Here is a 230,686-nt window from a genome sequence, read left to right as displayed (position 1 = left end):
CAGGATCACCAGAACGGGTGTCTTGACTTTCCCCCTCCACGATATATCGTGAATTACATGAGACGCGATAGTGCGCGTCTTCGTCTGAGTCCACCGCCGCGAGTCGGGGTCTGAGCCGGGGTCTGTCGAGGAGGTCAGCACCATGTCCGAGTGGTCCGTCGCCGAGCCGCGCAAGCTCACGTTCGACGAGCCGGTGACGGCACTGCACGTACGCGTCGTCAACGGAACGGTGAACGTCATGGGCACCGACGAAGGTTCCGCCCGCCTGGAGGTGTCCGACATCGAGGGCCCACCGCTCACGGTGACGCAGAAGGGCGGCACCTTGACCGTGGCCTACGACGACCTGCCCCGGAAAGGCCTCCTGGCGTGGCTCGACCGCAAGGTCCGGCGTCGCACCGCCCTGGTGTCGCTCGCCGTCCCGACGGGCACTCGGGTCGAGGTCGGCGTGCTGGGTGCCACGGCTGTCGTGTCCGGGCTGGGCGGGCGTACGGAGGTGAGGGGCGTCTCGGGTGACACGACATTGGTCGGCCTGTCGGGGCCGGTGCGCACCACGACGGTCTCGGGAAGCGTGGAGGCGCAGGCCCTCACGGGCGATCTACGGCTCAGTTCCGTCTCCGGCGACCTGACCGTCATAGAGGGCTCCTGCCCCACGGTGAAGGCCGAGTCGGTGAGCGGCGCCATCATCCTCGACCTCGACCCCACCGGCGGCCCCGCCGACATCGGCCTCACCAGCGTCTCCGGCGAGATCGCCATCCGCCTCCCCCACCCCGCCGACGCCGAGGTGGAGGCCAACACGGCCAGCGGCACCATCTCCAACGCCTTCGACGGCCTCCGCGTCAGCGGCCTCTGGGGCGCCCACAAGGTCACCGGCCGCCTCGGCCCGGGCACCGGCCGCCTCAAGGCCACGACGGTCTCGGGCTCCATCGCCCTCCTCCGCAGGCCACCGGCGGAGGACGAGCCGTGGGACGACCTCGACTCCCCCGCCCCTGACGGCACAACCGCTGAGACGACTGCCGACACGACTGCTGACGCGACCGGCGGCACGGCCCCTCGCACGACCGACAAGAAGGTGCTCTGAGATGCCTCCCGTCTTCGCCCACGGCCGCCTGCGGCTGTATCTGCTGAAGCTGCTGGACGAGGCGCCGCGCCACGGCTACGAGGTGATCCGACTCCTGGAGGAACGCTTCCAGGGCCTGTACGCACCCTCGGCCGGCACCGTCTACCCCCGCCTGGCCAAGCTGGAGGCCGAGGGCCTGGTCACCCACACCACCGAGGGCGGCCGCAAGGTGTATGCGATCACCGACGCCGGCCGCGCCGAACTGGCCGACCGCAGCGGAGAGTTGGCCGATCTGGAGCTGGAGATCCGCGAGTCGGTCGCGGAGCTGGCCGCCGAGATCAGGGCCGATGTCCGGGGCGCTGCGGGCGACCTGCGCCGTGAGATGAGGGCGGCGGCCTCCGGGGCCCGCAAGGGGGGCGGGGAGAGCGGTTCACCCGGGGAGTCCGGGGAGTACGCCGACAACGCGTCCTGGCGGGCCGCGAAGGAGGAGATGCGCCGCGCCAAGCAGGAGTGGAAGGAGCAGGCCCGCCGCGCGAAGGACGAGAGCCGACGGGCCCGGGAGGAGGCCCAGCGCGCCCGCCGTCAGGCCAAGGAGGCCCAGGAGCGCGCCCGCACCCAGGCCCAGGAGGAGTTGCAGCGCATCGCCAAGCGCGTCCAGGACCAGGTCCAGGACCATTTCACGCGGGGCGACTGGCCGACGGGCGTGCGCGAGGGCCTGACCGAGCTGGTCAAGGAGTTCGGCGAGTTCGGGGAGGACTTCGCCAAGGAGTTCGGCAAGGACTTCGGCTTCGGCCGGACGGGGACGACCACGGGCGCCGGGGAGGCCGAGTACTCGACCACTCCCGAGGACTTCCCGGCCGACTACGAGCCCGCCTGGGTGCACGAGGCGCCCACCGGCGATCCGTCCCGCGACCTCGACCGGCTCCTGGACCGCTTCCGGGACGACATCCGCGACGCGGCCCGCGACCACGGCGTGACAGAGGACCAACTACGCGACGCCCGCCGCCACCTGTCGACAGCGGCGGCACGCATCGGGGCGGCCCTGCGAGTACCGAAGGGATAGAGGGAGGGCAGGGGCGCAGCCCCGCCCTCCGGGGGCGCGGGGAACTGCGCGACAAGCCACGACGAACGCGCACCCCGGCGACGCACCTCACCCTCACCCCGAACCCGACACACCCCGAACCCGACGCAGCCCCACCCCGGTCACTCCACCCCAGTCACCCCGCCTTGGCCTCCCCGCCCCGTAGAGCACCCGCTCCAACGCCTCGTACGTCACCCCGTGGTCCGCCAGTACCTCGGCCGGAACCCCGGGCGGGTGGTGAGCGCGAGCAGCAGGTGTTCGTCGCCGATGTGGCGGTCGCGGTGGGCGTGGGCGGTGCGGAGGGACCGGGTGAGGACGTTTTGGCGTCGCGGGTGAAGGGACGGTGCCCCGACAAGCGACGGCTCCGCCGTCCCCGCCGCCCGACTCCAACGCCCCACCCCGTGGGCCTCTTCGACCCGGGAGACGATCTGCGAGAGGTCGATGCCGAGACCGGAGAGCGCGTCCCTGTCCGCGCGGGAGAGGCCACCCCGGCGTCGGGCCTCGGCGAGCGCCCGCTCCACGGAGTCCCGGCGTTCGCCCGCGGCCAGCCCGAGCGCGGCCAGGGCGAACGAGGCGCGGCCGGCCTTCCGGTCCAGCAGGGAGAGCAGCAGATGCTCCTCGGTCACCTCCCCCGCACGGGCGCGTTCCGCGTGCTCGACCGCGCCCAGGACCACGGCCCGGGCATCCTTCGTGAACCGCTCGAACATCAATGCCTCCCGTACTTCTTGTGGACGGCCTGCCTGCTGACTCCGAGTTCCGCGGCGATCTCCTGCCACGACCAACCCTGATGGCGCGCGCTGCGCACCTGCACCGATTCCAGTTGCTCCAGCAGCCTGCGCAGCGCGGCGACGGCCCGCAGGCCGACCCGGGGGTCCCGATCACCCGCGCGCTCGGCGAGATCCGTTGCTTCGGTCATGATGTCAACCTAAGTTGACACGCCCTGCCGTGTCAACCCTGGTTGACATGAAGACGGCCGGCCCGGAGAACCGGGCCGGCCGTCGCGATACCGAGAATCGTCAGGGGTTGGTGAGCACGATCTTGCCGAACTGGTCGCCGGCCGCCAGTCGTTCGAAGCCCTCGCGGGCGCGGTCCAGGGGCAGCACCTCGTCGATGACGGGGCGGACGCCGGTCGCGGCGCAGAAGGAGAGCAGGTCCTCCAGTTCGTCCTTGGTCCCCATGGTGGAGCCGACGACCTTGAGTTCGAGGAAGAAGATACGGGTCAGCTCGGCATGGGAGGGCCGGTCACCGCTGGTGGCGCCCGAGATGACGAGGCTGCCGCCGGGACGCAGGGACTTCACCGAGTGGGACCAGGTGGCGGCGCCGACGGTCTCGATGACCGCGTCCACGCGCTGCGGGAGCCGAGCCCCCGACTCCAGCGCCTCCACGGCGCCGAGTTCCAGGGCCCTCTTCCGCTTGGCCTCGTCGCGGCTGGTGGCGAAGACCCGCAGGCCCGCCGCCTTGCCGAGCACGATCGCGGCGGTGGCGACACCGCCGCCGGCGCCCTGCACGAGAACGGAGTCCCCGGGGCGTACACCGGCGTTGGTGAAGAGCATGCGATACGCCGTCAGCCAGGCGGTGGGCAGACAGGCGGCCTCTTCGAAGGAGAGTTCGGCGGGCTTGGGGAGGACGTTCCAGGTGGGGACGGAGACGAGTTCGGCGAAGGTGCCCTGGTAGCGCTCGGTGAGGATCGAGCGGGGTTCGTCCGGGCCGACGCCGTGGCCGGTCTGGCCGATCACGGAGTGCAGGACGACCTCGTTGCCGTCCTCGTCGACGCCGGCGGCGTCACAGCCGAGGATCATGGGCAGCTTGTCCTCCGCGAGGCCGACCCCGCGCAGGGACCACAGGTCGTGGTGGTTCAGCGAGGCGGCCTTCACCTTGACGGTCGTCCAGCCGGGCCTCGATTCCGGCGCGGGCCGGTCGCCCAACTCCAGTCCGTTCAGCGGTTGGTCACGGTCGATGCGGGCGGCATAGGCAGCGAACATGCGCCTGACCATAGGGGGATGCCGGGATCGATGGAACCACGGACCACTGTGACACGCGTCCCGTCCCCACCTCCGCGTTCCGACTCGGGACGCCAGGACCTATGGCGGGTGCGGCTGCGTGGGGGCTGGACGCGCAGTTCCCCGCGCCCCTTGAGGGCCTACGGCCACTCAAGGGCGAAAAGCACGGGGCGCAGCCCCTGCTTTTCAGGGGCGCGGGGAACTGCGCGACCAGCCCCCACCGCACGGACGCTTGGGGGCCAAAGGGGCGCAGCCCTTTGAGGAGGGACGGGTAGGGGCGGCGGGGGCGAGGAAAACACCGCCGCCACCCCGAAGGGGCTAGCGCCGAGCCACACCCTCCGCCCGCGCCGCCGCCGCGACCGCCGCGGTGACCGCCGGAGCGACCCGCTCGTCGAACGGCGACGGAATGACATAGTCCGCCGCAAGATCGTCCCCGACCACCGACGCCAGCGCCTCGGCCGCCGCGATCTTCATCCCCTCGGTGATCCGGGAGGCCCGCACCTGAAGGGCCCCCGCGAAGATCCCCGGGAAGGCGAGAACGTTGTTGATCTGGTTCGGGTAGTCGGAGCGCCCGGTCGCGACGACCGCCGCGTACTTGTGGGCGACGTCCGGGTGCACCTCGGGGTTGGGGTTGGCCATGGCGAAGACGAACGCGTTCTCCGCCATCGAGGCCACCGCCTCCTCCGGGACCGTACCGCCGGAGACGCCGATGAAGACGTCCGCGCCCGCGAGGGCGTCCTCCAGGGAGCCCGACAGACCGGCCCGGTTGGTGAGCTCGGCGAGCTCCCGCTTGACCGGCGTGAGGTCCTCGCGGTCCACGGAGACGATGCCCTTGCGGTCGGCGACCGCGACATCGCCGAGACCGGCCTCCAGCAGCATCCTGGCGATGGCCACGCCCGCCGCGCCCGCGCCCGAGATCACGGCGCGCAGGTCGCCGAGCCCTCGGCCGGTCAGCCTGGCGGCGTTGCGCAGCGCCGCCAGCGTCACGACGGCCGTACCGTGCTGGTCGTCGTGGAAGACCGGGATGTCCAGCCGCTCCTGGAGCCGCTTCTCGATCTCGAAGCAGCGGGGCGCGGAGATGTCCTCCAGGTTCACGCCGCCGAAGGAGGGGGCGAGGCGGACCACGGTCTCGATGATCTCGTCGACGTCCGTGCAGGCGAGCGCGATCGGCACCGCGTCGACGCCGCCGAACTGCTTGAACAGGATCGCCTTGCCCTCCATCACGGGGAGGGACGCCTCGGGGCCGATGTCGCCGAGGCCGAGGACCGCCGTACCGTCCGTCACGACGGCGACGACCGACGACTTCCAGGTGTAGTCGTTGACCAGGTCGGGCTGCTCGGCGATGGCGGTGCACACTCGCGCGACGCCGGGCGTGTAGGCGAGGGACAGGTCGCCCTTGTCCCGGATCGGCACGGTGGCCTGCACGGCCATCTTGCCGCCACGGTGCAGGGCGAACGCCGGGTCGAAGGAGTCGAGGGAAGTGAGGGGCTCCCCGCCGCCTTCCTGGCCCGTACTGCCGTCGCCGTTGTCGGTGCGAGGATTGACAATCTCCGCTGCCACTGTGTGTACCCCTTAGGTCTGCATGGTTTGAGGGTGACCGCTCCCGGTTCGGAGGCGGGCGGGCACCGCGTAAGGCCCAGGTCGACCGATACGTACGGCGACGCCTGCGGGCTCAGACGCGACGGGCGCGCCGCACACGCGCCCTGGGCCCCGGATGAGGGGTGTAAGGAACCTTCTTACCGGACGGACGGCGCCGAGGACGAGTCCATACGACTTCATACCGTGAAGGTCACAACTCGAAGGTCAATTGAAGACGATCATGGTTGACTCGACTCATCGACGGATGGCAGGACAAATCGGGTCACATCACGACAAGTCCTGTACAGCCACGTGTGCGGAGTTCACAGCCGACCACATCCTGAGATGCGCCGAAGATCTTCCGGTCGGAAGAGGGGGATCCCGCACATGATCCGGTGTGATCACGCGGTCCACGGCGGTTCGTAGGTCATTCGGGGGGTCACCCGTTATCCGATTTTGACATGGCTGGTCACCTGATTGCACATGCCCGAATGGCAAGATGCCGTAATCACACGAGGTCGCCACACTCGAAGACGCGTGTTAATCGTCGACCTGTCGGCAACTCCACACCACCCCCGCCGGAGGAACCCACCATGACCGCAAGCACCACCCGTCGTACGACCGGCCTGCGTTCCCGTACAGCCGCGGTCGGAGCGATCGCGGTCGCGGGCGCCCTGCTGCTCACCGGCTGCGGTGACCAGACCAAGAAGGACAACGGCTCCGACAGCACCTCCACCAGCGCGGCGCCGCTGGCGGACAAGCTCCCCGCGGCCGTCCGGGACAAGGGCGTGATCAACGTCGGTTCGGACATCGCCTACGCCCCGGTCGAGTACAAGGACGAGTCGGGCAAGGTCGTCGGCATCGACCTGGACATCGCCGCGGCGATGGGCAAGCAGCTCGGTGTGGACTTCAAGTTCCAGAACGCCACCTTCGACACCCTCATCGGTGGTCTGGCCGCCAAGCGGTACGACATCGCGATGTCGGCCATGACCGACACCAAGGACCGCCAGGAAGGCGTCGACGCCGACACCGGCAAGAAGGTCGGCGCCGGCGTCGACTTCGTCGACTACTTCACCGCGGGTGTCTCGCTGTACACCAACAAGGGCGACGACCAGGGCATCAAGACCTGGGACGACCTCTGCGGCAAGACGATCGCCGTGCAGCGCAACACGTTCTCGCACGACCTCGCCAAGGACCAGGCGAAGAAGTGCAAGGACGACAAGAAGAAGGCCCTCAAGATCGAGGACTTCGCCACCAACCCCGAGGCCGAGACCCGGATGCGCTCCAAGGGCGCGGACGTCGTCTCCGCCGACTACCCGGTGGCCGCGTACTCGGTAAAGACCTCGGGCGGCGGCGACTACTTCGAGATCGTCGGCGACCAGATCGAGGCCGGCCCCTACGGCATCGCTGTGGCGAAGGACAACACCGCGCTGCGTGACGCGCTCCAGGCCGCCGTCCAGGCGATCATCGACAACGGCGAGTACGAGAAGATCATCAAGAAGTGGGGCGTCGAGGACGGCGCCGTCACCGAGGCCAAGATCAACGGTGGCTCCTGATCACAGCGGCTCCTGATCCTCGGCTCGGTTCTGAAAGGCTCCACCCTTGACTGTTGACGTCAGCAAGACGGACGGTCCCTCGGACACTCCCCCCGCCGGCCCGGAGGCTCTCAAGGCCATTCCGGTCCGGCACCCGGGGCGCTATGTGTCCGCGGCCATCGCACTCGCCCTCCTCGGTTCGATCGTCTACGCGTTCGCGCAGGCGAAGAAGATCAACTGGGGTGCGATCCCCGACTACTTCTTCGACGACCGCATCATCGAGGGCGTTCTGAACACCCTCCTGCTCACCGTGCTGTCCATGGTGATCGGCATCGTCGGCGGCATCCTGCTCGCCGTGATGCGGCTGTCCAAGAACCCGGTGACCTCGTCGGTGGCGTGGTTCTACATCTGGTTCTTCCGCGGTACGCCGGTCCTGGTCCAGCTCTTCGTCTGGTTCAACCTGGGCCTGGTCTTCGAGACCATCAACCTCGGCCCGATCTACAAGGACTACTGGTCCTCCTTCATGACGCCGCTGCTGACGGCGCTGCTCGGCCTCGGTCTCAACGAGGCCGCGTACATGGCGGAGATCTGCCGCGCCGGTCTGCTGTCGGTGGACGAGGGCCAGACCGAGGCGTCGCACGCGCTCGGCATGAGCCAGTCCAAGACGCTGCGGCGGATCGTGATCCCCCAGGCGATGCGTGTGATCGTGCCGCCCACGGGCAACGAGGTCATCAACATGTTGAAGACCACGTCGCTCGTCTCGACGGTGCAGTACGTGGATCTGCTCAAGTCGGCCCAGGACATCGGCCAGGGAGCGGGGGCCCCCGTGGAGATGCTGTTCCTCGCCGCCGCCTGGTACCTGATCCTGACCAGCATCTTCAGCGTCGGGCAGTACTACCTGGAGCGGCACTACGCGAAGGGGTCCTCCCGGTCCCTGCCGCCGACACCGATCCAGCGTCTCAAGACGGCCGTGCTGCCGGTGCGCCGTCCGAAGGGAGTCTCGGCATGACCGCCATGGTGAAGGCCGAGGGCATCCACAAGTCGTTCGGCCCCGTCGAGGTCCTCAAGGGCATCGACCTGGAGGTGCAGACGGGCGAGGTGTTCTGCCTCATCGGCCCCTCCGGCTCCGGCAAGAGCACGTTCCTCAGGTGCATCAACCACCTCGAGAAGATCAACGCCGGACGGCTGTACGTCGACGGCGAGCTGGTCGGCTACCGCCAGAAGGGCGACAAGCTGTACGAGCTCAAGGACAGCGAGGTCGCGCTCAAGCGGCGTGACATCGGCATGGTGTTCCAGCGCTTCAACCTGTTCCCGCACATGACGGCCGCGGAGAACGTCATGGAGGCGCCGATGCAGGTCAAGGGCGTCGGCAGGGGTCAGGCCCGCGAGCGCGCCCATGAGCTGCTGGAGCGTGTCGGCCTCGGCGACAAGGCGGGCAACTACCCGTCGCAGCTGTCCGGCGGCCAGCAGCAGCGGGTGGCCATCGCCCGGGCCTTGGCCATGGAGCCGAAGCTGATGCTGTTCGACGAGCCGACGTCGGCGCTCGACCCGGAGCTGGTGGGCGACGTCCTCGACGTCATGCGCGACCTGGCCGAGTCCGGGATGACGATGGTCGTCGTCACCCACGAGATGGGCTTCGCCCGCGAGGTCGGCGACAGCCTGGTCTTCATGGACGGCGGTGTGGTGGTCGAGTCCGGCAACCCCCGTGACGTGCTGACGAACCCGCAGGAAGAGCGGACGCAGTCGTTCCTGTCCAAGGTGTTGTAGGGCCTGGGCGCGAGGGCGCGACGGGGACGAGGGGCGGTACGGGATTCCGTACCGCCCCTCACTCGTGCCACCCCTCACCCGTATCGCCCTCACTCGTGGCGCGGCGCGGGCGGGCCGCCTACTTCACCGCCAGCACCATCGAGTCGGCGGGCGAGCACCACACCGCGCGAGCCTCGGCGAAGCCCCGCTCGCGCAGGACCCGGGCGTGCCAGTCGACGCTCTGGAAGTCACCGTCGGCGTGCTCGCCGTAGATCTCGAAACGGCGGGCCGTCGGCGCGGCGAGCACGGGGTCCTGGGCGGCGAGCTGCCACCATGCGGCCCAGTCGACGGCGCCGGCCGCGGTGGCTTGTTCCATACCCGCGTGCCGGTGCGCGCGCTCCGCCGCGTTGATCCGGGGCGTCGACTCGTCGATCATGTGGTCCGCGTTCATGAAGACACCGCCGTCGCGGAGGAGTTCCGCGACCTGACCGTAGAGGGCGGCGAGGGGTTCGCTGTGCAGCCAGTGCAGGGCTGTGGCCGTCAGGACGGCGTCGTACCCGTCGTACGGCAGCCGGGCCGTCCAGTCGGGGTCGGTGAGGTCGGCGGTGACGAAGGTGACCCGCCGGTCGCCCTCGAACGTGCCCTCGGCGATGGCGAGGAGGGCCGGGTCGAGGTCCACTCCGGTGCTGACGGCCTTCGGGAACCGCGCGAGCAGCCTGGACGTGATGGAACCCGTACCGCAGGCGAGGTCGAGGACGCGGGGTGCGGGGCCGGCGAAGGCCTCCACCATGTCGAGCATCACGCGGAACCGCTCCTCACGGTCCGGCAGATACAGCTCCTGCTGCCGGTCCCAGCTCTCCTGCCAGGCCTGCCAGTCGGTTCCGGTCGTGGTGGTCATGAGGTTCCCCTTCCTCGGTGTACCGCTTGTACCGCCTCTTCCGGCTGACACGTCGAACGCGTAATACCCTGTAGGCAAGAGCAGCCATTACCTGACCCGCACTCCGACATCAGAGCGCCTCCGTAAGGACTACAAGTGGAACTGGCCCATTACTCGGACTACGCCGTACGCCTCGTCAACACCGAGGAACCGGCCCGGGGCAAGGACACGCTCACCTCGGTCGAGGCCGTCCGCGACCTCTTCGGGCCCAGCGGGCAGGCGGCCCGGCGGGCGACGGACGCCGATGTCACCCGGTTCCGGTCGGTGCGGGCCCGACTGCGCTCGGTCTTCGAGGCCGCGAACGACGGCGACGAGACCCTCGCCGTGGACCTGCTGAACTCGCTGCTGCTCGAATTCCCGGTGAACCCGCAGATCTCGGGGCACGACTTCCGGGACGACGACGGCCGCCCGCTGTGGCACATGCACCTGGCGGACCACCCGTCCAACGCGACCGCGGGCTATGCCGCCATCGCCGCGATGGGCCTGGCCTTCCACCTCACCGAGTACGGCGTGGACCGGCTCGGTCTGTGCGAGGCGGCACCGTGCCGCAACGCCTACCTCGACACCTCGACCAACCGCTCCCGGCGCTACTGCTCGGACCGCTGCGCCACCCGCGCCAACGTGGCGGCCTACCGGGCCCGCAAACGCCTGGAGGCGGACCGGTCGCCGAACACGGGCCGGGCAGCCGAGAACGCCCAGCGGGCGAGCATGAGCGGCGACCGCTGACCCTCGGGCCTGGGCCGGTACCGGAACCGGACCTTCCCCAGGACCAGTTCGTCGGGGACGACCCCGTAGTCGGTGCTGTCCCCGCCCGCATAGGCGTTGTCCCCGAGCACCCACCAACCGCCGTCGCGCCGCTCGGCGATCCGTTTCACGACGAGCAGATCCTGCTGGAAGGGATGACGCAGCACGAGGACGTCACCGACCCGCAGGCGCGCCCCGTAGTGGACGAGGAGCTGGTCCCCGTGGCGCAGCGTCGGAACCATGGAGGGCCCCGTGACCTCGGCCACCCCGAAGGGCAGGAGGGCCCTGCCCCGCTCGCTTCCCGGCCCGCTCTCCTGCGACGGCTCCGGCATCACCCGGCACCTCCCCGGTCCGTTCCTCTCCCGTGCTCCACCAGTCCCAGTCTGACCCCGGACTTTTGTCCTAAGCCCATGGGGGCACTCGCGAAAACCTCTCCCGCAGGGAGTAATGTCCCACCTGAGAAGACGATCACGAGGAAGGAATGCTCCATGCTTTCCCGCCTGTTTGCCCCCAAGGTCAAGGTCAGCGCCCACTGCGACCTGCCCTGCGGTGTGTACGACCCGGCCCAGGCCCGCATCGAGGCGGAGTCGGTGAAGGCCGTGCAGGAGAAGATGGCCGCCAACGACGACCCGCACTTCCAGGCGCGTGCCACGGTCATCAAGGAGCAGCGCGCCGAGCTCGCGAAGCACCACGTTTCCGTGCTCTGGAGCGACTACTTCAAGCCCCCGCACTTCGAGAAGTACCCGGAGCTGCACCAGCTGGTCAACGACGCCCTCAAGGCCCTTTCGGCCGCCAAGGGCTCGACCGACCCGGCGACGGGCCAGAAGGCCCTGGACTACATCGCCCAGATCGACAAGATCTTCTGGGAGACCAAGAAGGCCTGACCCGGCCTCTCTCGTCCGCACCCGGTCCGCATACCGCCGTCCTGAACGACGGTGTGACGGGCCGGGTGCGGTCGTGTTCGGGGGGGCCGTACGGCCCTGACAGCCCTGACGGCCGTTCGTCCCGACCGAGTCAGGGGGTCGGGTCGGGCCCCGGCCAGATCGCCGACGCGTCGTCACGGTCGGGGTCGGGGAGGCGTACAGGGCGGACGGGGACGGCGGTGGCGTGGCCGTCGGTCGTCGCCGTCCAGGGGCGGGGCGGCCGGAGTAGCAGAGGGCGGTCAGGACGAAGACGTCGTCGGCGTAGACCTCGACGTACTCGCCGACCGTCAGGACGCGCAGTGACGTGGGGGTTCACGCAGGACCGTCTCGGCGAACGGGGCCGGCCGGGCCCGTGACACGGAGGTTCTTGCCGTCGCAGGTGACGGTGAGGGCCGGGCGGGAGGGGCCGGCGGGGTCGGTGCGCAGGGCGATCTCGACGGGGCGGCCGGAGAGGTCGATGTCGCCGACCGCGTGGAGCGCGGGGGCGGTCGTCGGGTCGCCGAGCCAGGCGTCCAGGCCCGGCCACCAGGCCAGGTGCGGGGCCGCATCCGCCCCCAGGACCAGGGACTTGGGCTGGGCGAGCATGCCCCGGCAGGTGTCGCCGGCGTCGGTGAGGCCGACCCGGCGGGGGGTCGTGTGCAGCACGACGCGAGAGCCGTCGGGGGCGGCGATGACGCGGGGGGCGTACGCCCCCGTGGGGCCGAGTTGGCCGCGCCGGGTCCAGGGGCCGCGCAGGCGGGGCGCCGTCCACGCGTCGAAGCCGCGCGTCGAGCCGATCGAGCCCAGGAGGAGCCAGGTCCCGTCGTCGAGGCGTTCCAGGACCGGGCACTCCAACTCGTCCACGTCGCCCGGGGAGATCAACGGCGGGTGGACCGTCCAGTGTTCGAGGTCCGGGGAGGTGGCCCAGGCCACGCAACCGCTGACCGCGACCGGGAGCGAGGCGTCGGCCGCGCAGATCACCATGACCCAGCCGTCGCCCTCGTCGTCGCGTACGACGAAGGGGTCGCGCCAGCCCATCCGGTCGGCGGTGCGGTACCAGCGGGGGTCGGCCTCGACGACCGGTCCCGTGCCGTGGCGCCGCCAGCCCGTGCCGTCCGTGCGGTCGGAGAGCGCGAGGCCGACGGACTGCAGGGGCCAGCCCTCGGGGGTCAGCCCGCTCACCCCCGTGTAGAACATCGCGCTTCCGGTGCCGTGGCGCACGGGGTGCATCGTCCACACCGCCTGCTGGTCGAAGCGACCGGGCAGACCGTTGCCGAAGGCGGTGCCCTCGGGCCGCCAGCCGACCAGGTCGACCGAGGTGGCCCGGCCGTAGGACGTCTCCATCCGCAGATGGTCGAACTCGGCGGTCCAGGGCCCCTGGAGATGCAGCACCGTGTAGGTGCCGTCGTCATCGCGGAGCAGGGCGAAGTCGTTCACGCAGAGGCCCGGCGGGGCGTATCGCATGCGCAGCAGTCCTGTCGGCTCGCAGCGCTCAAACGCGTGCGCTGATCATGGTTCAGAGAGATGTCGATTGAGAATCAGCGCAAGTAAAACTGAACGCAAACGCTTGCGCAACAAGGAGGCCGGGTTTACGGTCACGTCACCCCCCAGACACACACCGACGTGAACCCGATGGGAGTAATCCGCCGTGCCGGTCAGCATCACCGATGTCGCCCGCGCCGCCGGCGTCTCGGCGTCCACCGTGTCCCGCGCGCTACGGGGCAGGCCGGGCGTCTCGGACGAGGTACGCGCCCAGATCGCGGCCGTCGCCGCACAGCTCGGCTACACGGCGTCCCGTTCGGCGTCCAGCCTCGCCAGCGGGCGCACGTACACGATCGGGGTCGTGGCCCCGTACATCGGCCGCTGGTTCTTCGGCACCGTGCTGGACGCCGCCGAGCACGTGTTCAGCGCCGCCGGGTACGACGTACTGCTCTACAACCTGGGCTCGGCCGAGGCGCGCAAGCGGTTCTTCACCAAACTGCCGGTGCGCAAGCGGGTCGACGCGGTGCTGTCCCTGCTCATCCCGGACGAGGACGAGTCCGCCGCGCTGCGCTCCCTCGGGGTGCCGCTGGCCTCCACGGTCGGGGGTGCCCGGCCCGGCTTCACGGTGGTCGGCATCGACGACCGGGCGGGCGCGGAGAGCGCCGTACGGCATCTGGTGAACCTCGGCCACCGCCGGATCGGCATGATCTCCGGGGCCAGCGGGCCGCTGCACTGGACCACCCCGGTCGACCGTCGCGCCGCCTATCTGCACGTCCTCGCCGAGGCCGGAATCGAGCACGACCCGGCGCTGGTGGCGGACGGCGACTACACGGTGGACGGCGGCGAGCGGGCGATGACCGAGCTGCTGGCCGCGTCCCGGCCGCCGACCGCCGTGTTCGCCCAGTCCGACGAGATGGCGATGGGCGCGTTGCGCGCGCTCAGACGGCATCGGCTGCGGGTGCCGGACGACGTGTCCGTGGTCGGCTTCGACGATCACGAACTCGCCGACGTGGTCGGGCTGACCACCGTCGCCCAGCCGGTCGCCGGGCAGGGCGCGGAGGCCGCCCGGCTGCTGCTGCGGCAGTTGGACGAGCCGGAGGTCGAACAGCCGCCCGGCCGGGTGGAGATGCCCATCCGGCTCGTCCTGCGCGAGACCACGGCGCCCCCGCGCCCACGCGGACCCCAGTGACTTCCCGTACGCCCCCATTCCGTCTAGCTCGGCACCCCGCCACCCGAAAGCCCCACCCCGCACCTCGCACCCTCATCCCGCACGGAGGCACACACCATGAACCCGACCACCCGCTCGACCGGCAGTAGGTTTCGCCGCACCGCCCGTACGGGACTTGCCCTGGCCTTCCCCCTGGCGGCACTGGCCGCCTGTGGCGGGGGCGGTGGGGGCGACACGTCCGCCGAGGCCGGCAGCGGCGAGGGGACCATCAGCGTCTGGGCCCACCAAGGCCAGAAGAGCGAGTCGGAGGCCTTGCAGAACGCGGTGAAGTCGTTCAACTCCTCGCAGAGCAAGGTCAAGGTCGAGCTGAAGCTGATACCGGAGAAGGACTACACCAAGACCATCACCGCGACGGACGCCGCCGAACTGCCGGACGTCCTGGAGTTCGACGGCCCGACGATGGCGAACTTCGTCTACAACAAGAAGCTCGCCCCGCTCGACGAGCACATCTCCGCCAAGACCCTCGACAACGCCACGGACGCCTCCAAGGCACAGGGCGAGATCGACGGCAAGCACTACGGCCTGGGCATGTTCGACTCCGGCCTCGGCATGTACGGCAGCAAGAAGCTGCTGGACGCCGCCGGGGTCACCTACCCGAAGGGCCTGGACGACGCCTGGACCGCGAAGGAGTTCGACGCCGCGCTCAAGGCGCTCAAGGCGAAGGACTCCGACGGCAAGGTTCTCGACCTCCAGGAGGGCAACGGCTACGCCACCGAGTGGGGCACCTACGGATTCGCCCCGATCGTCTGGTCGGCCGGCGGCTCCCTGCTGAAGGACGGCAAGGCGGCGGGCGCCCTCGACACCCCCGCCGTGGCGTCGGCCATGAAGACCTTCCAGTCCTGGAAGGCCACGACGGACGCCAACACCGACGGCAACGCCTTCGCCAAGGGCCGGGTCGCCCTGAGCTGGGTCGGGCACTGGATGTACCCCGCCTACAGCGAGGCGCTCGGTGACGACCTGGTCGTGCTGCCGCTGCCCGACTTCGGCGACGGCCCGAAGACCGGCCAGGGCTCGTGGGCCTGGGGTGTCGGCGCGAACAGCAAGAACGCCAAGGCCGCGGGCACCTTCCTGGACTTCCTGCTCGACGACACCAACGTCGGCGCGATGACGAAGGCCAACGGCGCGCCGCCGGCCACGAAGTCCGCGCTCGCCGCGAGCCCGCTCTACCGGCAGGGCGGCCCGCTCCAGCTCTTCGCCGACCAGCTCGCCAAGCCGTGCGGCGACAGGGACATCAGCAAGTCGTGTGTCGCCGTCACCCGGCCGGTGACCGCCGGATACCCCGTGGTGACCGCGAAGTTCAGCGAGGCAGTGAGCTCGATCTACGGCGGCGCCGACCCGAAGGGCGCCCTGTCGAAGGCCGCCCGCGCCATCGACAGGGACTTCTCGGACAACGCCGGTTACGAGATCCCGTAGCAACGCGCCCAGCAGGCCGTACCGGACCCATCGGTCCAGCCGAACCCATCGGCCGGGGCGGACGCGCACCCGTGTCCGTCCGCCCCTTTCGGGAAGAGGACCCCTCCGTGAAAACCGTGGAACCCACGCCCGCGGCGGCCCCAGGCCGGCAGCAGGCCCCAACCCCCGGCGCGACGACCCGGCGGCCGCCACGCCGCGACCGCGCATGGCTGCACGGGCTGCTGATGTCCGCCCCCGCCGTCGCCGGACTCATCGCCTTCGTCGGCATCCCGTTCTGCTACGCCGTCGTGCTCTCCTTCTACAACGTGCGCCTCGGCTCCCCGCTGGAACCCACCTTCTTCGGTGTCGAGCAGTACCGCCGGCTGTTCACCGACCCCGACCTCTCCGGCCCGTTCCTGCGGGCGCTGCTCAACAACCTGACCTTCGCCGTGGTCGTCGTCCCCCTCCAGACCGGCCTCGCGCTGGGCCTGGCGATCCTGCTGAACCGCAAGCTGAAGGCGATCGGCATCTTCCGGTCGGTGTTCTTCATGCCGGTCGTCTTCCCGATGGCGCTGGTCGCGGTGATCTGGCGGCTGATCCTGGCCCGCAGCGACCAGGGCATGCTCAACTCGGCGCTGGACGCGGTGAGTTTCGGCAACTGGGGCGCGTTCGACTGGCTCGGCGAGGGCCTGACCGCGATGGCCTCGATCATCGTGCTCTCCGTCTGGCAGGGCGTCGGCTTCCAGATGGTCATCCTGCTCGCCGGGCTCCAGCAGATTCCGGGCGAGCTCTACGAGGCCGCCCAGCTCGACCGGGCCTCGCGCTGGCAGCAGTTCCGGCACGTCACCCTGCCGGGCATCCGCTCCACCCTCGTCTTCGTCGTGATGCTCACCTCGGTGCTGTCCTTCCGCGTCTTCGACCAGGTGTACGTCCTGGTCAAGGGCGGCGGGCTCGACGAGGACGCGGCCCGCACGGTGATGTACCAGGCCGTCACGACCGCCTTCGACCAGAACAACATCGGCCAGGCCTCCGCGATCACCGTCGTGTTCTTCCTGATCGTCGTCGCCCTGACCCTGATCCAGCGCCGCGTCGTCCGGCCCGACAACGAGGACTGAGCAGATGAGTACGACCATGAGTCCGACCGTCAGCACGGGTACGGGTACTGCTACGGGTACGAGCACGGGTGCCGGTCCGTCCCGCGGGCCGCTGCGCCGCTTCCTCGACTACGCCGTCCTCTCCGTCCTGGCGTTCGTCTTCGCGCTGCCCGTCCTCTATCTCCTCCTCGGCAGCCTCAAGCCGTCCGACGAGGTGTTGAACGGGCTGTCCGGCTTCCTCCCCACCCATCTGTCCTTCGACAACTACTCCGCCGTCCTGGACAGCCTGAACTCCGAGAGCACGGGCTACTTCTGGCAGTTCATGGGCGTCTCGCTGCTGCTGGCGTTCGTGGTGGTGACCGGCGGCCTCTTCGTCAACTCGATGGCGGCGTACGGCCTCTCGCGGCTGCGGTGGCGGGGCCGGGAGTCCGTCTTCACGCTGGTCCTGCTGCTGATGCTGGTGCCGTTCGAGTCGGTGGCCGTGCCGCTGTTCTACATGTTCAACGACCAGCGGAACACGCTCTTCATCCAGGCGCTGCCGTTCGTCGCCAACGCCTTCTCGGTCTACCAGTTCCACACGTTCTTCCGCTCGATCCCGCCGAGCATCGAGGAGGCGGCCCGGCTGGACGGCGCCGGCCCCTGGCGCACCTTCTTCGCGATCATCGTCCCGATGTCGAAGCCGGCCTTCGCCTCGGTCGCCATCCTGACCTTCCTCACCCAGTGGGGGGCGTTCCTGTGGCCGGTGCTGATGGTCTCCGACCCCTCGGTACGTCCGCTGCCGCTGGAGATGAGCGTCTTCCAGGGCCAGCAGCCCCCGGACTGGGGCCAGATCCTCGCCTTCGGCGTCCTGCTCGTCCTGCCGGTGCTGATCGTCTTCGCCTTCTTCCAGCGGTGGTTCGTCCAGGGGGTGGCCAGCTCGGCGGTGAAGGGGTGAGCTTCCGCCCGCCCCGGGCGGGCGTGCCCCGACGTCCCGGGCGTGGCCCGTTGTCAGTGCCCGGTGCGATGCTGTGGGCATGGACCGGGACGATCTGGTGCGGCTGCGGCGGGCGCGGGACCGCATGGACCGCGAGTACGCCGAACCGCTGGACGTGCCCGCGCTCGCCCGCACCGCGCTGATGTCTCCCGGACACTTCCAGCGCAGCTTCCGCGCGGCGTACGGCGAGACCCCGTACGGCTATCTCATGACCCGCCGGACAGAGCGCGCCAAGGCGCTGCTGCGCCGCGGCGACCTCACGGTGACGGAGGTGTGCATGGCCGTGGGCTGTACGTCGCTGGGCTCCTTCAGCTCCCGCTTCACGGAGCTGGTCGGCGAGACACCGAGCGCGTACCGGGCCCGCTCGCACGAGGAGGGCGCGGCCGTCCCCGCCTGTGTCGCGAAGCGCCTGACCCGGCCGTCCCGACACCGCGTGCACATGACGGAATCCGACGAAGTGCCCTAGTAGGGCTCCGTTACGTCTGTCTGTCGGTCCTGTTTGGGGGAACGCTGAAGGTGTGGACGCACATGAAGTGAACCGGGCTCGGGCGACGTTGGCGTTATTCGTCGCTGACGTGTTCGCGTCGGTGCCGCGCAAGGATCAGCGGGCGAAGGGCGACTGCTACCTGCGGGGACTGATGCTGGACGGACGGCGGAAGTCGATCCAGCCGATGGCGGAACGGCTGCCCGACGGCAACGAGCAGAACCTGCAGCAGTTCGTGAACCAGTCGACGTGGGATCCGGTGCCGGTGCGGCGGCGGATCGCCCAGCGGATGGTGCCGAGAATCGGCCCGGATGCCTGGGCGGTCGATGACGTGTCGTTCCCCAAGGACGGGAAGATGTCGGTGGCGGTCGCGCGCCAGTACTGCGGGGCGCTGGGCAAGCGGGCCAACTGCCAGGTCGCGGTGAGTGTGCACGCGGTCTCCGACACGGCGTCCTGTCCGCTGCAGTGGCGGATGTTCGTGCCCGAGGAGTGGGCGGACGATGCGGTGCGGCGGCAGAAGACCGGGATACCGCAGGAGGTCGGGCACCGGGAGAAGTGGCGTCTGGCCCTGGACATCCTCGATGAGCTGGCCGGGTGGGGTCTGGTGCCGCCGGTGGTGGTGGCCGACGCCGGCTACGGGCAGAACGCCGACTTCCGCGACGGTCTGAGCGAGCGGGGCATCGGCTATGTCGTGGCGGTCCGTTCGGACGTGACGGTCCACCCGCACGACGTGCGGCCCACCGCCCCGGCCTGGTCCGGGAACGGTCGCAGGCCGCAGCCCCGCTACCGGGACAAGCCGTCCTCGGTGGCAGCGCTGGCTCAGGAGCACGGACGGCAGGCGTTCACCGAGGTGACCTGGCGTGAAGGCTCCCGCGGGCCGATGCACTCACGCTTTCTGGCGCTGCGGGTGCGGCCGGCCGGGGTGAGGGCCCGCCGTCTGGCCCAAGCCGCCGCCACTGCCGAGCACGGCCACTGGGACGGTGTCCTGCCCGAGGTGACGCTGCTGGTCGAATGGCCCCAGGACGCCGAAGCACCCACCGACTACTGGCTGTCCAACCTGCCCGCCGACACACCGATCACCGAACTGGTCCGCCTGTCCAAGATCCGCTGGCGCATCGAGCACGATTACCGGGAACTCAAGCACGGCCTCGGCCTGGACCACTTCGAGGGCCGCTCCTGGAACGGCTGGCACCACCACGTCACCCTGGTCACCGCCGCCCACGCCTTCCTCACCGAACAGCGCCTGTCCCCAAAAGCCGATACAGCGGACTCACCCTCTACCAGATCCTCGACGCCATCCAGGACCTGCTGAACTGCTGGACCGGCACCTGCACCACCTGCCACCGCCCGCTGCCCAGAACATCCACCACCAGCCAGAACCCAAGAGCCAGAGCAACCTAACGGAGCCCTACTAGGGCGTGTTTCGGAAGTCCCTTCTGCTCTGCGACGCCCGGCACGCTCCCCCGGTCTCGGCTGGCGCTCGACCGGGAGGTACCCCCACCGCCGCACCGGACGAAAGGCCAAGTACACCCAGTACGAGGCCTTTCGTCCGGCGCGCCGAGAGCACGCACCGGACGCCGCAGAGCCGCCCTTCGGGCGACGAAGGGACTTCCGAAACACGCCCTAGCTCGATCGGCGTCGGCGGTGTCGGCCGCATCCGAACGGGCGGGACACCTCGGGCACGGCCTAGCGTGCGGGCATGACTACGAACGATCCGAACGCCGCGCGCGGCCTCCCGGCCCCGGACGTGAAGCTCGCCCAGTGCTTCCTCGCCGTCGACGACCACGACAAGGCGCTCACTTTCTACCGCGACGTCCTGGGCATGGAGGTCCGTGGCGACGTGGGCTTCGAGGGCATGCGCTGGGTGACCGTGGGCTCGCCGCTCCAACCGGACGTCGAGATCGTCCTGGAGCCGCCCGCCGCCGACCCCGACATCTCCCCCGCCGACCGCGAGACCATCGCCAACCTCCTCGCCAAGGGCGTCCTGCGCGGCGTCAACTTCACCACCACCGACTGCGACGCCCTCTACAGCCGCGTCGAAGCCTCCGGTGCCGACGTCCTCCAGGCCCCCACGGACCAGCCGTACGGCGTCCGCGACTGCGCGTTCCGCGACCCCGCGGGCAACATGCTGCGCTTCATGCAGCGCCGGGACTGAGCAGCCGGGTACGGAGAGAGCACCCTGGCACACGGAAACGGCGTTGCGTGGAGCGGGACGGCGAGGGAGCGTACGAGTCGTTCAGCCGTGGGGCTGGACCGTACGACAGGGAGCGGCGCTGTGGGTGGAGTGGGCGGGAACGGCAAGGGCGGCGGGGACGATGTCTTGGGCGGCGTCCTGGGCGGCGGCTCGGCGGGCGGGAGGGCGAGGTAGGGGTGCCGATCCGGTGGACATACGCCTTCGTCGATCGGCCGACGGCCGCGTTCGAGCGGGCCTGCGCCTTCTGGACGGCGATCACGGCGACCCGGCTGTCCGCGCGCCGGGGCGATCAGGGCGAGTTCGTCACCCTGCTCCCCGAGACCGGCGACGCCTGTGTGAAGGCGCAGGGGGTCGGGTCGGGCGGCGGCGCTCACCTGGATCTCGTGGTCGAGGACGTCCCCGCGCTCGTCGGCCGGGCGGTCCGGCTCGGGGCCGAGGTGGTCGCCCCGCACGACGGCTGGGCGGTGCTGCGCTCGCCCGCCGGCCAGCTCTTCTGCGTGGTGCCGTGGCACGGAGAGGCCGAGCGGCCGCCCGTCGTGAACGGCAGCCGGCTGGACCAGGTGTGCCTCGACGTGCCGCCGGCCGCCTTCGCGGCTGAGGTCACCTTCTGGTCGGCCCTGACCGGGTGGGACTCCCACCCGGGTTCCCGCCCGGAGTTCCATGTCCTGCGCCCACAGGCCGGCCTCCCCCTGCGCATCCTCCTCCAGCGGCTCGACGCTCCTCGCCCGGCCTCCGCCCACCTCGACCTCGCCTGCGCCGACATCGACGCCACCCGTGCGCACCATGAATCCCTCGGCGCCACCTGCGTGTCCCGTCAGCTCCATTGGACCGTGATGCGCGATCCGGCGGGCGGCACGTACTGCCTGACGAGCCGGTCCCCGGAGACGGGCGGGCTGCCTCCGGCGGCGGGGTGAGACAGCCCTGTCGGCTCAGATGTCCTGCGCACTTTCCAGCACGGGGCGGATGACCACCGGGTACTCCTTGAGCCCCTCCGGCCCGGGGCACTGGGCGACGCGGGCCGCGATCTCCGTGACCCGGTCCAGGTCGGCACAGTCCAGGAGCCAGTAGCCGGCGAGCAGTTCGGCGGTGTCCGGGTACGGGCCGTCCGTGACCACCGGTTTGCCGTCGACGTCCGCCGTGACGAACCGGGTGCTCGCCGGCTCGGCCAGCCCCTGCCCGTCGATCATCTCCCCGGTCTCGGTGAGGTCGTCGTTGATCGCGCTCATGTAGGCGTACATGGCCCGCAACTGCTCCGGCGTCCAGGCCGGGGAGTGCTCGGAGGGCTGGCCCCGCATGCCCTCGTAGTCCGCCTGCGTGCCTAGGACCATCATCAGGAACTTCATGTGTCCGCTCCTTCGTCCGCCGTGCGGGCCGGGAGCCAGGGGCCGAGCCCGGCCGGGGCCGGGGCCGTCGCATCGGCCGGCTCGGCCACCGCCTCGGCTTCGCCGGGACGCGCCGCACGACCGGCGTGACCCGCATGACCGCCGTGCCCGGCCCGATCACCGTGACCGCCATGCGCACCATGGCTGCCGCGCGTCCGCCGGGCCACCGCCCGGGGCTTCTCAGCGGCGGCCTCCGCGGCCTCGACGACGTACACCGCACACTCGTGGTTCCTGCACGGACCCGGACCCCGGACGGGTACCCACGCGCCCAGCGTCTTGTGCCGCCTTACGACCGTGGCCACCGGCTGTCCGCAGACCGGGCAGACATGCTCGTCGATGCCCATGTCCTCAGGGTATGGCCGACGAGGTCGGTGCGCTCCCCGCCGTACACCGGCAATCTCCGGCGCTCGGCGCCGCGCTCAGCGCTTCCTGCTGTACTTCCGTACGACCACCCCGTTGTCGAAGCCGCGCACGTCGTCGAGCGTGAACTCGGTGAGGGCGAATCCGGAGCCGAACATCGGCATGCCGGTGCCCTGCACGACGGGGTACGTCTTGATGATCAGCTCGTCGATCTCGTCGAGCAGCTCTCCCGCGATCACCGAGCCGCCGCAGAGGTAGATGCCGAGCTCGCCGTCCTCCGCCTTGAGCTCGCGGACCTTGCCGACCAGGTCCTCCGAGATGATCTCGACGTTCGGGTCGGGCGACTCCTTCAGCGTGCGCGAGGCCACGTACTCGCGCAGATGGGCGTACGGGCTGGTGATGCCTTCCTTCAACGCCACGTCGTAGCTGGCACGGCCCTGGATGATCGTGTCGTAATCCTTGTTGGGCAACCCGTCGGTGCCGATGAGCCGACGGACATGGATCGGGTTGGTGTCCGGATGCTCCGCGTTCAGGTACTCGGCGAACTCACCCACCACATACGGATACATGTACGACGCATCACCGTCCCGGTCCCCGATGAAGCCGTCGATCGAACAGGCGATCAGGTACGTCAACTTGCGCAAACCGGCCTCTTCCCCTTGTCCGACAGTCAGGTCGCGGCAGAACCGACGGCCGCCTTCCGGCACCCCACCCTTCCGCAACCACGTCAGTTATAGTACTTCAGCTGTAGTGGTTGCAAGGGGATTCGGTACTGAGGAGTGCGGATGGTCAGGAACCCGGAGCGCAGGGGCGCTCTGCTGGACGCGGCGGTGGCGGTGCTGGCACGGGAAGGGGCGCGCGGGCTGACGTTCCGCGCGGTGGACGCCGAGGCCGGGGTTCCGGTGGGCACCGCGTCGAACTACTTCGCCGACCGTGACGCCCTGCTCCACCAGATCGACGCACGGCTGAAGGAACGCCTGGCCCCCGACCCGGCCGTGGTCGAGGAGCTGCTCACCTCACCGAAGGACCGGACCCTGGTCACGGCGTTCATGCGTGATCTGCTGGCCCGCGTCACCGGGGACCGCACCGGCTACCTCGCCCACCTCGAACTGCGCCTCGAAGCCACCCGCCGCCCGGCCCTGTACGCCTCGTACACCGCGTCGGTGCGCGGCGAGCTGGACTTCGGCATGCGGTTCCACCGTGAGGCGGGCCTCCCCGGCGGCGACGAGACGGTCATGGTGCTCTACCTGGCCATGCAGGGTCTGCTGCTCGAACACCTGACCCTGCCGGACGTCCTCGACGACGCCCTTCCCGGGGTCGCCGCCCCCGAGGGCCTGATGGAGCGTGTCGTGGAGACGATCGTCCCGTAATCCGTCAGAGGCACGGTGAACCGCGCGACGAAGCCACGGAGCCCCCAGGCCCCGACGCCCCGAAAACCCGGCGGGCCCCGCACACCGTGGGGATGTGCGGGACCCGCCGGCCACCCGAAGGCACCGGCACCGCGCGGGGTCAGGTCCGCACGGCACGAGACGACACCTCCGGAGCATCGACCGCCGCTCGGCCCCGCCTCAGCTGCTGCGGCGCGTCACGAATTCGGCCAGTGCGAGCAGGCCGCCGGCCGACTCCGGGTCAGGGACCGCGCGGGAGAGTTCGTGCATGGCCCTGGCCATGCGGCCGGCGGCCTGGATCTGCGCCCAGTCGCGCCCACCGGCCCGCTCCACGACCGACGCCGTGCGCTCCAGGTCCCCCTCCGTGTACGGCAGTCCGTACAGCTCGGCGAGTTCGAGAGCCTCCGGGGTGCCGGAGGCGAGGGCGGCGACCACGGGGAGGGACTTCTTGCGGACCATGAGATCCGCTCCGGCCGGCTTGCCGGTGTGGCTCGGGTCGCCCCAGATGCCGATCACGTCGTCGATGAGCTGGAAGGCCAGGCCGGCCTCCCGTCCGAACGCGTCCAGGGCCTCGACGTCCTCCTCACCGGCGCCCGCGTACAACGCGCCCACCGCACAGGCACAGCCGAGCAGCGCGCCCGTCTTCGCCTCGGCCATGACGAGCACCTCGTCGAGAGTGACCTCCTCCGGCCGGCGCCCCTCCAGCTCGGTGTCGGTGTGCTGGCCGGCGCAGAGTTCCACGACACAGGCCGAGAGCCGGGCGGCGGCCGCGGTCGACGCCGGATGCGGGTCCTGGGCGAGCAGTTGCTGGGCCAGGGCCTGGAGCGCGTCCCCGGCCAGGATCGCGTCGGGGATCCCGAACACGGTCCACGCGGTGGCCCGGTGTCTGCGCGTGGTGTCCCGGTCCATCACGTCGTCGTGCAGCAGCGTGAAGTTGTGCACCAGCTCCACCGCGGCGGCGGCCCTCACGGCGGTGGACTCGCGCCCGCCGAGGGCGGCGACGGCGGCCAGGACCAGCGCCGGGCGTATCGCCTTGCCCGCGTTCCCCGTGACCGGGGTGCCGTCCGCGTCCTCCCAGCCGAAGTGGTAGCGCGCGACGCGACGCATCGAACCCGGTAAGGACCCGATGGCCCGGCGCAGTTCGGGATCGACCGACAGCCGCGCCTGTTCCAGGATTCCTGCCGCCTCGTGTCCTTCAGGTCCGCTTGCCGCGCCCACCCGGCCGGCCGCCCCGCCGGCACCGACGGGGCCCCGCTTCACCTCCGTCACGGACTCACCATGGGGTCGCCCGGGAGGGGCCGCGGAGGGCGGCGGTTCCGCTGGGCGCGGGCGCGTGCTCGCGAGGTGTCCCCGCCCGGTGGGGCGGGGACACGGCGTCCGTTCGGACAGGGTCACCGCCAGCGGCCGATCTCGACGTTCTCCAGCACGCCGAGCGCGTCGGGGACCAGGACCGCGGCCGAGTAGTAGGCCGTCACGAGGTACTTGATGATCGCCTGTTCGTTGATGCCCATGAACCGGACGGACAGGCTGGGCTCGATCTCGTCGGGGATGCTCGCGGCCCGCAGACCGATGACGCCCTGGTCCTCCTCGCCGGTACGCAGGGCGATGATCGACGTGGTCCTGGCCTCGGTCACAGGGATCTTGTTGCACGGGTAGATCGGCACACCGCGCCAGGTGGGGATGCGGTTCCCGGCGATGTCGATGGTCTCGGGGACCAGTCCGCGCTTGTTCAGCTCGCGGCCGAACGCGGAGATCGCGCGCGGGTGGGCGAGGAGCATCTTGGTGCCCCGGCGGCGGCAGAGCAGCTCGTCCAGGTCGTCCGGGCTGGGCACGCCGTCGTGGGGCTGGAGCCGCTGGTCGTACTCGCAGTTGTGCAGGAGGCCGAACTCCCGGTTGTTGATGAGCTCGTGCTCCTGGCGCTCCTTCAACGCCTCGACCGTGAGCCTGATCTGCTGCTCGGTCTGGTTCATCGGCTGGTTGTATAGATCGGCCACGCGGGTGTGGATGCGCAGGACGGTCTGGGCGACGCTGAGTTCGTACTCGCGCGGCGCGGCCTCGTAGTCGACGAAGGTGTGCGGGATGTCCGGCTCGCCGCTGTGGCCGGCGGCGAGGTCGATCTCCTTCTCGCCGTACTTGTTGGTGCGCTGCGACGGGATCGAGCGCTGTTCCTGCAGGTGCTCGCTGAGCGTCTCGGCGCGCTCGGCGAGTTGCTCGACGGCCTGACGCGGCAGGACGAGCACCGTGCACGCGGTGACCGCGCGGGCCGTGTACTCCCAGATCGCGTCGGGGTCGAGCAGGGCCTGCTCGCCGAAGTAGGCGCCGTCGGCCAGTACGCCGAGGACCGCGTCGTCGCCGTAGGGGCCGGTGCCGATCTTCTCGACCTTGCCGTGCGCGAGCAGGTACACCTCGTCCGCCTGGCTGCCGAATTCGGCCAGGACGTCGCCGGGCGCGAACTCCCGCTGCTCGCACCGCTGGGCCAGCTCGCCCAGGACGTCGATGTCCTCGTAGGTCCGCAGGGCCGGCAGTTCGCCGAGCTCCGCGGGGATGACGGCGACCTGGTCGCCGGTCTTCACAAAGGTGACGCGGCCGTCGCCGACCGCGTAGGTGAGCCGCCTGTTCACCCGGTACGTGCCGCCCTGCACGTTCACCCACGGCAGGGTGCGCAGCAGCCAGCGCGAGCTGATCTCCTGCATCTGTGGCGTGGACTTCGTGGTGGTGGCCAGGTTCCGGGCAGCGGCCGTGCCGAGACTCTGCTGCGGCCTGTCCTGCTGCGAGCGAACCTCTTCGCCTACCGACATGCGGATTCCCCTCCGGGTATGCACTGACAGCACTGATCGCGGTCACCGATCTCGCGATCCAGCCTTGCATCACGGAGCGTGCCGGTGCTATTACCCGAAAGAGCGGGAATGGATCTTCGCAGACTGGGCATGTCGGCTGTTTCTGTCGACCACTCGCATCCCCGTACGAGCCCCGGCCGAATCTGACCGGATCCATCCGCGCGCCCCCCTCGACCGCCTCGCCCGCACCGCGAGTTGGGGTACACACCGCGTACGAGGCGGTCACGACCAGCGGCCGTCGCACGGCACGAAGGAGTCGGCCATGGCCCCACCCATGTCCGCGAGCAGATTTCTCACCGTCCTGAAGAACGAGGGCGTCCGGGTCGTCGAGGTCGGCGACTGGGAACATCACAACCGCAACCATGTGGGCCGCTGGGGGCCCGTCCACGGCGTGATGATCCACCACACCGTCACCTCCGGCAGCGAACGCACCGTCCGTATCTGCCGCAACGGATACGAGGGGCTGCCGGGCCCGCTGTGCCACGGCGTGATCACCAAGGACGGCCGGGTGCACCTCGTCGGCTACGGCCGGGCCAACCACGCCGGCCTGGGCGACGACGACGTGCTGCGGGCCGTGATCGCCGAGAGGCCGCTGCCCGCGGACAACGAGGCCAACACGGACGGCAACCGCCATTTCTACGGCTTCGAGTGCGAGAACCTCGGCGACGGCGAGGATCCCTGGCCGGCGGCGCAGCTCGAGGCCATCGAGCGGGTCTCCGCCGCCGTCTGCCGTCACCACGGCTGGAACCAGCGGTCCGTCATCGGGCACCTCGAATGGCAGCCCGGGAAGGTCGACCCCCGGGGATTCACCATGGCCGGCATGAGAAAGCGCGTCCGGGACCGTCTGAAATCCGGGACCGTCTGACATAGGCCCGGCGGCGGGCGCGTCCGACACCCACCGGTCATGTGTCCGACAATGGGCACGTGACCGGCCAGCCCTCCGCCCCCGACGACCCCACCAGCGTCCTGAAGCCCAGGCTGCCGTCACCCCTCCAGGAGGTCGCGGACGAACGCTTCGCTCGCCACGGCCTCCGGTTGCTGCTCAAGCGCGACGACCTGATCCATCCGCGGCTCGTCGGCAACAAGTGGCGCAAGCTGGCCCCGAACCTGCGGGCGGCGGCGGGCCGCCCGCTGCTCACCTTCGGCGGCGCCTACTCCAACCATCTGCGCGCGACCGCCGCCGCGGGTCACCTGCTGGGCCTGCCCACCATCGGCGTGGTCCGCGGCCAGGAGCTGGCCGACCGCCCTCTCAACCCCTCCCTGGCCCGCTGCACGGCGGACGGCATGCGGCTGCACTTCGTCGACAGGTCGACGTATCGCCACAAGTCCGACCCGGCCACCCTGGCCGCCGTCCTGCGCGCCGCCGACGCCGACGGCGCGTACGTGGTCCCCGAGGGCGGCAGCAACCCCCTCGCCGTCACGGGCTGCCAGGACCTCGGCGCGGAGCTGCGCGGCCGGGCCGACGTCGCGGCCCTCGCCTGCGGCACCGGCGGCACGCTCGCCGGACTGGCCGCGGGGCTGGCCCCCGACCAACGCGCCCTCGGCATTCCGGTTCTCAAGGGTGGCTTCCTCGACGAAGAGATACGACAGCTTCAGCACAGGGCGTTCGGCGGGCCGCGCGGCGACTGGAATCTCGACGACCGCTTCCACTTCGGCGGTTACGCACGGACCTCACCCGAACTGGACGCCTTCGCGGACGACTTCGAGACGCGGCACCGCCTCCCGGTGGAACGTCTCTATGTCGCCAAGTTGCTCTACGGACTCGTCGCCCTGGCGGCGGAGGGCGCCTTCCCGCGCGGGACGACGGTAGCCGCGGTGATCACCGGCAGCCCGTTCCCGGAGCCCTCGGCCCCGGCACGACCGGAAAGGCCGGCCCTAGCCCCGGCATGACCGGAAAGGCCGGCCCTAGGAGGCCTCCCGGTAGACGGCCGCCTCCTCCAGGTCCAGCCTGCGCAGCAGGGTGCGCAGCATCTCGTCGTCGATGTACCTGCCGTCCCGCAGCATGACGAAGACCTCGCGTTCCGCGCCGATCATCTCGCGGGACAGACGGCTGTAGGTGTCGTCGACGCTCTCCCCGGTCACCGGGTTCACGGCGCCGAGCCGCTCCCAGACGGCGTTGCGGCGCCGTTCCAGGACGGTGCGGAGGCGGTCGACCAGCGGCGGCGGCAGTTCGTTGCTCTCGTCCGCGAGGAGTTCGTCCAGCCGGGCCTCGGCGCCCGGGACGCCTGGGCCTGGGCGTTGGCCTCGGCGAGGGTCTCGGCCTGCTGGTCGCGTCCCGGCAGCTTCAGGAGGCGGATCAGCGGCGGCAGGGTCAGGCCCTGGATGACCAGGGTCCCGATGACCGTCGTGAAGGTCAGGAAGAGGATCAGGTTCCGCTCGGGGAAGCCTTCCCCGCCGTTCACGGTGAGCGGGATCGAGAAGGCGATGGCCAGCGAGACGACACCCCGCATGCCGGCCCAGGCGACGACGAACGGCCCCTTCCAGGTGGGGTCGTCCTCCCGTTCCCGGATGCGCCGCGACACCATGCGCGGCAGGAAGGTCGCCGGATAGACCCACACGAACCGGGACGCGACGACCACGAGGAAGACGGCCACGGCGTACCAGGTGGCGCGGCCCCCTCGTACTCGCCCAGCCCTTCGAGGACGACCGGGAGCTGGAGTCCGATGAGGGCGAAAACGGCCGATTCCAGGAGGAAGGCGACCATCTTCCAGACGGCCTCCTCCTGGAGGCGGGTGGCGAAGTCGACCTGCCAGTGGCGGTAGCCGAGGTACAGACCGACGACGACCACGGCGAGCACCCCGGAGGCGTGCACCCACTCGGCGAGCCCGTAGGCGACGAAGGGGATGAGCAGGGAGAGGGTGTTCTGGAGCAGCGCTTCCTCGAGGTGGGTGCGCAGCCAGTGGATCGGCACCATCAGCAGCAGGCCCACCGCGACACCGCCGACCGCCGCCACCAGGAACTCCACGATCCCGCCGGTCCAGCTCGCGCCCTCGCCGACGGTGGCCGCGAGGGCCACCCGGTAGGCGGTGATCGCGGTCGCGTCGTTCACCAGGGACTCGCCCTGCAGGATCGTGGTGATCCGCGACGACAGGCCCACCCGCCGGGCGACCGCCGTCGCCGCGACCGCGTCCGGCGGCGCCACCACCGCGCCGAGCACCAACGCGGCGGTCAGCGGCATCCCCGGCACGATCAGGTAGGCGGCCCAGCCCACGGCGAGGGTCGCGAAGAGGACGTAACCGACCGACAGCAGGGCCACGGGTCGCAGTTGGGCCCGCAGGTCGAGGTAGGAGCTGTCGCCGGCGGCGGTGTACAGCAGCGGGGGCAGGATCAGCGGCAGGACGATCTCGGGGTCGAGTTCGTAGTGCGGCACTCCGGGCAGGTACGACACCGCGAGCCCCGCCGCGCCCAGCAGCAGGGGGGCGGGCACCGGCGTGCGCCGGGCGACCCCGGCGACCGTCGCACTCCCTGCGACCAGCAACAGCAGGGGCGAAAAAGCGCATCGCTTCCGCCGCCTTCGTTTCCGCGTGATGTTCCGCGCGCCCGTCGTAACCTGGCAATCATGAAACAGTGCACGCACACGGAGGCGCTGCCGCACCCCGAGCCCGATCCCCTGAGCGACACCTGCCCGGAGTGCCTGGCCGCCGGGAGCCACCCGGTGCAGCTGCGGATGTGCCTGGAGCGCGGACACGTGGGTTGCTGCGACTCCTCGCCGATGCGCCACGCCACCGCGCACCACAAGGAGAGCGGCCATCCCATCATGCGTACGTTCGAGGCCGGCGAGACCTGGCGCTGGCGCTTCGTGGACCATGTACTCGTTTGACGAACACGACCGAGACGTCGTACGACGGAACCATGTCACCCCGTGACACGTCGACGTACTCGTGTGACACGGTTCGGCGGTCCGGCGCGTGGGTACGTCAATCCGGCGCGTGCTCTTCCCATTTGAGGCCCGCAGACCTCTAGCCACCGAGCGTATTCATAGGCTTACTATGAGTGACAGCATGGGGTGGGGTCCTCAGGACCCCGAGGACACGGCGCTCGGTAGCGCGATAGCGTCACCGCTGAACCACGTAGCGCGTTACCCCGGGGGGCGACCCTCGGCCCCCGAAAAAGCTTGTACCACCTTGGAGGTGAGGGTGTCCCAGATCGCAGGCGAGCCCGGGACCCAGGACTTCGTGGAAGTCCGGCTGCCGGCCGCGGGTGCCTACCTGTCGGTGCTGCGTACGGCGACGGCCGGCCTCGCGGCCCGTTTGGACTTCACCCTCGACGAGATCGAGGACCTGCGCATCGCGGTCGACGAGGCCTGCGCGATCCTGCTTCAGCAGGCCGTGCCCGGCTCGGTGCTCAGCTGTGTCTTCCGTCTGGTCGATGATTCGCTGGAGGTCACGGTCTCGGCCCCCACCACCGACGGCCACGCCCCCTCGCGCGACACCTTCGCCTGGACCGTGCTGTCGGCCCTGGCGGGCAAGGTCTCCTCCGCGGTGGCCGACGACAAAACCGTTTCGATCAGCCTCTACAAACAGCGCGGCGCGGGACCCGGGCCGGCGTGAGGAACGGGGACGGGCCGGTGCGGGACGAAGAACGCGGCACACGGGAACTGCCCGCTGAGGACGACGGCGGTCCGCGTGGGCCGGCGCATCTGACGGACGGCGTCGACGGCATCCCCGAGCAGGCCCGGCCGCACCCGGAGGACGAGTCCTCGGCGGCGGCCGGAGCGTCTCGGTGGGCGGAGCCGTCCGACGACGAGGTGTCCTCCGACGGGCAACGGGATCCGGAGGGTGCCCTACGGAGCACCACGTCCTCACGAGGGCGGACTGGGGCCTCCCCCGCTCGAGCACAGTCGAGAGCTGGGGGAACGGTGACGGCGGGCGGGACTATGAGCGAGCACGAGCGACACGACGAGGCGGGCGCGCCGAACGCGCAGCCCGTGCGGAGCACACAGCACGACCCGCAGGACCGCAGCGGGGCGCGAGCCCTGTTCGTCGAGCTGCGCGCCCTGCCGGACGGCAGCGCCGAGTACGCGGAGCTGCGCAACCGGCTCGTCCGGATGCACCTGCCGCTCGTGGAGCACCTCGCACGCCGGTTCCGCAACCGCGGCGAGCCGCTGGACGACCTGACCCAGGTCGCCACCATCGGCCTGATCAAGTCCGTGGACCGCTTCGACCCGGACCGCGGCGTGGAGTTCTCCACGTACGCGACCCCGACGGTCGTCGGCGAGATCAAGCGCCACTTCCGCGACAAGGGCTGGGCGGTACGGGTACCGCGTCGGCTCCAGGAGCTGCGGCTCGCGCTGACCACGGCCACGGCCGAGCTGTCGCAGCAGCACGGGCGTTCCCCGACGGTGCACGAGCTGGCCGAGAAGCTGGCCATCTCCGAGGAGGAGGTGCTGGAGGGCCTGGAGTCGGCCAACGCGTACTCCACGCTCTCCCTGGACGTCCCCGACACCGACGACGAGTCCCCGGCGGTCGCGGACACCCTCGGCGCGGAGGACGAGGCGCTGGAGGGCGTCGAGTACCGGGAGTCTTTGAAGCCGTTGCTGGAGGACCTCCCGCCGCGCGAGAAGCGGATCCTGCTGCTGCGGTTCTTCGGCAACATGACCCAGTCGCAGATCGCCCAGGAGGTCGGCATCTCCCAGATGCACGTCTCCCGACTGCTGGCGCGCACCCTGGCGCAACTGCGGGAGAAGCTGCTCGTCGAGGAGTAGCGCGAGAGTCCCGGCGGGAGCGGAGAGAAGAGAGCCGCGGAGGTCGAGGAGGAACGGGACGAAGCGACGGTCGCGCCGGCGCGCGACCGGGCCACACCCCTCGACCACACCCGCGCACCACGCTCACCTCGACGAACGCCACGCCCCCCGGCGACCGGCCGGTCGGCGATGCCCCCACCGGCACACGGGCACCGACGGCTTCGCCCTCCGCGACAGCGCGCCGGGTCCGAACACGGGTGACGGCTCGCGACCGACGCCGGAGACTGGCGGCTGCGCGTGGGCCACGATCAGCTGCTGACTGCCCGTCCACCCCATGGAGGACCCGCCCCATGGAGGACGTCTCGCGGGGGCGGACGTCTTCCCGGCCGCCGTCAGGCCCTCCAGGTAGCCGACCGCGGTCTCGGCGAACGCGCGCGGTCGGCTCTGACCTGTCAGATGGACCTCGCGGCAGCGATCTTCTCCTTGAGGACCGTCTCGACCCGGTCGCCCTCCCCCGCGGGGTCGAGGATGTGTGCCGGCGCCGGGCCGGCTCCAGAAAGCCGTCAGCGCACCCGGAGTCTTCGCTCTGTGTCCGGCTGCCCCTGCCCCGTGGGCCCCTCGGTCCAGTGCAGCCACCGGTCCTGTACAGCCGCCCGGCCGACCTCGCACGCGACTTTCGCCGCCACCCGCCGCAGCAGGCTTCGGCCTTCTCGTCCGCCCGGCTGCCCGCTGCCCGCTACGGCTTCGGTTGCTGGGCGCGGCCCGGACCCTGGATGTCGAGGGCCTGGGTCGTGGCGGGGTTGATCAGGAGGACCAGCGCGGCCACGGCGACCACCGCCAGCGCGATGCCCGCCGGGATCGCCACGCTGTCGGCCCGCAGCAGGTTGTAGGCCACCGGCAGCGCCATGATCTGGGTGATGACGGCGGGCCCCCGGCTCCAGCTCCGCCGCAGCAGCAGCCCGCGCGCGGCGATCAGCGGCAGCAGGGCCAGCGCGATCAGGGTGATGCCGCCGGTGGCGCCGGTGCTCACGTCGTCCGCGTCACTGGTGAGGCCGACGACGAGCATGGCCCCGCCGCCCACCAGCAGGGCCACCCCTCCAGCGCGGCCAGCGCCGCCGCGGCGGTCAGCCGCCCGGGGCGGGGCTCGGCGTCGGAGGTGTCCGGCGTGGGGGTCTGCTCAGGGCTCACCCCTGAAGGGTAGCCCTCGCCCCGTCGCCCGCTGAGCCCCCGGCGCCCGGCCCGGTTTCCGGCACATGCACCGTGTTCGCGCGCCCCACGTGCTCATCGTCACTACCTGATCTCTCCCTTGATCCGCACCTCGGTATGGGCCGGGTACCACCCAGTAGGTACCCTGCAACTCATGCGTGCACTTCTCGTGGTCAATCCGGCGGCAACCACCACAAGCGCACGTACGCGCGATGTGCTGATCCACGCTCTCGCCAGCGAGATGAAGCTGGAGGCGGTGACCACCGAGTACCGGGGTCACGCCCGGGATCTCGCCCGCCAGGCCGCGGAGGGCAAGGGCGACATAGAACTGGTCGTCGCGCTCGGCGGCGACGGCACGGTCAACGAGGTCGTCAACGGCCTGCTGCACCACGGCCCCGACCCCGACCGTCTGCCCCGTCTCGCCGTGGTCCCCGGCGGCTCCACCAATGTCTTCGCCCGCGCCCTGGGTCTGCCCAACGACGCCGTGGAGGCGACCGGCGTCCTGCTCGACGCGCTGCGCGAGAGCCGGGAGCGCACGGTCGGCCTGGGCATGGCCTCCGGCACCCCGGGCACGGAGGACGAGGCGGTCCCGTCCCGCTGGTTCACCTTCTGCGCGGGCCTCGGATTCGACGCGGGTGTGATCGGCCGGGTCGAGCAACAGCGGGAACGCGGACGGAAATCCACACACGCCCTTTACCTGCGTCAGGCTTTCCGGCAGTTTCTGGAGGAGCCCCATCGCAGACTCGGCACGATCACTTTGGAGCGGGTCGGCGAGGACCCGATTTCCGATCTTGTGCTGTCCATAGTCTGCAACACGTCCCCCTGGACGTTTCTGGGCAATCGCCCGGTGTACGCGTCGCCTAAGGCCTCGTTCGATAAAGGTCTCGACGTGCTCGGTCTCAGCCGCATGTCGACGCCCGCGCTCGCCCGATATGGCACACAGTTGCTCACTTCGTCCCCCGAGCGGGGACCCCAGGGCAAGCACGCCACCACCCTGCACGACCTGACCGACTTCACCTTGCATTCGAAGGTGCCCCTCCCCCTCCAGATGGACGGCGACCACCTCGGACTGCGAACGAGCGTGACGTTCACAGGCGTACGCCGTGCACTGCGTGTGATTGTGTGAGCGGAACGGGCAAAAGTCCTTCCACTCGAACGTTTAGGCCAGGATCCACCCCATGGAAGTACGGCTGTGACACAGTCGACACCGAGGAATCAAAAAAAACTTTCCGGAAGGGGTTGTATCCGCCGCTGAGGTTTGCGAGTCTCTACGTGGCGCTCGGGACAGCCCGCAACACCGGCTCAAGCAAGCGCCAGAACCCCTCCTCAATCCACAGGACCACACCAGTCCGTCTGGTGATCGGCCCTTCACTTGTTGAGGGATTCGTGAAAGCGTTCACATTCACAAGCTAACGTGCATGTAATACCAAGGAGAGGTAGCAGCCATGGACTGGCGTCACAACGCCGTTTGCCGCGAGGAAGACCCCGAGCTCTTCTTCCCCATCGGCAACACCGGTCCTGCGCTGCTGCAGATCGAGGAAGCCAAGGCTGTCTGCCGTCGCTGCCCGGTTATCGAGCAGTGTCTGCAGTGGGCGCTTGAGTCCGGCCAGGACTCCGGCGTCTGGGGTGGTCTCAGCGAGGACGAGCGCCGCGCCATGAAGCGCCGCGCCGCCCGCAACCGGGCCCGTCAGGCATCCGCCTGACATCCCACCCAGCAATAGCCTGAGCTTGGCGGCGCGCACAGCGAGTGCGCATCTCCCGCCCCCGAGCCGCAGCGCGCAGTGCCCCCGGTGCGCTTAATCAGCCACGAGCCCGAGCCCCGGACCACATGATGGTCCGGGGCTCGGTGCTGTTTCGGGTACGCCGGCTGTGGACCCGCCAGTGCTACGGCCGCCGTACGCCCGCTACTTCTGGGCGCGCACCGGGATGTCCAGGATCACCCGGGTGCCCCGCTCCGGCGCCGGGACCATGTCGAAGGTGCCGCCCAACTCCCCCTCCACCAGGGTCCGTACGATCTGCAGGCCGAGGTTGCCCGAGCGGTGCGGGTCGAAGCCCTCGGGGAGGCCGACGCCGTCGTCCTGGACGGTGACGAGCAGCCGGGCCTCCTTGGAGGTGCCGCCCCGGACGGCCGAGACCTCGACCGTGCCGGTGTCGCCCTCGCGGAAACCGTGTTCGAGGGCGTTCTGCAGGATCTCGGTGAGGACCATGGACAGCGGGGTGGCGACCTCCGCGTCCAGGATGCCGAACCGTCCGGTGCGCCGGCCGGCGACCTTGCCCGGTGAGATCTCGGCGACCATCGCGAGCACCCGGTCGGCGATCTCGTCGAACTCCACCCGCTCGTCCAGATTCTGGGACAGCGTCTCATGCACGATCGCGATCGACCCGACCCGTCGTACGGCCTCTTCGAGGGCCTCCCGGCCGCGCTCGGACTCGATGCGCCGGGCCTGGAGACGCAACAGGGCGGCCACGGTCTGGAGGTTGTTCTTCACCCGGTGGTGGATCTCCCGGATGGTCGCGTCCTTGGTGATCAACTCGCGCTCGCGGCGCCGCAGTTCGGTCACATCCCGCAGCAGCACCAGTGAACCGATGCGCGGGCCCTTGGGCTTGAGGGGGATCGCCCGGAACTGGATCACCCCGTCGCTGGACTCGATCTCGAACTCGCGGGGCGCCCACCCGCTCGCCAGCTTGGCGAGCGCCTCGTCGACCGGGCCCCGGGAAGGGGCGAGTTCGGCGGTCGTACGGCCGAGGTGGCAGCCCACCAGGTCGGCGGCGAGGCCGAGGCGGTGGTAGGCGGAGAGGGCGTTCGGGGAGGCGTACTGGACGATGCCGTCGGCGTCGAGCCTGATCAGCCCGTCGCCGACGCGCGGCGAGGCGTCCATGTCGACCTGCTGGTCGGGGAAGGGGAACGCGCCCGCGGCGATCATCTGGGCCAGGTCGGAGGCGCTCTGGAGATAGGTCAGCTCCAGGCGGCTCGGGGTCCGCACGGTCAGCAGATTGGTGTTGCGCGCGATGACGCCGAGGACGCGCCCCTCCCTGCGCACGGGGATGGACTCGACCCGCACGGGCACCTCCTCGCGCCACTCCGGGTCGCCCTCGCGGACGATCCGGCCCTCGTCGTGCGCGGCGTCGAGCAGGGGCCTCCGGCCGCGCGGGACCAGGTGGCCGACCATGTCGTCCTGGTACGAGGTGGGGCCGGTGTTGGGGCGCATCTGGGCCACGGAGACATAACGGGTGCCGTCGCGCGTGGGGACCCAGAGGACCAGGTCGGCGAAGGAGAGGTCGGACAGCAACTGCCACTCCGACACCAGCAGGTGCAGCCACTCCAGGTCGGAGTCGCTGAGGGCGGTGTGCTGGCGGACGAGTTCGTTCATGGAGGGCACGTGTGCGAGCGTACCTGGCGGTACGGAGATGACCGGAAACGGCTGCTGGAGTGGCCGGTACGGGCCCGGGAACACCCGCGGGCCGCGGCGCCTGAGAGGGACCCTCAGCCCTCCCGGCACCGCAGCCCGGAGCAACATCGACCGTGGGGTGTGCGGTCCCAGTCGGCCGAAGGATGAGGATCCGGAGCAGTCAGGGCAGAGAGCGCCGGGTCCTCGGTCCGCCTTCCTGTGCGGGGAAGACGGAGGCTTGTCGTCGCGTGCGATCGCCGGCGGTGGGCCGCTGATCGATCACATGCTCTACCACGCATTGTTGACTAGACCACTGCGTGTGTCCATGCGTTGGCGGATGTTTGTTGTTGTTCCCTTGTCCGACATCCGCGGACGGTCCACTCGCAGAGTAGCCCGCTTCGGCCCGGGGGCGGGCCGGAACGCCGCCGCCCGGCCGGTGACCGGCCTCACGCGCGACCCCTGTGGAGAGGGGGCCACCCCTGCTAGATTGGTCTACACCACATGAAAGGTGCTTGACCCGCGGATTCCGGTCGAGTCCTCTTGAGTCCTACGTTCCAGATCGGCAGGCCAGCGTGGAAGTTGTCATCGTTCCGGATGCCAAGGCGGGTGGCGAGCTCATAGCCGAGGCGATGGCGGAGTTGCTCCGGCGGAAGCCCGACGCGTTGCTCGGGGTGGCCACGGGGTCGACCCCGCTGCCCATCTATGAGGCACTGGCGCGGAAGGTGCGCTCGGGCTCCGTGGACGTCGCACGGGCACGGGTGGCCCAGCTCGACGAATACGTGGGGCTGCCGGCCGAGCACCCCGAGTCCTACCGCTCGGTGCTGCGACGGGAGGTACTGGAGCCGCTGGGGCTCGGCATGGACGCGTTCATGGGGCCCGACGGCACCGCCGAGGACGTGGCGGGGGCCAGCGAGGCGTACGACAGGGCGCTGGCCGAGGCGGGGGGTGTGGACCTGCAGGTGCTCGGCATAGGCACCGACGGGCACATCGGGTTCAACGAGCCGTGCTCGTCGCTCGCGTCCCGGACGCGGATCAAGACCCTCACCGAGCAGACCCGGATCGACAACGCGCGGTTCTTCGACGGCGACATCGACCAGGTGCCGCACCACGTCATCACGCAGGGCATCGGCACGATCCTGGAGGCCCGGCACCTGGTGCTGCTCGCCACGGGCGAGGGCAAGGCGGACGCCGTCGCGGCGACCGTGGAGGGACCGGTGGCAGCTGTGTGCCCCGCGTCGGCGCTGCAGCTGCACCGCCACGCGACCGTCGTGGTGGACGAGGGCGCCGCGTCGAAGCTGAAGCTCGCGGACTACTTCCGGCACACGTACGACAACAAGCCGGACTGGCAGGGCATCTAGGGGGTGTTTCGAAAGTCCTGTGCGGTGCCCGCGGTGTCCGGTGCGTGCTCTCGGCGTGCCGGACGAAAGCCCTCGTACTGGACGTACTTGGGGTTTCGGCCGGTGCGGCGAGAGTGCGTGCCGGGCGCCGTGGGTGCTGTGCGGGACTTTCGAAACACGCCCTAGGGCGGCCCGGGGTACACGTAGGCGCCACAGCCCGGGGAGGAGGGCTGTGGCGCCGGTGTGTTTCCGGGCGGGGTCCGGTGTGTTTCTCGGGGCGGGGTGGGGCGCGGGTCGGTGCGTCCCCGCCTCGACGGCACGATGTCCCGCCTCTAGGAGACGATGTCCCGCCTCTGGCGCCCGCCCGCGATGACCTCCGCCGCCGCCCTCCCGCAGACCCTCGCGGCGCCGTGGGTGGCGATGTGGAGGGCGGCTCGGGCGGGGACTGGGGACGCCCATCTCGACCACGATGGTGTCGGGGCGGGTGGTGAGGAGGATGTCCAGGGCGGCGGTCATCCAGGGGTGGCGGTGTTCGTCGCGGACGACGGCGACGATCCGGCGAGTGCCCGCGACCGCCAGGGCCGAGGCACCGGCGCTGTCGCCGGCGAAGGTGCCCGTCTCGGTGCCGGGGAGGAGGCGGGCCAGTTCCGCGCCGACGCCCCAGGGGTCTCGTCGCCCACGGCGATGTTCGCCACCGGGGTGAAGGCCGCGACGTAGACGGGCTGGGTGGGCGGGGCGTAGGGCTCCGTGAACGTCGTCGTCAGGGCGCGGCGGGCGGCCACGAGACCGATGCCCCGTCGGCGCCGTCGGTCCGCCCGAGGCGCTCGGGCGACGTGCCGTCGACGCCTTCCGCTCCCCCGGCGGCCTCTCGCGTCCAGCGCGCCAGAGCCCGGACCCGGTTCGCCGCGTCCGCCAGGCGCTCCTCGGGCAGCTCGCCGGTGCGGACGGCGGTGACGAGGGCGTCGCGAAGGCGGAGGACGGTCTCCTCGTCGGCGAGGCCGCCACCGACGCAGATGGCGTCGGCACCGGCGGCGAGCGCGAGGACACTGCCGTGTTCGATGCCGTAGGTGCCGGCGATGGCCCGCATCTCCATGCCGTCGGTGACGATGAGGCCGTCGTAGCCCAGCTCGTCGCGGAGGAGGCCGGTGAGGACGGAGTGGGACAACGTTGCCGGAACGTCGGGGTCCAGGACCGGGACCAGGATGTGGGCGCTCATCATGGCGCGCGACCCGGCGGCGATGGCGGCCCGGAAGGGGGCCAGGTCCCGGGTGTCCACCAGCGAGCGGTCCGCGTCGATGCGGGGCAGCGAGAGATGGGAGTCGACGGCGGTGTCGCCGTGGCCCGGGAAGTGCTTGGTGCAGGCGGCGACGCCCGCGGCCTGCAGGCCGCCGACATAGGCGGCCGTGTGGCGGGCGACCAGGTCGGGGTCGGCGCCGAAGGAGCGGACCCCGATGACGGGGTTGGACGGGTTGGCGTTCACGTCCGCCGACGGGGCCCAGTTGAAGTTGACGCCGCACTCCGCCAGTCGGCGGCCCAGGGCGAAGGCGACCTGTCGGGTGAGGTCGGTGTCGTCGACCGCGCCCAGGGCGTGGTTGCCCGGGAAGGAGGACCCGGTGCGGACCTCCAGGCGGGTGACGTCGCCGCCCTCCTCGTCGATCGCGACCAGGACGTCCTCGTGCTCGGCGCGCAGCTGCGCGGTCAGGGCGGCGAGTTGTCCGGGCGAGACGATGTTGCGGCCGAAGAGACCGACGGAGGCGAGGCCCTCGCCGAGGCGGCGCAGCAGCCAGTCGGGGGCGGTGGTGCCCGTGAAGCCGGGCTGAAGGACCGTCAGGGCGTCCCGGGCGAGCCCGTCCTGTCCGGACGGGGAACCGGGCGTGCCGGTGGCGAAGGTCGTCGGTGACATCAGGGTCGGTTATCCCTTCACGGCGCCCGCGGTGAGGCCCGCGGCCATCTTGCGCTGGACGAGGAGGAAGAGGACGACGATCGGCACGGCCATCATGGTGGAGCCGGCCATCATCGGGGCGTATTCGGTGCCGTGTTTGGTGGTGAAGTTGCCCAGCCAGACGGTCGCGGTCTGGTTCTGCTGACTCATCAGCATCAGGGCGTACAGATACTCGTTCCACGCCTGGATGAAGCCGTAGACGGAGGTCGCCACCATGCCCGGGGCGAGCAGCGGGAACACCACGCGGATGAAGGCGGTGGTGCGGGAGCAGCCGTCGACCATGGCCGCCTCCTCCAGTTCGCGCGGGATGTTGACGATGAAGCCGCGCAGCGTCCACACGGTGAACGGGAGGATGAAGGTCAGATAGGTGATGATCAGACCGGTCAGGCGGTCGTACTGCCCGAGATCGTTCAGGAGCAGGAAGACCGGGATGATCATGGCGACCAGCGGGACCATCTGCACGGCCAGGATGCCGACGATGACGACCTTCCGGCCGCGGAAGGCGAAGCGGGAGATGGCCAGGGCGGCCAGCATGCCGACGACGATGCCGATCACGACCACGGTCAGGGACACGATGAGGCTGCGGCCGACCGGGCCCCAGAAGTCGGCGATGTTCAGCGCCCGGCTGAAGTTGGAGAGGGTCAAGGCGGTCGGCAGCAGGCTCGGGTCCGGGTCGATGGCGTCCTTCGCCGGTTTGAACGCCGTGTTCAGCATCCAGTAGACGGGGAAGCCGGCCGTGACGAAGACACACAGTCCGAGGAGGTTCCAGCCGAGCCTGGACTTCCGGGGGCCGGAGCGGCTCTTCGTGTTCTTCCGGGGACCGGAGACGGTGGCGGTGCTCATTCGACTTCTCCGATCTTCAGCATCTGACGCATGTAGACGCCGATCACGCCGAGCAGCAGCAGCACGGTGAGCAGGGCGATCGCCGAGCCCTGCGCGTAGTCGTTGACCACGAACGCCCTGTCGTACGAGTAGGTCGTGAGCAACTGGAACTCGGCCTCCGGATGGCCGTTACGCATCACGAAGACCTGCGGGAAGACGCCCATGTCCCAGATGACGGAGAGGGTCGTGAGCATCACGATGATGGGCTTGAGGATGGGCAGGGTGACGTAGCGGAAGACGCCCCAGGCGCCGGCGCCGTCGAGACGTGCGGCCTCCTCCAACTCCTTGGGGACCTGGGTGAGTCCGGCGCTCAGGGTGATGACGACGAACGGCACCGCGCCCCAGACGACGAGGAGCGTGATGACGGCCAGGCCCTCGGGTCCGCTGGCGAACCAGTTGTGGCCGATCATGTCGACGCCGGGGAGTTTGCTGAGGAGCGCGTTGAAGATGCCGTAGTCGGAGTCGAAGAGCCACTTGAAGACGGTGGTGGCCACGATGATCGGCATGCCCCAACTCGCCACGAGCGCGATGTTGATGAGCGTCTTCACCCAGCCGGAGACCCGCTGGAGCAGCAGGGCGATCGCCATGCCGATGACCATCGTGAAGACGACGCAGGCGGCGGCGAAGACGATGGTCCGGACGACGACCGCCCAGAACTCGCTGTCGCCGAGCACCTTGGCGAAGTTGTCGAAGCCGACCGACTCCGCCGGCTTGAACCCCCAGAGCTGCGACTGGCCGAACTCCTGGAAGGACAGGGTGACGAGCCGGACGAGCGGGTAGCCGAGGACGACGGCGAGGATCAGCAGACAGGGAGCCAGCAGGGCCCAGGGAACGGCGGCCCCGCCGGAGGTCCGCTTCCCGGTCGGCCGTTCCGGCGCCGCCGGCGGGGGCGGTGGCCCCGGCCGCACGGGCGGCACCTTCGCTGGGGCGGTCGTGTCTGCGGCACTCATCGCGCACTCCTAAGCAGATGAAGGAGGGGTCGGCAGCAGCGCGCCTCCGAAGGGGCGCGAGGTACTGCGCGACCAGCCACGACGCACCGGCACCGAACCCGACACCCCATCGCGGCACTTTCGTAGATCACCCACCGGTCGAACCGATGTCTTCGACCGGCACCGACCGATGTCCCCCACCGGCCGGCCCTGTGGCAGTCACCGGCCGGACCCGGGGCGCCCATCGGTCGAGCCGACGCGGCACCCCCGGTCGGGCCCGCCACCACGGCCGGGCCCGACCGGCAGGTCACCTCACTCGTTGTTGATGACCTTGTCGATCTCGGCGTCGGCGGCCTTCGCGGCCTCCTCGACCGACTTCTTGCCGGTGCCGATGGACTGCAGCATCGTCTGGAGGATCTGCGCCTTCTCGACCTGGCCCCAGCCCGGTGCCATCGGCACGAACCAGTTGGACTCGGCCGCGGTGGCCGGGACCGCCGTCGCCGGGTCGTCCTTCAGCGTGGCGAGGTCGGTCTTGTTGTTGGGCAGGTTGCCCTTCTCCATCAGCCCCTTCTGACCGGCGGGCCCGGTGAAGGCGTTGATCCACTCGGCGGCGACGGTCTGCGCGTCGGACTTCACCGGGACGGCGAGGTCGCTGCCGCCGAGGAAGACGGGCAGGTTCTTGCCGGACGGGCCGGGCAGCACGAAGTTCTCGACGTTGCCGGCGAGCTTGCCGGTCTTGTCGTTCTCCTTGGCCGCGGCGGTCGCGCCCTCCCAGGCGGGGGCGAAGATCATGCCGGACTTGCCCTGGCCGTAGACGATGTACCGGTCGGACTCGTCCTTGGTCTTGTCGCCGTGCATGTACGAGTCGACGACGTTCTTGAACTCGTTCAGGCCCTTGAGGGACTCCGGGGAGGAGAGGCCGGCCTTCCACTTGCCGCCGGACTCGACGGCTATGGAGCCGCCGGCGTCGTAGACGAAGGACATGGCCGCGTACCAGTCGCGGGTGGGCTGGTACCAGGCGCTGAACTTGTCGCCCTGCTTCTTCTGGACCTTGTCGAGGGCGGCGGTGAGCTCGTCGTACGTCTTCGGCGGGGACTTGACGCCCGCGGCGGCGAAGAGGTCCCCCCGCCAGTTGGCGACGCGGCCACCGGCGTAGTACGGGACACCGTAGGTCTTGCCCTCGTAGGTGACGGAGGCCTTGAGGCCGTCCAGCCAGGCCCCGGAGTTGTCGAACTCAGCCGGGTCGAGGGGGGCGAAGGCGCCCTTGACCATGTAGGCGAGCATCTCCGTGTTGCCCATCTCGACCACGTCGGGGGCCTTGTCGGTGGCAAGGACGGCGTCGAGCTTGGCGTTCTTGTCGGGCCAGCCGTAGTACTCGTGCGTGATGGTGATGCCGGGGTGCTTCTTCTCGATCGCCGCGTCGGCGGCCTTGACCAGCTCCGGCCAGTTGTTCTGCGCGTCGACCGTGAGCCAGACCGTCAGCTCCTTGGTGTCCGCCCCGGTGTCGGAGCTCTTGTCCTCGCCGCCCCCGCACGCCGCGATGGAGACCATCATGCCCGCGACACAGATCGCGGTCGTCAGCTTCCTCTTCACGCCACCCTCCTCAGGGATGCCATTGCTCAGGGATGCCACAAACCCCCCTGCTCCCCGCGGTGACAGACGTACCGCCCATGGGGCCAGGACCTGGACCAATGGTGTAGACCAGTACGCCGGAGCTTGGCTCAGACCATTCGCCGTGTCAAGGGTGCTCGAACCCCCTCCCACCAGCCGTTATGCGACCTACATATGCAGGAACCTTTATGTAATAAGCCAGCGAAAACCGCGCGACTGAGCCACACTCGTCGGGTAGACCACTGCGCCTCCCTCGAGAGAACCACCGGAGACCCTCCCGTGGACTAGACCAGCGAGGCCCGCAGAGGTATACAGAGAGATCACGCCACGAGGAGCCGGGAAGGCGGAGCATGAGCACCGACGTCAGCAGTGCGGAGAACGAGAACGGGGCGGCCGTCCGTACCGCACGCGTGCCCAAGTACTACCGCCTGAAGAAACACCTGCTCGACATGACCGAGACGCTTCCGCCCGGCACCCCGGTACCGCCCGAGCGCACCCTCGCCGCCGAGTTCGACACCTCGCGCACGACCGTGCGCCAGGCCCTGCAGGAGCTGGTGGTCGAGGGGCGGCTGGAGCGCATCCAGGGCAAGGGCACGTTCGTGGCCAAGCCGAAGGTCTCCCAGGCGCTGCAACTCACCTCCTACACCGAGGACATGCGCGCCCAAGGGCTCGAACCCACCTCACAGCTGCTGGACATCGGCTACATCACCGCGGACGACACGCTCGCGGGACAGCTCGACATCACCGCCGGCGGCCGGGTGCTGCGCATCGAGCGGCTGCGCATGGCGAACGGCGAGCCGATGGCGATCGAGACGACCCATCTGAGCGCCAAGCGATTCCCGGCGCTGCGCAGGTCGCTGGTGAAGTACACCTCCCTCTACACCGCGCTCGCCGAGGTCTACGACGTCCATCTCGCCGAGGCCGAGGAGACCATCGAGACCTCGCTGGCCACGCCGCGCGAGGCCGGCCTGCTGGGCACGGACGTCGGTCTGCCGATGCTGATGCTCTCCCGGCACTCGCTGGACAAGGACGGACAGCCGGTGGAGTGGGTGCGCTCCGTGTACCGCGGCGACCGGTACAAGTTCGTGGCCCGCCTCAAGCGACCGCAGGACTGAGCCCGTTCGGCATCCGGTCCTCCCGGGGCTCCGCCACTGTCGCACCACTGGTGAACCACCGGCTTGAACACAGAACCTCCGCATCCGATATCCGGACAGGGGGTTCCGTACGACGAAAGCCGTCCCTTAGATTTCCTGCGCGTTGCGCAGGGGATCAAAGGTGACCCAGTGGTGATCGGCGAGGGGACGGAACCGGGACATGTCAGAAGCGTCCGAAGTGAGGCCACCAGCACCCGAAGCGGGACCACCGACGGTGACACCTGTCAGGGTGGTCATCGCCCTGTGCCTGCTCGCCCCGTTCGTCGCGATGCTCTGGGTCGGCTCGTACGCCAAGACGGACCCGGTGTTCATCGGCATCCCCTTCTTCTACTGGTACCAGATGGCCTGGGTGCTCATCTCCACCGCGCTGACCGCCACGGCGTACGTCCTGTGGCAGCGTGACCAGCGCGCCCGGAAGTCCGGCGAGTCGCGCCAGCCCCAGCGGTCCCCGGAGTCCCAGGAGCCCCAGGACGGGGGTGTCTCGACGTGAAGGACGGCGTGAACGGCGTGGCGCTCGCCGTCTTCATCTTCTTCTTCCTGGCCGTCACGGTCATGGGCTTCCTGGCCGCGCGCTGGCGCAAGGCCGAGAACGAGCACAGCCTCGACGAATGGGGCCTCGGGGGCCGGTCGTTCGGCACCTGGATCACCTGGTTCCTGCTGGGCGGCGACCTCTACACCGCGTACACCTTCGTCGCCGTACCGGCGGCGATCTACGCGGCGGGCGCGGCCGGTTTCTTCGCGGTGCCCTACACGATCCTGGTCTATCCGCTGATCTTCACGTTCCTGCCCCGCCTGTGGTCGGTCTCCCACAAGCACGGCTATGTGACGACCTCGGACTTCGTGCGCGGCCGCTTCGGCTCGAAGGGTCTGTCGCTGGCGGTCGCGCTGACCGGCATCCTCGCGACGATGCCGTACATCGCCCTCCAACTCGTCGGCATCCAGGCCGTCCTGGACGTGATGGGCGTCGGCGGCGGTGAGAACACCAACTGGTTCATCAAGGACCTGCCCCTGCTGATCGCGTTCGGTGTCCTGGCGGCCTACACCTACTCCTCCGGCCTCCGGGCGCCCGCGCTGATCGCGTTCGTGAAGGACACCCTGATCTACATCGTCATCGCGGTGGCGATCATCTACATCCCGATCAAGCTCGGCGGCTTCGACGACATCTTCGCCAAGGCGGGCGAGGCCTACAGCCAGACCAACCCGGCGACCGACAAGCCACGCGGCGCGCTCGTCCCGGGCGACGCCAACCAGTGGACGTACGCGACGCTGGCCCTCGGCTCGGCGCTGGCGCTCTTCATGTACCCGCACTCGATCACGGCGACGCTGTCGTCCAAGAGCCGCGAGGTCATCCGCCGCAACACCACGATCCTGCCGCTGTACTCCCTGATGCTGGGCCTGCTGGCGCTGCTGGGCTTCATGGCGATCGCGGCCGGCGTCCAGGTGCAGAACGGCCAGCTGGCGATCCCGCAGCTGTTCGAGACGATGTTCCCGGACTGGTTCGCGGGCGTGGCCTTCGCCGCCATCGGCATCGGCGCGCTGGTGCCCGCGGCGATCATGTCCATCGCGGCGGCGAACCTCTTCACCCGCAACATCTACAAGGACTTCATCAAGCCGGACGCCACGCCCGCGCAGGAGACGAAGGTCTCGAAGCTGGTGTCCCTGCTGGTGAAGGTGGGTGCGCTGGCCTTCGTCCTCACCATGGACAAGACGGTCGCCATCAACTTCCAGCTCCTGGGCGGCATCTGGATCCTCCAGACCTTCCCGGCGCTGGTCGGCGGTCTCTTCACCCGCTGGTTCCACCGCTGGGCCCTCATCGCCGGCTGGGCGGTCGGCATGCTGTACGGGACGATCGCCGCGTACGGCGTGGCCTCCCCGACCCAGAAGCACTTCGGCGGCTCGTCCGCCGAGATCCCCGGCATCGGCGAGATCGGCTACATCGGTCTGACGGCGTTCGTCCTCAACGTCGTGGTCACGGTGGTCCTCACCTTCGTCCTGCGCGCCGCGAAAGCCCCCGAGGGCATCGACGAGACCCGCCCCCAGGACTACACGGCAGACGCCGGCGACCCGGGAGTCCAGGTGGAACTCCCCCCGGCAACGGCGGGAACGAGCCACTAGCCGGGCTGCGCCCCTGAAAGAAGCCAGGGGCGCAGCCCCGCTTTTTTCAGGGGCGCGGGGAACTGCGCGAGAAGCCCCACCGGACGGACGTCTGGGGGCAAAGGGGCACAGCCCCTTGGGGAGGGGACGGGTAAGGGCGGCGGGGGCGCACAACACCCGGCTACGCTGAGACCGTGACCACCCGGACCCCGATCGTCCTGGACAGCGACCCCGGCATCGACGACGCCGTAGCCCTCCAGTACCTCCTGGGAACAGGCCTCTGGGACCTCAAGGCGTACACCTCGGCAGGCGGCAACCTCCCCGCCGAGGCGACGTACGCCAACGCCCGCGCCCTCGCCCGAGCCCTACGCATCGACACCCACGTCCCGGTCCACAGAGGCGCCGGCCGCCCCTCCCGCCTCCCCTACCGCGAGGCCTCCGCCTTCCACGGCCCCGCGGGCCTCGGCGACGAAACCCTCCCCGACTCCACGGCCCCGCACCCCACGGAGTCGTCCGCCCAGGCCCTGCTCCGCCTGTCGAGGGAGTACGAGGGCGAGCTGACGGTGTGCGCCACCGGTCCCCTCACCAACGTGGCCATCGCCCTGCTGGAGGACCCGCACTTCGCCCACCGCGTCCGCAAGTTCGTGTTCATGGGCGGCGCCGCGCAGGTCCCGGGCAACTTCACGCCGGTCGCCGAGTTCAACATCTGGGCCGACCCGGACGCCGCCGAGATCGTGCTCTCCTCGGGCATCCCGTTCACCATGGTCGACCTGGATGCCTCGCACCGCTGGCTGTTCCGCCCGGAAGACCTCGCCGCGCTGGAGGCCGCGGGCCCCGGCACGGCCCTCGCCGCCCGGTTGATGCGCGCCTACCTGGCCGCCTGCAGCCGCCACGGCGGAGACGGCACCTGCCCGCTGCACGATCCGCTGGCCGTCGGCGTCTGCGGCGACGAGGCGTTCGTCGAGGCCGCGGACGGGGCCGTCGTCGTGGAGTGCGCGAGCGAACTCACGCGTGGCCAGACGGTGTTCGTGCCGACCGCCGCCCGGCGTGTCTACTACTCCGAGTCCCCCGCGCTGACGGCCCGCCTGCGGGCCACCGGCCGGGTCGCGCTGGGACCGGGCACCCGTGACTTCACCGCGGACTTCGTGACGACGCTGCCCCGGTGGCCGGCGACGGCCTGACACGACCTGCACGATCCGATCATCCGACCGGCGGCGCTCCCTGTGGACAACCGCCGACCCGCGAAGCCGCCCCTCGTGCAGACTGCGACGCATGGACATCACGATCAGGACGGCGGCCCCTGACGAGTACGCCGCCCTCGGCGAGATCATCGCCCAGGCCTACCTGGGCGACGGGTTGCTGGACTTCCGGGAGAGCGACCGGTACCTCGACGAGCTGCGGGACGTGGCGAAGCGGGCCGCCGAGGCCGACGTGCTCGTGGCGGTCGCGGACGGGAGGGTCCTGGGCGGAGTGACCTTCGTCCCCACGAGCGGCCCCATGGCCGACATCGCCCGTGCGGGAGAGGCCGAGATACGGATGCTCGCGGTATCCCCGGAAGCCCGCGGGCGCGGTACCGGCGAGGCGCTCGTGCGGGCCTGTGTGGAGCGCGCCCGCGCCGTGGAGGGCTGTGTGCGCCTCGTGCTGTCGACCCAACGCGGCATGCACGCGGCCCACCGCATCTACGAACGCCTGGGCTTCACCCGCACACCGGAGCGCGACTGGAACCCCCTGCCCGACCTCCTCGACGTCACTCTGATCACTTACGAGTTGACGCTCTGACACCCCCCGAAACCGAAGGCGACACAACATGTGGGGGTGACACTGCGCCCCAGCACTAGATGTATGCTCATGCTCGCTGTCGCCGCAGGGGAATCCGGTGTGAATCCGGAACTGTCCCGCAACGGTGTACGGGCGCGCGCACACCACCATGCGCGCACGCCTGTTCAGTCCGAACACCTGCCGACAGCGCGCCCGGCCGTCCGGTCCGGGTGCCCTGACGTCCGGGCCTCGTGGAATGGGCCGGTGGACGCGACGCCCCCGTGCGCTCGTGTGCTGCCGCCTGCCCTCCGCAGGGCCCCCAGCCGAGCGAGGGAGAGCCCCACGTGACCATCGCGCCAGTCGATCCGGTGTCGGACATCGCCGCGGCCGAGCCGGTTCCAGCCGACCCGGCGGTGGAGTCCGACGGTCCCGGTGCCGCGTTGCTGCGGACCCTGACCGAGCTGACCGCCGACCTCCCCGACGCCGACCCCGGCCGGGTCGCCGCCGCCGCGCTGCGCGGCCGGTCGGTGCGCGTCTCTGCCGCCGAGATGGTCGCGGAGCTGCGGGAGCTGGCCACCGAGGCGGCCGCGGGCCTCATCGCCGAGGACCCCGCCTACTCGAAGCTGGCGGCCCGGCTGCTGGCCATCGGCATCCGCGCCGAGGCGGCCTCTCAGGGTGTCACCACGTTCACGGAGTCCATCGCCGTGGGCCACCGGGAGGGCCTCGTCGCCGACCGCACGGCCGAGTTCGTCCGCGCCCACGCCGAGCGTCTCGACGCCCTGATCGACCCGTCCGGGGACGACCGCTTCGGCTACTTCGGTCTGCGCACCCTGCACAGCCGCTATCTGCTCCGGCACCCGCTCACCCGCAAGGTCGTCGAGACACCCCAGCACTTCATGCTGCGGGTCGCCGCCGGTCTCGCCGAGGACACGGGAGCCGATCAGGAGGCGGGCCACCGCGCCCTGGACGAAGTCGCCGCGCTCTACGGGCTCATGAGCCGCCTCGACTACCTCCCCTCCTCGCCCACGCTCTTCAACTCCGGTACGCGACACCCCCAGATGTCGTCCTGCTACCTCCTCGACTCCCCGCTGGACGAGCTGGACTCCATCTACGACCGCTACCACCAGGTGGCCCGCCTCTCGAAGCACGCGGGCGGCATCGGTCTGTCGTACTCCCGCGTCCGCGCGCGCGGTTCGCTGATCCGGGGCACCAACGGGCACTCCAACGGCATCGTGCCGTTCCTGAAGACGCTGGACGCCTCGGTCGCCGCCGTGAACCAGGGCGGCCGGCGCAAGGGCGCGGCCGCGGTCTACCTGGAGACCTGGCACTCCGACATCGAGGAGTTCCTGGAGCTGCGCGACAACACGGGCGAGGACGCCCGGCGTACGCACAACCTGAACCTGGCGCACTGGATCCCGGACGAGTTCATGCGCCGGGTGAACGCCGACGAGCAGTGGTCGCTGTTCTCCCCCGCCGACGTACCCGAGCTGGTCGACCTGTGGGGCGAGGAGTTCGAGGCCGCATACCGCAAGGCGGAGGCGGACGGCCTGGCGAAGAAGACCATCGCCGCCCGTGACCTGTACGGCCGGATGATGCGCACCCTCGCGCAGACCGGCAACGGCTGGATGACCTTCAAGGACGCGGCCAACCGCACGGCGAACCAGACGGCCGAGCCGGGCCATGTCGTCCACTCCTCCAACCTCTGCACGGAGATCCTGGAGGTCACGAACGACGGGGAGACGGCGGTCTGCAACCTGGGCTCGGTGAACCTGGGCGCGTTCGTCGACCCGGCGGCGGGCGACATGGACTGGGCACGGCTGGACGCGACCGTCCGGACCGCCGTCACCTTCCTCGACCGCGTGGTCGACATCAACTTCTACCCGACCGAGCAGGCGGGCCGCTCCAACGCGAAGTGGCGTCCGGTCGGACTCGGCGCGATGGGCCTGCAGGACGTCTTCTTCCAGTTGCGTCTGCCCTTCGACTCCCCCGAGGCGAAGGCCCTGTCGACGCGGATCGCCGAGCGCGTCATGCTCGCCGCGTACGAGGCCTCGGCCGACCTCGCCGAGCGGTCCGGCCCCTTGCCGGCCTGGGAGAAGACCCGTACGGCACGCGGTGTGCTGCACCCCGACCACTACGGTGTCGAGACCACCTGGCCGGAGCGGTGGGCGGCCCTGCGTGAGCGTGTCGCGACGACGGGCCTGCGTAACTCCCTGCTCCTCGCCATCGCGCCGACGGCCACCATCGCCTCGATCGCCGGTGTGTACGAGTGCATCGAGCCGCAGGTGTCCAACCTGTTCAAGCGCGAGACGCTGTCCGGTGAGTTCCTCCAGGTCAACTCGTATCTGGTGAAGGACCTGAAGGAGCTGGGCGTCTGGGACGCCCGCACCCGTGAGGCGCTGCGCGAGTCGAACGGCTCGGTGCAGGACTTCGCCTGGATCCCGGCCGACGTACGGGCGCTGTACCGCACGGCCTGGGAGATCCCGCAGCGCGGTCTGATCGACATGGCCGCCGCCCGCACCCCGTATCTGGACCAGTCCCAGTCGCTCAACCTGTTCCTGGAGACGCCGACCATCGGCAAGCTCTCCTCGATGTACGCGTACGCCTGGAAGTCGGGCCTGAAGACCACGTACTACCTGCGTTCCCGCCCGGCGACCCGCATCGCCCGCGCCGCACAGGGCCAGGGCCAGGGCCAGGGCGGCCAGACGCAGACGTCGAACCGGCCGGAGAACACCATCCCCGTCCAGCAGTCGGCCGATCCGGATGCCGTCGCCTGCTCCCTTGAGAACCCCGAGTCCTGCGAGGCCTGCCAGTAATTCCCGCCCGCCACCCGACCACCACCCCTGGAGGACGGCGCTTCGCGCCGACTGCTATGACTCAGAATCTCCTCGACCCCGGCTTCGAGCTGACTCTCCGCCCGATGCGCTACCCGGACTTCTACGAGCGCTACCGGGACGCGATCAAGAACACCTGGACCGTCGAGGAGGTCGACCTCCACTCGGACGTCGCCGACCTCGCGAAGCTCTCCCCTGCCGAGCAGCACCTCATCGGCCGACTGGTCGCGTTCTTCGCGACGGGCGACTCGATCGTGGCGAACAACCTCGTGCTGACCCTCTACAAGCACATCAACTCCCCCGAGGCGCGGCTCTATCTGAGCCGCCAGCTCTTCGAGGAGGCCGTGCACGTCCAGTTCTATCTGACGCTGCTGGACACCTACCTCCCCGACCCGGAGGACCGGGCGGCGGCCTTCGCGGCGGTGGAGAACATCCCCTCCATCCGGGAGAAGGCGGAATTCTGCTTCCGGTGGATGGACTCGGTCGAGAAGCTGGACCGGCTGGAGTCCCAGGCGGACCGCCGCCGCTTCCTGCTCAACCTGATCTGCTTCGCGGCGTGCATCGAGGGACTGTTCTTCTACGGCGCCTTCGCGTACGTCTACTGGTTCCGCAGCCGGGGTCTGCTGCACGGTCTGGCCACCGGCACCAACTGGGTGTTCCGCGACGAGACGATGCACATGTCCTTCGCCTTCGAGGTGGTGGACACCGTCCGCAAGGAGGAGCCGGAGCTCTTCGACGACACGCTCCGGCAACAGGTCACGGACATGCTGAGGGAAGCGGTCGAGGCCGAGCTGCAGTTCGGGCGCGATCTGTGCGGTGACGGACTGCCGGGCATGAACACCGAGTCGATGCGGCAGTACCTGGAATGCGTGGCCGACCAGCGCCTCACGCGCCTCGGCTTCGCCCCGGTGTACGGCTCGGAGAACCCCTTCTCCTTCATGGAGTTGCAGGGCGTCCAGGAGCTCACCAACTTCTTCGAGCGACGTCCGTCCGCGTACCAGGTCGCGGTGGAGGGCACCGTCGACCTGGACGAGGACTTCTGAGCGGGGCCCCTTCGAGGTGGTGGCGTCCCCGGCCGACGTGACCTTCGCGGTCGTCGTCGCGTCGGGGAGGTACCGGAGGGGTCGCCGCCTCGGGTCGTGCGGCCGTGGCCATGGGGCGCCGCATGCCTGACGACGGCGATCAGGCGGGGCGGGCGAAGCGGTGCGACGGCGCCGCCTGCCGTTCCTGCGGTGCCCGCCTCTCCTGCACCGCCCGCCGTTCCTGCGCCGCCCGCTGGAGCTGGCGGTCGATGCGCCGGTCGTGCACGACGCCGACGATCGCGGGCAGCACCACCAGGGCGAGCAGCCCGAGGACGGCCAGTGTTCCGATGAGTCCTTGCAGCTGTGTCGTATCCATGGACACCACTGTCGCGCCGAACACTCCTGACAAACAGTGGCAGGACTGCCGCACCCCCTCGAATTCCTGCCACTTCCGGGGCACACTGGCAGCATGCTGAAGAACGTGGCCGCCGTCCTCCTGGAGGGCGTGCATCCCTTCGAACTGGGAGTCGTGTGCGAGGTCTTCGGCCTCGACCGCAGCGACGAGGGCCTGCCGGTGTACGACTTCGCGGTCGCGTCGGCGGAGGGCCCGACCCTGCGGACGCACGCGGGCTTCACCGTCTCCACCGCGTACGGCCTGGACCGGCTCGAAGAGGCCGACCTGGTGGTCGTGCCGGCGGGCGACAGCTATGTGCACCGGATCTACCCGGCCGACCTGCTGGACGCGCTGCGCCGGGCCGTGGACCGGGGCGCCCGGGTGCTGAGCGTGTGCTCGGGTGTCTTCGTGCTCGGCGCGGCCGGACTGCTGGACGGCCGGCCGTGCGCGGTCCACTGGCGGCACGCCGAGGAACTGTCCCGGCAGTATCCGCGCGCGGTGGTCGAGCCGGACGTGCTGTACGTGGACGCGGACCCGGTGATCACCTCGGCGGGCACGGCGGCCGGTATCGACGCCTGTCTGCACATCGTCCGCAAGGAGCAGGGCCCGGAGGTCGCGAACAAGATCGCCCGGCGGATGGTGGTGCCACCGCACCGCGACGGCGGCCAGGCCCAGTACGTCGAGCGGCCGCTGCCACGCTCGCGGTGCGACACGATCGGCGAGGTCCTCGCGTGGATGGAACAGCACCTCGACGAGGAGGTCACCGTCGAGCAGCTCGCCGCCCGCGCGCACATGTCCCCGCGCACGTTCGCCCGCCGCTTCCAGCAGGAGACCGGGACCACCCCGTACCGCTGGATCCTGGGCCAACGGGTGCTGCTGGCCCAGCGGTTGCTGGAGGCGACGGACGAGACGGTGGACGCCATCGCCTGGCACACCGGCTTCGGCACCGCCGCCGCCCTGCGTCATCAGTTCGTCCGGTCGCTGAAAACGACCCCGCAGGCCTACCGCCGGACGTTCCGGGGCCCGGAGGCCGCCTGAGGGCGGGGCGAACCGGCTCAGTCGTTGGCGACCACGGGGTAGCGGGGCTCGTTCTCGGCCATCTGCCGCAGGGCGTCCTTGCGGTCGCGCTTGGAGAGCCGGTCGATGTAGAGGTAGCCGTACAGGTGGTCGGTCTCGTGCTGGAGGCAGCGCGCGAAGTAGCCGGTGCCGCGCACCTTGATCGGGTTGCCCTTCTCGTCCTGCCCGGTGACCTCGGCGTAGTCGGGACGGGCGAGCGGCATGTAGGCCGTCGGCACGGACAGGCAGCCCTCGTTGCTGTCGTCCAACCGGCGCTTCTCGGCCGGGAGTTCGACCAGCTTCGGGTTGCAGATGACGCCGGTGTGACGCTTGCCCTCGTCATCGGGGCAGTCGTACACGAAGACCTTCAGATCGACACCGACCTGGTTCGCGGCCAGGCCCACGCCCTCCGCCGTGCGCTGGCTGGCGAACATGTCGTCCACCAGCTTGGCCAGCTCGTCGCCGAACTCCGTGACGTCCTTGCACTCCTTGTGCAGCACCGGGTTCCCGACCACGGTGATCGGCAACGACGTGCCACGCTCACGGTACGCCTGCTCGCGCTCCTCGCAGTCCTCCGTGTCGATGACGAACCCCTCGTCATCGACGGGGAGCACGCCCACGTGCTGCTGATCGGTGTCCTGCTGGGCCATGACAGACGTACGCCTTCCTCAAAACAACAAGCGATGAAGTTGCTGATACAGGGTACGGGGACCGCGCCCCGCAGGAGGGCGGTCCCCGTCAGGTAGCGCCCCGTGAGGGGCGCGGGGAACTGGGCGAGAAGCACCACCAAGCCCGCGGCCGAAAACGAACCGCACAGCCCCTAGCAAACTTCTTCCAGATCCCGCCAATCACGAGAATCCGGACTGTCGGCCACCCACCCGTCCAGCAACCCCCGAACCAGCGAAGCCGGCGCAGCCACCCCGCACTCCCGCTCCGGCGCCCACAACTGCCCGTCCGTCACATGCCCCAGCGGCCCGGGATGGCCCGGCTCGCTGTGATCGTGCGGATCGAGATGCTCCCCGTTGCCCTCGTCGGACGGCATCCGTGACTCGGAGCACAGCCGGCACAGCAACCGCACCGACGACGACCAGTCCTCCGCCGCGAACCCCGCGTCCGCCGCGAGCCGCTCCAGCGCGTCCCGGTCCGCCTCGGTCGCGGCCTCCAGCAGCACCACCCAGGTCGGCACGGGGGACGGCGCCCACAACTCGATCTCGTCGAACACCGGATACGCGTGCCCCGCGGCCGTGGTCCGCTCACCGTGCGGCACACCGTCGTGCAGGACGACCTCCCCCCAGCGCCGCCCGGACGACGGCAACGGGATGGAGAGCACCTCGATCCGGGCGGGGTCGAGCCGCCGCCCCCACACGACCTCGGCCTCGCCCTCGGGCGAGAGCCGTACGGCCGCGCTGCCGAGGTCCATGCCCACCGGTTCCCCGGAATCACCGGGTCCGCCACCGGGCTTCGGCCGGGCCGCGCCTCCGGGCACCCGCAGCCCGTACGCCTGCCACGCCCTGCGGGCCAGCGGCCAGTCCTGCAGGGCTGTCGCGGCGATGCCCACGTTCCACCAGTCGGGCGCGCCGGTCTCCCGGTCGAGCAGTGCGACGGCCCGCAGTCCGGCCGCTCTCGCCTGTTCCCAGTCGTGCCGGAACTTGTGCAGGAGGGCGAGGTTGAACCAGGACTCGGACAGCCACGGCTCCAGGTCCGCGGCACGTGTCAACAGCGCCCCCGCGTCCTCGTACCGACCGTCGCCGATCAGCGTGAACGCACGATCGGTGGCCTGCCGCCAGGAGGCGGAGGGCCGATGCCGTCCCTTGCCGAAGATCCTCACGATTCCCGCCTGCCAGTTACGGTTCCCGCCTGCCAGTTCCGTCGGAGTGGGCTGGCCGTCGCCCCCGGTACACCCTCTCCCTCGCATCCAACCACGACCGGATGGAGGGGCGCTCATTACCCATGGGTTACCCCACCGCGGGCAAGGTCAGACAGTCTCTCGACAGTACCCGCGCGAGCGACTCCACCACTTCCGGTTGATAGTCCCGGGCCGTGCCCAGCCGCAATTCCTCCAGCGCCCGGAGCGGCCCTTCCGGCCCTGCTTCCCGGACCTTCTCCTCGTATGCGTTCACGGCCCGCACGATGCGCGCGCCGACCGGCTGCTCACGGTACGGATCCGCCTGGCGCTCCACCACCACGGCGACCTCGGCGTCCACCCCGGTCTGCCGCACGACGGCGCCGCCCAGCAGCGCGATCCGGCGCTGCTCGGCCACCGGAAGCCCGGCGGTGGCTCCGGCCGGTACGGGGTCGACGAGGCTCAGCTGGCCGATGTCGTGCATCAGGGCGGCGAACTCGACGACGGTCAGCTGGGACTCGCCGAGTCCCAGCTCACGGCCCACCTCGCGGCTCAGCAGGGCCACCCTCCGCGCGTGCCCGGCAGGGGTGTACCCGGCGATCTCCGTGGCGCGGGCCAGGGAGGCGATGGTCTGCCGGTAGGTGGCCCGGACGTGGGCGTACCGCCGCGACGACAGCTGGGTGAGGAGCAGCGGCAGCGAGAACACCGGCAGCGCCCACAGCCCGACGACACCGGTCGCGAGGGCCATGACGGCCCCCGTCGCGCACACCGCCGACCCTGTTCCGGGCAGCGTCCGCAGTTCGTCCCTCAGCAGCGGGCCGTACGGCCACCGGGTCCGTGCGTGTGCGATGGCCGCCGCGAGCACGGCGTCGCACAGCGCGGTCAGGACGAGCAGCGCGACGAGGAGCAGGGCGTGGGAGGGGCCGCTCCACTCCGCGAGCAGGCCCCGGTGGTGCAGCGGCTGGAAGCAGAGGGCGGCGAAGGCGACGGCGAGGACGCGCCGGGTGAGGTGGTCGACGGTCGATCCACACCCCTTGGCCACATGCGGCACGCACCCCAGCAGCGCGGCTGCGACGACGACGGCGACGGCCTGGAGCACGCCGTGCCCCGTCGGCTGCCCGCCGTTCTCCCCCAGCAGCGCGTAGGCCAGCGCCCCGGCCGCCCCGAGCGGCGCCACGTCACGCCCTCCGCCCCATGCCACCGCGACAACTCCCCCACGCTCACCAGCACCCCGAACGCGAGGGCGACACCGGGATCGTCGAGGCCGTGCCAGAGGGTGTGGCCGAGGGCCAGGACAGCGAGCAGCCCGGCGAGACAGCGCAGACCGCCGAGCAGGGTCACGGCACGCGCCCCTCATCGCCACCACGCGCCCCACTTCCGCGCCCGAGCCCGGCCTCGCGCCGCTCCGGGCCCGTCCCCGGCTCGCCCCGCGTCCCGCCGGACGGGATGTTCGCGCCGGGTGGGACGTTCCCGCTGGGGTCGGCCGTGACGGTCGGGGCCCAGCCGTGGCGGGCGAGGGCTCGGGTCAGTGCCGTCACCATGACGGGGTCGTACTGGGCGCCCGCGCATCGCCGTAGCTCGGCGAGGGCGGCGTCGACGGGGCGTGCCCGGCGGTAGGAGCGGGTGGAGGTCATGGCGTCGAAGGCGTCGGCGACCGCGACGACCCGGGCGAACTCGGGGATCTGGCCGCCGACCAGCCCGTAGGGGTACCCGCTGCCGTCCAGCCGCTCGTGATGGTGCAGCACCGCCGCCCGGGCCTCCCCGAGGAAGGAGATCCCGCGCACCATCTCGTGGCCGTACTCGGGATGCAGTTCGACGATCCGCCGCTCCTCGGGCGTCAGCGGACCGTCCTTGCGGAGCAACCGGGTGGGCACCCCGAGCTTCCCCACGTCGTGCAGGATCCCGGCGAACCGGAGGACCTCGGCCCGTTCGTCGTCCATGCCCAGTTCGCGCGCGATCAGCAGGGACGCCTGCCCGACCCGCTCACTGTGCCCGCGCGTGTAGCCGTCCTTGATGTCGACGGCCTGGACGAGCGCGCGGACGGTCGCCCGGTGCGCCGCCCGCTCCCGGTGGTACTGCGCGAACACCCAGCAGGACACGTACATCGGCAGCAGCACGAGCAGCGCGGCCACGGGCCCGTGCGGGCTGCGCCAGAGCACGGCCATCATCAGCCCGGCGAGCCCGTGCACGACGACGGGCGCCAGCGACCGCCAGAAGAGCCCCCGCCAGGCGACGCGCGCCGGTACCCGCTCGGCGAGCGCCAGGATCCCGCCGTCGAGCAGCGTGAGCACCGCGCAGAACACCACGGCCGCGGCCCCGGCGGGCAGCAGCGCGTACGGGAAGTCGGGGCCGGCGACCGCGTCCCGGCCGCCGAGCGCCGCGTGCGTGTGCGACGCGGCCCCCACCGCGAGCACCAGCCGGCCCGCCCGCCAGATCCGGCGCAGCGCCCGCGGCCGCTGTTCGACCCGGGAGAGCAAGGCCCCCGGCACGGCCACGAGCGCGGCGGCGGGCACCGGCAGCAGAAAGGCCCCGGCGAGGAGGACGGGGAAGAAGGTGCCCATGCCCTTGGGGGCACGGTGGCCCATGAAGGGGCAGCGGGTGATCTGCTCGCAGGCGGCGTACAGCGCGGCGAGCAGGGCCACCGCCCGCCACGGGACGTGGCCGCCCGGCAGGGGCGCGAGACAGACCAGGGCCCCGAGGACGACACAGGCGACGTACACACGTGCCCATGCCGTCACCGACCCCATGGCACCCTCCCGAGTTCAGGCTCCGGAGCCTAGGACGGGCCGGAACGGGAGGGGGCGGCTACGGGTGAATCCCTCGCGCCACGACGGCCGGATTAACCCCTTCGAGTGAAGCGCCGCTCCCGCGCCGACGGCCCCGATCGACGGCACCGCCGTACCGTCTCGCCGTCTCAGTGCGCCACATCCGCCGCGAGCGCCTTGTTCAACTGTTCGACGATCGCCGGGGACTCGCGTTGGAAGGCGGCGAGGTCGAGACCGTCGTCGCCCATGACGGTCAGCAGGGTGCGCTCGCCCACGGCGACGACGATGACGTGCCCCGCGCCGCACCGGACGACCACCTCGCGGAGGGCCCCGACACCGGACTGGTCGGCCATCCGACGGCTGACACCGAGGGTGGCGGCGGCGAGGGCGGCGACGGACTCGGGGTGGACCTTGTCGACGTCGGCGACGACGAGAAGCCCGTCCACGGTGGACAGGACGCTCTCGGCGACGCCCATCACCCGGTCACGCAACGAGGCCAGGATGCCGGTCAACGATTCGGTCGATGCGTGTGTGGTCATGGGCACGTGCTCCTTGGTCCATACGTCTGCGGTGGGTGTGCGGTCCGAGCGGCAGGAGGTGCCGGCGGGACTTTCCCAGGCCCTAGTCGGGCAGGTGCCGGTCGGACTCGGGGAGAGCCCACAGCCCGCGGCGGACACGCCGCAGCATTTCTACGGAGGGTTGGTCGGCGAGCAGTTCCTCGGCCGACAGCAGGGACATGGGCGGGAACGGGGACGGGACGGCCGGGTTGTCCGGCGTGCCGTCCGCGGCGTCGTCGGGAGGACGCGCCGCGCCCCGCACGGGTAACGGCCGCTTCGCGGCGACATCACCGGGTACGGCGCCCGACGGCCCTTCTGCGGCCCGGACGGTGTTCTCGGTGTTCTCGGTGGGCGGTGACGATCCGGCCGCCGTCGCGGTGGACGGGGACCGTTCGGCCGCGCCGTCACCGGGCTCGGGCTCGGTGGACGGCGGTCGTACGGGGTTCGTGGGGACGGGCGCGGCGTGCGGTGGGGTTTCGGCGGGTGGGACCGGACGGTCGTCCGTGGGCGCTCTCGGCACCTGACGCCGTCGAAGGCGGGCGGCCTTGCTGCGTATGCGGCGTTTGCGGGCCGGGTCTCTGTGGGGGCTCACTACCCGCCCTTCGCTCCGAGGTCTCCGGTGGGAGAGCCTCCACCGGGCCTGCGTCTGGGCAGGGGACCGGCTCTCGGTGACGGTTCGTCCGGTGCCGACTGCGCCTGGAGGACCCGGGGCGCGGTGCTGGGTCGGCGGTCGGGGGCCGGCCCGCTCTCCCAGTGGACGACCCGGCGTGCCTGAAGCCGGACGAGGTCCAGCATGACCGCGTAGAGTCCGCGCCCCCGGGCGAAGGCCATGTCCCGTGGGGTACGGCGGCCGTTGGCGGCCTCGACGAGTTCCTGGTGACGTCGGGTCAGCCGACCGTCGGGCTCCGGGGTGCCGCGGCCGTCGACCGGTCGGGGCCGGGCCCGGGCCAGTTCGCCCGCGGGGCCCCACAGCCGGGTCAGCAGCGCCATACGGCGGGTGGTCTCCTCGGCGAGCGGCCGCGGCTCGACGCCGGGCCTGGCGAGGAGGGTGGGCCGGCGTTCCGTCAGCTCCCAGCCGCCGGGCGGGCTGAGCGCCATCGCGAAGGCCCCGTCGAACACGGCCGCCGTGCAGACGACCTCCAGTTCGGCGGCGCCGATCAGACCAGCGGCGATCAGATGCGGGGCGAGCCGGTCCGCGTCGGGCTCGGCGGCGCTGGCCGCGAGCCAGGCGTCGTCGTCGATCCGGCCCGAGGCGAGCAGCGTGGACGTCGCGGTCGGCGCGCCCGGTGTCTCGATCGCGCCGATCAGTCCGCCCCGCAGGTGAATCGTGCCACCGGGGGAGCCGGAGACCTCTACCGTGCCGGTGTAGCCCTCCTGGTGCAGCGCCTGCAGCAGTGCGGGGACGTTACGCGCCGAGGGAGTCTTCACGCCAGCACCTCGCGCACCCGGTCGCCGAGGCTGCGCAGTGCCAGCGCCACGTTCGCCCGGTCACGGTCGAGGCCGGCGGCGAGCAGCAGCGGGTCGCCGGCCGTCCGGTCCACGGAGAACAACACCTGATGGCGTCGTCTGCTGGTCATGACCACGCTCTCCAACTCACCCTCGGCCCCGGCCTCACCGAGCCGGTCGGAAATAAGGGTGGCGAGATCCGAGCACTCCGCCCCCGTCCCTACCTGGGCCGCGTCGCCCGCGACGGCGTAGGTGAGTCCCGTGACCGCGTCGATCAGGGCGAGGCCGGTGACGCCGGGAGAGTCGAGAAGCCGGTCCAGGGAAGCCTGGAGCGCGGGCTTCCTTTCCTCAAGTCCCCCCATTCGCCCTCCACGTTGTCGCGCCGCACAGTAGTTTGAACGCCAACTTCCGTAAGGCACGGAAAAGTTGACGTTTGTGACCGGTGGGTCACTCATGTCGATCGTAGATGGCCGGACAGTGACCGGTCAGCAGCACTGAGGAATTGGGGCAGCAATATGAACATCGAGACCGCACTCAAGGAAGCCATGACCATCGACGGCGCGATCGGTGTCGCGCTGGTCGACTACGAGAGCGGAATGTCACTCGGCTCCCTCGGCGGCGGGCAGCACCTCGACCTGGAGCTCGCGGCGGCCGGCAACACCGAGGTGGTCCGCGCCAAGATGCGCACGCTGGCGTCCCTCGACATGGACGACGTGATCGAGGACATCCTGATCACACTGAGTCGGCAGTACCACCTGATCCGCCCGCTGTCCAGCAGCAAGGGCTCACTCTTCCTCTACCTCGCGCTGGACCGCTCCCGCAGCAACCTGGCCCTGGCCCGGCACGGCCTGAAGCGCATCGAGAGCGGCCTGGAGGTCTGAGCCCGTTCCACCAGCGCGCCCCGCACATGACTGAGCCCGTTTCGGGGACGGCCGGACGGCCGTCCCCGAAACGGGCTCAGAAGAAGTCAGCTCTCCTGCGGTGTGACCGGCGAGGCCGTCACATCATGCTCAGGAACGGTCTGTCCCGATCGGATCAGATCGATCCTGCCCATCACCTTGGCGCGCAGATCGGTGGGCACGTCGTCCTGCCCGCAGCAGCGCTTCACCAGCTTCTTGACGGCCTGTTCGAGCCCGTACTTCTCCAGGCAGGGCGAGCACTCCTCGAAGTGGTGCTCGAACTTGGTGCAGTCGGCGTCGGGCATCTCCCGGTCGAGGAACTCGTAGAGATGATCGAGGATTTCGCTGCAATCCGTCTCATGCGGCTCTCCGCAGCTCATGAGCCCGAGCCTTTCGCTTCGTTCGACTCCCCGGCGCCGGCCGGAACCAGCCCGCGATCACGGGCGTAGTCCTCGAGCATGCCGCGCAGTTGACGGCGGCCCCGGTGCAGCCGGGACATCACCGTACCGATGGGTGTCCCCATGATGTCGGCGATCTCCTTGTACGCAAAGCCCTCGACATCCGCGAGATAGACGGCGATGCGGAACTCCTCGGGGATCGCCTGCAGCGCCGCCTTCACGTCAGAGTCGGGCAGGTGGTCGAGCGCCTGCGACTCGGCGGAGCGCAGCCCGGTCGACATGTGCGACTCGGCGCGCGCGAGCTGCCAGTCCTCGATCTCCTCGGCCGCGCTGCGCTGGGGTTCGCGCTGCTTCTTGCGGTACGAGTTGATGAAGGTGTTCGTGAGGATGCGGTACAGCCAGGCCTTCAGGTTGGTGCCCTCACGGAACTGGTGGAAGGACGCGTACGCCTTCGCGTACGTCTCCTGCACCAGGTCCTCGGCATCGGCCGGGTTGCGCGTCATGCGCAGCGCGGCCGAGTACATCTGATCGAGGAATTCCAGAGCATCCCGCTCGAACCGGGCGCTGCGCTCCGCGGCGGTCTCGGTGCCCTCGGGCTGCTCCGCCTGGCCCCGTTCGGTCCCTGCGTCGGTCCCAGTGACCGGACCCACCTCCTCCAGCGTCTGTGCGATACCGAAACCGGTACCACCAGAATCGGAGGATAGACGACGATCCATGCCCGCCGCCGCCCGAACAGGGCCGCTCTTGGCCGTGTGCAGCACCGTCCAGTCCAGGTCAGCGCGGCTGCTGCGGCTCGGGCAATAGGTCGAACCCATGCGGCGGACTTCCTCTCGTACGGCGGTCAGCACGGTCTTTCGCGCTGTCTGATCCGCACAACCAAGGCCCACCGCTCCGCATTCCCGGCCACCGCCGGACGGGTCATCGGAGTGACGCGATCCACTCCACGACACCCTCGGTGATCACCGTCATCGCCTCGTCCTGCCCGAGCGGCGCCCGCTTCGGCACCGCGAACCCGTGATCGCCGTACGGCACCTCCACGAGCCCGTACCCGCCCTCCGGGAACTCCTCGGGCCTGCCGAACGGGTCGTTCCCGCCCTGGACGACGAGCGTGGGCACCCCGGCCCCGAGCAGCTCGTCGGCCCGGGACCTCTCCGGCTTCCCCGGCGGGTGCAGCGGAAAGCTCAGCGCCAGTACGGCCGCCGCGCCCAGCTCGGTCGCCGTACGGCAGGCCACCCGGGCCCCGGCGCTGCGCCCGCCCGCGATCACCGGCAGCCCCGGCTTCGCCAGCGCGGGCCACAGTCCCCGCCACCCGGTGTCCAGCGTCTTCGGCGCGGGCGCGAGCTTCTTCCCTGCGACCCGCCACGGCTGCTCCACCAGCGCCACGGTCACCCCGTGCGCGGGGAGCACGGCGGCGAGGGCCCGCAGATCACGAGCCTCGATGCCACCGCCGGCGCCATGGCTGAGGGCGAGGACGCGGTCCGGCGCCTTGGCCTCGTACCAGCTGACACGGCCCGTGCCGGCCTCGGTGTCGATCTCTTCCGTCGCTGCTGCCTCGATCTCGGTCACGTCAGAAGAGTGTGCCCTCCTCGGGCCCCTCCAGTTCCTCCAGCAGTTCCGGCCCGTTGTTGCGGACGTTGCTGACGGCCGTGGAGACGGGATAGGCGCGCATCAGCCCGCCGGGCGGCGGTTCGAGCAGCCCGCGCAGGTCGTCGAGGTCGGTTCGGGCCGGGTCGAGCCAGCCGTCCCACCGGTCCGGCGTCAGCATCAGCGGCATCCGGGGGTGGATATCGGCCAACGCGTGCGGGCCGTCCCCCGGGGCCACCGCGAGCGGGGTCGTCTCGGCCTCCGTCGTGATCACCGAGCAGGTCGCCCACCAGGCCCCCGGGTGGTCGTCCGGCAGCGTCCTGTCCCGCCAGAACTCGTACAGCCCGGCCATCGCGAAGACGGAGCCGTCCGCCGGGAGCACGAAGTACGGCTGCTTGCGCGGCCGCTTCTTCTTCCCCTCGACCTCCAGCTCCCGCTCCCCCTTGCCGGTGACCCACTCGAAGTAGCCGTCGGCGGGCAGGATGCAGCGCCGGGTGGCGAACGCACGGCGGTACGACGGCTTCTCGTGCACGGTCTCGGCGCGGGCGTTGATCATCCGCGCGGCGCCCTCGGGGTTCTTGGACCAGGAGGGGACCAGCCCCCACTTCAGCTTCCGCAGCTGGCGAACCGGCCGCTTGTCGTCGGCGTCCTTCAGAGGGCGGTCGAGAACCGCGTAGACCTCCTTGGTGGGAGCCACGTTGTAATCCGGCTCCAGGCTCTCCTCCGGCTCCCACTTCTCGATCTCAAAGATTCCTGCGAGATCCTCGGGCCTACGACTCGACGCATACCGTCCGCACATAAGTGCCACACTGCCAGGCCCACCCGTCACCCGACCACCACCCCCCAACGATGGCGCTACGCGCCAACCCCTATCGATCGCGACCCGAGGGAGCCACCGCAGAACATGGAAAGCACCGCAGCCACCTCGCTGGCCAGCCTGTGGGACGAGGTCTTCGGTACCCAGCCGGACCCGGACCTGTGGGTCGTCATAGCCACCGCGGTCGCCGCGCTCGCGGCGATCGTCCCGCACGGCGTGTGGCGGCTCTCGCGCAACGCCATCACCATCGCGCACGAGGGCGGCCACGGACTGATCGCGCTGCTCACCGGCCGCACCCTCACCGGCATCCGACTGCACTCCGACACCAGCGGCCTCACGGTCAGCCGCGGCAAGCCCACCGGCCTCGGCATGATCCTCACCGCCGCCGCCGGCTACACCGCTCCCCCGCTCCTCGGCCTCGGCGGCGCCGCCCTCCTCGGCTCCGGCCGCATCACCCTGCTTCTCTGGCTCGCCACGATCCTGCTGATCGCCATGCTGGTCATGATCCGCAACGCCTACGGTGCCCTGACGGTCCTCCTCACCGGCGGCACCTTCGTCGTCGTCTCCTGGCTGGCGGGCCCCCAGGTCCAGGCCGCCTTCGCCTACGCGGTGGTCTGGTTCCTGCTGCTGGGGGGCGTACGCCCGGCCTTCGAACTCCAGGCGAAGCGCCGCCGGGGAGGCGCTGGCGACTCCGACGCGGACCAGCTCTCCCGGCTGACCCATCTCCCGGCGACGGTGTGGCTGGTGATGTTCCACGTGGTGTCGCTGTGCGCGCTGATGGGCGGCGGAAGGTGGCTGCTGGGGCTGTGACCGTGCTGTGATGCAGCCCCGCAGGGGCGCACACAGGGGCGCGGGGCGTATCGATGTGCGGCTCCGCCGCGTGGGCGCGATCAGCCCCCACCGGACCTGCAGCCGCCCACGGCGATCACCAGGCACCCCCTTCGGCGAACCCCTACTAAAGTGGCCACATGGCCCTGAACGCACAGCCCGCCCTCTGGCCCGCCCCCACCGCGAGCGGAGCCGTCGACGCGACGGTCCACGTCCCGGGGTCAAAGTCGGTCACCAACCGCGCCCTCGTCCTCGCCGCCCTCGCGAGCGAACCCGGCTGGCTGCGCCGCCCCCTCCGCTCCCGCGACACCCTCCTGATGGCGGCCGCCCTGCGCTCGATGGGCGTCGGCATCGAGGAGACCGTCTCCTCCAGCTCCTCCGGCGCGGGCGGCTCCGGCGAGGCCTGGCGCGTCCTGCCCACCGGCCTGCACGGCCCGGTCACGGTCGACGTCGGCAACGCGGGCACGGTCATGCGCTTCCTGCCCCCGGTGGCGGCCCTGGCGGACGGCCCCATCCGCTTCGACGGCGACCCCCGCTCGTACGAGCGCCCCCTGAACGGCGTGATCGACGCCCTGCGCGTCCTCGGCGCCCGGATCGACGACGACGGCCGGGGCGCGCTCCCCCTGACGGTCCACGGCAGCGGTGCCCTGGACGGCGGCCCGGTGGCGATCGACGCGTCCTCGTCCTCGCAGTTCGTGAGCGCCCTCCTGCTCTCCGCCCCCCGTTTCAACCAGGGCGTCGAGGTCCGCCACACCGGCGCGACCCTCCCCTCGCTCCCCCACATCCGGATGACCGTCGACATGCTGCGCTCGGTGGGCGCCCAGGTCGACACCCCGGAGTCGGGCGGTGAGCCCAACGTCTGGCGGGTCACGCCGGGCGCCCTGCTGGGCCGTGACCTCACGATCGAGCCGGACCTCTCCAACGCGCAGCCGTTCCTGGCGGCGGCCCTGGTGACCGGAGGCAAGATCGTCGTACCCGACTGGCCCGCGCACACCACCCAGCCCGGTGACCAGCTCCGCGAGATCTTCACGGAGATGGGCGGCACCTGCGAACTGACCGAGTACGGACTGGTGTTCACCGGTTCGGGTGCGATCCACGGCATCGACGTGGACCTGAGCGAGGTGGGCGAGTTGACCCCGGGCATCGCAGCGGTCGCGGCCCTCGCCGACTCCCCCTCCACGCTGCGCGGCGTCGCCCACCTCCGCCTCCACGAGACGGACCGCCTGGCCGCGCTCACCAAGGAGATCAACGAACTCGGCGGCGACGTCACCGAGACCGCCGACGGTCTGCACATCCGCCCGCGCCCGCTGCACGGCGGTGTCTTCCACACCTACGACGACCACCGCATGGCCACCGCCGGCGCGATCATCGGCCTGGCGGTGGAGGGCGTGCGGATCGAGAACGTGGCGACGACGGCCAAGACACTGCCGGACTTCCCTGACATGTGGACCGGGATGCTCGGGAAGAACTGACGGGCGGGCCGGGATCATGCGCCGTTACGGCAAGCACACCGACGAGGACGACATCCGCAGCCGCCCGAACCGCAAGGGCAACCGTCCCCGGACGAACATCCGCCCGAAGCACGAGGACGCCGCCGAGGGCCTGGTCCTCACGGTCGACCGGGGCCGGCTGACCTGCCTCGTCGAGGACCGGATCGTCCTCGCGATGAAGGCCCGCGAACTGGGCCGCAAGGCCGCGGTCGTCGGCGACACCGTGGCCCTCGTGGGCGACCTCTCCGGCAAGAAGGACACCCTCGCCCGGATCGTCCGCATCGCCGACCGTACGTCGGTGCTGCGCCGCACGGCCGACGACGACGACCCGTACGAACGCGTCGTCGTCGCCAACGCCGACCAACTCGCCATCGTCACCGCCCTCGCCGACCCCGAGCCCCGCCCCCGTCTGATCGACCGCTGCCTGGTGGCGGCCTACGACGGCGGCCTGGACCCCCTCCTCGTCCTCACGAAGTCGGACCTGGCCTCCCCGGACAAACTGCTGGAGCTCTACGGCGACATCGACATCCCGTACGTCGTGACGAGCCGCGAGGAGCTGGAGACGGGCGGCGCCGCCGACCGCGTGCGCGAACACCTCGCCGGGAAGGTCACAGCGTTCGTCGGCCACTCGGGCGTCGGCAAGACGACCCTGGTGAACGCCCTCGTCCCGGAGGAACGGCGCCGCAGCACGGGCCATGTCAACGCGGTGACCGGACGCGGCCGGCACACCACGACCTCCGCCCTCGCCCTCCCCCTCGCGGACTCGGACGGCGGCTGGGTCGTGGACACCCCCGGCGTGCGCTCGTTCGGTCTCGCGCACATCGATCCGTCCCGGGTGATCAACGCCTTCCCCGACCTCGTGCCGGGCACGGAGGGCTGCCCCCGCGCGTGCAGTCACGACGAGCAGGACTGCGCGCTGGACCAGTGGGTGGCGGACGGACACGCCGACCCGGCCCGGCTCTACTCCCTGCGCAGGCTGCTCGCGACGCGCGAACAGCGGGAAGGCGACTGACCTCCGCGTTGTTTGCGCCCTCGCCCATCCGGTAAGTGCATAATCGCACCGAGTCGGACCCAGACCAGACGAGATCGGCCGAGAACAGACGAAGCGGTCACGGAACGTGGGACACGGGAGGACGAGACATGGCGTGGCTGCTGGTGGTCGTGGCGGGGCTTCTGGAGACCGGATTCGCCGTCTGCCTGAAACTCTCGCACGGTTTCACCAGACTCTGGCCCACGGTCGCCTTCTGCGTCTTCGCCCTCGGCAGCTTCGGTCTGCTGACCCTCTCCCTCAAGAAGCTCGACGTCGGCCCGGCCTACGCCGTCTGGACGGGCATCGGCGCGGCCGGCACCGCGATCTACGGGATGATCTTCCTCGGCGACATCGTGTCGACCTTGAAGATCGTCTCGATCAGCCTGGTGATCGTGGGGGTCGTGGGACTCCAACTCTCGGGCTCGGCCCACTAGTAGTGCGTCGCTGCTTAGTTGTGGCGTGTCTGGTTGGGAGGCTGGTGTCTGGTGGGTTCCTCCTTCCCTTTTGCCGGACAGGACTGTCGTCATGGGTTCACAGAAGAAGCGGCCGGTCAGGTTGACACCGCAGGATCGTGAGGAGTTGGTCCGGGTGACCACCACGGGTGTTCGTGGGGCCTCGATGATCATGCGTGCGCGTGTACTGCTAGCACTGGACACCTCGGTGGGAGACGTGGATCCCAAGGCGGTGATCGCGGCCCGGCTCGGCGTCTCCGGTGAGACGTTACGGCTGGTCGCCAAGCGTTTCGCCGAGACCGGTGGCGATGTGCACGCCACGATCGCGCGGAAGAAGCGCGACCTCCCACCGGTGCCCTCGCCGGTGACCGGCGAGGTCGAAGCCCGGCTGATCGCGATGGCGTGCTCACAGCCACCCCAGGGCCATACCCGGTGGTCGCTGCGGCTGCTGGAGAAACATGTCGCGCTGGCCGAGGACATCCCCGATCTGGACCACTCCACCATCGGGCGGGTCTTAAAAAAAAACGGAACTGCGCCCTCACCTGAGAAAGTGCTGGACCATCCCACCCCGGGCGAACGCGGAGTTCGCGGCCCGGATGGAAGACGTGCTGGCCGTCTATGCCCGGCCCTACGACCCGGCACGTCCGGTGGTGTGCATGGACGAGAAGCCCTACCAGCTCCTCGGCGATGCCCGCGACCCACTCCCGGCCCGCCCTGGTCACGACGCCCGCCAGGACAGCGAGTACATCCGCTGCGGCACGTCCTCGATCTTCGTGTGGGTCGAACCCCTGCGCGGGTGGCGTCGCGTTCAGGCACTGTCCCGGCGGACCCGGATCGACTGGGCCGGCCAGGTCAAACAGTTACTGAGCGTGGACTACCCCGACGCCGAGACCGTGGTGCTGGTGATGGACAACCTCAACACCCACAACATCGCCTCGTTGTACGAGGCGTTCGAACCCGAAGAGGCATTCGCCCTGGCCCAACGCCTCGAGATCCACCACACGCCCAAGCACGGGTCATGGCTCAACATCGCCGAGATCGAACTCTCCGCACTGACCCGGCAATGCCTCGACCGCCGGATCAGCGACCTCGACACCCTCAACACCGAACTCTCAGCCTGGCAGAACGCCACCAACACCGACCAGCGTCAGGTGAACTGGCAGTTCACCACCCACGACGCACGCATCAAACTGCGCCACCTCTATCCCAAAAACTAGCCGCGACAGTCTACTAGGGGGTGTTTCGAAAGTCCTGTGCGGTGCCCGCGGTGTCCGGTGCGTGCTCTCGGCGTGCCGGACGAAAGCCCTCGTACTGGGTGTACTTGGGGTTTCGGCCGGTGCGGCGAGAGTGCGTGCCGGGCGCCGTGGGTGCTGTGCGGGACTTTCGAAACACCCCCTAGTTCCGGCCCACTGGTTCCGGTCCACTGGTTCGACTCCCACACAACTCGGGCAACAGCTAGCCGAGGGGCCGGCTGAGCTGTCGGGGCAGCGCCGTGCGCACGAGGTCCGTGACTCCGCCGTCGACCGGGGGCGCCGCCACGCACGAGAGGGCGAGCCGCACCGCGAGTTCACAGGACCGGGCCAGCTCCGTCTGGCCCGCCTTGGGGGCGCCCGGCGCGGACAGCGCGGCCACGGCCCGCTCGCGCACCAGGGCCACGAAGTCGGCGGGCGCGGGCAGCGGGCCGTCCGCGCGGCGCTGCGCGGGCACCGCGGAGGACGAGCGCACCGCGGCGAGCGTCGGTGACGGCAGCCGCTCGCTCCAGCAGCCGGTGAGCATGGCGCGAATCAGCGCATTGTTGCGGGAGGCCGCCACGGTCCACTCGGCGGTCGCGGCCAACCGGTCCCGGGAGTCCGCAGGGGTGGCCAGCGCCCGTTCGACGCCCGCCAGATAGCCGTCCGCTTCCCTGCGGACCAGGGCCCTGGCGAGCCCGTCCTTGCTGCCGAACTCGTTGTACAGCGTCTGACGTGACACTCCGGCCACCGCCGCCACGTCCACCATGCGCACGGCCGACCACGGCCGACGCACCAGCGCCTTGAAAGCGGCGTCCAGCAAGTTCTCCCGCGCTGCAGGCATCATCGCCTCCCTGAATACGAGCGGGCGGCTCTGGCCCTCAGATTTGACGCGCATCAAGTCACTGTCAAGGGTTCACGGCACCCCCGAGGGGCGCACACCGGCCAACGTGCGCGGCCCGATCCTCCGCACGCGGCAACAGCCCCCACTCATGTGCCCACCCCGGCGAACCCCATACGTACCGCCGCCTCCCACGGTCCGACCCCCGACCCCGGTAGCCCCGCACCGACCTCGGCGGATACCGTTCGCCACATGGCCGATTACCTCGACGACCTCCGCCTCGCCCACGTCCTCGCGGACGCCGCCGACGCGACCACGATGTCCCGCTTCAAGGCCCTCGACCTCAAGGTCGAGACGAAGCCGGACATGACCCCGGTGAGCGAGGCCGACAAGGCCGCCGAGGAACTCATCCGCGGCCAACTCCAGCGCGCCCGCCCCCGCGACGCCATCCTCGGCGAGGAGTACGGCGTCGAGGGCACCGGGCCGCGCCGCTGGGTGATCGACCCGATCGACGGCACCAAGAACTACGTCCGGGGCGTCCCCGTCTGGGCCACCCTGATCTCTCTCATGGAAGCGGCCGAGGGCGGCTACCAGCCCGTCGTCGGCGTGGTCTCCGCCCCCGCGCTCGGCCGCCGCTGGTGGGCCGCCAAGGGCCACGGCGCCTTCACCGGCCGCAGTCTGAGCTCGGCCTCCCGCCTGCACGTCTCCCGCGTCGCCGACCTCTCGGACGCCTCCTTCGCGTACTCCTCTCTCAGCGGCTGGGAGGACCGCGGCCACCTCAACGGCTTCCTTGACCTGACCCGCGAAGTGTGGCGCACCCGCGCGTACGGCGATTTCTGGCCGTACATGATGGTCGCCGAGGGCTCCGTGGACATCTGCGCCGAACCTGAGCTGTCCCTCTGGGACATGGCCGCCAACGCGATCATCGTCACCGAGGCGGGCGGCAGCTTCACCGGCCTCGACGGCCGCCCCGGCCCGCACAGCGGCGACGCGGCGGCCTCGAACGGCCTCCTCCACGACGAGCTCCTGGGCTATCTGAACGAGCGCTACTGAGCCCTGGAATGATCCGGGGCGCCCCGAACTGACCACGCACACCCTCTTGTTGACCTCCGCTTTACCTGCCACATTGAGAGTTCCCTCACTTGTGAACTTGTGAATCCTTGAACAAGGCGTTCCGGGATTCCCTAGGAGGTGGCTGAACTCCATGCTCGTCCGCGACGCCATGAGCACAGTGGTCCTCACCATCGGCCCCGATCACACCCTCCGCCAGGCCGCCGCCCTGATGGCGGCTCGCCGGGTCGGCGCGGCCGTGGTCCTCGACCCGGACGCCGGCGGACTCGGCATCCTGACCGAACGCGACGTCCTCGTCTCCGTGGGCCTCGGCCAGAGCCCCGACACCGAGCGCGCCCACGCCCACACCACCACCGACGTCGTGTTCGCCACGCCGTCCTGGACCCTGGAGGAAGCGGCCCGCGCGATGACCCACGGCGGCTTCCGCCATCTGATCGTCCTCGACGAGGGCGACCCCATCGGCATCGTCTCGGTCCGCGACATCATCCGCTGCTGGGCACCCGCCCGACAGCCCGCACCGGCGTAGCCGCGCCCGGACGCACGAACGGGCCGGGAGTCTCCTACGAGACCCCGGCCCGCCCCAACGACAAGCGGTCCAACCCTGGTCAGCCGCACAAGGCCTGGACGGCGGCCTCCAGGCGCTTGCCGAAGCCTTCATCGATCGAAGCCAGATCCTACATTGGACAAAATCCAAGTCAAGTCAAGCTCCAAGTTCACACCCGTTCGGGAACTGTTCCCGCCTGCTGTTACGCTGACCGGTATGAGTGACCTTCTGGAGCGGCTGCGCGGACGCGGATGGCGTATGACCGCGCAGCGGCGTGTCGTGGCCGAGGTCCTCGACGGCGAACACGTCCATCTGACGGCCGACGAGGTGCACGCGCGCGCTGTCACCAAGCTGCCCGAGATCTCCCGGGCGACCGTCTACAACACCCTCGGCGAGCTGGTCTCCCTCGGTGAGGTGCTCGAGGTCGCCACGGACCGGCGCGCCAAGCGGTACGACCCGAACGCGCACCGTCCACACCACCACCTGGTCTGCGCCCGGTGCGGCACGATCCGTGACGTGCACCCGACCGGCAACCCCCTGGCGGACCTTCCCTCCTCCGAGCGCTTCGGCTTCACCGTCTCGGACGTGGAGGTCACCTACCGGGGCGTCTGCCCGAACTGCACCCAGGCGTAGCAGCACCGCCGCCGCACGACGAAGCCCCGGCCACACAACAGCCGGGGCTTTTCTGCGCCACCTGAAAGTGAATCTGAACGAAAACACCGATGGCCCGGAACCTCAAGGTTCCGGGCCATCGGCCTTCAGTAGCGGGGACAGGATTTGAACCTGCGACCTCTGGGTTATGAGCCCAGCGAGCTACCGAGCTGCTCCACCCCGCGTCGATGAACAGAACACTACGTCACCCGCGCCGACCAGAGCAAATCCATTAACCCCCGGACCAAACCCGACGCAGCCGAGGACACTCGTACCCCTGGGGCGGCAAGCGTGACCGCAGCGATACCCCGGACCCGGCACAACTGCGGGCAGTCGTGCCGCTGGGGCGATGGGGGCACCTCCCGCTCGAGCGAAGCCGAGGGTGGGGAGGGTGGGCGCAGCGGCACCCGCAAGCGTGGGTGAGCGGGACCCCGCCCCTCGCCCAGCACGCGCCCCCGGGCACCCTCGCAGCCCCGGACCACACCGCCACCCCGGCACCACGGCACCCCTTCAGCTCCCCGCCCCACTCACCTACGCCGACAACTCGTCCCGCAACGCATCCCGCAACCGCGCCGCCCGCTCCGCCACCTCAGCTAGGCCCGAGCGCCACGGCCCGATCGGCCCACCGCTTCCCTCCACCAGCTCACCCCGACGCGCGTAGACGAGGGCGAGCCGCAACGCCGCCCGCCCATGCCCCGCGTCGGCGGCCCGAGCCCACCACACGGCGGCCTCCGGCTCACTCCCCTCCCGAGCCAGCAGCAGCCCCAGATTGAACGCCCCGTTCCGCGATCCCGACTCCGCCGCGGCCCGGTACCACCGCGCGGCCTCGACCACGTCCCCCCGTCCGGCCGCCAGCATCCCGACGCGCACCTGCGCCCGCCGATGCCCCTGCGACGCGGCCCGCTCGTACCACTCCTCGCACTCGTTCTTCTCCCGCACCGGCTCGCCCAGTTCGTGCGCGGGCGCGGGCGGCCGCCGCGCGTCGAGCACGGCGGCCAGCCGGTACGCGGCCTCCGCGCTGCCCCCACCGGCGGCGCACCGCAGATGCCGCTCGGCGGCACGCTCGTCACCGTCCCGCAGTCGCGCTATGGCGACCTGGAGCGCCGCCTCGGTGTGCCCGGCGGCAGCCGCCCGCTCGTACCAGACCGCCGCCGTCGCGTCGTCGCCCCGCCCGGCGAACAGGATGCCCAGGTTGAAGGCGGCGTCGACGCTCCCGGCCTCGGCGGCCTTGGAGAACCACGGCTCCGCACCGGACGCGTCGCCGACCTGGAGCAGCAGGATGGCCAGTGCGTTCGCCGCCTCCCGGTGTCCGGCGTACGCGGCGCGCCGGTACCACTGCTCGGCCTGCGCGGTCCGCCCCTGCTCGGCGCAGAGCAGCCCGAGGTTGTACGCGCCGTTGACGTCCCCGGCGTCCATCGCGGCCCGGTACCAGCGCTCGGCGGTCTGCGTCTCGCCGCGCTCGGCGTGCAGCGCGCCCAGCGCGTTCGCCGCGTTGCCGTTGCCGTCCTGGGCGGCCCGCAGCCACCACACGGCCGCGCTCTCCGTGTCCCCCGCGTCCCGCAGCAGGAACCCGAGCGCGCACGCGGCGCGCGGCTCACCGTGCTTCGCGGAGGTCAGGTACCAGCGACCGGCCTCCTTCAGCTCCCCGCGCCGCTCCAGGATCGCCCCGAGGTGCAGCGCGGCCCGCCGGTGCCCGCGCGCGGCGGCCTGCCGGTACCACTGCTCCGCCTCCTCGGCGGCATCCGCCCCGACACCGTTGTCGGTGGCGCGCTCCCCCGCGCCCACGGCCTGCCCGCCGCCGTCCCGCCCGGCGGCACGGCCCTCGCGGGGGCCGCTCCCGATCTCGAGCGCCGCGCGCGCGATCTTCCGTCCTTCGCGCACGGCGGTGCGCTCCTCCTGCTCCGCGCGCTGGTCGAGCGTCCGCGCGAGCCGGTACGCGGCCTCGCGGTGCCCGCGCTCGGCGGCCACTCTCATCCACCGCTCGGCGGCGGCGTCACTGCGGTGCTCCAGCAGGTCGGCGAGCGCGTACGCGCCCAGGGCGTGCCCCTGCTCGGCGGACTGGCGCAGCCAGTACTCGGCGGCCGGTTCGTCACCGCGCTCGCGATGGTGCCGGCCGAGCGCGTGCGCGGCGGCGGCGGAACCGGCGACGGCCGCGACCCGCCACCAGCCGGCGGCCTCGTCGGCGTACCCCCGCTGGTGCAGCAGGACACCCAGGTTGTTGGCGGCCGCCCGGTCCCCGGCCGCGGTGGCGGCCCGCAGACAGGGCTCGGCTCCGTCCAGGTCGCCGCGGCGCAGGAGCATGGCGCCGAGGACACTCATCGCCTCGGTGTCACCGGCTTCGGCGGCGAGCCGCTGACGCGCCTCCTCGACGGCGTCGCCCGTCTCGTCCTCGTCCGCGACCCCCGCGGACTCGACCGACGAGGCGGACTCGGCGGGCAGCACGAAGTCGGCAGGCAGCGCAATGTCGGCAGGCTGCGCAAACCGCCCTGTCTCCAACAGAGTTGCCTTGTCCCCCATAACGTCCATCGTCGCACCACCTGCAACCTGGGTACACCTGGTATACCGCAGCCATTGAGGTCACTACAGCGTTTTGTCGACATGCCCACAGAGCGACAAGTCAAACACAGATTTCCCGAGCACCCCGGCCAACACGTCGAAGGCCCGGATCCTTTAGAGGATCCGGGCCTTCAACTTCAGTAGCGGGGACAGGATTTGAACCTGCGACCTCTGGGTTATGAGCCCAGCGAGCTACCGAGCTGCTCCACCCCGCGCCGTTGCGTTGCAACCGTACCACGGCGCGGGACGGAGCCTTGAATCAGCCGCCTCCGGAGCCTCCGTCGCCGCTCTGGTCGCTGTCCTCACTGCCGCTGCCGCCGGTCTCGTCGGCCTTGGACTGCGCGTCCTCGGCCCGCTTCAGCGCGTCCTCCAGGTCCTGTTGGGCCCGGCCGTACGCCTCCCAGTCGCCGTCCTTGAGGGCCTGCTGCCCCTCGTCGAACGCCTTCTGAGCCTGCTCCAGCGCCTGTTGGACCGTCGGATCGCCCGACGTCGGCGGCTCGTCGGTGCCCTCGTCGGGGTCGTCCGGCGGTGGCTCGGTCGGCGTGCCCTCGGTTTCGAACACCTTGTTGAGCGCCGCGTCGAGGGTGTCCTCGAAGGCCGTGTTGCCGCCGTAGGTGACCAGCACCTTGCGCAGCAACGGGTACTTGAGCCCGCCGCCTCGCACATAGACGGGTTCCACGTAGAGCAGTCCGCCGTCGAGCGGGACCGTCAAGAGGTTGCCGTACTCGACCTCCGAGTCACCACGTTTGAGCAAGCTGATCGTTTCGGCGATGTCCTGCTGGGAGTTGAACTGGCTCTGGACCTGTTTGGGTCCCTCGATGGCCTCGCTCGTCGGCACCTTCAGAATTCTGATCTTGCCGTAGTCCTTGGTGCCCGCCTCGGCGTTGACCGCCATGAAACCACTGAGGTTGTCACGACCGTTCGGTGTGAACGTGGTGGTCAGCGAGAACGCCTGCTCCTGTTGACCGGGCATCTTCATGCTCAGGTAGTACGGCGGCACCGCGTTGCCCGACGTGTTGGTCGGGTCGTCCGGAACCTGCCACACCTCGCTGCCGCTGAGGAACGTGTCCGCGTCCTTGACGTGGTAGCGGGTCAGCAGTTCGCGCTGGACCTTGAACAGGTCCTGCGGGTACCGCAGATGGGCTTCCAGGGACGGGGAGATCTCCTTCTTCGGCTCCACCGTGTTCGGGAACGCCTTCATCCAGGTCTTCAGGACCGGATCCTGGGTGTCCCACTGATAGAGCTTGACCTCACCGGTGTACGCGTCGACGGTCGCCTTCACCGAGTTGCGGATGTAGTTGACCTGGTTCTGCTGGGCCACCACCGCGCGCTGGCTGTTGTCCGCGGTCAACGAGTCGGCCGTCGTGTCACCCAGGGTGGTGCGGGAGGCGTAGGGGTAGCCGTTGGTCGTCGTGTACGCGTCGACGATCCACTGGATCTTCCCGTCGATGACTGCCGGATAGGCGTCGCCGTCGATGGTCAGCCATGGGGCGACCGCCTCGACGCGCTCCTTGGGCGTGCGGTTGTAGAGGATCCGCGAACCCTCGCCGATGGCGCCGGAGTAGAGGATCTGCGGCTCGTTGAACGCCACCGCGTACGCGGCCCGGTTGACCGGGCTGGAGAGGTTGACCCCTCCGTCGCCCTTGTAGCTGGTGGTCTTCTCACCGCTGTCGTCGGAGTAGTCGATCTCCTTCTGGGGCCCGCCGACGATCGAGTACTGGGTGGTCCTCTCGCCGTAGTAGACCCGCTGCTGGTACTTGCCCAGGTCGCCCTTGGACGGCAGGTCGGACTCGGTGAAGACCGGGCGGCCTCCGGAGGTGGCCTCGGTGCCCTTGGCGGCGACCACTCCGAAGCCGTGGGTGTAGCGGAAGTGGTCGTTGATCCAGTTGTTCTTGGGAATGCCGGCGAGGTTCAGCTCGCGCAGACCGATGACCGTGTCCTGCTCAGCGCCGTCCTCATTGCTGTAGCGGTCGACGTCCAGGTTGGTGGGGAACGCGTAGTAGTTCCTCATCTGCTGGAGCTGCTGGAACGTCGGCGAGACGACGTTCGGGTCGAGCATGCGGATGCTGGCCGTGGTGTCGGCGTCCTCACGGAGGGTGGCCTTGGGCGTGGTGCTCGTGCCCGCGTACTCCTGGACGTCGGTCCCGTCGATGCCGTAGGCCTGTCGGGTCGCCGCCAGGTTCTTCTCGACGTACGGCGCTTCCTTGGCCTGCTCGTTCGGCTGGACCTGGAACTTCTGCACGATGGCCGGGTACAGCCCCCCGATGAGGATCGCGGAGAGGACCATCAGACCGAAGCCGATGACCGGCAGCTGCCAGGTGCGCCGCCAGATGGTGGCGAAGAACAGCAACGCGCAGATCACGGCGATGCAGAACAGGATCGTCTTGGCCGGCAGGTACGCGTTCGCGTCGACGTACCGCAGGCCGGTCCAGTTGCCCGTGGCCTTGAAGTCGCTGGACTTCACCGCGAGCCCGTAGCGGTCGAGCCAGTAGGCGACCGCCTTCAGGGCGACGAAGATGCCGAGGAGCACCGACAGGTGCCCGGTGGCCGCGGCGGTGGCACGCGCGCCCGGCGAGGTGACCCTGAGGCCGCCGTAGAGGTAGTGCGTGAGCGCGGCGGCGATCACCGAGAGCACGGCGGCGGCGAAGCCGAAGCCGAGCAGGAAGCGGTACCAGGGCAGGTCGAAGGCGTAGAAGGCCACGTCCAGGTCGAACTGGGGGTCCTTCTGCCCGAAGGGCACCCCGTTCACCCACATCAGCCAGGTGCGCCACTGCCCGGAGGCGGAGGCGCCGGCGATGAGGCCCACCAGGGCGGTGATCCCGAGGAGCAGCCACTTCTTGTAGGGCGCGATGCCCATGCGGTACCTGTCGAGGCTCTGCTGCTCCATCGACATCGCGCTCAGCGGCGGCCGCAGCCGGTGCGCCAACCAGATGTTGAAGCCGACCGAGGCCGACATCAGCAGCCCGAAGACGAAGAAGAGCCCGATCTTCGTCCACAACGTGGTGGTGAAGACGGAGGAGTACTTCACCGACCGGTACCAGAGCCAGTCCGTCCAGAACCCCGCGAACATGACGAACGCCATGCCGAGGACGGCAAGAACGCCCAGCGTCATGAGCAGGGTCCGGACACGTCGGGACGGTCGGCCCACTCTGATCCGCGGCCCTGTCGGGCCTCCGCCGCGGTCCGGCATCTGGAAAGCCAAGGTGCGCACCTCGAAGTTCGCTGTCGATACGTCAGGCCCGCGTCTACGGACCCTCCAGCGGGCCCCGTGATCGTAGGGGCCTCACCTATGCAACTTACTCACGCTTTACTCGGTTCCCGCTTCCGGGAACGAACGAGGCAGGATTGTGACCATGTCCAACACTCCCATGGCAGCGAACCCCCTCACCCGGGCGGTGCTCGAGATCGACGAGTACGCCTCGGGCCTCGGCTGGGACCAGCCCGCTCGCCTCTTCGCCCTGGTGGATACCGCGCGTCTGCGGTCCCAGGAACCCGCCCTCGCGGCTCAGCTCGGCCTGCAGGACGAGTCCGAGACCGTGGGTCTCACCCCGATCGAGCAGGACGAGATTCCCGCGGGCCAGGCGCTGGACGAGTTCCTCGGCACCATCGCCTGGCCCGACGCGGTGGTCGGCTGCGCCCTGACCGTGGAGCGGCTGATGCTGCCGCCGTCCGCCGAGGCGTCCGTCCCGGAGAACCTGGACGGGGCCCGGCTCACCAAGTGGGTGGCCTCCCACCCCGACCGTCAGGAGGTCCGGATGACGGTCGCCGTCCTGCGCGACGGCTCCCGCGACTCGGCCCTGCGCCTGCGTGAGAAGGACACCCCGACGGAGGTCCTCACCGGCCCCGAACTGGTCCCGGGCCTGGCGGAGGCCCTGTCCGCGACCTTCGTGGACTGATCCCCGGCCGCACCACGCTCGGGCCGACGACGGCCGGGTCCGAGACGATCGGATCCACGACGGTCGGGTCCACGGCACTCAGATCTACGACGATCCGATCTACGACTGTGGGGGCGCCCTCCGGCCCGGAGGGCGCCCCCACGCGCGCGTGCGCCGTCACTGCGCTCCTGTCAGCCCTTGGTGGTGCACTTCGGCAGATCGGCCGTGTCGCCGGAGCGGATGTCCCCGAGGGCCCCGAGGGCGTCCTCGATGGTGTCGACCTTGACGAGGGTGAGTCCGTCGGGGGTGTCCTTCGCGGCCGCGGCGCAGTTGTCCTTGGGCGTCAGGAAGTACTCGGCGCCCTTGTCACGCGCGCCGACCGTCTTCATCTCGATGCCGCCGATGGGGCCGACCTTGCCCTCGTCGTCGATCGTGCCGGTGCCGGCCACGAACTTGCCGCCCGTCAGATTGCCCGGGGTCAGCTTGTCGTAGATACCGAGGGCGAACATCAGTCCGGCGCTCGGGCCGCCGACGTCCGCGAGCTTGATGTCGATGGTGAACGGGAAGGTGTGGTCGGTCCCGGCGGAGATCCCGACGATCGCCCGCTGCTCGCCCGTGTCGTCGGACTTGGCCGTGGTGATCCTGACCGTCTCGGTCTCGGTCGCGGTCCTGTTCGCCTTCTCGGCGGCGGCCTGCGCCTTGGCGGGCACGATGACGAAGTCGACGTCCTCGCCGGGCTTGTGCTTGGTGACCAGCTTCGCGACGTCCTCGGGCGCCTTGACCGCCGTGCCGTCGACGGACTTGATCACGTCACCGGCGTGCAGCTTGCCCTCGGCCGGTGAGTCCTTGAGGACGGTGGAGACGATCACCCAGGACTTCACCGGGATGTCCAGCTCCTTCAGGGCGGCGACCTTGGCGCTCTCCTGGGACTGGCTGAACTCCTCGGCGTTCTCCTGGGTCGACTGCTCCTCGGTCTTGCCGTCCGGGTAGAGCGTGTCGTGCGGGACGACCTTGTTGTCGTGTGCCAGCCAGCCGTACACGGCCTCGACGAGGTTCATCCTGTAGTCGGCACTGGTCACACGCACTGTGGTCATGTTCAGGTGACCGGTCGTCGCGTACGTCTTGTGTCCCGAGATCTGCAGCACCGGCTCGCCACCGTGCTCCCCGAGCGTGTTCACCGTCGGCCCCGGCGACATCTCCGAATACGGCACGGGAATGATCACTCCCGCGCACAGGAGCGCGATCAGCATCAGGGTGGAGGCGAGCATCGTCGCGGTGCGGCGTGGCATGGAACGACAGTACGGGACAGGCCTGTCAGTGCACCGTCGGGGCCGTCCGTCCGGGGGCGGCGGGCGTGGGCACCAGGGGGTGTTTCGAAAGTCCTGTGCGGTGCCCGCGGTGTCCGGTGCGTGCTCTCGGCGTGCCGGACGAAAGCCCTCGTACTGGACGTACTTGGGGTTTCGGCCGGTGCGGCGAGAGTGCGTGCCGGGCGCCGTGGGTGCTGTGCGGGACTTTCGAAACACCCCCTAGCCGCCGGTGTGGGACCGCTCCATGGCCTCGCGGAAGCGTGAGTACCCCGCGAGCTCGGTGCCGTCCTCGATGCTCCTGCGATTCCGGCTGGCCCAGCCACCCCACAGTCCGGCACCGATCGCGGCCACCAGTGGAATCAGCAACCAGGCGAGCGCCGCCATGCCGCCTCCCAACCCCTACGAAGCAACCACAACTGACTGATCAGCAGATTATCCGTCCGTCCCGTCAACGCTCTCGCCGAGGGCCGGGTTACGCAACCGGAAGCACATGGACGTATTCCGGTCACGCCATCAACAAGCTCCGACCCGCCCTCCCGTCGCCCGACCACCACCCCCACCGACGGCGCTACGCGCCGACCCACTCCTCGGTGCCGTCCGAGAACGTCTGGTGCTTCCAGATGGGCACCTCGTGCTTCAGGTCGTCGATCAGCCTGCGGCACGCCTCGAAGGCCTCGCCCCGATGCGGACAGGACACGGCGACGACCACGGCCAGGTCACCGACCTTCAGGTCGCCCACCCGGTGCACGGCCGCGAGCGCCCGCACGGGGTAGTCGGCGACCACCTTCTCCGCGATCCGCCGCATCTCGGCCTCGGCCGTCGGGTGACACGAATAGCCGAGCTCGTCGACATCGGTTCCGCCGTCGTGGTTCCGCACGGTTCCCACGAACAGCGCGGTCCCCCCGGCCGCGTCGTCCCCGACCGCCCGGAACACCTCGTCGAGGGAGAGCGCCGTCTCCCGGATCGCGATCAGCTTGATGGGCTCCGCGGCGCCCCGCTCACCAGGATGATCATCATTCACAGCCATACCCCCATCGTGCCTCACCCGCGCCCCGGACCGGCCGGGGCACCCGTCAACGTCTGCCCCGCGCCTTCCGCGCCCGCCGCACCAGTGCCGCCGTACCCAGCAGCGCGACCGTCGCGCCGGCGGCACCCGCGGCCGTCGCGTCCTTCCGCCCCAGCCGCCGTCCGGCCACGGTGTGCCGCCCGGCGACCTCCTCCAGCAGCTCCGCGAGCACTTCCTCGTTCGTCCACAGCGGCCGCCACCCGGCGTCGTGCAACCGGCTCCCGCTCACCACCCACGGGTACATCGTGTACGCCAGGTCCCCCGCCGGTGACGGCGTGAGCCCGATCCGGTGCAGCCGGGCGGCGGCCCCGAGCGCGACCGCGGACGGCAGCTCCATGCGCCGGATCCCGCTGAGCTCCTCGACCTCCTCCTGCTCCAGCCACCCCTCGCACCCGACGGCGAGCTCCCCGTCGACCTTCTCCAGCACGGCGTACTCCAGCGCCCCGCAGAGGTCCTCGACGTGACAGAACTGCCAGGCCGGTCGCGACCCGGCCACCACCAGCAGCCGCGGCGACTCGAAATACCTGGTCAGCGCCGTGTCCGTCCCTCCGACCAGGGTCGCGGGACGCACCACGGTGACATTGAGGCCGGGATGGGCGCGCGGCGCCCGGCGCGCGAGCCGCTCGATCTCCAGCAGGTCGCCGACCCCCGTGGCCTCGGCGGTCGCCCGCAGCTCGGCGTCCTCCGAGAGCGGCAGCTCGTTGTCGGGCAGCGCCCCGTAGACCATCGCCGACGTGCACAGCACGACCCGGTGCACCCCGGCCGCGGCGGCCGCCGTGAGCACGGTCTGCGTCCCGCGCACGTTGTACGCGCTGCGGGCCGCCGAGTCGGTGCCCAGGTCGAGGTCGACGGCGAGGTGCACCACCACGTCGGCCCCGCGCAGCTTCTCGGCGATCGCCGGGTCCCGGACGTCCAGGATGTGCCACTGGGCGGACGCGCACTCGCCGCGCCGCTCGTCGATGGCGACGACCTGCCGGATCTCGTCGGACGCGGCGAGCCGCTCGGTGAGCAGCGCTCCTACGCCGGACGCGGCACCGGTGACCGCGACGACGGGCCCGCGCACGGCGGGACTGGTTGCGTGGTTTCGCGCTGCGCGAACCTGCGGATCTGGGGAACTCACCGGGCGTCTCCAGCGGTTGTCTTCAGTACGAACGCGGGTGACGCGTACGTACCAGGTGGCATCCATCCTGCCGCAGGCCTTCGGTCGGCGGAGCACCGAGGCCTTAACCCGCCGTGGTGTCTACGCTGGGTGGTGTTCGGGCAGCCGTGCCGTCGGAGAAACCCGATGGCCCTATCAGCCGAGGAATCCCGTGAGTGACACCCCATTCGGATTCGGCCTTCCGCCGGAGGAGCCGGACGACGGCGACGAGGGCAAGAAGAAGGACCAGCAGAGCGGTGGTGGTCAGGGCCCGGCCAACCCGTTCGGTTTCGGGTTCCCCGGGGCCGGCGGCCCCGGCGCCGACAATCCGTTCGCCGCGATGTTCGGTTCCATGAACCCCACCGACCTGGGCGCCGCCTTCCAGCAGCTGGGCCAGATGCTCTCGTACGAGGGCGGCCCGGTGAACTGGGACATGGCCAAGCAGATCGCCCGCCAGACGGTCTCCCAGGGGACCGCCGACGGCACGAAGGACGAGAGCGTCGGCCCCGCCGAGCGCACCGCCGTCCAGGAGGCCGTACGCCTGGCCGATCTCTGGCTGGACGACGCGACGTCCCTGCCGTCCGGTGCCGGCTCCGCCGTGGCGTGGAGCCGTGCGGAGTGGGTGGAGGCGACCCTGCCCGCCTGGAAGGAACTGGTCGACCCGGTGGCCGAACGGGTCGGCGGCGCCATGGGCGACATCCTGCCGGAGGAGATGCAGGCCATGGCCGGCCCGCTGATCGGCATGATGAAGTCGATGGGCGGCGCCATGTTCGGCCAGCAGATCGGGCAGGCCGTGGGCGTGCTCGCGGGCGAGGTCGTCGGATCCACCGACGTCGGCCTGCCGCTCGGACCGGCCGGCAAGGCCGCGCTGCTGCCGCTGAACGTGGAGGCGTTCGGCAAGGACCTGGGCGTCGGCAAGGACGAGGTGCGGCTCTACCTGGCGCTGCGCGAGGCCGCCCACCAGCGTCTCTTCGCGCATGTGCCGTGGCTGCGCTCGCACCTGTTCGGCGCCGTCGAGGGCTACGCGCGCGGGATCAAGGTCGACACGGCCAAGCTGGAGGACGTGGTCGGGCAGTTCGACCCGCAGAACCCCGAGGAGCTGCAGCAGGCGCTCCAGCAGGGCATGTTCCAGCCGGAGGACACCCCGGCGCAGAAGGCGGCCCTGGCCCGTCTGGAGACCGCCCTGGCACTGGTGGAGGGCTGGGTGGACGCGGTGGTGCACGCCGCCGCGAAGCCGCGTCTGTCGTCCGCGGACGCCCTGCGCGAGACCCTGCGCCGCCGCCGTGCCACCGGCGGTCCGGCCGAGCAGACCTTCGCCACGCTGATCGGTCTGGAGCTGCGCCCCCGCCGCCTGCGCGACGCCTCCCGCCTGTGGGCGTCCCTCACGGACGCGCGCGGTGTCGACGGCCGCGACGCCCTGTGGGCCCACCCCGACATGCTGCCCACCGCCTCCGACCTGGACGACCCGGACGGCTTCGTCCACCGCGAGCAGATGGACTTCTCCGAGCTGGACAAGATGCTCGGCGAGGCCGCCGGGGGCGGTTCCACCGAGAAGCCCGACCTCAAGAAGAAGGACGACGACACCGAGTGAGCCTGCACGACGACGCGGTCCTCGTGCTGAAGAGCTACGAGGATCAGGCCGAGCTGCGCCAGGCGTACCTCGACCACCTCGCGGCCCACCCGGACGGCATGTGGAAGGCGTGCGGCGCCGGACACATCACGGCGAGCGGCCTGGTGATCGACCCCGAGCGCGGCCGGGTGCTGCTCACTCTCCACAGGAAGCTGCGCATGTGGCTCCAGATGGGCGGCCACTGCGAGCCCGGGGACACCGTCCTCGCGGACTCCGCGCTGCGCGAGGCCACGGAGGAGTCCGGCATCGCCGGCCTGACGCTCCTGCCGGGCGGCCCGGTCCGCCTGGACCGCCATCACACCCCGTGCGCCTGGCATCTGGACGTCCAGTACGCGGCCCTCGCCCCGGCCGACGCGGTGGAAGCGATCAGCGACGAGTCCCTCGACCTGCGCTGGTTCACCTACGACGAGGTCCCGACCGTGGCCGACGATTCGGTCGTCCGCCTGTTGGAGGCCACGCGGGCGCGGCTCTGACCTCGCTCTTTCGCGTGGCGGTGGCGGCCTGTCGGCATGATGCCGCCGGGCGGTGGGCATGCCCCCGCCGGGGGCACGAACGCGGTAAGGGGCGTCCGCAAGGCGGAACGCCCCTTACACATGCGCCCGATCACGAGGCGTCCGCTCCCTCAAGGGCACGGCCCGCCCGTCCATCGGCGCTTCGCTCAGTTGCGGCTGCCCCCGAGGGAGTTGCCGCTCAGTCCGCCCGCGCCCATGCCGAACTGTCCGAGCACTCCGGACGTCCGCAGGTGCTGCGGCGGAAGCAGCTCGCTCGGCTGTACCAGGACGTGCCCGTGACCGCCGAAGTGCATCTCCCAGCCCTCACCGGTGGATCCCCTGCGGCGCCACACGGCGGACGTGGAGGTCGGCGCCTGGAGCTGTGTGCGCAGCGAGGTGGACCAGGCGATGACGGCGTCCGAGTCGACACAGATGTTCTTCTCGGGTGTCACCTCGAGCGCGAGCGGCTCTCCCGAGGTCATCAGGACGACCTTGCCGCCGCCGGACAGCTCCAGGTTGTACGCGCCCGCCGAGGCCACCTCGACGGCGCTGTCCACGGCGACGATGCCGACGTTCAGCGAGCCGTCGAACGCCAGGACGGCGGAGGAGTCGACGGTGATGCCGCTGCCGACCTCCATGATGTGCAGGTACTGCGCGAAGTTGGCGAGATACACGATCCCGTTGCCCTTGCAGCGCATGAGTTCGAGCCGCTCGCCGGTCATCCGCTCGGCGTTGCGCCAGCTGCGGTTGCGGTACTGGCTGTCGAAGTCGACCTGCCCCTCGAACGCGACCATGGCGCCCTGACGAGCCAGGACGGGACTGCTGCCGATGGTGATGTCGGTCTTGAGCAGTTGCGGGTTCTGCAGTGTGTAGCGCTCGGTGTGGTTCACCGGGATGTGCGCGAAGAGTGTGCTGTGCATGGTGTGCTGTTCTCCTCTCAGCCCCGGTCAGCCACGGATCTTGAAACGGTCGCCGGTGTCCTCGCTGGGCTGGACGACCACGAAGCCCCGCCCCTTGAAGCCGATCTGGAAGGCCTCCCCGCTGCCCCGGCCGATGAGCGCGCCGGCCTTGATGGTGCGACGGGCCTTCATGTCGAGGCCGTCGGTCCAGGCGATCAGCGCGTCCGGGTCGACGTAGGTCTCCCGTTCGGCGCAGTCGAGGGAGATCGGCACGCCCCGGCTGACCAGGGCGACCCATCCCGTGCCCCGGATCACGAGGTTGGTGAGGCCCGAGCCGGAGAGCTTGGCGAGGCCCTTGACCGGCTCGATCGAGAGCTGGAGGGAGGCGTCGCAGGCCAGCAGGGTCGGGCCGTTGACCGACAGCGCCTCGTTGTTCAGGTGGAGGACGAGGACGTCGCCGCCGTAGTCGGCGAGGTACAGGTCCCCGTCGCCGCGGCAGAGCATCAGCTTGCCGCCCTCGCCGGTGACCATCTCCTCCGCGCTGCGCCGCAGCGTGGCGGGCGGGCCGTCGAACTGCACATAGCCGTCGTACGCGATCATCGAGCCGGCTTTGGCCAGGAGGTCCTGGCCGGTGACCATGGTGACCTTGAGCGTCTTGGAGCTGTGCACGCTCATACGGACGCCGGTGGAGGCGGAGCGGTGCGCGTTGAGTGTCTGGAGGTCCATGCTCTGCCTCACACCTCGAAGGGCTGGACGACGACGAAGTTGCCGGGGGCGCCGCGGAACTGGAGGTTGACGGCCTCCTGGGTCTGCCGGGCGTACCCGGAGCGGCGCAGCCTGAGCGAGGTCGTGGTGACGGCCTGTGCACCGGCGGACCAGGCGATGACGGCGTTGCCGTCGACGTAGGTGGCCGGTCCGACAGGCAGCACGACGGGAACGCCGCGCGTCTTGACGACGACCGCTCCCGTACCGGAGAAGAGCATGCTGAACAGGCCGCCGCCGGGCAGTCCCACGCCCTCGATACGGCGGATCTCGGTGTCCAGTGACTCGTCGAAGGCAAGCACTCCGCGCGCGCTGGTGTAGAGCTGCTCGTTCTCCAGGCGGATCACGAAGAGGTGGCTGCCCTCGTCGGCGAGGAACACCTCACCGTCCCCGGAGCACCGCATGAGGGCCATGCCCTGGCCGGTGAGCTGGCCCGTCAACTTGCCGAGCAGGCCGGAACCCTTGTGGGCGAAGTCGATGTCGCCCTGGTAGGCGACCATGCTGCCCTGCTTGGCGAGGATGTTGGCGCCCTTGGTGAGCGTAGCCCGCACCAGCTGCGGGTTCTGCTCGGTCCAGCGGTCCCCGACGGGGGCCTCGGAGTACTTCGTCAGTACGACTCGCAGCCCTGCCTCCGGCGGCACCGGCGCGAGCTGCGTCCCGCCGCCGAAAGGCTGTGCCTGGCCCGGGAAGGCACCCGGCGCGCCCGGGGGCGTGAACGGGCCGCCTTGCGGAGCCGCTCCCGGCGGGGTGAAGGGGCCGCCGTGTGGCGCGGCACCGGGAGGCGTGAAGGGCCCACCCTGCGGCGGGGCGCCGGGCGGGTGAACGGGCCGCCCTGCGGCGGGCGGCCGGGGCGGAACGGTGCCGCCGGGCGGCATGTGCAGGGGCGCGGCGATCGTCGGAGCGGCGTGCACGGAGGGCGAGGGCGCCGGGGCGCGAACGGCTGCGCGGGCGCCGGGGCGGCCGGAGCCGCGGGGCGCCGAACGCGGGCGGGCGAAGCCGGGCGCTGCGTCGGCCTGCGGCTGCTGCGGTGCGGCGGGCTGCTCCTCGGCGACCTCGCCGCCGAAGTTCTTCAGCAGCGCGTCGAGGCCGCCGTCGAAGCCCTGCCCGACGGCCGCGAACCGCCAGACGTCCTTCAGGTAGAAGTCGCCCAGCATCACGGCACGCTCGGTGGAGAACTCCGAGCCGTCGAACGGATACCTGGCCACTTCCTCGCCGCCCGCGACGATACGGACGTAACCGGGGGCGATCTGCGACATCTGCCCGTTGCCGTCGATCGTCGCCGTGAAGGACAGCTTCTGGATCTGCGGCGGGATCTTGTCGAGGGTGACACGGAAGGACTCGGTGTCCCCGGACTGGGAGCCCAGGAGCTGGATGGACTCCTCGGGGGTCTTCGGCTGGTTGAAGAAGACGAAGTAGCGGTCGTCCGAGAGCCGTTCGTCGGCGTCCAGTCCGAAGCAACTGATGTCGAAGGTCAGCCCGGGGGCGGAGATCTGTACACCTACATACAGATCCGTACCCGCGGTGAGGTCACTGATCTTGGCCTTGTGGCCGCGTTGGAATTCCCTGGCCATGCGTAACGACCGTCCCCCATCCCGAAAGTGCGTGCGCCTGCGAGTGCGTCGCGTCAGGCTAACCGCAAAGTCCTGGGGCGTACGAGGCCGGTACAGAGACGGTACAAAAGCGCGACTTCGGTCACCGGTTCCACAAACGCACACGCGCGCGTGAAGCGCCTGTTCCGTGACACCCCCGCTCGGGGCACCCGCCGTGCGGCACCTTCGGGCCGCAGGTCACGGGCCGTTTCCCAGCGAACGGCCGCGCGAGGTGTCACTCGTCCCGTGTGACGGGCAGGTGGGGCAGCCGGTCGGCGGCGACCACCCCTTCGAGGTAGCCCCGAGCACGCTCGGTGCGCGGATAGGCGTCCAGCAGCTGCCAGAAGCGGGGGCCGTGCCCCGGTACGAGCAGATGTGCCAGTTCATGCAGGAGGACGTAGTCGACGACGTACTCCGGCATACCCTGCAGCCGGTGCGAGAGACGGATGCTGCCCTCGGCCGGGGTGCACGATCCCCAGCGGGTGTTCTGGTTGGTGACCCAGCGCACGGACGTGGGCCGGGCGCGACCGCCGAAGTACTGGTCCGAGAGCCGGGCGGCCCGCTCCGACAGCTCGGTGTCGCCGAGGCGCCTCTTGCTCTCCTGCGCGGCCAGCTTGTCGAGCATGACCGTCACCCAGCGCTGCTCCTCCGCCTCGGACATCCGTGCGGGGATGAGCACGACGGTGCGATCGCCCTCGCGGTACGCGGAGACCGTTCTGCGCCGTCGCGCGCTCCTGCGAACCTCGATCGCGCTCGCCCCCGAGCCGCTCGGCGGCTGGCTCGTCGTGCTGCGCGGTGGCTTAGCGGCGCGGTGCAGTGGGTCGGCGGGCACGCCCCGACGTTACCCGCTGCACACGGGGGAAGTCCCGCCTCCGGGACGGTTCGATATCGATCCGCACCCCGAGCGCCTGATTTGTACGACGAATGCCGTCGCCTGTGGACAACTCTCGACAGGCATCGTCGCTGTCCGTGCATGCTGGCATTCGTCGGCGGACCAGGCACTCGCTCCGTCGGCGGACGGAACCGATCTCTGGCTACGGGGGCCGATCATGCATCCGATGGTGAAGCCCGCGCTCCGGCGCGGCTGGCGGGATCTCAACACCGTGCAATTCGGTCTGGCACCGGCGCACGCCATGGTGCTGGGCCCGATGGACACGACGACGGGCAGCTTCCTCGCCCTGCTCGACGGCACACGAGGGTTGCCGCTCCTGCGCGACGAGGGACGCCGCATGGGTCTGCCGGACGGTCATGTGGACGGCCTGGTGGATCGCTTGTCCCGGTCCGGTCTGCTGGACGACGCGACGGGCGGCGGCCCGGCCGCTGACGACCTGCGCGCCAAACCGGACGTCCTGGACCGACTGCGGCCCGACGCCGCCACGCTCTCTCTGATCACCTCGAGCCGGGCGACGCCATGGATCGTCTGGCCGCGCGCCGATCACTGAGAGTGCAGGTACGGGGTGCGGGCGGGTGGGATCGGTGCTCGCCTCCCTGTTGTCGGGTGCGGGGGTCGGCGAGGTCGACGTCCGCGATGTCGGCCGGGTGGAGCCGTGTGACGTGGCACCGGGTGGGCTGTCGGCCGAATCGATCGGCGAACGCAGGGACGCGGCGGCCCGGCGGGCCGCCCGGCACGCGGCGCCCGATCGTCCGCCCCGGCGTCGCCGCGGCTCCCGGCCTTCTTCCGCTCCGTCGGCAGAAGAGCGGACACGGGACCGTCTCCGCGAGGAGTCCGGGTTCTCGCTGGTGATCCTCGCCCCGCGGGACGGTGTCGATGTCCACGCTCCCAGGCCCATGGCCGCCGAGCCGCTGGTCTCCTCGGGTACGCCACACCTCTACGCGGGTGTGGTCGAGGGGACGGGCGTGGTCGGCCCTCTGGTCCTGCCCGGTGAGACGGGTTGCGCGGGCTGCCTGGAAGAGAGCCGCACCGATAGCGACGAGACATGGCCGCGGCTGGTCGCACAGTGGCGGTCCGGACGTCCGCACCAGCTGGAGGCGTGCGACCTGGCCCTGGCCACGACGGTCGCCGGACTGGCCGCGGCGCACGCGCTCGCCTTCCTGGACGGGCGGACTCCGTCCAGCGTGGGCGCCCGCTGGGAGGTCTCACTACCGGGGTTGGACTGGCACCCGCGTCCGGTGTGGCCGCACCCCACATGTTCCTGCACAGCCGCTGAAAACGGTGCCGCCGGGAAAGGTAACGGGGAACACACCGCAAAGGAGGGGGATGCGCACGAGACAATGGCGGGGCATCAGCGGTCAACGAGGTTGTCCCGCAAGGCACACGCGGCACGGCCTGCTGGGAGTTGGAGGGCGCATGTCTGATCTTCCCCGGAAGGCGGTCACCCGGACCGCCAAGCTCGCCGCGCTTCCGCTCGGCATCGCAGGCCGGGCCACCTGGGGACTCGGCAAGCGAATCGTCGGCGAGTCGGCGGAGCTCGTGGGCCGTGAACTCCAGCAGCGCACGGCGGAGCAGCTGTTCAAGGTCCTGGGCGAGCTGAAGGGCGGCGCGATGAAGTTCGGGCAGGCCCTGTCCGTCTTCGAGTCGGCTCTTCCCGAGGAGGTCGCGGGCCCCTACCGGGCGGCTCTGACGAAGCTCCAGGACGCGGCACCGCCGATGCCGACCCGCACGGTGCACGCCGTGCTGGAGGAGCGCATCGGTGCGGACTGGCAGGAGCTGTTCCTGGAGTTCGAGGACAAGCCGGCCGCCGCGGCCTCCATCGGCCAGGTGCACCGAGCGGTGTGGCACGACGGCCGAGAGGTCGCCGTCAAGGTGCAGTACCCGGGCGCGGGCGAGGCCCTCCTCTCCGATCTCGGTCAACTCAGCCGGTTCGCGCGTCTGCTGGGCCCGTTGATCCCCGGCATGGACATCAAGCCGCTCATCGCGGAACTGCGGGACCGGGTCTCCGAAGAGCTCGACTACGGCCTGGAGGCCCAGGCCCAGCAGGCGCACGCGGAGGAGTTCGAGGACGACCCGGACGTGGTGGTCCCGGCCGTGGTGCACCAGTGCGAGCAGGTGCTGGTGACCGAATGGATGGAGGGCACCCCTCTGTCCGAGGTGATCACCGACGGCACTCAGGAGCAGCGCGACCGGGCGGGCCAGCTGCTGACCCGCTTCCTCTTCTCCGGTCCGGCCCGCACCGGTCTCCTGCACGCCGACCCGCACCCGGGGAACTTCCGTCTGCTGCCGGACGAGAAGAGCGGCTGGCGCCTCGGCGTCCTCGACTTCGGCACGGTGGACCGACTGCCGGGTGGCCTGCCGGCCCCGATCGGCGAGGCCCTGCGGCTGACCATCGACGGCGAGGCCGAAGCGGTCTACGAGATGCTCTGTACGGAAGGCTTCGTGAAGGAGTCGATAGAGCTGGACCCGGACGCCGTCCTCGACTATCTGCACCCCATCATCGAACCGGTCCGGGCGGACGAGTTCACCTTCGCCCGCGGCTGGATGCGCAGCCAGGCCGCTCGGATCGCCGACCCGCGCTCCCCCGCCCACCAGTTGGGCAAGCAGCTGAACCTGCCCCCGTCCTACCTCCTCATCCACCGGGTGACCCTGAGCACCATCGGCGTCCTGTGCCAGCTCGGCGCGACGGTCCGTATGCGCGACGAGTTGGAGGAGTGGCTGCCGGGTTTCCTGCCGGAGGAGGAGGGCGAGTCGGCCGCGGAGGCGTAGCCGGTCCGGTCGAGGGCGGGTTCACCACCAGGCCGAGTCCAGCCTGCCTTCGATCGCTCGCAGGTTCTCCCTGGCGCACGTCTTGCAGAAGTAGCGCCGTGCGCCGTTCTCCACGGAACAGGTCCACAGAGGTCGGGGGGCGTCGGCGGTGGTGCCGCAGCGGGCGCACACGAGGGTCTGGGGTTCCGCGGCGGGGCCGCCCTGGTCACTGTCCCCGGAAAGACTCGTCACTCGGCGACGATATCGCCGCTCTCGGCGGATCCGTGGGCACAACGCACCGCGGGGGCCGGTCCCTTCGGACCGGCCCCCGCGGGGAGCCACTGCTGGTGGTGGTGATGTGCCTGTCCAGGCCGGGTCATGCCGGTCGCCGTGTGGCGACTACTGCATGACCGCCATGGCGAGCGCACGGCGGGCGCGCAGCGAGGCGCGCTCGGCCCGGCGCTGCATCCGCTGAGCGACCGCCAGGCGCATGGCCCGGCGTTCCTGCTCAGCCTGGCGCAGGCGCTCGTGCATATGCGCACGAGCCAGGGCTTCTGGCATGAGATGCATCTCTCGGGTCCTGTTCTGGCGCGAGGCGTTCGCACCGGTGGTGGTGAAATCAGGTGTCGCGGAGCCAGCGGGCTCGCTCGTGGACGGCTTCATCGGGGCCTGCTTCTTGGGGTCGTGCGTGAGGGGGCGGTCGATCGTTCCGGTGATGTTCATGCCGTGACCGGGTTCTTGCGCGGGCGACCACGAGGCCGCTTGCGGGCCACGACGACACCCTGGACGAAGAGCTCGCCACCCCAGACGCCCCAGGGCTCACGCCGCTCCTTGGCGCCGGCGAGGCAGGCCTCCATCAGCGGGCAGGTGCGGCAGAGGGACTTGGCGTACTCGACATCGGCCGGCGACTCGGCGAAGAAGACCTCCGGGTCGTAGGAGCGGCAGGGGACGGGTACGCCGAGGTTCTCGATGGCGTCGTCGAGCGCGGTGAGCGCGGTGAGCGGGGTCAAGGTGGAGTCCTCCGTGAGGCCGGGCGGGGGGATCGTTTCGGAAGGCGGTACGGACGGGGCGTGCGCTTCGAGTTGCACGGTTCGTCTTCCTCGTCTGGTCGTTCCGGCCTGTTGGCCGGTGGCGGCTGGTACCGGGTTCTTTTCTTGTCCCGAGGCCCCTTCGCTCTGTAGCCCCTGGTCAGGGACAAACAGAAGGGCCGCGGATCCCGGATGGGGTTCCGCGGCCCTGAAGGCGCCGGCCTGATCGTCGATCAGGCTGGATCACTCCAGGGTTCAGGCCCACGGAAGGCCCACATCAGGTGGTGCTGCGTCGTCTGCTTCCGGAATCCGGCACCGGCCGCCGCGAAGGCATAGGCCTGGGCCTGTGCCTCTACTGCTGCTTCCAGTGCCTTGGTCGGTCGCTCATTGCGCTCACGGACGGGGAGACCCGCCAGAGACACGGAGGACGCCGGACGGCCGCCACTGATGGCGGACAGACCGGTGCCCAGGTTCGAGACGCCGAGCATGCACAGGGAGACGGCCGAGCGATCGGTCATTTTGACCGTGCTGATGTAGCTGGTGTTGATGCTGATCACTGGACTCGCCTCCTCTCGGCGTCTATGGGGACCGGGATGAACCGATCCGACGGATATGAAGTACATCACGAAACCAGGGCCTTCGAGAAGGCCGCTGCTCTCGTGCCTAAGAACCTATGGGGATTGCTGGGGCATGCGCAAACTATTTTTTCGACGAGTTCGTATCAGTCGTTCTCGTCCTCGTACCCAGGCTCCCGACCTGCGCAGATGTCGAGAACATCGGCGCCGTAGCGCTGCAGCTTGCGGGCGCGGACGCCGGGGATGCGACCAAGTTCAACCGGAGTGCTCGGCCCCGCTTCCGCGATCGCCATCAGTGTCCGGTCCGTGAAGACACAGAAGTCGGGTTGGCCGCTGCGCTGCGCCTGGACCGCGCGCCACTCGCGCAGGCGCTCGTAGAGGCCCTCATCCATGTCGGAGGGGCAGTCCTCGCAGCGCATCAGCTTCATCTCGCCGGCGTCCCGCAGGGTGCGCCCACAGACCCGGCAGCGGGCCGGGGTCCGGCTGGTGCGGCGTGGCGCCCCCGCCGCGGCACCGCCCCCGAGGTCACCCGTCCGGCCGCCCGGGGAGCCCGGTTCGACGCCCCCGGGGCCGCCCGTGCCAGTCCGTCCCACGGTGGCGGTCGACCCGGGGCGCAGGCCGTTGAGGAATCTGCTGGGGCGGCGGTTGGGACGGCTGCCGGGCGAGCGGGACAGGGCCCAGGAGACGGAGAGGTGTTCGCGCGCGCGGGTGACGCCCACGTAGAGGAGCCGTCGCTCCTCCTCGATCTGTTCGTCCGTCCTCGCGTAGGTGATCGGCATCATGCCCTCGGCGACCCCGACGAGGAAGACGACGTCCCACTCCAGGCCCTTGGCGGAGTGCAGCGAGGCGAGGGTGACGCCCTGGACGGTCGGGGCGTGCTGGGCGCCCGCCCGTTCGTCGAGCTCCGTGACCAGGTCGCCGAGTGTGGCGTCGGGCTTGGCGGCGGCGAAGTCATGGGCCAGGTTCACCAGGGCCGCCAGTGACTCCCAGCGTTCCCTGACCGCTCCGGAGCCCGCCGGTGGTTCGCCGGTCCAGCCCTCGCCGGACAGCACGGCCCGTACCTGCGAGGGGAGGTCGACGGCGTCCTCGAGGAGGGTGTCGTTGCCGCCGAAGCGCGCGGCCGCCCTCAGCGCGGCCCCCGCCTTGCGTACTTCGGGGCGGTCGAAGAATCGTTCCGCGCCACGCAGCTGGTAGGGCACTCCGGCGTCCGCCAGAGCCTGTTCGTAGGTCTCGGACTGGGAGTTCGTGCGGAACAGGACGGCGATCTCGCTGGCGGGGACTCCGGAGGCGATGAGGTCGCGGATGCGGCGGGCTGCGCCCTCGGCCTCGGCGGGCTCGTCCGCGTACTCGGTGTACCGGGGCTCGGGGCCGGGGGGTCGCTGGGAGATCAGTTCGAGGCGGTGGTCGGCGGCGCGGCCGCGGGCCTGGGAGAGCAGGCCGTTGGCCAGGTGGACCACCTGCGGCGTGGAGCGGTAGTCGCGGACGAGCTTGACGACGGTGGCCCCGGGGTGGCGGTGGCGGAAGTCGAGCAGATGGTCGGGAGTTGCGCCGGTGAACGAATAGATCGTCTGGCTGGCGTCGCCCACGACGCACAGGTCGTCCCGGTCCCCGAGCCACAGTTCCAGCAGGCGCTGCTGGAGAGGGCTGACGTCCTGGTACTCGTCGACCACGAAGTGCTGGTACTGGGAGCGGACCTGCTCGGCGATGTCGTGGCGGTCCTGGAGGATACCGACCGTGAGCAGGAGGACGTCCTCGAAGTCGATGACGGCCCGTTCGCGCTTCAGGTCCTCGTACGTGGCGTAGATCTGGGCGATCTCCGCGGGGTCGCGGGGGGCTTCGCGGCCGTGCTTGGCGGTCGCGGCGGCGTAGTCGGCGGGGACGGTGCGGGTGACCTTCGACCACTCGATCTCGGCGGCCGCGTCGCGTAGTTCGTTGCGATCGAGACGGATGCGGCAGGCTGCGGCGGCGTCCGCGACGAGCTGGATCTTGCGGTCGACGATGCGCGGCATGCCGCCGCCGACCGCTTTCGGCCAGAAATACTGGAGTTGGCGCAGCGCGGCCGAGTGGAAGGTCCGGGCCTGGACCCCGGCGGCGCCGAGCTGACGGAGACGGCCGCGCATCTCTCCGGCGGCGCGGTTGGTGAAGGTGACGGCGAGCACACTGGCGGGCTGGAGCATGCCGGCCCGCACTCCGTAGGCGATACGGTGGGTGATCGCCCTGGTCTTGCCCGTACCGGCGCCGGCCAGCACGCACACCGGACCGTGCAGGGCGGTGGCGACCGCGCGCTGCTCGGGGTCGAGCCCTTCGAGCACCGCGTCGGCCGAGTCGGGGACCCGCGGGAAGAGGGTGGAATGCGTTGCTGCTGTCACATGGCCATGCTGCCAGGTCGCCGGAGACGGCTGAGCAAGTTGTCCACAGGCAGGCCCTCGTAGTCGTACTAATGCGGCAGGCGCCGCTGTGTTCCGGTGTGGTGACGCGGGGGCAGGGGTGGTGGACGCCACCCGAGCGGGGGAATGGTGGGCCTGTCGCGTACGTTCCACTCACTGCGACCACGCACCCCTCAGACCGTGAAGGAGCGCCAGGGACATGTCGGGCACTGTGACGATGTACAGCACCACGTGGTGCGGCTACTGCCGTCGGCTGAAGAGCCAGATGGACCGCGAGGGCATCACGTACAACGAGATCAACATCGAGCACGACCCGGAGTCCGCCGCGTTCGTGGAGAAGGCGAACGGCGGGAACCAGACGGTCCCGACCGTTCAGGTAGTTCCCTCCAGTGGTGGCACTGAGGTCGTGATGACGAACCCGAGCCTTGCCCAGGTGAAGCAGGCGCTCGGCGTCTGACCCTTGCGAGACGCAGCCCCCGACCGGTCTGACGCCGATCGGGGGTCTTGTGTGCCCCGGGGAGACCGCAGCGGCAGGACCAAGGCCCGCCCCCGGCAACCACCGCTGTAGATGCGAGGCCGTTTTCCTGAACGCTCCCTGCACAGGGCGCAGAGAGACTGAGCGTTCCACCTGGTGGCCGTCACCGACAGAACCTCTGAGCGCGCGGTAGCAAAGCCGTAGGTTCAGAGCGCGAGCACAGGCCGAGTAGAGAAGTCCTCGCAAAGGTCCTCACCATCCGGGCCATACACGAACTCGACCATGGATGGGTTGCGATTGGCGGTGGCCAGCGGCAGCCATGCCAGCATGTGGCCGTAGCCGCCGCACACGGACTCGCCACCGTCTCCGCCGTGGACCGCTGTAACGTCGCTGGTCAACTCCGTGCGGTAGGTGTCGTAGGCGATGCGCAGACCGAAGGCGTTCAGCTGGTTCTGCGGGTCCGTGCGGTCCCCGTAGGGGATGCGGTCGAGGGGGCAGTCGTTCCCCCACCGAAACAGGGTTTCTGCCCCAGCTCCACAAGCGTGCTCCCACTCGTCGGGGCTCGGCATCCGCAGGCCACGAGCCGCGAGAACAGCCGGCATGCCAGCAGGCAACTCGGTCAGGTTCTCATCCTCCACAGCCATGAGCACAGTGGCCAAGACGACGCTCCGGCGGGGGCTGAGCACCTGCGCGAGGTGGGCCCGCAGGTCGGATCCGTAGCCGAAGCCCTGCTCCAGGCTCTCGGCGTAGTCGACAGTCTGCTGCGGGGTCGGTTGCCAACTGTTCAGGTCGAAGCCGAGGGACACCGGCCCTCCGGGTATCAGAGCGAATTCCTGTCCGTTCCGCTCGATCCGGATGCGATGAAGCGGAGCACCGAGGTGCTCCGTGGTCTCAAGGTGTCACCCGACCGTCAACCAAGCCAGCGGCCTCCTCGGCGACGCGGCGTGCGGTAGGCAATTCGAAGGATCGCCACTGGTCGAAAGTGAGATCAGAGAGAACATGGACCGCAGTGTTGCACGCAGGTCTGACACGGCTCGCGACCACCGCACTCCAGAGCTGAGCTGCGGTCGCGAAAGCCGAGTAATTGTCAAGAGCTGTGGATCGGCTGACTGGTGATCAGGCTGCGTCGTTCTCGGGTCGCTCGACCAAGTGGCCGTTCGCGAATCGCCCGGCAAGCGTCGAATTGCCCGATCCGCTGATGCTGTCGTTCCCCATGAGTACGAGGGCTTGGCCTGGGTGGGCTCACAGATCCGGCGGTGCCGTGCGTCCATGCGGCCGATCATCCCTCACGTCGACCAGCTGGGGCGCACGGCGCTCTCGGGGCTCCGGCGTGGCCATTCCCGCCCGTACGAGCCCGAGGATGTCCTCGTCGCTCAGGCCGAGTTCGCGCGATGCGCTGACCAGGGTGTCCACGTAGGTGAGGAGGCGGGCGCGGGCCGACGTGCCCTGGTTGTCCAGGACGACCGCGCCGCGCCCACGGCGGAGTTCGATCATGCCCTCGTTGCGGAGACGCTGGTAGCCGCGGAGAACCGTGTGGATGTTGACGTCGAGGGACTCGGCGAGCGCGCGGGCGGAGGGGAGGCGGTCGCCGGGTGCGACCTCGCCGTCGGCGATCGCGAGCCGGACCCGCGCGGCGATCTGGTCGCCGAGCGGGGTGGCGGAGCCGGTGTCGACCCGGATGAGCATGTCAGTGCCTCACGGTGGTGCGGAGCAGGGAGTTGAGGAGGGCTGCGGCCGTCGCGGAGTCGTCGACGGTGACGGCGAATTCGCGACCGCCGGTGTGCCGTACTACCAAGGCCTCACCGGAGCGCACCACTACACCGGTGGCGTCGGGGCGGATGCGGTAGCCCCAGCCGCCGAAGTCCGCAGCCGGGCGGATGTCGCGGCTCACGGCCAGGTCCATCTCGGCGAGCGGGACCCGGGTGCGGGGCCATGGTGCCACGGCGGGCGACACGGTCAGGCCGCGCGGGCCGGCGGTGACCTGGAGTCGGGAGGCGCCGAGCACGAGCAGCCCGAGGAGCAGGAGCGGTACGGCGACCGCCCATCCCACGGGCGGGAGCAGTACACAGCCGACGGCAGCCATCAGCAGGCCGAGGAGTTGGGCAGGGCGGGAGGAGACGGTGCGGGTCCAGCCCGCGATCTCGCCCTCGGCGAGGGCGGGGCCGAGGGCGGGGCGTCCCCGGCAGTCGACAGCCGCCCGCTGTCGGGCAGGCGTAGCGCCCGCGCGGTCAGCCATCCCGCCCCGGCCACCGCCGCGCCCGCCGCCGCGGCGGCGGCCATGTGCCACAGCGGCATCCTGGTGGCGGTGGCGTTCCCGCCTGCGTCGGCGTTCACGAGCAGCACCGAGGCAAGGGTCCCGCCGAGCAGCCCGGCGAGCCCGTACCCGATGGTGAGCGCCCAGCGGGTGAACACTCCGCGGGCCGCGCAGATCCCGGTGAACAGCGCGCCGGTCCCGGTGAGCGCCCCGACGCAGGCGGCCAGGAACCAGGTGGTGCTGGTGAAGCGGTCGGGTGTGGTGCCCGCGAAGTGGGTGGCGAGCGGGTCGGGCAGCCGGTCGCGCACGGCGGCGAACAGGGTCAGGTCGGCGATGAGCGCGACGGTGAACGGAAGTGCGGCCAGCGCGGCGAGGGTGCCACGTCCTGCGGAGCGAGTCATTTTTACCCCCTTGTTCGCGTCATAGTAGAACAACTTTCGGGGATGGTGCCAGTGCGTCGCTCACCGGCTTCAGGGGCAGGCGCCGAGCAATTGCCAAAATCTGCAGGTCGGTTGAAGTTGTCCAGGCTGCGTGAGCTTCGGCGCGTTCGATCATCTGACCGCGCTCGAAGCGGGCGCCGGCCCGTACAGGGCGACCAGGTGAGGTGCGTTCACGGCCCGCCAGCAGGCCTGGGCGGACTCGACCAGCTTGAACACCATGGCCAGGACTGCGGCCGCACTGCCGGCCCCCCGGGTGACCTTCGTCCGCAGCCGGACCGTTGCGAACGTCGACTCGATCGGGTTGGTCGTGCGCAGATGAATCCAGTGCTCGGCCGGGAAGTCGTAGAACGCCAGCAGTTCCTCGACGTCGTCGGTGATCTTCTTCACCACCTTGGGCCACTTCGCGCCGTAGGCATGCTCGAAGGCGGTGACCGCCTTGAGCGCGTGGTCGCGGTCCTCGGCGTTGCAGATGTCCTGCAGGGCCTTGCGGGCACCTGGCTGGGCCGACTTCGGCAGGGCATTGACCACATTGGCCGTTTTGTGAAGCCGTCAAGAATCAACTCGTCGGTGTGTCGTCTTCGCTGTGTGCTGCGAGGAGTTCGGTGGCGGTCCGGTAGCGGGCGGTGGTTGGTGGCGGGAGGAGCCCACCTTCCATGAGCAGGGGCCGGATCTCACGGACGACGTTGCCGATCAAGGACCGGCTCACGTCGCCCGGCGCGTCGGCGAGGACGTCCAGGGTGCAAAGCTTGCGCAGGTAGAGGACGGCGAGGATGACGCGCTCTTTGTCGCCGATCTTCTGGGGGAAGATGCCGCCGCGGCTGCCGGGCTGGCGGTCGGCGCCCCTGCGCTGGTAGGAGGCACGTTCGATCTGGGCGAGTTGGCGTGGGGCGAGGCGCCGGGCGAGTGTGTCGAGGTCCTCGCGGGACATGCCGGTCAGGCGCGGATGGGACAGGCTCTCCATGATCTGGGTGCGCGGTGGAGTCGTTGCAGTGTCGAGGAAGGCCAGCAGCTCGGCCTCGGTGGTGAAGCGGGTGGGGGCGTATCCGGCCAGGTCGCGCTCGCCGAATGCCTTGTGGTCGGCCTGCCACTGGGTGGTGAGGCGGGTGACAGTGGCCGGCGAGAGACCGGCCGAGCTGCCCAGGAACTGCTCCAGCGCGGGCACGAAGTCGCCGGAGGACAGGCCGTGCAGGTAGAGCAGCGGCAGCACCTCGCTGATCTTCGGGGACTTGCGGCACCACGGCGGCAGGATCGCCGAGGAGAACCGCTTGCGCTCGCCGGTCGCCTCATCGACGCGCTCGTCGTTCACCCGCGGGGCCTTTACCTCGACCACGCCGGCCGCAGTGGTGACCTGCCGCGGCTGGTGGTAACCGTTGCGGACCACGAGCCGCCGACCGTTCTCGTCGCGCTGGTCGGCCAACTCGGCTACGTAGGCGTTCACTTCGGCCTCCAGCGCGGCGGCCAGCATCCTTCTTGCGCCATCCCGAACGATCTCGTCGATCAGCGACGACCCGTCGTGCGTGGAGCCGTCCTCGTTGACTACGGTGAGCACGGACGTACCTTCCCGGCCGGTGCTGCGAACACCGGTCTTGCTCGATGACCTATCGATCAATCATCCGGGAAGGTACGTCCTCCCCGGGCTGATCCACAGGTTCTGAGCATTGCTCCGCGCCCCCACTCCGCTTGCCGTAGGGCGAAGGCACGTCCTCTGTCGGCCCCTGCGGGGCCGTAACTGGGAGGGCAAACAGAGAAGAGAGGGCGCGAACCTTTCCGCAGGTCATCGTCCATGTCACTACACGTCCGGGGTGTGCTGGCTACACCTGCGGTGTGGTCACCGGTCCTGATGGACTCGGCACGGTACGGGCGCGCCCTTTCCCTTCTGGAAGAGGTGAGGGGGCAGGACAAGGCAAGCGGTCCCCGACCGGGGCGAGACAAGGCGAAACCTCTTGGCCCGGTTGACCGCGTTGGTCGTGCTCTGGTCTGACAGGGGCTTGCCCTCCTTACCCAGGAAAGCAGCCAGCTTCCCAGGGTCGAAGGGCGCGTGCCCTTGGCGGTCGGCCCAGCCCAGCGCAGCGAAGTGCACTCGGTAGGCGAGCGGGTGCCAGGGTTCCTGCGCCATGCGCCGGTACTCACGAACCCTTCGCTGGCGCAGGTCAAGCAGAAGATCGGCGTGTGACCACGGGCAGGCTTCAGCCGGTGTGACCTCGTGTCGGCAGGGGCTTGCCGTACCAGAGTTCGATCAGTCGGGCCGCGATCGAGATGCCGTAGGGAGGCAGGACCTCCCCGGACTCGAACGCGGCCCGCAGTTCTTCGCGGGAGAACCAGCGGGCCTCGTGGATCTCGTCGCCGTCGACGTCGACGGTGGTCGAGGTGGCCCGGGCCATGAACCCCAGCATGAGGCTGGAGGGGAAGGGCCAGGGCTGGCTGGCGACGTACTCGACGTGGCCGACCGTGATGCCGACCTCTTCCTGGACCTCGCGCCGCACGGACTGCTCGATGGACTCACCGGGCTCCACGAAGCCCGCGAGGGTGGAGAACCGCCCCTCGGGCCAGTGCACCTGGCGGCCGAGCAGGAGGCGGTCCTCCTCGTCCGTGACCGCCATGATCACCGCCGGGTCGGTGCGCGGGTAGTGCTCAGCACCGCAGGCGGGGCAGCGCCGGATGTGGCCGACCGCCGCGATGACGGTGCGCTCGCCGCAGCGGGAGCAGAAGCGGTGGGTGCGCTGCCAGTTCTCCAGGCCGACCGCGTGCACCATGAGGCCCGTGTCACGGGGCGACAGCAGCATGCCCGCCTCCCGCAGCCCGGCCGGGCGTGCCGACTGGTCCATGCGGCCGGGGAGCGCGTCCTTCTGGAGTGCGAAATAGCTCACACCCTCGGCGTCGGTCCCCAGGAAGTACCGGTGCGCCTCGGTGAGCGGGGCCTCGAAGGAGGGCGTCATGACGAGTTCGGTGGCGCCGTCCGCGGTCTCGTCGATGAGGACCTGACCGCCGGAGACCACGAAGCAGCGAGTCGTGGGGTGGCTCCAGGCCGCCGCGAGCCAGGCCTCGTCGAGCCGGTGGTGGGCGGCCCGGTCGATGCCGCTGGGGGCGGTGAGCGCGATGGGTCGGTCGGCGGTGTGGTCGGTCCAGGTGGTCACGGGTGCTTCCAACTCCCCCGGTGAAACGGTTGATGGGGCGGTTCGGCGAGGCGTGCGGTGGGCTGGGCGTGCCGGGGCGGTCGGGGTCGTCCTCAGTGTGCCTCGTAGGTGCTTTCGGCCAGTTCGCCCCAGAGGTACGCGCTGGTCTCGACGCCCTTGAGGAGCAGATCGAGTTCGACCTTCTCGTTGGGGGCGTGCCAGCCGTCGGAGGGGACGGAGATGCCCAGGAAGAGGACGGGGGCGCCGAGGACTTCCTGGAGGTCGGCGGCGGGGCCGGAGCCGCCCTCGCGGGTGTGGCGGACCGGCTGCTGGAACGCGCGGCCCATGGCCCGTACGACCGCCCGCAGGGCCGGGTGGTCCAGGGGCGTCAGGCAGGGGCGGGTGGAGCCGGTGAACGTGATCTCGTGCCGGATCCCGGCGGGGATGCGCTCGGCGGCCCAGGCGGTGACCGCCTTCTCGATGTGGTCCGGGTCCTGGCCGGCGACCAGGCGGAAGGACAGCTTCACCATGGCCGAGGACGGGATGATCGTCTTGCTTCCGGCGCCCTGATAGCCGCCGCCGATGCCGTTGACCTCGGCGGTCGGGCGGGCCCAGATGCGTTCCAGGGTGGTGTGACCGGCTTCGCCGTGCGCCGCGGTCGACCTGGCCGTGCGCAGCCATCGCTCCTCGTCGAAGGGCAGTTCGGCGAAGAGTTCGCGCTCGCGGTCGGTGAGTTCGACGACGCCGTCGTAGAAGCCTGGGATCGCCACGCGCGCGTGCTCGTCGTGCAGGGCGGCGACGAGACGGGCGATCTCGGTGGCCGGGTTCGGTACGGCGCCGCCGAAGGAGCCGGAGTGGATGTCCTGGTCGGGGCCGTACAACCGGATCTCGCACTCGGCGAGGCCGCGCATGCCGGTGCAGACGGTGGGGGTGTCCTCGGCCCACATTCCGGTGTCGGAGACGACCACCGCGTCGGCGGCGAGCCGTTCGGCCCGGGCCTCGACCAGGGCGCGGAAGTGCGGGGAGCCGGATTCCTCCTCGCCCTCGATCAGCATCTTCAGGTGGACGGCGGGGGCGGTGCGGCCGGTGGCGGCGAGGTGGGCGCGGACACCGAGTGTGTGGAAGAACACCTGCCCCTTGTCGTCGGCCGCCCCGCGCGCGTGGAGTCGGTTCGCACGGATCACAGGGTCGAACGGCTCGGTGTCCCAGCCGTCCTCGCGCGCCGCGGGCTGCACGTCATGGTGGCCGTAGACCAGCACCGTGGGTGCGTCGGCGTCCGTGGCGGGCCATTCCGCGAAGACCGCGGGCGCTCCCGCCGTCTCCCAGACCTCCGCCGTCGGGAAGCCGGTCTCCCCGAGCTTGGCGGCCAGCCAGTCGGCGCTGCGCCGTACGTCCGTCGCGTGGTCGGGCTGGGCCGAGACCGACGGGATGCGCAGCCACTCCACGAGGTCGTCGAGGAAGGCGGCACGGTGGTTCTCGATGTACGTACGGACGACGCTGACGTCGCTGTCAACGGACTGGCTCATGCTCACGAGCCTATCTGCCCGCGGCGGCATGCTCGTCCGGCGGTTCGTCCGTGAACGCCTCCGGTCCGTCAGCCGACGGCTCCGGTCCCTCTGTGGCCGGATCCGGTCCCTCTTCGGTACCGGATTCCTCCAGGAGCAATCTCTCCAGTGCGTCCCGGCCGGGGAGGTTCGTCGGCCGGACGACGGCTCCGGTGCGGACGTACAGGAAGACGGCGTCGACGGACTCCAGGGGCACGCCCTGCTGCTCGGCCCAGGCCAGCCGGTAGACGGCGAGCTGGAGCGGGTCGGCGGCGCGGGTGCGGCTGGTCTTCCAGTCGACGATCTCGTACGTCGTCGTCCCTTCGGCATCGTCGGCCCGGTAGACGGCGTCGATACGGCCGCGCACGACCCGGCCGGCTATGTCGATCTGGAAGGGGGCCTCGACCCGGTGGGGGGTGCGGTGCGCGTACGGCGTGCGTTCGAATGCCTCCTTGAGGGCCTCCAGGTCCAGTTCGTCCGCGATCTCGGCCTCGCTGCCGGGCAGTTCGTCGGGCTCCAGCATGGGCAGCCGCAGCTCTTCGAAACGGGCCTCCAGCCAGGCGTGGAAACGGGTGCCGCGCCGGGCCGCGGGCTGTGGGGGGCGCGGCATGGGGCGGGCGAGCTCCTGCGCGAAGCCGTCCGGATCCGCGGCGAGACGCATCAGCTGCGAGGTGGTCAGCGACGTCGGCAGGGGTACGTCGGTGACCTTCGCGCGGGCTCGTACGAGTTCCCCGGTGAGGGCGTCCAGGTCGCGGTCCCACGAGGCGACGGTGCGGGCCTCCTCTGGGGTGAGCCCGGACGCGCCGGGATGCCTGCGGGCGTGCGGCACGGCGGGCGTGCGCCCGTCCGGCGCGGGACGGTCCACGCGCGCGTGCGGAGCCTGCGCGGGACGATCCGACGACCAGGAGTCCCAGTCGCCGGTGTCCTCGTCGATGAAGGGGGCCTCGTCCTCGTCGATGAAGAGGTCGTCGTCCTCGTCGATGGGTGGTTCGTCCGGGAAGTCCTCCTCTGCGGCCCCCGGATGCGTGTCCTCGTGGGAGGCGGCGCGGTCCAGGTGGGCCAGGACGGTCCGGGCCGCCGCCCTGCGGCGCATCAGGGCCGTGTCGTCGAGCGGGAGCGGCCAGGCGTGGTCGGCCGCCGTCGCGTGCAGAGCGGGGTTCTCGGCGTCCTCCTCCGGCTCGTCGGCCCATGCCTCGATCTCGCCGTGCCCGGCGACGCAGTGGTCGTACAGGGCCTTGAGGAAGTCGGACGGCCCACGGGGACGCTTCTGGGACGGGCCCCACCAGTGGCCGGAGCCGAGGAGCAGGGAGCGGGGGCGGGTGAACGTCACGTAGCCGAGGCGGAGTTCCTCGGTGTGCTGGTGATCCTTCATGGCCTCCTGGAAGGCCTTCAGGCCGCGCGAGTCCCAGGCCTCGACGTCCGGGAGGGTGTCGGCGTCGCCGCGCAGCTCGTGCGGCAGGACCTTGCCCTGGGCGGTCCACTTCTCCCGGCCCTGGGTGCTGGGGAAGGTGCCGGTGACCAGACCGGGGACGGCGACGACGTCCCATTCCAGGCCCTTGGACTTGTGGGCGGTGAGGACCTTGACGGTGTTCTCTCCCCCCGGCAGGGCGTTGTCGAGGCCCTTCTCGTACTGGGCGGCCGTGCGCAGGAAACCGAGGAAGGCGAGGAGGGTGGCCTCTCCGGCGCTGTGGGCGGCGAAGGAGGCGGCGATGTCCAGGAAGTTGGACAGGGTCTCGCGGCGGCGGGCGGCGAGCGCGTGGGGGGAGGCGGAGAGTTCCACCTCCAGGCCGGTGACGGCGAGGACCCGGTGGAGGACGTCCATGAGGGGGTCGGCGAGCGAGCGGCGAAGGTCGCGCAGTTCGGCGGCGAGCCGGGCGAACCGGATGCGTGCGTCGGGCGAGAACGGCAGACCGTCGTCCTCCGCCTCGGCTTCGAGGGGGAGTTCCAGGAAGGTGTCCAGGGCGTCCGCCAGCGAGATCACTTCGGACGGGTCGACGCCCTCGACGGCTGCGGCGAGCCGGCGGTCCGGGTCGGCGTCGGCGTCCACGCGCGCGTGGGCCACGAGCAGCCTGGCCCGGCGCCCGAGGAGGGCGAGGTCGCGGGGTCCGATCCGCCAGCGCGGGCCGGTGAGGAGGCGGACGAGGGAGGCGTTGGCACCGGGATCCTGGAGGACCTCGCAGACCGCGACGAGGTCGGCGACCTCGGGGAGGTGCAGCAGTCCGGAGAGGCCGACGACCTCGACCGGGATGTCCCGGGCGACGAGCGCGCCCTGGATCTCGGCGAAGTCGGTGGCGGTGCGGCACAGGACCGCGATCTCGCCGGGTTCCTTGCCGGTGCGCACCAGGTGGGCGATCGAGTCGGCGAGCCAGTCCAGTTCCTCGGCGTGCGTGTTCAGCAATGCGCAGCGGACCACACCGTCGCGTTCGGCGCCGGGGGCGGGCCGGAGGGCCTCCACACCCGCGTGCATGGCCCGCAGGGGCTCCGCGAGACCGTTGGCGAGGTCGAGCAGACGGCCGCCGCTGCGGCGGTTCTCGCTGAGCGACTGGCGGGTCGCGGGGCTGCCGTCGGGGTGGGCGAAGTGCTCGGGGAAGTCGTCGAGGTTGGCGACGGAGGCGCCGCGCCAGCCGTAGATGGCCTGGCAGGGGTCGCCCACGGCCGTCACGGGATGGCCGGTGCCGCCCCCGAACAGACCTGACAGCAGGACGCGTTGGGCGACCGAGGTGTCCTGGTACTCGTCGAGCAGGACCACACGGAACTCGTCCCGCAGGATGCGCCCCACCTCGGGCAGTCGGGCGAGGCCGGCGGACAGGGCGATCTGGTCGCCGAAGTCGAGGAGGTCCCGCTCGCGCTTGGCCGCGCGGTAGCGGCCGACCAGTTCGGTGAGTTCACGTCGGGCGGCGGCCGCCTCGGGGACCTTGCGCAGATCCGCGTTGGTCAGCTTGGCACCCTCCAGTTCGCGCAGCAGGTCGGCGTCGTACGCGCGCAGGTCCTCCGGTCGTACGAGGTGCTCGGCGAGTTCGGAATCGAGGGTCAGCAGGTCGCTGACCAGGTCGGGGAAGGAGCGGGTCAGTGCCGGGTAGGGGCCCGGGGACTCCCTCAGGACGCGTGCGGCGAGCTGGTAGCGGGTGGCGTCGGCGAGGAGCCGGGAGGTGGGTTCCAGGCCGATGCGCAGGCCGTGGTCGGCCAGCAGGCGGCCCGCGAAGGCGTGGTAGGTGGAGATGACCGGCTCGCCCGGCGGGTTGTCCGGGTCGATCACGTCCGGGTCGGTGATGCCCGCTTTGACCAGTGCCTTGCGTACGCGCTCGGCGAGTTCGCCCGCCGCCTTGTTCGTGAACGTCAGGCCGAGCACCTGTTCGGGGGCGACCTGTCCGGTGCCGACCAGCCACACCACGCGCGCGGCCATCACGGTGGTCTTGCCCGACCCGGCTCCTGCCACGATCACCTGCGGCGCGGGCGGCGCGACGACGCAGGCCGTCTGCTCCGGGGTGAACGGGATGCCGAGGAGCTCCTTGAGCTGCTCGGGATCGCTGATACGGGCGGACATTCCAGAGAGGCTAACGCCGACCACCGACAGCGGCCGCCGGGCGGGCATGGTCACTCGACCACGTGACGGCCCTCGGGGCGAGCGCTGCACGATGCCCGGAAAGCGCAGTGTGCACAGTGTTGTCCGGCGGTCGGGGAGAAACGCTCGTCCAGGACCTTGCCCGCGGCGGTCGCCAGGAGGTCCGCCACCCACTCCCCTTCCGCGCCCTCGACGGGGCCCTGCGCCTGCACCTTGGGGACGCTCTCGCCACCGTTCTTCTTGGCGGCCCCCTGCCGCAGCTGGACGAGTTCGGCGCCGCCCGGTTCGGGGCGTACGCCACCGAAGGGCTCGTCGACGGCTCCCTCGCGGACCGCGAGCTGGTACACGGCCAGCTGGGGGTGGCGGCTCACCTCGGCGGAACTCACGGACTGCTTGCCGGTCTTGAAGTCGACGACGTAGGCGCGGCCCTCGGTGTCGGTCTCGACGCGGTCCATGGAGCCCCGGATGCGCACCTCGTAGTCGCCCGCTTCGAGGGTGACGTCGAAGTCGTGCTCGCTGGCCACCGGGGCCCGCCCCGCTCGGTCCATGACATGCCACTGCAGGAAGCGTTCGAGCGCCACGCGCGCGTGCTGCTTCTCCTGGTCCGACTTCCAGGGTGCGTCGAAGGCGAGCGCGTTCCACACGGAGTCGAGGCGTTCCATGAGGACGTCGAGGTCGGCCGGGGTGCGCCCGGAGGCGACCTCGTCGGCGAGCACGTGGATGACGTTGCCGAACCCCTGGGCGGCGGTCGCGGGCGCGTCGGCCTTCACCTCACGGCCCAGGAACCACTGCAGGGCGCAGGTGTTGGCGAGCTGGTCGAGGGCGCTGCCGGACAGTACGACGGGCTGGTCACGGTTCCTGAGCGGCACCTTGCTCTCGGTCGGGTCGAACATGCCCCACCAGCGGTGGGGATGCGCCGACGGCACGAGCGGACGGCCGTCCTCGTCGCTCAGCGCGGCCAGCCGGGCCAGTCGCAGGGCGGCCGCCTCGCGGAGCGTCTCGGACACGCGCGGGTCCACCGTGGTGGCGCGCAGCTCGGCGACGAGGGCGGCCACGGACAGCGGGCGGCGGGGACGGCCGGTGACGTCCTTCGGCTCGACCCCCAGTTCGGTGAGGAAACGGGAGGGCTGGTCGCCGTCGTCGGCGGGGGCTTTCACCGCGGTGACGACGAGGCGTTCACGCGCGCGCGTGGCGGCCACGTAGAACAGACGGCGTTCCTCGGCGAGGAGGGCGCCCGGCGTGAGCGGTTCGGCGAGACCGTCGCGGCCGATGCGGTCGGCCTCCAGGAGCGAACCGCGGCGGCGGAGGTCCGGCCAGAGCCCCTCCTGGACACCCGCGACGACGACCAGGCGCCACTGCAACCCCTTGGCGCGGTGCGCGGTCATCAGGCGTACGGCGGCGGGGCGGACGGCCCGCCCGGTCAGCGTGTCGGCAGCGATGTCCTCGGCCTCGATCTCCGCCAGGAAGTTGAGGGCGCCCAGGCCGCCGGTGCGCTCCTCCGCGCGTGCCGCAGTGGCGAACAGCGCGCACACGGCGTCCAGGTCACGGTCCGCGTTGCGTCCGGCCGGGCCACCGCGCCGGGCGGCGCGCTCCAGGCGCCGGGGCCACGGCGTGCCGTCCCACAGCTCCCACAGCGCCTCCTCGGCCGTTCCGCCGCCCGCGAGGCCTTCACGGGCCTTCCGCAGCAGCGCGCCGAGGCGCTGCGCGCCCCTCGCGTACACCGGATCGTGTGCCACCAGCCGTTCCGGCTCCGCCAGCGCGCGTGCCAGGAGTTCGTCCGACGGCGGCGGTACGGGGTTGCCGCCGGCTCGCTCCTCCTCGCGCAACGCGCGGCCCAGACGCCGCAGATCGGCGGTGTCCATACCCGCCAACGGGGAGGCGAGGAGGTCGAGGGCGGTTTCGGTGTCGAGCCAGCAGGGCTGCGCGTCGGACGGGTGGGACCGCCGGGACGGATCCGCCGGTTCGGGCACCTCGGGTGACTCGCCGGTCTCCTCTGCCGAGCCCGTCACGGCCGTCGTCTCCCCCAGCTCCGCCCGCGCCACCGCTCGCAACGCCGTCAGCAGGGGCTGTACGGCCGGTTCGTGGCGCAGGGGCAGGTCGTCGCCGTCGATCTCCAGGGGAACGCCCGCGGCGGTGAGGGTGCGCCGGATCGAGGGGATCGTGCGGGCGCCGGCGCGCACCAGGACGGCCATCTCGCTCCAGGGGACGCCGTCCTCCAGATGGGCCCGGCGGAGGACGTCCGCGATGTTGTCCAGTTCGGTGCCCGGCGTCGGGTACGTGTAGACCTCGACGCTTCCTCCGTCCCGCACGGGCCTCAGCTCACGGTGGGCGCGTACCTTCTCGGCGGGGAGGCGGGTGAGCGGCATGCGCTGGGTGAGCAGGCGGGTGGCGCCGAGCAGGTTCGCTCCCGAGCGGCGGGAATTCCTGAGGACCGCGACCGGTGCCCGGCTGCCGTCCGCGCGCGGGAAGGCCTGCGGGAACTCCAGGATGCCGTTCACGTCGGCGCCCCGGAAGGTGTAGATCGACTGGTCGGGATCGCCGAAGGCGACCAGGGTGCGGCCGCCTCCGGCGAGGGTCCGCAGCAGCCGTACCTGCGCGGGGTCCGTGTCCTGGTACTCGTCGACGTAGACCGCGTCGTACTGGGCGGTAAGCCGCCGGGCGACGTCGGGGCGGCCGGCCAGGAGCACCGCGCGATGGACCAGTTCCGCGTAGTCGAGCACGCCCTGGAGGTCGAGGACATCGAGGTACTCGGCGAGGAAGGCGGAGGCCGCGAGCCAGTCCGGGCGGCCGATGCGCGTGGCGAAGGCGCGCAGGTCGTCGGGGGCCAGGCCCAGTTCGCGGCTGCGGGCGAGGACCGCGCGGACCTCGTCGGCGAAGCCACGTGTGGTCAGGCAGGCGCGCAGTTCGTCCGGCCAGCGCACGTGCGCGAGGCCGAGGCGTTCGAGGTCGGGCTGGCCCGCCAGGAGTTCCCGGACCGCCACATCCTGCTCCGGGCCGGACAGCAGCCGCAGGGGCTCGACGAACAGGTCGCTGTCCTGGTGGGCGCGGACCAGCGCGTAGCAGAAGGAGTGGAAGGTGGTGGCCTGGGGGGCGCGCGCGGCGCCCAGGCGCAGCGCCATGCGGTCGCGCAGTTCCACGGCGGCCCTGCGGCTGAAGGTGAGGACCAGCACGCGCGCCGGGTCGCCCCCACGAGCGATGCGGGCCGCCACCGACTCGACGAGCGTGGTGGTCTTGCCGGTGCCCGGACCTGCGAGAACGAGCAGAGGCCCCCGCTCGTGGTCAACCACGCCGCGCTGCTCGGCGTCCAGACGAGGGGGGTCCGTCCGGGCCGGTGGGGTACGCACCAGTCGGTAAGCGCCACGGCTCCCCTGTCGCACCTGGGTGTGCGACAGGCGCCTGGTGGAGAAAGAGGAGCTCACGTGGTTCGCCGGTCCTGGTGGGTGTGCGGGGTGTCACTGTCGACGCGGTGCGCCGGTGTCGAGGGGTGGTGGTCGGGAATCGGGTGTGCGGCGCGCCGCTCGGCGAGGAGGGTGGCCGCGGGGTGAGAGGGGCACGCGCAGCCGACGCTACGCCGACGGGTGGTGCGGAAGCAGGGCTTCCCCTTAAGCCCTCCCGACGCGCGCGGCACATGCGTCCCTCGCCCCACGAACGTACGGCATGGCACCGACGTGCCACGCGTCCCCCGTACGGGCCAGAGGTCGCACCGAGGTCCGTCGGATGGCGGAAGCTGTCAGGTGTGACCCTCCGTGCCTCCACCGCCGTCCCAGCGTGCCCGTCTCATGTCGACGCGCGGGACATGGCCCTCGGAGGCTCGGCTCGCTTCGCGCAGGGGGGTCGCCTCCGCGCGGTAGTGGTCCAGGGCTCTCAGTTCATGGCCGGGCAGCAGGACCCCGTCGGCGCGGACGACACGCCACCAGGGAGCCGCGCCCCCGTAGAGGGCCATGACGCGGCCCACCTGGCGCGGGCCGCCCTCCCCCAGCCATTCGGCGACGTCCCCGTATGTCATGACCCGCCCCGGCGGGATCAGGTCGGCGACCTCGAGGACCCGCTCCGCGTACTCCGGCAGGGCGTCCGCCGGAAGGCTCTCCTCGCTCATCCGCCCCATCCTGCCCCACCCCACCGACAATGGGACGTGGTGGCCAAGGCGTGCGTCCCTCGCTGCGGGTGCGGTCTTCGGGCAGACTGTGCGCCCCCGCATTGCACCCTGATGCCCCTGTGTGCCCACCCGGCATGCCACCATCGTGCGGGCGGTGACCGGTGATACGAGACCAAGAAGAGACGATGAAGCAGCAGAGCGTGCATCCCGATGACGCGTCGGGCACCTCTGACGCCTCGTCGCGCCCGAACGCCTCCGAGGGGGGCGACGAGGGCACCGACAACGTCTCGGAGAAGGCCTCCGGCACCACCCCTCCCTCCTTCGGGAAGAAGTCCCCCTCGGCGCACGAGGACGAGCACGGCGACGAGGACGAGAAGCAGCGGGACGGGCAGGACGAGGACGACCTCGACGAGGCGCACGCCGAGGAGGTCGAGGGCGACGAACCACTGCTCCCCGCGCGCGTGCACCGTCCCTCCGACCTCATGCGGCTGTCGGTGGGCATCCTCGGGGTCATCGTCCTGCTGGCGATCGCCGCCTTCGCCCACGGCACCACCTCCGGACTCGAACAGGACATCAACAAGGGCACGGGGCAGGCGCCCGATCTTCTGATCAAGCTCGCCGGCCTGGGGTCGAGCATCGCGATCCTGCTCGTACCGGTCGCGTTCGCGATCGAACGGCTGATCAAGCGGGACGGACTGCGCATCGCCGACGGCGTGCTCGCGGCGGTGCTGGCGCACGGAGTGACGCTGGCGACCGACCTGTGGGTCGCCAGGGCCGCCCCGGACTCGATCCAGGAGGCGCTCACCCAACCCTCCCCCGGCGACATCCACGCGCTCACGGACCCCGTGCACGGCTACCTCGCGCCGGTCATCGCGTACATGACCGCCGTCGGCATGTCACGCAGACCCCGCTGGCGGGCCGTGTTGTGGATCGTGCTCCTGCTGGACGCGTTCTCGATGCTGGTCACGGGCTACACCACACCGTTCTCGATCATCCTGACGGTGCTGATCGGCTGGACCGTCGCCTACGGAACGCTGTACGCGGTCGGCTCCCCCAACGTCCGCCCGACCGGCCGGACGCTGATGGCCGGCCTCAGGCGGGTCGGCTTCAAGCCCGTGAGCGCGGCCCGTGAGGAGATCCCGGAGACGGCGGAGGGCGGGGACCGGGGCCGCCGGTACTTCGTGACGCTGGAGGACGGCCCACCCCTGGACGTCACCGTCGTGGACCGGGAGCAGCAGGCCCAGGGGTTCTTCTACCGCGTCTGGCGGCGTCTGACCCTGCGCGGCATCACCACCCGCCGCAGCCTCCAGTCGCTGCGCCAGGCCCTGGAGCAGGAGGCCCTCCTCGCGTACGCGGCCATCGCGGCCGGCGCCAACGCGCCGAAGCTGATCGCCACCTCCGAGCTCGGACCGGACGCCGTGATGCTCGTCTACGAGCACACCGGCGGACGCACCCTGGACTCCCTGGCGGACGACGAGGTCACCGACGAGCTGATGTCGGACACCTGGCACCAGGTGAAAGCACTGCAGTCGCGGCGGATCGCGCACCGCAGGCTCGTGGGTGACGCGATTCTGGTGGATCGTTCCGGCACGGTGATCCTCACCGATCTGCGCGTGGGCGAGATCGCGGCGGGCGACCTGGTCCTTCGCATGGACGTCTCCCAATTGCTGACGACTCTGGGCCTGCGGGTGGGCGCCGAACGCGCGGTGGCCTCGGCGGTCAGCGTGCTCGGCCCCGACGCGGTGGCCGACTGTCTGCCGATGCTCCAGCCCATCGCCCTGTCGCGCTCCACGCGCGCGACGCTGCGCAGGCTCGCCAGGGAGCGCGCCGAACGCGAGCGCGAGGCGGTCCTGGAGGCGTCCCACCTTGCCAAGCAGGCCCGTGCGGAGGAGCACAGCAGGGCCGCCGAGCCGGGCAAGGCCGCCAAGAAGGCCGTACGGGCCGAGCAGCGGGCCGAGAAGCGGGCGATCGACGAGGCCCTGGAAGGAGCCCGCGAGGAGGATCTGCTCACCCAGATCCGCCACCAGGTACTGCTGATCAGGCCCCAGGCACCGGTCGAACCGGCCCGGCTGGAGCGGGTCAAGCCGCGCACGCTGATCAGTCTCATCGCCGGTGCGATCGGCGCGTACTTCCTGCTGAGCCAGCTCACCCACATCGAGTTCGGACCGCTCATCGAGAACGCCGAGTGGGGTTGGGTCGCCGCCGCGGTGTGCTTCTCCGCGCTGAGCTATGTCGCGGCGGCGATGAGCCTGCTGGGCTTCGTGCCGGAGCGGGTGCCGTTCCTGCGGACCGTCGGGGCGCAGGTCGCCGGATCGTTCGTGAAGATCGTGGCGCCGGCCGCGGTCGGCGGTGTGGCACTCAACACACGCTTCCTGCAGCGCGCGGGGGTGCGGCCGGGGCTCGCGGTGGCGAGCGTCGGCGCGTCGCAACTCTTCGGACTCGGCTGCCACATCCTGATGCTGCTGGCCTTCGGCTATATGACCGGTACCGAGAAGACGCCGTCCCTGTCGCCGTCCCGCACCGTCATCGCGGGCCTGTTGACGGTCGCGGTGCTTGTGCTGGTGGTGACGTCCATCCCGTTCCTGCGCAAGTTCGTCGTGACGCGCGTGCGGTCGCTCTTCGCCGGTGTCGTGCCGCGCATGCTCGACGTGCTGCAGCGGCCGCAGAAGCTGATCACCGGCATCGGCGGCATGCTGCTCCTGACAGGCTGCTTCGTGATGTGCCTGGACGCCTCGATCCGCGCGTTCGGCAACGAGGACGTGTCGATCAGCATCGCCAGCGTCGCGGTCGTCTTCCTCGCGGGCAACGCGCTCGGTTCGGCGGCCCCGACCCCGGGCGGTGTGGGTGCCGTGGAGGCCACCCTGACGGTCGGTCTGATCGCCGTCGGCCTCCCCAAGGAGGTCGCCGCGCCGGCCGTGCTGCTCTTCCGTCTGCTGACCCTGTGGCTGCCCGTGCTGCCGGGATGGCTGGCCTTCAACCAGCTGTCACGCAAGGGCGCGCTCTAGCGGACGCCCACGCGCGCGTGGGCGTCTCGTCCGCCGCACGCCGTCCACGCGCGCGCGGCGGCACCTCTCAGCTCACCCGCACGGCCCGCGCCCCGAGCGATGCGCTCGGGGCGCCTCCAGGATGGGTGGCATGCCCCTCGCACCCCGCCCCCGTGCCGTCGCCGTGACAGCCATCGCCGTGCTGCTGTCCGTGACGGCGGCGGGCTGCAGCGGTGCCGCTCCGGGGGACGACGGGGACCTGACGAAGCAGAAGCTGAGCTGGAAGACCTGCGAGGCGCCGTCCGAGTCCCAGGGCGGTGGCACCGCGCCCTCACCGCTGCCGGACGGCGACGGCTGGCAGTGCGCCACCATGAAAGCGCCTCTCGACTGGGACGAGCCCGACGGCGACACCATCGGCATCGCACTGATCCGGGTCCGGTCCAGCACCTCCGGGAGCCGGCGCATCGGCTCACTCGTCTTCAACTTCGGCGGCCCCGGCCTCTCGGGGGTCAAGACGCTCCCCTCGTTCGGCGAGAAGTACGCGAAACTGCGTACCCGCTACGACCTTGTGAGCTTCGACCCGCGCGGCGTCGGACGCAGCGCCGGTATCCAGTGCGAGGACGACGAGGCACTCGACGAGTACTTCCAGCAGGACATGACACCGGACGACGCGTCCGAGCGGACGGAGTTCCTCGACAACACCAAGACGTTCAACTCCGCCTGTGAGGAGAACTCCGGCAGGACCCTCCCGCACGTCCCCACCACGGACACGGCCCGCGACATGGACCTCATGCGCCACGTCCTCGGCGACGACAAGCTCCACTACTTCGGCTTCTCGTACGGCACCGAGCTCGGCGGCGTCTACGCGCACCTGTTCCCCGAGAAGGTCGGACGTGCCGTGTTCGACGCGGTCGTCGACCCGACCCAGACCGCGGAGCAGGGCTCGCTCGGACAGGCCAAGGGCTTCCAGCGGGCGCTCGACAACTACGCCCGGGACTGTGTCTCCCAGGTGGCGGACTGCCCGGTGGGTGACACCGAGCAGGACGTCGAGGCCCGGATCGTCAAGCTGCTCGACGACCTCGACAGAAAGCCCATCCCCGGGGTCTTTCCGCGCGACCTGACCGAGACCGAGGCGCGGAACGGCATCGCCCAGGCCCTCTACTCCCAGGATCTCTGGCAGTACCTGACAGCGGGTCTGGAACAGGCGTACGACGGCGACGGCCAGGTGCTGATGCTGCTGTCCGACTCGTTGAACGGGCGCAGCGAGAACGGCGAGTACAGCAATATCTCCGCGGCGAACGTCTCCATCAACTGCGCGGACGACAAGCCGCGCTACACCACCGAGGACGTGGAGGCGAGACTGACCGAATTCCGGGCGGCCTCGCCCGTCTTCGGTGAGTGGCTCGCCTGGTCCCTGCTCAGCTGCACCGACTGGGCGGTCGCCGGCGCGGCCGACCACCCCGATGTGGGGGCCCGGGACTCGGCCCCGATCCTCGTGATCGGCAACACGGGCGACCCGGCCACACCGTACGAGGGCGCGCGGAGGATGGTCGAGGCGCTCGGACCGGGGGTCGGAGTGGGGCTGACGTACCGAGGGCAGGGACATGGCGCGTACGGCAGCGACAATGCCTGCGTCCAGACGGCCGTGGACGACTACCTGCTGACGGGGAAGGTACCGAAAGACGGCAGCGTCTGCTCGTGAACATGCAGGTCAGAACGTTATCCACAGGCCGTCTCGGCATTCCGGGCGGCCCGCATACCATGGCATGACCGCCATTCGGGACAACCGTCGGGCGGTGGAGCGAGAGGGGGGAAGTGCTCATGGCGCGTTTTCCACGGGGGGTGGCCCTGGCCGCAGCCGTGCTGCTGGTCGCAGGCTGCAGCGGCGGCACGGACGACGGAGCCGACGACGAGAAGGACGACGGCAAGGCCTCCGCATCCGCACCGGCGTCCTCGTTCGCGCCCCAGGAACTCGACTGGGGGCGCTGCGAGGCGACGTCGGAGGGGGCGGCGCCGGGCGACGAGTGGCAGTGCGCGACGCTGAAGGTGCCGCTGGACCACGCCGAATCGGACGGCGCGAAGATCGGGCTCGCACTGATCCGCAGCAAGGCGACCGGCGACGCCGACGAGCGGGTCGGCTCCCTCCTGTTCAACTTCGGTGGACCGGGCGGCTCCGGTGTCTCCATGCTCCCGTCGTACGCCGGGGTGACGAGCGAACTGCACAAGCGGTACGACCTGGTGAGCTGGGACCCGCGCGGGGTGGCCCGGAGCGAGGGGGTGCGCTGCCGCAGCGACAAGGAGATCCAGGCGGGCGAGTCGGTGGACGCCACACCGGACGACGCGATCGAGGAGACCGCCTTCTTCGAGGACGCGGCCGACTTCGGCGCGGGCTGCGAGAAGGGCGCGGGCGCACTGCTGTCGCACGTCTCCACCACCGAGACCGCCCGCGACATGGACCTCATGCGCCAGGTCCTCGGTGACGAGAAGATGCACTACTTCGGCATCTCCTACGGCACCGAGCTCGGCGGCGTCTACGCCCATCTGTTCCCCGAGAAGGTGGGACGCCTGGTCCTGGACGCGGTGGTCGACCCGACCGCCGACACGGTGGGCCACGCGAAGAACCAGGCCCTGGGCTTCCAGCGCGCCCTCGACAACTACCTGAAGTCCACCGGCCAGGACCCCGAGGCAGGCACCCGGAAGATCGGGAAGCTGCTGGAGCGCATCGACGCCGAGCCGCTGGCGACGACGTCCGGCCGTGAGCTCACCCAGACGCTGGCGACCACCGGGATCGTCCTGCCGCTCTACAGCGAGCAGAGCTGGCCCACGCTGACCAGCGCGCTCGACGCCGCGGAGGACGGCGACGGCACCGAGCTGCTGGCACTGGCCGACGGGTACAACGAGCGGGACCCGTCGGGCCACTACGGCACGACGACCCACTCCCAACGGGTCATATCGTGCTTGGACCAGAAGCAGCGGCCGACTCCGGAGGAGACGAAGAAGCTGCTGCCCGAGTTCCGGAAGATCTCTCCCGTGTTCGGCGAGTTCCTGGGCTGGGACACGGCGGGCTGGTGCCACGACTGGCCGGTACCCGGTCTCACGGACTCACCGGAGGTGAGCGCCCCCGGAGCCGACCCCGTCCTCGTGGTGGGCAACACCGGGGATCCGGCGACACCCTACGAGGGCGCGCGGAAGATGGCCGGGGAGCTGGGCGAGGGCGTCGGTGTGATGCTCACCTGGAAGGGCGAGGGTCATGGCGCGTACGGCAGCGGCAGCAGCTGTGTCGACTCGTCGGTGAACGCGTATCTGCTGGACGGCAGGGTGCCCAAGGACGGCAAGGTCTGCGAGTAGACCGGTGCGGCCACCGGCCTGCGGCTGTCCGGTGGGCAGCGCGAAGGGGCCCGGCACCCGTGGTGCCGAGCCCCTCCCTGAAAGCCGTTCGTCCGGTGAACCGGCCTGTTCGGGTTCGGCTAGTAGACCGGCTTGCTGGGCTCGATCTGGTTGACCCAGCCGATCACGCCACCGCCGACGTGGACCGCGTCGGCGAAACCGGCCGACTTCAGGACCGCGAGGACTTCCGCACTGCGGACACCCGTCTTGCAGTGCAGGACGATCTTCTTGTCCTGCGGGAGGGCCTCCAGGGCGGTGCCCATGAGGAACTCGTTCTTCGGGATCAGCTTGGCGCCCGGAATGGAGACGATCTCGTACTCGTTGATCTCGCGGACGTCGATGATCTCGATGTTCTCGCCGTCGTCGATCCACTCCTTGAGCTGCTTGGGAGTGATCGTCGAGCCGGCGGCCGCCTCCTGGGCCTCCTCGGAGACGACGCCGCAGAAGGCCTCGTAATCGATGAGCTCGGTGACGGTGGGGTTCTCGCCGCAGACGGCGCAGTTGGGGTCCTTGCGGACCTTGACCTGGCGGTACTGCATCTCCAGGGCGTCGTAGATCATCAGGCGGCCGACCAGCGGCTCACCGATACCCGCGAGGAGCTTGATGGCCTCGTTGACCTGGATGGAGCCGATGGACGCGCACAGCACGCCCAGGACGCCGCCCTCGGCGCAGGAGGGAACCATGCCCGGCGGCGGGGGCTCCGGGTAGAGGCAGCGGTAGCAGGGGCCGTGCTCGGCCCAGAAGACGGAGGCCTGGCCGTCGAAGCGGTAGATCGAGCCCCACACGTACGGCTTGTTCAGCAGCACGGCCGCGTCGTTGACCAGGTAGCGGGTCGCGAAGTTGTCCGTGCCGTCGACGATCAGGTCGTACTGGCTGAAGATGTCCATCACGTTCTCGGCCTCGAGCCGCTCTTCGTGGAGGATCACGTTCACGTACGGGTTGATGCCGAGGACGGAGTCACGGGCGGACTCGGCCTTGGAGCGGCCGATGTCGGCCTGGCTGTGGATGATCTGGCGCTGCAGGTTCGACTCGTCGACCTCGTCGAACTCCACGATGCCGAGCGTCCCTACGCCCGCCGCGGCCAGGTACATCAGCGCCGGCGAGCCCAGGCCGCCGGCGCCCACACAGAGCACCTTGGCGTTCTTCAGCCGCTTCTGCCCGTCCATCCCGACGTCGGGGATGATCAGGTGGCGGGAGTACCTGCGGACCTCGTCTACGGTGAGCTCGGAAGCGGGCTCGACCAGGGGTGGCAGCGACACGGGGACTCCGTTGGTCGGTCAATCACTACAGTTGTTCTCCCCGTAACACTGCCACGCCCTTTTTCATTCCGAGACACCCGTCCCAATCAGCGAGACGACTTCGTCCCAGTAGCCGGGCATCGTCTCCCAGGGGTCGATCCTCCCGTGGCGGTCGGTGCGGTCCGTGAGGTAGATCGTGGCGGCACCCTGCCAGCGGGCGATCCGCAGCGCCTCGTCGAGGTGACCGCGCGGGACGCCGTGGACGAAGTGGCAGAAGCGCTCGGGGGGATGGTCGGCGGTCCATTCGGCCACCTGCGACCACCGGTAGTCGCTCCAGGGGCCGGCGAAGGTCACCAGTTGGTCGGCGATCTCGACATACCCGGGATGCGGATGGGTGCCATGGCCGAGGACGACGTGGCCGCCGCCGAGGAGGGCACGGAGTGTGGTGACCGCGCGGCCGGTCTCGGCGAGGGAGCCGCGCTCGGTGGGACAGCGGTCCAGGAGGAAGCCGTCGACGAGGTACCAGTCGAGATAGCGGCGGGCGTCGGCGGCGATCTCGGCGAAGGCACGCGCCCCGAAAGTCATGTCCACCCGGCCGAGGACCTGGACGCCCGCGTTCCGCAACCGTCCGGCGGCCTCCAGACAGTGCCGGTCGGGGCGGGTGCCGGGGCCGTCGGAGACGTCGAGGGCGACCCAGTGCAAGGGGTGCCGGGCGGGTGAGTTCGCCCCATTCCAGTGGAGCGACGAGGGGTGGGCATAGCCGGGGACGCCGATGCCCTGGCTTAAGCCGGTGCGGGCGATGCCCGAGGGGGCGGGGGTCAGATACGGCATGCCGCCTCCATCCAGATGTCGGCGAGGGACTCCTCCAGGTTGATGCGGGGCCGCCAGCCGAGCCGGTCGCGGGCGGTGCGCACATCGGCCTGCTGCCAGCTGCCGCAGCCGTCCGGGTAGGGGTAGGAGACGGGCGCGGCGTGGTCGGGTTCGGGGCGGGGTGGCCGATGGTCGACCTGAGGGGGCGGGGCGTCCAGTTCGTGGAGGGCTCCCCCGTAGCCGGCGACGCGGGCGAGGACGGCCGCGGCGTCACGGAGGCGCACGGCGCGGCCCGAGCCGATGTTGATCACGCCTTGGGCGGCGGAGAGCGAGGCGGCGTGGACGGCGCGGGCGACATCGCGTACGTCGACGAAGTCGCGCTGGACGCCGAGGCCGCCGAGTTTGAGTTCGCCGTCGCCGGACTGCATGGCGCGGCGCATGGCTTCGGCGAGACGGCCGAGCGGGGAGCCGGCGGGCGTGCCGGGGCCGGCGGGTGAGAAGACCCGCAGGACCACGGCGTCCAGGCCGGAGCCGAGGACGAGTTCGGTGGCGGCGAGCTTGCTCACACCGTACGGGCCGCCGGGGCGGGGCACGGCGTCCTCGGCGGTGGAGGACCCGAGCTGGCTGGGACCGTACTCCGCGCCGCAGCCGAGTTGCACCAGACGTGCCCCGCAGCCGCTGCGGCGCAGGGCCTCGCAGACGGTGGCGACGGCGACGGTGTTGTGCCGGGTGAGTTCGCGGGCGCCGCCCCGGGTGGCGCCCGCGCAGTTGACGACCACTCCGGGGTGGACGGCGTCCAGGAAGCGGGTGAGCGCGCCGGGGCTGCCGGTGGCGAGGTCGAACCGTACGTCGGCGTCGTCGCCGCGGCCGAGCGCGGTGAGTTGGACGGCCGGGTCGGCGAGCAGACGTTCGGCGACGAAGCGGCCGAGGTATCCGTTGGCTCCGATCAGCAGGACCCTCATCGGGCGGCTCCCGGGGCGGGCTCTCCGGTTCGGGTGGTGATCATCTGGCGTTCTCCTTATGGGGTGGTGCCGTGGGTGCTGAGGTGGCCCGCGGTGTCGGCCCGGCGGGAAGGGACGTCCGGGACGGAAGCCCCGTGCGTCGATCGGGCTCGGATTTCGCGTGGCGGTACGGCCGTGGTGCGAAGCCCGAGGGGGTCAGGTCGCCCCGGGGGGCAGGGCGTGGGCCGAGGCCCGGGTGAGCGTGCGGGTGGCGTGGACGAGCAGGGTGAGCGCGGCGCCGCCGCACACGAGCGCGGGTACGGCCGCGGGACCCCAGGCGCGGGTGATCGTCTCGACGGGGGCGGCCAGGAAGGAGCAGCCGGGCAGGCGGCTCGCGAAGACCGTGCCCAGCGCGACCGCCTCGGCAAGCGCGGCTGCGCGGAGGGCGACCACCGGGGCCTGGGAGAAGCCGTGAGCGATGAGGAGACGCGCGAGCAGCAGGAGCGCCCCGAGGGCGGCGGCGCCCGCGTACTCGGTGGGCTCGTCCAGGACCGCCCCGCACAGCGCCAGCAGGGCGGCCAGGGCACCGAGGTGGAGTGCGGACACCCCGAGGACCAGGGGCTTCATGGACTCCGCGAACTCCGCGAGGCCGCGGCTGTTGCTGAGTTTGCGGCGGGCCCGCGCGGAGAGGAGGTGGGCGCACCAGACGGCGGGAGCGCAGGACAGGGCGAGCGCGAGTACGGGGGCGACGGCCAGGGGCCAGAGGCCGTGGGGCCCGCCTGTGAGTCCGGCGGTGAGCAGGCCGTCGCCGAGAAGGGCGTAGGCGATGAGCCAGCACGTCCAGGTGCGGGTGCGGCCCGCGGTGCCGGACGGTGCGCGCAGTGGACCCCGGTCGAGTGCCGCACGGAGGCCGAGCGCCACCGCGAGGGCGCCGAGGGCCGCGGCCACGAGACGGGGTTGGCCGTCGGTGAGCCGCACTCCGGCGACGCCCGCCGCGCACAGGGCGCCCGGCAAGAGGGCGAACACGGCCCAGCCACGGCGTGCGCCGGGCGCGCTCGGCACCAGCTCCCGCTCCGTGGGTTCCTCCCCGTCGCGCGACGCGCGTGCGTACATCTCCTCGGCGAGCGAGAACACGTCGCGGTGCCGGAAGCGGGCTGCCGTCCGGTCGGTCACCCCGTGGGCCTCCAGCCCGGCGGCGATCTCCAAGGGGTCGACCGCCCGCTCGCAGAGTTCCCGGTGCCGGTGCATCAGGGCCTTCACGGGGTCCACGGCACCGCGCCGGGGAGCAGACCGGGGTGCGGCCTCGGGCGGGGCAAGGTCGTCGTCCACCCGGAGCGCAGGACCGGGCGGGGCGACGAGGTCCCGCGAGGCCAGGGGGTCGCCCGAAGTCACGGCCTCCGGCGGGAGCTTCGCATCGCACCCGTCCAGTCCGTCCAGTCCGTCCAGTCGCAGCTCGCTCATCGCGCCCCCTCCCCCGCGGGCACCGGCTCCCCGGCGGCGGGGACCGACTCCTCGGCGGCGGGGACCGACTCCTCGGCGGTGACAGCCGAAGGCTCCTCGACAGCCCGCACCGAGCCCGCAGCCGACGTGGCCGCCGCTGCCGCTGCCGCTGCCGCCTGAGCCGTGCGCGGGGCCGAACCCGTGGCCACTGCCGGCTCCGTGGTCGCAGCCGCCGCCGTGGCCGCCGCCGAGGCCGTGGTCCCAGCAGCCGAAGTCCCGCCCGTCAGCAACGCCGCGTCCGGCCCCGGCACCCGGCTCCGCCCAGGCATCCCGTCCCGCCCGGACAGCACGTCCCGGCCCGACGTCGTAGCCCGCACGGGCGAGCCAACCGCCCACCGTGGCCGTCCGACGGCACCCCGCCCGGCCCCACCGCACCGGCGCCCGCCGCCGCGGCCGCGGAGATCCCCGCCCCGCCGGCAACCCCAACGACCCCGGCGACTCCCGCCACCCCAGCCACTCCCGCGACCCGAGGCCACCCGCCATCGGGCGGGACTCGGTCCAGCGGCCTGGGACGTGGGACTCGGCAGGGGACCCGAAGGGCAGTGGTCCACCGGTGTCGTCGAGGACGATCCTGTGCACGGGGGCGTGGGAGACGATCTCCAGGTAGATGCCACGAAATGCCGCGACGTTCTGCTCCACCGTGAAGAGTTCGAGGGCACGGGCGCGGGCGGCCGCGCCCAGGCGCGCACGGCGCTCGGGTTCACGCAGGAGCGCCACGCACGCTTCGGCGAGCGCCCGCGGATTACGCGGGGGGACGACGAGCCCGGTGCCGCCGATGACCTCCACGACAGCCCCCACGTCGGTGGAGACGGTGGGCCGACCGCAGAACATGGCCTCGACCAGACTGATCGGGAAGCCCTCGACCACACTCGACAGCACGACCACCGCCCCGGCACCGTACGCCTCGGCGAGGTCGGGAACGGCCGGGTCACCGATCTCCTCGAAGGAGACGGGGTGGTCGCCGACCGCGTGGACACCGTCCGCCTCGTCGGGGAAGAGCTGCGCGGCGAGGGCCTTGCAGTGGCCCAGATAGGCGGTGGCCTCGGCCCCCGCGGCCGCTCCGACGATCCTGAGCCGCGCCCTCGGCTCCGCCCGCCGGACCTCGGCGAAGGCATGCAGCAGCGAGATCAGGTCCTTGGCGGGCTCGATGCGGCCCACCCACACCAGCGTGTGGGGGTCCGCGCACGCCGGCGACTCGCCCACCTCGGCGAAGCGGGCGGCGTCCATGCCGGGGTAGACCGTACGGATCTTGGCTCGGTCGGCGCCGCAGCGCTCCTGCCAGCGGCGGGCATGGGTGTTGCCGGGGGTGAGGCAGGCGGCCCGCCGGTACACCTCCGCCGTCAGCCGCCGGTGGAAGGCCGCGAGGAGCGCGCGTACCGGCGCCTGTCCCGAGGTCCCGAGGTAGTGCGCCCGTAGCGGCACGCCGTACTCGGTGACCAGGAGCGGCACCCCGTGGAAGTGACGGGCCAACAGTCCGGGCAGCGCGGCCGACCCGCCCGCCGCCGCATGGCACAGGTCGACGGCGCCGAGCCCGTCGTCCTCGTACCAGTCGAGCGAGAGGGGGCGCAGGGCGCGTTCGAGATGCGAGGCGACCGTCAGCAGATCCGGGACACGAGCCTCGCGCGCCCCTCGCAGTGCGCCCGGCGCGCGACAGGCGCGCTCCAGCGTGCGGACGGCGGCCTCGGAACGCAGCGCACCGACGAGTCCGCCCTCGTCCCGGGCCAGTTCGGCAAGCCCGTACAGCGCGTTGCCGAAACGGTCCGCCTCAGCACCGGCCGCACCATCGAGACCATCCACGGCGGGACCGTCGAGGCCCTTCGCGACCGCCCCTTCGAGGACCGTTCCGGTCACACCTCCGATCCCGCCCGCAGTTCCGACCCCGCCCGTTCCGCCGGCTCCCCCCGAACAGACAGCCGCCACCAGCTCCCCGTACGCCTCAGCGAAGCGCCTTCGCGCGCGTCGGCCATGGACGATCCCGTCGTCCTCGGCCGTCCACAGCGGGGCCGTGCGGACCCGGCGGACCTGTGGCGGCAGCGGGATCCAGCCCTCGTCCTCCTGCCGCTCGCTCCGGCTGAGCGCGTAGACGTCGAACTCGTCTCGCTCCAGCCCACGTACGAGTCGGTCGCACCAGAGCCTGGCGTCACCGCTCACATACGGATAGCCACCCTCCGTAAGCAGTCCGATGCGCACGCGTGCACCCCCGATCTCCCGTTTGAGGAGCCGCCGTTCGCCCGGCGGCCCGCAGCGGGACGAACGTATGCGGACAAGGCGGCGGCGCGACGGACGGTTGTCCATCGCGCCACCAAAAGGGGTGAACGGTCGTAACTTTCGCTAGCGGTACGCGTTTTGTCGCGCTAAGGGATCACTTGGTCACTCCGCGTCGATCGACGACGCGGAGAGTCTCGTCAACTCCCCGGGTAGGGCCAGGGATTGGCTTTGCAGGTGATCCCGCCGAAGGTCAGGAACTTGCTCTGCTGCTGCATGACCGGCGCGAGTTCGCCGTTCTTGTCGCAGGTCTCATGGCCGTAGCCGAGACGGTGACCGATCTCGTGATTGATCAACATCTGTCGGTACGCGTGCATCTCGTCGCCGTACGTCTCAGCGCCCTGCGCCCAGCGGTACGCGTTGATCATCACGCGCTCGGTGGCGGCCGAGTCGCAGGACACGTTGTCCACGGTGGTGTCGAGGCCCGACTTGGCGCACCAGATCGCGGTGGTACCCGGGCTCGCGAGCGTGATCACGAAGTCGGGGGCCCCCGAGGAGATCCGCTCGAACGTACGGCCGCCGCTGTGGGCCCAACTGCGGTCGTCGTTCAGGGTCTTCTGGACGGCCTCGGCGAACAGCTCCGCTTCGAGTCCGAGGCCCTTCTCGACGTCGACCCGGTAGCGGTACTTCTGTCCCGCCCCCGGCGCCTTGTCGAAGCCCTTGACCGCCTCGAACTTTCCGCCGCCCTCCAGATCCGCGGCGAGCGGGTACTTCTTGTCCATCTTCTGGTCGTACGACAGCGGGGTCGCGGTCGGGCTGGGAGAAACAGGAGGGGTGGGCCGGTTGTCGCTGCGCGAGGCGTCGCGCACGGCACGCTCGTCGGCGGCCTGCGGCTGGCGAGTGACGGTGTCGTCCTCCCCGACGGCCATCTGCCCGCCCACGACGACCACGAGCACGGTGGTGACCGCGGCCGCCGCGATCCCGGTGAACGCCCGTCCCTTGCCGCCCTTCGCCGTCCCCGCGGCCCCGGTCCCGTCGCCCGGCGGCCGCTCGTGCGGCTGCTCGTGCGGCGACCGCCCGCGCGGCGGTTGCTCCTCCGGAGCCGTCTCGGCCCAGCCGTCGTCGGCACCCGGCGCGCCACGATGGGTCCGGCCGGGTGCGAAGACGTCGTCGACCTCGTCGAAGGCGTCCAGATAAGCCTGGCGGGGGCCACCGGGGGGCATGGTCTCCTGCCGCTGCCGGGGAATGGGGATACGACGGCCCGAACCCTCCGGAGGCACGCCGTACGGGGCGCCATGGGGTGACGCCTCGCCCGGCCCACCATACGGAGCCCCCGCGGGCGACCCCTGCGCCACGCCGTGTCCGACACCCGGCCCGCGCCTACCACCACCAAGTGGCCCCACCCCCGCCCGCTTCACGCTGCTCGGGGTGCTCCCCACGACTCGACGGACGACCGCCGTCCTGGGCACCGTCCGAAAGGCGCGGGAAGCCGTGCGCGGGCGTGCCGTCGGGAAGGCGGGGAAAACCGTGCGCCGGGGTGCCGTCCGCGTATCGCGGTACGCCGTGTGCCGGTGTGCCGTCGGGCAGACGCGGGAAGCCGTGCGCGGGCGTGCCGTCGGCGAAACGCACCCCCTGCTGCCCGGGCGCACCACCACCGAACCGCGGCGCGCTCTGCTGCCCAGGCCCACCACCGCCGAATCCCGGCCTGCCCTGACCCGGTAGCCCCTGCCCCGGAAGCCCTTGCCCCGACGTTGTGTCGTACCCGTACCCCGGGCCCCCGGTCCGCGCGCCTCGGGGCTCCTCCGCGCCGGGCGCTCGCGAAGGCGCCGCCGCGCGGTCGCCCGGCCCGGCGGACGTCGCTGTCCCGGCTGTCCTTATGTCGACATCACTTGTGTCGCCTTTCGGCGCCCGCCCCTTGCGGCTGTGCCGTCCCACGCCGCGCCTCAGCTCCCCACGCCGGGCGAGCCCTTGGGCGGCCCTTCGGCGACCGCGTCGCCGTCGTCGGCGCCGACCGAGCCACCGCCACTCACCGAACCACCCTCACCCGAAACACCGACCGACCCCGAAGACGAACCCACCGACGAGGCACCCACCAGACCAGAACCCACCGGCTCCGAACCCGATGGTTCCTCACCCACCGGCTCCACATCCGCCCCGCCCCGCGACCGCCCCGCATCCGCGAGCAGCTCACGGAACGCGGCGGCCACCGCCTCCGGGTACTCCATCATCGCCACGTGCCCCGCGTCCGGCAGGGAGACGAGGCGGGAGTCGCGCAAGGAGCGGGCCGCGCGCTGGGCCATGCGGTAGCCGACGAGCTGATCGCGTCGGCCGTAGACAAGGAGGGTCGGGGCGAGGACCCGCTCCGCCTGGCGCCAGAGCGAGTGCTGACCGCCCAGAGTGTAGGCGTCCACGAGCCCCCGCGCCGAACGCGTCAACGCGTCCCACATGTACGGCAGTTGGAGGCGCCGCTCCATCTCCTCCACGGCGTTGCGGAAGCCCTCCTCCGTGACCCGGCCCGGGTCGCCGTAACAGAGCGCGGTGACGCCCCGTACACGCTGCTCGGCGCTCCAGCCCTTGGTGAAGCGGCTGAAGAGCGCCGAGATGCCCGGCAGCGCGAGCATCGCCGTGGGCACGGCGGTCCGCTGCACGCGGAGCTCCGGCAGGGCCGGCGAGACGAGCGTCAGGGTGCGCACCAGATCGGGGCGCAGAGCGGCGACGCGGGTCGTGATCGCGCCGCCGAGAGAGTTGCCGAAGAGGTGCACGGGGCCACGCCCGGCGGAGTCGAGGTAACGGATGACCGCGCGGGCGTGTCCCGTGACGGAGTAGTTGCCGTCGTCCGGCGGCGGCGAGTCGCCGAAGCCGGGCAGGTCGAGCGCCTCACTGTCGACGAGCCCGTCGAGCAGCGGCATCAGCGCGGACCAGTTCTGCGAGGAGCCGCCCAGGCCGTGCACGTACAGGGCGGGCGGCAGTCCTTCGCGCGCGGGCGGTCTCGACCGCACCGACAGCGTGATCCCCGGCAACCGGACCGGCCTCAGCCGCTCGCCGGGTGCCACGCGCACGGCACTCGCCCTCGGCGACGCGGTGGCGCTCAGCAGGGACGGGAGCTCGGTCGAAGACATGCGGGCAATGTTACGAGACGATCACGCAGTGGCTCATGTGTTCGCCGTCACAGAACACACCGCAAATCAGCCACTTCTCACGGGGTACCGGGCACGAAGCACTCGCCGCCGACCCGACGGTGGGCTCACCGCCCCGAACCGCATCGCACCGGATCGACCGCGTAGCGCCGCGATGACCTGTCTCCTAGGCTCGGAGACGGGCTCACAGACGCGCTCGGAGCGTGCCCGGGGACGGGCTCGCAAGCGCTCTCACGAACAGGCCCGTGAGCCATACGCACGACCAGGCTCGCGAGCCGCCACAAGGCAGGCCCGTGACAACGCATCCGGTCTCGCGAACAGGGCACCCGTACGTGGCCCCCGCCGCCGTCGGGACGTTCCGGCGGCACCAGGGCAGCAGCAGGAAGGGGAACCCACGATGGCCGTAGATCCGACCGATCCCGACACCTTCGTCGAGGAGGAGGACTCCGTGGAGTTCGACGATGTGGAGGCCCCCGAGGCCGATGCCGCCGAGCAGCACGCCGAGGTCGCCCCAGACCGGGACGACCCGTTGACCGACGTCGACCCGGACGCGGCCAACGAGGCCGATCTGGCGGAACAGGCCCGCGTGGTCTCCCTGGACGAGGACGACTACCGGTAACCCGATCCTCACCAGGGACGACGACCGGTGACGAGAAAGGGCTTCCTCCTGTCCACCCTGCCCCTGTTTGACGCGGTTGGCGGCACTTTTCCCGCTGTCCGGTCCGTGAAATTCTGCGCTCGCACCGCGCACACCCGGGTTACCGAAAAGTACGATGGCGGCGCGGCGCACACCGCATGTGGACGATCTTGGGAGGCGGCGTGACAGCCATCGAGCAGACAGAGGCGGCGCGCCCGCGGGGCACACGCCTGCCGCGCCGAGCCCGACGGAACCAGTTGCTGGGCGCCGCCCAGGAAGTCTTCGTGGCCCAGGGCTATCACTCGGCCGCGATGGACGACATCGCCGAGCGCGCCGGAGTCAGCAAGCCGGTGCTCTACCAGCACTTCCCCGGCAAGCTCGACCTCTACCTGGCCCTGCTGGACCAGCACTGCGAGTCGCTGATCCAGGCCGTGCGCGGCGCGCTGGCGTCGACGACGGACAACAAGCAGCGGGTCCGGGCGACGATGGACGCCTATTTCGCGTACGTCGAGGACGAGGGCGGCGCCTTCCGGCTGGTCTTCGAGTCCGACCTGACGAACGAGCCCGCCGTGCGCGAGCGCGTCGACAAGGTCACCAACGAGTGCGCCGAGGCGATCTGCGACGTCATCGCGGAGGACACCGGCCTCTCCCGCGCGGAGTCGATGCTCCTCGCCTCGGGCCTGGGCGGCCTCTCCCAGGTGGTGGCGCGGTCGTGGCTGCACAGCGACCGCAGCGTCCCGCGCGAGCAGGCGGTCCAACTGCTGGCCTCGCTGGCCTGGCGCGGTATCGCGGGCTTCCCGCTGCACGGCATCGACCAGCACTGACCCCACGGTCCGGCGGGCCACTCCCTGGTTCGGGGATTTGTTCCCGCCCCCTGTTCGCTCCTGGCGTTCTCAGGCGGAGCGTGTACGTCCCCTCACCGGGCTAATGTGTGCTGCGTACGGCGCGGAAGCCCGCGCATTTCACTGACCGTCGGAGGGACATAGCCGTGGAGGTCAAGATCGGCGTGCAGCACGCGCCGCGCGAGATCGTTCTGGAGAGCGGTCAGAGTGCCGAGGAGGTCGAGCGCGCGGTTGCCGAGGCGCTGGCCGGCAAGTCGGCCCTGCTGAGCCTCACGGACGAGCACGGCCGCAAGGTGCTGATCCCGGCCGACCGTCTCGCTTACGTCGACATCGGCGAGCCGACCGTCCGCAAGGTGGGCTTCAGCGCGCTGTAGTCACCAGCACAAGAGGCGTACGGAGGGGGCCCGGTGGTGTGAAACCACCAGGCCCCCTCCGTACGCCCGCACATCATGGTCACCACGGGGCGCGCCGCACAGGTCGGCCACATCTCGTCCACAGACGATGATTGCGTCCCATGCCTCGCGGGTAGTACCGGCTACGACCGATTTGCCCAGGCCAGGCCGTGCGGGAGGGAACCCGATCATGTTCTTGGAAGCACTCGGATCCGCACTCCTCGGCTTCGCCCTCGCCTGCGCCGCCGTCTACCGCCTGCCGCACCGTCTGCCGTCCCGCGCCCTGGTCCTGCCGACGGGCACCGCGGGCGGTCTCTTCGGCGCCTTCCTGACACACACGGCACTCGGCTCCGCCAACTACCTGCTGGTCCTCACCGGCGCCCTGGTCGTCGCGGCGGCCTCCCTCTCCCTGCTCCTCCGCCCGACGGAGCGCTTTCGACGCAGCAGCTCGGCGACGGCGTGAGGAAGATCCCCTGACGGCGGCGAAGCCGCCCGTCCAGGGGCGCGGGGAACTGCGCGACAGGCCACGACGAGACCCGCACCCGCAGGACGGCACCGCGCCCCACGGCGACTAGGCGCTCACGCGGCCAGGCCCAGCGCGGCCATCCGCTTGGTGTGCGCCTCGGTGATCCGCGAGAACATCCGCCCCACCTCGGCGAGATCGAAGCCGTCGGCCACACCGCCCACCAGCATCGTGGACAGGGCGTCCCGGTCGGCCACCACCCGCTGCGACTGCGACAGCGCCTCTCCCATCAACCTCCGCGCCCACAGCGCCAGTCGACCGCCCACCCGTGGGTCCTCGTCGATCGCCGCCCGGACCTTCTCCACGGCGAAACCGGCGTGCCCCGTGTCGTCGAGCACCGCGAGCACGAGCGAGCGCGTGTCCGAGTCGAGGTGCGCGGCGACCTCCCGGTAGAAGTCACTGGCGATCGAGTCGCCGACATAGGCCTTGACGAGCCCCTCCAGCCAGTCCGAGGGGGCCGTCTGCTTGTGGAAGCCGTCGAGCGCGTCGACGAACGGCTCCATGGCACGCGTCGGCTCCTCCCCGATCTCGGTGAGGCGGCCGGCGAGCCTCTCGAAGTGGTGGAACTCGGCCGCCGCCATCTTCGCCAGCTCCGCCTTGTCGACGAGGGTCGGCGCCAGCTTCGCGTCCTCAGCGAGCCGTTCGAACGCCGCCAGCTCCCCGTACGCCAGCGCGCCCAGCAGGTCCACCACCGCGGCGCGGTACTGCGGGTCGGCGGAGGCCCGCTCCCAGTCCTGGGCGGCGATCCCGGTGACCTCCGTGGTGTCGGCGGCGTCGGCGGACTCGCCGCCGCTGGCGTTCTCAGGCTTGTCAGACGTGGTCATGCAGCGCACAATAGCCCGCTCCGCGCAAGGCGGAAGGGCCCGGTCATTCGGTGCGCCATTCTGTGCGCCATTCAGTGTGACGACGACTACGTGACCAAATCGGCCATCGCATATGCGCGATTCCGAGGTATGGTGGTAATGCGCCTGCTGGTACCGCGACGTAGTTCGACGCGGCCTCGACAGGCCGCACGCATGAGGATGCCCGGTCGGTGGCCCGATCGGCTCCGACCCGACAGCCCTCCTTTTCCGTACGGCACTCCGCGTACGGCGTCCGGAGGGAACCCCTCAGCGGTATGAGCGCTAGAGCGTCGGCAGTGGTCCCGTGCCACACGGCCCGCCCGTGCGGTGGCCGACGTCCCCGGCACGGTCCGACACGACCCCCGCGCTCGCCTCACACCGCGTACACAGAAGAGGCAGCACCCTGACTACGACTTTCCGCGATCTCGGCATCTTTCCCGAGACGGCCGAGGCCCTTGAGGCCGTCGGCATCATCAACCCCTTCCCCATCCAGGAGATGACGCTCCCGGTCGCCCTCTCCGGCACCGACGTCATCGGCCAGGCCAAGACCGGCACCGGCAAGACGCTGGGCTTCGGTCTCCCCCTCCTCGAGCGCGTCGTCGTCCCCGCCGACGTCGAGGCCGGCCGCGCGAAGCCCGAGGACCTCGTCGACTCGCCGCAGGCGCTCGTCGTCGTCCCCACGCGCGAGCTGTGCACCCAGGTCACCAACGACCTGCTGACCGCCGGCAAGGTGCGCAACGTCCGCGTCACCGCGATCTACGGCGGCCGCGCCTACGAGCCCCAGGTCGAGGCCCTCAAGAAGGGCGTCGACGTCGTCATCGGCACCCCCGGGCGCCTCCTCGACCTCGCGGGCCAGAAGAAGCTGAACCTCAAGAACGTCAAGTGCCTGGTCCTCGACGAGGCCGACGAGATGCTCGACCTGGGCTTCCTGCCCGACGTCGAGAAGATCATCAACATGCTTCCGGCCCGCCGCCAGACGATGCTGTTCTCGGCGACCATGCCGGGCGCGGTCATCGGCCTCGCCCGCCGCTACATGTCCCAGCCGACGCACATCCGCGCCACGGCTCCGGACGACGAGGGCGCGACGGTCCGCAACACCTCGCAGCACATCTACCGCGCGCACAACATGGACAAGCCTGAGCTGGTCGCGCGCATACTGCAGGCCGACGGCCGGGGTCTGGCCATGGTCTTCTGCCGCACCAAGCGCACGGCCGCCGACCTCGCCGACCAGCTCAAGCAGCGCGGCTTCGCCTCCGGCGCGGTCCACGGCGACCTCGGCCAGGGCGCCCGCGAGCAGGCGCTGCGCGCCTTCCGCAACGGCAAGGTGGACGTCCTCGTCTGCACCGACGTCGCCGCACGCGGCATCGACGTCGAGGGTGTCACCCACGTCATCAACTACCAGTCCCCCGAGGACGAGAAGACGTACCTGCACCGCATCGGCCGTACGGGCCGCGCGGGGGCCAAGGGCATCGCGATCACCCTCGTCGACTGGGACGACATCCCGCGCTGGCAGCTCATCAACAAGGCGCTGGACCTCGGGTTCAACGACCCGCCGGAGACGTACTCCACGTCCCCGCACCTCTTCGAGGAACTGAGCATCCCCGCGGGCACGAAGGGTGTCCTGCCGCGCTCCGAGCGCACCCGGGCCGGGCTGGACGCGGAGGAGCTGGAAGACCTCGGCGAGCCGGGCGGGCGTGGTCCGCGCGGGCGTGGCGGCCGTGGCGCCGGTGCTTCCGGCCCGTCGTCCGCCGAGCGTGAGCGGGAGCGGGAGCGCCCGGCGCGTACGCCGCGTCGCCGCCGGCGTACGCGCGGTGGTGCCACCGTCGACGGGGCGTCCCCGGAGGCCGCCGCGGTCACCGAGCCGTCTGCAACGCAGACGCCGGACTCCGACTCCGGCGCGTCCGAGCCTCGTACGCCTCGCCGTCGCCGCCGCACGCGTGCCGGGGTGAACCCGGCCGCCGAGGCCGTGATCGAGACCGAGACCGTCGAGAGCGCGCCGGTCGAGCGGGCGGAGGTCGTGGTCGACACCGTCGCGCCCGCCGAGTCGGTGGAGGAGGCTCCCAAGCCGCGTCACCGTCGTACGCGCAAGTCGGTGGAGACCGCCGCCACTCCGGTGGCCGAGGCCGCGCCCGCCGCGGAAGCGTCGCTGGACACCGCTGAGGGCACTGCTGTCGTGGAGCCGGTCGTCGAGCCGGCCGCCGAGGCCGTGACCAAGCCGCGTCGCCGTACGCGCAAGGTCGCCGCGCCCACCGAGGTCGTGAGCGAGGAGGCCGCCGCCGAGGAGGCACCGGCCAAGCCCCGCCGACGGACCCGGAAGGCTGCCGAGCCGGTCGTCGAGACGACCGACAACGCCGCCGAGGCCGCCGTGGACACCGCCGAGGCTGTGGCCAAGCCGCGCCGCCGGACCCGCAAGACCGTGGAGACGGCTGCCGAGAGCGTGGTCGAGGCTGTCGCCGAGGAGGCGGTGGTCGAGGCTCCGGCCGCGGCCCCGCGTCGTCGGACCCGCAAGGCGGCGGCCGCCGTCGCGGCTCCTGCCGCCGAGGCCGCGGTCGACACGGCCGAGGGGGCGACCGGCGTCGAGCCGGCCGCCGAGGCCGTGACCAAGCCGCGTCGCCGTACGCGCAAGGTCGCCGCGCCCACCGAGGTCGTGAGCGAGGAGGCCGCCGCCGAGGAGGCACCGGCCAAGCCCCGCCGACGGACCCGGAAGGCTGCCGAGCCGGTCGTCGAGACGACCGACAACGCCGCCGAGGCCGCCGTGGACACCGCCGAGGCTGTGGCCAAGCCGCGCCGCCGGACCCGCAAGACCGTGGAGACGGCTGAGGGGGCGGTGCCCGCGCAGCCGACGGAGGAGCAGGCGACCAAGCCGCGGCGTACGCGGAAGGCGGTGGCTTCGGCTGCTGCCGAGGAGGCGGGGGGCGAGGCTCCTGCTCCGCGGCGGCGTACGCGGAAGGCTGTGGCTGTGGTGGAGGGTACGGAGGGCTGAGGCCGTCCTGTCGTGTGAAGGTCCGGTTCCCCTGGGGGGCCGGGCCTTCGGCCTTTCAGGGGTTTCTCGCCCCCGCCGCCCCTACCCGTCCCCTCCCCCTCGGCTGCGCTCGAGCGGGAGGTGCCCCTTGACCCCCAGGCGTCCGTTCGGGGGCTGGCCGCGCACCCGGCCACGCGGCCCATCCCCACCCTCCGCGCCCTTGGTGGACCGTTACGCTCCCCATGAGCCGTCCCCCTCCTTCACCCCTGCCCCCGGCGCCCGCGCCCACCATCTGCGTACTCCCCGTGGGGAGTTCGCCGTCATCGAGGCGGGCGTGGCGGTGAAGGGGAGCGTGTTGCTCGTGCCTGGGTTCACGGGGAGCAAGGAGGACTTCATCGCGCTGCACGAGCCGCTGGCGGCGGCCGGATACCGCACGGTCGCCGTGGACGGGCGCGGGCAGTACGAGAGCCCTGGAGCCGAGGCCGACGAAGCACCGTACGCGCAGGCGGAGTTGGCCAAGGACCTGCTCGCCCAGGCGCGGGCCGTGAGCGACGGCGGCCGACTGCACCTGGTCGGTCACTCGCTCGGCGGCCAGATCTCCCGCGCCGCCGTGCTGATGGACGCCTCCCCCTTCGCCTCGCTCACCCTCATGGCCTCGGGCCCCGCCCAGATCTCGGTCGGCCAGCAGGAGCGCGTGAAGCTGTTGCGGGACGCCCTGGCCGTGATGGACATGGAGCAGGTGTGGGACGCCATCCAGGCGATGGAGGCACCGGAGCCCGAGGAGGCCGACACGGGCGCCCTCGATGCGGGGCTGGACGACCGTGCCGATCTGCGCCGCCGCTGGCTCGCCACCAAACCCGCCCAGCTCATCGCCACGGGCCGCCAACTCTGCGCGGAACCCGACCGGGTCGCCGAACTCGCCGCCGTGGACCTGCCCAAGCACGTCCTCTCCGGTGAACGCGACGACACCTGGCCGATCCCGGTCCTCGACGACATGGCCGTACGGCTGCGCGCCCACCGCACCGTCGTCCGCGGCGCCGAGCACTCCCCCAACACCGACCGGCCGAAGGCTACGGCCGACGCCCTCAGCGGCTTCTGGGACCGGATCGCCGGCTGAGCACCGGCCGGACCGGGCGCCGGTCCGGCCGGAGCAGCCCGGCTCTCAGTACTGCGCCCTCAGGTGCTCCCAGAAGCCGTCCCGCAGCGCCCGTCTCAGGTCCGCCTGACCGCGCAGCGAATACTGCAGCAGGCCCTCCGCCTCGACCAGCAGGTCCTGGTCGACGGAGCCGGGGAGGTACGGGTGGCCATGGAGCAACTCCTGCAAGGTCTCCCGGCCCCGGGAGGCGAGCCACTTCGCGGCGATCTGGGCGCCGACGAAGCGGACGTCCTCACGGCTGGGGCGGGCCCCTGCGGGCGCGTCGTAGGTGGCGGCCGCCCGCCGTGACACGTACGGCTTGAAGAAGTCGAGGTCGAAGGTTCGCTGGCTGTCCACCTCCCAGAGCAGCGGCTCGGCCTGGTTGCGGCCCTCGGGCGCCTCGATGCCCCAGAGGTGGACCCGCGCCCCGTACCCCTGCGCGGCCTCGACCGCCGAGACCAGGTCCTCGTCGCCGCCGATGAGGGCCGCATCGCTGATCGCGCGGTGCCGGGCCAGCGATTCCAGGTCGGTGCGGATCAGCGAGTCGACGCCCTTCTGCTGGTTGTTCGCGTTCAGGTTCCCGAGCCGGACCTTCACGTCGGGCAGCTCGGCGATCGACTGCTGCTCCGCCGTATGGATGCGGCGGCGCGCCCCGTCGTACCAGTAGACCCGCAGCAGCCGGCTGTCCGCGAAGATCGTGCGCGCCTTGTCGATCAGCGCGTCGATGAGCCCTTCCGCGTCGAGATCGAAGGACCGCCGGTCCTCCGTCCCCGCGACGAGTCGGCCCACGGCCGCGTACAGGTACCCGGCATCGACGAAGATCGCGTGTGTCGAGGGTGTCTTCGCCACCTCGGCGAGCATGCGGTGCAGCAGCTCGTTCGTACGGTCGATGCGGGCGCCGAGCGCCGTGAGGTCGTCGTTCATTACTGCCATTGTCCCGGCGGTCACGCTGCGAACACAACCGGTCCCAATCAGTCTTCCTGCTTCCAGGTAGACATACCACCACACCACTTACCGGTTAGTAATTAGCTTCTCGAAAAATTTCTTTAGCGTAGGGAATGTTCGTAACATGCATGCTGTTGACTCCTGATGGAACACGGGCACCGACGACCCGTGAGCCACCACCAGTAGTTCTCCTCAGGAGGATGACCAGACGAAGGGAGAAGCCCTTGCGCTTCGAAATTCTGCGACTCGACGATGTCAACGGCACACCCGTGGACAGCACTGTCGTGGACGCCGCCTCCGTCAACCGGATCGTGCAGCAGGCCGCCGCCATCGGGCAGCGACTCTGGATCCGCCCGGCCGACGTGACCGCCTCATAGGACGCGGATCCGTTCACACTTCAGCGCCCCGTACGGCACATGCCGTACGGGGCGCTCTACTGCGGGCTCGCCGCTAGGAAGCCTGCACGACCTGGGTGACGCCGTTGATGATCTGCTGTACGGCGATCGCGGAGAGCATCATGCCGGCGAGGCGGGTCACCAGGACCACTCCGCCGTCCTTGATGACCCGGATGATCAGCAACGAGTACCGCATCGTGAGCCACAGCACGATGTGGATCGCCAGAATCGCGGCCCACACGGACATCTGACCGGCCAGGCCGTCCGCCTTCTGCACCGCCAGGATCACCGACACGATCGCACCGGGTCCGGCCAGCAACGGCATCCCCAGCGGCACGAGCGCGACGTTGACGTCCTTGGTCTGCTTCGGCTCGTCCGTCTTGCCGGTGAGCAGATCGAGCGCGATCAGCAGAAGCAGCAGCCCGCCCGCGATCATCAGCGCCGGCACCGAGACATGCAGATAGTCCAGGATCTGGTGCCCCAGCAACCCGAAGACGGTGATCACGCCACCGGCCACGCAGACGGCCTGGAGGGCCATCCGCTTCTGGGTACGGGCGGGCCGCCCGGCGGTGAGGCCGAGGAAGATCGGAGTGATCCCGGGGGGATCCATGATCACGAAGAGAGTGAGGAAGAGGGAGCCGAATATGGCGAGATCGAACACAGGGGTGCCTTGCGGGAAGGAGGAGGACGAACGAGGGGTGCCCTTGGCAGGCGTCGGCGACCGAGCCGCTCACCACTGTGGGCAATCGTTCGGCGCGGCGGAAGAGGTGAGACGTGGGCACCTTGCGTCCAGGTGCCGCACGAGCGAGGGACCGGCTAGTTCCCGCCGGTCCCCGGGACGGGGAACGCTCCGGTGGCCCGCCGCGTGATCTCGCCGTACACCTCGGGGTCGGTCGTGTATTCGCCGAGCACACAGGTCTTGCGGCTGCCGTGGTAGTCCGAGGAACCGGTGGCGAGCAGCCCCAGCTCCTTCGCCAGGCCGCGCAGCCGTGCCCGGGTCGCCGGGTCGTGCTCCATGTGGTCGACCTCGATGCCGTCGAGTCCGGCGGCGGCGAGCTCCGCGATGGCGGACTCCGGTACGGTCCGACCGCGTTTGACGGCGGCGGGGTGGGCGAAGACGGCGACACCGCCGGCGCCCTTGATCAGCCGGATCGCCTCGAAGGGGTCGGTCTCGTGCTTCTCGACGCAGGCGCGGCCGCCGTCGGCGAGCCACTGCTCCGTGAAGGCGTCGCTCACGGTCGGTACGACGCCGAGTTCGACGAGTGCGGTGGCCACGTGGGGCCGCCCGACGGAGCCCCCGGCGGCGATCCGGGCGACCTGGTCCCAGGTCACCGGCACGCCCAGCTCGTTCAGCTTGGCGATCATCCCGCGGGCGCGCGGGACCCGGTCGTCCCGGACCAGCTCGCGCTCGGCGAGCAGGTCGGGCTCCTCGGGGTCGAACAGGTAGGCCAGCATGTGCATGCTGACGCCGTCCAGTCGGCACGACAGCTCGGCGCCGGTGACCAGGGTGAGCCCCTCCGGCAGCGCGGCGATCGCCTCGGCGTGCCCGCGCGTGGTGTCGTGATCGGTCAGCGCGACGACGTCCAGACCGGCCGCGCCAGCCTTCCGTACCAGCTCGGACGGGGTGTCCGTACCGTCGGAGGCCGTGGAGTGGCAGTGCAGATCGATACGCACGACTCGGACTCCAGGCGCGGGGAAGGGAAGCGGACGCTCAAGGATAGCGCCCTTTCGGGCCAGCCCTGTCACACCCGAAACCGGGGAGTGCCCCCTACAGGGGTGGTGTCGGGGGCGGATGGAACGGGCGCCTCATGGGCGGGGTGTGCGGGCTCGCGGGCGGCCGCGCGTCCGGTGGGGTCGGTCGCGCAGCTCCCCGCGCCCCTGACTCTTCTGCCCTGCCCCTCTGATCATCAGGCGCCCCTACGGCTCCAGGATGCGCGGGGAGAGGGCTCCGCACGGGAGAAGTTCCACCTCCGCTCCCGCGTCCCGCAGGTCCGTCAGCACGAGTTCGTCGTACATCAGCAGTCCGGTCTGTTCGGGCCACACGATCGCCCACAGCCACAGTCCGAGCGCCTCGCCCGCGAAGACCGCGCGGTCGTCCGGCGTGCCAGTGACGTGCCACAGCGGTGTCGGCCGTCCGGCGGCCAGCACCTTCGCCTGGGGTGGCTTCTCGACGCTCAGATACGGGCCGGGATCGGGACCGTCGATGCCCGCGTACCGCGCACCGAGGCCGACGCCGAGCTCCTCCGCGATGAGGACGAGCTCCCCCACACCGCCGAGCGGCCCGGGACCGGAGCAGGCCACGGCGGTGGCGCGTCCGCCGCTGCGGTCGTCCCCGGCGAAGGCGGCCCCCGTGAAGAGCCAGCCCACGGGCAGCGGCCAAGGCATCCAGACGGGCACCTCGGCACGGTGCACCACGACACTGAGGGCCTCGACGCTGGGCGGGATCACGGGCTGCAGCGGGTGCACCGTCCCGTGCGCGGCGCACTGCCAGGAGTCGGCAAAGAGGCCGGGAGCCCTGACCCGGCCACCACACTTCGGGCAACTGGGTTCGCCCCTCATAGGGCCCAACGGTCCTCCCCGTGCTTCCTCGCGTCAAGGACGATCACCCGTCCGGCGTGTGCGCGTCACATTCCGCACACGTTCAGCGCACCAACGCCGGTCCACGGCCGCCTGCCGGCCCGTCGGACCGAACAACGGAATCAACTACCCACACCGCCAAGGGAAGCGGCGGTTTTCGGCCACCTGCCGAGCGGCCTCCGGTCACGTGTGGCGTGCCGTCCGTCACACGGGGAAGTCGTGTCGGGCGGCCGTTCAGTCCAGGGAGACGGACTTTCGCGCCGGGTCGCGGAGGTCGGTCCCCCGGGTGAGCCAGCGCTCCTGGAGGGCCTGGGCGCCGTGCACCCTCTTCCAGGCCGCCTCGTTGGCGGTCATCGGCAGGAGGGGCAGGAACCGTACGGGGTCGGCGGGGGCGGCGAGTTCGAGGTCCTCGACCAGGCCGCCGGACTCGGCGACGAGGACGGAGGTGAAGGGGGCGCCGGGCCAGAGCGGATCGCCCACGTCGAGGGACGCGCCGGGGGCCACGATCACGCCCTCCACCTGCGGAGACGCGGCGAGTACGGCGAGCGGGCGCAGCACCTTGTCGGTGTCGGCGACGCCACGCCGCACGGACAGGACGAGTTCGGCGCGGGGGCCCTTGACGGGGTCGGCGAGGACCGCGGTGGGGTCGGCCATCGGCTGGGCGGACATGCCGAGCGTGGCGTAGCGGACGATGTCGCCGTCGGTGAAACGGAGCACCTCGATGCGGTCCGTGCCGAGGAAGGTGACCGCGGCGCGCGCGTCCGGTTCGCCCAGCGCGGTGCGCAAACGGGCCTCCACCAACGGAAGAACATCAGCCATGAGCCGAGCATAGAACTCGTCAGGAACCGGCAAACACGCGCCTTGACACTGCAGCCGACTGTTAGTCTTGGCCGCCGGTCGGGACAGCACGCGGGCAGCACGCAGAAGCCTCGCTCTCAAGGCTTCTCACGCCTTCGCGTCCCGTACCGAGAAGACTGACTCCCCTACGGGGAACCCCGGATGGGGGTATGGAACGTCCCTTACGAGGGACCGGCCGGAGGAGGTGGGGCTGCGATGGACCGAAGTCGACCTGGCAGTACCACCCGCTCTTCCGCTGTTCACGTTCCGTAGCTCAGGCCGTAGCCGTAGTTCTCGCTCCGTCGGCTATCGCCTCACCCGCTTCGTGCCGCTCGCCGGTCGTCGCGCATCGGAAGAGCACTTCTTTCCCGTCTTGATCTGAATCAAGCGAAGCTGTCACCGCGACGGTGCGGTGCTCCCCGCTTTGTGGACGTGCCAAACATCCGCAGTCAAAACGTCCCCATTCCGGGTAGTTCCAACCGTCGCCGGCGGCCTTTCGTTGCGAAGGAGCCAGCTCATGTCGATGATCCACAACCTGCGCGCCGCGGTCCGCCCGTCCCGTCCCTCGCGGCTGTCGCTGCGCAAGGACGGCGGGGTGTACGACGCCACGCGCCCGGCGGAGGCGGCCACGGCCGTCGTGGACTGCGCCGTGTACCGCGACGGCGCGCGCGTCTCGTTCGAGCGCAACCTGACGCCGCACGAGGCGATCCGTCAGGTCCGCCGTGACGGCGGCTTCGTCTGGATCGGCCTGCACGAGCCGTCGGAGGCCGAATTCTCCGGCATCGCGGCCGAGTTCGGGCTGCACCCGCTGGCCGTGGAGGACGCGGTGCACGCGCACCAGCGGCCGAAGCTGGAGCGGTACGACGACACCCTCTTCACCGTCTTCAAGACCATCCACTACGTCGAGCACGACGAACTCACCGCCACCAGCGAGGTCGTGGAGTCCGGCGAGGTCATGTGCTTCACCGGGCGGGACTTCTTCATCACGGTGCGGCACGGCGGGCAGGGTTCGCTCAGGGCACTGCGTCACCGGCTGCAGGACGACCCGGAGTTGCTGGCGAAGGGCCCGTCGGCCGTGCTGCACGCCATCGCCGACCACGTCGTCGACGGGTACGTGGCGGTCGCGGACGCCGTGCAGGACGACATCGACGAGGTGGAGACGGAGGTGTTCTCCCTCGGGCGCAAGGGCACGCCCCGGGGCACCGACGCCGGCCGGATCTACCAACTCAAGCGCGAGGTCATGGAGTTCAAGCGGGCGGTGCTGCCGCTGGTGCGGCCCATGCAGCTGCTGAGCGAGCGGCCGATGCGGCTGGTCGACCCGGACATCCAGAAGTACTTCCGTGACGTGGCCGACCACCTCGCCCGGGTCCAGGAACAGGTCGTCGGCTTCGACGAGCTGCTCAACTCGATCCTCCAGGCGAACCTGGCGCAGGCCTCCGTCGCGCAGAACGAGGACATGCGCAAGATCACGTCCTGGGCGGCGATCATCGCCGTGCCGACGATGGTGTGCGGCGTGTACGGCATGAACTTCGACTACATGCCGGAGACGCACTGGAAGTACGGCTACCCGGTGGTCCTCGGGGTCACGGTCGCGCTCTGCCTCGGCATCCACCGGACGCTCAAGCGCAACGGGTGGCTGTGAGGCACGGTTAGGCTGCCCCCATGACAGCCGGTTCGCTCCCCGCCGATGCGCCGACCACCGACGCGCTGCTCGAACAGGCCCTCGTCGAAGAGGCCACCAAGAAGTCCGGGCTGATCTGGGTCCGGGGTGGTGAGGTGTCCCGGGCACTGTGGCACGTCTGGCACGAGGGTGCGGCGTGCGTGGTGGGCGACGGACCGGGTGAGCAGCCGTTGCCCGGGCTGACCGACGGGGGGTCGGCCGTGGTGACCGTGCGCAGCAAGGACAAGGGCGGGCGGTTGGTCAGCTGGGCGGCGGACGTCGTCGAACTGGCCCCGGACTCTCCCGCGTGGGAGTCCGCCGTGGCCGAACTCAAGGGCAAACGCCTCAACGCCCCCGACGGCGAGGCCATGCCGGCCCGTTGGGCCCGCGAGTGCCGGGTGCTCCGCCTGGAGCCGACGGGGGCGACCCTGCCCCTGCCCGACGGCGACCTGGCGCAGCCACCGGTGACCACACCGGCGACCACACGACAGCCGATCCCGGCGGCGGTCCCACGCCTGCTCTTCGGCCGCCGCAAACGCGACCGCTGAGACCGGCGCCCTGCCCCGGGGCGCGCCCCGCTCGGCACCGCCGAGATCCACCGTCGTGTCTGATCACCGCTGCGGCGGGATCGGGGCCCTGGCAGAAACGGGGACCGGTGGGGCTGGAGACCGGTGGGCTGAGGGCGGGGTGGGGCCGGCGGGGCGGAGCGCTGGCCGTGTGAGGGGTCCGGCCGAACGAGGGGCCCGGCCGGTGTGAGAGGCCCGGCCCGTGTGAGAGGCCCGGCAGAACTACGGGGCCGGGTGGCGGAACTTGGGCGCGGAATTTGGCTGCGGGCACCTCTCAGAGGCGGGCGCGGACCTTGAGCGCTGACTCGAGCCGCAGGCACACCCCTCAAGGACGGGCGCGAGGATCCGAAGCTGCGGCAGGCACCCCTCGAAGACGGCGCGGCCCTTGGGCGCGGACCTAGCTGCGGGCGCCTCTCGAAAACAGGCCAGGCCCTTGGGCGCTGAGCCGAGCCGCAGGCTTCGAGAAACGGGCGGGGCCGCGCGGGCCCCCTCAGAGGGGCGCGGCCCGCTTGGCGGCGGCTCCGGGCGAACAAGCGGTGCGCCTCATTCCTGCGGCTCGCCCCGCCCAGGCCACCCCTGCGGCTCGCCCCGCCCGGACCACCCATCCGCAACGCACCCCCACCCCACAAGAGGCCGCCCGTCCCGCCGAGAACACCGCCGCCGCCGAGACCGCGGCTCGCCCCGGAAGGCCGCGCGGCATGCCCCCGACAGGCCGTCCTGTCCCTCGCTACGACGTCGGGAGTTGTTTGCCGTAGTCGACCACCGACTTTTCGTCCGGCTCCTCCAGGGTGAAGTTCTTGTCCCAGTCGGTGAGGAGGATGGTGCCGGCGTCGCCGGCGCGGACGAGGCGGAGGGGGTAGGGGGTGCCTTCGAGGGAGACGTCGAGCGTGCCGCCGGAGCCCTTGTCGCCGGTGATGCGGATGGTGCGGGTGCCGGACTGCTCGTGGTGGCCCTCGGTGGAGAGCGTGCCGTGCAGGGTGAGCAGGCTGTTGAGGAGGACATCCTTGTCGGTGAAGCCGCTGAACCGCTTGTAGGCGGGGTCACCGGTCGGCACCTTCACATACATGCCGTCCAGCTTGTCCGCGGCGGCCGTCTCGGAGTCCCCCTCACCCCCGTGCTCACCGGAGTCCTGGTGGTCCCAGAAGTCCGCGTCGGCCTTGAGGAAGAGGTGTTCGCCCACCTTCAGCAGCCGGAACGTGGAGCCCTCCGACGTCACCGAACCCGTGCCGCCGTCCTCCTTCAGGCGCATGTCCAGCTTGTAGGTCTTGCCGTTGCTCACCACGGCCCCGGACAGCCGGACCGTGTCCGCCGCCGTGGCCGCCGCCTTCGTCTTGCTCTGGATCTTCGCCGGCTCCAGCCGGCCGACCCCGTTGGTGCCCTCGTTGGGGTCCTCGCCGCACCCCGTGAGCCCCAGCGCCCCGACCACCAGGGTGCAGACGGCGCTCACCAGTGCGGCCCTTCGGGTACGGGGAATCACAGTCACAGGCGATGCACCTCTTCGTGGGGAGTCCAGGCGTACCGCAGAGTACCGGGGCTCCCGACCCGCCACGGAGCCAGTCCGTCCGCACCGCTCACCAGGGCATATCCGATCGGGACGGGCTAGCCTGAAGCCGTCCTCGGCGGACATTCCCCTCGCGACGGGAAGGAAAGGGGCGGCTCATGGCGGCGGTGGCGCCCCGGATCTTCGTCTCCCACCTCTCCGGCGTCGCCGTCTTCGACCCGAACGGCGACCAGGTGGGCCGCGTCCGGGATCTGGTGGCCATCCTGCGGGTGGGCCGCAAGCCCCCACGCCTGCTCGGCCTGGTGGTCGAACTGTCCACCCGGCGCCGGATCTTCCTGCCCATGACCCGGGTCACCGGCATCGAGTCGGGCCAGGTCATCACCACCGGCGTGCTGAACGTGCGCCGCTTCGAGCAACGCCCCACCGAGCGCCTCGTCATCGGGGAACTGCTGGACCGGCGAGTGCCCCTCGTCGAGACCGGCGAGGAGGTGACGGTCCTCGACATCTCGGTGCAGCAACTGCCGGCCCGCCGGGACTGGGAGATCGACCGGGTGTTCGTACGGAAGGGCAAGGGCGGAGCCTTCCGGCGGCACAAGGGCGAGACGCTGACGGTGGAGTGGTCGGCGGTCACCGGCTTCTCGCTGGAGGAGCACGGGCAGGGCGCCGAGAACCTCCTCGCGACCTTCGAACAGCTCCGCCCTGCCGACCTGGCCAACGTCCTGCACCACCTCTCCCCCAAACGCCGGGCCGAGGTGGCCGCCGCCCTCGACGACGACCGGCTCGCCGACGTCCTGGAGGAGCTGCCCGAGGACGACCAGATCGAGATCCTCGGCAAGCTCAAGGAGGAGCGCGCGGCCGACGTCCTGGAGGCCATGGACCCGGACGACGCCGCCGACCTCCTCGCCGAGCTCCCGGAGGACGAACAGGAACGGCTGCTGACCCTGATGCAGCCGGACGACGCGGCGGACGTGCGGCGGCTCATGGCGTACGAGGAGAAGACCGCCGGCGGTCTGATGACCACGGAGCCGATCGTGCTGCGCCCGGACGCGACCGTCGCCGACGCGCTCGCGAGGGTCCGCAACGCCGACCTCTCCCCGGCGCTCGCCGCCCAGGTGTACGTGTGCCGGCCCCCGGACGAGACCCCCACCGGCAAGTACCTCGGCACGGTCCACTTCCAGCGGCTGCTGCGGGACCCGCCGTACACCCTGGTCAGCTCGCTCGTCGACGACGATCTCCAGCCGCTGGACCCGGAGGCCGCGCTGCGCGCCGTCGCCGGGTTCTTCGCGACGTACGACATGGTCGCGGCGCCCGTGGTCGACGAGAGCGGCTCGCTGCTGGGCGCGGTGACCGTCGACGACGTACTGGACCACATGCTTCCCGAGGACTGGCGGGAAACGGAGTTCTACCTGTACGAGGACGACGGCGACGCCGACGAGCAGGGAGCCGGCTATGGCTCCTGACCGGGACGGACGCCACGGAGGACATGACGGGCGGGAAGGGCGGGACGGGCGGCACGCGGGGCGGGAGCGGGCGCACTCCGGCGCGGGGGCGCGGGAGCGGACGTCGCACTCTGGGGCTCTCCTGAGGGAGCGCACGCCCTCCGGGGCCACCGCGCGCCCTCGTACGCGTCTCGACCAGCCGCTGCGCCGCCGGGCCAGGTTCCTGCCGGAGTGGGACCCGGAGGCCTTCGGACGGCTGTCGGAGCGGACCGCGCGGTTCCTGGGCACCGGGCGGTTCATCGTCTGGATGACGGTCGTCATCATCCTGTGGGTGGTGTGGAACGTCTCTGCCCCGCGTGACCTGCGCTTCGACAACTACCCCTTCATCTTCCTCACCCTGATGCTCTCCCTCCAGGCCTCCTACGCGGCCCCGCTGATCCTGCTCGCGCAGAACCGTCAGGACGACCGCGACCGCGTCAACCTCGAACAGGACCGCAAGCAGAACGAGCGGTCGATCGCCGACACCGAGTACCTGACCAGGGAGATCGCCGCGCTGCGCATCGGCCTCGGCGAGGTCGCCACCCGCGACTGGCTGCGCTCGGAGCTCCACGACCTGGTCAGGGAGCTGCACGAGCACGACGGGGAGGGCCTGCGCGCGAACCGGACGGTATTCCCGTCGGAACACCCCCGCGGACGTGACATGGGCGACCGCTGAGAGGGCTCCCAGGGGCCCCGCGCCGCGCCGTACCATCGTCTTCATGGCTACGGTAGACGCGGTGCGCGAAGCACTGTCGACGGTGAACGACCCCGAGATCAACCGCCCCATCACCGAACTCGGGATGGTCAAGTCGGTGGAGATCGGTGCGGACGGAGCGGTCGCGGTCGCCGTGTACCTGACGGTCTCCGGCTGCCCCATGCGCGACACGATCACCCAGCGCGTGACCGAGGCGGTCGCACAGGTCGAGGGCGTCACACGCGTCGATGTCGAACTCGATGTGATGAGCGACGAACAGCGCAAGGAACTGGCGGGCGCGCTGCGTGGCGGCCAGGCCGAGCGCGAGGTCCCCTTCGCCAAGCCGGGCTCGCTGACGCGCGTGTACGCCGTCGCCTCCGGCAAGGGCGGCGTCGGCAAGTCCTCGGTGACGGTGAACCTGGCGGCGGCCATGGCGGCCGACGGCCTCAAGGTCGGTGTCGTCGACGCGGACATCTACGGCCACTCCGTGCCCCGCATGCTGGGCGCCGACGGCCGTCCCACCCAGGTCGAGAACATGATCATGCCGCCTTCCGCGAACGGCGTGAAGGTCATCTCGATCGGCATGTTCACCCCGGGCAACGCCCCCGTGGTCTGGCGCGGCCCGATGCTCCACCGCGCCCTCCAGCAGTTCCTCGCGGACGTGTACTGGGGCGACCTGGACGTGCTCCTCCTCGACCTCCCGCCGGGCACGGGCGACATCGCCATCTCGGTGGCGCAGCTGGTCCCGAACGCCGAGATCATCGTCGTGACGACCCCGCAGCAGGCGGCGGCCGAGGTCGCCGAGCGCGCCGGCTCCATCGCCGTGCAGACCCACCAGAAGATCGTCGGCGTCATCGAGAACATGTCGGGCCTGCCCTGCCCGCACTGCGACGAGATGGTCGACGTCTTCGGCACGGGCGGCGGCCAGACCGTCGCCGACGGCCTCACCCGCACCACCGGCGCCACGGTCCCGGTCCTCGGCTCCATCCCCATCGACGTCCGCCTCCGCGAGGGTGGCGACGACGGCAGGCCGGTGGTCCTGACCGACCCCGACTCCCCCGCGGGCTCCGCCCTCCGCGCCATCGCGGGCAAGCTGGGCGGCCGCCAGAGGGGCCTGTCGGGCATGAGCCTGGGAATCACCCCGAGGAACAAGTTCTAGACCGGTTCCAGGCTCCCTGGGCACCTGTCAAAGCCAAGGACCACATCAGAAGGGGCGCGGGGAACTGCGCGACAAGCCACAACGCACGCGCACTCCCCGAACCACCGAAGCCCCAACGGCGTCGAGGGGCACCGCAGCACAACGCAGCGGTGCCCCTCAAGCTACGCGTACGCCTCGATGTCCTTGATCCCGGCGAAGCCGAGACCGTACGCGCTCATCCCCCGCCCGTACGCCCCCACATGCACCCCTTGCGAGGTCGACCCCGCGAGCACCCACCCGAACTCGGACTCGCGGTAGTGGAACGGCGTCGGCACCCCGTCCACCGGCAGGGACAGGGTCGACCAGTCGGGCCCGGCGAGATCGTCGGCCAACACCCACGCGGCCTCGGTCTGCTGGTCCAGCCAGTCGTCCCGCAGGGAGTGGTCCAACTGCCCGGGCCAGGTGAACGACAACAGCCCCACGCCCGCGAGCCAGGCCGCCGAGGAGACCGACGTGGCCTCCAGCAGCCCCGTACCGTCGGCGCTCCTGCGTGAGGGGTTCTCCGCGACGGTCACCACGACCGCGAACCGCTCCTTGACCTCGTCGTCCGACCCGGCGGTGTACTCGTTGCGCACCGAGGGCTCGTCACCGTGGCCGATCGAACCGTGCTCGACGGCTCCTTCCGCCGACGTACCGACCTGCATCAGCCAGCGCGGTCCCGTGAAGGCCTCGTCGAGGCCGTACCACGGGAAGGGCGCCAGCAGGTAGCCGTCGACCGCGCGTCGGCCGGAGGGGAGCTGTTGTCCGCCCTCCGCGGCCGACGCCTGCGCGCCTACCCGACTCGTCGTCTCCATGTGCCCGGACGCCTCCTCGCTCTCGACGGACCGGAGCGGCCCGCCCCCCTCGGGCGTCGTCGCTCGCTCTTCGTACGGTCCGCACAACAACTGGGCAGCATAGCCACAGCTCTCCGAGCAGCAGGGAAAGCGCCCGGCGCGTAGGACGGCGTACTGGCGGGTTCAGGCCGTACGAGGGGGCGTGACGGTATGAATCGCATCACGTAGGGGAGCGCGGCGGCACACCGGCGTACGGCTCAGGTGGCGTCCATGTCGTACGGCGGACGCTCGATCTCGCGCTTCTTCGTCATGTCGACGGGGCCGCCGGTCGCACCGGAGGAGACGGCAGCGGAGGAGTCCGAGGAGGAGGACGCGGACGAGGAGGACGAGGAGGACTCCGACTCGCGGCCGTGGACCGCGTCCGTGAGCTCGGCCATCTCCTTCTTCAGGTCGAAGCCGTTGCGGATCTCCTTCAGCCCCAGTTCGTCGTTGTCCAGCTGCTTGCGGATGAACGTCTTGGGGTTGAGGTCCTCGAACTCGAAGTCCTTGAACTCCGGCCCGAGTTCGCTGCGGATGTCCGCCTTGGCGCTGTCCGAGAACTCGCGGATCTTGCGGATGGTCCGCGTGACGTCCTGGATCACCTTCGGGAGCTTGTCCGGACCGAAGACGAGCACGGCGAGGACGACGAGCGTCACCACCTCGAGCGCACCTATGTCATTGAACACCTGAAGCTCCTTGCGATGTCCTCGGTCCCGATCCGCGGGCCTCGGCAGGTCTTCCGTGGTCCGGGCCGGATCCACGGTACCCGGCGATGCCGTCGATCCGGTACCTTCGGGCAGCCTCCGACCACGCCCGAACGACGGGTTTTCCCAGCTGTTTGCCTGGCGGGAGAGGGTGCGGGGCCCCTCCTGTGAAGTTGCTGTCAGTGAGCCCCGCCGTCACGGCCGTCGGCACTCGCTCAGTCGCCGCCGGACGAGCCGAGGGTGAGGGTGACCGTCCGCTCCCTGCCGTCCCGCAGCAGGGTGAGCTCCAGACGGTCGCCGGGCCGGTGGGCTCGGACCTTGACGATCAGTTCGTCCCCGGAGTGGACACGCCGGCCGTCGACCTCGGTGATGACGTCGCCCGAGCGCATCCCCGCCCGGTCGGCGGGACCGCCCGAGGTCACCCCCGAACCGCCGCCGTCGCCCCCGTCACCGATACGGGCGCCGTCACCCGAGTAGTCCATGTCGAGGGTGACCCCGATCACCGGATGGGTGGCCTTGCCGGTGTTGATCAGCTCCTCGGCGACGCGCTTGCCCTGGTTGATGGGTATCGCGAAACCCAGGCCGATGGAACCGGCCTGTCCGCCGTCCGACTCGGAGCCGCTGCCCGCGGAGCGGATGGCGCTGTTGATGCCGATCACGCGGGCCTTGCCGTCGAGGAGCGGGCCTCCGGAGTTGCCGGGGTTTATCGGCGCGTCGGTCTGCAGCGCGTCCACGTACGACACATCGCTGACGTTCCCGCTCTCGCCGCCGGCCGTGATGGGCCGCTCCTTGGCGCTGATGATGCCGGAGGTGACGGTGTTGGCCAGGTCGAAGGGGGCGCCGATGGCGACGACCGGGTCGCCGACCCGGACCTCCTCCGAGTTGCCGAGGGGCAGCGGCTTGAGCCCGCTGACACCGGAGACCTTGACCACGGCCAGGTCGTAGCCGGTGTCCCGGCCGACGATGGTGGCCTTGGCGGTCTCGCCGCCGCTGAAGGTCACCGATATGTCGCCGTCCGCTCCGGCGGGGTCGACGACGTGGTTGTTGGTGAGGATGTGGCCGCGTTCGTCCAGGACGAAGCCGGTGCCGGTGCCCTGTGCGCTGTCCCCGCTCACGTGCAGGGTCACGACGCTGGGCAGGGCGCTGGCGGCGATCCCCGCGACGCTGTCGGGCGCCCGGCCCGTCACCCCGTCGCTGGTCTGCGGCAGCTCGATCGCCCCGACCCCGCCGTTGCGCTCCAGGTACGTGCCCACGACTCCGCCGACACCGCCGGCCACGACGGCGATCAGCAGGGCCCCGACCAGCAGCGTCCTGCCCCTGCGCCTGTGCCGCCGCGCCACGTCGTCCACCGCGGCCCCGTTCTGCTGCAGCGCCCCCGACCCGGCCCACGGGTCGTGGTTCTGCCAGGGCCCCCGCGAGCTGTGCGTCGCGGCCTGCGGCGACTGCGCGGGGTCGGCGTAGGCACCCGGGGGGTGCTGGTCTGAGGCTCCGTGCGGAGGGTGCCCGGCTTGTGCCCCGCCCGCGTAGGGAGGCGGCACCGTCCGCGCCGAGTCGCCGAAGGGCGGCGGCCCGGCTGGGAGGGATACGCGTAGGAGGCCCCGGGAGGCGGGGAGCTGTCGGGGTGGGGCGTCGCGGCCGACTGGGACACGTCCGGGAAGCGGCGGCGGCCGGCGCGGGCGCCTCCGCGTACGAGGCCGCTTCGGCCTGCGGTGCCGCAGGCGTCGGCTGCGGAGCGGTCGCCGGTGCGGCGGTGCCCTGGGCCGGTGTCGTCGGCCGGACGTCCGCCATGGGGGCGGAAGCCGTGCCGGAAGCGGGAGCCGTCGCCGGGTGCTGGACCGGCGGAGCGGGCGCCCACGGGCCGGGCTCGCCGTACGGCGGGGTGCCGTAGGGATCGGGGTCGTGCAGCGGTTTGGGACGCTCAGAGGGCGCGTCAGGGGCGCTCAGGGCACCTTGCTCACCCGACGGCCGGGCATCGGCGACAGCGGTGACGCCCACGACCGTGGTCGCGGAGGCGGCTGCGGCAGAGGACCCGGAGGTGTCAGAGGCCGTGCTCGCGGCACCGGCAGAGGACCCGGCACCGCCGGTGGGGCCGCCCTCGGCCTCGACCGACACGCTGCCGGGCTCGGCCACCGAACCGCCCGCCCCGGTCGGCGAGTTCGCGCCGACCTCCGCGTCGCGCACCGCGCTCGTCCCGGTCGGTCGCTCCAGTTCGAAGTCGCCGTCCGTGTCGACGACCGCGGCGGCGGTCGACGTGGGGGCGGCCCCGAGCGGGGTCTCGACCGCCGGACGGGCCAGTTGGAAATCGGAGTCGGCCTCGGGCTCGATCCGGGTGTCGGGCCCGACGAGGGCCGTCGCCGTCGCCGGGCGTTCCAACTCGAAGTCACCCTCGGGGTTTTCCTCACGAGCCGCGTTCGCCGTCGCCCCGATGTGGTCCCCCGCTGTCTCCGCCCCCGCGCCGTGCGCCCGGGGGCGGCTCCACCACTTCGCCTTCGTGGGCTTCCCCTCGTTCATGTTCTCCCCACACCTAGGGCCTGTCCCAAGGACCGGCCCGCCGCCCACCGTTCACCGAGCGCCGCAGGCCGGAACCGGCCCGAGCGGACACGGCCCACTCTGGATTCAACCAGGTTCGCGGGCCGGTGCGCAGAACTCGGGGTCAGCGGAGGACGGGCGATGTGGGTGTGGGGGACGAGGTGGTGTCGGGGGCCGTCAGCAGGCCCGGACCCGTCAGCTCGGGGGCCGGGGACCAGCCGGTCAGCTGCAGGGGCGGCGCTGCGGTGAGCGGACGTATGAGCGGTGACATGACGGCGGCACCGGCCAACACGGGGGCGGTCAGCGGGTGTACGGACCTGCGGTCCTGGCCGGCCGGAGCGGGGACCCCGGGCAGCAGGGGCGCGGAGATCTCCGTCGGGGCGACGGGCACCTGGCCCAGGGACTGCTGGCCCTGTCCGAGGAGTGGCCCGACGGTGCCCCGACGGCGCTGCGCCTCGGGCGTCGGAACCGTGCCCGAGGCCTGGGTCCGCAGCGGGGTGACATTGCTGCCGCTGCCGGAGGCGCCGCGGGCGTCGGCCGTCTCGACGGGCATGCCGTTGGTCACGCCGCCGAGGGCGATCGCGGCCAGCGACACCGCGCCCGCCGCCACGAAGGCGAACCGCATGCCGCGCGAGGCCGAACGCTCGGCCTCCTGCCGGCTCACGTCGTGGATGCGAAAGCCACGAATGCCCAGGGCCCCTCTGTCGCTTCCGCCGTCCCGGTCGCCGCCGGTTCTCTCCGTACGGCCCGGGCGGTCGTCCGCGCCGCCGGAGAGGCCTCGTGCGCCGCCCAGGAAGCCACGGTCGCCCAGGGCCCCCCGGTCACCGAGGAAGCCACGGCCGCTCAGGAAGCCGCGGTCACCGAGGAACCCGCGGCCGCCGGAGGCTCCTCGGCCGCCGCCGAGCAGTCCGCGGCCTTCCGACGGCGTCAGCGCGCCGCCGTGTGGTCCCGACGGGACGTATCCGAAGGAGTCGCCGGAGCCGAAGACCCCGAAGTCGGCGAAGTCCCGGGAGTCGGGTTCACCGAGCAGGCCCGGCCCACCGGCCGTACCTCCGAGTCTTCCGCCGAAGCCGCCGGACAGCGGTGAGCCGCCGTCGCCGTCGCCGCCCGCGGGCAGCATCTGGAGGCGGGCGAGGAAGCTCTCGGAGGGAGGCGGCGGGGCGGCCTCCGCGAAGACGTTCTTCAGGCGGCGCTGTTCGTCCGCCTCCGATTTGCACTTCGCGCAGGTGGCGAGATGTGCCAGGACGCGGTCTCGCGCCTCATGACCGAGCTCTCCGTCGACCAGGGCGGAGAGACGGTCTCCCAGGTGCTGCTCGGCAGGCGTAGGACGGGATCCACTCACGCGGTCGCGCCCCCTCCTCCCAGCACGGCCACCCGGGGCACCGCGAACCCGCGGCGTTGCTCGGCCCGGGCCTCCGGGGAGCGGTGCGCGAGGGCCTTGCGGAGCTGGGAGCGGCCGCGGTGGATCCGGGAGCGGACCGTGCCGAGCTTGACGCCCAGGGTCGCGGCGATCTCCTCGTACGACAGTCCTTCGATGTCGCAGAGGACGACGGCGGCGCGGAACTCGGGTGCCAGGGTGTCGAGGGCCTGCTGGACGTCGGCGTCGAAGTGCGCGTCGTTGAAGATCTGTTGCGGGGTGGGCTCACGGCTGGGCAGGCGCTCGGCCGCGTCGTCCCCGAGGGCGTCGAAGCGGATGCGCTGCTTGCGCCGGACCATGTCCAGGAAGAGGTTGGTGGTGATGCGGTGCAGCCAGCCCTCGAAGGTGCCGGGCGTGTAGGTCGACAGGGAGCGGAAGACGCGGACGAAGACCTCCTGGGTGAGATCCTCGGCGTCGTGCTGGTTGCCGGTCAGACGGTAGGCGAGCCGGTACACGCGGCCGCTGTGGGTGCTGACGATCTCCTCCCAGGTGGGCGGAGTCCACGCCTGTGCGTGCGCGTCCGTGGTGAAGGTCGCGGTCTGTGCTCCGCCCGAGGCGGGAGCGTCGGCGTGGCTGTGGTCAGCGGTGTCGTTCACGGATTTCGGCCTACCTGCCGATCCGAGAAAGCGCCGCAGCACTCCTCCCCGATCCACAGGCGCAGCCGCACCTCCCCTGTCGGCTCTGGTGGTGTCCAGTGGAGCCCCTACCATAGCCACCTCGCCCGTTAGCTCCGGATAAGCGGATTTATAAGAAATTGATGTGCGCCGCTGTGGCTCGTCCGGCTGACGCGGCCCGTCGGGCTTGGTCAGCAGCCGCGTCGATACGCGGCCCTGGTCGTCGGATCGATCCATCCCGTGCCCCCCGTCACTCACTCATCCCTTTAAACGACCGGTCCCATCAGCAGGTTCCCGACGGCAACGGATACAGTCACGCCCAGGCAACCACGGGGACATAAGGAGAGGGTCATTACCGGCAACCGGCTGACGAGCTGGGCGTTCGCCGACGCCTTTGTCGCCGAGGACGACGCGCTGCGCTGGGCCCGGGAACGGGCCCGGGAGGCAGGGCTGCGCTCGGTGTCGCCCGGCACGGGCGCCGCGCTGCGGGTGCTCGCCGCCACCGTGGACGCGAAGGCCGTGGCGGAGATCGGGACCGGGACCGGTGTCTCCGGGATCCATCTGCTGCACGGCATGCGGCCCGACGGGGTGCTGACCACCGTGGATCCGGAGCCGGAGCACCAGCAGTTCGCCCGGCAGGCGTTCCGCGCGTCCGGCTTCGCCAGCAACCGCGCACGCTTCATCCCGGGGCACGCCCTGGACGTGCTGCCCCGGCTCGCGGACTCCGGGTACGACCTGGTCTTCTGCGACGGCGACCGGCTGGAGAGCCTCGACTACCTCGCTGAATCGTTGCGTCTGCTCAGGCCCGGTGGCCTGGTGGCGTTCGAGGGTGTGTTCGCCAGTGGCCGGACGGTGGACTCCAATCCGCAGCCCACCGAGGTCATACGACTGCGGGAGCTGTTGCGCGCGGTCCGGGAGAGTTCCGAACTCGTGCCGTCCCTGCTCCCCGTGGGCGACGGCCTGCTGTGCGCGGTCAAGCGCTGAGCGGCTCCCCACAACCCGGCCGGCCCCCGAGCACGTCCCCGGTACGACAGCGCCCCGGCACCGCCGAGGGGCGGTGCCGGGGCGACTGAAAGGGTATCGTCGCTACGCGCGTCAGCCGACGACCTTCTTGAGGGCATCACCGAGGGCGTCGGCCTCGTCAGGGGTCAGCTCGACGACGAGCCGACCGCCGCCTTCGAGCGGAACGCGCATGACGATGCCCCGCCCCTCCTTGGTCACCTCGAGCGGGCCATCGCCCGTCCGCGGCTTCATGGCCGCCATGCTCGTACCCCTTCCTGAAACCAGCTCATCGCCAAGCCGACGGCCCGGGAGGGCAGGCGCGGGCCCACCTGGGGACACGCGACACCGGCATCGAACACATTGCTTCCAGGCCATTATCCCGCATCTCATGACCCGATGACCAACATCGGTCGGCATCGCTTGGGCAACGCGCGCGAGCAAAACCACCCAATTCGGCGGTGTGACTGCGATACTGCGCCACCGCACGGCCCCGGGTGGGCGCTCACCCATTGGTGATTCTTTGACGCAGGTCACACGTCCGGGCCCGGCCACCGCCCGTGAACTCCGCCATGCTGTGCTGTGACGAGGGCGTACCGACCAGTACGTCACCTGCCGCGACACCGGAGGGGAAACACCATGGCCGACACCGTGCTCTACGAGGTGCACGACGGACTCGCGAAGATCACGCTGAACCGCCCCGAGGCGATGAACGCGCTGAACATCGCGACGAAGGTCGCACTGCGGGAGGCCGTGGAGGAGGCCGCCGGGGACGACGCGGTGCGGGCGGTGCTGCTGACGGCCGCCGGAGAGCGGGCGTTCTGTGTGGGCCAGGACCTCAAGGAGCACATCGGGCTGCTGATCGAGGGCTCGGGGGAGGTCATGAGCACGGTCAAGGAGCACTACAACCCCGTGGTGAAGGCGCTCACGAGCATGGCGAAGCCCGTGGTGGCCGGGGTGAACGGCGTCGCGGCCGGGGCCGGTCTGGGCTTCGCGCTCGCGGCGGACTACCGGGTGGTCGCCGACACGGCCTCGTTCAACACGTCCTTCGCCGGGGTGGCGCTCACGGCCGACTCCGGGGTCTCGTGGACCCTGCCGCGGGTGATCGGCCCGGGCCGTGCCGCCGACCTGCTGCTGTTCCCGCGCAGCATCAAGGCCCAGGAGGCGTACGAGCTGGGGATCGCGAACCGGATCGTTCCGGCGGCCTCGCTGCACGCCGCCGCCGAGGAGGTGGCGCGGATGCTTGCCGGGGGGCCGACCGTGGCATACGCGGCGATCAAGGAGGCGGTGGCGTACGGGTTCACCCACTCGCTGGCCGAGACGCTGGAGAAGGAGGACGAGCTCCAGACTTGCGCGGGGGCGTCGGAGGACCACCAGATCGCTGTGCGGGCCTTCGTGAACAAGGAAGAGCCGAAGTACTTGGGGCGGTGACGGTGCGCGGGAAGCTGCGGTTCCGATGTGGTTGGTCGCGCCCACGCGGCGCAGCCGCAGGTGTCACCGCCCCGCGCCTCTAGCGGGGCGCGCTTCTCGCCACGCATGTCTCCAAGTGGTCGTTCACCAGGCCGCACGCCTGCATCAGGGCGTATGCCGTTGTCGGGCCCACGAAGCGGATGCCTCGTTTCTTCAGGGACTTGGACAGGGCCGTGGACTCGGGGGTGACCGCCGGGACGTCCGCGAGGGTTCGCGGGGCCGGGCGGGTCGCCGGGTCCGGGGCGTGGGACCAGATCAGCTCGTCCAGCTCGCCGGAGGTCCAGGTGGACAGTTCGCGGGCGTTGGCGATCGTCGCCTCGATCTTGGCGCGGTTGCGGATGATGCCGGGGTCGGCGAGGAGGCGCTCCTGGTCGGCCTCGGTGAACAGGGCGACCGAGGCGATCTTGAAGTCGGCGAAGGCGGAACGGAAGCCCTCGCGGCGGCGCAGGATGGTGATCCAGGAGAGGCCGGACTGGAAGGCCTCCAGGCAGAGCCGCTCGTACAGCGCGTCGTCGCCGTGGACCGGGCGGCCCCACTCCTGGTCGTGGTACGCGACGTAGTCCTCGGTGGACAGGGCCCAGGGGCAGCGCGGGGCGCCGTCGGAGCCGGGCAGGGCGGTGCCGTCGCTCACCGGTGGTCGCCCTCCTCCGGCTTGTGCAGCGAGGTCGCGGTCGCCGTGCGGGCGCCCGCGAGCGCGGACTCCAGGTCGGCGATCCGGGCGTCCCGCTCGGCGATCTCGGCGCTGAGGCGGCCGAGGGCGTCGTCCACGTCCACCATGCGGTAGCCGCGGACGGCGACCGGGAAGCGGAGCGCCTCGACGTCGGCGCGGTTGACCGGGCGGTCCGCCGGCAGCGGGTCCTGGAGCCGCTCGCCCTCGGCCTCCGGCAGCACCGCGTTGTCGCCGCCGCCGACCACGGCGAGCGTCACCGCGGCGACCACGACGGCGAGCGCGACGACCAGGAACAAGAACATGAACATCGCTGGGTCCCCTCGAGTGTGTTCGGCTCCGATCGTGCCATGCGAGTCTGACAGCTAAGGTCGCAGGCGGTCGGGCAAGGCCGGCGATCGACGGGACGTACTGGGAGAGGTCACAGCGGATGCTCAGGCTGGGCAAGCGGGAATTCGGCCCGCACGAGCCGGTGATCATGGCGATCGTGAACCGGACGCCGGACTCCTTCTACGACCAAGGGGCGACCTTCCACGACGAGCCGGCGCTCGCGCGCGTGGAGCGGGCGGTCGCCGACGGCGCGGTCATCATCGACGTCGGCGGGGTGAAGGCCGGTCCCGGGGAGGAGGTGACCGCGGCGGAGGAGGCGCGGCGGACCGTGGGGTTCGTCGCGGAGGTGCGGCGGCGGTTCCCCGACGTGATCATCAGCGTCGACACCTGGCGGCACGAGGTCGGTGAGGCCGTGTGCGAGGCCGGGGCGGATCTGCTCAACGACGCGTGGGGCGGGGTCGATCCCCGGCTCGCGGAGGTCGCGGCGCGGTATCGGGTGGGGCTGGTGTGTACGCACGCGGGTGGGGCCCAGCCGCGTACCCGGCCGCACCGGGTCGAGTACGACGACGTGATGGCCGACGTGTTGCGGGTGACCGTGGGGCTGGCGGAGCGGGCGGTGGCGTTGGGGGTGCCCCGGGAGTCCGTGCTGATCGATCCGGGGCACGACTTCGGGAAGAACACGCGGCACGGTCTGGAGGCGACCCGGCGGTTGGGGGAGATGGTCGCCACGGGGTGGCCGGTGTTGGTGTCGCTGTCCAACAAGGACTTCGTGGGGGAGACGTTGGACAAGCCGGTGAAGGAGCGGGTGGTGGGGACGTTGGCGACCACTGCCGTGTCGGCCTGGTTGGGAGCTCAGGTGTATCGGGTGCATGAGGTGGCTGAGACTCGGCAGGTGGTGGAGATGGTGGGGGCGATCGCGGGTGGCGGGGGCCCGCCGTTGCCCGGCGGGGCTCGCCTAGATCTTTTCGCCCCCGCCACCCCTACCCGTCCCATCCCCACCCAGAGGGCTACGCGCCCCTTCGGCCCCCGTCAGATTCGGGGCTCCGCCCCGGACCCCGTTCGCGCAGTTCCCCGCGCCCCTGATCAGCGGCCCGCCTCCTTCGAGACCAGGGCCACCGCCTCGTCCACGTCGTCCGTCACGTGGAAGAGGGTCAGGTCCTTCTCCGCTGCCTTGCCCTGGGCGATGAGGGTGTTGGTCAGCCAGTCGACCAGGCCGCTCCAGTAGGACTCGCCGAAGAGGACGATGGGGAAGCGGGTGACCTTCTGGGTCTGGACGAGGGTGAGGGCCTCGAAGAGTTCGTCGAGGGTGCCGAGGCCGCCGGGGAGGACCACGAAGCCCTGGGCGTACTTGACGAACATCATCTTCCGGACGAAGAAGTAGCGGAAGTTGAGGCCGATGTCGACGTAGGGGTTGAGGCCCTGTTCGAAGGGGAGCTCGATGCCGAGGCCGACGGAGGTGCCGCCCGCTTCGAGGGCGCCCTTGTTGGCCGCCTCCATCGCGCCCGGGCCGCCGCCGGTGATGACGGCGAAGCCTGCCTCCACCAGGCCCCGGCCGAGCCGGACGCCCGCCTCGTACTCCGGGGAGTCGGCGGGCGTGCGGGCGGAGCCGAAGACGCTGATCGCGGGCGGGAGTTCGGCGAGCGTGCCGAAACCCTCGATGAACTCGGACTGGATGCGCAGGACCCGCCAGGGGTCGGTGTGGACCCAGTCCGAGGGGCCGCCCGCGTCCAGCAACCGCTGGTCCGTCGTGCTCGCCTGAACCTGGCCTCGCCTGCGCAGCACCGGTCCCAGCCGCTGCTCCTCGGGTGGCTGCTTCTTGCCCTCGGGGTTGCCGGTCGCCATGTCCGCTCCCTCCGCCGTGCTGGTGGTTCACCTCAGCGTAGATCCATACGGGTTACGGACGGGGGACGTCAGCGTGTCCGCCACGCGATCCGCCGCACCGGACAGGTCACGCCGTCAGCCAGGACCTCAGGCGCTCCTCGCCGGTCAGGATCTTCGCCGTCTCGACGCGCTCGTCCCGCCGGTGCGCCAAGTGGGGGTTGCCGGGGCCGTAGTTGACGGCCGGGACGCCGAGGGCGCTGAAGCGGGAGACGTCGGTCCAGCCGTACTTGGGCTGGGCCGTGCCGCCGACGGCCTCGATGAACGCCGCGGCCGCCGGGTGGGACAGGCCGGGCAGCGCGCCGGGGCTGTGGTCGTCGACGGTGAACTCCTCGACCCCGCAGTCGGCGAAGACCTCGCGGACGTGGGCGATGGCCTCCTCCTCCGTACGGTCCGGCGCGTAGCGGAAGTTGACCGTGACCATGCAGGCGTCGGGGATGACGTTGCCGGCGACGCCGCCGGAGATGCCGACCGCGTTGAGGCCCTCGCGGTACTCCAGGCCGTCGATCACCGGGTAGCGGGGCTCGTACGACGCCAGCCTCGCCAGGATCGGGGCGGCGGCGTGGATGGCGTTGGAGCCCATCCAGCCGCGGGCGGAGTGGGCGCGCTCGCCCTTGGTCGTCAGCAGGACCCGCAGGGTGCCCTGGCAGCCGCCCTCGACCTCGCCGTCGGTGGGCTCCAGGAGGACCGCGAAATCCCCCGCCAGCCATTCGGGGTGGGCCTCGGAGACGTGCTTCAGGCCGTTGAGGTCCGCGGCGACCTCCTCGTTGTCGTAGAAGACGAACGTCAGGTCGCGGTTGGGGGCCGGGACCGTGGCGGCGATGCGCAGCTGGACCGCGACGCCGGACTTCATGTCGCAGGTGCCGCAGCCCCACAGGACGCCGTCCTCGTCGAGGCGGGAGGGGACGTTGTCCGCGATGGGCACGGTGTCGATGTGGCCGGCCAGGATCACGCGCTCGGCGCGGCCCAGGTTCGTACGGGCGACGACGTTGTTGCCGTACCGGTCGACCGTGAGGTGCGGCAGGGCGCGCAGGGCGGTCTCGATCGCGTCCGCGAGGGGCTTCTCGGTGCCGCTCTCGGAGGGGAAGTCGACGAGCTGCGCGGTCAGCCGCGCGGCGTCCAGCGTGAGGTCAATCGGGGTCTCGGCCATGTCCCCGACCCTAACGCGCCGCCCGATCCGGGCCGCCGGGCGCGTGGAGCCGGACCGCCGGGCGCGTGGAGCCGGTCACTTCCGCCCCCCTGTTCACATCACTGTTCACAACTCCTGCACGAGTGCCATTACCGTCCAGTACCTTGGACCGCGTGTCGGAGCCGTACCCCTTCCCCTCAGGTCCCCGCCCCCGCCGTCGCGGCCGTCGCGTGCTGCAGTTCATGGCGGCCTTCGTCGTGCTCACCGCGATCGGGGCGTATCTCACCGTGCAGTATCTGACCGGGGGGAACGGGACACCCCGGTGCGTGGTCGTGTCCGGGACGGACGACGGGGCGTCGTACGAGTTCACGCCCGAGCAGGCGGCCAACGCCGCGACGATCTCGGCGGTCGGCACCTCGCGCGAGCTGCCCGAGCGGGCTGTCACGATCGCGCTGGCGACCGCGCTGCAGGAGTCGAGCCTGCGCAACATCGCGCACGGCGACCGGGACTCGCTCGGCCTCTTCCAGCAGCGCCCGTCGCAGGGCTGGGGCACCGAGCAGCAGATCCAGGACCCGGTGTACGCGGCGGGTGAGTTCTACGAGCATCTCGTCAAGGTCGACGACTACGAGCGGCTGCCGCTGACCGTGGCCGCCCAGCGCGTGCAGCGCAGCGGCTACCCGGACGCGTATGCCAAGCACGAGCCCGACGCCGCGGCGCTCGCCGCCGCGCTGACCGGGCGGTCGGCGGCCACGCTGACGTGCGAGGGGCGCCGGGACACGACCGGCACCGGCACCGCCTACACGGGCGGACCGGACGCCGTGCGCAGCGCGCTCGCCCGGGACTTCGGCGACGAGGCGTTCGAGTCGGCCGCGGCGGTGGTGAGCTCCGAGGGCGGCGCCTCGGCCGAGGCGAGCGCGGCGCCGAGTCCGAGCGTCTCTCCCGCCGCCGGGACCGTGACCATCCCCCTCACGGACGCCGGGAACGCCGGGAACGCCGGGAACACGGACCGGACCCGGCAGCGCGGCTGGGAGCTGGCGCACTGGGCCGTGGCCAACTCCTCCCGGCTCGGCGTCGAGCGCGTCTCCTACGCGGGGCGCGAGTGGGTCGCGGAGGGCCGGGCCGGGGCGTGGCGCAAAGCCCGGGGCGCGGCGGGCGGCACGGTGGGCTCCCCCACCGAGGTCCGAATCGTCACTGGACAGTAGGCCGCACGGCTCACCCGTGCGGGGTAGGCGCGGCGCGTCGGGTGGACGGGGTGCGCGGGATTTCTCCCGCTCACCCCTGGCACGCGGAATGCGTTGGGAACACAGGGCCGTAAGGATTCAGCAGACGGCCGACACAGGTGGCGTTTGTCCGACTGGATCCACATTTGATCATGCGACGCATTGCCATTTCTTTACGTCGGGGCGCCGCAACCTTCGGGGACTTCGAGCGGTAGTCACTGCGTCCGAGCCCGGAACGGTCAACTCCCGGGCGCGGTCGGACACTTCAACGTTCTCTTCCGTCAAAGGAGCACCATGTCCCTCCCCCTGACCCGCCGGATCGCCCGTGCCGCGCTGCTGACCGCAGCGGGAGCGGCCTCCGTGGTCGGTGCGGCCGGCTCCGCGAGCGCGGCGCCCGAACTCCCGGCCACCCCGAACCTCGGCGGCCTGTCCGCCGTGGACGGGACGAACGCGGGTAGCACCGTGGACGGCGCGACGCAGAACGTCACCGGGGTCGCGAGCGACGCCGGCACCAAGGCGTCCAAGCAGACCCTGCCGACCGTGAGCAAGACCGGCGGGAAGACCGTCAAGACGACCACGCCCGTCGCGCAGAAGGCCGCCGGGGAGGCCGCGGGGTCCGCCGGCACCGTACTGGGTGACACGACCAAGACGGCGACGAAGGGCGGGCTGCCGACGGGGCAGCTGCCTGCCAAGAGCCCGCTCGGCTGACCTGCCGTACGTCGAAGGGGCCCGGGGAGACTCCCCGGGCCCCTTCGCGTGGTGTGTCCTACGCCGACGTGGTGCGTTCTACGCCTTGGTCAGGCGTTCCACCGCCGCCGCCACCCGCTCGTCCGTCGCCGTGAAGGCCACGCGGACGTGGTGGTCGCCGGCCGGGCCGTAGAAGTCGCCGGGGGCCACGAGGATGCCGAGGTCGGCGAGGTTCGCGACCGTGGTCCAGCAGGACTCGTCCCGGGTGGCCCACAGGTAGAGGCTGGCCTCGCTGTGTTCGATGCGGAAGCCGTGGGCGACGAGGGCGTCGCGCAGGGCCGTGCGGCGGGCCGCGTAGCGGGCGCGCTGCTCCTGGACGTGGGCGTCGTCCCCGAGGGCCGCGACCGCGGCGGCCTGGGTGGGGGCCGAGGTCATCATGCCGCCGTGCTTGCGGATCTGCAGGAGCGGGCCGAGGACGTCCGGGTCACCGGCGAGGAAGGCCGCGCGGTAGCCCGCCAGGTTGGAGCGCTTGGAGAGCGAGTGGACGGCGACGATGCCCTCGTACGAGCCGCCGTTGACGTCCGGGTGGAGGACGGAGACCGGGTCGGCGTCCCAGCCCAGCTCCAGGTAGCACTCGTCGGAGAAGATCAGGATGCCGTGCGAGCGGGCCCACGCCACGATCCGGGTGAGCTCGTCCTTGGCGAGGACCCTGCCCGTGGGGTTGGACGGCGAGTTCAGCCAGAGGAGCTTCAGGCCGACCGGGTCCAGGGTCGTCGGGTCGTCGTACACCTCGTGGTCCGCGCGGGCGAGACGGGCGCCCACCTCGTACGTCGGGTAGGCCAGGCGCGGGTACGCGACCCGGTCGCCGGGGCCGAGGCCCAGTTGGGTGGGGAGCCAGGCCACCAGTTCCTTCGAGCCGACGATCGGCAGCACGTGGCGGTGGGTGACGTCGCGGGCGCCGAGACGGCGCTCCAGCCAGCCCGTGATGGCGTCGCGCAGTTCGACGGTGCCCCAGACGGTCGGATAGCCCGGCGAGTCCGCCGCCGCGACCAGCGCCTTCTGGATCAGGTCGGGCACCGGGTCGACCGGGGTGCCGACGGAGAGGTCGACGATGCCACCGGGGTGCGCGGCGGCCGTCGCCTTGTACGGCTCCAGCTTGTCCCAGGGAAAGGTGGGAAGGCGGTCGCTGACTGCGGACACGGGATCTGGCTCACTTTCTCGTGGCGAACGCCTCGGGCCCGTACGGCGACCGTGGTGATCGGGCCGTACGGGACCGGGGCGGCGCGGATGCGGGCGCCCGGGGCGTCAACCCGGGGCCCGCGGCGTCGCTCTCAGGCCTGCGGCGGGAGTGCGGCGACGAAGGGGTGGTCACGCTCGATCAGACCGAGCTTGCTGGCACCACCGGGCGAGCCGAGCTCGTCGAAGAACTCGACGTTCGCCTTGTAGTAGTCCTTCCACTCCTCCGGGGTGTCGTCCTCGTAGAAGATCGCCTCGACCGGGCACACCGGCTCGCAGGCACCGCAGTCGACGCATTCATCCGGGTGGATGTAGAGGGACCGCTGACCCTCGTAGATGCAGTCGACCGGGCACTCCTCGATGCACGCCTTGTCCTTGACGTCGACACAAGGCTGCGCGATGACGTAGGTCACGCTGTCGTTCCTCCTCGATAGGGCGCTGGCGGGCCTCCTCAGGCTCCGCCGCCTGGCGCGCGGGAGCGCGGCGTCGTCGATGCCCGCACCTAGTATCTCCGTTCCTGGGCATGATCCGAACAGGAGGGGTGGACAGACCTGTGGAAATCTCTGCCGGTGGACGGCTCGAGATCCGTGTCTCCGCTGCTGACGTGGGCAAACGCGTGTCGGTGCGGTGCCTCGACGACGCGGTCGCCGGGGCTGGGAAATTCACCGACACGGTCGGTGTTCTCACATCATGGGACGACGGTGTCCTGTTGATCACCCGCCGGAGCGGGGAGCGGGTACGGATCGAGGAGTCGTCGCTGGTCGCGGGGAAGGTCGTGCCCGCCGCCCCGGCCCGTCGGCGCGGGCCCGCCGCCACGTACGAGGAGCTGGCGCGGGTCGCCGCGCGGGCCTGGCAGCCGGTCGAGCGGGAGCGCCTCGGCGACTGGGAGCTGCGGGCGGCCGCCGGCTTCACCCGGCGCGCCAACTCGGTGCTGCCCCTGGGTGACCCCGGAATGCCCCTGGACGACGCCCTGACGGCCGTACGCGGCTGGTACGCGGCCCGCGGGCTGCCCGCCTTCATACAGCTGGCCACAGGCGCCGAGGGCACGCAGGAGCTGCTGTGCGCGGAGGTGGCGGACCGCGGCTGGGTCCGTGAGGTGAGCGCCGAACTGTGGATCGGCTCGCTCGCGCCCGTCGCGGACCGGGAGTGGGCCGGGGTCGAGCTGTCGCGCACGGCGGACGAGGCGTGGCTCGGCCGCTATCAGCGCAAGGGGCTCGGCGAGGTCGCGCTGAAGGTGCTCGGGAGCGGGCCGTCGGTGTGGTTCGCGACCGTGCCGGGCGAGGAGGGCGCGGGGCCCGCCGCCATCGGGCGGTGCGTCGTGGACGGGCGGTGGGCCGGCTTCGCGGCCGTCGAGGTCGATCCCGCACAGCGGCGACGTGGGCTCGCCACGACCGTGATGGCCGCGCTGGCGCGGCGGGCGCTGGACGAGGGCGCCTCGGCCGGGTGGCTCCAGGTGGAGACGGACAACGCGGGGGCGCGGGCGCTGTACGCGGGGATGGGGTTCGCGGCGCATCACACGTATCACCACTACCGGGAGCCGGAGGGGCCACCGCGGTGGGGCGGCGGTTTGGGCTCCGGTGCAGGCTCTGGCTCCGGTGCAGGCTCTGGCTCCGGTGGGGGCTCCGGCTCCGGTGCGGGCCCTGGCTCCGGCTTCGCTCCGGGGGGATCGTCGTGAGCGGGCATCACCCGGCCGTGCCGGCGCCCTTTCCCCCGGAGCCGGAACGGGCGGCCGAGGTGCGGCGGCGGTTCGCGGAGGAGGCGCGGGCCGAGCGGCCCGACCTGGCCCTGCTCTGTCTGCTCGTGGGGGCCGCGGGCGACGGGGCACTCGACGACGCGGGTGTCGACGCCGCCGAGATCGAGCTCGACCGGCTGGCCGGGCTCATGCCGTACCGGCCGGGCGCGCCGCGTGCGTGGGCGGTCGCGGCGGCCGAACTGCTCGGCGAGCGGTGTGGGTTCCGTGGTTCCGCCGGGGACTACCAGCGGCTGGAGTCCTCGCTGCTGCACCAGGTGCTCGAACGGCGACGAGGGTTGCCGATCCTGTTGTCCGTGGTGTGGATGGAGGTGGCCCGGCGGGCGGGTGCGCCCGTGTACGGGGTCGCGCTGCCGGGACACTTCGTGGTGGGGTTCGGGCCGGAGGAGGAGCAGGTGCTCGCCGACCCGTTCGACGGGGGGCGGGTGCTGAGCGGGAGCGACGCGGAGTTGCTGGTGGCCGGGGCGACGGGGGCACCGCTGGACCCCGCGATGCTGAGTCCCGCCGATCCGCTGGACGTGGTGGTGCGGGTCCTCAACAACGTGCGGGCGTGGGCGGCGGCGCGGCCCGAGCGGACGGATGTGGCGTTGTGGGCGCTGGAGTTGTCGTTGGCGATGCCCTCGCATCCGGGGCGGTTGCGGTACGAGTGGGCGCGGTTGCTGGTGCAGCGTGGGGAGTTCGTGCGGGGCGCTGCCGCGTTGGAGGAGTACGCCGAGGTGGTGGCCGGGGTGGATGCCGGGGCCGCGGAGAAGATGCGGAGGCAGGCGGAGGCGGCTCGGGCTCGGTTGAACTGAGAGTGCCTGTGCGGTGGTTCGAGGGTGCGTGTTCGCTGTGGGGCGCCTTATCGCCGTGGGGCGGGGCGCCTCCTGTCTGGGGGGTGCGGGTTCGTCTTGGCCGGTCGCGCAGTTCCCCGCGCCCCCGGCGGTGGCTGCCCCTGGGCTCGGTCACCAGCACAGCCATCCGCCCTGCCCTCAGCCGTGACGAGGGGGCACCCGGGATGTCCCGGGTGCCCCCTCGTCGTGCCGTGCGATGCACCCGACCGGCGCCGGTCGGGTGCCGCTAGCTCGGGTTCGTCTCGATGACGGCCGTGCGGTCGGTCGTGCTCTTCAGGGCCTGGCGGAGGGCGCCGTAGACGTCCTGCACGGTCACGGGGGTCTTCTCGCCGTTGCCGCGGGTGATGAGGACGTCGTCGAAGGTGCCGCCGTAGAGCTCCTTGAGGGCCTTCTCGTCGTAGGAGTCGACGAGCTTGCCGTCGACGGCCTTGACGGTGAGGAACTTCCAGAGGGAGTTCTCCGGGCTCAGCGGGACGCTGTGCGCGGCGTCGGTCTGGACGGTCACGGTGCCCGACATGGCCGGCTCCGCGAACTCCTTCATGAACCGGTCGACCTCGGCCTTGTCGACCGACGGCTCCTTGGTGGTGGTCGGCAGCTGCACCGTCGCGGGCTCGCCGGTCTCGATCTGGGTGCGGTAGGCCTCCTCGACGGCGTCGGTGGATTCGTCGACGTCGATGCCCTTGCCGGCCTTGCCGTACACGGGTACGGCCTTGCCGGCCTCGTACTTGACGGTGCCGTCGTCGGCCGAGCCGGAGCTGCCCGCGGCGCGTTGGAGGGCGGCCGCCAGCTTCTCCACGTCGACGGGCATGACGGGCTCGACGACCCGCTCCTGGCCGAAGAGCGCGCCGATCACCGAGACCGGGTTGTAGTCGCTGACGGCGGCGGCGCTGACCGTGGCCTGCTTGTCGAACTGGAGTCCGGCCTGGTCGGGCCTGAGGGAGACGGTCTCGCCGTCGACCGAGAGCTTGAGCGCCTCGTTCGTGCTCTTGCCGAAGGCCGCGTCCAGCTTGTTGACGGCCTCGTCGCGGGTGCCGCCACCGATGTCGACGCCGAGGACGGTGGTGCCCTTGGGGACGTCGGAGTGGTTCATCAGCAGACCGGCGCCGTAGACACCGCCGCCGAGGACGATCACTCCGCCGACGAGCAGGCCGAGCTTGCTGCGGCCCTTCTTCTTGGCCGGCCCCGCGGACTTGATGTTCTTCGCCGGGCCGGACTTCTGCTGCGGGCCGGGGTCGGGCAGCTTCGGCGGGGTGTGCTGCACCGCGCCGTCGGGGCCGTCCGCACCAAACGGCGTGCCCTGGGTGCCGGGGGGCACGACCGGGATGCCGCTGGTCAGGGTGTGTCCGGAGGGGTTGTCGACGAGCGGGCCGGAGCCGCCGTAGCCCGGGGTGCCCGGTTCCGGGGCGGGCCGCTGCGGGGTGAGGACCGCGGTGTCGTCGCTGATGCCGCCGCCGGGGCGGGCGTAGGCGCCGGGCGAGGAGAAGTCGGCGTCGGGGCCGCCGAAGGGGTTGCCCAGGTAGCCGGAACCGCCCTGGCCGGGCGGCGGGCCGAGCGGGCTGTCACCGGTGACGGGGCCGCCGGTGGGACCCGCCGGGCCGGAGCGGCCGTCCGGGCCGGGGCGGGCACCGCCGTCGGAGAAGTACGGCAGGTCGTCGCGCTCGGGCTTGGTTCCGGCCAGCGCGGCCGAGACGTCGAAGGAGCCGGTGCCGCCGCCGTGGCCGGGAGCGACCGGCTGGCCGCCGGTGGCGCCGGGGAGTCCGGCGCCGTTCGTCCCGCCGGGCCGTGCGCCCGTGCCGGGGCGCGGGCCGCCGGGCTGGGCACCGGGGCCGCCGGCCATCGGGCCGGGACCGCCGGGGCGGGCGCCCGTGCCGGGGCCGCCGGGTGCGCCGGCGCCGGGCGTGCCCGTGCCGGGGACGCCGATCGAGCCGGTGGAGAACCCGGCGCCGTTGCTGCCGCCGGTGCTCGTGCCGTTGGCGGGGGTGGCGCCCTTGCGCGGCGCGAACCAGTCGCTGGTGGGCTTGTCGTCGGCGGGTGCGTCCGGCTCCGGCGCGAGCGCCGGGGTGTCCGTGAACACGGGCATGGCCGTGGTGCCGGTGGTTTCCGACTCGGACCCGGTGTCGTCCGCCGGGCCGTCGCCGTCACCGACCGGCTTGCGGACGACGACCGGCGGGATGGGGCGCGAGCCGGGGATGTTGATCCGGACCCGCGTGGTCAGCGTGGTCTCGGTCTTGGGTCCGTCCGGCCGCTCGCCGGCGGCCGACCGGGCCGCTGCGGCACCGGCCTCGGTGGCCATGGGCGTGCCGTACGGCGGTGTCCCCGACGGGTACGCGGTGCTGCCGCGCCCATTGGCCCCGGAGGACGAAGTGTCAGTTTCACGACTCAAGGCAGGTTCTCCCGGTTTGCTCCGCCGCCCGTCACGACCTCAACTCAGCGGGCAGCTCGGCGGCGCGCACCACCATACTGGCCACTTCCGGCGCGTATCCCACGACCGCGTGGGAAACCCACACGGGACCCGCACCGGCGCACTGCGGCGAAGTGGTACGTCACTTCCCAAGTCGGGCGTCTGGCCCGGTCGGTTGCCGCCCCCGCCCAAGGGTGGCGCACATCACAGCCACAGCCATGCCGCCGAGCAGGAAAAGATACGAGCCCGCTCCCGCGCCGAATAGGAAGTCGCCCTCCGGTCGGGTGGACGTCAGCAGGACGACGGAGATCATCCAGCCGGCGGCCGGCGCAACGGCCCCGGCCCGGCCGCCCGTCACCCGGGCGCCGCCCAGGAACAGTCCGGCCGCGCCCAGCAGCGCGAGCAGCAATCCCCCGGGGAACCAGGCCGCTTGGAGCAGCCCGCCGGCCACCCCGACCACGGCTCCCAGGACGAAGAGTCCCAGGTGCGCGGCGGCGCGCCCCAGCGGGGGGAATGTCAACGGCTGTGCGAGCGGGCTGCCTTGCCCGCCCGTCGGCCGGTCCTTCGCGGTCATCGCCGGCCCTCCTCTCGGCGGCCGTGCGTGCGCACCACTGCTGTGTCATACCCATGCGTACGCATCACAGGGCCGTTCCGTTCTGCTGTTTCCCGGAAGTCTGCCGTTCCGGGGAATTCTGTCGCCCTTCGGGCGAAATGCCGGGGATCCCCTCGAACAAGTCGCCCTCCCGGCCGCCGCCTTCGCGTCCGCCCCGCACCAACTCGTAGTACTCGGTGGTCAGCAGCGGCTGGGCCAGCCGGTTGGAGAGGACGAAGTACGGCTCGGCGACCTCGATCTGCGTGGCGTGGGCGCGCATCGCGGCGGCCTTCGCGGCCGCGAAGCCGGTGCCGTCGATCTCGGTGGTGACGATGTGGTCGTCCACCACTCCGGGCACATCCGTGACGCTCGCGGCCCGCTCGAACGGCAGCCGTCCCGGCTCGGCGAGATCGCGGCGGAGCCGGCCGAAGCCCTCCAGGAGCACCCCGCGCGGCACCCGGTTCCAGTAGACCTTGGCGATCTCCCAGGGCTCGCCCAGGTCGGGGCGGTAGTCCGGGTCGGGGGTCAGGTCGGCGGCGCGCATGGCGACACGGTGGGCCTGGATGTGGTCGGGGTGACCGTAGCCGCCGTCCGGATCGTAGGTCACGAGGACCTGGGGGCGTACCTCACGGATGACCTCGACCAGGAGGGCGGCGGCCTCGTCGACGTCGGCGGACCAGAAAGCGCCGGGGCGTTCGTTCTGTTCGACGCCCATCATCCCGGAGTCGCGGTAGCGGCCGGGGCCGCCGAGGAAGCGGTGGTCGGTGACGCCGAGCTTCTTCATGGCCGCGGCCAGCTCGTCCACCCGGTGCGGGCCCAGGGTGTCGTCACGGTCGGGCGCGAGGTGGGCGAGGCCGGGCGGGATGACCTCGCCCTCCTCGCCGAGGGTGCAGGTCACCAGCGTCACGTGCGCGCCCTCGGCCGCGTACCTGGCCATGGTCGCGCCGTTGTTGATCGACTCGTCGTCCGGGTGCGCGTGCACCAGGAGCAGTCGGCGAGCGACGCCGGAGGGGCGTCCCCCCGGCCGAGGGCCGGAGGAGGGCAGATCCGTCATGGGGCCACCCTACGAGGCCCCCGGTTTCGCGCCCGTGCCGGGCGCCGGCCTTCACAGGAACGGTCGGCCGCGGGGGTCGCAGGGCCCGGTGGGACGGGCCCTGGGAGAGGCCCCCGGCGGCCGGAGGTGTCAGAACTTGATACTGCCGATCATGCCCGCGATGTTGGTCGTCAGCTCGCTGATCGTCGGCGCGATGGTCGAGGAGGCGAGATAGAACCCGAGCAGGATGCAGATGATCGCGTGTGGTGCCTTCAGCCCTGACTTCTTGATCAGGATGAAGACGATGATCGCCAGCAGCACCACCGCCGAAATCGAGAGTGCCACGGCGGCTCACCTCCAAAAGTTCCCTGGGACCTGGGGAGCGAAGCGGTTGTCGAAGGCCGACGGCGAGAGCGTCGTCAACCGGTGACGTGGGTGACGCAGTTGTAAATCCATACAGCGGCCAGCAGGTTCATACCCACCCAGCGGTAGTGATCATAACTATCCATACGCGCGCATCGGTCGGCGCACGGCCGCACAAGGGGGCGCATGGCCAATATGGTCGGGGTATGACGACCCAGCCCGAGTCCTTCCCTCGCCGACACGCCCGGACCCAACGTTTCTCCCTCGGCGCGCCGAGGGCTTTCTCCGTCGCCCCGGACGGTTCCCGCGTGGTGTTCCTGCGGTCCTCGTCCGGCACCGACCGGGCCAACAAACTGTGGGTGATTGACCTAGGGGACGGTGGTGGTGAGCGTGTGGCGGCCGACCCGGGCGCGCTGCTCGCCGGCTCCTCGGAGGAGTTGTCCGCCGAGGAGCGCGTGCGCCGTGAGCGCCTGCGCGAGGGCGGCGCCGGGATCGTCGGCTACGCCACCGACGCGGCCGTGGAGTTGGCCTCTTTCGCCTTGTCAGGGCGGCTTTTCGTGGCCGAGCTGCGGGCCGGGACGGCACGTGAACTGGACGTTCCCGGACCGGTGATCGACCCCCGCCCCTCGCCCGACGGCCGGTACGTCGCGTATGTCGCCCGGGGTGCGCTGCGGGTGGTCGGGGCCGAGGGCGGCGGGGACCGGGCGCTCACCGAGGACGAGGCGGGGAACGTCACCCACGGTCTGGCGGAGTTCATCGCGGCCGAGGAGATGGGCCGTTCACGCGGTTTCTGGTGGTCGCCGGAGTCGGACCGGCTGCTGGTGGCGCGTGTGGACGACACGCCGGTGCGCCGCTGGTGGATCTCGGACCCCGCGCAGCCGGAAAGGGACCCGCAGCAGGTGGCGTACCCGGCGGCCGGGACCGCCAACGCGGAGGTGCGCCTCTTCGTGATCGACCTCGCCGGGGCCCGCACGGAGGTCGTGTGGGACCGGGCGCGATACCCGTATCTGGCGCATGTGCACTGGTCAGCGGCGGGTGCGCCGCTGATCCTGGTGCAGGCGCGGGACCAGCGCAGCCAGCTGTTCCTGGCCGTGGACCCGGACACGGGGGTGACCCGGATGGTGCACGCCGACGAAGATCCACATTGGCTTGATCTTTTCCCTGGGGTGCCGGCGTGGAGTCCGTCGGGCCGGCTCGTGCGTGTCGCGGACGAGGGCGGCGCGCGGGTGCTCGCGGTCGGCGAACGCCCTTTGACGGGACCGCAGTTGCAGGTCCGCGCGGTACTCGATGTCGCGGACGCCGATGTGCTGGTCTCCGCCTCCGCGGGAGAAGCGGCCGCGGAGGCGGAGATCGGCGAGATCCACGTCTACCGCGTGAACGAGCTCGGCGTGGAGCGCGTCTCGCAGGAGCCCGGCGTGCACTCGGCGGTGCGCGCCGGAGGCGTGACCGTGCTCGTCTCGGCCGTTCCGGGGCGGGCCGGAGCCCAGGCGCAGGTGCTGCGGGACGGTAGGCCGGTGGCGACCGTGGCGTCTTATACGGAAGATCCCGGTATGTCACCGCGCGTGCGGTTCACACAGGGGGGCGCACGCCGCGTACCGTGCGCCCTGCTTATGCCGAGCGACTACGACGGGGTCACACCCCTACCGGTCCTCATGGACCCCTACGGCGGTCCGCACGGCCCCCGGGTGCTCGCCGCGCACAACGCGCACCTCACCTCGCAGTGGTTCGCCGACCAGGGTTTCGCGGTGGTGGTCGCCGACGGACGCGGCACCCCCGGCCGCTCCCCCGCCTGGGAGAAGGAGATCGACGGCGACTTCACCCTCTCCCTGGACGACCAGGTGGAGGCGCTGCACGACCTGGCGACGTCCCACCCGCTGGACCTCTCCCGGGTCGCGATCCGCGGCTGGTCGTACGGCGGCTGGCTCGCGGCCCTCGCGGTGCTGCGCCGCCCGGACGTCTTCCACGCCGGCATCGCGGGCGCCCCGGTCACCGACTGGCGGCTGTACGACACGCACTACACCGAGCGGTACCTGGGCGACCCCACGAAGAACGCGGCGGCGTACGCGAGGAGTTCGCTGATCACGGACGAGGGGCTGTCCTCGCCCGCCGAGCCGCACCGCCCGCTGATGGTCGTGCACGGCACCGCCGACGACAACGTGGTCTTCGCCCACGCGCTGCGGCTGTCCTCCGCGCTGCTCGCGGCCGGCCGCCCGCACGAGGTGCTGCCGCTCTCCGGCGTCACCCACATGACCCCGCAGGAACAGGTCGCCGAGAACCTGCTGCTGCTCCAGGTCGACTTCCTGAAGCGTTCGCTGGGCCTGGTCTAGGCGAGGGCGAGAGCGGTAGCGGGAGAGCCGGCACAGCAACGGGCCGGGGCTACATGGCGAGCCCCGGCCCGTTTACGGCACCCGCACGGCCGTACGCGTAGTAGATTCGCGCGTCCGTATATCGGAACCGCGTCAGCTAAGTTGCCTGCGTGTTAACGCATTTGGTGTGGATTTGCAGGCTTATTCAGCCTCATTCGTCTGATCGTCCGTCCGATCGACCGTCCGGCCGTCCCTCTGCTCGTCCTCCGGCTCCTCCGGCGGCACCACCTGTTTCTCCTCCGCGAAATGGCAGGCCGAGTCATGGGCGGCCGGGCCGGTGGTGAGCCGGAACTCCGCGGGGACGGCCAGCAGCGGCACCTCCAGCGCACAGCGCTCCCGCGCCTTCCAGCACCGCGTGCGGAAGCGGCACCCGGAGGGGATGTTCGTCGGGGAGGGCACATCACCGAAGAGGATGATCCGTTCCCGGTGCTCGCGGGCCTCGGGGTCCGGGACGGGCACGGCGGACAGCAGTGCCTGGGTGTAGGGATGCGTCGGGTGGTCGTAGATCTCGGCGTCCCGGCCGATCTCCACGATCCGCCCCAGGTACATCACCCCGACCCGGTCGGAGATGTGCCGCACGATCGACAGGTCGTGGGCGATGAAGACGTACGACAGTCCGAACTCGCCCTGGAGGCGGTCCAGCAGGTTGATGACCTGGGCCTGGACGGAGACGTCCAGGGCGGAGACGGGTTCGTCGGCGACGATGATCTCGGGGCGGAGCGCCAGCCCCCGGGCGATGCCGATGCGTTGGCGCTGGCCGCCGGAGAACTGGTGCGGATAGCGGTTGATGTACTCGGGGTTGAGGCCGACGACGTCGAGGAGTTCCTGCACCCGGCGCCGGCGGTCGCCCTTCGGCGCGACCTCGGGGTGGATGTCGTACGGCTCCCCGATGATGTCGCCCACGGTCATCCGGGGGTTGAGGGAGGTGTACGGGTCCTGGAAGACCATCTGGATGTTGCGGCGGACGGTCTTGAGCACCCGGCCGGAGAGCTTGGTGACGTCCTCGCCCTTGTAGCGGATCGACCCGGCGGTCGGCCGCTCCAGGTGGACCAGCATCTTGGCGACCGTGGACTTGCCGCAGCCGGACTCGCCGACGATGCCGAGAGTCTCGCCCCGGCCGAGGGCGAAGTCGACGCCGTCGACCGCCTTCACGGCGCCCACCTGCTTCTTGAAGAGGATGCCCTCGGTGAGCGGGTAGTGCTTGACCAGGCCGCTGACCTCCAGGATCGGCTCAGCCGGCGGGGCGGTCGTGGATGTGGTGGTCATCCAGGCACTCCCTCCAGAAGTGGCAGGCGCTCAGCCGGATCCCGTCCGCCGGCTCCACGTCGTACAGCGGGGGTACGTCGGTCCGGCACACGTCCCGGGCCATCGGGCAGCGGGGGTTGAAGGCGCAGCCGGGCGGGATGTCCATGAGGTTGGGCGGTAGGCCCTTGATGGCGTAGAGCTCCTGGCCCTTCTGGTCCAGGCGCGGGATCGAGTCGAGCAGGCCGCGCGTGTAGGGATGGGCCGGGGCCTTGTAGATGTCGTGGACGGGCGCGGACTCCACGATCCGGCCCGCGTACATCACGGCGATGCGGTCGGCGACGTCCGCGACGACGCCGAGGTCGTGGGTGATGAGGACGAGACCCATGCGGAGTTCACGCTGGAGTTCCGCCACGAGGTCCATGACCTGGGCCTGGACGGTGACGTCCAGCGCGGTCGTCGGTTCGTCGGCGATGATCAGCGCGGGTTCGAGGGCCAGCGCCATCGCGATCATGATGCGCTGGCGCATGCCGCCGGAGAACTGGTGCGGATAGTCCCGTACGCGCTCCTTGGCGGCCGGGATGCGGACCCGGTCCATCAGCTCGACGGCCTTGGCGCGGGCGTCCTTCCTCGACATGCCCCGGTGCACGACGAACATCTCGCCGAGCTGGTCGCCGACGGAGAGGACGGGGTTGAGGGAGGACAGGGCGTCCTGGAAGATCATCGCCATCTCGGCGCCCCGGATCTTGCGGCGTTCGTCCTCCTTGAGCTTCAGCAGGTCCTGGCCCTTGAAGAGGATCTCGCCGCCGGTGATCCTGCCGGGCGGCATGTCGAGGATGCCCATGATCGCCTGCGCGGTGACCGACTTACCGGAGCCGGACTCCCCCAGGACGGCCAGCGTCTGCCCCTCGTCCACGCCGTAGTCGACCCCGTTGACTGCCTTGGCGACCCCGTCCCGGGTGCGGAACTCCACGTGCAGACCACGCACTTCGAGCAGCATGACGACACCTCACCTCAACTTCGGGTCGAGGGCGTCGCGCACCGCGTCGCCCAGCATGATGAACGCGAGGACGGTGATCGCCAGGGCGCCGGAGGGCCACAGCAGGGCGTGCGGGGCGTTGCGGATGTACGGGGAGGCGGCGGAGATGTCGATCCCCCAGGAGACGCTCGGCGGTTTCAGGCCGACGCCCAGGTAGGACAGGGTCGCCTCCAGGGCGATGTACGTGCCGAGGGCGATGGTGGCCACGACGATGACCGGGGCGACCGCGTTCGGGGTGATGTGGCGCAGCAGCATGCGGGAGTTGGAGGCGCCGAGGGCGCGGGCGGCCTGGACGTAGTCGTTCTGCTTGGCGGTGATGACCGAGCCCCGGGCGATGCGGGAGATCTGCGGCCAGCCCAGCAGCACCATGAAGCCGATCACGGGCCAGATGCTGTTGCTGGTGACGACGGAGAGCAGCACCAGGCCGCCGAGGACCACCGGGATCGCGAAGAAGACGTCGGTGATCCGGGAGAGGATCGAGTCCGAGAACCCGCCGAAGAACCCGGCGAGGCCGCCGAGCACCGACCCGAGGATCGCGACGCCGAGCGTCGCGCAGACGCCGACGGCGATGGAGATCCGCGCCCCGTAGACGGTACGGGTGTACACGTCGCAGCCCTGCCCGTCGTACCCGAACGGGTGTCCGGGTTGCGCACCCTCCTGGGCCTTGGCGAGGTCGCACTTGAGGGGGTTGCCGGAGGCGATCAGCGACGGCCAGAGGGAGATGACGACCAGGAAGAGGATCACCAGGGCCGAGATGATGAAGACGGGGTTGCGCCGCAGGTCGCGCCAGGCGTCGGACCAGAGGCTGCGGGCCTTGTCGGCCGGGCCGCCCGCGTCGGCGTTGCCGAGCCCCTTCTCCAAGGTCTCCCCCTCGGTGGTGGCCAGGTCCATCGTGCCGTCCTGCCCCGTCGCGGCGATCGCCCCGCCCTCGGGGACGCGCTGGCCGCCCGACACGTGCGGCTCCTCCGGCTGCGGCTCAGGCATAGCGGATCCTCGGGTCGAGTACGGCGTAGAGGAGGTCGACGAGCAGGTTGGCGATGAGGAACACCAGGACCAGGACGGTCACGAAGCCGACGACGGTCTGGGTGTTCTGGCGGAGGATGCCCTGGTAGAGCTGGTATCCGACGCCGTGGATGTTGAAGATCCGCTCGGTGACGATGGCGCCGCCCATCAGCGCGCCGATGTCGGTGCCGATGAAGGTGACCACCGGGATCAGGGAGTTCCGCAGCAGGTGCTTGCGGATCACCCGGTGCCGGGGCAGCCCCTTGGCGACGGCGGTGCGGACGTAGTCGGCGCGGGTGTTCTCCGCGATGGACGTCCGGGTGAGGCGGGTGACGTACGCGAGGGAGACGGAGGCGAGGACGAGCCCGGGGACGATCAGCTCGTCGAAGGTGGCGTCGGAGGAGACCGACGGACTGATCCAGCCCCACTCCACGCCGAGCAGCAGCTGGAGCAGCAGGCCGGTGACGAAGGTGGGGACGGAGATGACGACCAGGGTGACCACCAGCGCCCCGGTGTCGACGGGTCGCCCGCGCCGCAGGCCGGTGACGACACCGAGGGTGATGCCGATGACGATCTCGAAGAGGATCGCGACGATCGTCAACCGGATGGTGACGGGGAAGGCGGAGGCCATCAGCTCGGTGACCTCCTGCCCGTTGAACGCGGTGCCGAAGTCGCCGGTGAAAATGTTGCCCATGTAGGTCAGGTACTGCTGCCCCACGGGCTTGTCGAGGCCGAACTCCCGTCTGAGCTGGGCGGCCGTCGCCGGATCGCACTCCCGGTCGCCGCAGAGGCCCGCGATGGGGTCGCCCATCACGTTCACCATCAGGAAGATCAGGAGGGTGGCGCCCACGAAGACCGGGATCATCTGGAGCAGGCGCCGGGCGACGTACCGTCCCACGGATGATCAGCCGACCTTGATCTGGTCGTACACCGGCACGCTGAACGGGTTCAGGGAGACGTCGGAGAGCCGCGCCGAGTAGCCCGCGCTGCCGTTCTGGTACCAGAGCGGGATGGCGGCCATGTTGTCCCGGACGACCTCCTCGGCCTTCTGGAACGTCTCCACGGCCTTGGTGGTGTCGGACTCGGCGTTGGCCTCGTCCACCAGCTTGTCGAAGTCGGCGTTGGACCACTTGCCGTCGTTGGAGGAGGCGTTGGTGTAGTACAGCGGCTGCAGGAAGTTCTGGATGAGCGGGTAGTCCATCTGCCAGCCCGCCCGGAACGGGCCGCTCATCTTCCGCTGGGTGATCTGGTTGCGGTAGTCGGCGAAGGTGCCGACCGGGTTGCCGACGCACGCCTTGTCGTTGTCGAGGGCGTTGTTGATGGAGTTGCAGACGGCGTCGACCCACTGCTTGTGGGAGCCGGTGTCCGCGTTGTACGTGATCTTGACCTGGCCGCCGGGGAGGCCGCCGCCCTCCTGGATCAGCCTCTTGGCCGCGTCCGCGTCGTACTCGCAGGCGTCACCGCACAGGCCCTCCTTGTAGCCGCCCTCCTCGCCGAGGACGGGGGAGGTCCAGTCGGTGGCGGGGGTGCGGGTCTTCTGGAAGATGGTGTCGGTGATCTGCTCGCGGTCGATCGCCCGGGACAGCCCCTCGCGGACCTTCTCCGAGCCCTCCTTGTTCCACTGCTCGTCGTAGAACGGGAAGGACAGGGTCTGGATGATGCCGGCCGGGGTGTTGATGTACCGGTCGCCGAGGTCGGCCTGGACGTTCTTCAGCTGGGCGGCGGGGACGTCGTCGACGAGGTCGAGGTTGCCGGCCATCAGGTCGGTGTAGGCGGTGTTGTTGTCGGTGTAGACCTTGAGGTCCACGCCACCGTTCTGCGCCTTGTCCTCGCCCGGGTAGTCGTCCCACTTGCGCACCGACAGCTGGGAGCCCTTGGTGTAGGAGTCGACGGCGTACGGGCCGTTGCCGACGGGTTTGGCCAGCCAGGCGTCGTGGTCGGTGAAGAACGACTGCGGCAGCGGCGCGTACGCGTTGTAGCCGAGGGTGTCGGGGAAGGTCGAGAACTTCTGGGTGAGCTGGACGGTGAAGGTGTTCTCGCCGGTGACCTTCAGCCCGGAGAGCGTGTCGGCGGTCTGCTTGCTGCCGTCGTCTGGGTGCGTCTCGTCGTAGCCCTCGATGTACTCGAAGAAGTACGCGTTCTTCTGGTTGTTCTTCAGGCTGGCCCCGTAGTTCCAGGCGTCCACGAAGGACTTGGCGGTGACCTTCTCACCGTTCTGGAAGGTCCAGCCGTCCTTGACGGTGATGGTGAAGTTCTGCGAGTCGGTGGTCTCGATCTTCTCGGCGAGCATGTCCTTGGCCTCGCCGGTCTTGGCGTCGTACCGCTTCAACCCGCGGAAGATCATGTCCAGCACCTTGCCGCCCTGCACCTCGTTGGTGTTGGCCGGCTCCAGCGGGTTCTGCGGGTCGCCCCAGGAGGAGCTGAGCACCGCGCCGGCGTCACTGCTGCCGCTGCCGCCGTCGTCGCCACCGCAGGCGGTCGCGGCGAGGGCCACCGCCGCCGCGCCGGCGATCCATCGGGCGTGCGTGGCTCCACGCATGGGTGCCTCCTCGTGAGTGCGCAGTGGCCTGTGGTACTGCGCTGTGCTCCAGCGCGGGTGCGCTGGTCCGATACCGGTCAATATCGACCGGTTGCACCCATGGCGCACGTCACTCGGCCCGTCCGGGGGAACGTCTCCCTCCGGATGTACGTACTCACTGCCTCTGGCGCGGCGGGGGCGGGGGGCGCGGTCAGGGTCGGGATCGGGCGCGGCCACGTCTGCACGCCCACCTGCCGGGCGTGAGACGGCCCGAGGAACGGATCGGGCAGAGGCGCCGCATACGCCCGCTCGCTACTCTCGGGACATGGAGTACGCGAAGATGCGCGCGATCGCGGAGGAACTCGGGACTCACGCTGAGCAGCTTGAGGGAGCATGGCGCGTCGAGATCGGCCCGTCAGGTCCGATACTGGCCATGATGTGCCCGTCGAAGCGCCACGAGGGCACGGTCCGTCGCATCTGTAAGCAGCTCGACGAGCAACTTCTCACCTCACACCCCGGCTACATCTGCGCGAACGGCCCCGAGATCGAGCACCCGGCGCTCGGCCGCATGCGGCGCCCGGATGCCGTCGTCATTCCCGAGGACGTACTCGACGAGGAAGGTCTCGCCGTCGACGCCACCCAGGTGCTGGCCGTCATCGAGATCGTCTCACCGTCCAACCCCGACAACGACTACGGCGAGAAGCTCACCGAGTACCCCGCCATGGGGATCGCCCACTACATGATCGTCGACCCTCGCACGGGCACCATCGAGGTGCATTCCGACCCGTGCAGGGGCCGGTACTCCCGCAAGGATCCGTACATCTTCGGCGACAAGGTGCCGTTCGGTGCCTGGTCGGTGGAGACCGCCGCGTTCCGCCGTTACGGCCGGGCGGGCGACAGCTCAACCTGACGGGCGGCCCGCACCGAGGGCGTGGATCATCCCAACTCGCCCCGCTCCACGCAGAATTCGTTGCCCTCGGGGTCGGCCATGAGGACCCAGCCGCCGCCGTCGGGGCGGGTGTGGTCCGCGATCACGCGGGCGCCCAGCCCGATTGCCCGCTCGACCTCCTCGGCCCGGGTGCGGCCGTGCGGCTTCAGGTCGAAGTGGAGCCGGTTCTTCGCCGACTTGCCCTCGGGCACCCGGACGAACAGCAGCCGCGGCCCACCGGCCGGATCCGCGATCAGCGCCTCCGGGTCACCGGGCTTGTCGTCGTCGGCCAGGGGCCTGCCGAGCAGTTCGCTCCAGAAGAGGGCGAGGTCGTACGGGTCGCCCGTGCAGTCGAAGGTGATGCTGTGGATGGCGGGGGGCGTGGGGCTCAACTGGGTTCTCCGTCGTGAGTGGGTGTGCGGGTGGGACGTCCGTGGTCCGCCGGCCCGGGTCGGAACGGCGTCGCCGACCGGGTCTCGGTCGCGGACCAGGGTCTCGCCGCCCGCCACGGCCCGCCACCGATTTCCTACCGGGCACGGTCTCCGCCCACAGCCCGCAGCACGCCCTCCGCCGCCTCCCTCAGCGACCCGAAACACCCGTGCGCGCCCCGGAGTTCGTCTGGGTGGTGCGTGGAAGCCACCGCGTACACCGTGCAGCCGGCCGCGAGCCCCGCCGCGATGCCCGCCGGCGCGTCCTCGACGACCAGGCAGCGTGCCGGGTCGGCGCCCAGGCGTGCGGCGGCGGTCAAGTAGCCCTCGGGCGACGGCTTGCCCTCGGACACGTCCTCGGCGCAGACCCGTACCTCGGGCACCACCAGCCCTGTACGGGCGAGCCGGGCGGCGGTGGGCTCGGCGCGACTGGAGGTGACGACGGCCCAGCGGCCCGGCGGCAGGGCACGCAGCAGCCCGGCGGCCCCGTCGAAGGCCCGGATGCCGGGCTCCTCGGCGGCCATCAGCCGGTCCAGGGCTTGGTGTTCGCCGGCCGGGTCCCACTCCGGGGCCAGCGATCTCAGGATGTCGGCCCGTCGGCGCCCCTGCGTGGCCTGCCACACGGCCTCGGGGTCCAGCCCCCGCTCCCGTGCCCAGGCCCGCCAGACCCTGCCGTGCGCGTCGGCGGTGTCGAGCAGTACCCCGTCCACGTCGAAGAGGACGGCGGTGGCCGTACCGTCGCCGACCGGTCCTCCGGAACCCGTCCTCATCTGGTCGCACGCCCCCGTCGACAGCAGCTCTGCACGGAAGAGGGCCCGCCGTACCGCGCCGACGGCCCCGTCACCGGGACCACCACCGTCGTACGACGAGCCCTCGAAGACTCGAACGAGCCGTACTCGAACCGACCGGACTCGGCCGGGCCGAACCCGATCGGGACCGACTTGCCCCGCCGGTCCAACTCCTAGGCCCGGTCCGACCCCTTGCGTCAGTCCTTGGCGACCTTCGCCCCCGACTCCTCCGGCGTGCTGTCCTCCAGCGCCTTCAGCCCCGGGTCCAGTACGACGTCCTCGGCGCGGGCCTCGGTCGTCGGGTCCTCCGGGAAGTGGCAGGCCGTCAGGTGGCCGGGCAGGCTGCCGGAGAGCTGGACCAGCGGCGGCTCCTCGGAGGCGCACTTGTCCTGGGCCTTCCAGCACCGCGTCCGGAAGCGGCAGCCGGACGGCGGCGAGATCGGCGAGGGCACGTCACCGGCGAGCCGGATCCGCTCCTTCGCCTCGACCTCGTCGTCGATCGCCACCTCGGGCACCGCCGAGAGCAGGGCGTGGGTGTACGGGTGGCGGGGCCGGTTGTAGAGCGAGTCCCGGTCCGCGACCTCGACGATCTTGCCGAGGTACATGACCGCGACGCGCTTCGAGAAGTGCCGGACGATGGCGAGGTCGTGCGCGATGAAGAGGAACGCGATGCCCAGCTCCTCCTGGACCTTCTGCAGCAGGTTGACGACCTGCGCCTGGATCGACACGTCCAGCGCCGAGACCGGCTCGTCCGCGACGATCAGCTTCGGGTTCAGGGCGAGTGCGCGGGCCACACCGATGCGCTGGCGCTGACCGCCGGAGAACTCGTGCGGGAAGCGGTTGTAGTGCTCGGGGTTGAGACCGACCAGTTCGAGGAGCTCGCGGACCTTGTTCTCCCGGCCGCCCTCGGGATTGATCCCGTTGACCTCCATCGGCGACTTGATGATCGTGCCGACCGTCTGCCGCGGGTTGAGGGAGGAGTACGGGTCCTGGAAGATCATCTGGATCTCGGACCGCACCGGCGCCAGCTGCTTGCGCGAGGCGTGGGTGATGTCCTGGTCCTGGTAGGTGATCTTCCCGCCGGTGGGCTCCAGGAGCCGGGTGATCAGCCGCCCGGTCGTGGACTTGCCACAGCCCGACTCACCGACCAGACCGACGCTCTCGCCGACCCCGACGGTCAGGTCGATGCCGTCCACGGCCTGGACCGCACCGACCTTGCGCTTGATCGGGAAGCCGCCGTAGATGGGGAAGTGCTTCGTCAGCCCCTCGACCCGGAGCAGCGTCTCGGCCGCGGTGTCCTGGGAGCCCTGCTGTGCGGGGAGGGTGAGGTTGTCGCTCATGATCTCGGTTCTCCCTAGCGCAGCCGGGGCTGGATCTTGTCGATGAAGATGGACTGCTTCTGGTCCGCCGTCAGGTGGCAGGCAGAGGCACGCCCCTCGCCGAGCGGCGGCCGCTCCGTGCTGCAGCGGTTGCCGGTGACCTCACCGGTGAACGCGCAGCGCGGGTGGAACGGGCAGCCGGTGGGCGGGTTGAGCAGGCTGGGCGGGGACCCCGGGATCGGGGTGAGCGCCTGCGCGGTGTCGCCGCCGAGGCGGGGCATCGAGCTGAGCAGACCCCAGGTGTAGGGGTGCGTGGGGTTGCGCAGCACCTCGCGGACACTGCCGCGCTCCACAGCCCGGCCCGAGTACATCACCAGCAGGTCGTCGGCCATGTCGGAGATGACGCCGAGGTCGTGCGTGATGAAGATGATCGCGGAACCGAACTCCTGCTGCAGATCCTTGAGCAGGTCGAGGATCTGCGCCTGGACGGTCACGTCGAGGGCGGTGGTCGGCTCGTCCGCGATCAGCAGGTCGGGGTCGCAGACCAGGGCCATGGCGATCATGGCGCGCTGGCGCATACCGCCGGAGAACTGGTGCGGGTAGTCGTCCACGCGGGTCTGCGGGTGCGGGATGCCGACCTTGGCCAGCATCTCGATCGCCCGCTGCCGGGCCTCCTTCTTGGAGGCGCCGGTGTGCTTCATGAACGGCTCGGCGATCTGCCGGCCCACCGTGTAGTACGGCGAGAGCGCCGTCAGCGGGTCCTGGAAGATCATCGCCACCTTGTTGCCGCGGAGCTGCTCCAGCTCCTTCTCCTTGGCGGTGACGAGTTCCTTGCCGTCGAGGATGATCTCGCCCTCGACGGTGGTGCTCCTGGGGTTGTGCAGGCCGAGGACGGTCAGGTTGGTCACGGACTTGCCGGAGCCCGACTCACCCACGATGCCCAGCGTCTTGCCGCGCTCGACGTCGAAGGAGAGCCCGTCGACGGCCTTGACTATGCCGTCCTCGGTGGAGAACCGCACCCGCAGGTCGCGGACCGAGAGGAAGGCCTCCGGCCCGGTCGGGGCCTTCTCACCTTCGGTCTTGGTCAGAGTGGTCACGGTATTTCTCCTAGCTGAGGCGCACGCGCGGGTCGATGTAGGCGTAGGCGATGTCCACGATGATGTTCAGCAACAGGATGAAGAAGGCGCCGAACAGCATCACGCCCATCGTCAGCGGGATGTCCTTGTCGAGCGAGGAGTTGACCGCGAGACGCCCGAGGCCGGCCAGGTCGAAGGTGAATTCCGTGACGACCGCGCCGGACAGCAGCGCGCTCAGGTCCATGCCGATGATGGTGACGATCGGGATGAGTGAACCACGCCAGGCATAACGGAAGAATACGTACCGCTGCTTCATGCCCTTGGCCCGGGCCGTGCGGACGTGTTCCTCCGAGAGCTGCTCGATCATGGTCGAGCGGGCCATACGCGTGTACTGGGCGGTGAAGATGGTGGCCATGACGGCCCAGGGGATCAGCAGTCCCATGAACCAGCCCCCCGGATCATCGCTGAGCGGCACGTACTTGGGACTCTCCATCCAGCCCGTGCTGTAGACGAAGATGCCGAGGACGATCGGGCCGAGGAAGTAGATCTGGAAGGAGCTGAGCACCATCGAGGCGCCGCTGACGGCCTTGTCGACGGCGGTGCCGCGCTTCCAGGCGGCGAGCAGACCGGTACCGAGGCCGAACACCAGGAAGATGAGCAGACCGCCGAGGGTCAGCGACAGGGTGAGCGGGAAGCTGTCGACGATGGAGTCCCAGACGAAGTCACCGCTGTGGAAGGACATGCCCAGGCAAGGTGCTGAGCAGTGCCCCACCGCGAAGTCCCGGCCGACGACTATGCCGGACATGAACTCCCAGAACTGCGTGGTGATGGGCTTGTCGAGACCAAGGTTCTCTCTGATGACCGCGATGTTCTCGGGGGAGCAGTTCTTGCCGCAGGACAGCTGCGCGAAGTCTTGGGGGATCGTATAGAACAGGAAGAACGTGAAGGCGCCGATCAGGAACATGATGACGACGGCGCCGATCAGCCTGCGGATGAGGAACTGAAGCATGGCGGGTGGATGCTCTCTTCGAAAACGCGGCGGTCGGAGGGGGTGGTACCGACCGCGGGGGTGCGCTCCGCCTGGCGCACACCCCCGCGGATCAGCCGGGCTGACGGATTACGGCTGCTTCAGGAACAGGTCGTTGATGTCGATGTAGCTCGACTCCGTGCTGTACTTGGCACCACCGATGTTCGATCCGAAGAGCTGGATCTGCTTCGAGTAGTAGACCGGGGCGGCCGGGTTGATCTCCTCCACGATGCGGTGGTGAGCCTCTTCCCACGTCTTGGCGGCAGCCTCGGGCTCCTCGGTCAGCGCCTTCTTGATGAGGGCGTTGACCTTGTCGTCGTTGATGTGCGAGTAGTTCGAGGCACCGTCGGCGATGAGGGTGCCGTCGTAGACCGGCGTGATGACCGTGGACGGGGAGGACCAGTCCTGGCCCCAGCCGGTCATGTAGATGTCGTACGGGTTGTCCAGCTTGCCGACCTGCTCGTAGAAGCTGGCCCGGTCGACCTCCTTGGCCTGGACGTCGAAGCCGAGCTTGCCCAGCGCGTCCTTGATGATCACCTGCTGGGCCTGGCCACGCGGGGTGTTGGAGTAGGCGTAGGTGAGCTTGGTGCCCTCCTCGACACCCGCCTCCTTCAGCAGCTCCTTGGCCTTCTCCAGGTCACCGTTGGGCTTCTTGGTCTTGCCGAACGGGTCGTACGACGCGTCGTAGCCCGGCAGTGTCGGCGCCAGCAGACCACCGGCGACCTCACCGCCGTAGCGGCCACCGTCGGCCTGGACCATGGCCTGGGACGGGAGCGCGTACGTGATCGCGTCGCGGACCTTCTTGTCCTTCACCTTGGCGCTGTCGAGGTTGAAGTTCAGCTGCCACACGTAGGGCTGGTAGCCCTGGATGGTGCGCTTCTTCGTCTCGGGGTTACTGATCACCGTCGACATCTGCGCCGGGTCCACGGAGTCCGTGAACTGGATGGCGTTCTTGGCCTCGCCCTGGTCGGCGATCAGACGCTTGGTCTGGCTGGCCTGGTCGATGGTGTTGGTGAAGTTGTAGCCGTCGACGTACTGGTGGCGCACCGAGTCCGTCTTCGGGTCCCACTGGTCGTTCTTGACGAGCTTCAGCGACTTGCCGGCCTTGAGCTCGGAGATCTTGTAGGGGCCGAGGGAGGCCGGCGCCTTGTCGTACTTCTCCTTCGTGTCCTGCTTCTCGGGCACGATGGCGTAGCCGGCCATGGCCAGGGCCTGCGGCAGGTCCGGGCGCGGCTGGTCGAAGTGGAAGATCACCGTCTTGTCGTCCGGGGTCTCCAGGACGGAGTCCGGCAGGTGCTTGCCCTTGTACGGACCGTCCGGCAGCGCCTTGCGGTAGTCGGAGCCCGACAGCCAGCTCTGGATGTACGACGGGCCGTCGAAGATGACCTTGGAGTACTGGCGCTCGATGGTGTGGCGGACGTCGGCCGAGGTGATGACGTTGCCGTCCTCGTCCTTGATGCCGTCCTTGAGCGTGTACGTCCAGGTCTTGCCGCCGTCGGAGGACTTGCCGGAGTCGGTGGCGATGTCACCGACGACCGTCAGGTTGCCCTTGTCGTCCTCCTGGTAGTTCGTCAGACCGCGGTGGATCAGGTTCGCGAGCTGGCCGGCGTCGGAGACGTAGATCTGGCCCGGGTCCAGGTGGGTGATGTCCGACTGCTGGTAGACGTTGATGACACCGCCGGACTTGGCGCCCTTGACCTCCTCGGCCGGGCCGGTGGACGCAGCGGCGTCACCGTAAGCGACAGGCTTCGACTGCTCGGCGGCGTCCTCCTTGCTCTTGGAGGTGTCCTTCGTGTTGCTCTTGCCGTTGTCCGCGCAGCCGGCCAGCGCGAGCGAACCGGCCACGAGGGCGACGGCCACGGCGCGCGTGGTGCGGTTTCTGATGGGCTTCATGATGCCTATGCACCTACCTGTCGATAGTTGTCCACGAGTACTGCCTGTCGGCCCGGGCGAACCCGGGTCGGGGGCGGCAGTCCCCCCACCCACCAATGGACGATTAGCGTCCGGTCTTGGGGTCGAATGCGTCCCGGACGGAGTCGCCGAGAAGGTTGAAGCAGAGCACGAAGATCACCATCGCCACGCCCGGGAAGAACATGAACATCGGGTCCTGCTCGTAGACCTTGGCGCCGAGGGCGAACATGCGGCCCCAGTCGGGGGTCGGCTCGGGGAAGCCGACACCGACGAACGAGAGGAAGGCGATGGAGAGGATCGTGCTGGGCAGGATGTACGTGCCCTGCACCAGGATCGGGGTGACGATGTTCGGCAGGATCTCCTTGCGGACGATGCGCCAGGGCGAGGCCCCGGACACCTTGGCCGCCTCCACGAACTCACGCTCGCGCAGGGAGAGCACCGAGCTGCGCACCAGGCGGGCGAGGCCCATCCAGCCGAGGAACCACATCACCAGGACGATGGCCACGGCACGCAGATAGGTCGGCGTCTCGTCACGTGGGTCGACGAACAGCGCGGTGACGACCGGCATGAAGGCGATGAAGAACAGCTGCTGCGGGAAACCGAGGAAGAAGTCGGTGATCCGACCCACCCAGTAGTCGACACGACCGCCGAAGAAGCCGCCGATCATGCCGATGAGGACACCGGTGGTCACGCTGAACAGCGTGACGATGACCGCCATGTACAGCGACGTCCGCATGCCGTACAGCAGCATCGTGAACACGTCGCGGCCCAGCTTCGGCTCGACGCCGAACCAGAAGTCACCCGACATGCCACCGAAGGAACCGGTGGGCATCGCGAAGTCGTCCAGCAGGAACGGGTAGTCGGGCTCCTGCGCGTACAGCGTGTACGGGTCCTTGCCGTACAGGCTCGAGATGACCGGCGCGAGCGCTGCGATGACGAAGAAGAAAATCACTACGCACGCGGAGACGACTCCAGTACGGTCCCGCTTGAACCGTTGCCACATCAACTGCCCGGGGGAACGACCCTCAAGCTTCTTCTCACCCTTGGCGACCTCGGCGGTCGTCTCGAGCTCGGGGTCCAAGGCGACCGCGGACCCGGAGCCCTCGGCCTTGGTTGGACTGGTCATGTCTGTTCTTCCCCCGGGGGGTTGGAGAGTTGAGCGCAGCACAGATACCGGCAGGTTCTGTGGTTTGGGGGAACTTTCGCCAAACGGGTCAACGCGCGTCAAGGGCGGAAGGCATAGGGATCTCCCTACCGTCCATATTTTGAGCAAAAATTGCAAAGATTGACACCTGGTCGCGCTTGACAGGCGAGATGAGAACCCGGCGAATCGGGCATACGCGGAACGATTTTTGTTTACATGTCCGAAACTTGATCGCTGGAACACCGATATCCGAACAGCGCTTCACAGCACACAGACAGTGAACCGAAAGATCGTGCACGGAAGTCCAGCCTCCCCCGTGGCCTCTTCACACGCTCCCCGAATCCCCTGCATCCCCACCGCATCTCCCCCGTATGCAGGCAGGCCGGAAGCCCGGTCCTCCCGTACGCGGAGAACCGGGGCTTCGCTCACGGCGATTGACGCAGCGTCAGCCGTGTCGGCCGAACGTCAGCCGTGCTTGGCGCGGCTCGCGGCACGCGCGCGCTCACGAGCGTCCAGGTTGACCTTGCGGATGCGCACGGCCTCCGGGGTCACCTCGACACACTCGTCGTCGCGGCAGAACTCCAGGGACTGCTCCAGGGAGAGCTTGCGCGGCGGCACGATGGCCTCGAACGAGTCGGCCGAGGAGGACCGCATGTTCGTGAGCTTCTTCTCCTTGGTGATGTTCACGTCCATGTCGTCGGAGCGCGAGTTCTCACCGACGATCATGCCCTCGTACACCTCGGTGCCGGGCTCCGTGAAGAGCACACCGCGCTCCTGGAGGTTCGTCATCGCGAACGCCGTGACGGCACCGGCGCGGTCGGCGACGAGCGAGCCGTTGTTACGGGTCTGGAGCGCGCCGAACCAGGGCTCGTGGCCCTCGTGGATGGAGTGCCCGATGCCCGTGCCGCGGGTCTGCGTCAGGAACTCGGTCCGGAAGCCGATGAGGCCGCGGGACGGCACGACGAACTCCATGCGCACCCAGCCGGAGCCGTGGTTCGACATGTTGTCCATCCGGCCCTTGCGGACACCCATGAGCTGCGTGACCGCGCCCATGTGCTCCTCGGGCACGTCGATCGTCATGCGCTCGACGGGCTCGTAGATCTTGCCGTCGACCTCCTTGGTGACGACCTGGGGCTTGCCGATGGTCAGCTCGAAGCCCTCACGGCGCATCTGCTCCACCAGGATGGCCAGCGCCAGCTCACCACGGCCCTGGACCTCCCAGGCATCCGGGCGCTCGGTGTCGAGCACGCGGAGGGAGACGTTACCGACCAGCTCGCGGTCCAGGCGGTCCTTGACCTGACGGGCGGTCACCTTGCGGTCCTTGACCGCGGCCTTGTTGTCCGCGCCCTTGCCCGTGCCGCCGCGGCCGACCAGCGGCGAGGTGTTCGTGCCGATGGTCATCGAGATCGCCGGCTCGTCGACCGTGATCAGCGGCAGCGCGATCGGGTTCTCGGGGTCGGCCAGGGTCTCGCCGATCATGATGTCCGAGATACCGGCGACGGCGCAGATGTCACCCGGGCCGGCCACCTCGGCGGGCTTGCGGGTGAGCGCCTCGGTCATCAGCAGCTCGGTGATGCGCACGTTGGACATCGTGCCGTCACGCTTGATCCACGTGACCGTCTGGCCCTTGCGCAGCTCGCCCTGCTCGACGCGGAGCAGCGCGATACGGCCGAGGAAGTTGTCGGCGTCCAGGTTGGTGACGTGCGCCTGGAGCGGGCCCTCCTCGTCGTACGACGGGGCCGGGACGTGCGACAGGATCGTGGAGAAGAACGGCTCCAGGCTGTTGCTGTCGGCCGGGACGGTGCCGTCCTCCGGCTTGGTCAGCGAGGCGACACCGTCACGCGCACACGCGTAGACGATGGGGAACTCGATCTGGTCCTCGTCGGCGTCGAGGTCGAGGAAGAGGTCGTAGGTCTCGTTGACGACCTCGTCGATGCGCGAGTCCGCGCGGTCCGTCTTGTTGATGCACAGGATGACGGGCAGGCGCTGCTGGAGCGCCTTGCGGAGCACGAAGCGGGTCTGCGGCAGCGGACCCTCGGAGGCGTCGACGAGCAGGACCACCGCGTCGACCATCGACAGACCGCGCTCGACCTCACCGCCGAAGTCGGCGTGGCCGGGGGTGTCGATGATGTTGATGGTGATGACGTCGCCGCCATCCTTCGGGTGGTACTTGACCGCCGTGTTCTTGGCGAGGATCGTGATGCCCTTCTCACGCTCCAGGTCGTTCGAGTCCATCATGCGGTCGTCGAGCGACTCGGCGGCGTGCGCGGCGAAGGCACCGGCCTGCTTGAGCATGGCGTCGACCAGAGTGGTCTTGCCGTGGTCGACGTGGGCGACGATGGCGACGTTGCGGATGTCGTGACGCGTTGCGGTCACAGCCATAGTGAGGCGCTTCTCCCGGAGTGTGAGGACGGCCTGCGCTGACATCTGTGTCGCGCGGACCCTGCCGGGCTGGACACGCCACGGCCTCACCCCATGGTACGGGGCCGCGGGCACCGAGGCTCCCCGGGCCGCTCCGGCCCAGCTCGGACCGGCTCAGCCCCAGCTCAGACGGGTTCCGGGCCGCCCGGCCCGCGTACGTCGGCCGCCGCCCCGTGCGATACGGGGCGGCGGCCGGGGTCCGTCAGGGACGGTCCGCTATCCGTCGACCGGCCGCTGCTCGGCGGACCGCTGCTCGGCGGACTGCTCGCCCGTGGGCCGCGCCGGCCCCTTGGCGCCCTTCTTCAGGAAGCCCATGTCCTCGTAGTACGGGGTCTGGAAGCCGAAGGCACCCGCGTTCGCGAGGCCGGTGCGGACGGCGACCAGCTGGGGCCGCTGGTAGAGCGGGATGGACCCGGCGGCGGCCCAGATCCGGGCGTCCGCCTTGCGGATCAGGGAGCGCGTCCTGCTCTCGTCGAGGCTGGCCACGGCCTGGTCGAAGAGCTGGTCGACCCGGTCGGTGCCGACGCGCGTGTAGTTCTGCTCGACGTTCAGCGAGCCGTCGGCGGCGGGCACCGGCTTGGCGTAGATCGGCCGGGCGTCGGTGGCGGGGTAGGCGGAGGTCGGCCAGGAGTACAGCGCGAGGTCGTACTGCCCGTTCGCGATGTGGTCCTTGAAGTAGCTCTCGTCCGCGACCTTGGAGATCTCCGTACGGATCCCGACGCGGTCCAGCATCGCCGCGATCCGCTCGCCGACGGCCCGCAGCGCCTCGGTGCCCGGGCCCGACGGCAGCACGAACCGCAGGGTCAGCAGCTTGCCGTTCTTGGCGAGGGGCCCTTTGGCGGCATCGGCGGGCGCCCGCGTCCCGCGCGGGGCGTACGCGCCGGGCACCCCGCCCGGCTTGAACTGCTTGCCGTCCTGAGCGAGGTTCGCGCCCCGCTCGCCCTCCTTCTCGTCGACGTCGGCGTCGTGGTCGGCGTCGTGGTCGGCGTCGTGGTCGGCGTCGTGGTCGGCGTCGGAGGGCTTGTCGTCCTGGCCGACGATGTAGGTGCTCTCGTCCGCGGGTTCCCGGGAGTCCCGGGACTCCCGGGAACCCTTCGAGTCCTCGGAGTCCTTGGAGTCCTCGGAGTCCTTGCGCTCCTTGTCCTTGGCGTCCTTGGCGTCCTTGGCCTCGGAGTCCTTGGCGTCCTTGGAGCCGTGCTCCTGCTCGCCCTCCGCGCCGGCCGCCTTCTTGCCAGGCGCGAGGGGGCCGCCCTGTTCCCAGCCGGCGTCGGCGAGGAGGGCGCGCGCCTCGTCGGTGTCCTGGCCGCCGAGAGCGCCGCTGCTGTCCGCGTAGGCGGCCTGGCCGGCGAGGGCGAGGTGGCTGCCGACGGGGACGGCGGGCAGCCCGAGCGGCTTCAGGACGAGCTCGGCGAGCTTCTCCCGGTCGATCGCGCGGGCCACAGCGCGGCGGACCCGCTCGTCGGCGAGAGGGCCGTCGGAACCGTTCAGGGCGAGCTGGGTGTAGGCAGGCTCCAGGGAGCGGCGCACGGTGATGCCGCGCAGGGCGGACTGCTGGGCGGTGTACTCGGCGAGGGCCTCGCGCCGCTTCTTCCGGGCGCCGATCTCGTTCTCGGCGGCCTTCTCGTCCGAGCCGTGCGCGATGGCCCAGGAGCGCAGCGCCTGCGCGGATTCGCGCTGCGCGAGCGGTCCGGCCGCTCCCGTGTCCTTCTTGTCACGGTGGGCGAGTGTGATCCGCCCGGCCTGGACCGAGTCGATCTCGGCGATGTCGACCTTGTCACCGGCGAGCGCCTCGACCCGCTCGTCGCGCGGCACGGCGCGCAGCACCAGGGTCGACAGCTTGGCGGTGCGGCCCCACCAGCGGGGGTTACGGGTGAGGGTGACCTCGCCGCCCTTGCGGTCGATGTCCTTCACGGCGAACGGACCGGCGGTGACCTTGAGCTTCTTGCGGGCGCCGTCGTTGAAGGAGTCCGGGGTGCCCATCACCTGTTTCGGGTACAGCGGCGAGAACAGCGACTTCCAGTCGGCGTACGGACGGGCGAAGGTGACCCGGACCTCCAGGTCGTTCTCGCCCCGTTCGATCTTCTCGATGCGTTCGTAGCCGGCGTTCCGGGCCGTCCAGTACGCGGAGTCCTTGCCGGACAGGGCACGCCACTGGGCGGCGAAGTCGGCGGCGCCGATCTCCCGGCCGTCGCTCCACACGGCCTGCTGGTTCAGTTTGTAGAGGACGACCTGCCGGGGCTCGCGTTCGACGACCTTGGCGGACTCCACGTAGTCGGAGTTGAGCTCGGGGCGCCCGCTGGCGTCCAGGCGGTACATCGAGGGCAGTACGGCGCCGGCGATCCGCGCGGTGGCCGGGTCGGCGTCCGCCTGGAACGTGTTCAACGTCTCCGGTACGGCGTCCACGGCCCAGCGGAGGGTGCCGCCGTCGGCGACCAGGTTCCGTGCGGCGGGCGCGATGTCCTGCTCGGCGACGGGCCTGCCCGCCGGGTCCTCCTCACCGCATCCGCTCAGCACGGGCATCGTGAGCACGCCGGCGGCGAGGAACACCAGCGAGCGGCGCGGGGCGCGCGGTCGAACGCGGTCGTGGGGAATCGGCGTCATGGCGACCTCCTCGCTCCGCGGTGGGAGAACGGGGACGGGGGTGGCTCTGATCACGTTCGGCGGTATATGGAGCTGATCAGACGGATGCGGCCCACTGAAGAGGACGACGCGGTCGGGGGGTGGCCGACACGACGAGGGGTTTGCCGGAACCCACCCGTTTGGGCGTGCGGCCCCTCCGGGGTGGGGGCGGGCGGGTGCGTTGACGGGTGCGGGTCCGGTGGGGTTGCTCGCGCAGTTCCCCGCGCCCCTGAAAGCCGGGGCTGCGCCCCGTGCTTTCATCCCGCGACCCCGTCACCCTTCAGGCCCGCGACCCCGTCACCCTTCAGGCCCACGGCCCCGTCGCCCTTCAGGCCACAGAGCCGTGGTCTTTCAGGCCCGCAGGGCCTGGTCTTTCAAGGGGCGCGGGGAACTGCGCGAGAAGCCCCACCGGAGCCGCACCCGACCACGCACCCACCCGGCCCACCCCCACCCGCGCAAAAGAAACCGCAAACCGCTTCCCACCGGCAGGTGTGACGCGCGACACTCGCAGGCGCATGAACGTTGCCGCCTTGGGGCCCACACCCCCTGAAAGCGAGGGCAAGTCATGTCCGTGCACGACGACTTGACGTCGGTCCGGCGCTGCCTGGACGAACTGACCCGGTCCGTACGCCGCCTGGAACAGCAACTCGGCGGCAGCGGCCTGGAGATACGCCGCGTCCGCACCGACGCCGACCACCTGCGAGAGAGCATCGCGCTGCTCAGCGAGGCCGCGGCCTCCCTGGCCAAGCCGCGCCGCCCCGACCTCGTCCCCATCCCCGACACCCCGTACGACAGCTCCTGTGGACGGACTCGGACGACGAGGGCCTCGGCTCCCGCGGCCGCCGCGCCCCTGACCGCCGTCGTCCGCCCACCCCGACAACCACCCGACCGGGAGTCCCCCGTTGGCCACTGGTACGGAACCACCGGCAACAGAACCCCTTCCCCAGCGCGGCGGCGTGCGGACCCGTACGCGCGCCGCGATCTCCGCCCCGCATCTGCGCACCGACCGCTGGTGGCTGGCCCCCGCCGCCACGGCCGCCGGACTGCTCGCCTTCATCGTGTACTCGACCTGGCGGGCCTTCGCGGACGAGCACTACTACGCGGCCCCGTACGTCTCGCCGTTCTACTCGCCCTGTCTGGCGGAACGCTGCGAGCCCATGCACGGCGGCCCCAACTGGGAGATCTTCGGCGGCTGGTGGGGCATCTCACCGGCGATCATCATCCTGATCTTCCCGCTCGGCTTCCGCCTGACCTGCTACTACTACCGCAAGGCCTACTACCGGGGCTTCTGGGCGTCCCCGCCCGCCTGCGCCGTGGCCGAGCCGCACAAGAAGTACTCGGGCGAGACCCGCTTCCCGCTGGTCCTGCAGAACCTGCACCGGTACTTCTTCTACGCCGCCCTGCTGGTCGCCGGCATCCTCACCTACGACACGGTCCTGGCCTTCCGTGACGAGCACTACGAGTGGGGCCACATGGGCCTCGGCACCCTCGTGTTCCTCGTCAACATCGTGCTGATCTGGGCGTACACCCTCTCCTGCCACTCGTGCCGGCACATCGTCGGCGGCAAGCTCAAGCACTTCTCCAAGCATCCCGTGCGCTATCGGATGTGGCAGTGGGTCGGCCGCCTGAACGCCCGTCACATGCTGCTCGCCTGGGCCTCGTTGGTGAGCGTGGCGCTCGCCGACTTCTACGTGTACCTGGTCGCGTCCGGCGCCTTCGACGATCCGAGGTTGTTCTGATGTCCGTGGTCGAGCGACAGGAGTGGGACGTCGTCGTGATCGGCGCCGGCGGCGCCGGACTGCGCGCCGCGATCGAGGCCCGCGAGCGGGGCGCCCGTACGGCCGTGATCTGCAAGTCCCTGTTCGGCAAGGCCCACACGGTGATGGCCGAGGGCGGTATCGCGGCCGCCATGGGCAACGTCAACTCCGGTGACAACTGGCAGGTCCACTTCCGCGACACCATGCGCGGCGGCAAGTTCCTCAACCAGTGGCGGATGGCCGAGCTGCACGCCAAGGAGGCCCCCGACCGGGTCTGGGAGCTGGAGACCTGGGGCGCCCTCTTCGACCGTACGAGGGACGGCCGGATCTCGCAGCGCAACTTCGGCGGCCACGAGTACCCGCGCCTCGCCCACGTCGGCGACCGTACGGGCCTGGAGCTGATCCGCACCCTCCAGCAGAAGATCGTCGCCCTGCAGCAGGAGGACCACAGGGAGACCGGTGACTACGAGTCCCGGCTGAAGGTCTTCCAGGAGTGCACGGTCACCCGGGTGCTGAAGGACGGCGACCGGGTGTCCGGGGCGTTCGCGTACGAGCGCGAGTCGGGGCGGTTCTTCGTGCTCGAAGCGCCCGCCGTCGTCATCGCCACCGGGGGAATCGGCAAGTCCTTCAAGGTGACGTCGAACTCGTGGGAGTACACGGGTGACGGTCACGCGCTGGCGCTGCTCGCGGGCGCGCCGCTGCTGAACATGGAGTTCGTGCAGTTCCATCCGACGGGCATGGTCTGGCCGCCGTCGGTGAAGGGCATCCTCGTCACGGAGTCGGTGCGCGGCGACGGCGGGGTGCTCAGGAACTCCGAGAACAAGCGGTTCATGTTCGACTACATCCCGGACGTCTTCAAGGAGAAGTACGCGGAGTCCGAGGAGGAGGGCGACCGCTGGTACGAGGACCCGGACCACAACCGGCGCCCGCCCGAGCTGCTGCCGCGCGACGAGGTGGCGCGGGCCATCAACGCCGAGGTGAAGGCGGGCCGGGGCTCGCCGCACGGCGGGGTCTTCCTGGACGTGTCGACCCGGATGCCGGCGGAGACCATCCGCCGCCGACTCCCCTCCATGTACCACCAGTTCAAGGAGCTGGCGGACGTCGACATCACGGCGGAGGCCATGGAGGTCGGGCCCACCTGTCACTACGTGATGGGCGGGATCGCGGTCGAGTCGGACACGGCGGCGGCGCGCGGGGTGCCGGGCCTGTTCGCGGCCGGTGAGGTGGCCGGGGGGATGCACGGCTCCAACCGGCTGGGCGGCAACTCCCTCTCCGACCTGCTGGTCTTCGGCCGCCGGGCCGGGCTGCACGCGGCCGAGTACGCGGCGGGCCTGGCCGGTGCGCGCCCTTCGGTGGACGACATCGAGGTCGACACGGCCGCCGCCGAGGCGCTGCGCCCGTTCTCCGCCGAGGGCCCCGCGCCCGGGCAGCCCGAGGCGGCGGGGGACCTGCCGCAGGAGAACCCGTACACCCTCCACCAGGAACTCCAGCAGGCCATGAACGACCTGGTCGGCATCATCCGCCGCGAGGGCGAGATGGAACAGGCGCTGGAGCGGCTCGCCGACCTGCGGGTACGGGCGCGCCGGGCGGGGGTCGAGGGGCACCGGCAGTTCAACCCGGGCTGGCATCTCGCCCTGGACCTGCGCAACATGCTGCTGGTCAGCGAGTGCGTGGCGAGGGCCGCGCTGGAGCGCACGGAGTCCCGGGGCGGCCACACCCGCGAGGACCATCCGACGATGGACCGCGACTGGCGCCGGATCAACCTGCTGTGCCGGCTCGCCGATCCGGCGGCCGATCCCACAGGCGATGCCGCCGTCGGCGCGATCGCCCTCACCCGAGAGACCACCGAACCCATCCGTCCCGACCTGCTCGCCCTGTTCGACAAGGAGGAGCTGGTCAAGTACCTCGCCGAAGAGGAGCTGTACGAGTGAGCAGCTACGAGGCCCGCTTCAAGGTGTGGCGGGGCGATGTGCGGGGCGGCGGCCTGGAGGACTTCGCGGTCGAGGTCAACGACGGCGAGGTGGTGCTGGACATCGTCCACCGCCTCCAGGCCACGCAGGCCCCCGATCTGGCGGTCCGCTGGAACTGCAAGGCGGGCAAGTGCGGTTCGTGCTCGGCGGAGATCAACGGGCGGCCCCGGCTGATGTGCATGACCCGCATGTCGGTGTTCACCCGGGAGGAGACGATCACCATCACCCCCCTGCGCGCCTTCCCCGTGGTCCGCGACCTCGTCACCGACGTCGGCTTCAACTACCAGAAGGCGCGCGAGGTCCCGGCCTTCGTACCGCCCGAGGACCTCGGCCCGGGCGAGTACCGGATGATGCAGGAGGACGTGGACCGCTCGCAGGAGTTCCGCAAGTGCATCGAGTGCTTCCTGTGCCAGGACACCTGCCATGTCGTCCGCGACCACGAGGAGAACAAGCCGGCGTTCGCCGGTCCCCGCTTCCTGATGCGGGTCGCCGAGCTCGACATGCACCCCCTGGACGCGGCGGCCGACACCGGTCTCGACCGCAAGACGACCGCCCAGGACGAGCACGGCCTCGGCTACTGCAACATCACCAAATGCTGCACGGAGGTCTGCCCGGAGGGCATCAAGATCACCGACAACGCGCTGATCCCGCTGAAGGAGCGTGCGGCTGACCGCAAGTACGACCCGCTGGTGTGGCTGGGCTCGAAGATCAGGAGGCGCTCCTCGACGGGCTGAGGCCCCGGACGGGTGGGCGACACCCCGCCCGCCGCATCCGGGCGGCTCCCCCACTCCGGCCCACCCCGCTCGCGGGTGCCCGGCACCGGTCATACGCTCCCGAATGTGACATCGCGTCCGAGAAGGAGCCGAGCGCGCGGGGCAACGTCCCACATAGCCGTGCGCGTGGCCCACACCGCGTTCGGGGGGCTCGTGGCCCTGGCGTGGCTCCTGCTGCCCACGGCGACGCGGACGGCCGCGGAGGGGCGCCCCACGGGACCGCACGTCCCCGACGGGTCCGTGGCCCGGGTCATGGGTCCCCCCGTCGGTGAGTGGCCCGCGGCTGCCGCGCCCGGTCGGCTCGTCATGGCCCCGGCCACCGACGGCGACGGGAGCGCGGCTCCGGCCGACGACAGCTCCGGCTCGGATCTGGTCCTGCCGGTGGCGGCCGCGGGCACGGCCGTCGCCGTCGCCGCGTACTCCCTCGTACGGCGCAGGCGCCGCGCCCGGCTGCGCACGACCCCGACCGGCGTCTACGAACCTCCCACCACCCCCCTGTCCGATGTGCACAGCCGCGCCCGACGCCTGCTGGTCGAGACCGACGACAGCGTCCGCACCAGCACGGAGGAACTCGGCTTCGCGGCAGCCCGCCCGGGCCGAGCCCTCACCGCCCCACTCGGGGAGGAACCACCGGAACAGGACACGAAAGGGCCGGCCGCCGACGAGCAGGACACGAGGGAACCGGACGCGGACGGACAGGACGCGGCATGGCCCGGCACGGACGCCCCAGCTGCGGAGAGTGCGAACGCGGACCAGCCGGCCCTCCAGAAGCCGGCTGCCGACGTGCCGGACCACGAGAGCCCGGAATCGGCGCAGCCGGAATCGGAGCAGGCGGACGAGGCGAAACCCTCGACAGTCACCCCCGGCGGGTCCCACCAAGAGAAACCACTGGCGGTCGGCCCCAGCGGGTCCCACCCCGGCGGGTCCCACAAGGAGAACCCACCGACAGTCAGCTCCGGCGGGTCCCACGAGGAGAACCCACCGGCAGTCGGCCCCAGCCGACCCCACACGCCGAAGCCGTTCACGCTCGATCCGGCTCAGCCCTTCGCGGAGACGCCCGCGGCGCGGGACGCGGTGCGGCCGTTCGTGGAGGCGTTGGCGGACGCGCGGGGTGAGCTGGTGGCCGCGTTCGGGGCGGGCCAGCGGCTGGACGAGGAGGGCGGCTCGCTGACGCCCGAAGAGGAACGCGCGCTGCTGGAGGAGATCCTCACCCGGTGCACCACGGCACAGCGGCGACTCGACACGGCGACCCCCGCCTTCGATCAACTCCGTTCTCTGGAGCGGGACATCACCCCCGCCCTGGAGCACGCGGAGGCCCGCTTCCGTGAGCTGACCGGCCGTACCGCGACCGCGTCCACCACTCTCACCGCCCTCCGCGACACGTACGCCCCCGCCGCCTCCCTCCCCGTCACCGGCCACGTCGAGCAGGCCAAGGACCGCCTGGTCTTCGCCACCACCGAACTGAACCGGGCCCGTCAGTCGGCCTACCCCGGCGACCTGGACACCGCGGCCGTCCACCTACGGGCCGCCGAGGGCGCGATCGACCAGGCGGACCTCTTCGTGACGGGGGTGGAGCGGCTCGCCGCGGAGCTGGCCCGCGCGACCGAGCTTGCGAAGCAGGGCGCCCCCTACACGGGCCCGTACGACGATCCCCTCGACGTCCTGCGCCGCCAGAGCCGCTGGCGGCTGCCGTCCCGCAGCGCCGTCGCGGCCGCGGCCGACTTCATCACCACCCACCGGACGGCGGTGGGCGTACGGGCCAGGACCCGGCTGTCGGAGGCGGAACGGCACCTGGGACTGGACGACGGCGACGCCGAGAACTCCGACCACGCCCGGCGCGCGGACACCCTCGCCCGGGAGGCCCGCGACCTGGCCGAGCAGGACGTACGGGCCTACGGCAACCCGTACGGCGGCCCGGTCGGTGACGGCCTCGCCGGAGCCCTCCTGGGCGGCATCATCCTCGGCGAGCCCCCCGACGGCACCGGCCGAGCGGACCTACGGGGCCCCGCCTGCTACGGCGGAACGGCCACCCGTGCCCGCAGGGCGAGGAGCGGCCGGTTCTGAACAGCCGGGTCACACCGGGCCCCCGGCAGGGGCGCGGGGGACCGCGCGACCGGCCCTAGAACAGGCTCAGCAACGCCTCCGCCGGATCCGTCAGCCCGTGTTCCCCGCCCGGCAACGGCAGCTCGAACCACACCGTCTTGCCGCGAGGCGTCCGGCGCGAGCCCCACGCGGCGGAGAGCAGCCCGACCAGCTGCAGCCCGCGTCCGCCCTCGTCCGTGTCCCGGGCACGACGCCGGCGCGGCTGCACGAGCCCGGCGTCCCACACCTCGCACACCAGCGTCCGGTCCAGCAGCAGCCGCAGCCGTATCTCGCCCTCGCCGTACCGCAGCGCATTGGTGACCAGCTCGCTGACCAGCAGTTCCGCCGTGTCGACGAGCGGTTCCAGATCCCACGCGAGCAGCCGGCCGCGCGCGTACTCACGGGCGCGCCCCACGCTGCGCGGCTCACGCGGCAGGGTCCAGTCGCCGACGGAGTCCTCCGGCAGCCCCTGCACACGGGCCATCAGCAGCGCGATGTCGTCCTCGCCGTGGTGGGTGTCGAGGGTGTTGAGGACGTGGTCGCACACGTCCTCCAGGGACCGGGGCGTGTCCGCGCGGAGCGTGGTCGGCGGCTGACCGGGGTCGGTGAGCGCGCCGACGAACGCCTGGAGCCCCTCGTCGAGGGGGTGGTCACGGGATTCGACCAGTCCATCCGTGTAGAGCGCCAACAGTGCCCCTTCGGGCAGTTCGACCTCCACCTCCTCGAACGGTTCGCCGCCGACACCGAGCGGCATGCCGGGCGGCACGTCGAGCATCAGCGCGCTCTCGCCCGGCTCGACCAGCACCGGCGGCAGATGGCCGGCGTTGGCGAAGGTGCAGCGACGGGTCACCGAGTCGTAGACGGCGTAGACGCACGTCGCGAGGTAGACCTCGGAGAGGTCCTTGTCGTGGGGCCGGCTGGCGGCGGTGCGGGAGGCCGACTGGACGCCGCCGGGGGTGCCGAGGCCCCGGGCGATCTCGTCGAGCGCCGAGAGGACCTCGGCGGGTTCCAGGTCCAGCAGGGCCAACGTGCGTACGGCCGTACGAAGTTCACCCATGGCCACCGCTGCCCGCAGTCCGCGACCCATCACGTCGCCGACGACGAGTGCCGTGCGGTGACCGGGGAGTTCGATGACGTCGAACCAGTCGCCGCCGACCTCGGTGGCCGCGTTGCCCGGCAGATAGCGGCAGGCGATGTCGAGCCCGGAGGCCTCGGGGTCGCCGGGCGGCAGCAGGGAGCGCTGCAGGATGAGGGCGCGTTCGTGTTCGCGGCGGTAGAGGCGCGCGTTGTCGATGCAGACGGCGGCGCGCGCGGCCAGTTCGACGGCGAGGCCCCGGTCGCGATCCCCGAACGGCTCGCTGCCCTTGGTCCGCGAGAACTGCACGAGTCCGACGACGGTGTCGTGCGCGACCATCGGCACGGCGAGCGTCGACTGGATCAGGTTGCCCTCCTCGGGCACCTGTTGGGGGCGGGCGGTGCGCAGGGCGTCCGCGCAGGGCGAGTTGAACGGATAGTGGTGGACGGCACCGACCCTGACAGGGGCGGGTCCGCCGACGAAGGGCGCGTCGGAGACGGCGCTGGAGAAGGCGACCCGGCGCAACTCGGCACTGCCGTCGGCGAGTCCGGGCGGAGTCTCGTCGCCCACCAGCAGGCCCTGGTAGAGGTCGACGGTGGCCAGGTCGCAGAAGCCGGGGACGACGACGTCGAGGAGTTCGCGGGCGGTGGTCTCCAGATCGAGGGAGTTGCCGATGCGCGTCCCGGCCTCGTTGAGGAGGGCGAGATTCCGCCGGGCGGCGGCCGCTTCACGGGCGGCGGAGCGGCGGGCCGTGATGTCGGTGGCGAGCCAGGCGATGCCGATGGGGCGGCCGGTGCCGCTGTGCACGCGGAAGAGGTTGATGGACCAGTGGCGGCGCTCCTCGGAGCCGGGCACGAAGCCCGTGATGTGCATGTCCGTGATCGAGTCGCCGGTCTCCATGACCCGCCGCAGGGTCGCCTCGACCCGCTCGGCCTCCGGGGACTGCAGATAGTCGTGGACGCCTCGGCCCCGGTGGTCGTCGACCTCGCCACCGTAGATGGAGGCGAAACGCCGGTTGGCGCGCCTGACCCGGAGATCGGTGTCTATCAGAAGGAACCCGAACGGAGATTGGCCGAATATGGCCTGCGAAGCGGCAAGGTCGGTCTCTATCCGGCGCAGGGTCCGGACGTCCACGACGATGCACACGGCGGCCCGTTCACCGCCTTCCGCGGTGGTGGGCATCACATAGACCTCGGCGAGCCCCTCCTCCCCGCCGGGGCCCGGCATCCGGAAGGGGACCACCCCGGTCCACTCCCGCCCGTCGAGGGCCTCGGCCATCTTCCGCTGGCCCTCCGCACGCCGATCGGGGTCGACGAACGCCTCGATGGGATCCATGCCCACGGCCCGTTCCGCCGAGATACCGAACAACTGCTCGGCTCGCAGGCTCCACTGGTCGACGAGTCCGTCGGGACCGATCGAGAACGAGGCGACCTTGATGTAGTCGTACATGGACCCGGGCGGGCTGGTCTGCCACATCGGGTCACCGACCGCGTGACCACCCATGAAGCCCGGAGCGTCGGTGGATCCGACCCTCCCGGCGGCGGATCCGACCACCCCCTGGGCGGATTCGGTCGCCCCGCCGGTCGATCCGGCCGCCCCGCCGGTCGATCCGGCCGCCCCGCCGGTCGATCCGGCCGCCCCGCCGGCGGACGCGGCGGCCGTACTGTCGCGTGCGGCGCCGCTGTCGCGAGTGGCTCCGCCCAGGCCCGAATCGTCTGCGGCCTCGGGCCTCGCGCGGTCCGACGGGTTCCCTGACCCCGTGGACTTCGTGGCCTTCGCTGGTATCTCGCTCACGCGAACCGTCCCCTCCAGCTCACCGCGTCCGGCTTCGGTCACCAGGGGCGGCTGCCCGCAGTATCCAGCACTACGGCGCCGCGCAACACGGTGTTCACGATCACAGCACGGTCCCGATCGTTTTTGGACCGGCTGCGACATACTCCCAACTCTTCTAACCAGGCGTTGCCCCCTCGAATCAAAGACTCCAGCCAGCGCTACTGGCTTGAACCAGTCGGTCGCACGCGCACCCCCGGGAGCCGCCCCTCCCCGGCCGTACGCCGTGAACCCCCGCCGTGCACCCGTGCCGTCGCCCTGTACGTCGACGGGGTCGCTCAGCCGGGAACCGCCAGCTCGAACCAGACGGTCTTGCCCGCCTCTCCCGGGCGGGTACCCCAGGCTCGCGAGGAACAGGCCACCAACTGCAGCCCCCGGCCGCTCTCGTCGTCGACATCGGCCGCGCGTTCGCGTGGTGGATCGGGCAACGGGTCGGAGACCTCGACCAGGAGCGCCCCGGAGGGGTCGGTGAGGCGTACGAGCCGCACTCCGATGGGTCCCGTCGCGTGCCGCAGCGCGTTGGTCACCAGTTCGCTCACCAACAAAGCGGTGATGTCCGCGAGCACGTCCAGCCCCCACTCGCGCAGCTGCGCCCGCACCACCGCACGAGCGTCCCGCACCGCCCCCGGCTGCGCGGGGAAGGTCCACTCGGCGCAGTCGTCTCCGCTGTCGATCACGCCGATCACTTCCCAGTCCAGAAGCAGACCCTGTCCGGTTTCATGGGGTTAATGGGCACATACCCGATATGCAGCCCGAAGTACCGCGCACGAGGGCGCACTGTGGCACGAACGGCGTAGCGGCGACAACCCCCAGATGCCGCCCCCGCCCCATGGGGGCGCGGGGAACTGCGCGAACGAGGTCCGAGGCAGAGCCCCGCGTCTTCGACGCCACCGAAGCCGGGGCGGAAGGGGCGGCGGGGTCACACTCCCCCGTCCCCCCAAGCCAGCCGCGCCGCCTCCATCACCGCCGGCACATCCTGGTCCAGCCAGTCGACGTCCCAGACCTCGTCCGCGGTCAGCCAGCGCAGCTCGTCATGGTCCTCCAGCGCCCGAGGCTCACCCGACAGCAGATGCGCGATCCACACCCGCAGCACATAGCCCGGCCGTACCACCCACTCACCGGGCACCCGCTCCGCGGACTTCGCCTCGACACCCAACTCCTCGCGCAGCTCACGCACGAGCGCCTGCTCGGGAGACTCGTCGGGCTCCACCTTGCCGCCGGGCAGCTCCCACCGTCCGGCCAGCTCAGGCGGTGCGCTGCGGCGCGCGGCGAGCAGTCGGCCGCCACTCAGCAGAGCGGCGCCCACCACCACGATCGGTTCGGTCATGCGCGGGAGCCTACGGGAGCGAACACGGACGCCGGGCAGGGTGCGTCACTTGCTCCCATTGATCCCGCTCTGACTGTTCTGCCCGATGCGTTCGACCCAGTAGAGCTGCTTGTGACCGCGGTCGTCGAGACTGTCCGCGATCTTCTGCGCTTCGGCGCGCGTCGCGTACCTGCCCACCCGGTAGCGATTGCCGTTGTCGTCCTGCCGTATGACGAGCCAGGGAAGAGTGATCGTGCCGTCGTTCATCGACCCCCACCGCTCCTTCCCGCCCCGGCCCCTCCAGGCCCCGCCCCCGGATGTCGCCGCGCCCCGCCACCTAAGGAAACCGCAATCCGCATATGCCCGAGCGTACGCCTAACCTTCACACAGCGAATCCGACTTCTCACAAAGAGGTATGCAACCAGCCAGGACGAGGGGGGCGCGCCCCGTCGAACGCGCCGCCGATCACCACCCGCGCACCCCCCAACGCTCCGACGAGCAGCGGCCCCGCGCCCTTCGCGCGAAACGGGCACCTACCGGGCGCCATGACGACCCGTCGCCAAGAACGACCGAATTCGAACTACGTTCGGACGGTTCCCCCAAGGCTGTGACGGTTTCAACTTCCCTCCGGCAAGGGCCACTTGACCCATGCCCGCGGCACCGTCCGTTACACATGGATTCCGCCGGATTCCCGAACGGGCCGCCTTCCGGCCTCACTTCACCGGCAGGTGGTACGCCACCTGGTAACGGTCCGCCGGCACCACCACGTCCGCCGTCTCCACCGGGCGTCCGGAGGCGAAGTAGGTGCGGTGGACGACCAGGACGACATGCCCGGGGACACCGCCGAGGGCGAGCAGTTCGTCGGCCAGGCCGGGGCGGGCACCGACCTCCTCGGTGACGTTGTCCACGACCACGTCGATGGCGGCCATGCGCTCGACGACGCCCATACCGCCGAGGGGCCCCTCCTCCGGGAGCATCACGGGGGTGCGGCCGGTGAGGGCGAGGGGCTCCCAGGAGGTGGAGAGCATCATCGTCTCGCCCGCGTCCCGGAAGGTGTACCTGGTGCACATCACGCGGTCGCCGGGCTGGATCGCGAGCCGCTCGGCGACCGTGGGTCCTGCCTCGACCTGCTCGCTGCGCGACTCCCAGGTGCCGCGCGCCCCGGCGTCGGCCTGCTCCTGACGGAAGGGGGTGGCGCCCCCGGCGGGCCGGAACCCGGAGCGGGCGACCCGGCGCGGCACCGGCCGCTCTCGCACATATGTGCCCGACCCTGAGCGACCTTCCACCAGTCCCTCGGCCATGAGGACCTTGCGGGCCTCCAGCGCGACCGTGTCCGAGACGCCGTACTCCTCGCGGATACGGGCCTGGGAGGGGAGGCGGGTGTGCGGCGGCAGCGATCCGTTCACGATCTTCCTGCGGAGATCACCCGCGACACGCAAGTACGCCGGCTGCTCACCGAAAGTCACTGGCCGCTCCCATCTGGATGTACAGACAGCAACAGCCTGGCAACCGTGGGTTCAGCCATGCAAGCAAAGGCCAGAGAATCACTCGATGTGATGACATGCACCCGGGGAGGGCTTTACGCAGGCACTTTCTCCCCACTATGGATGCGATCACACCTCCGCGCCGGGCCCGTCCTCGCCGTCGCCCCCGCCGGTGCCCTCGTCGTCGTACGTCGGCGGTTCGGTGGCCAGCCCCAGAGCCTCGCGCGCGGTGATGGCCTTGGATCCGTCGGTCAGCCGGTGCGCCGCGTCCCAGTGGTCGGTGAAGTCGTCGGCGTCGTCCGCCTCGTGCGCCGCCTCCCACTCCTCGCGCGCCTCGTCCAGGGCCGCGGCGTAGTCGGTGACGTCCCGCTCGGCGGTGGGTTCCCAGTCGTGCGCGCGCAAGGCGGCCGTCTGCCGCTCCAAGGCGTCGACCACCTGAGCCGCCCACTCCTTGTGCCCGGCCAGGTCGTCCTCGACGTACTCCGTCTCAGGCATCCCGTCGAAGGCGCCGTTCAGGATCGCGTCGGCCTCCAGGAAGGCGAGCTGGTCGTCGTCGAGGGTCGTCCGGTCCTGCCGCAGCGAGCCCGTCAGGTGGGCCTTCGGGTCGACGTTGCCGAACATGCAGGTGATCTCACGGTCGCCGTAACGCCAGCTATCCCGCGTGGGCGTGAAGTAGTAGACGTCGACGTCGGCCGGGAGCGCCCAGGTGTCCATCGCGTACGCCTCCGAGTACGGGTGGCACCGGTCGTCGGCGACATCGGTGACGGCGTCGTCGCCAGGGAAGTCACCGCCGCCGTCCGGCATCGCGAAGGAAGCGAACACCTCGGCGTCGTGCGCACCGTCGCACGGCACGATGTCGACGTCGTACGCGTACCCCTCCAGGGAGCCGCTGCGCGAGTCGAAGCACTCGCCCTTCGCCACGGAGAATGTGCCACCCGCGCCGCTCGCCGCTGAGCGGAAGCCCTCGTACGCGTCGCGCGCGCCGCCCGTGGTGAAGGCGAGGGTCATCAGCAGCGCCCCCACCGTCGACAGCACGATTCCGGCCACCGCCATGCCCTTGCCGCGTTCCCCCCTCTTCTTGATCTGCAGCAGCGCGACGACGCCCAGGACCAGCCCGATCCCCGGCAGGAAGCAGAGCACCCCGAGCACGAGCGCGGCGATCGCGAGCCCGTTGACGGGCGAGGTCGGCGCCCACGCCGGATACGGCTGCCCCCAGGCCCGACCCCAGGGCTCGGCGGCCGCTCCATGCGGATACGGCTGCCCGGCCCCCGGCTGCGGCTGCCCCGGCGGCGGGAACGGGCCACCTCCGTGAGGCGGCTGGGGCCCGAAGGGCGGGGGTGTGGCCACGGGTGCGGGTACTCCTTGCGGCGAGCAGAGGGGAACTGACGTACGACTGGGCGCATGGTAAGCGGGTGCCGGGCACGTTGAACACGCCGGGGCGGCGCTGGGTGACGCCGAGTACGCGGGGGTCGCGGCGTACGCGGGGCTCGCGGCCACCCTCCCCTCCGCCGCGACCACAGCCGTCTCTGCCGCACCTGCCGACCCGGCTCCCCGAACTAACCTGCGTGCATGACCCCTCTGCCGGATCGCTTCTGCCCGACGGACGGAACGCGCGTCCCCGCCGCCTCCCTCGCCTGGTGCTGCCCGGCCTGCCGAGGCCCCCTGGACCTGGACTTCGCGCCCACACCGGCATCGCTCAAGTCCCTCTCCGGCCGGGTGAACTCGCTCTGGCGCTACGCGGAATGCCTCCCCCTGGCGTCACCCACGGTCTCGCTGGGCGAGGGCCGGACCCCGCTCGTAGAACTGCGGGAGGGCATCCGGGCCAAGCTCGACTTCCTGATGCCGACGCTGTCCTTCAAGGACCGGGGCGCGGTGCTCCTCGCCGAGCTGGCCCTTCGGCTGGGGCCCCGGCAGGTGATCGCCGACAGCAGCGGCAACGCCGGCACGGCGGTCGCCGCGTACTGCGCGCGGGCCGCGCTGCCCTGCACGGTGTACGTCCCGGTCGGCACGTCGGACAAGAAGCTGGAGCAGATCGGAGCGCACGGCGCGCAGCTCCACCTCGTCGACGGCGACCGCGAGGCCACGGCCCGGGTCGCCCGCGCGGCGGCGGACGAGGACGGCGTCTTCTACGCCTCGCACGTCTACAACCCGTACTTCCTGCACGGCACCAAGACGTACGTCCACGAACTGTGGGAGGACCTCGGCGGGCGCCTCCCCGAGGTGATCGTCGTCCCGGTGGGCAACGGTACGCTGCTGCTGGGCGCCTCCCTGGCCGTCGCCGAACTGCACGCGGCGGGCCTCATCGACCGCCGGCCCGCCCTCTTCGCCGTCCAGTCCGCCGCCGTGGCTCCGCTCGCCCACGCCTGGACCGAGGGCGCGGACGACCTCGTCGGGACCACCCCCGTGGCACCCACCTTCGCCGAGGGCATCGCCATCCCGCGCCCGCCCCGGGCCCGCCAGATCCTCCGCGCCGTACGCGACTCGGGCGGCGCCTTCCTCACCGTGACGGAGGACCAGATCCGCCACGCCCAACGCGACCTGGCCTCCCGCGGCCTGTACGTCGAGTCCACGGGCGTGGCCTGCTGGGCGGCGGTACGGGAGGGAGCGCTCGGGTCGCGCACGGCGGTGGTGCCGCTGTGCGGCGCGGGCGTGAAGACGGGGCTGGCGGGGAGCTGACCGACGACGACAGGGCCCAGGGCGGGCCGGGCTCAGTACGCCGCGTACAGCATCAGCGCGAGGAAACCCGCCCCGACCGCCGTCAGCAGCATGCTGCTGCGCTTGTGCCCGACCCACAACAGGAGCGCTCCGGCGGCGACCGCCAGCACCCGGAACTCACCGTTGAACACAACGAGCACGCCGAGTATCGCCAACGCCACCCACATGTGGTCCCCTCCCGGCCCGACACACCTACCTGCCGAAAACCCTGCCCACCCCAAGAGATCGACACCCGGAACCCCACCTTCCTGCAGGCCCCGCCCGGGAGCGTCCTTCTCCGGCCAGAACCGCTACAACCGATCACCGTCGGCAAAGGGCACGAATTTCCTGGCACCGGGCTTCCGACTGCGTAACGGAGCTGCTTTTGGGCATTAGGCTCTGTCCCGTCGCCCGGTGCTCCGGCGTGGCACCGGACAACAGGCACGCCCGCCGAAGTCGGCGCGTGCGGGGTAGAAAGGCACTGCAGGTGCTGAGAGAGACGAGCGGCTCCGAGTACGTCTCGGACCTGGTGGACATCACCGACCTGCCCATGGACGCGTTGGACGACCTGCCGGACACGGTCCTCGCGTCGGTGCTCCACGATGTGCGCTTCCCCTCGGGCGAGAGCTTCGCCGCGTTCTCGTCGGCCCTTCTCTGACGCACCGGCAGCCCGTCTCGCCTCCTTTCGGCCAACTACGATCCTTCCCTCCGCGGTGAGTTGAGCCTCCGCCCAGCTGGGTATCACGTTGCTACGCACGTGTCCCGGCTCTCAGGCGCGGTGAAACGCCTGCGGCCGGATACGGCGGCCGGGGGGTGCTTTGGAGAGAGAGCCGTACTTCTTCCTCAGCTATGCGCGCCGGGACGATCGTGGCAGCGCCTTCGTGGGCCGTTTCTACGACGACCTGGTCGCGGAGCTGAGCCGTCTGGGCGCGGACTGCAGCGGACAACAGCCGTTCCTCGACATCCAGCGGATCGGCCTGGGCATGGACTGGGAAAGCACGCTCGGCAGCGAGATCGGGCATTGTCGGGCCGTGGTGGCCCTGTGCTCGCCCGGTTACGTCGACAGCCTCTACTGCGGCAAGGAATGGGCCGCGTTCGAATCCCGGCTGCTGAGGTATCGGGAGCAGACCGACATCGAGGTTCCGGCGCTCATACCGGTCCTGTGGACCCCCCTGCACCATGCGATGCCACCGGAGATCAGCAAGTACCAGTACTTCGAACCGGCGATGGGCCAGGACTACCTGGAGCAGGGGCTGATGGGACTGCTGCGTTCCGCCCCCGGGGGCCGCGCCTACCGCGCCGTCCTGGAACTCGTCGCGAAGCGGGTGCACCACGTGGCCGATCACTTCCGGCTGCCCCGCGCGCCGGGCCTCGACCTCGGGGCCGTGCGCAGCCCCTTCGAAGGACGGGAACCCGCGGGGCCGGGGAGACACAGCACGGGTCACGTCCGGATGTTCATCGCGGCGGGCGTCACCGACCCCCTGCCCGCGGGCCGGCAGCGGCGCGAGTACTACGGGCCCTCACCGCTCGACTGGACGCCGTACCACCCTCCGATCCATCCCACCGTGGCCCTACGGGCTCAGCGCGTCATCATCGACGAGGGGTGCACGACCAGTCTGGAAGTCGTCGACCGGGGCCTCGGCGAGAAGCTCGACGAGGCCATGTACAACAACCAGACGTCCGTGCTGCTCGTCGACGCGTGGGCGGCCCGGGAAAGCCGGTACCGCGCTCCGCTGTCCGACTACGACCGGCAGAACCACCCCGTCACCGGCGTCCTCGTGCCGTGTCACGAGACGGACGAGGAATCCGGTGACGAGACGCTGTGGACCGACCTTCAACAGGTCTTCAGACGCAACTGGATGCGGCGCAACGACCCCTACGATCCGCTGTTCCAGGTCCAGGTCGAAAGACATCGGTTCGAGGACCGGCTGGCCCGCATGGTGGTGGTCGCCCAGAACCGTCTCATGGAGAAGGCCGCTCCGCGCCGGCTGCCCGCCGCACCGTCGGTACCGCCCATGCCCGGACTCAGTGTCCCGTACACACCACCGCACAGCACCGACGATCCGACCGAGCAGCCGGGTCGTACCCCCCTGCAGAAGGATCAGGACGATGAGCTCTGAGGCCGAGGCTCGGGACGCCGGCAGGATAGTCACCTTCTACTCCTACAAAGGTGGCACCGGCCGCACGATGGCCCTGGTCAACGTCGGTTGGATCATGGCCAGCAACGGCAAGCGGGTGCTGCTGGTCGACTGGGACCTCGAGGCTCCCGGCCTGCACCGTTATCTGCGCCCCTTCCTCCTCGACCCGAAGCTTCGGGACACCGACGGCCTGATCAACATGGTGAACGCCTTCGTCGGACAGGTGATACGCCCCGGGGAGCCGCCTGATTCCGGCGCCGAGACCACGGTGATGAGCGACGACGAACTGCGGTCCCACGCACGGCTCGGCGCTCGCACCACCGGCCTGGACCTTCGGTTCCCCGCCGGTGGCCGGCTCGACTTCCTGCCCGCGGGGCGCATGTCCCCGTCGTACTCCGCGGACGTCACCAGCTTCAACTGGCGCGCGTTCTACGAACGCCTCGGCGGCGGTGCCTTCCTCCAGGCACTGCGGGAGGAGATGAAGGCCTCGTACGACTACGTCCTCATCGACAGCCGCACGGGTGTCAGTGACATCTCGGGGATCTGCACCACCGTGATGCCGGACGTCCTCGTCGACGGGTTCGTGCTGAACCACCAGAGCATCGAGGGCGGCCTGGACGTCGCGCAGTCGGTGGCCTCGGAGGCGCGCCACCCCGTACGCATCCTCCCGGTCCCCATGCGGGTCGAGGACGGCGAACAGGAACTGCTCGAATGGGGCCGGGACCTGGCTCGTGCCGAGTTCGGACCGTTCCTCGCCTGGCTGGCCGAACCGGAGCACGAACAGTACTGGGGAGAGGTCGAGATCCCCTACAAGAAGTACTACGCCTACGCCGAGATCCCGACCACGGTCCGGGACCGGCCCTCCCAGCCGGGCAACCTGCTCGCGGCTTTCGAGCGGCTCACCGCGTGGGTCACCGACGGCCGGGTGCGATCCCTCGTCCCCCATCCGGAGGAGGAGCGGCAGCGGATGCGTGCCGCCTACCTCGACCCCAGGACGTCGTGGCCGCGCATCCACGTCAGCTACGCCTCGGCCGACCGCATGTGGGCGGAGTGGATCGCGGCCCGGCTGGAGGGGATCGGATACCAGGTCTCGCTGCACAGCGCCGCCGAGCCGGGCGCCGGGGCGCTGCCCGAGGTCACCCCCGTCCTGAAGGGACGCGGACGGCTGCTCGCCCTGCTCTCCCCCGAGTACATGGTGCAGCGGCGCGCCCAGGACGTCTGGAAGCAGTTGCGAGGTCATCAGAGCGCCGACGGAGCACTGCTGGCGGTGCGCGTCCAGGAGGGCGAAACCACTGCTCGGGATCCCTTCGGGGGGCGGTACGCCGCCGACCTCACCCACTGCACCCCCGAGGAGGCCGAGGCCCAGCTGCTGTCGGTCGTCGGCCCGGTCCGCCGCGCCCGTATCCCGGGCAGCGTCGCACCGGTTCCCGGCTCGCCCGCCCCGCCGTTCCCCGGCACGTCCCCGCGGTGCAGCGCGTCCCCTCCAGGAACGTCTCCTTCACCGGCCGGGGTTTCCTGCTGGAACGGCTGCGCAACGGCTTCACCTCCGGCAGCACCACCCAGGTCCTCTACGGACTCGGAGGCGTAGGAAAGACGCAAATCGCCCAAGAGTACGCACACCGTTTCAAAGCAGCCTATGACGTGGTCTGGTGGGTCACCGCCGCGCAACCCGGTCTGATCCGCCCGGCCCTGGCCGATCTCGCGCCGCGTCTCGGCCTGGAGGTCGGCGAGGACATGGTGAGCACCGCGGAGTCGGTGCTGAGGGCGCTGCGCCGGGGAGAACCCTTCGACCGCTGGCTTCTGGTCTACGACAACGCCGGACGCCCCGAACAGCTCGCGGAGTTCATCCCGACCGGGCCGCCCGGCGGACACGTCCTGCTCAGTTCCCGTGACCGGACCTGGGTGAACGACGCGGGGCTGGTCGAGGTCGAGGTGTTCCAGCGCCAGGAGAGCACCGACCTGCTGCACCGCCTCAACACCGGGCTCACGGCCTCCGACGCCGACGAGGTGGCCAGGGAGCTGGGCGACCTGCCGCTCGCGGTCGCCCAGGCCGCGGTGTGGCTGAGCGAGAGCAGCATGCCGGTGGCCACCTATCTGGAGCTGCTCAGGGGCCGCCTCACCGAGGTGCTGCAGACGACCCGGCTACCGCAGCGGGACTACCCGCGCTCCGCCGCGGCGACCTGGAACCTGGCGGTGGACGAGCTGCGCCGGGTGAACCAGGCGGCGGCCGAGATGCTGGAGATCTGCTCCTTCTTCGGACCCGACCCCATTCCGTTGCGACTCCTCTACAGCAAGGCCGTCACCAAGGCGTTGACCCTGCCGCCGGGCGAGCCGCGCGACGAGATGGCGGTGGCCCAACTCGTCCGGGCGATCAACCGGTTCGGCCTGGCCAAGAGCGACCAGAGCAGCGCGACCCTCACGGTGCACCGGCTGGTGCAGGCCGTCATCCGCGACCAGGTCGACGAGACACGCACACCACAGGCCCGCGGTGTGGTGCACGCCGCGCTGGTGGACGCCGACCCGGGCGACCCCGACGTACCGGGGGACTGGGACCGCTATGCGGAACTCCTTCCCCATCTGCGGCCCAGCCTGGCAGCCGAGAGCCCGGACCCCGAAGTGCGCAAGTGGGTCACCGATTCCGTGCGTTACCTGTGGAAACGCGGCCTGCACACGGATGGCCAGGAGCTCGCGGAACGCACACTGGCCCGCTGGAAGGCGTGCGGGATCGGGCACCCCGACGACCCACAGACCCTGATGCTGCGCATCCAGCTCGGCAACGTGCTCCGCTCCAGGGGGCGGCTGAAGACGGCGCACGAGATCGACCGGGACACCTTCGAGCGGTTCCACCGCACCAAGGGCCCGGACTACGCGCACACGCTCGCGGCCGCCGGGAACGTCGCCGCCGACCTGCGCGCCCTGGGTCGCTACCTCGAGGCCCGGGAGCTCGACCGTCAGACCCTCGACGGAGCCCTGCGGACACTGGGCGACGACCACCCGCGCACGCTGATGTACACCAACAACCTCGGTATGTCGGAGTACCTCGCGGGCGACCGCCGGGCGGCCCTGGATCTCCACGAACTCGCCTACCGGCAGCAGAGCGAGGCTCGCGGCCGGGACAACTTCTACTCCCTGCTGTTCGCCAGCAACTACGCCCGGGATCTGCGGGAGACGGGGAGCCTGAGGGAAGCCCTGGACCTGCTGCGCGCCACCGTCCAGTGGTACGAACAGACCCTCGGGGACAGCCATATGGAGACGCTGAGGACGCGCCGCAACCTCGCCGTGGCGCTGCGTCGGGCCGGTGACTACGAACAGGCGAGAAAGATCGACGAGGACATCCACTCCCGGTACGTCGAGGCGCACGGCACGGAGCACACGGACACGCTCGCCGCGGCCTGCGGTCTCGCCTCCGACCTGGCGGCGCTCGGGGAGCCACAGCGGGCACGGCAGCTGGCCGAGCGGGCGATGGACCGCTACAGCGCCTACCTGGGCGCGGAACACCCCGTCACGCTGGCCTGCGCCACCAACCTCTCGGTGTACCGGCGACTGACGGGCAGTACGGAATCCGCCTGCGAGCTGTCCCACCGGGCTCTGCACCAGATGTCACGGATCGTCGGGGAGAGTCACCCGTACAGCCTCAGCTGCATGATCAATCACGCGAACGACCTCTTCCTGGCGGGCGACCTGGAGCAGGCGGTCGAGTGGGACCGGCGTGCGCGGCGGTACTTCCTCGACATCCTGGGGCCCGACCACTACGACGCCATCAGCATCACGTCCAACCTGGGCCTGAGCCTGCGGGCGATCGGCCGCACCGAGGAGGCGGGGCAGTTGGCGGAGGAGGCCGCGACGAGGGCCCGGGAGAAGCTGGGCGAGGCACACCCCACGACCCGGGCGATTCTGTCCGGGAAACGACTCGACTCGGACATCGAACCGCCGACCACCTGATCAGAGGACGTCATCCGCCCCGCGAGCCACACGGGTTCCCCGGGGTACCTATGATGGCCTCTTTCCTCCGCCGCCGCAGCAGAGCGATCGATGCCGATGTCCGCCACCAACGCCCCACCCGCCGCGCCCTCCGCGCCCTCCGCGCCGGACAGCGGGACGGAGGCCGTGCCCTTCCGGCAGTTCCTGCTGAAGGTGCACAGCCGGTGCAACCTGGCCTGCACCTACTGCTACATGTACGAGGCGGCTGACCAGAGTTGGCGGCAACGGCCGAGGAGCATGGCTCCGGCGACGGTACGGCGGGCGTCGCGGCTGATGGCCGAACACGCCACGGAGCACGCGCTGTCCGAGGTGCATGTGGTGCTGCACGGCGGCGAGCCCCTGTTGGTCGGAGCGGAGTACCTGGAGGACCTCCTCGGGACGGTCACGGATGCCCTGGCCGGGATCGCCACGCCGCGCTTCTCCCTGCAGACCAACGGCATCCGGCTCGCCGAAGACCCTCGACTGCTCCCCGTGCTCGGCCGTCACGGGGTCCGAATCGGGGTGAGCCTGGACGGCACCCCCGCAGCACACGACCGGCATCGGCGGCGGGCCGACGGAAAAGGCAGTTACGCCGCCACCGCACGCGCGCTCGAACTGCTGACGGAACCGGCCCACCGGCACCTGTTCGCCGGCCTGTTGTGCGTGATCGATCCCACCACCAAACCGCTGGAGACATACGAGGCGCTCCTGCGGTTCGCTCCGCCCCGGCTGGACCTGTTACTCCCCCATGGGACCTGGCAGGCTCCGCCGCCCGGCCTCGACGCGCGGATCTCCCCGCCCTCGGCCGCGCCCGCGCCGGGCGCGGCCGCGTGCGCCACCCCGTACGCCGACTGGCTGTGCGCGGTCTTCGACCGCTGGTACGGCGCCCCGCGCAGGGAAACCGGCATCCGGCTGTTCGAGGAGATCATGGTGCTGCTGCTCGGCGGCACCGCCCGCAGCGAGGTGGTCGGCCTCACACCCGTCGACCTCGTCGTCGTCGAGACCGACGGGTCGATCGAGCAGGCGGACTCGCTCAAGGTCAGCTATCCCGGGGCCCCCGAGACCGGGTTACACGTGTTGCGCGACACCTTCGCCGTCGCCGCCGCGCATCCCGCCTTCCGGGCCCGGCAGCGAGGGCTGGGCGGGCTCGGCCCGGTCTGCCGCTCCTGCACCCGCTCCCGCGTGTGCGGCGGCGGCCTGTACGCCCACAGATACGCTCCCGGAGCCACTCCGGTCTTCTCGGCGCCCTCCGTGTACTGCGACGACCTGGCGGTCCTGGTCGACCACATCGGCGCCCGGCTGCGCCAGGACGTCGCCGCGCTGGCCGTGCCCCGACGGAAGGCGTCCCGATGAGAGCGCACACCGTGCCCGACCCCGTCTTCACGGCTCTGGCCCGCGCCCGCGGTGGTGCGCCCGCCGTGGATCTGCTGCGGAGCGGGCAACTGAGCAAACGCATGCTGATGGTGCGGGCGTTGCGCCAGGCGGCGCACGGGCATCCGGACGAAGGCGCCACGGTGGCGGTGTACCGCGGCCTGGTCGAACTGAACCGGCGGGACCGCGCGGCTTGGCGCGAAGTCATGCTGCATCCGTATCTGGACGAGGGTCTGAACCGCGCTCTCATCGCGCTGGATCGCGGGGGGCCTGCGGACCTGCGGTGGCTGGAACAGCTGATGGTGGACCCGGGCCGACGGGCATGGCACCGCGTCGAGACCGTCTGTGACGGCGCGGCACTCGAACTGCGGCTCGCCGACCGTGGCCCCTTCCGTGAGGCGCACGGGCACGAACTCGCCGAGCCCCTCACCCGCGGGCAGGTTCGGGAGTGGACACGAGCGCTGGGTGCGGCCTGGACGGTGCTCGTGCGGCGGCACCCCTGGCACGCCCAGACCATCGCCGCGGGCCTGACCACAGTGGTGCCGCTGCCTCCCCACCCCGACGGCACCGAGGTGAGCTCGGCAGCCCGTCGCGCCTTCGGGGCCGTCGCCGCATCCCTCCCCGAGGACCCGGTGCTTCTCGCGCTGACCCTTGTGCACGAGTTTCTGCATGTCCAACTCGGCGCACTGCTCGACCTGTTGCCGCTGCACGGTCCGCCGACGGAGGCCCGCTACCACGCACCGTGGCGGCCCGATCCGCGGCCCGCCGGAGCGCTGCTCCAGGGAACGTACGCGCATCTGGGTGTGACGGACTTCTGGCGCACCGAACTCGCCTCCGGGGCGGGAGGCGAGCGCGCCCGGCACGAGTACGACACCTGGCGCGAGCACACCGAGGCGGCCGCCCACACGCTGCTCAAGAGCGGCGAACTCCTGCCCGCGGGCGAGCGGTTCGTGACGGAGCTGCGCGAGGCCGTGCGCCGTCCCGCGCGGGCGGAGGCGTTGCACGGCAGCGGCGGACCTCACCGATGACCTCGTGGACCGGGGCTCCAGGCCGGGGTCACCTTCCTCGTACACCCCGCCCCGAGTACCGCCGGGCCCGCCTCCAGCGGCGCGGAGACCATGCTGAGCACGCTCTCGGCTCTACCGGCTGTTCGATCTCGCCCGTCGCGTTCGTCGCCGGACGGCTGGCGGACCGGGCCGCCGGGCAGTGACCGTTCGGGTGGGGCAGGGGCACTGATGCCCTGCCCCACCCGGTCACGAACCGCGCGCCGGATCAGCGGCGGAGTGGCAGGCCAGCCGCTACACGTTGAAGCGGAATTCGACGACGTCGCCGTCCTGCATGACGTAGTCCTTGCCCTCCATGCGGGCCTTGCCCTTGGCACGGGCCTCGGCCACCGAGCCCGTTTCGACCAGGTCGGCGAAGGAGATGACCTCCGCCTTGATGAAGCCCTTCTGGAAGTCGGTGTGGATCACGCCGGCCGCCTCGGGGGCCGTCGCGCCCTTCTTGATCGTCCAGGCGCGGGATTCCTTGGGGCCGGCCGTGAGGTAGGTCTGCAGGCCCAGGGTGTCGAAGCCGACCCGGGCGAGGGTGGCGAGGCCCGGCTCCTCCGCGCCGACCGACTCCAGGAGCTCCATCGCGTCCGCCTCGTCCAGCTCGGCGAGGTCCTGCTCCAGCTTGGCGTTGAGGAAGATCGCCTCGGCGGGGGCCACCAGCGCGCGCTGCTCGTTCTTGAAGTCCTCGTCGGTCAGCTCGTCCTCGTCGACGTTGAAGACGTACAGGAACGGCTTGGTGGTGAGCAGGTGCAGGTCGTGGAGGAGCTCCTCGTTGCCGGAGCCCTGCACGATGCCCTGCGAGAAGAGGGTGTCGCCCTTCTCCAGGATCTCCTTGGCGGCCTCGACGGCGGCGACCTTCGGCGCGATGTCCTTCTTGATGCGCGACTCCTTCGCCAGGCGCGGCAGGACCTTCTCGATGGTCTGCAGGTCGGCGAGGATCAGCTCGGTGTTGATCGTCTCGATGTCGTCCTTGGGCGAGACCTTGCCGTCGACGTGGACGACGTTCTCGTCCTGGAAGGCACGGATGACCTGGCAGATCGCGTCCGACTCGCGAATGTTCGCGAGGAACTTGTTGCCGAGACCCTCGCCCTCGCTGGCGCCACGCACGATGCCCGCGATGTCGACGAAGTCGACCGTCGCCGGGAGGATCTTCTGCGAGCCGAAGATCTCGGCCAGCTTCGTCAGGCGCTCGTCCGGGACGCCCACGACGCCGACGTTCGGCTCGATCGTGGCGAACGGGTAGTTGGCCGCCAGCACGTCGTTCTTGGTCAGGGCGTTGAACAGGGTCGACTTGCCGACGTTGGGCAGACCGACGATTCCGATCGTGAGCGACACGTTTGCGACTTCCCGTACGTAGAAGGGCCAGGCGGCCGGGGCTGGAGCGGCTGGGCCTGGGGCCGGCCCGAAGCCTGTCCGGCGGATCGTGCCCCAGCGGCCGGAGGGCCGGCCGATCCCCCAGTTTACGGCGTACCGGCACCCGCCCCGGCGACGTATCGAACGCTTGGCCAAGGTCCGCTCGACGGCGTGTCTGTGAACCCATTCGGCACATTAACCGACCTAAGTTGGGCGAGTGGACCAGCAGCAACGGACGTACCCCCCGCAGCCCTCTCGGACCGGGCCGCGCCGCGGCGCCTCTCCGCTTCCGCCGCAGGCCGGCAGAGAGGGCCGGGCTCCCGGCGCGGGAGCGCCACGTCGAGCTCCGGTCGCGCGCGGGCCCGTGCCCCCTCCGGTCCGAGCGGTGCGGAGTGTCGCACGAGCTGTACGGGGCGTCGTGCGGGCCGTGCGTCGGATGCCGGAGCCGCGTCTCACCGGGCTGGGCTGCGGGTTGTTCTGCGGGGTGTCCATGTTCGTGCTGGCGGGGCTGGACCGGCTGCTCCTCGGTTCCTCCGCCACCGTGTACGGCGTGCTGTTCCTGCTGGTCAGCGCGTTGGGTGCGGGGTGGGTGCGGCGCGGTGACCTGGCGAGCGCGCCCGTCGTCGTGCCGATCGCCTACGCGGTGGGGCTGCCGTTGCTCGCCGAGGGCGAGGGCGGGCTAGGGGGGCATCTGATGGCCCTGGTCACCGCCCTCGCCATGCAGGCCGGCTGGCTGTACGGCGGCACGCTCGTCGCCGGGGTGATCGTGACCGTGCGCAAGCTGCGACTGATGTCCCGTCGGGCCGCCGAGCGGGACCGGCCTCCGTCCGACCACCGGCCCATGGGGCCCCGGACGCCGAGGCCTCCGGCCCAGCCGCGCCGTACCGTCCCTCGAGGCCGCTGAGCGCTCCGCGCGAGGGCCGCGTCCGGGTGGCCCCGGGGGGTCGTGCGGCTGCGGCGCCGTCGGGGCCCGGTTGCGCAGTTCCCCGCGCTCCTGGTGGGTGCCGTCGAGCCGTAGAAGGGGGCCTTCCCGGACTCGACCGACCGGCCGTCATGCGACTGCCGCGCCGTCGGGGCCGGGCGCGCAGTTCCCCGCGCCCCTTCAAGGGGTGCCGTCGGGAGCAGAAGGCCAGCCCTCCCGGGCCCGACCGACCCGCCGCCGGGCGACTGCCGCGACGTCGGGGCTCGGCGCGCAGTTCCCCGCGCCCCTTCGGGGGGAGTGCCGTCGTACGGAAGTAGGCGTGGGCCTTCGCCGGCCCCCTCGCTACTCGGCCTTTGCCGCTCTCATCGCCGCTCCCACGATGCCCGCGTTGTTCTGCAGCTGGGCCGGGACGATTTCCGCCCTGATGCCCTCGATGAGGTGGAGGAACTTCGCGGACTTGCGACTGACGCCGCCGCCGATGATGAAGAGCTCGGGCGAGAAGAGCATCTCGACGTGCGCGAGGTACTTGGTGACGCGCTTGGCCCAGTGCTCCCACGTCAGCTCGTGGTCCTCCTTGGCCTTGGTGGAGGCGCGGGTCTCGGCGTCGTGGCCGTGCAGCTCCAGGTGGCCGAGCTCCGTGTTCGGGACGAGGACCCCGTCGGAGAAGACGGCGCTGCCGATGCCCGTGCCGAACGTGAGCAGGATGACCGTGCCCTGCCGGTCGCGCCCGGCGCCGAACTGGACCTCAGCCACACCCGCCGCGTCCGCGTCGTTCACCACCGTCACCGGCAGCCCGCCGATCCGCTCGCTCAGCAACGCGCGTGCGTCGACGTCGATCCAGCTCTTGTCGACGTTGGCCGCCGTACGGATCGTGGCACCGCCCGAGACCACGCCGGGGAAGGTGATGCCGACCGGGCCGGTCCAGCCGAAGTGGCCGACGACCTCCTTGACCCCGTCGGCCACCGCGTCGGGCGTCGCCGGTTGCGGGGTCAGCACCTTGTACCGCTCGTCCGCCAGGTCGCCCAGGTCCAGGTCCACGGGAGCGCCCTTGATCCCGGAACCGCCGATGTCCACGCCGAAGATGTGCATGGCCCTACGTTACGTCGTACGACTGACAGTCATGTTCGCGAGGTGGCCCACCGCCGACGGCGGTCGGAATCCTCACCTCGCCGGACGGGTACGGCCCCGGAACCTTCACGTTCCGGGGCCGTACGCGCGCGTGCGGAGAGATCAGGCGCCCTGGCCGGTGCGCTCGGCGACCAGGGAGGCCGCCTCCTCGCGCAGGTCGCGGCGGAGCTCCTTGGGCAGGGAGAAGGTGATCGACTCCTCGGCGGCCTTCACCAGTTCGACGTCCTCGTAGCCGTGCTGGGACAGCCACTCCAGGACCTCCTCGACGAGGACCTCCGGCACCGAGGCGCCCGAGGTGACGCCGACGGTCTCCACGCCCTCCAGCCAGGCCTCGTCGATCTCACTGGCGAAGTCCACGAGGTACGCCTCGCGGGAGCCGGCGAGCTTGGCCACCTCGACGAGGCGGACCGAGTTGGAGGAGTTGCGGGAGCCGACCACGATGACCAGCTCCGCCTGGGCGCCCATCTGCTTCACGGCGAGCTGACGATTCTGCGTGGCGTAGCAGATGTCGTCGCTGGGCGGCGAGACGAGCAGCGGGAACTTCTCCTTGAGCGCGCCGACGGTCTCCATCGTCTCGTCGACGGACAGCGTGGTCTGGGAGAGCCAGACGATCTTGGACGGGTCGCGGACCTCGACCTGGGCGACGTCCTCGGGGCCGTCGACCAGCTGGATGTGGTCCGGCGCCTCGCCCGAGGTCCCGATGACCTCTTCGTGTCCCTCGTGCCCGATCAGGAGGATGTCGAAGTCGTCCTGCGCGTACCGGATCGCTTCCTTGTGGACCTTGGTGACCAGCGGGCAGGTCGCGTCGATGGTGGCGAGCTTGCCGCGCGCCGCCTCTTCATGGACGGTCGGGGCGACGCCGTGGGCCGAGAACATGACGATGTTGCCCTCGGGGACCTCCTCCGTCTGCTCGACGAAGATGGCGCCCTTCTTCTCCAGCGTCTGCACGACGTACTTGTTGTGGACGATCTCGTGACGGACGTAGATCGGGGCCCCGTACTGCTCCAGGGCCTTCTCGACGGCGATCACCGCGCGGTCGACACCCGCGCAGTAGCCGCGCGGGGCGGCGAGGAGGACACGGCGGCGGCCAGGCGAAGCGGTCATGTCTTCCATCGTAGGGGTTCCCGGGCGGGGCTCCGCCGTGGGGCGGGGCGCCCGATAGCTCAGGAGTTCGCGTGTTCTGGCGGGTACGGGTGGGTGGGGCTTCTCGCGGGCAACCACGACCCACCCGCGCCCGCCGACGCACGCGAACCCCGAGCTGTGCGGGCGGCCTTGTCCGAACCCCCCGCTACGCTCGGCCGCATGGCTCTGAACACGTCCGCCGATTCCCCCCTCCCCGTCGGCGAGGTCTCCCGCCTCATCGGCGGCTGGATCGACCGGCTCGGCGCGGTGTGGGTGGAGGGGCAGATCACCCAGTTGTCGCGGCGCCCGGGCGCGGGCGTCGTGTTCCTCACGCTGCGGGACCCGTCGCACGACATCTCCGTGGGCGTCACCTGCTACCGCCAGGTGTTCGACGCGGTGGCCGACGTCGTGAGCGAGGGCGCCCGGGTCGTCGTCCTGGCGAAGCCGGAGTGGTACGCGCCGCGCGGGCAGCTGTCGTTGCGGGCCACCGAGATAAAGCCGGTCGGGGTCGGTGAACTGCTCGCCCGGCTGGAACAGTTGAAGAAGTCGCTGGCCGGCGAAGGGCTCTTCGCGCCCGAGCGGAAGAAACCGCTGCCCTTCCTGCCGCAGCTCATCGGCCTCGTGTGCGGCCGCGCCTCGGCCGCCGAGCGGGACGTGCTGGAGAACGCCCGGCACCGCTGGCCGGCCGTCCGCTTCGAGGTGCGCAATGTCCCCGTGCAGGGCGTGCACGCGGTGCCGCAGGTCGTGCAGGCGGTGAAGGAGCTGGACGCGATGGAGGGCGTGGACGTCATCGTGGTGGCGCGCGGCGGCGGCAGCGTGGAGGACCTGCTGCCCTTCTCCGACGAGCAGCTCGTACGGGCGGTCGCGGCCTGTCGTACGCCGGTGGTGTCGGCGATCGGGCACGAGCCGGACACCCCGTTGCTGGACTACGTGGCGGACCTGCGCGCGTCCACGCCCACCGACGCGGCCAAGAAGGTCGTACCGGACGTGGGCGAGGAGTACGAGCGGGTGCGGTGGCTGCGGGACCGGGCGCGGAGGTGCGTGCAGGCGATCGTGGAACGGGAGGAGCGGGGGCTGGCCCACGCGCTGGCGCGTCCCTCGATGGAGGACCCGCACCGCATGATCGACGAACGCGCCGACCACGTGGCGTCGTTGCTCGACCGGGGGCGCCGCTGCCTCGGGCACCATCTGGACCGCGCCTCCTCGGAGTTGACGCACACGCACGCGCGCGTGGTGGCCCTCTCCCCCGCGGCGACGCTGCGGCGGGGGTACGCGGTGCTGCAGAAGGCGGACGGGCATGTGGTCCGCGCCCCCGGCGAGGTGGGACCGGAGGAGCCGTTGCGGGCGCGGGTGGCCGAGGGCGAGTTCGCCGTCCGGGTCGACGGAGCGGGGGCCGTGCAGGAGACCGGCACTGTCGGAGGGGACGCATAGGGTGGGCCGTATGACCAGCAACGTGAGTGAGGCCGAGGGGACGAGCGAGGCCGCCGGGGTCTCGGAGATCGACCGCGCCCTCGGGTACGAGCAGGCGCGGGACGAGCTGATCGAGGTCGTCCGGCGCCTGGAGGCGGGCGGTACGACGCTGGAGGAGTCCCTCGCCCTCTGGGAGCGGGGCGAGGAGCTGGCCAAGGTCTGCCGACGCTGGCTCGACGGAGCCCGAGCGCGGCTGGACGCGGCGCTGGCGGAGGGCGAGGAGAGCGAAGGGGACGCCGAGTCCGGCTGACCCCTCTTGAGGGCTCTCCCAGCAACACCTCTCACCTGCGGAGCCACTGTTCTCACCTGCGGCGTCGCTGTTCACACCTTTTGGAGCCGCTGTGAAGCGGCTCACCACAGCCCATTTTGATTGAAAGTTGAATTTCTCTGCCGTACGGTGGGGGAGCCCACCTCGCACCACCCGACGCACGAAGGTTGTTCCATGTCGCTCGTTCTCGACCCCGCCGCCCAGGACCTGCTGTTCCGTGAGGCCCACACCGCCAACACGTTCACCGACGAGCCGGTGAGCGAGGAGCAGGTGCAGGCGATCTACGACCTGGTCAAGTACGGCCCGACGGCCTTCAACCAGACGCCGCTGCGCATCGTCCTGGTCCGCTCCACCGAGGCTCGCGCGCGTCTCGTGCCGTACATGTCCGAGGGCAACCAGGCCAAGACGGCGACCGCCCCGCTGGTCGCGATCCTCGCCGCGGACAACGAGTTCCACGAGGAACTGCCGACCCTGTTCCCGGCGTTCCCGCAGGCCAAGGACCTCTTCTTCGCCGAGCGCGCGGCGCGTGAGTCCGCGGCCGGGATGAACGCCGCCCTCCAGGCCGCGTACTTCATCATCGGCGTCCGCGCCGCGGGCCTGGCCGCCGGTCCGATGACGGGCTTCGACTTCGCCGGTGTCCAGAAGGAGTTCCTGGACGACGACCACACCCCGCTGATGGTCGTCAACATCGGCCGACCGGGCGAGGGCGCCTCGTACCCGCGCTCCCCGCGCCTGGACTTCGACCACGTCGTCACCACGGTCTGAGCCCCACCGCAGGCATGACGAAGGGCCCCGGCGACGGTCGGGGCCCTTCGCACGTCTCGTCCCACCGCTCGCGCGGTCTCTCCGTCCGAGCGGCGGTCACTCCGTCCTGAGCGCCTCGGCCATCTTCGCCAGCTGGGCGAAGGACGCGGAGCCGGTGACCACCGTGGTGGAGTTCGTGCCCTCCAGGACCAGGGCGTCGTAGCGGTCGCCCTCGTAGCGGGTCCAGGTCTCGTCGCCGATCTCCTGCGTGGTCCCGGTCTTCTTCGCGTCCTGTGTGGCGTCGGCGATGAACCGGGACGGCTTCTCGGCGGACTGCTCGATCCCCACGTACTGACCGTCGGGGTCGTGGAACCCGAGGTGCCACCGGTCGGACTCGTCGCCCCGGAAGCGGACGGAGGTCGCCTTCCAGGCGGCGGGCAGACCCTCGGGCGCGGCCACCGGATAGGACGCCGCGCGACGTGCCGTCAGCAGTTCGACGCGGTAGTCGACGCGCCTGGGCTCCTGCTCGGTCTCGTCATGCGGGATGAAGAGATAGATGACCCATGCCGCCAGCACGATGAGCCCCAGGGAGAGGACCATGTCGCGAACGGTCTGCTTGCCTTTCATACCTGCCACGCCCTCATCGTCGCAGGTGCCCTGGTCTGCTCATCCGTGGGGTCCCCTGCTCATTCTGTCGAACTGACGATAGAGTCGAGCGGAACCCTCATCCGGCCGTCGTCGTATCAGAAAGGTGCGCTCCGATGACCGAGAACCATCATCTGCCGTCCGAGCTCGAAGTCCCCTCCGAGGCCCCCGACCGCAACCTCGCCCTCGAACTCGTACGGGTGACCGAGGCGGCCGCGATGGCCGCGGGCCGCTGGGTCGGCCGCGGGGACAAGAACGGGGCGGACGGAGCGGCCGTGCGCGCCATGCGGACCCTCGTCTCCACCGTGTCCATGAACGGTGTCGTCGTGATCGGGGAGGGCGAGAAGGACGAGGCCCCGATGCTCTTCAACGGCGAGCGCGTCGGTGACGGCACCGGCCCGGAGTGCGACATCGCCGTGGACCCGATCGACGGCACGACGCTGACGGCCAAGGGCATGACGAACGCGATCGCCGTACTGGCCGCGGCCGACCGGGGCACGATGTTCGACCCGTCGGCCGTCTTCTACATGGACAAGCTGGTCACCGGCCCCGAGGCGGCCGACTTCGTCGACATCGACGCTCCGATCTCGGTGAACATCCGACGGGTGGCCAAGGCCAAGCGGTCCGCCCCGGACGATGTGACCGTGGTCATCCTGGACCGGCCCCGGCACGAGGGGATCATCAAGGAGATCCGGGAGGCCGGAGCACGGATCAAGCTGATCTCCGACGGTGACGTCGCCGGCTCGATCCTCGCGCTGCGCGAGGGTACGGGCGTCGACCTGCTGCTCGGGGTGGGCGGTACGCCCGAGGGCATCATCTCGGCCTGCGCGGTGAAGTGCCTCGGCGGCACGATCCAGGGCAAGTTGTGGCCGAAGGACGACGCGGAGCGGCAGCGGGCGATCGACGCGGGGCACGACCTGGACCGGGTGCTGACGACCGACGACCTGGTGTCCGGGGAGAACGTGTTCTTCGTGGCCACGGGGATCACCGACGGTGAGTTGCTGCGTGGGGTGCGGTACCGGTCGGAGACCGCGACCACCGACTCGATCGTGATGCGGTCCAAGTCGGGGACGGTACGGCGGATCGATTCGACGCACCGGCTGAGCAAGCTGCGGGCCTACAGCTCGATCGACTTCGAGAAGGCCAAGTAAGCCGAGAAAGGCCAAGTAAGCCGAGTTCGCCCCTGACGGGGCGCTGCCCCACGGCACCGGAAGGGCGCCCTCTTGTGCGGAGAGGGCGCCCTCTACGGTGTCGGCGGGGTCAACCCGCCGCCGCTATCGTCCCGTTCGCCCGCGCGGCCTTCTGCAGTTCGAGGTCGCGGCGGCGCCTGCGGGCCAGCACCACCCGGCGCTCGGCGGCGGTGAGGCCGCCCCAGACGCCGTAGGGCTCGGGTTGCAGGAGCGCGTGTTCCCGGCACTCGACCATGACGGGGCAGCGGGCACAGACCCGCTTGGCGGCCTCCTCGCGGGAGAGCCGGGACGCGGTGGGTTCCTTGGAGGGGGCGAAGAACAGCCCGGCCTCGTCACGCCGGCACACGGCCTCCGTGTGCCACGGGGCGTCCTGGTCCCTGTCTCGCACTGGCACCCGCTGGGGCGGTACAGCAGCGACCTGCAGGGACGAATGCGGCGGATGCAGCACGGTCTACTCCTGACGACGGCTTCGCGAGCGAGAGACGATGCAGCAAGGGATACCCGCTGTGCGCGGGCCTATGCACTGAGTCCCGAACCGCTGGAATTCGTTGTCAACACCGCGTGGTCACCACCGGATCGGCACCGGATCGGATCCCTTCGGGGTTGTCCGGGCGTGCTCGAATTCACAAGCGTCAACGATCCGTGCGTTTGCGCAAATGGTCGTCGACCTTGCGGGCCACATGGTCGGTGACCCGGCCGAGGAGGTCCGCGATCACCTTCCCCCGCTTGGGCTTGGCCTCGACGCTCCCGAGGACCGCGAGTCCGTCCACATAGACCACGGGGGCGTCGGTCTCGCCCGAGTCCAGCGCGTCCACCGTGAAGTCGCCGAGGATGCCGCCGCCACTGCCGCGCAGCGAGACGTTCTCCGGAACGCGGATCTCCACGCTGCCGAAGACGGATATCACCTTGATCATCACCTGGCGGTGCTCGAAGAGCGCCTCGCTCAGGTCCAGCTCGACACTGCCGAATATCGCGTAGGCATGGATACGGCGGCCGGGCCGCCAGCGACCCTTGCGCGTGGAGGCGCTGAAGACGGCGACCAGACGGTCGTCGGGATCGACGGGGATGGCGCCGGGCGTCGGCCGGTTCGGCACGGAGGAGACGGCCGGCACATAGACCGGGCCCGCCTTGCGGGCCTGGCCGGCCGGCAGGTCCCGTACGAAGACGTCCAGCTCGCCCACCGTCTTCGCGGCGAGCACGCCCTCGACCCGCTCGGCGTGCTCGTCGGCGGTGAGGCGGCCCTCGGCGAGGGCGTCGCGCAGGAGGTCGGCGATCCGGTCGCGGTCGGCGTCGGAGGCGCGCAGCTCGGCGGCGGACAACGGCGGTTCCTGGGTGGGGCGCTTGTGAAGGTCCACGGCAGCAGCGTACCCACTCGCGATAGATCGCGACCAGAGGTGTGGACAACTCGGGTCCGACGAACTGAGCCCTACCTCACAAGCCCGCCCCGCGAGCCAGGTTCTACGCTGGTGGACGCTGCCGATGGAGGCCAGCCGCGCCGTCTTGTCGAGCGCCGAGCGCCGAGTGCCGAGTGAGGAATGGGCGACATGCCTGAGTTCGAGTACACCGATCTGCTCCCCATGGGAGAGGACACCACCCCGTACCGGCTGGTGACCTCCGAGGGTGTCTCCACCTTCGAGGCCGACGGGCGGACGTTCCTCAAGGTGGAGCCGGAGGCGCTGCGCAAGCTGGCCGCCGAGGCGATCCACGACATCCAGCACTATCTGCGTCCGGCGCACCTCGCGCAGCTCCGCCGGATCATCGACGACCCCGAGGCGTCGAGCAACGACAAGTTCGTCGCGCTGGACCTGCTGAAGAACGCGAACATCGCGGCCGCCGGTGTGCTGCCCATGTGCCAGGACACCGGTACGGCGATCGTGATGGGCAAGCGCGGGCAGAACGTCCTCACCGAGGGCGGCGACGAGAGGGCTCTCTCCCAGGGCATCTACGACGCGTACCTGAACCTGAACCTGCGCTACTCGCAGATGGCCCCGCTCACCATGTGGGAGGAGAAGAACACCGGGTCGAACCTGCCGGCGCAGATCGAGCTGTACGCGACCGACGGCGGCGCGTACAAGTTCCTGTTCATGGCCAAGGGCGGTGGCTCCGCCAACAAGTCGTTCCTCTACCAGGAGACGAAGGCCGTCCTCAACGAGGCCTCCATGATGAAGTTCCTGGAGGAGAAGATCCGTTCGCTGGGTACGGCCGCCTGTCCGCCGTACCACCTGGCGATCGTCGTGGGCGGTACGTCCGCCGAGTACGCGCTGAAGACCGCGAAGTACGCCTCCGCGCACTACCTGGACGAGATCCCGGCCGAGGGATCGCCGCTCGGGCACGGCTTCCGGGACAAGGAGCTGGAGGAGAAGGTCTTCGAGCTGACGCAGAGGATCGGGATCGGCGCGCAGTTCGGCGGCAAGTACTTCTGCCACGACGTGCGGGTCGTCCGGCTGCCCCGGCACGGCGCCTCCTGCCCCGTCGCGATCGCCGTCTCCTGCTCGGCCGACCGCCAGGCCGTCGCGAAGATCACCGCCGAGGGGGTCTTCCTGGAGCAGTTGGAGACGGACCCGGCACGGTTCCTGCCGGAGACCACGGACGAGCACCTTCAGGCCGACGGCGACGTGGTCGAGATCGACCTCAACCAGCCGATGGACGACATCCTCGCCGAGCTGACCAAGTACCCCGTGAAGACGCGGCTCTCGCTCTCCGGCCCGCTGGTCGTGGCGCGCGACATCGCGCACGCCAAGATCAAGGAGCGGCTCGACGCGGGCGAGGAGATGCCGCAGTACCTCAAGGACCACCCCGTGTACTACGCGGGACCGGCGAAGACGCCCGAGGGGTACGCGTCGGGGTCGTTCGGTCCGACGACGGCCGGGCGCATGGACTCGTACGTGGAGCAGTTCCAGGCGGCGGGCGGCTCCAAGGTGATGTTGGCGAAGGGCAACCGGTCGCAGCAGGTCACGGACGCGTGCGGGTCGCACGGCGGCTTCTACCTCGGCTCCATCGGCGGCCCCGCCGCCCGCCTCGCGCAGGACTGCATCAAGAAGGTCGAGGTCGTCGAGTACGAGGAGCTCGGCATGGAGGCCGTATGGAAGATCGAGGTCGAGGACTTCCCGGCGTTCATCGTCGTCGACGACAAGGGCAACGACTTCTTCAAGGACCCGGCCCCGGCGCCGACGTTCACGTCGATCCCGGTGCGGGGGCCGGGGCCGGCGTAGTGCCTTCGGGGCGGCGGGGACGAGTCCCGCCCCGCCGCCCCTGCCCGTCCCATCCCAGGGGCAGCGCCCTTCGACCCCGCCGGGGCTCCGCCCCCGACCCCGTTTCGGCCTGAACGGCCTCGTCCGCGAACGCCGGACGGGCTGGTCCGGGCCCACCCTCACGGCCTACCGCCGGGAACACCACGGGTGGCCTGGACGCTGTACCCGTCATGAGTGACTACCGCGTCGAACACGACTCCATGGGCGAGGTCCGCGTGCCGGCGGACGCCAAGTGGCGGGCCCAGACCCAGCGGGCGGTCGAGAACTTCCCGGTCTCCGGGCAGCACATCGAGCGCGCCCACATCGAGGCCCTGGCCCGGATCAAGGGCGCGGCCGCGAAGGTCAACGCCGAACTGGGTGTGCTCGACAAGGACATCGCCGAGGCCATCCGGGAGGCGGCCGAGGAGGTCGCGGAGGGCCGCTGGGACGAGCACTTCCCGGTGGACGTGTTCCAGACGGGCTCCGGGACCTCGTCGAACATGAACACCAACGAGGTCGTCGCCACCCTCGCGAGCGAGCGGCTCGGGCGGGACGTGCACCCGAACGACCACGTCAACGCCTCGCAGTCGTCCAACGACGTGTTCCCCTCCTCCATCCACATCGCCGCCACCGCCGCCGTCACGCGTGATCTGATCCCCGCGCTGGAGCATCTCGCCGACGCCCTCACCCGCAAGTCCGTGGAGTTCGCGGACGTCGTGAAGTCCGGTCGTACCCATCTCATGGACGCCACACCGGTCACTCTCGGCCAGGAGTTCGGCGGGTACGCGGCCCAGGTGCGGTACGGCGTCGAGCGGCTCACGGCCTCGCTCCCCCGGCTCGCCGAACTCCCCCTGGGCGGAACGGCGGTGGGGACCGGCATCAACACGCCGCCCGGGTTCTCCGCAGCCGTCATCGCGGAGGTCGGGCGGTCCACCGGGCTGCCGCTCACCGAGGCGCGGGACCACTTCGAGGCGCAGGGCGCGCGGGACGGGATCGTCGAGACGTCCGGGCAGCTCCGGACGATCGCCGTCTCCCTCACCAAGATCGCCAACGATCTGCGGTGGATGGCGTCGGGCCCGAGGACCGGTCTCGCGGAGATCTCCCTGCCCGACCTCCAGCCCGGTTCCTCGATCATGCCGGGCAAGGTCAACCCGGTGATCCCGGAGGCCGTGCTCATGGTCGCCGCGCAGGTCACGGGCAACGACGTCACGGTCACCACGGCGGGCGCCTCCGGCAACTTCGAGCTCAACGTCATGCTGCCGGTCATCGCCAAGAACGTCCTGGAGTCCGTCCGGCTGCTGGCGAACGTCTCGCGGCTGCTCGCCGACCGGACCGTGGACGGGATCGTCGCGAACCGGGAGCGGGCCCGTGAGTACGCCGAGTCGTCCCCGTCCGTGGTCACCCCGCTCAACAAGTACATCGGGTACGAGGAGGCCGCGAGGGTCGCCAAGAAGGCGCTGGCGGAGCGCAGGACCATCCGGGAGGTCGTCCTGGACGGTGGTTACGTCGAGCGCGGCGACCTGACACTGGAACAGCTCGACGAGGCTCTGGATGTCCTGCGCATGACGCGGCCGTGACCGGACGGCGGATTCCGGCCTTCGTGGGTGTCACCCGGGTAACCGATTCCCGCCAAGGCGTGAACCGTGACCGGTACCGCAGCGTCATATGCGCATGACACCTAATATCTGCGCATGGGAGACGACGGAGTGGTGAGACGAGTGGAAGCGGGCGGGTCGGCGGCGTTCTGGGAGCCGGGGAGTCAGATCCTGTGGCGTTACCGGGAGAACAGCGGCGAACGCTTCCATATCGCGCGTCCCGTCACGGTGGTGCGCGACGACGCGGAGCTGCTGGCCGTGTGGATGGCACCCGGGACCCAGTGTGTACGGCCCGTGCTGGCGGACGGCACCTCGCTGAACTCGGTCCCCCTCGCGTCCCGCTACAAGGAGCCGCGCGGCGTACGGCTCGGCAGGTGGTCGGGCTCCGGAGTGCTGAAACTGGCGCGGCCGGGAGAGCCGTGGTCGGTGTGGCTGTTCTGGGAACAGGGTTGGCGTTTCAAGAACTGGTACGTCAACCTGGAGAGGCCGCTGGCCCGCTGGGACGGCGGCGTGGACTCCGAGGACCACTTCCTGGACATCTGCGTGTATCCGGACCGAACGTGGAACTGGCTCGACGAGGACGAGTTCGCGCAGGCCCAGCAGGACGGTCTGATGGATGCTCAGGCGGCCGAGCGGGTACGGGAAGCGGGGCATTCGGCGGTGGAGGTGATCCACGCGTGGGGCGCGCCGTTCTCGGACGGTTGGCAGCACTGGCGCCCGAATCCGGCGTGGGGAGTACCGTCTCTCCCGGACGACTGGGACCGTACGCCCGCGCACTTGTCCTCATGAGACCCTTGATGCGCCCCCGGTCCGCAACCGTAGGATCGTCCTCCGCAATGGCTCACAGGGGCAACTCCCGCAGTTCGGGCAGGGCTTGACCGTACGTCACCGAGGGGCGGCAAGACGTGATCAAGGGGTACGAGGGTTACACCGGGACGAGCCGGAGACGGCCCGACGGACGGGCAGTACTGTCGTTCGCCGAGCCCGCCGGTACCGTGTGTGGCACAGAAACTGCCTCTGACCACGCGGGAATTCCGTTCCCAGGACACGTAATCCGGGTATCGGCCTTTCTGCGGGACGAAGGATCGGGTTTGCGGGACGCACTGCGCTCACGACGCGCAGTCCCGGACGGATGGATTCGACACGCGTGACGGAGCACCCCACCTCCCACGAGCGCCCTCAGGGCGGCGCCGGCCCCACGGACCCCCGCGGGGCGCTTCTGCGTACCCAGGAGCCGATGCGCACCGCGCCCGCCACGGCCTTACCCGCTCAGGCACGCAAGGGTGACGCGCCGGCCGAGCCGGGCAGCGCGGTCCCCTGCACGAAGAGCGGGCAGGCCCCCTCGGAGCACGCCCAGCCGGCGGTCTCCGAGCACGCGCAGCCCGCGGCGACCGAGCCCGACCCGCACCGTCCGAGGCCCGCGCCGGAGACCATCCCGGCGCAGCCCGGCGGCGACCCGGACCGGTCGGGCGGCAACGGCGGCGGCGGTCCGGAGCGGCGCGGCGGGCAGGGAGTGCCGCCCGGCGCCCCCATGCCGATGCGGCGTGACGGCGACCGGCTGCGCTTCGTGGGCGCCGCGACCCGGCGGATCGCCCGGGGCATAGACCTCGACGAGATCGTCATGGGTCTGTGCCGGGCCACCGTGCCGACGTTCTCGGACGCGATCCTCGTGTATCTGCGCGAGCCGCTGCCGGTCGGGGACGAGCGGCCCACCGGGCCCATGGTGCTGCGGCTGCGCCGCACCGACCGGATCCCGGAGGAGCGGGACACCGAGGGCGGCTTCATGCCCTCCTCGCTCCAGCCCGAGCAACCCATGGACCTGGCGGTCGTCACCGCCGAGCAGTGCGAGGTGCGGCCCGGAGGGGCGCTCGCCGAGGTGCTGCGGGGTGTGCGCCCGGTCTTCGCGGACGCGCCCGCCGCGCACGACGCGCTGCCGGAACTGCTCGGCCCGGACGCCGAACTGACCGTGCCGACCGGCCAGCGGGCGATCCTCGCCCCGTTGCGCGGCCGGCGCCGGGTGATCGGCGCGGCCGTCTTCCTGCGCCGCCCGGAGCGGATGGCGTTCGAGCAGGACGACCTGCTGGTCGCCGCGCAGCTCGCCACGCACAGCGCGCTGGGCATCGACAAGGCGGTGCTGTACGGCCGCGAGGCGTACATCGCCGACGAGTTGCAGCGCACGATGCTGCCGGAGGCGCTGCCGAAGTGCACCGGCGTGCGGCTCGCGCACCGGTATCTGCCGGCCGCCGAGACCGCGCGGGTCGGCGGCGACTGGTACGACGCGATTCCCCTGCCGGGGAGCCGGGTCGCGCTGGTCGTGGGCGATGTGATGGGTCATTCGATGACCTCGGCCGCGATCATGGGTCAGCTGCGGACCACCGCGCAGACGCTGGCGGGGCTGGACCTTCCGCCGCAGGAGGTGCTGCACCACCTCGACGAGCAGGCCCAGCGACTCGGTACGGATCGCATGGCGACCTGTCTGTACGCGGTGTACGACCCGGTATCGCACCGGATCACCATCGCCAACGCCGGGCATCCGCCGCCGGTGCTGCTGCATCTCGGCGGGCGTGCCGAGGTGCTGCGGGTGCCGCCGGGCGCGCCGATCGGTGTGGGCGGGGTCGACTTCGAGGCCGTCGAGCTGGACGCGCCCGCCGGTGGCACGCTGCTGCTGTACACCGACGGGCTCGTGGAGTCCCGGCTGCGGGACGTGTGGACCGGGATAGAGCAGTTGCGGGAGAAGCTGGCCGCGACCGCGCAGTTGACCGGGCCGGATCATCCGCCGCCGCTGGAAGCGTTGTGCGACGAGGTGCTGGACATGCTCGGCCCGGGGGACCGGGACGACGACATCGCGCTTCTCGCCGCGCGCTTCGATGGGATCGCTCCCAGCGATGTCGCGTACTGGTTCCTGGAACCGGAGGAGATGGCTCCGGGGCGGGCGCGTCGGCTGGCCCGGCACGCCTTGTCCCGCTGGGGGCTTGAGGAACTGACCGACTCGGTCGAGCTGCTCATCAGCGAGGTCGTGACGAACGCGGTGCGGTATGCGACGCGGCCCGTCACCCTGCGGTTGTTGCGGACCGATGTGCTGCGGTGCGAGGTGA

Annotated in this window: 195 protein-coding genes, 2 tRNA genes, 13 pseudogenes and 1 riboswitch (1 of these 211 running past the window's edge); of the genes and pseudogenes, 94 read left to right on the top strand and 116 right to left on the bottom strand. The window is 70.8% G+C overall.

Going from position 1 to position 230,686, the window contains the following annotated elements; genetic code table 11:
• Positions 1-142: 142 nt before the first annotated feature.
• Together E4N62_RS32725 and E4N62_RS32720 are read left to right on the top strand one after the other, a co-directional pair.
• A complete protein-coding gene (locus E4N62_RS32725; RefSeq protein ID WP_230220114.1) occupies positions 143-1,078 on the top strand; it encodes a DUF4097 family beta strand repeat-containing protein in 936 nt (311 codons plus the stop codon).
• Between the two features lies 1 nt (position 1,079).
• Positions 1,080-2,120, top strand: a complete 1,041-nt coding sequence (locus E4N62_RS32720) for a PadR family transcriptional regulator (RefSeq protein WP_230220112.1) — start codon at positions 1,080-1,082, stop codon at positions 2,118-2,120.
• A 156-nt stretch (positions 2,121-2,276) separates the two neighbouring features.
• Here the strand turns inward: E4N62_RS32720 and E4N62_RS32715 are convergent.
• The 4 genes and pseudogenes from E4N62_RS32715 to E4N62_RS32700 all read right to left on the bottom strand — a co-directional run.
• A pseudogene (locus E4N62_RS32715) lies at positions 2,277-2,845 on the bottom strand (Clp protease N-terminal domain-containing protein); the annotation flags it as partial.
• Positions 2,845-3,054, bottom strand: a complete 210-nt coding sequence (locus E4N62_RS32710; protein WP_013000766.1) for a helix-turn-helix domain-containing protein — start codon at positions 3,052-3,054, stop codon at positions 2,845-2,847. The pseudogene E4N62_RS32715 and the gene E4N62_RS32710, both read right to left, overlap by 1 nt.
• Positions 3,055-3,154: 100 nt before the next feature.
• Positions 3,155-4,120, bottom strand: coding sequence for a zinc-binding dehydrogenase (locus tag E4N62_RS32705; protein ID WP_033525402.1), 966 nt, complete (start codon positions 4,118-4,120; stop codon positions 3,155-3,157).
• A 336-nt stretch (positions 4,121-4,456) separates the two neighbouring features.
• Positions 4,457-5,698 carry an NADP-dependent malic enzyme gene (locus E4N62_RS32700; protein WP_230220110.1) on the bottom strand — a complete coding sequence of 414 codons (1,242 nt, stop codon included), beginning with the start codon at positions 5,696-5,698 and terminating at the stop codon, positions 4,457-4,459.
• A 611-nt stretch (positions 5,699-6,309) separates the two neighbouring features.
• Between E4N62_RS32700 and E4N62_RS32695 the strand changes: the two genes are divergently transcribed.
• The 3 genes from E4N62_RS32695 to E4N62_RS32685 are packed head-to-tail and all read left to right on the top strand — an operon-like array spanning position 6,310 to position 9,018.
• On the top strand, positions 6,310-7,272 hold the full coding sequence (locus E4N62_RS32695) for an ABC transporter substrate-binding protein (protein ID WP_230220108.1): 963 nt from the start codon (positions 6,310-6,312) through the stop codon (positions 7,270-7,272).
• Positions 7,273-7,318: 46 nt separating this feature from the next.
• Positions 7,319-8,260, top strand: a complete 942-nt coding sequence (locus E4N62_RS32690; RefSeq protein ID WP_230220106.1) for an amino acid ABC transporter permease — start codon at positions 7,319-7,321, stop codon at positions 8,258-8,260.
• On the top strand, positions 8,257-9,018 hold the full coding sequence (locus tag E4N62_RS32685) for an amino acid ABC transporter ATP-binding protein (protein WP_184899312.1): 762 nt from the start codon (positions 8,257-8,259) through the stop codon (positions 9,016-9,018). The genes E4N62_RS32690 and E4N62_RS32685 overlap by 4 nt, the downstream gene beginning before the upstream one ends.
• Positions 9,019-9,136: 118 nt before the next feature.
• On the opposite strand, the gene E4N62_RS32680 is transcribed toward E4N62_RS32685, so the two are convergent.
• Positions 9,137-9,895 (bottom strand): trans-aconitate 2-methyltransferase, encoded by a 759-nt coding sequence (locus E4N62_RS32680; RefSeq protein WP_230220104.1) that lies wholly within the window; start codon positions 9,893-9,895, stop codon positions 9,137-9,139.
• A 135-nt stretch (positions 9,896-10,030) separates the two neighbouring features.
• On the opposite strand from E4N62_RS32680, the gene E4N62_RS32675 reads away from it, so the two are divergent.
• Entirely contained in the window at positions 10,031-10,660 is a 630-nt protein-coding gene (locus tag E4N62_RS32675; protein WP_230220102.1) for an ABATE domain-containing protein, read from the top strand.
• Here the strand turns inward: E4N62_RS32675 and sodX are convergent.
• Positions 10,564-11,010, bottom strand: a complete 447-nt coding sequence (sodX, locus tag E4N62_RS32670; protein WP_230220100.1) for a nickel-type superoxide dismutase maturation protease — start codon at positions 11,008-11,010, stop codon at positions 10,564-10,566. The two genes, E4N62_RS32675 and sodX, sit on opposite strands and share 97 nt — an antisense overlap.
• Positions 11,011-11,166: 156 nt before the next feature.
• Between sodX and sodN the strand changes: the two genes are divergently transcribed.
• Positions 11,167-11,562, top strand: coding sequence for a superoxide dismutase, Ni (gene sodN / locus E4N62_RS32665; RefSeq protein ID WP_007491258.1), 396 nt, complete (start codon positions 11,167-11,169; stop codon positions 11,560-11,562).
• Between the two features lie 351 nt (positions 11,563-11,913).
• Here sodN and E4N62_RS32660 read toward each other — a convergent pair whose 3' ends face one another.
• Positions 11,914-13,044 carry a mucin-1 gene (locus E4N62_RS32660; protein ID WP_230220098.1) on the bottom strand — a complete coding sequence of 377 codons (1,131 nt, stop codon included), beginning with the start codon at positions 13,042-13,044 and terminating at the stop codon, positions 11,914-11,916.
• A gap of 184 nt (positions 13,045-13,228) precedes the next feature.
• Here E4N62_RS32660 and E4N62_RS32655 point away from each other — a divergent pair, with 184 nt between their 5' ends.
• The 8 genes from E4N62_RS32655 to E4N62_RS32620 all read left to right on the top strand — a co-directional run bounded on the left by E4N62_RS32655 (position 13,229) and on the right by E4N62_RS32620 (position 21,341).
• A complete protein-coding gene (locus E4N62_RS32655; protein WP_230220096.1) occupies positions 13,229-14,251 on the top strand; it encodes a LacI family DNA-binding transcriptional regulator in 1,023 nt (340 codons plus the stop codon).
• A gap of 96 nt (positions 14,252-14,347) precedes the next feature.
• Positions 14,348-15,703 carry a sugar ABC transporter substrate-binding protein gene (locus E4N62_RS32650; protein WP_230220094.1) on the top strand — a complete coding sequence of 452 codons (1,356 nt, stop codon included), beginning with the start codon at positions 14,348-14,350 and terminating at the stop codon, positions 15,701-15,703.
• 107 nt (positions 15,704-15,810) lie between these two features.
• Entirely contained in the window at positions 15,811-16,797 is a 987-nt protein-coding gene (locus E4N62_RS32645; protein WP_184899298.1) for a carbohydrate ABC transporter permease, read from the top strand.
• Between the two features lie 4 nt (positions 16,798-16,801).
• Positions 16,802-17,710: a carbohydrate ABC transporter permease gene (locus tag E4N62_RS32640; RefSeq protein ID WP_230220092.1), complete on the top strand. Its 909-nt coding sequence runs from the start codon at positions 16,802-16,804 to the stop codon at positions 17,708-17,710.
• A gap of 79 nt (positions 17,711-17,789) precedes the next feature.
• Complete coding sequence (locus E4N62_RS32635) at positions 17,790-18,215, top strand: helix-turn-helix transcriptional regulator (RefSeq protein ID WP_230220090.1); 426 nt, start codon at positions 17,790-17,792, stop codon at positions 18,213-18,215.
• A 52-nt stretch (positions 18,216-18,267) separates the two neighbouring features.
• A complete protein-coding gene (locus tag E4N62_RS32630) occupies positions 18,268-19,545 on the top strand; it encodes an IS701 family transposase (protein WP_230213654.1) in 1,278 nt (425 codons plus the stop codon).
• A gap of 387 nt (positions 19,546-19,932) precedes the next feature.
• Positions 19,933-20,388 (top strand): VOC family protein, encoded by a 456-nt coding sequence (locus E4N62_RS32625; protein ID WP_230220088.1) that lies wholly within the window; start codon positions 19,933-19,935, stop codon positions 20,386-20,388.
• Positions 20,389-20,603: 215 nt separating this feature from the next.
• Complete coding sequence (locus E4N62_RS32620) at positions 20,604-21,341, top strand: VOC family protein (protein WP_230220086.1); 738 nt, start codon at positions 20,604-20,606, stop codon at positions 21,339-21,341.
• 15 nt (positions 21,342-21,356) lie between these two features.
• Here the strand turns inward: E4N62_RS32620 and E4N62_RS32615 are convergent, their stop codons facing one another.
• The 3 genes from E4N62_RS32615 to E4N62_RS32605 form a co-directional block, all read right to left on the bottom strand.
• Positions 21,357-21,770 (bottom strand): YciI family protein, encoded by a 414-nt coding sequence (locus tag E4N62_RS32615; RefSeq protein ID WP_230220085.1) that lies wholly within the window; start codon positions 21,768-21,770, stop codon positions 21,357-21,359.
• The gene (locus E4N62_RS48230) at positions 21,767-22,153 is read right to left on the bottom strand and encodes a hypothetical protein (RefSeq protein ID WP_268270102.1); all 387 of its coding nucleotides are present in this window, start codon (positions 22,151-22,153) and stop codon (positions 21,767-21,769) included. The genes E4N62_RS32615 and E4N62_RS48230 overlap by 4 nt, the downstream gene beginning before the upstream one ends.
• A 75-nt stretch (positions 22,154-22,228) precedes the next feature.
• Entirely contained in the window at positions 22,229-22,813 is a 585-nt protein-coding gene (locus E4N62_RS32605) for a dihydrofolate reductase family protein (protein ID WP_230220083.1), read from the bottom strand.
• Positions 22,814-22,954: 141 nt separating this feature from the next.
• Between E4N62_RS32605 and E4N62_RS32600 the strand changes: the two genes are divergently transcribed.
• Positions 22,955-23,539 carry a TetR/AcrR family transcriptional regulator gene (locus E4N62_RS32600; RefSeq protein WP_230220081.1) on the top strand — a complete coding sequence of 195 codons (585 nt, stop codon included), beginning with the start codon at positions 22,955-22,957 and terminating at the stop codon, positions 23,537-23,539.
• 198 nt (positions 23,540-23,737) lie between these two features.
• On the opposite strand, the gene E4N62_RS32595 is transcribed toward E4N62_RS32600, so the two are convergent.
• Entirely contained in the window at positions 23,738-24,946 is a 1,209-nt protein-coding gene (locus E4N62_RS32595; protein ID WP_268270087.1) for a family 2 encapsulin nanocompartment cargo protein polyprenyl transferase, read from the bottom strand.
• A gap of 2 nt (positions 24,947-24,948) precedes the next feature.
• Positions 24,949-26,355, bottom strand: a complete 1,407-nt coding sequence (locus tag E4N62_RS32590) for a family 2B encapsulin nanocompartment shell protein (RefSeq protein WP_230220079.1) — start codon at positions 26,353-26,355, stop codon at positions 24,949-24,951.
• Positions 26,356-26,656: 301 nt separating this feature from the next.
• Here E4N62_RS32590 and E4N62_RS32585 point away from each other — a divergent pair, with 301 nt between their 5' ends.
• Together E4N62_RS32585 and E4N62_RS32580 are read left to right on the top strand one after the other, a co-directional pair.
• Positions 26,657-27,259, top strand: a complete 603-nt coding sequence (locus E4N62_RS32585; RefSeq protein ID WP_230220077.1) for an N-acetylmuramoyl-L-alanine amidase — start codon at positions 26,657-26,659, stop codon at positions 27,257-27,259.
• Between the two features lie 59 nt (positions 27,260-27,318).
• Positions 27,319-28,284, top strand: a complete 966-nt coding sequence (locus E4N62_RS32580; RefSeq protein WP_230220075.1) for a 1-aminocyclopropane-1-carboxylate deaminase/D-cysteine desulfhydrase — start codon at positions 27,319-27,321, stop codon at positions 28,282-28,284.
• Between the two features lie 15 nt (positions 28,285-28,299).
• On the opposite strand, the pseudogene E4N62_RS32575 reads toward E4N62_RS32580, so the two are convergent.
• Positions 28,300-29,878 (bottom strand): annotated as a pseudogene (locus E4N62_RS32575) (Na+/H+ antiporter).
• 75 nt (positions 29,879-29,953) lie between these two features.
• On the opposite strand from E4N62_RS32575, the gene E4N62_RS32570 reads away from it, so the two are divergent.
• The 3 genes from E4N62_RS32570 to E4N62_RS32560 all read left to right on the top strand — a co-directional run bounded on the left by E4N62_RS32570 (position 29,954) and on the right by E4N62_RS32560 (position 32,098).
• The gene (locus E4N62_RS32570; RefSeq protein ID WP_230220073.1) at positions 29,954-30,214 is read left to right on the top strand and encodes a UBP-type zinc finger domain-containing protein; all 261 of its coding nucleotides are present in this window, start codon (positions 29,954-29,956) and stop codon (positions 30,212-30,214) included.
• A 316-nt stretch (positions 30,215-30,530) separates the two neighbouring features.
• Entirely contained in the window at positions 30,531-30,944 is a 414-nt protein-coding gene (locus tag E4N62_RS32565) for an anti-sigma regulatory factor (protein ID WP_033525425.1), read from the top strand.
• The gene (locus tag E4N62_RS32560; protein WP_230220071.1) at positions 30,941-32,098 is read left to right on the top strand and encodes a SigB/SigF/SigG family RNA polymerase sigma factor; all 1,158 of its coding nucleotides are present in this window, start codon (positions 30,941-30,943) and stop codon (positions 32,096-32,098) included. Before E4N62_RS32565 ends, E4N62_RS32560 begins: the two co-directional genes overlap by 4 nt.
• Positions 32,099-32,813: 715 nt before the next feature.
• Here the strand turns inward: E4N62_RS32560 and E4N62_RS32555 are convergent.
• A pseudogene (locus tag E4N62_RS32555) lies at positions 32,814-33,265 on the bottom strand (hypothetical protein).
• Positions 33,266-33,437: 172 nt separating this feature from the next.
• Between E4N62_RS32555 and E4N62_RS32550 the strand changes: the two are divergent.
• Positions 33,438-34,409: a diacylglycerol kinase family protein gene (locus tag E4N62_RS32550; RefSeq protein WP_230220069.1), complete on the top strand. Its 972-nt coding sequence runs from the start codon at positions 33,438-33,440 to the stop codon at positions 34,407-34,409.
• Positions 34,410-34,728: 319 nt separating this feature from the next.
• Positions 34,729-34,986: a WhiB family transcriptional regulator gene (locus tag E4N62_RS32545; RefSeq protein WP_003992873.1), complete on the top strand. Its 258-nt coding sequence runs from the start codon at positions 34,729-34,731 to the stop codon at positions 34,984-34,986.
• Between the two features lie 201 nt (positions 34,987-35,187).
• On the opposite strand, the gene E4N62_RS32540 is transcribed toward E4N62_RS32545, so the two are convergent.
• Positions 35,188-36,663 carry a sensor histidine kinase gene (locus E4N62_RS32540; protein WP_230220067.1) on the bottom strand — a complete coding sequence of 492 codons (1,476 nt, stop codon included), beginning with the start codon at positions 36,661-36,663 and terminating at the stop codon, positions 35,188-35,190.
• Between the two features lie 581 nt (positions 36,664-37,244).
• Here E4N62_RS32540 and nagB point away from each other — a divergent pair.
• Positions 37,245-38,030 carry a glucosamine-6-phosphate deaminase gene (gene nagB, locus E4N62_RS32535; protein WP_230220065.1) on the top strand — a complete coding sequence of 262 codons (786 nt, stop codon included), beginning with the start codon at positions 37,245-37,247 and terminating at the stop codon, positions 38,028-38,030.
• 311 nt (positions 38,031-38,341) lie between these two features.
• Here the strand turns inward: nagB and E4N62_RS32530 are convergent.
• The 4 genes and pseudogenes from E4N62_RS32530 to E4N62_RS32515 all read right to left on the bottom strand — a co-directional run bounded on the left by E4N62_RS32530 (position 38,342) and on the right by E4N62_RS32515 (position 43,355).
• Positions 38,342-39,912: pseudogene (locus tag E4N62_RS32530) on the bottom strand (glycoside hydrolase family 3 protein).
• A gap of 9 nt (positions 39,913-39,921) precedes the next feature.
• Entirely contained in the window at positions 39,922-40,794 is an 873-nt protein-coding gene (locus E4N62_RS32525) for a carbohydrate ABC transporter permease (RefSeq protein ID WP_230220063.1), read from the bottom strand.
• Entirely contained in the window at positions 40,791-41,783 is a 993-nt protein-coding gene (locus E4N62_RS32520) for a carbohydrate ABC transporter permease (RefSeq protein WP_230220061.1), read from the bottom strand. The genes E4N62_RS32525 and E4N62_RS32520 overlap by 4 nt, the downstream gene beginning before the upstream one ends.
• Before the next feature lie 291 nt (positions 41,784-42,074).
• On the bottom strand, positions 42,075-43,355 hold the full coding sequence (locus E4N62_RS32515; RefSeq protein ID WP_230220059.1) for an extracellular solute-binding protein: 1,281 nt from the start codon (positions 43,353-43,355) through the stop codon (positions 42,075-42,077).
• A gap of 368 nt (positions 43,356-43,723) precedes the next feature.
• Here E4N62_RS32515 and E4N62_RS32510 point away from each other — a divergent pair, with 368 nt between their 5' ends.
• The 7 genes from E4N62_RS32510 (at position 43,724) to E4N62_RS32480 (ending at position 52,253) form a co-directional block, all read left to right on the top strand.
• Positions 43,724-44,488, top strand: a complete 765-nt coding sequence (locus E4N62_RS32510) for a GntR family transcriptional regulator (RefSeq protein WP_184899259.1) — start codon at positions 43,724-43,726, stop codon at positions 44,486-44,488.
• A gap of 199 nt (positions 44,489-44,687) precedes the next feature.
• A complete protein-coding gene (locus E4N62_RS32505; RefSeq protein WP_230220057.1) occupies positions 44,688-45,017 on the top strand; it encodes a DUF3311 domain-containing protein in 330 nt (109 codons plus the stop codon).
• Entirely contained in the window at positions 45,014-46,642 is a 1,629-nt protein-coding gene (mctP, locus tag E4N62_RS32500; RefSeq protein ID WP_184899255.1) for a monocarboxylate uptake permease MctP, read from the top strand. Before E4N62_RS32505 ends, mctP begins: the two co-directional genes overlap by 4 nt.
• Positions 46,643-46,815: 173 nt before the next feature.
• Entirely contained in the window at positions 46,816-47,802 is a 987-nt protein-coding gene (locus E4N62_RS32495; RefSeq protein ID WP_230220055.1) for a nucleoside hydrolase, read from the top strand.
• Between the two features lie 91 nt (positions 47,803-47,893).
• A complete protein-coding gene (locus E4N62_RS32490) occupies positions 47,894-48,400 on the top strand; it encodes a GNAT family N-acetyltransferase (RefSeq protein WP_230220053.1) in 507 nt (168 codons plus the stop codon).
• 88 nt (positions 48,401-48,488) lie between these two features.
• Positions 48,489-48,578: riboswitch (cobalamin riboswitch) on the top strand.
• Between the two features lie 145 nt (positions 48,579-48,723).
• A complete protein-coding gene (locus E4N62_RS32485) occupies positions 48,724-51,192 on the top strand; it encodes a ribonucleoside-diphosphate reductase subunit alpha (RefSeq protein ID WP_230220051.1) in 2,469 nt (822 codons plus the stop codon).
• A gap of 56 nt (positions 51,193-51,248) precedes the next feature.
• On the top strand, positions 51,249-52,253 hold the full coding sequence (locus E4N62_RS32480) for a ribonucleotide-diphosphate reductase subunit beta (RefSeq protein WP_230220048.1): 1,005 nt from the start codon (positions 51,249-51,251) through the stop codon (positions 52,251-52,253).
• Between the two features lie 139 nt (positions 52,254-52,392).
• On the opposite strand, the gene E4N62_RS32475 is transcribed toward E4N62_RS32480, so the two are convergent.
• Positions 52,393-52,608, bottom strand: a complete 216-nt coding sequence (locus tag E4N62_RS32475) for a hypothetical protein (RefSeq protein WP_230220046.1) — start codon at positions 52,606-52,608, stop codon at positions 52,393-52,395.
• A gap of 93 nt (positions 52,609-52,701) precedes the next feature.
• Here E4N62_RS32475 and E4N62_RS32470 point away from each other — a divergent pair, with 93 nt between their 5' ends.
• Entirely contained in the window at positions 52,702-53,664 is a 963-nt protein-coding gene (locus tag E4N62_RS32470) for a GlxA family transcriptional regulator (RefSeq protein ID WP_230220044.1), read from the top strand.
• Between the two features lie 17 nt (positions 53,665-53,681).
• Here E4N62_RS32470 and def read toward each other — a convergent pair whose 3' ends face one another.
• The 8 genes and pseudogenes from def to E4N62_RS32430 form a co-directional block, all read right to left on the bottom strand.
• Positions 53,682-54,332, bottom strand: a complete 651-nt coding sequence (def, locus tag E4N62_RS32465; RefSeq protein WP_215448915.1) for a peptide deformylase — start codon at positions 54,330-54,332, stop codon at positions 53,682-53,684.
• 170 nt (positions 54,333-54,502) lie between these two features.
• Entirely contained in the window at positions 54,503-55,510 is a 1,008-nt protein-coding gene (locus E4N62_RS32460; protein ID WP_184899242.1) for a hypothetical protein, read from the bottom strand.
• A gap of 127 nt (positions 55,511-55,637) precedes the next feature.
• Positions 55,638-56,848, bottom strand: a pseudogene (locus E4N62_RS32455) (HD-GYP domain-containing protein).
• 14 nt (positions 56,849-56,862) lie between these two features.
• A complete protein-coding gene (locus E4N62_RS32450; protein WP_230220042.1) occupies positions 56,863-58,272 on the bottom strand; it encodes an HD-GYP domain-containing protein in 1,410 nt (469 codons plus the stop codon).
• Between the two features lie 167 nt (positions 58,273-58,439).
• A complete protein-coding gene (locus E4N62_RS32445; protein WP_184899240.1) occupies positions 58,440-58,829 on the bottom strand; it encodes a roadblock/LC7 domain-containing protein in 390 nt (129 codons plus the stop codon).
• A gap of 82 nt (positions 58,830-58,911) precedes the next feature.
• Positions 58,912-59,439, bottom strand: a complete 528-nt coding sequence (locus tag E4N62_RS32440) for a hypothetical protein (protein ID WP_230220040.1) — start codon at positions 59,437-59,439, stop codon at positions 58,912-58,914.
• Positions 59,439-60,275: a hypothetical protein gene (locus tag E4N62_RS32435; RefSeq protein WP_230220038.1), complete on the bottom strand. Its 837-nt coding sequence runs from the start codon at positions 60,273-60,275 to the stop codon at positions 59,439-59,441. The genes E4N62_RS32440 and E4N62_RS32435 overlap by 1 nt, the downstream gene beginning before the upstream one ends.
• Complete coding sequence (locus E4N62_RS32430; RefSeq protein WP_230220327.1) at positions 60,272-60,613, bottom strand: hypothetical protein; 342 nt, start codon at positions 60,611-60,613, stop codon at positions 60,272-60,274. The genes E4N62_RS32435 and E4N62_RS32430 overlap by 4 nt, the downstream gene beginning before the upstream one ends.
• Before the next feature lie 195 nt (positions 60,614-60,808).
• On the opposite strand from E4N62_RS32430, the gene E4N62_RS32425 reads away from it, so the two are divergent.
• Positions 60,809-61,174, top strand: coding sequence for a hypothetical protein (locus E4N62_RS32425; RefSeq protein ID WP_230220036.1), 366 nt, complete (start codon positions 60,809-60,811; stop codon positions 61,172-61,174).
• 86 nt (positions 61,175-61,260) lie between these two features.
• Here the strand turns inward: E4N62_RS32425 and rsrA are convergent, their stop codons facing one another.
• The 4 genes from rsrA to E4N62_RS32405 all read right to left on the bottom strand — a co-directional run bounded on the left by rsrA (position 61,261) and on the right by E4N62_RS32405 (position 63,973).
• A complete protein-coding gene (rsrA, locus tag E4N62_RS32420; RefSeq protein ID WP_060883359.1) occupies positions 61,261-61,572 on the bottom strand; it encodes a mycothiol system anti-sigma-R factor in 312 nt (103 codons plus the stop codon).
• Positions 61,569-62,240: an RNA polymerase sigma factor SigR gene (sigR, locus tag E4N62_RS32415; protein WP_045559042.1), complete on the bottom strand. Its 672-nt coding sequence runs from the start codon at positions 62,238-62,240 to the stop codon at positions 61,569-61,571. Before sigR ends, rsrA begins: the two co-directional genes overlap by 4 nt.
• A 268-nt stretch (positions 62,241-62,508) precedes the next feature.
• Positions 62,509-63,156 carry an alpha/beta family hydrolase gene (locus tag E4N62_RS32410; protein WP_230220034.1) on the bottom strand — a complete coding sequence of 216 codons (648 nt, stop codon included), beginning with the start codon at positions 63,154-63,156 and terminating at the stop codon, positions 62,509-62,511.
• Position 63,157: 1 nt separating this feature from the next.
• Complete coding sequence (locus tag E4N62_RS32405; RefSeq protein ID WP_230220032.1) at positions 63,158-63,973, bottom strand: SOS response-associated peptidase; 816 nt, start codon at positions 63,971-63,973, stop codon at positions 63,158-63,160.
• A 105-nt stretch (positions 63,974-64,078) separates the two neighbouring features.
• Here E4N62_RS32405 and E4N62_RS32400 point away from each other — a divergent pair, with 105 nt between their 5' ends.
• From E4N62_RS32400 to E4N62_RS32375, 6 genes and pseudogenes are all read left to right on the top strand, one after another.
• Positions 64,079-64,801, top strand: a complete 723-nt coding sequence (locus E4N62_RS32400) for a M50 family metallopeptidase (RefSeq protein ID WP_230220030.1) — start codon at positions 64,079-64,081, stop codon at positions 64,799-64,801.
• A gap of 158 nt (positions 64,802-64,959) precedes the next feature.
• The gene (aroA, locus tag E4N62_RS32395; RefSeq protein WP_230220028.1) at positions 64,960-66,291 is read left to right on the top strand and encodes a 3-phosphoshikimate 1-carboxyvinyltransferase; all 1,332 of its coding nucleotides are present in this window, start codon (positions 64,960-64,962) and stop codon (positions 66,289-66,291) included.
• A 16-nt stretch (positions 66,292-66,307) separates the two neighbouring features.
• Positions 66,308-67,321, top strand: coding sequence for a ribosome small subunit-dependent GTPase A (gene rsgA / locus E4N62_RS32390; RefSeq protein WP_230220026.1), 1,014 nt, complete (start codon positions 66,308-66,310; stop codon positions 67,319-67,321).
• A 128-nt stretch (positions 67,322-67,449) separates the two neighbouring features.
• The gene (locus E4N62_RS32385; RefSeq protein WP_045559048.1) at positions 67,450-67,773 is read left to right on the top strand and encodes a multidrug efflux SMR transporter; all 324 of its coding nucleotides are present in this window, start codon (positions 67,450-67,452) and stop codon (positions 67,771-67,773) included.
• 91 nt (positions 67,774-67,864) lie between these two features.
• A pseudogene (locus E4N62_RS32380) lies at positions 67,865-68,248 on the top strand (helix-turn-helix domain-containing protein); the annotation flags it as partial.
• 73 nt (positions 68,249-68,321) lie between these two features.
• Positions 68,322-69,008: an IS630 family transposase gene (locus E4N62_RS32375; RefSeq protein ID WP_268269041.1), complete on the top strand. Its 687-nt coding sequence runs from the start codon at positions 68,322-68,324 to the stop codon at positions 69,006-69,008.
• A gap of 238 nt (positions 69,009-69,246) precedes the next feature.
• On the opposite strand, the gene E4N62_RS32370 is transcribed toward E4N62_RS32375, so the two are convergent.
• Positions 69,247-69,867, bottom strand: coding sequence for a TetR/AcrR family transcriptional regulator (locus E4N62_RS32370; protein ID WP_230220024.1), 621 nt, complete (start codon positions 69,865-69,867; stop codon positions 69,247-69,249).
• A 246-nt stretch (positions 69,868-70,113) separates the two neighbouring features.
• Between E4N62_RS32370 and hisN the strand changes: the two genes are divergently transcribed.
• The 3 genes from hisN to E4N62_RS32355 all read left to right on the top strand — a co-directional run bounded on the left by hisN (position 70,114) and on the right by E4N62_RS32355 (position 72,109).
• Positions 70,114-70,914, top strand: a complete 801-nt coding sequence (gene hisN, locus E4N62_RS32365; RefSeq protein ID WP_230220021.1) for a histidinol-phosphatase — start codon at positions 70,114-70,116, stop codon at positions 70,912-70,914.
• Positions 70,915-71,065: 151 nt separating this feature from the next.
• Positions 71,066-71,458: a cyclic nucleotide-binding/CBS domain-containing protein gene (locus E4N62_RS32360; RefSeq protein ID WP_230220019.1), complete on the top strand. Its 393-nt coding sequence runs from the start codon at positions 71,066-71,068 to the stop codon at positions 71,456-71,458.
• 234 nt (positions 71,459-71,692) lie between these two features.
• Positions 71,693-72,109, top strand: coding sequence for a Fur family transcriptional regulator (locus E4N62_RS32355; RefSeq protein WP_230220017.1), 417 nt, complete (start codon positions 71,693-71,695; stop codon positions 72,107-72,109).
• A 129-nt stretch (positions 72,110-72,238) separates the two neighbouring features.
• Here the strand turns inward: E4N62_RS32355 and E4N62_RS32350 are convergent.
• The 4 genes and pseudogenes from E4N62_RS32350 to E4N62_RS32335 form a co-directional block, all read right to left on the bottom strand.
• Positions 72,239-72,312 (bottom strand) — tRNA-Met (locus tag E4N62_RS32350).
• Positions 72,313-72,658: 346 nt separating this feature from the next.
• A pseudogene (locus tag E4N62_RS32345) lies at positions 72,659-74,653 on the bottom strand (sel1 repeat family protein).
• 171 nt (positions 74,654-74,824) lie between these two features.
• A tRNA-Met gene (locus E4N62_RS32340) sits at positions 74,825-74,898 on the bottom strand.
• Between the two features lie 44 nt (positions 74,899-74,942).
• Positions 74,943-77,873 carry a UPF0182 family protein gene (locus tag E4N62_RS32335; protein ID WP_230220325.1) on the bottom strand — a complete coding sequence of 977 codons (2,931 nt, stop codon included), beginning with the start codon at positions 77,871-77,873 and terminating at the stop codon, positions 74,943-74,945.
• Between the two features lie 163 nt (positions 77,874-78,036).
• Between E4N62_RS32335 and E4N62_RS32330 the strand changes: the two genes are divergently transcribed.
• Positions 78,037-78,579, top strand: a complete 543-nt coding sequence (locus E4N62_RS32330; RefSeq protein WP_268269932.1) for a PPA1309 family protein — start codon at positions 78,037-78,039, stop codon at positions 78,577-78,579.
• 170 nt (positions 78,580-78,749) lie between these two features.
• Here E4N62_RS32330 and E4N62_RS32325 read toward each other — a convergent pair whose 3' ends face one another.
• The 4 genes from E4N62_RS32325 to E4N62_RS32310 all read right to left on the bottom strand — a co-directional run bounded on the left by E4N62_RS32325 (position 78,750) and on the right by E4N62_RS32310 (position 82,051).
• Positions 78,750-79,847: a PDZ domain-containing protein gene (locus E4N62_RS32325; protein ID WP_230220013.1), complete on the bottom strand. Its 1,098-nt coding sequence runs from the start codon at positions 79,845-79,847 to the stop codon at positions 78,750-78,752.
• A gap of 237 nt (positions 79,848-80,084) precedes the next feature.
• Positions 80,085-80,249, bottom strand: coding sequence for a hypothetical protein (locus E4N62_RS32320; protein ID WP_179201718.1), 165 nt, complete (start codon positions 80,247-80,249; stop codon positions 80,085-80,087).
• A gap of 184 nt (positions 80,250-80,433) precedes the next feature.
• Positions 80,434-80,892 carry a molybdenum cofactor biosynthesis protein MoaE gene (locus tag E4N62_RS32315; RefSeq protein ID WP_230220011.1) on the bottom strand — a complete coding sequence of 153 codons (459 nt, stop codon included), beginning with the start codon at positions 80,890-80,892 and terminating at the stop codon, positions 80,434-80,436.
• Between the two features lie 46 nt (positions 80,893-80,938).
• Positions 80,939-82,051, bottom strand: coding sequence for an SDR family oxidoreductase (locus E4N62_RS32310; protein WP_230220009.1), 1,113 nt, complete (start codon positions 82,049-82,051; stop codon positions 80,939-80,941).
• A 190-nt stretch (positions 82,052-82,241) separates the two neighbouring features.
• Here E4N62_RS32310 and E4N62_RS32305 point away from each other — a divergent pair, with 190 nt between their 5' ends.
• A complete protein-coding gene (locus E4N62_RS32305; RefSeq protein ID WP_230220007.1) occupies positions 82,242-83,660 on the top strand; it encodes a zinc-dependent metalloprotease in 1,419 nt (472 codons plus the stop codon).
• Complete coding sequence (locus E4N62_RS32300; protein ID WP_230220005.1) at positions 83,657-84,172, top strand: NUDIX hydrolase; 516 nt, start codon at positions 83,657-83,659, stop codon at positions 84,170-84,172. The genes E4N62_RS32305 and E4N62_RS32300 overlap by 4 nt, the downstream gene beginning before the upstream one ends.
• Positions 84,173-84,357: 185 nt before the next feature.
• Here the strand turns inward: E4N62_RS32300 and E4N62_RS32295 are convergent, their stop codons facing one another.
• The 4 genes from E4N62_RS32295 to E4N62_RS32280 form a co-directional block, all read right to left on the bottom strand.
• Positions 84,358-85,110 (bottom strand): AIM24 family protein, encoded by a 753-nt coding sequence (locus E4N62_RS32295; protein WP_230220003.1) that lies wholly within the window; start codon positions 85,108-85,110, stop codon positions 84,358-84,360.
• Positions 85,111-85,137: 27 nt separating this feature from the next.
• Positions 85,138-85,815, bottom strand: coding sequence for an AIM24 family protein (locus E4N62_RS32290; protein ID WP_215448892.1), 678 nt, complete (start codon positions 85,813-85,815; stop codon positions 85,138-85,140).
• An 8-nt stretch (positions 85,816-85,823) separates the two neighbouring features.
• Positions 85,824-87,422, bottom strand: coding sequence for a TerD family protein (locus E4N62_RS32285; RefSeq protein WP_230220002.1), 1,599 nt, complete (start codon positions 87,420-87,422; stop codon positions 85,824-85,826).
• A gap of 253 nt (positions 87,423-87,675) precedes the next feature.
• The gene (locus tag E4N62_RS32280) at positions 87,676-88,272 is read right to left on the bottom strand and encodes a M48 family metallopeptidase (RefSeq protein ID WP_215448890.1); all 597 of its coding nucleotides are present in this window, start codon (positions 88,270-88,272) and stop codon (positions 87,676-87,678) included.
• A gap of 217 nt (positions 88,273-88,489) precedes the next feature.
• On the opposite strand from E4N62_RS32280, the pseudogene E4N62_RS32275 reads away from it, so the two are divergent.
• Together E4N62_RS32275 and E4N62_RS32270 are read left to right on the top strand one after the other, a co-directional pair.
• Positions 88,490-89,756: pseudogene (locus E4N62_RS32275) on the top strand (TOMM precursor leader peptide-binding protein).
• Complete coding sequence (locus E4N62_RS32270) at positions 89,749-91,101, top strand: AarF/ABC1/UbiB kinase family protein (protein ID WP_230220001.1); 1,353 nt, start codon at positions 89,749-89,751, stop codon at positions 91,099-91,101. The pseudogene E4N62_RS32275 and the gene E4N62_RS32270 overlap by 8 nt, the downstream one beginning before the upstream one ends.
• Before the next feature lie 21 nt (positions 91,102-91,122).
• Here E4N62_RS32270 and E4N62_RS32265 read toward each other — a convergent pair whose 3' ends face one another.
• The 5 genes from E4N62_RS32265 to E4N62_RS32245 form a co-directional block, all read right to left on the bottom strand.
• The gene (locus tag E4N62_RS32265) at positions 91,123-91,332 is read right to left on the bottom strand and encodes a hypothetical protein (RefSeq protein WP_230220000.1); all 210 of its coding nucleotides are present in this window, start codon (positions 91,330-91,332) and stop codon (positions 91,123-91,125) included.
• 147 nt (positions 91,333-91,479) lie between these two features.
• Positions 91,480-91,803 carry a hypothetical protein gene (locus E4N62_RS32260; RefSeq protein ID WP_230219999.1) on the bottom strand — a complete coding sequence of 108 codons (324 nt, stop codon included), beginning with the start codon at positions 91,801-91,803 and terminating at the stop codon, positions 91,480-91,482.
• Complete coding sequence (locus E4N62_RS32255) at positions 91,800-92,168, bottom strand: WhiB family transcriptional regulator (protein WP_005480495.1); 369 nt, start codon at positions 92,166-92,168, stop codon at positions 91,800-91,802. Before E4N62_RS32255 ends, E4N62_RS32260 begins: the two co-directional genes overlap by 4 nt.
• Before the next feature lie 173 nt (positions 92,169-92,341).
• A complete protein-coding gene (locus E4N62_RS32250) occupies positions 92,342-92,665 on the bottom strand; it encodes a hypothetical protein (protein WP_045559069.1) in 324 nt (107 codons plus the stop codon).
• Positions 92,666-92,829: 164 nt separating this feature from the next.
• Entirely contained in the window at positions 92,830-95,052 is a 2,223-nt protein-coding gene (locus E4N62_RS32245) for an ATP-dependent DNA helicase UvrD2 (protein ID WP_230219998.1), read from the bottom strand.
• A gap of 217 nt (positions 95,053-95,269) precedes the next feature.
• On the opposite strand from E4N62_RS32245, the gene E4N62_RS32240 reads away from it, so the two are divergent.
• Complete coding sequence (locus E4N62_RS32240) at positions 95,270-95,527, top strand: mycoredoxin (RefSeq protein ID WP_230219997.1); 258 nt, start codon at positions 95,270-95,272, stop codon at positions 95,525-95,527.
• Between the two features lie 224 nt (positions 95,528-95,751).
• On the opposite strand, the pseudogene E4N62_RS32235 reads toward E4N62_RS32240, so the two are convergent.
• The 10 genes and pseudogenes from E4N62_RS32235 to E4N62_RS32185 form a co-directional block, all read right to left on the bottom strand.
• Positions 95,752-96,589: pseudogene (locus tag E4N62_RS32235) on the bottom strand (hypothetical protein).
• A gap of 288 nt (positions 96,590-96,877) precedes the next feature.
• A pseudogene (locus E4N62_RS32230) lies at positions 96,878-97,231 on the bottom strand (GntR family transcriptional regulator); the annotation flags it as partial.
• A 1-nt stretch (position 97,232) separates the two neighbouring features.
• Positions 97,233-97,628 carry a hypothetical protein gene (locus tag E4N62_RS32225; protein WP_230219996.1) on the bottom strand — a complete coding sequence of 132 codons (396 nt, stop codon included), beginning with the start codon at positions 97,626-97,628 and terminating at the stop codon, positions 97,233-97,235.
• Positions 97,628-98,200 (bottom strand): hypothetical protein, encoded by a 573-nt coding sequence (locus E4N62_RS32220; RefSeq protein ID WP_230219995.1) that lies wholly within the window; start codon positions 98,198-98,200, stop codon positions 97,628-97,630. Before E4N62_RS32220 ends, E4N62_RS32225 begins: the two co-directional genes overlap by 1 nt.
• A 19-nt stretch (positions 98,201-98,219) precedes the next feature.
• Positions 98,220-99,740: pseudogene (locus E4N62_RS49755) on the bottom strand (transposase); the annotation flags it as partial.
• A 685-nt stretch (positions 99,741-100,425) separates the two neighbouring features.
• Positions 100,426-101,373, bottom strand: coding sequence for an NAD(+) diphosphatase (gene nudC / locus E4N62_RS32205; RefSeq protein ID WP_230219994.1), 948 nt, complete (start codon positions 101,371-101,373; stop codon positions 100,426-100,428).
• A gap of 92 nt (positions 101,374-101,465) precedes the next feature.
• Entirely contained in the window at positions 101,466-102,878 is a 1,413-nt protein-coding gene (locus E4N62_RS32200) for a dipeptidase (RefSeq protein WP_230219993.1), read from the bottom strand.
• 10 nt (positions 102,879-102,888) lie between these two features.
• Positions 102,889-106,440, bottom strand: coding sequence for an ATP-dependent DNA helicase (locus tag E4N62_RS32195; protein WP_230219992.1), 3,552 nt, complete (start codon positions 106,438-106,440; stop codon positions 102,889-102,891).
• 50 nt (positions 106,441-106,490) lie between these two features.
• On the bottom strand, positions 106,491-109,877 hold the full coding sequence (locus E4N62_RS32190; protein ID WP_230219991.1) for an ATP-dependent DNA helicase: 3,387 nt from the start codon (positions 109,875-109,877) through the stop codon (positions 106,491-106,493).
• A 311-nt stretch (positions 109,878-110,188) separates the two neighbouring features.
• Entirely contained in the window at positions 110,189-110,554 is a 366-nt protein-coding gene (locus E4N62_RS32185) for an MGMT family protein (RefSeq protein ID WP_308185924.1), read from the bottom strand.
• 185 nt (positions 110,555-110,739) lie between these two features.
• On the opposite strand from E4N62_RS32185, the gene E4N62_RS32180 reads away from it, so the two are divergent.
• The 3 genes from E4N62_RS32180 to E4N62_RS32170 all read left to right on the top strand — a co-directional run bounded on the left by E4N62_RS32180 (position 110,740) and on the right by E4N62_RS32170 (position 116,886).
• Positions 110,740-113,559 carry a lysylphosphatidylglycerol synthase transmembrane domain-containing protein gene (locus E4N62_RS32180; protein WP_230219987.1) on the top strand — a complete coding sequence of 940 codons (2,820 nt, stop codon included), beginning with the start codon at positions 110,740-110,742 and terminating at the stop codon, positions 113,557-113,559.
• Between the two features lie 130 nt (positions 113,560-113,689).
• Positions 113,690-115,240, top strand: a complete 1,551-nt coding sequence (locus E4N62_RS32175) for an alpha/beta hydrolase (RefSeq protein ID WP_230219985.1) — start codon at positions 113,690-113,692, stop codon at positions 115,238-115,240.
• A 119-nt stretch (positions 115,241-115,359) separates the two neighbouring features.
• Complete coding sequence (locus E4N62_RS32170) at positions 115,360-116,886, top strand: alpha/beta hydrolase (RefSeq protein ID WP_230219983.1); 1,527 nt, start codon at positions 115,360-115,362, stop codon at positions 116,884-116,886.
• Between the two features lie 119 nt (positions 116,887-117,005).
• Here the strand turns inward: E4N62_RS32170 and moeZ are convergent, their stop codons facing one another.
• From moeZ to E4N62_RS32140, 6 genes are all read right to left on the bottom strand, one after another.
• Entirely contained in the window at positions 117,006-118,184 is a 1,179-nt protein-coding gene (gene moeZ, locus E4N62_RS32165) for an adenylyltransferase/sulfurtransferase MoeZ (RefSeq protein WP_184899170.1), read from the bottom strand.
• A 63-nt stretch (positions 118,185-118,247) separates the two neighbouring features.
• A complete protein-coding gene (locus E4N62_RS32160) occupies positions 118,248-118,994 on the bottom strand; it encodes a spherulation-specific family 4 protein (RefSeq protein WP_230219981.1) in 747 nt (248 codons plus the stop codon).
• Entirely contained in the window at positions 118,982-119,935 is a 954-nt protein-coding gene (locus tag E4N62_RS32155) for an NAD(P)-dependent oxidoreductase (protein WP_230219978.1), read from the bottom strand. Before E4N62_RS32155 ends, E4N62_RS32160 begins: the two co-directional genes overlap by 13 nt.
• A 195-nt stretch (positions 119,936-120,130) precedes the next feature.
• Positions 120,131-123,604 (bottom strand): DUF3492 domain-containing protein, encoded by a 3,474-nt coding sequence (locus E4N62_RS32150; RefSeq protein ID WP_230219976.1) that lies wholly within the window; start codon positions 123,602-123,604, stop codon positions 120,131-120,133.
• Positions 123,605-123,819: 215 nt separating this feature from the next.
• Positions 123,820-124,842, bottom strand: a complete 1,023-nt coding sequence (locus E4N62_RS32145; protein WP_230219974.1) for a DUF3152 domain-containing protein — start codon at positions 124,840-124,842, stop codon at positions 123,820-123,822.
• A gap of 720 nt (positions 124,843-125,562) precedes the next feature.
• Positions 125,563-126,738: an alpha/beta fold hydrolase gene (locus E4N62_RS32140; protein WP_230219972.1), complete on the bottom strand. Its 1,176-nt coding sequence runs from the start codon at positions 126,736-126,738 to the stop codon at positions 125,563-125,565.
• 415 nt (positions 126,739-127,153) lie between these two features.
• Between E4N62_RS32140 and E4N62_RS32135 the strand changes: the two genes are divergently transcribed.
• The 4 genes from E4N62_RS32135 to E4N62_RS32120 all read left to right on the top strand — a co-directional run bounded on the left by E4N62_RS32135 (position 127,154) and on the right by E4N62_RS32120 (position 129,090).
• Positions 127,154-127,375: a hypothetical protein gene (locus E4N62_RS32135; protein WP_230219970.1), complete on the top strand. Its 222-nt coding sequence runs from the start codon at positions 127,154-127,156 to the stop codon at positions 127,373-127,375.
• 200 nt (positions 127,376-127,575) lie between these two features.
• Positions 127,576-128,217, top strand: a complete 642-nt coding sequence (locus E4N62_RS32130; RefSeq protein ID WP_152171547.1) for a TetR/AcrR family transcriptional regulator — start codon at positions 127,576-127,578, stop codon at positions 128,215-128,217.
• 164 nt (positions 128,218-128,381) lie between these two features.
• Positions 128,382-128,609, top strand: coding sequence for a DUF3107 domain-containing protein (locus E4N62_RS32125; protein ID WP_009293559.1), 228 nt, complete (start codon positions 128,382-128,384; stop codon positions 128,607-128,609).
• A 208-nt stretch (positions 128,610-128,817) separates the two neighbouring features.
• A complete protein-coding gene (locus E4N62_RS32120) occupies positions 128,818-129,090 on the top strand; it encodes a hypothetical protein (protein WP_184899155.1) in 273 nt (90 codons plus the stop codon).
• 116 nt (positions 129,091-129,206) lie between these two features.
• Here E4N62_RS32120 and E4N62_RS32115 read toward each other — a convergent pair whose 3' ends face one another.
• A complete protein-coding gene (locus tag E4N62_RS32115; RefSeq protein ID WP_184899153.1) occupies positions 129,207-129,983 on the bottom strand; it encodes a ferritin-like fold-containing protein in 777 nt (258 codons plus the stop codon).
• A 505-nt stretch (positions 129,984-130,488) separates the two neighbouring features.
• Here E4N62_RS32115 and E4N62_RS32110 point away from each other — a divergent pair.
• Both E4N62_RS32110 and E4N62_RS32105 read left to right on the top strand, forming a co-directional pair.
• Positions 130,489-132,975 (top strand): DEAD/DEAH box helicase, encoded by a 2,487-nt coding sequence (locus tag E4N62_RS32110; RefSeq protein WP_230220323.1) that lies wholly within the window; start codon positions 130,489-130,491, stop codon positions 132,973-132,975.
• A gap of 199 nt (positions 132,976-133,174) precedes the next feature.
• The gene (locus E4N62_RS32105; protein WP_230219968.1) at positions 133,175-134,071 is read left to right on the top strand and encodes an alpha/beta fold hydrolase; all 897 of its coding nucleotides are present in this window, start codon (positions 133,175-133,177) and stop codon (positions 134,069-134,071) included.
• Positions 134,072-134,116: 45 nt separating this feature from the next.
• Here E4N62_RS32105 and E4N62_RS32100 read toward each other — a convergent pair whose 3' ends face one another.
• A complete protein-coding gene (locus E4N62_RS32100; RefSeq protein ID WP_230219966.1) occupies positions 134,117-135,022 on the bottom strand; it encodes an NYN domain-containing protein in 906 nt (301 codons plus the stop codon).
• 236 nt (positions 135,023-135,258) lie between these two features.
• Here E4N62_RS32100 and E4N62_RS32095 point away from each other — a divergent pair, with 236 nt between their 5' ends.
• Entirely contained in the window at positions 135,259-135,411 is a 153-nt protein-coding gene (locus tag E4N62_RS32095; protein ID WP_099967352.1) for a hypothetical protein, read from the top strand.
• Positions 135,412-135,484: 73 nt separating this feature from the next.
• Here the strand turns inward: E4N62_RS32095 and E4N62_RS32090 are convergent, their stop codons facing one another.
• The 4 genes from E4N62_RS32090 to E4N62_RS32075 all read right to left on the bottom strand — a co-directional run bounded on the left by E4N62_RS32090 (position 135,485) and on the right by E4N62_RS32075 (position 138,825).
• Entirely contained in the window at positions 135,485-136,090 is a 606-nt protein-coding gene (locus E4N62_RS32090) for a MarC family protein (RefSeq protein WP_184899146.1), read from the bottom strand.
• Positions 136,091-136,245: 155 nt separating this feature from the next.
• Positions 136,246-137,103 (bottom strand): PHP domain-containing protein, encoded by an 858-nt coding sequence (locus tag E4N62_RS32085; protein WP_230219965.1) that lies wholly within the window; start codon positions 137,101-137,103, stop codon positions 136,246-136,248.
• A gap of 243 nt (positions 137,104-137,346) precedes the next feature.
• Entirely contained in the window at positions 137,347-137,988 is a 642-nt protein-coding gene (locus E4N62_RS32080; RefSeq protein ID WP_184899143.1) for a DUF6758 family protein, read from the bottom strand.
• 252 nt (positions 137,989-138,240) lie between these two features.
• Positions 138,241-138,825, bottom strand: coding sequence for a suppressor of fused domain protein (locus E4N62_RS32075; protein WP_230219964.1), 585 nt, complete (start codon positions 138,823-138,825; stop codon positions 138,241-138,243).
• Positions 138,826-139,360: 535 nt separating this feature from the next.
• On the opposite strand from E4N62_RS32075, the gene E4N62_RS32070 reads away from it, so the two are divergent.
• Both E4N62_RS32070 and E4N62_RS32065 read left to right on the top strand, forming a co-directional pair.
• Complete coding sequence (locus E4N62_RS32070) at positions 139,361-140,485, top strand: magnesium and cobalt transport protein CorA (RefSeq protein ID WP_230219963.1); 1,125 nt, start codon at positions 139,361-139,363, stop codon at positions 140,483-140,485.
• A 20-nt stretch (positions 140,486-140,505) separates the two neighbouring features.
• Entirely contained in the window at positions 140,506-141,051 is a 546-nt protein-coding gene (locus E4N62_RS32065; RefSeq protein WP_230219962.1) for a hypothetical protein, read from the top strand.
• 745 nt (positions 141,052-141,796) lie between these two features.
• On the opposite strand, the gene E4N62_RS32060 is transcribed toward E4N62_RS32065, so the two are convergent.
• Positions 141,797-142,552, bottom strand: coding sequence for a hypothetical protein (locus E4N62_RS32060; RefSeq protein WP_230219961.1), 756 nt, complete (start codon positions 142,550-142,552; stop codon positions 141,797-141,799).
• A 176-nt stretch (positions 142,553-142,728) separates the two neighbouring features.
• Between E4N62_RS32060 and E4N62_RS32055 the strand changes: the two genes are divergently transcribed.
• From E4N62_RS32055 to E4N62_RS32045, 3 genes are read left to right on the top strand one after another with little or no spacing between them, the layout of a single operon-like run.
• Entirely contained in the window at positions 142,729-144,030 is a 1,302-nt protein-coding gene (locus tag E4N62_RS32055; RefSeq protein WP_230219960.1) for a magnesium transporter MgtE N-terminal domain-containing protein, read from the top strand.
• Positions 144,020-144,724 carry a DUF1003 domain-containing protein gene (locus E4N62_RS32050; RefSeq protein WP_230219958.1) on the top strand — a complete coding sequence of 235 codons (705 nt, stop codon included), beginning with the start codon at positions 144,020-144,022 and terminating at the stop codon, positions 144,722-144,724. The genes E4N62_RS32055 and E4N62_RS32050 overlap by 11 nt, the downstream gene beginning before the upstream one ends.
• Positions 144,725-144,767: 43 nt before the next feature.
• Positions 144,768-145,901: an Mrp/NBP35 family ATP-binding protein gene (locus tag E4N62_RS32045; protein ID WP_230219956.1), complete on the top strand. Its 1,134-nt coding sequence runs from the start codon at positions 144,768-144,770 to the stop codon at positions 145,899-145,901.
• A gap of 161 nt (positions 145,902-146,062) precedes the next feature.
• Here the strand turns inward: E4N62_RS32045 and E4N62_RS32040 are convergent, their stop codons facing one another.
• The 3 genes from E4N62_RS32040 to E4N62_RS48890 all read right to left on the bottom strand — a co-directional run bounded on the left by E4N62_RS32040 (position 146,063) and on the right by E4N62_RS48890 (position 148,805).
• Positions 146,063-146,734 carry a hypothetical protein gene (locus E4N62_RS32040; protein WP_230219955.1) on the bottom strand — a complete coding sequence of 224 codons (672 nt, stop codon included), beginning with the start codon at positions 146,732-146,734 and terminating at the stop codon, positions 146,063-146,065.
• 236 nt (positions 146,735-146,970) lie between these two features.
• Positions 146,971-147,438, bottom strand: coding sequence for a sec-independent translocase (locus tag E4N62_RS32035; RefSeq protein ID WP_230219954.1), 468 nt, complete (start codon positions 147,436-147,438; stop codon positions 146,971-146,973).
• Between the two features lie 233 nt (positions 147,439-147,671).
• Positions 147,672-148,805 (bottom strand): S1C family serine protease, encoded by a 1,134-nt coding sequence (locus E4N62_RS48890; RefSeq protein ID WP_374117097.1) that lies wholly within the window; start codon positions 148,803-148,805, stop codon positions 147,672-147,674.
• Between the two features lie 272 nt (positions 148,806-149,077).
• Here E4N62_RS48890 and E4N62_RS48885 point away from each other — a divergent pair, with 272 nt between their 5' ends.
• On the top strand, positions 149,078-149,344 hold the full coding sequence (locus tag E4N62_RS48885) for a hypothetical protein (RefSeq protein ID WP_308185918.1): 267 nt from the start codon (positions 149,078-149,080) through the stop codon (positions 149,342-149,344).
• Positions 149,345-150,109: 765 nt separating this feature from the next.
• On the opposite strand, the gene E4N62_RS32025 is transcribed toward E4N62_RS48885, so the two are convergent.
• Both E4N62_RS32025 and sigE read right to left on the bottom strand, forming a co-directional pair.
• Positions 150,110-151,327, bottom strand: coding sequence for an anti-sigma factor (locus tag E4N62_RS32025; RefSeq protein ID WP_230219953.1), 1,218 nt, complete (start codon positions 151,325-151,327; stop codon positions 150,110-150,112).
• Positions 151,324-152,040 carry an RNA polymerase sigma factor SigE gene (gene sigE / locus E4N62_RS32020; RefSeq protein ID WP_215457232.1) on the bottom strand — a complete coding sequence of 239 codons (717 nt, stop codon included), beginning with the start codon at positions 152,038-152,040 and terminating at the stop codon, positions 151,324-151,326. Before sigE ends, E4N62_RS32025 begins: the two co-directional genes overlap by 4 nt.
• 258 nt (positions 152,041-152,298) lie before the next feature.
• On the opposite strand from sigE, the gene E4N62_RS32015 reads away from it, so the two are divergent.
• Positions 152,299-153,000 carry an O-methyltransferase gene (locus E4N62_RS32015; protein WP_308185969.1) on the top strand — a complete coding sequence of 234 codons (702 nt, stop codon included), beginning with the start codon at positions 152,299-152,301 and terminating at the stop codon, positions 152,998-153,000.
• 111 nt (positions 153,001-153,111) lie between these two features.
• Here E4N62_RS32015 and E4N62_RS32010 read toward each other — a convergent pair whose 3' ends face one another.
• Positions 153,112-153,279, bottom strand: a complete 168-nt coding sequence (locus tag E4N62_RS32010; RefSeq protein WP_003966491.1) for a DUF3117 domain-containing protein — start codon at positions 153,277-153,279, stop codon at positions 153,112-153,114.
• Between the two features lie 375 nt (positions 153,280-153,654).
• Between E4N62_RS32010 and E4N62_RS32005 the strand changes: the two genes are divergently transcribed.
• A complete protein-coding gene (locus E4N62_RS32005; protein WP_230219952.1) occupies positions 153,655-154,446 on the top strand; it encodes an enoyl-CoA hydratase/isomerase family protein in 792 nt (263 codons plus the stop codon).
• A 79-nt stretch (positions 154,447-154,525) separates the two neighbouring features.
• Here the strand turns inward: E4N62_RS32005 and E4N62_RS32000 are convergent, their stop codons facing one another.
• Both E4N62_RS32000 and E4N62_RS31995 read right to left on the bottom strand, forming a co-directional pair.
• Positions 154,526-155,116, bottom strand: coding sequence for a DNA-3-methyladenine glycosylase I (locus E4N62_RS32000; protein WP_308185915.1), 591 nt, complete (start codon positions 155,114-155,116; stop codon positions 154,526-154,528).
• A complete protein-coding gene (locus tag E4N62_RS31995) occupies positions 155,113-155,463 on the bottom strand; it encodes a DivIVA domain-containing protein (protein ID WP_230219951.1) in 351 nt (116 codons plus the stop codon). Before E4N62_RS31995 ends, E4N62_RS32000 begins: the two co-directional genes overlap by 4 nt.
• Positions 155,464-155,582: 119 nt before the next feature.
• Between E4N62_RS31995 and folP the strand changes: the two are divergent.
• Positions 155,583-156,433, top strand: a pseudogene (folP, locus tag E4N62_RS31990) (dihydropteroate synthase); the annotation flags it as partial.
• Positions 156,434-156,565: 132 nt separating this feature from the next.
• On the opposite strand, the gene E4N62_RS31985 reads toward folP, so the two are convergent.
• Together E4N62_RS31985 and dapE are read right to left on the bottom strand one after the other, a co-directional pair.
• Complete coding sequence (locus E4N62_RS31985; protein ID WP_045559108.1) at positions 156,566-157,324, bottom strand: TIGR00730 family Rossman fold protein; 759 nt, start codon at positions 157,322-157,324, stop codon at positions 156,566-156,568.
• A 106-nt stretch (positions 157,325-157,430) separates the two neighbouring features.
• Complete coding sequence (gene dapE, locus E4N62_RS31980) at positions 157,431-158,510, bottom strand: succinyl-diaminopimelate desuccinylase (RefSeq protein ID WP_230219950.1); 1,080 nt, start codon at positions 158,508-158,510, stop codon at positions 157,431-157,433.
• Positions 158,511-158,662: 152 nt separating this feature from the next.
• On the opposite strand from dapE, the gene E4N62_RS31975 reads away from it, so the two are divergent.
• Together E4N62_RS31975 and E4N62_RS31970 are read left to right on the top strand one after the other, a co-directional pair.
• The gene (locus tag E4N62_RS31975; RefSeq protein ID WP_230219948.1) at positions 158,663-159,691 is read left to right on the top strand and encodes a heavy metal transporter; all 1,029 of its coding nucleotides are present in this window, start codon (positions 158,663-158,665) and stop codon (positions 159,689-159,691) included.
• Between the two features lie 312 nt (positions 159,692-160,003).
• Positions 160,004-160,417 carry an ATP-binding protein gene (locus E4N62_RS31970; RefSeq protein WP_230219946.1) on the top strand — a complete coding sequence of 138 codons (414 nt, stop codon included), beginning with the start codon at positions 160,004-160,006 and terminating at the stop codon, positions 160,415-160,417.
• A gap of 78 nt (positions 160,418-160,495) precedes the next feature.
• Here the strand turns inward: E4N62_RS31970 and E4N62_RS31965 are convergent, their stop codons facing one another.
• Both E4N62_RS31965 and fdxA read right to left on the bottom strand, forming a co-directional pair.
• A complete protein-coding gene (locus E4N62_RS31965) occupies positions 160,496-161,596 on the bottom strand; it encodes a bifunctional succinyldiaminopimelate transaminase/glutamate-prephenate aminotransferase (protein WP_230219944.1) in 1,101 nt (366 codons plus the stop codon).
• Positions 161,597-161,727: 131 nt separating this feature from the next.
• Complete coding sequence (gene fdxA, locus E4N62_RS31960) at positions 161,728-162,045, bottom strand: ferredoxin (protein ID WP_005480604.1); 318 nt, start codon at positions 162,043-162,045, stop codon at positions 161,728-161,730.
• A gap of 140 nt (positions 162,046-162,185) precedes the next feature.
• Between fdxA and E4N62_RS31955 the strand changes: the two genes are divergently transcribed.
• Both E4N62_RS31955 and E4N62_RS31950 read left to right on the top strand, forming a co-directional pair.
• Entirely contained in the window at positions 162,186-163,307 is a 1,122-nt protein-coding gene (locus tag E4N62_RS31955) for a GNAT family N-acetyltransferase (RefSeq protein ID WP_230219941.1), read from the top strand.
• A gap of 17 nt (positions 163,308-163,324) precedes the next feature.
• On the top strand, positions 163,325-164,176 hold the full coding sequence (locus E4N62_RS31950; RefSeq protein WP_374117111.1) for a transglutaminase-like domain-containing protein: 852 nt from the start codon (positions 163,325-163,327) through the stop codon (positions 164,174-164,176).
• Positions 164,177-164,441: 265 nt separating this feature from the next.
• On the opposite strand, the gene E4N62_RS31945 is transcribed toward E4N62_RS31950, so the two are convergent.
• The 4 genes from E4N62_RS31945 to E4N62_RS31930 all read right to left on the bottom strand — a co-directional run bounded on the left by E4N62_RS31945 (position 164,442) and on the right by E4N62_RS31930 (position 168,586).
• Positions 164,442-166,508 carry a hypothetical protein gene (locus E4N62_RS31945; RefSeq protein WP_230219937.1) on the bottom strand — a complete coding sequence of 689 codons (2,067 nt, stop codon included), beginning with the start codon at positions 166,506-166,508 and terminating at the stop codon, positions 164,442-164,444.
• Between the two features lie 250 nt (positions 166,509-166,758).
• Positions 166,759-167,190, bottom strand: a complete 432-nt coding sequence (locus E4N62_RS31940; protein ID WP_230219935.1) for a DUF6113 family protein — start codon at positions 167,188-167,190, stop codon at positions 166,759-166,761.
• Between the two features lie 64 nt (positions 167,191-167,254).
• Positions 167,255-168,262 (bottom strand): N-acetyl-1-D-myo-inositol-2-amino-2-deoxy-alpha-D-glucopyranoside deacetylase, encoded by a 1,008-nt coding sequence (mshB, locus tag E4N62_RS31935; RefSeq protein ID WP_230219933.1) that lies wholly within the window; start codon positions 168,260-168,262, stop codon positions 167,255-167,257.
• A gap of 129 nt (positions 168,263-168,391) precedes the next feature.
• A complete protein-coding gene (locus tag E4N62_RS31930) occupies positions 168,392-168,586 on the bottom strand; it encodes a hypothetical protein (RefSeq protein ID WP_005480627.1) in 195 nt (64 codons plus the stop codon).
• A gap of 224 nt (positions 168,587-168,810) precedes the next feature.
• On the opposite strand from E4N62_RS31930, the gene E4N62_RS31925 reads away from it, so the two are divergent.
• Positions 168,811-170,931 carry a prolyl oligopeptidase family serine peptidase gene (locus E4N62_RS31925; RefSeq protein ID WP_230219931.1) on the top strand — a complete coding sequence of 707 codons (2,121 nt, stop codon included), beginning with the start codon at positions 168,811-168,813 and terminating at the stop codon, positions 170,929-170,931.
• Positions 170,932-171,111: 180 nt separating this feature from the next.
• On the opposite strand, the gene E4N62_RS31920 is transcribed toward E4N62_RS31925, so the two are convergent.
• The 5 genes from E4N62_RS31920 to E4N62_RS31900 are packed head-to-tail and all read right to left on the bottom strand — an operon-like array spanning position 171,112 to position 176,792.
• Positions 171,112-172,236 (bottom strand): ABC transporter ATP-binding protein, encoded by a 1,125-nt coding sequence (locus E4N62_RS31920; protein WP_230219930.1) that lies wholly within the window; start codon positions 172,234-172,236, stop codon positions 171,112-171,114.
• Complete coding sequence (locus E4N62_RS31915; RefSeq protein ID WP_230219929.1) at positions 172,202-173,212, bottom strand: ABC transporter ATP-binding protein; 1,011 nt, start codon at positions 173,210-173,212, stop codon at positions 172,202-172,204. Before E4N62_RS31915 ends, E4N62_RS31920 begins: the two co-directional genes overlap by 35 nt.
• Before the next feature lie 9 nt (positions 173,213-173,221).
• Entirely contained in the window at positions 173,222-174,235 is a 1,014-nt protein-coding gene (locus tag E4N62_RS31910) for an ABC transporter permease (protein ID WP_230219928.1), read from the bottom strand.
• The gene (locus E4N62_RS31905) at positions 174,228-175,151 is read right to left on the bottom strand and encodes an ABC transporter permease (protein ID WP_230219927.1); all 924 of its coding nucleotides are present in this window, start codon (positions 175,149-175,151) and stop codon (positions 174,228-174,230) included. The genes E4N62_RS31910 and E4N62_RS31905 overlap by 8 nt, the downstream gene beginning before the upstream one ends.
• A gap of 6 nt (positions 175,152-175,157) precedes the next feature.
• Positions 175,158-176,792 carry an ABC transporter substrate-binding protein gene (locus E4N62_RS31900; protein ID WP_230219926.1) on the bottom strand — a complete coding sequence of 545 codons (1,635 nt, stop codon included), beginning with the start codon at positions 176,790-176,792 and terminating at the stop codon, positions 175,158-175,160.
• Positions 176,793-177,096: 304 nt separating this feature from the next.
• Here E4N62_RS31900 and E4N62_RS31895 point away from each other — a divergent pair, with 304 nt between their 5' ends.
• On the top strand, positions 177,097-177,681 hold the full coding sequence (locus E4N62_RS31895) for a Uma2 family endonuclease (protein WP_230219925.1): 585 nt from the start codon (positions 177,097-177,099) through the stop codon (positions 177,679-177,681).
• Between the two features lie 26 nt (positions 177,682-177,707).
• Here E4N62_RS31895 and E4N62_RS31890 read toward each other — a convergent pair whose 3' ends face one another.
• The 9 genes from E4N62_RS31890 to E4N62_RS31850 all read right to left on the bottom strand — a co-directional run bounded on the left by E4N62_RS31890 (position 177,708) and on the right by E4N62_RS31850 (position 190,414).
• Entirely contained in the window at positions 177,708-178,091 is a 384-nt protein-coding gene (locus E4N62_RS31890) for a VOC family protein (RefSeq protein ID WP_230219924.1), read from the bottom strand.
• 134 nt (positions 178,092-178,225) lie between these two features.
• Positions 178,226-178,897 (bottom strand): HAD-IA family hydrolase, encoded by a 672-nt coding sequence (locus E4N62_RS31885; protein WP_230219923.1) that lies wholly within the window; start codon positions 178,895-178,897, stop codon positions 178,226-178,228.
• A gap of 215 nt (positions 178,898-179,112) precedes the next feature.
• Positions 179,113-180,255, bottom strand: a complete 1,143-nt coding sequence (locus E4N62_RS31880) for an ABC transporter ATP-binding protein (RefSeq protein ID WP_230219922.1) — start codon at positions 180,253-180,255, stop codon at positions 179,113-179,115.
• 14 nt (positions 180,256-180,269) lie between these two features.
• Positions 180,270-181,331 (bottom strand): ABC transporter ATP-binding protein, encoded by a 1,062-nt coding sequence (locus E4N62_RS31875; protein WP_230219921.1) that lies wholly within the window; start codon positions 181,329-181,331, stop codon positions 180,270-180,272.
• 10 nt (positions 181,332-181,341) lie between these two features.
• Positions 181,342-182,319, bottom strand: coding sequence for an ABC transporter permease (locus E4N62_RS31870; RefSeq protein ID WP_230219920.1), 978 nt, complete (start codon positions 182,317-182,319; stop codon positions 181,342-181,344).
• 108 nt (positions 182,320-182,427) lie between these two features.
• Positions 182,428-184,230, bottom strand: a complete 1,803-nt coding sequence (locus E4N62_RS31865) for an ABC transporter substrate-binding protein (RefSeq protein ID WP_230219918.1) — start codon at positions 184,228-184,230, stop codon at positions 182,428-182,430.
• Between the two features lie 103 nt (positions 184,231-184,333).
• The gene (locus E4N62_RS31860) at positions 184,334-185,374 is read right to left on the bottom strand and encodes an ABC transporter permease (RefSeq protein WP_230219916.1); all 1,041 of its coding nucleotides are present in this window, start codon (positions 185,372-185,374) and stop codon (positions 184,334-184,336) included.
• A 483-nt stretch (positions 185,375-185,857) separates the two neighbouring features.
• Positions 185,858-187,774 (bottom strand): translational GTPase TypA, encoded by a 1,917-nt coding sequence (gene typA / locus E4N62_RS31855; protein ID WP_230219914.1) that lies wholly within the window; start codon positions 187,772-187,774, stop codon positions 185,858-185,860.
• A 255-nt stretch (positions 187,775-188,029) separates the two neighbouring features.
• Entirely contained in the window at positions 188,030-190,414 is a 2,385-nt protein-coding gene (locus E4N62_RS31850; RefSeq protein WP_230219912.1) for an ABC transporter family substrate-binding protein, read from the bottom strand.
• A gap of 583 nt (positions 190,415-190,997) precedes the next feature.
• Between E4N62_RS31850 and E4N62_RS31845 the strand changes: the two are divergent.
• The 5 genes and pseudogenes from E4N62_RS31845 to E4N62_RS31825 all read left to right on the top strand — a co-directional run.
• A pseudogene (locus tag E4N62_RS31845) lies at positions 190,998-191,284 on the top strand (hypothetical protein); the annotation flags it as partial.
• A 50-nt stretch (positions 191,285-191,334) separates the two neighbouring features.
• Positions 191,335-192,171 carry a hypothetical protein gene (locus E4N62_RS31840; RefSeq protein WP_230219911.1) on the top strand — a complete coding sequence of 279 codons (837 nt, stop codon included), beginning with the start codon at positions 191,335-191,337 and terminating at the stop codon, positions 192,169-192,171.
• Positions 192,171-194,120 carry a fumarate reductase/succinate dehydrogenase flavoprotein subunit gene (locus E4N62_RS31835; protein ID WP_230219910.1) on the top strand — a complete coding sequence of 650 codons (1,950 nt, stop codon included), beginning with the start codon at positions 192,171-192,173 and terminating at the stop codon, positions 194,118-194,120. The genes E4N62_RS31840 and E4N62_RS31835 overlap by 1 nt, the downstream gene beginning before the upstream one ends.
• A complete protein-coding gene (locus tag E4N62_RS31830; RefSeq protein WP_184899066.1) occupies positions 194,117-194,893 on the top strand; it encodes a succinate dehydrogenase/fumarate reductase iron-sulfur subunit in 777 nt (258 codons plus the stop codon). The genes E4N62_RS31835 and E4N62_RS31830 overlap by 4 nt, the downstream gene beginning before the upstream one ends.
• 165 nt (positions 194,894-195,058) lie before the next feature.
• A complete protein-coding gene (locus E4N62_RS31825; protein ID WP_230219909.1) occupies positions 195,059-196,996 on the top strand; it encodes a hypothetical protein in 1,938 nt (645 codons plus the stop codon).
• A gap of 55 nt (positions 196,997-197,051) precedes the next feature.
• Here the strand turns inward: E4N62_RS31825 and E4N62_RS31820 are convergent, their stop codons facing one another.
• The 6 genes from E4N62_RS31820 to E4N62_RS31795 all read right to left on the bottom strand — a co-directional run bounded on the left by E4N62_RS31820 (position 197,052) and on the right by E4N62_RS31795 (position 204,056).
• Complete coding sequence (locus E4N62_RS31820) at positions 197,052-199,883, bottom strand: SpoIIE family protein phosphatase (protein WP_374117095.1); 2,832 nt, start codon at positions 199,881-199,883, stop codon at positions 197,052-197,054.
• Between the two features lie 314 nt (positions 199,884-200,197).
• On the bottom strand, positions 200,198-200,605 hold the full coding sequence (locus E4N62_RS31815; protein ID WP_230219907.1) for an ATP-binding protein: 408 nt from the start codon (positions 200,603-200,605) through the stop codon (positions 200,198-200,200).
• Positions 200,606-200,838: 233 nt separating this feature from the next.
• Positions 200,839-201,246, bottom strand: a complete 408-nt coding sequence (locus E4N62_RS31810; protein WP_215448818.1) for a (deoxy)nucleoside triphosphate pyrophosphohydrolase — start codon at positions 201,244-201,246, stop codon at positions 200,839-200,841.
• A 45-nt stretch (positions 201,247-201,291) separates the two neighbouring features.
• Positions 201,292-201,492, bottom strand: coding sequence for an SPOR domain-containing protein (locus E4N62_RS31805; protein ID WP_230219906.1), 201 nt, complete (start codon positions 201,490-201,492; stop codon positions 201,292-201,294).
• A 446-nt stretch (positions 201,493-201,938) separates the two neighbouring features.
• Complete coding sequence (locus E4N62_RS31800; RefSeq protein ID WP_230219904.1) at positions 201,939-202,691, bottom strand: GntR family transcriptional regulator; 753 nt, start codon at positions 202,689-202,691, stop codon at positions 201,939-201,941.
• A gap of 147 nt (positions 202,692-202,838) precedes the next feature.
• Positions 202,839-204,056, bottom strand: a complete 1,218-nt coding sequence (locus E4N62_RS31795) for a DUF4190 domain-containing protein (protein ID WP_230220317.1) — start codon at positions 204,054-204,056, stop codon at positions 202,839-202,841.
• Between the two features lie 222 nt (positions 204,057-204,278).
• Between E4N62_RS31795 and E4N62_RS31790 the strand changes: the two genes are divergently transcribed.
• Complete coding sequence (locus tag E4N62_RS31790) at positions 204,279-205,385, top strand: threonine synthase (RefSeq protein WP_230219901.1); 1,107 nt, start codon at positions 204,279-204,281, stop codon at positions 205,383-205,385.
• Positions 205,386-205,417: 32 nt separating this feature from the next.
• Here E4N62_RS31790 and E4N62_RS31785 read toward each other — a convergent pair whose 3' ends face one another.
• On the bottom strand, positions 205,418-205,585 hold the full coding sequence (locus E4N62_RS31785) for a hypothetical protein (protein WP_230220345.1): 168 nt from the start codon (positions 205,583-205,585) through the stop codon (positions 205,418-205,420).
• A 305-nt stretch (positions 205,586-205,890) separates the two neighbouring features.
• Here E4N62_RS31785 and fxsA point away from each other — a divergent pair, with 305 nt between their 5' ends.
• The 6 genes from fxsA (at position 205,891) to E4N62_RS31755 (ending at position 213,900) form a co-directional block, all read left to right on the top strand.
• Entirely contained in the window at positions 205,891-206,061 is a 171-nt protein-coding gene (fxsA, locus tag E4N62_RS31780; RefSeq protein WP_184899050.1) for an FxSxx-COOH cyclophane-containing RiPP peptide, read from the top strand.
• A gap of 160 nt (positions 206,062-206,221) precedes the next feature.
• The gene (locus E4N62_RS31775) at positions 206,222-207,523 is read left to right on the top strand and encodes a TIR-like protein FxsC (protein ID WP_230219899.1); all 1,302 of its coding nucleotides are present in this window, start codon (positions 206,222-206,224) and stop codon (positions 207,521-207,523) included.
• Positions 207,513-209,129, top strand: coding sequence for a KGGVGR-motif variant AAA ATPase (locus E4N62_RS31770; protein WP_230219897.1), 1,617 nt, complete (start codon positions 207,513-207,515; stop codon positions 209,127-209,129). Before E4N62_RS31775 ends, E4N62_RS31770 begins: the two co-directional genes overlap by 11 nt.
• Positions 209,057-211,483, top strand: coding sequence for an FxSxx-COOH system tetratricopeptide repeat protein (gene fxsT, locus E4N62_RS31765; RefSeq protein ID WP_230220315.1), 2,427 nt, complete (start codon positions 209,057-209,059; stop codon positions 211,481-211,483). Before E4N62_RS31770 ends, fxsT begins: the two co-directional genes overlap by 73 nt.
• Before the next feature lie 90 nt (positions 211,484-211,573).
• Complete coding sequence (locus E4N62_RS31760; RefSeq protein ID WP_230219895.1) at positions 211,574-212,854, top strand: FxsB family cyclophane-forming radical SAM/SPASM peptide maturase; 1,281 nt, start codon at positions 211,574-211,576, stop codon at positions 212,852-212,854.
• Entirely contained in the window at positions 212,851-213,900 is a 1,050-nt protein-coding gene (locus E4N62_RS31755; protein ID WP_230219893.1) for an HEXXH motif-containing putative peptide modification protein, read from the top strand. The genes E4N62_RS31760 and E4N62_RS31755 overlap by 4 nt, the downstream gene beginning before the upstream one ends.
• A 270-nt stretch (positions 213,901-214,170) precedes the next feature.
• Here E4N62_RS31755 and ychF read toward each other — a convergent pair whose 3' ends face one another.
• Positions 214,171-215,259: a redox-regulated ATPase YchF gene (gene ychF, locus E4N62_RS31750; protein WP_230219891.1), complete on the bottom strand. Its 1,089-nt coding sequence runs from the start codon at positions 215,257-215,259 to the stop codon at positions 214,171-214,173.
• 454 nt (positions 215,260-215,713) lie between these two features.
• Between ychF and E4N62_RS31745 the strand changes: the two genes are divergently transcribed.
• Complete coding sequence (locus E4N62_RS31745) at positions 215,714-216,181, top strand: DUF6542 domain-containing protein (protein WP_268269926.1); 468 nt, start codon at positions 215,714-215,716, stop codon at positions 216,179-216,181.
• A gap of 360 nt (positions 216,182-216,541) precedes the next feature.
• Here the strand turns inward: E4N62_RS31745 and ppgK are convergent, their stop codons facing one another.
• Together ppgK and E4N62_RS31735 are read right to left on the bottom strand one after the other, a co-directional pair.
• Positions 216,542-217,288, bottom strand: a complete 747-nt coding sequence (ppgK, locus tag E4N62_RS31740) for a polyphosphate--glucose phosphotransferase (protein ID WP_230219887.1) — start codon at positions 217,286-217,288, stop codon at positions 216,542-216,544.
• 141 nt (positions 217,289-217,429) lie between these two features.
• Positions 217,430-218,440, bottom strand: coding sequence for a 4-hydroxy-3-methylbut-2-enyl diphosphate reductase (locus E4N62_RS31735; protein ID WP_230219885.1), 1,011 nt, complete (start codon positions 218,438-218,440; stop codon positions 217,430-217,432).
• 189 nt (positions 218,441-218,629) lie between these two features.
• Here E4N62_RS31735 and xseA point away from each other — a divergent pair, with 189 nt between their 5' ends.
• From xseA to E4N62_RS31720, 3 genes are all read left to right on the top strand, one after another.
• Positions 218,630-219,880: an exodeoxyribonuclease VII large subunit gene (xseA, locus tag E4N62_RS31730; RefSeq protein ID WP_230219883.1), complete on the top strand. Its 1,251-nt coding sequence runs from the start codon at positions 218,630-218,632 to the stop codon at positions 219,878-219,880.
• Between the two features lie 10 nt (positions 219,881-219,890).
• Positions 219,891-220,169, top strand: coding sequence for an exodeoxyribonuclease VII small subunit (locus E4N62_RS31725; RefSeq protein ID WP_230219881.1), 279 nt, complete (start codon positions 219,891-219,893; stop codon positions 220,167-220,169).
• A 192-nt stretch (positions 220,170-220,361) separates the two neighbouring features.
• A complete protein-coding gene (locus tag E4N62_RS31720) occupies positions 220,362-220,952 on the top strand; it encodes a malonic semialdehyde reductase (protein WP_230219879.1) in 591 nt (196 codons plus the stop codon).
• Positions 220,953-221,048: 96 nt separating this feature from the next.
• Here E4N62_RS31720 and E4N62_RS31715 read toward each other — a convergent pair whose 3' ends face one another.
• Complete coding sequence (locus E4N62_RS31715) at positions 221,049-221,558, bottom strand: DUF4245 domain-containing protein (RefSeq protein ID WP_230220313.1); 510 nt, start codon at positions 221,556-221,558, stop codon at positions 221,049-221,051.
• Between the two features lie 134 nt (positions 221,559-221,692).
• On the opposite strand from E4N62_RS31715, the gene glpX reads away from it, so the two are divergent.
• Positions 221,693-222,727 (top strand): class II fructose-bisphosphatase, encoded by a 1,035-nt coding sequence (gene glpX / locus E4N62_RS31710; RefSeq protein WP_184898984.1) that lies wholly within the window; start codon positions 221,693-221,695, stop codon positions 222,725-222,727.
• Between the two features lie 109 nt (positions 222,728-222,836).
• On the opposite strand, the gene E4N62_RS31705 is transcribed toward glpX, so the two are convergent.
• Positions 222,837-223,214, bottom strand: a complete 378-nt coding sequence (locus tag E4N62_RS31705; protein ID WP_184898982.1) for a WhiB family transcriptional regulator — start codon at positions 223,212-223,214, stop codon at positions 222,837-222,839.
• A gap of 184 nt (positions 223,215-223,398) precedes the next feature.
• Positions 223,399-224,121, bottom strand: a complete 723-nt coding sequence (locus E4N62_RS31700) for a DUF1707 domain-containing protein (protein WP_230219877.1) — start codon at positions 224,119-224,121, stop codon at positions 223,399-223,401.
• Positions 224,122-224,310: 189 nt separating this feature from the next.
• Here E4N62_RS31700 and E4N62_RS31695 point away from each other — a divergent pair, with 189 nt between their 5' ends.
• From E4N62_RS31695 to E4N62_RS31680, 4 genes are all read left to right on the top strand, one after another.
• The gene (locus E4N62_RS31695) at positions 224,311-225,978 is read left to right on the top strand and encodes a fumarate hydratase (RefSeq protein ID WP_230219875.1); all 1,668 of its coding nucleotides are present in this window, start codon (positions 224,311-224,313) and stop codon (positions 225,976-225,978) included.
• A 209-nt stretch (positions 225,979-226,187) separates the two neighbouring features.
• Positions 226,188-227,573, top strand: coding sequence for an aspartate ammonia-lyase (locus E4N62_RS31690; RefSeq protein WP_230219874.1), 1,386 nt, complete (start codon positions 226,188-226,190; stop codon positions 227,571-227,573).
• Between the two features lie 114 nt (positions 227,574-227,687).
• Positions 227,688-228,380 (top strand): DUF402 domain-containing protein, encoded by a 693-nt coding sequence (locus E4N62_RS31685; protein WP_230219873.1) that lies wholly within the window; start codon positions 227,688-227,690, stop codon positions 228,378-228,380.
• Between the two features lie 358 nt (positions 228,381-228,738).
• Positions 228,739-230,686, top strand: partial view of a SpoIIE family protein phosphatase gene (locus tag E4N62_RS31680; RefSeq protein ID WP_374117092.1) — the 5' portion only. It continues 155 nt past the right edge of the window; only the first 1,948 of its 2,103 coding nucleotides appear in the window; its start codon is at positions 228,739-228,741; its stop codon lies beyond the right edge, outside the window.

The sequence above is a fragment of the Streptomyces sp. MNU76 genome, assembly GCF_020982545.1.
Lineage (GTDB): Bacteria > Actinomycetota > Actinomycetes > Streptomycetales > Streptomycetaceae > Streptomyces.
The sequence above is the reverse complement of the archived record's forward strand: the minus strand, read 5'-3'. Positions and strand labels throughout refer to the sequence as shown.

Coding starts and splice junctions, on each gene's coding strand:
- E4N62_RS31760 (WP_230219895.1), top strand. CDS start 211,574: ATGCCGATGTCCGCCACCAACGCCCCACCCGCCGCGCCCTCCGCGCCC.
- E4N62_RS32170 (WP_230219983.1), top strand. CDS start 115,360: ATGGCGCGTTTTCCACGGGGGGTGGCCCTGGCCGCAGCCGTGCTGCTG.
- E4N62_RS31995 (WP_230219951.1), bottom strand. CDS start 155,463: ATGTTCATGTTCTTGTTCCTGGTCGTCGCGCTCGCCGTCGTGGTCGCC.
- E4N62_RS31915 (WP_230219929.1), bottom strand. CDS start 173,212: ATGCTGCTCGAAGTGCGTGGTCTGCACGTGGAGTTCCGCACCCGGGAC.
- E4N62_RS32050 (WP_230219958.1), top strand. CDS start 144,020: ATGGCTCCTGACCGGGACGGACGCCACGGAGGACATGACGGGCGGGAA.
- E4N62_RS32615 (WP_230220085.1), bottom strand. CDS start 21,770: ATGAAGTTCCTGATGATGGTCCTAGGCACGCAGGCGGACTACGAGGGC.
- E4N62_RS32625 (WP_230220088.1), top strand. CDS start 19,933: ATGACTACGAACGATCCGAACGCCGCGCGCGGCCTCCCGGCCCCGGAC.
- dapE (WP_230219950.1), bottom strand. CDS start 158,510: ATGGCCGAGACCCCGATTGACCTCACGCTGGACGCCGCGCGGCTGACC.
- E4N62_RS31865 (WP_230219918.1), bottom strand. CDS start 184,230: ATGAAGCCCATCAGAAACCGCACCACGCGCGCCGTGGCCGTCGCCCTC.
- E4N62_RS48230 (WP_268270102.1), bottom strand. CDS start 22,153: ATGGGCATCGACGAGCATGTCTGCCCGGTCTGCGGACAGCCGGTGGCC.
- E4N62_RS32100 (WP_230219966.1), bottom strand. CDS start 135,022: ATGGCAGTAATGAACGACGACCTCACGGCGCTCGGCGCCCGCATCGAC.
- E4N62_RS32075 (WP_230219964.1), bottom strand. CDS start 138,825: ATGGCTGATGTTCTTCCGTTGGTGGAGGCCCGTTTGCGCACCGCGCTG.
- E4N62_RS32330 (WP_268269932.1), top strand. CDS start 78,037: ATGTCCAACACTCCCATGGCAGCGAACCCCCTCACCCGGGCGGTGCTC.
- E4N62_RS32695 (WP_230220108.1), top strand. CDS start 6,310: ATGACCGCAAGCACCACCCGTCGTACGACCGGCCTGCGTTCCCGTACA.
- E4N62_RS32685 (WP_184899312.1), top strand. CDS start 8,257: ATGACCGCCATGGTGAAGGCCGAGGGCATCCACAAGTCGTTCGGCCCC.
- E4N62_RS32080 (WP_184899143.1), bottom strand. CDS start 137,988: ATGAGGGGCGAACCCAGTTGCCCGAAGTGTGGTGGCCGGGTCAGGGCT.
- rsrA (WP_060883359.1), bottom strand. CDS start 61,572: ATGAGCTGCGGAGAGCCGCATGAGACGGATTGCAGCGAAATCCTCGAT.
- E4N62_RS32335 (WP_230220325.1), bottom strand. CDS start 77,873: ATGCCGGACCGCGGCGGAGGCCCGACAGGGCCGCGGATCAGAGTGGGC.
- E4N62_RS32140 (WP_230219972.1), bottom strand. CDS start 126,738: ATGTCTTCGACCGAGCTCCCGTCCCTGCTGAGCGCCACCGCGTCGCCG.
- E4N62_RS32200 (WP_230219993.1), bottom strand. CDS start 102,878: ATGAGCCAGTCCGTTGACAGCGACGTCAGCGTCGTCCGTACGTACATC.
- mshB (WP_230219933.1), bottom strand. CDS start 168,262: ATGACGGATCTGCCCTCCTCCGGCCCTCGGCCGGGGGGACGCCCCTCC.
- E4N62_RS32145 (WP_230219974.1), bottom strand. CDS start 124,842: ATGCCCCCCGGTGGCCCCCGCCAGGCTTATCTGGACGCCTTCGACGAG.
- E4N62_RS32710 (WP_013000766.1), bottom strand. CDS start 3,054: ATGACCGAAGCAACGGATCTCGCCGAGCGCGCGGGTGATCGGGACCCC.
- E4N62_RS31920 (WP_230219930.1), bottom strand. CDS start 172,236: ATGACCACCACATCCACGACCGCCCCGCCGGCTGAGCCGATCCTGGAG.
- E4N62_RS32425 (WP_230220036.1), top strand. CDS start 60,809: ATGAACATCGAGACCGCACTCAAGGAAGCCATGACCATCGACGGCGCG.
- E4N62_RS32400 (WP_230220030.1), top strand. CDS start 64,079: ATGGAAAGCACCGCAGCCACCTCGCTGGCCAGCCTGTGGGACGAGGTC.
- hisN (WP_230220021.1), top strand. CDS start 70,114: ATGGCCGATTACCTCGACGACCTCCGCCTCGCCCACGTCCTCGCGGAC.
- E4N62_RS31970 (WP_230219946.1), top strand. CDS start 160,004: ATGTCCCTCCCCCTGACCCGCCGGATCGCCCGTGCCGCGCTGCTGACC.
- E4N62_RS32405 (WP_230220032.1), bottom strand. CDS start 63,973: ATGTGCGGACGGTATGCGTCGAGTCGTAGGCCCGAGGATCTCGCAGGA.
- E4N62_RS31885 (WP_230219923.1), bottom strand. CDS start 178,897: ATGAGGACGGGTTCCGGAGGACCGGTCGGCGACGGTACGGCCACCGCC.
- E4N62_RS32185 (WP_308185924.1), bottom strand. CDS start 110,554: ATGAGCGAGGAGAGCCTTCCGGCGGACGCCCTGCCGGAGTACGCGGAG.
- E4N62_RS32505 (WP_230220057.1), top strand. CDS start 44,688: ATGTCAGAAGCGTCCGAAGTGAGGCCACCAGCACCCGAAGCGGGACCA.
- def (WP_215448915.1), bottom strand. CDS start 54,332: ATGGCCCAGCAGGACACCGATCAGCAGCACGTGGGCGTGCTCCCCGTC.
- E4N62_RS32470 (WP_230220044.1), top strand. CDS start 52,702: ATGCTGAAGAACGTGGCCGCCGTCCTCCTGGAGGGCGTGCATCCCTTC.
- E4N62_RS31720 (WP_230219879.1), top strand. CDS start 220,362: ATGTCGCTCGTTCTCGACCCCGCCGCCCAGGACCTGCTGTTCCGTGAG.
- typA (WP_230219914.1), bottom strand. CDS start 187,774: ATGGCTGTGACCGCAACGCGTCACGACATCCGCAACGTCGCCATCGTC.
- E4N62_RS31945 (WP_230219937.1), bottom strand. CDS start 166,508: ATGGCCACCGAGGCCGGTGCCGCAGCGGCCCGGTCGGCCGCCGGCGAG.
- E4N62_RS32285 (WP_230220002.1), bottom strand. CDS start 87,422: ATGGCCAGGGAATTCCAACGCGGCCACAAGGCCAAGATCAGTGACCTC.
- aroA (WP_230220028.1), top strand. CDS start 64,960: ATGGCCCTGAACGCACAGCCCGCCCTCTGGCCCGCCCCCACCGCGAGC.
- E4N62_RS31745 (WP_268269926.1), top strand. CDS start 215,714: ATGCCGGAGCCGCGTCTCACCGGGCTGGGCTGCGGGTTGTTCTGCGGG.
- E4N62_RS32225 (WP_230219996.1), bottom strand. CDS start 97,628: ATGGCTGCCGTCGGCTGTGTACTGCTCCCGCCCGTGGGATGGGCGGTC.
- E4N62_RS32175 (WP_230219985.1), top strand. CDS start 113,690: ATGCCCCTCGCACCCCGCCCCCGTGCCGTCGCCGTGACAGCCATCGCC.
- E4N62_RS32290 (WP_215448892.1), bottom strand. CDS start 85,815: ATGGACCTCCAGACACTCAACGCGCACCGCTCCGCCTCCACCGGCGTC.
- E4N62_RS32385 (WP_045559048.1), top strand. CDS start 67,450: ATGGCGTGGCTGCTGGTGGTCGTGGCGGGGCTTCTGGAGACCGGATTC.
- E4N62_RS32220 (WP_230219995.1), bottom strand. CDS start 98,200: ATGACTCGCTCCGCAGGACGTGGCACCCTCGCCGCGCTGGCCGCACTT.
- E4N62_RS32640 (WP_230220092.1), top strand. CDS start 16,802: ATGAGTACGACCATGAGTCCGACCGTCAGCACGGGTACGGGTACTGCT.
- E4N62_RS32355 (WP_230220017.1), top strand. CDS start 71,693: ATGAGTGACCTTCTGGAGCGGCTGCGCGGACGCGGATGGCGTATGACC.
- E4N62_RS32260 (WP_230219999.1), bottom strand. CDS start 91,803: ATGAACATCACCGGAACGATCGACCGCCCCCTCACGCACGACCCCAAG.
- E4N62_RS32005 (WP_230219952.1), top strand. CDS start 153,655: ATGGCCGACACCGTGCTCTACGAGGTGCACGACGGACTCGCGAAGATC.
- E4N62_RS31940 (WP_230219935.1), bottom strand. CDS start 167,190: ATGACCGCGAAGGACCGGCCGACGGGCGGGCAAGGCAGCCCGCTCGCA.
- E4N62_RS31770 (WP_230219897.1), top strand. CDS start 207,513: ATGAGCTCTGAGGCCGAGGCTCGGGACGCCGGCAGGATAGTCACCTTC.
- E4N62_RS32450 (WP_230220042.1), bottom strand. CDS start 58,272: ATGGGGTCGGTGACGGCATGGGCACGTGTGTACGTCGCCTGTGTCGTC.
- E4N62_RS32295 (WP_230220003.1), bottom strand. CDS start 85,110: ATGCACAGCACACTCTTCGCGCACATCCCGGTGAACCACACCGAGCGC.
- E4N62_RS32585 (WP_230220077.1), top strand. CDS start 26,657: ATGGCCCCACCCATGTCCGCGAGCAGATTTCTCACCGTCCTGAAGAAC.
- E4N62_RS31755 (WP_230219893.1), top strand. CDS start 212,851: ATGAGAGCGCACACCGTGCCCGACCCCGTCTTCACGGCTCTGGCCCGC.
- E4N62_RS32650 (WP_230220094.1), top strand. CDS start 14,348: ATGAACCCGACCACCCGCTCGACCGGCAGTAGGTTTCGCCGCACCGCC.
- E4N62_RS32550 (WP_230220069.1), top strand. CDS start 33,438: ATGCGTGCACTTCTCGTGGTCAATCCGGCGGCAACCACCACAAGCGCA.
- E4N62_RS31715 (WP_230220313.1), bottom strand. CDS start 221,558: ATGAAAGGCAAGCAGACCGTTCGCGACATGGTCCTCTCCCTGGGGCTC.
- E4N62_RS31690 (WP_230219874.1), top strand. CDS start 226,188: ATGAGTGACTACCGCGTCGAACACGACTCCATGGGCGAGGTCCGCGTG.
- E4N62_RS32155 (WP_230219978.1), bottom strand. CDS start 119,935: ATGAGGGTCCTGCTGATCGGAGCCAACGGATACCTCGGCCGCTTCGTC.
- E4N62_RS32070 (WP_230219963.1), top strand. CDS start 139,361: ATGTCGATGATCCACAACCTGCGCGCCGCGGTCCGCCCGTCCCGTCCC.
- E4N62_RS32065 (WP_230219962.1), top strand. CDS start 140,506: ATGACAGCCGGTTCGCTCCCCGCCGATGCGCCGACCACCGACGCGCTG.
- E4N62_RS31985 (WP_045559108.1), bottom strand. CDS start 157,324: ATGGCGACCGGCAACCCCGAGGGCAAGAAGCAGCCACCCGAGGAGCAG.
- E4N62_RS31860 (WP_230219916.1), bottom strand. CDS start 185,374: ATGACCAGTCCAACCAAGGCCGAGGGCTCCGGGTCCGCGGTCGCCTTG.
- E4N62_RS32160 (WP_230219981.1), bottom strand. CDS start 118,994: ATGCCGTATCTGACCCCCGCCCCCTCGGGCATCGCCCGCACCGGCTTA.
- E4N62_RS31725 (WP_230219881.1), top strand. CDS start 219,891: ATGACCAGCAACGTGAGTGAGGCCGAGGGGACGAGCGAGGCCGCCGGG.
- E4N62_RS32360 (WP_230220019.1), top strand. CDS start 71,066: ATGCTCGTCCGCGACGCCATGAGCACAGTGGTCCTCACCATCGGCCCC.
- E4N62_RS32370 (WP_230220024.1), bottom strand. CDS start 69,867: ATGATGCCTGCAGCGCGGGAGAACTTGCTGGACGCCGCTTTCAAGGCG.
- E4N62_RS31900 (WP_230219926.1), bottom strand. CDS start 176,792: ATGCGTGGAGCCACGCACGCCCGATGGATCGCCGGCGCGGCGGCGGTG.
- E4N62_RS32110 (WP_230220323.1), top strand. CDS start 130,489: ATGACGCTCCCGGTCGCCCTCTCCGGCACCGACGTCATCGGCCAGGCC.
- E4N62_RS32135 (WP_230219970.1), top strand. CDS start 127,154: ATGGCCGTAGATCCGACCGATCCCGACACCTTCGTCGAGGAGGAGGAC.
- E4N62_RS32475 (WP_230220046.1), bottom strand. CDS start 52,608: ATGGATACGACACAGCTGCAAGGACTCATCGGAACACTGGCCGTCCTC.
- E4N62_RS32040 (WP_230219955.1), bottom strand. CDS start 146,734: ATGGAGACGACGAGTCGGGTAGGCGCGCAGGCGTCGGCCGCGGAGGGC.
- E4N62_RS32705 (WP_033525402.1), bottom strand. CDS start 4,120: ATGTTCGCTGCCTATGCCGCCCGCATCGACCGTGACCAACCGCTGAAC.
- E4N62_RS32195 (WP_230219992.1), bottom strand. CDS start 106,440: ATGTCCGCCCGTATCAGCGATCCCGAGCAGCTCAAGGAGCTCCTCGGC.
- E4N62_RS32570 (WP_230220073.1), top strand. CDS start 29,954: ATGAAACAGTGCACGCACACGGAGGCGCTGCCGCACCCCGAGCCCGAT.
- rsgA (WP_230220026.1), top strand. CDS start 66,308: ATGCGCCGTTACGGCAAGCACACCGACGAGGACGACATCCGCAGCCGC.
- E4N62_RS32270 (WP_230220001.1), top strand. CDS start 89,749: ATGTCTGATCTTCCCCGGAAGGCGGTCACCCGGACCGCCAAGCTCGCC.
- glpX (WP_184898984.1), top strand. CDS start 221,693: ATGACCGAGAACCATCATCTGCCGTCCGAGCTCGAAGTCCCCTCCGAG.
- E4N62_RS31790 (WP_230219901.1), top strand. CDS start 204,279: ATGACCCCTCTGCCGGATCGCTTCTGCCCGACGGACGGAACGCGCGTC.
- E4N62_RS32520 (WP_230220061.1), bottom strand. CDS start 41,783: ATGAGTGCCGCAGACACGACCGCCCCAGCGAAGGTGCCGCCCGTGCGG.
- E4N62_RS32545 (WP_003992873.1), top strand. CDS start 34,729: ATGGACTGGCGTCACAACGCCGTTTGCCGCGAGGAAGACCCCGAGCTC.
- E4N62_RS31805 (WP_230219906.1), bottom strand. CDS start 201,492: ATGAACGACGGCACGATCACTCTTCCCTGGCTCGTCATACGGCAGGAC.
- E4N62_RS31880 (WP_230219922.1), bottom strand. CDS start 180,255: ATGAGCGACAACCTCACCCTCCCCGCACAGCAGGGCTCCCAGGACACC.
- E4N62_RS32680 (WP_230220104.1), bottom strand. CDS start 9,895: ATGACCACCACGACCGGAACCGACTGGCAGGCCTGGCAGGAGAGCTGG.
- xseA (WP_230219883.1), top strand. CDS start 218,630: ATGGCTCTGAACACGTCCGCCGATTCCCCCCTCCCCGTCGGCGAGGTC.
- E4N62_RS32720 (WP_230220112.1), top strand. CDS start 1,080: ATGCCTCCCGTCTTCGCCCACGGCCGCCTGCGGCTGTATCTGCTGAAG.
- E4N62_RS31685 (WP_230219873.1), top strand. CDS start 227,688: ATGGGAGACGACGGAGTGGTGAGACGAGTGGAAGCGGGCGGGTCGGCG.
- E4N62_RS31910 (WP_230219928.1), bottom strand. CDS start 174,235: ATGCCTGAGCCGCAGCCGGAGGAGCCGCACGTGTCGGGCGGCCAGCGC.
- E4N62_RS32480 (WP_230220048.1), top strand. CDS start 51,249: ATGACTCAGAATCTCCTCGACCCCGGCTTCGAGCTGACTCTCCGCCCG.
- E4N62_RS32490 (WP_230220053.1), top strand. CDS start 47,894: ATGGACATCACGATCAGGACGGCGGCCCCTGACGAGTACGCCGCCCTC.
- E4N62_RS31895 (WP_230219925.1), top strand. CDS start 177,097: ATGGAGTACGCGAAGATGCGCGCGATCGCGGAGGAACTCGGGACTCAC.
- E4N62_RS32590 (WP_230220079.1), bottom strand. CDS start 26,355: ATGTCGGTAGGCGAAGAGGTTCGCTCGCAGCAGGACAGGCCGCAGCAG.
- E4N62_RS31695 (WP_230219875.1), top strand. CDS start 224,311: ATGCCTGAGTTCGAGTACACCGATCTGCTCCCCATGGGAGAGGACACC.
- E4N62_RS32600 (WP_230220081.1), top strand. CDS start 22,955: ATGGTCAGGAACCCGGAGCGCAGGGGCGCTCTGCTGGACGCGGCGGTG.
- E4N62_RS31925 (WP_230219931.1), top strand. CDS start 168,811: ATGACGACCCAGCCCGAGTCCTTCCCTCGCCGACACGCCCGGACCCAA.
- E4N62_RS31870 (WP_230219920.1), bottom strand. CDS start 182,319: ATGCTTCAGTTCCTCATCCGCAGGCTGATCGGCGCCGTCGTCATCATG.
- E4N62_RS32045 (WP_230219956.1), top strand. CDS start 144,768: ATGGCTACGGTAGACGCGGTGCGCGAAGCACTGTCGACGGTGAACGAC.
- E4N62_RS31850 (WP_230219912.1), bottom strand. CDS start 190,414: ATGACGCCGATTCCCCACGACCGCGTTCGACCGCGCGCCCCGCGCCGC.
- ppgK (WP_230219887.1), bottom strand. CDS start 217,288: ATGCACATCTTCGGCGTGGACATCGGCGGTTCCGGGATCAAGGGCGCT.
- E4N62_RS32445 (WP_184899240.1), bottom strand. CDS start 58,829: ATGACCACACACGCATCGACCGAATCGTTGACCGGCATCCTGGCCTCG.
- E4N62_RS32525 (WP_230220063.1), bottom strand. CDS start 40,794: ATGAGCACCGCCACCGTCTCCGGTCCCCGGAAGAACACGAAGAGCCGC.
- E4N62_RS32240 (WP_230219997.1), top strand. CDS start 95,270: ATGTCGGGCACTGTGACGATGTACAGCACCACGTGGTGCGGCTACTGC.
- E4N62_RS32510 (WP_184899259.1), top strand. CDS start 43,724: ATGAGCACCGACGTCAGCAGTGCGGAGAACGAGAACGGGGCGGCCGTC.
- E4N62_RS32315 (WP_230220011.1), bottom strand. CDS start 80,892: ATGGCTGTGAATGATGATCATCCTGGTGAGCGGGGCGCCGCGGAGCCC.
- sodX (WP_230220100.1), bottom strand. CDS start 11,010: ATGCCGGAGCCGTCGCAGGAGAGCGGGCCGGGAAGCGAGCGGGGCAGG.
- E4N62_RS32055 (WP_230219960.1), top strand. CDS start 142,729: ATGGCGGCGGTGGCGCCCCGGATCTTCGTCTCCCACCTCTCCGGCGTC.
- sodN (WP_007491258.1), top strand. CDS start 11,167: ATGCTTTCCCGCCTGTTTGCCCCCAAGGTCAAGGTCAGCGCCCACTGC.
- E4N62_RS32660 (WP_230220098.1), bottom strand. CDS start 13,044: ATGCGATACGCCCCGCCGGGCCTCTGCGTGAACGACTTCGCCCTGCTC.
- E4N62_RS32635 (WP_230220090.1), top strand. CDS start 17,790: ATGGACCGGGACGATCTGGTGCGGCTGCGGCGGGCGCGGGACCGCATG.
- E4N62_RS32010 (WP_003966491.1), bottom strand. CDS start 153,279: ATGGCGGCCATGAAGCCGCGGACGGGCGATGGCCCGCTCGAGGTGACC.
- E4N62_RS31735 (WP_230219885.1), bottom strand. CDS start 218,440: ATGGAAGACATGACCGCTTCGCCTGGCCGCCGCCGTGTCCTCCTCGCC.
- E4N62_RS32325 (WP_230220013.1), bottom strand. CDS start 79,847: ATGCCACGCCGCACCGCGACGATGCTCGCCTCCACCCTGATGCTGATC.
- E4N62_RS32725 (WP_230220114.1), top strand. CDS start 143: ATGTCCGAGTGGTCCGTCGCCGAGCCGCGCAAGCTCACGTTCGACGAG.
- E4N62_RS32320 (WP_179201718.1), bottom strand. CDS start 80,249: ATGGCGGCGCTCGCCTGGTTGCTGATTCCACTGGTGGCCGCGATCGGT.
- E4N62_RS32120 (WP_184899155.1), top strand. CDS start 128,818: ATGTTCTTGGAAGCACTCGGATCCGCACTCCTCGGCTTCGCCCTCGCC.
- E4N62_RS31810 (WP_215448818.1), bottom strand. CDS start 201,246: ATGACCGAACCGATCGTGGTGGTGGGCGCCGCTCTGCTGAGTGGCGGC.
- E4N62_RS32180 (WP_230219987.1), top strand. CDS start 110,740: ATGAAGCAGCAGAGCGTGCATCCCGATGACGCGTCGGGCACCTCTGAC.
- E4N62_RS31835 (WP_230219910.1), top strand. CDS start 192,171: ATGTCCGTGGTCGAGCGACAGGAGTGGGACGTCGTCGTGATCGGCGCC.